This is a genomic window from Streptomyces sp. CA-106110 (genome assembly GCF_050936285.1).
GTDB lineage: Bacteria > Actinomycetota > Actinomycetes > Streptomycetales > Streptomycetaceae > Streptomyces.
This window is the reverse complement of sequence record NZ_JBNJNB010000001.1, coordinates 4,832,603-5,060,786: the sequence shown is the minus strand read 5'-3', so window position 1 is coordinate 5,060,786 and position 228,184 is coordinate 4,832,603. Positions and strand designations below refer to the sequence as shown.

The 228,184-nt window shown below is 70.4% G+C and carries 204 protein-coding genes and 3 pseudogenes (1 of these 207 only partly in view); 120 read left to right on the top strand and 87 right to left on the bottom strand.

Translation table 11 applies throughout. The features are described from left to right. From ACQEXA_RS23210 to ACQEXA_RS23190, 5 genes are all read left to right on the top strand, one after another. A protein-coding gene (locus tag ACQEXA_RS23210; RefSeq protein ID WP_433134598.1) for an MMPL family transporter crosses the window boundary here: on the top strand, positions 1–2,055 show its 3' portion. 354 nt of this gene lie to the left of the window's left edge; 2,055 of the gene's 2,409 nt are visible here — the last part of the coding sequence; its start codon lies beyond the left edge, outside the window; its stop codon occupies positions 2,053–2,055. Between the two features lie 456 nt (positions 2,056–2,511). Continuing rightward, positions 2,512–2,904, top strand: a complete 393-nt coding sequence (locus ACQEXA_RS23205) for a TM2 domain-containing protein (RefSeq protein ID WP_432931695.1) — start codon at positions 2,512–2,514, stop codon at positions 2,902–2,904. Then, positions 2,897–3,304, top strand: a complete 408-nt coding sequence (locus tag ACQEXA_RS23200; protein ID WP_432931697.1) for a DUF2752 domain-containing protein — start codon at positions 2,897–2,899, stop codon at positions 3,302–3,304. The genes ACQEXA_RS23205 and ACQEXA_RS23200 overlap by 8 nt, the downstream gene beginning before the upstream one ends. Before the next feature lie 263 nt (positions 3,305–3,567). Beyond that, positions 3,568–3,831 carry a TM2 domain-containing protein gene (locus ACQEXA_RS23195; RefSeq protein WP_359393847.1) on the top strand — a complete coding sequence of 88 codons (264 nt, stop codon included), beginning with the start codon at positions 3,568–3,570 and terminating at the stop codon, positions 3,829–3,831. Between the two features lie 182 nt (positions 3,832–4,013). Next, a complete protein-coding gene (locus ACQEXA_RS23190; RefSeq protein WP_433130890.1) occupies positions 4,014–4,862 on the top strand; it encodes a hypothetical protein in 849 nt (282 codons plus the stop codon). Between the two features lie 103 nt (positions 4,863–4,965). On the opposite strand, the gene ACQEXA_RS23185 is transcribed toward ACQEXA_RS23190, so the two are convergent. The 5 genes from ACQEXA_RS23185 to ACQEXA_RS23165 all read right to left on the bottom strand — a co-directional run bounded on the left by ACQEXA_RS23185 (position 4,966) and on the right by ACQEXA_RS23165 (position 9,016). After that, on the bottom strand, positions 4,966–5,727 hold the full coding sequence (locus ACQEXA_RS23185) for a succinate dehydrogenase iron-sulfur subunit (RefSeq protein ID WP_359393843.1): 762 nt from the start codon (positions 5,725–5,727) through the stop codon (positions 4,966–4,968). Further along, positions 5,727–7,481 (bottom strand): succinate dehydrogenase flavoprotein subunit, encoded by a 1,755-nt coding sequence (gene sdhA / locus ACQEXA_RS23180; protein ID WP_432931700.1) that lies wholly within the window; start codon positions 7,479–7,481, stop codon positions 5,727–5,729. Before sdhA ends, ACQEXA_RS23185 begins: the two co-directional genes overlap by 1 nt. Before the next feature lie 19 nt (positions 7,482–7,500). After that, positions 7,501–7,983 (bottom strand): succinate dehydrogenase hydrophobic membrane anchor subunit, encoded by a 483-nt coding sequence (locus ACQEXA_RS23175; RefSeq protein WP_359393837.1) that lies wholly within the window; start codon positions 7,981–7,983, stop codon positions 7,501–7,503. 5 nt (positions 7,984–7,988) lie between these two features. Next, entirely contained in the window at positions 7,989–8,369 is a 381-nt protein-coding gene (gene sdhC, locus ACQEXA_RS23170) for a succinate dehydrogenase, cytochrome b556 subunit (RefSeq protein ID WP_359393834.1), read from the bottom strand. Between the two features lie 167 nt (positions 8,370–8,536). Then, complete coding sequence (locus ACQEXA_RS23165; protein ID WP_432931703.1) at positions 8,537–9,016, bottom strand: 2-oxo-4-hydroxy-4-carboxy-5-ureidoimidazoline decarboxylase; 480 nt, start codon at positions 9,014–9,016, stop codon at positions 8,537–8,539. 441 nt (positions 9,017–9,457) lie between these two features. Here ACQEXA_RS23165 and ACQEXA_RS23160 point away from each other — a divergent pair, with 441 nt between their 5' ends. From ACQEXA_RS23160 to ACQEXA_RS23135, 6 genes are all read left to right on the top strand, one after another. Then, positions 9,458–11,032, top strand: coding sequence for a beta-N-acetylhexosaminidase (locus tag ACQEXA_RS23160; RefSeq protein WP_432931705.1), 1,575 nt, complete (start codon positions 9,458–9,460; stop codon positions 11,030–11,032). A gap of 163 nt (positions 11,033–11,195) precedes the next feature. Next, a complete protein-coding gene (locus tag ACQEXA_RS23155) occupies positions 11,196–11,771 on the top strand; it encodes a hypothetical protein (RefSeq protein WP_432931707.1) in 576 nt (191 codons plus the stop codon). A 225-nt stretch (positions 11,772–11,996) separates the two neighbouring features. Beyond that, on the top strand, positions 11,997–12,314 hold the full coding sequence (locus ACQEXA_RS23150) for a hypothetical protein (protein ID WP_432939478.1): 318 nt from the start codon (positions 11,997–11,999) through the stop codon (positions 12,312–12,314). A 146-nt stretch (positions 12,315–12,460) separates the two neighbouring features. Next, entirely contained in the window at positions 12,461–13,120 is a 660-nt protein-coding gene (locus ACQEXA_RS23145) for an RNA polymerase sigma factor (RefSeq protein WP_432931709.1), read from the top strand. Positions 13,121–13,621: 501 nt separating this feature from the next. Continuing rightward, on the top strand, positions 13,622–14,296 hold the full coding sequence (locus tag ACQEXA_RS23140; RefSeq protein WP_432939481.1) for an RNA polymerase sigma factor: 675 nt from the start codon (positions 13,622–13,624) through the stop codon (positions 14,294–14,296). Continuing rightward, positions 14,296–15,354 carry a hypothetical protein gene (locus ACQEXA_RS23135; RefSeq protein WP_433130889.1) on the top strand — a complete coding sequence of 353 codons (1,059 nt, stop codon included), beginning with the start codon at positions 14,296–14,298 and terminating at the stop codon, positions 15,352–15,354. The genes ACQEXA_RS23140 and ACQEXA_RS23135 overlap by 1 nt, the downstream gene beginning before the upstream one ends. A 468-nt stretch (positions 15,355–15,822) precedes the next feature. Here ACQEXA_RS23135 and ACQEXA_RS23130 read toward each other — a convergent pair whose 3' ends face one another. Beyond that, positions 15,823–16,644 carry a L,D-transpeptidase family protein gene (locus tag ACQEXA_RS23130; protein ID WP_432939484.1) on the bottom strand — a complete coding sequence of 274 codons (822 nt, stop codon included), beginning with the start codon at positions 16,642–16,644 and terminating at the stop codon, positions 15,823–15,825. A gap of 246 nt (positions 16,645–16,890) precedes the next feature. On the opposite strand from ACQEXA_RS23130, the gene ACQEXA_RS23125 reads away from it, so the two are divergent. The 3 genes from ACQEXA_RS23125 to leuE are packed head-to-tail and all read left to right on the top strand — an operon-like array spanning position 16,891 to position 19,338. Further along, positions 16,891–18,471, top strand: coding sequence for an acyl-CoA mutase large subunit family protein (locus ACQEXA_RS23125; RefSeq protein WP_432931713.1), 1,581 nt, complete (start codon positions 16,891–16,893; stop codon positions 18,469–18,471). A 13-nt stretch (positions 18,472–18,484) separates the two neighbouring features. Then, positions 18,485–18,625, top strand: a complete 141-nt coding sequence (locus ACQEXA_RS23120; RefSeq protein WP_433130887.1) for a hypothetical protein — start codon at positions 18,485–18,487, stop codon at positions 18,623–18,625. 59 nt (positions 18,626–18,684) lie between these two features. Further along, positions 18,685–19,338, top strand: coding sequence for a leucine efflux protein LeuE (gene leuE, locus ACQEXA_RS23115; RefSeq protein ID WP_359393819.1), 654 nt, complete (start codon positions 18,685–18,687; stop codon positions 19,336–19,338). 15 nt (positions 19,339–19,353) lie between these two features. Here the strand turns inward: leuE and ACQEXA_RS23110 are convergent, their stop codons facing one another. Continuing rightward, entirely contained in the window at positions 19,354–20,511 is a 1,158-nt protein-coding gene (locus ACQEXA_RS23110; protein WP_432931716.1) for an acyltransferase family protein, read from the bottom strand. A gap of 246 nt (positions 20,512–20,757) precedes the next feature. On the opposite strand from ACQEXA_RS23110, the gene ACQEXA_RS23105 reads away from it, so the two are divergent. Genes ACQEXA_RS23105 through ACQEXA_RS23095 form a run of 3 tightly spaced genes read left to right on the top strand, consistent with a single transcriptional unit; the run spans position 20,758 to position 26,327 of the window. Continuing rightward, positions 20,758–22,260: a hypothetical protein gene (locus tag ACQEXA_RS23105; RefSeq protein ID WP_432931718.1), complete on the top strand. Its 1,503-nt coding sequence runs from the start codon at positions 20,758–20,760 to the stop codon at positions 22,258–22,260. Then, complete coding sequence (locus ACQEXA_RS23100; protein ID WP_433130885.1) at positions 22,257–24,605, top strand: glycosyltransferase; 2,349 nt, start codon at positions 22,257–22,259, stop codon at positions 24,603–24,605. Before ACQEXA_RS23105 ends, ACQEXA_RS23100 begins: the two co-directional genes overlap by 4 nt. A gap of 3 nt (positions 24,606–24,608) precedes the next feature. After that, positions 24,609–26,327 (top strand): hypothetical protein, encoded by a 1,719-nt coding sequence (locus tag ACQEXA_RS23095; protein ID WP_433130883.1) that lies wholly within the window; start codon positions 24,609–24,611, stop codon positions 26,325–26,327. A gap of 108 nt (positions 26,328–26,435) precedes the next feature. On the opposite strand, the gene ACQEXA_RS23090 is transcribed toward ACQEXA_RS23095, so the two are convergent. From ACQEXA_RS23090 to ACQEXA_RS23070, 5 genes are all read right to left on the bottom strand, one after another. Beyond that, a complete protein-coding gene (locus ACQEXA_RS23090) occupies positions 26,436–27,704 on the bottom strand; it encodes an NAD(P)/FAD-dependent oxidoreductase (protein WP_432931723.1) in 1,269 nt (422 codons plus the stop codon). Next, a complete protein-coding gene (locus tag ACQEXA_RS23085; protein ID WP_360998107.1) occupies positions 27,701–28,144 on the bottom strand; it encodes a GtrA family protein in 444 nt (147 codons plus the stop codon). The genes ACQEXA_RS23090 and ACQEXA_RS23085 overlap by 4 nt, the downstream gene beginning before the upstream one ends. After that, positions 28,134–29,177, bottom strand: a complete 1,044-nt coding sequence (locus ACQEXA_RS23080; protein WP_432931726.1) for a glycosyltransferase family 2 protein — start codon at positions 29,175–29,177, stop codon at positions 28,134–28,136. The genes ACQEXA_RS23085 and ACQEXA_RS23080 overlap by 11 nt, the downstream gene beginning before the upstream one ends. Positions 29,178–29,431: 254 nt before the next feature. Further along, the gene (locus ACQEXA_RS23075; protein WP_433130881.1) at positions 29,432–30,763 is read right to left on the bottom strand and encodes a polysialyltransferase family glycosyltransferase; all 1,332 of its coding nucleotides are present in this window, start codon (positions 30,761–30,763) and stop codon (positions 29,432–29,434) included. Next, complete coding sequence (locus ACQEXA_RS23070; protein ID WP_432931730.1) at positions 30,763–31,749, bottom strand: glycosyltransferase family 2 protein; 987 nt, start codon at positions 31,747–31,749, stop codon at positions 30,763–30,765. Before ACQEXA_RS23070 ends, ACQEXA_RS23075 begins: the two co-directional genes overlap by 1 nt. A 198-nt stretch (positions 31,750–31,947) precedes the next feature. Between ACQEXA_RS23070 and ACQEXA_RS23065 the strand changes: the two genes are divergently transcribed. From ACQEXA_RS23065 to ACQEXA_RS22990, 16 genes are all read left to right on the top strand, one after another. Next, on the top strand, positions 31,948–33,288 hold the full coding sequence (locus ACQEXA_RS23065; RefSeq protein ID WP_433130879.1) for a DUF6716 putative glycosyltransferase: 1,341 nt from the start codon (positions 31,948–31,950) through the stop codon (positions 33,286–33,288). A gap of 41 nt (positions 33,289–33,329) precedes the next feature. Next, entirely contained in the window at positions 33,330–34,631 is a 1,302-nt protein-coding gene (locus tag ACQEXA_RS23060; protein WP_432931734.1) for a cytidylyltransferase domain-containing protein, read from the top strand. A gap of 14 nt (positions 34,632–34,645) precedes the next feature. Beyond that, positions 34,646–35,584 (top strand): N-acetylneuraminate synthase family protein, encoded by a 939-nt coding sequence (locus ACQEXA_RS23055; protein WP_433130877.1) that lies wholly within the window; start codon positions 34,646–34,648, stop codon positions 35,582–35,584. 26 nt (positions 35,585–35,610) lie between these two features. Then, positions 35,611–36,825 carry a hypothetical protein gene (locus tag ACQEXA_RS23050; protein ID WP_432931736.1) on the top strand — a complete coding sequence of 405 codons (1,215 nt, stop codon included), beginning with the start codon at positions 35,611–35,613 and terminating at the stop codon, positions 36,823–36,825. A 743-nt stretch (positions 36,826–37,568) separates the two neighbouring features. Continuing rightward, positions 37,569–38,060, top strand: coding sequence for a hypothetical protein (locus ACQEXA_RS23045; RefSeq protein ID WP_432931738.1), 492 nt, complete (start codon positions 37,569–37,571; stop codon positions 38,058–38,060). A 98-nt stretch (positions 38,061–38,158) separates the two neighbouring features. After that, a complete protein-coding gene (pstC, locus tag ACQEXA_RS23040; protein WP_432931740.1) occupies positions 38,159–39,097 on the top strand; it encodes a phosphate ABC transporter permease subunit PstC in 939 nt (312 codons plus the stop codon). Between the two features lie 2 nt (positions 39,098–39,099). Then, positions 39,100–40,320 carry a phosphate ABC transporter permease PstA gene (pstA, locus tag ACQEXA_RS23035; RefSeq protein WP_432931742.1) on the top strand — a complete coding sequence of 407 codons (1,221 nt, stop codon included), beginning with the start codon at positions 39,100–39,102 and terminating at the stop codon, positions 40,318–40,320. 55 nt (positions 40,321–40,375) lie between these two features. Then, positions 40,376–42,064 carry a phosphate ABC transporter substrate-binding protein PstS gene (gene pstS / locus ACQEXA_RS23030; RefSeq protein WP_432931744.1) on the top strand — a complete coding sequence of 563 codons (1,689 nt, stop codon included), beginning with the start codon at positions 40,376–40,378 and terminating at the stop codon, positions 42,062–42,064. Then, positions 42,061–44,619, top strand: a complete 2,559-nt coding sequence (locus ACQEXA_RS23025) for a hypothetical protein (RefSeq protein ID WP_433130875.1) — start codon at positions 42,061–42,063, stop codon at positions 44,617–44,619. The genes pstS and ACQEXA_RS23025 overlap by 4 nt, the downstream gene beginning before the upstream one ends. Before the next feature lie 98 nt (positions 44,620–44,717). Further along, the gene (locus ACQEXA_RS23020; RefSeq protein WP_432931748.1) at positions 44,718–45,728 is read left to right on the top strand and encodes a substrate-binding domain-containing protein; all 1,011 of its coding nucleotides are present in this window, start codon (positions 44,718–44,720) and stop codon (positions 45,726–45,728) included. Positions 45,729–45,773: 45 nt separating this feature from the next. Further along, positions 45,774–47,348, top strand: coding sequence for an Ig-like domain-containing protein (locus ACQEXA_RS23015; RefSeq protein WP_433130873.1), 1,575 nt, complete (start codon positions 45,774–45,776; stop codon positions 47,346–47,348). A gap of 140 nt (positions 47,349–47,488) precedes the next feature. Then, the gene (locus ACQEXA_RS23010; RefSeq protein ID WP_432931752.1) at positions 47,489–49,372 is read left to right on the top strand and encodes a WxL protein peptidoglycan domain-containing protein; all 1,884 of its coding nucleotides are present in this window, start codon (positions 47,489–47,491) and stop codon (positions 49,370–49,372) included. A 48-nt stretch (positions 49,373–49,420) separates the two neighbouring features. Further along, positions 49,421–50,302 (top strand): hypothetical protein, encoded by an 882-nt coding sequence (locus tag ACQEXA_RS23005; protein ID WP_432931754.1) that lies wholly within the window; start codon positions 49,421–49,423, stop codon positions 50,300–50,302. 39 nt (positions 50,303–50,341) lie between these two features. Next, positions 50,342–51,640, top strand: a complete 1,299-nt coding sequence (locus ACQEXA_RS23000; protein WP_433130871.1) for an Ig-like domain-containing protein — start codon at positions 50,342–50,344, stop codon at positions 51,638–51,640. After that, positions 51,637–52,587 (top strand): sortase, encoded by a 951-nt coding sequence (locus ACQEXA_RS22995; RefSeq protein ID WP_432931758.1) that lies wholly within the window; start codon positions 51,637–51,639, stop codon positions 52,585–52,587. Before ACQEXA_RS23000 ends, ACQEXA_RS22995 begins: the two co-directional genes overlap by 4 nt. 114 nt (positions 52,588–52,701) lie before the next feature. Then, the gene (locus ACQEXA_RS22990; protein WP_433134596.1) at positions 52,702–53,481 is read left to right on the top strand and encodes a phosphate ABC transporter ATP-binding protein; all 780 of its coding nucleotides are present in this window, start codon (positions 52,702–52,704) and stop codon (positions 53,479–53,481) included. A gap of 569 nt (positions 53,482–54,050) precedes the next feature. Here ACQEXA_RS22990 and ACQEXA_RS22985 read toward each other — a convergent pair. Next, on the bottom strand, positions 54,051–54,728 hold the full coding sequence (locus tag ACQEXA_RS22985) for a class I SAM-dependent DNA methyltransferase (protein WP_432931760.1): 678 nt from the start codon (positions 54,726–54,728) through the stop codon (positions 54,051–54,053). Positions 54,729–55,189: 461 nt separating this feature from the next. Between ACQEXA_RS22985 and ACQEXA_RS22980 the strand changes: the two genes are divergently transcribed. The 10 genes and pseudogenes from ACQEXA_RS22980 (at position 55,190) to ACQEXA_RS22935 (ending at position 66,057) form a co-directional block, all read left to right on the top strand. After that, positions 55,190–56,410: a M20 family metallopeptidase gene (locus tag ACQEXA_RS22980; protein ID WP_433130869.1), complete on the top strand. Its 1,221-nt coding sequence runs from the start codon at positions 55,190–55,192 to the stop codon at positions 56,408–56,410. Positions 56,411–56,808: 398 nt separating this feature from the next. After that, positions 56,809–57,846 carry a BMP family lipoprotein gene (locus ACQEXA_RS22975; protein WP_432931764.1) on the top strand — a complete coding sequence of 346 codons (1,038 nt, stop codon included), beginning with the start codon at positions 56,809–56,811 and terminating at the stop codon, positions 57,844–57,846. Between the two features lie 410 nt (positions 57,847–58,256). Continuing rightward, positions 58,257–59,309: a BMP family lipoprotein gene (locus ACQEXA_RS22970; protein ID WP_432931766.1), complete on the top strand. Its 1,053-nt coding sequence runs from the start codon at positions 58,257–58,259 to the stop codon at positions 59,307–59,309. A gap of 282 nt (positions 59,310–59,591) precedes the next feature. Next, positions 59,592–61,274 carry an ABC transporter ATP-binding protein gene (locus ACQEXA_RS22965; protein WP_432939489.1) on the top strand — a complete coding sequence of 561 codons (1,683 nt, stop codon included), beginning with the start codon at positions 59,592–59,594 and terminating at the stop codon, positions 61,272–61,274. Beyond that, positions 61,271–62,395 carry an ABC transporter permease gene (locus ACQEXA_RS22960; protein WP_432931768.1) on the top strand — a complete coding sequence of 375 codons (1,125 nt, stop codon included), beginning with the start codon at positions 61,271–61,273 and terminating at the stop codon, positions 62,393–62,395. The genes ACQEXA_RS22965 and ACQEXA_RS22960 overlap by 4 nt, the downstream gene beginning before the upstream one ends. Next, a complete protein-coding gene (locus ACQEXA_RS22955) occupies positions 62,395–63,657 on the top strand; it encodes an ABC transporter permease (RefSeq protein ID WP_359393753.1) in 1,263 nt (420 codons plus the stop codon). The genes ACQEXA_RS22960 and ACQEXA_RS22955 overlap by 1 nt, the downstream gene beginning before the upstream one ends. Then, positions 63,654–64,055 (top strand): cytidine deaminase, encoded by a 402-nt coding sequence (locus ACQEXA_RS22950; RefSeq protein ID WP_432931771.1) that lies wholly within the window; start codon positions 63,654–63,656, stop codon positions 64,053–64,055. Before ACQEXA_RS22955 ends, ACQEXA_RS22950 begins: the two co-directional genes overlap by 4 nt. A gap of 73 nt (positions 64,056–64,128) precedes the next feature. Continuing rightward, positions 64,129–65,412 carry a thymidine phosphorylase gene (locus ACQEXA_RS22945; RefSeq protein ID WP_432931773.1) on the top strand — a complete coding sequence of 428 codons (1,284 nt, stop codon included), beginning with the start codon at positions 64,129–64,131 and terminating at the stop codon, positions 65,410–65,412. Between the two features lie 126 nt (positions 65,413–65,538). Then, positions 65,539–65,631: pseudogene (locus tag ACQEXA_RS22940) on the top strand (Uma2 family endonuclease); the annotation flags it as partial. Between the two features lie 39 nt (positions 65,632–65,670). Beyond that, positions 65,671–66,057, top strand: coding sequence for an STAS domain-containing protein (locus tag ACQEXA_RS22935; RefSeq protein WP_432931775.1), 387 nt, complete (start codon positions 65,671–65,673; stop codon positions 66,055–66,057). Here ACQEXA_RS22935 and ACQEXA_RS22930 read toward each other — a convergent pair. From ACQEXA_RS22930 to ACQEXA_RS22920, 3 genes are all read right to left on the bottom strand, one after another. Then, positions 65,950–66,957, bottom strand: coding sequence for a sigma-70 family RNA polymerase sigma factor (locus ACQEXA_RS22930; protein WP_432931777.1), 1,008 nt, complete (start codon positions 66,955–66,957; stop codon positions 65,950–65,952). The genes ACQEXA_RS22935 and ACQEXA_RS22930 overlap by 108 nt on opposite strands. A 108-nt stretch (positions 66,958–67,065) precedes the next feature. Continuing rightward, on the bottom strand, positions 67,066–68,211 hold the full coding sequence (gene dnaN, locus ACQEXA_RS22925; RefSeq protein ID WP_432931779.1) for a DNA polymerase III subunit beta: 1,146 nt from the start codon (positions 68,209–68,211) through the stop codon (positions 67,066–67,068). A gap of 102 nt (positions 68,212–68,313) precedes the next feature. Next, positions 68,314–69,582: an MFS transporter gene (locus ACQEXA_RS22920; RefSeq protein ID WP_432931781.1), complete on the bottom strand. Its 1,269-nt coding sequence runs from the start codon at positions 69,580–69,582 to the stop codon at positions 68,314–68,316. 63 nt (positions 69,583–69,645) lie between these two features. Between ACQEXA_RS22920 and ACQEXA_RS22915 the strand changes: the two genes are divergently transcribed. Continuing rightward, positions 69,646–70,608 (top strand): LysR substrate-binding domain-containing protein, encoded by a 963-nt coding sequence (locus tag ACQEXA_RS22915; protein WP_432931783.1) that lies wholly within the window; start codon positions 69,646–69,648, stop codon positions 70,606–70,608. A 382-nt stretch (positions 70,609–70,990) separates the two neighbouring features. Here the strand turns inward: ACQEXA_RS22915 and ACQEXA_RS22910 are convergent, their stop codons facing one another. Beyond that, complete coding sequence (locus tag ACQEXA_RS22910; protein ID WP_433130867.1) at positions 70,991–71,767, bottom strand: alpha/beta hydrolase; 777 nt, start codon at positions 71,765–71,767, stop codon at positions 70,991–70,993. Positions 71,768–71,880: 113 nt separating this feature from the next. Between ACQEXA_RS22910 and ACQEXA_RS22905 the strand changes: the two genes are divergently transcribed. Together ACQEXA_RS22905 and ACQEXA_RS22900 are read left to right on the top strand one after the other, a co-directional pair. Next, positions 71,881–73,035 carry an adenosine deaminase gene (locus ACQEXA_RS22905; RefSeq protein WP_432931787.1) on the top strand — a complete coding sequence of 385 codons (1,155 nt, stop codon included), beginning with the start codon at positions 71,881–71,883 and terminating at the stop codon, positions 73,033–73,035. Between the two features lie 129 nt (positions 73,036–73,164). Continuing rightward, positions 73,165–73,527: an ATP-binding protein gene (locus ACQEXA_RS22900; RefSeq protein ID WP_432931789.1), complete on the top strand. Its 363-nt coding sequence runs from the start codon at positions 73,165–73,167 to the stop codon at positions 73,525–73,527. Positions 73,528–73,605: 78 nt separating this feature from the next. Here ACQEXA_RS22900 and ACQEXA_RS22895 read toward each other — a convergent pair whose 3' ends face one another. The 5 genes from ACQEXA_RS22895 to afsQ1 all read right to left on the bottom strand — a co-directional run bounded on the left by ACQEXA_RS22895 (position 73,606) and on the right by afsQ1 (position 77,675). Next, the gene (locus tag ACQEXA_RS22895) at positions 73,606–73,812 is read right to left on the bottom strand and encodes a PspC domain-containing protein (protein ID WP_432939491.1); all 207 of its coding nucleotides are present in this window, start codon (positions 73,810–73,812) and stop codon (positions 73,606–73,608) included. 163 nt (positions 73,813–73,975) lie between these two features. Next, positions 73,976–74,527: a VanZ family protein gene (locus tag ACQEXA_RS22890; RefSeq protein ID WP_432931791.1), complete on the bottom strand. Its 552-nt coding sequence runs from the start codon at positions 74,525–74,527 to the stop codon at positions 73,976–73,978. 297 nt (positions 74,528–74,824) lie between these two features. Then, entirely contained in the window at positions 74,825–75,439 is a 615-nt protein-coding gene (locus ACQEXA_RS22885; protein WP_432931793.1) for a hypothetical protein, read from the bottom strand. Then, a complete protein-coding gene (locus tag ACQEXA_RS22880) occupies positions 75,436–77,001 on the bottom strand; it encodes a HAMP domain-containing sensor histidine kinase (protein WP_359393726.1) in 1,566 nt (521 codons plus the stop codon). The genes ACQEXA_RS22885 and ACQEXA_RS22880 overlap by 4 nt, the downstream gene beginning before the upstream one ends. Beyond that, positions 76,998–77,675, bottom strand: coding sequence for a two-component system response regulator AfsQ1 (afsQ1, locus tag ACQEXA_RS22875; RefSeq protein ID WP_329505869.1), 678 nt, complete (start codon positions 77,673–77,675; stop codon positions 76,998–77,000). The genes ACQEXA_RS22880 and afsQ1 overlap by 4 nt, the downstream gene beginning before the upstream one ends. 287 nt (positions 77,676–77,962) lie before the next feature. Here afsQ1 and ACQEXA_RS22870 point away from each other — a divergent pair, with 287 nt between their 5' ends. Beyond that, positions 77,963–78,724 (top strand): SigE family RNA polymerase sigma factor, encoded by a 762-nt coding sequence (locus tag ACQEXA_RS22870; protein ID WP_432931796.1) that lies wholly within the window; start codon positions 77,963–77,965, stop codon positions 78,722–78,724. A 230-nt stretch (positions 78,725–78,954) separates the two neighbouring features. Here ACQEXA_RS22870 and ACQEXA_RS22865 read toward each other — a convergent pair whose 3' ends face one another. After that, positions 78,955–79,599, bottom strand: a complete 645-nt coding sequence (locus tag ACQEXA_RS22865; RefSeq protein ID WP_433130865.1) for a uridine kinase family protein — start codon at positions 79,597–79,599, stop codon at positions 78,955–78,957. A 128-nt stretch (positions 79,600–79,727) separates the two neighbouring features. On the opposite strand from ACQEXA_RS22865, the gene ACQEXA_RS22860 reads away from it, so the two are divergent. Beyond that, entirely contained in the window at positions 79,728–80,129 is a 402-nt protein-coding gene (locus tag ACQEXA_RS22860; RefSeq protein WP_432939494.1) for a hypothetical protein, read from the top strand. A gap of 84 nt (positions 80,130–80,213) precedes the next feature. Here the strand turns inward: ACQEXA_RS22860 and ACQEXA_RS22855 are convergent, their stop codons facing one another. The 3 genes from ACQEXA_RS22855 to deoC are packed head-to-tail and all read right to left on the bottom strand — an operon-like array spanning position 80,214 to position 83,538. After that, on the bottom strand, positions 80,214–81,119 hold the full coding sequence (locus tag ACQEXA_RS22855; protein WP_432931800.1) for an aldehyde dehydrogenase family protein: 906 nt from the start codon (positions 81,117–81,119) through the stop codon (positions 80,214–80,216). After that, the gene (locus ACQEXA_RS22850) at positions 81,112–82,542 is read right to left on the bottom strand and encodes an aldehyde dehydrogenase family protein (protein ID WP_432931802.1); all 1,431 of its coding nucleotides are present in this window, start codon (positions 82,540–82,542) and stop codon (positions 81,112–81,114) included. Before ACQEXA_RS22850 ends, ACQEXA_RS22855 begins: the two co-directional genes overlap by 8 nt. A 6-nt stretch (positions 82,543–82,548) precedes the next feature. Further along, positions 82,549–83,538, bottom strand: a complete 990-nt coding sequence (deoC, locus tag ACQEXA_RS22845) for a deoxyribose-phosphate aldolase (protein WP_432939497.1) — start codon at positions 83,536–83,538, stop codon at positions 82,549–82,551. Positions 83,539–83,685: 147 nt separating this feature from the next. Between deoC and ACQEXA_RS22840 the strand changes: the two genes are divergently transcribed. Then, positions 83,686–84,360, top strand: a complete 675-nt coding sequence (locus ACQEXA_RS22840) for a PH domain-containing protein (protein WP_432931804.1) — start codon at positions 83,686–83,688, stop codon at positions 84,358–84,360. Positions 84,361–84,754: 394 nt separating this feature from the next. After that, positions 84,755–86,089 carry a hypothetical protein gene (locus ACQEXA_RS22835; RefSeq protein WP_433130863.1) on the top strand — a complete coding sequence of 445 codons (1,335 nt, stop codon included), beginning with the start codon at positions 84,755–84,757 and terminating at the stop codon, positions 86,087–86,089. Between the two features lie 116 nt (positions 86,090–86,205). Here ACQEXA_RS22835 and ACQEXA_RS22830 read toward each other — a convergent pair whose 3' ends face one another. The 4 genes from ACQEXA_RS22830 to ACQEXA_RS22815 form a co-directional block, all read right to left on the bottom strand. After that, positions 86,206–87,837 carry a phospho-sugar mutase gene (locus ACQEXA_RS22830; protein ID WP_432931808.1) on the bottom strand — a complete coding sequence of 544 codons (1,632 nt, stop codon included), beginning with the start codon at positions 87,835–87,837 and terminating at the stop codon, positions 86,206–86,208. Between the two features lie 298 nt (positions 87,838–88,135). After that, complete coding sequence (locus tag ACQEXA_RS22825) at positions 88,136–88,960, bottom strand: purine-nucleoside phosphorylase (protein ID WP_359393706.1); 825 nt, start codon at positions 88,958–88,960, stop codon at positions 88,136–88,138. Between the two features lie 170 nt (positions 88,961–89,130). Beyond that, positions 89,131–89,409, bottom strand: coding sequence for a type II toxin-antitoxin system RelE family toxin (locus ACQEXA_RS22820; protein WP_432931811.1), 279 nt, complete (start codon positions 89,407–89,409; stop codon positions 89,131–89,133). A 53-nt stretch (positions 89,410–89,462) separates the two neighbouring features. After that, a complete protein-coding gene (locus tag ACQEXA_RS22815; RefSeq protein WP_432931813.1) occupies positions 89,463–89,900 on the bottom strand; it encodes a gamma-glutamylcyclotransferase in 438 nt (145 codons plus the stop codon). On the opposite strand from ACQEXA_RS22815, the gene ACQEXA_RS22810 reads away from it, so the two are divergent. Together ACQEXA_RS22810 and ACQEXA_RS22805 are read left to right on the top strand one after the other, a co-directional pair. After that, on the top strand, positions 89,899–91,446 hold the full coding sequence (locus ACQEXA_RS22810) for an NAD(P)H-quinone dehydrogenase (protein ID WP_432931815.1): 1,548 nt from the start codon (positions 89,899–89,901) through the stop codon (positions 91,444–91,446). The genes ACQEXA_RS22815 and ACQEXA_RS22810 overlap by 2 nt on opposite strands. Positions 91,447–91,685: 239 nt before the next feature. Further along, complete coding sequence (locus ACQEXA_RS22805; protein WP_432939500.1) at positions 91,686–92,618, top strand: DeoR/GlpR family DNA-binding transcription regulator; 933 nt, start codon at positions 91,686–91,688, stop codon at positions 92,616–92,618. Between the two features lie 425 nt (positions 92,619–93,043). Here ACQEXA_RS22805 and ACQEXA_RS22800 read toward each other — a convergent pair whose 3' ends face one another. Beyond that, positions 93,044–94,816 (bottom strand): acetyl/propionyl/methylcrotonyl-CoA carboxylase subunit alpha, encoded by a 1,773-nt coding sequence (locus ACQEXA_RS22800; protein WP_359393695.1) that lies wholly within the window; start codon positions 94,814–94,816, stop codon positions 93,044–93,046. Positions 94,817–95,180: 364 nt separating this feature from the next. Between ACQEXA_RS22800 and ACQEXA_RS22795 the strand changes: the two genes are divergently transcribed. Next, positions 95,181–95,699, top strand: coding sequence for a hypothetical protein (locus ACQEXA_RS22795; protein WP_432931817.1), 519 nt, complete (start codon positions 95,181–95,183; stop codon positions 95,697–95,699). 171 nt (positions 95,700–95,870) lie between these two features. On the opposite strand, the gene ACQEXA_RS22790 is transcribed toward ACQEXA_RS22795, so the two are convergent. From ACQEXA_RS22790 to ACQEXA_RS22775, 4 genes are all read right to left on the bottom strand, one after another. After that, a complete protein-coding gene (locus tag ACQEXA_RS22790) occupies positions 95,871–96,491 on the bottom strand; it encodes a Maf family protein (protein ID WP_432931819.1) in 621 nt (206 codons plus the stop codon). Between the two features lie 22 nt (positions 96,492–96,513). Next, the gene (gene mmpB, locus ACQEXA_RS22785) at positions 96,514–96,642 is read right to left on the bottom strand and encodes a morphogenic membrane protein MmpB (RefSeq protein WP_359393688.1); all 129 of its coding nucleotides are present in this window, start codon (positions 96,640–96,642) and stop codon (positions 96,514–96,516) included. A 132-nt stretch (positions 96,643–96,774) separates the two neighbouring features. Continuing rightward, positions 96,775–96,984: an acyl-CoA carboxylase epsilon subunit gene (locus ACQEXA_RS22780; RefSeq protein WP_432931821.1), complete on the bottom strand. Its 210-nt coding sequence runs from the start codon at positions 96,982–96,984 to the stop codon at positions 96,775–96,777. Positions 96,985–97,005: 21 nt separating this feature from the next. Continuing rightward, entirely contained in the window at positions 97,006–98,589 is a 1,584-nt protein-coding gene (locus tag ACQEXA_RS22775; RefSeq protein ID WP_433130861.1) for an acyl-CoA carboxylase subunit beta, read from the bottom strand. Between the two features lie 143 nt (positions 98,590–98,732). Between ACQEXA_RS22775 and ACQEXA_RS22770 the strand changes: the two genes are divergently transcribed. Together ACQEXA_RS22770 and ACQEXA_RS22765 are read left to right on the top strand one after the other, a co-directional pair. Beyond that, positions 98,733–99,626, top strand: coding sequence for a biotin--[acetyl-CoA-carboxylase] ligase (locus ACQEXA_RS22770; RefSeq protein WP_432931826.1), 894 nt, complete (start codon positions 98,733–98,735; stop codon positions 99,624–99,626). 138 nt (positions 99,627–99,764) lie between these two features. Beyond that, positions 99,765–100,910 (top strand): adenylate/guanylate cyclase domain-containing protein, encoded by a 1,146-nt coding sequence (locus ACQEXA_RS22765; protein WP_359411162.1) that lies wholly within the window; start codon positions 99,765–99,767, stop codon positions 100,908–100,910. A gap of 667 nt (positions 100,911–101,577) precedes the next feature. Here the strand turns inward: ACQEXA_RS22765 and ACQEXA_RS22760 are convergent. Beyond that, a complete protein-coding gene (locus tag ACQEXA_RS22760; protein ID WP_432931831.1) occupies positions 101,578–102,186 on the bottom strand; it encodes a hypothetical protein in 609 nt (202 codons plus the stop codon). Positions 102,187–102,417: 231 nt separating this feature from the next. Here ACQEXA_RS22760 and ACQEXA_RS22755 point away from each other — a divergent pair, with 231 nt between their 5' ends. The 3 genes from ACQEXA_RS22755 (at position 102,418) to hutH (ending at position 106,094) form a co-directional block, all read left to right on the top strand. Further along, the gene (locus tag ACQEXA_RS22755) at positions 102,418–103,224 is read left to right on the top strand and encodes an enoyl-CoA hydratase/isomerase family protein (RefSeq protein WP_432931833.1); all 807 of its coding nucleotides are present in this window, start codon (positions 102,418–102,420) and stop codon (positions 103,222–103,224) included. A gap of 105 nt (positions 103,225–103,329) precedes the next feature. Then, the gene (locus ACQEXA_RS22750; RefSeq protein WP_432931835.1) at positions 103,330–104,469 is read left to right on the top strand and encodes a diguanylate cyclase domain-containing protein; all 1,140 of its coding nucleotides are present in this window, start codon (positions 103,330–103,332) and stop codon (positions 104,467–104,469) included. 86 nt (positions 104,470–104,555) lie between these two features. Beyond that, the gene (gene hutH, locus ACQEXA_RS22745) at positions 104,556–106,094 is read left to right on the top strand and encodes a histidine ammonia-lyase (protein WP_432939502.1); all 1,539 of its coding nucleotides are present in this window, start codon (positions 104,556–104,558) and stop codon (positions 106,092–106,094) included. Positions 106,095–106,181: 87 nt separating this feature from the next. On the opposite strand, the gene ACQEXA_RS22740 is transcribed toward hutH, so the two are convergent. Further along, on the bottom strand, positions 106,182–106,487 hold the full coding sequence (locus tag ACQEXA_RS22740; protein WP_432931837.1) for a hypothetical protein: 306 nt from the start codon (positions 106,485–106,487) through the stop codon (positions 106,182–106,184). Between the two features lie 110 nt (positions 106,488–106,597). On the opposite strand from ACQEXA_RS22740, the gene ACQEXA_RS22735 reads away from it, so the two are divergent. From ACQEXA_RS22735 to ACQEXA_RS22715, 5 genes are all read left to right on the top strand, one after another. Continuing rightward, positions 106,598–106,951 (top strand): hypothetical protein, encoded by a 354-nt coding sequence (locus ACQEXA_RS22735; RefSeq protein WP_359411146.1) that lies wholly within the window; start codon positions 106,598–106,600, stop codon positions 106,949–106,951. Between the two features lie 235 nt (positions 106,952–107,186). After that, positions 107,187–108,431: a L,D-transpeptidase gene (locus ACQEXA_RS22730; protein WP_432931840.1), complete on the top strand. Its 1,245-nt coding sequence runs from the start codon at positions 107,187–107,189 to the stop codon at positions 108,429–108,431. A 182-nt stretch (positions 108,432–108,613) separates the two neighbouring features. Then, complete coding sequence (locus ACQEXA_RS22725; RefSeq protein ID WP_432931842.1) at positions 108,614–110,038, top strand: ABC transporter permease; 1,425 nt, start codon at positions 108,614–108,616, stop codon at positions 110,036–110,038. A 120-nt stretch (positions 110,039–110,158) separates the two neighbouring features. Next, entirely contained in the window at positions 110,159–110,842 is a 684-nt protein-coding gene (locus ACQEXA_RS22720) for an ABC transporter ATP-binding protein (protein ID WP_432931844.1), read from the top strand. A 172-nt stretch (positions 110,843–111,014) separates the two neighbouring features. After that, positions 111,015–114,305: a S8 family peptidase gene (locus tag ACQEXA_RS22715; RefSeq protein WP_432931846.1), complete on the top strand. Its 3,291-nt coding sequence runs from the start codon at positions 111,015–111,017 to the stop codon at positions 114,303–114,305. Positions 114,306–114,411: 106 nt separating this feature from the next. On the opposite strand, the gene ACQEXA_RS22710 is transcribed toward ACQEXA_RS22715, so the two are convergent. Continuing rightward, on the bottom strand, positions 114,412–115,335 hold the full coding sequence (locus ACQEXA_RS22710) for a helix-turn-helix domain-containing protein (protein WP_432931848.1): 924 nt from the start codon (positions 115,333–115,335) through the stop codon (positions 114,412–114,414). A gap of 168 nt (positions 115,336–115,503) precedes the next feature. Here ACQEXA_RS22710 and ACQEXA_RS22705 point away from each other — a divergent pair, with 168 nt between their 5' ends. Both ACQEXA_RS22705 and ACQEXA_RS22700 read left to right on the top strand, forming a co-directional pair. Further along, a complete protein-coding gene (locus ACQEXA_RS22705) occupies positions 115,504–116,544 on the top strand; it encodes an NAD(P)-dependent alcohol dehydrogenase (protein WP_432931850.1) in 1,041 nt (346 codons plus the stop codon). A gap of 174 nt (positions 116,545–116,718) precedes the next feature. Next, positions 116,719–117,105 (top strand): VOC family protein, encoded by a 387-nt coding sequence (locus ACQEXA_RS22700; protein ID WP_359410270.1) that lies wholly within the window; start codon positions 116,719–116,721, stop codon positions 117,103–117,105. Positions 117,106–117,185: 80 nt separating this feature from the next. On the opposite strand, the gene ACQEXA_RS22695 is transcribed toward ACQEXA_RS22700, so the two are convergent. Further along, positions 117,186–117,905: a DUF2637 domain-containing protein gene (locus ACQEXA_RS22695; RefSeq protein WP_432931852.1), complete on the bottom strand. Its 720-nt coding sequence runs from the start codon at positions 117,903–117,905 to the stop codon at positions 117,186–117,188. A 23-nt stretch (positions 117,906–117,928) separates the two neighbouring features. Then, on the bottom strand, positions 117,929–118,102 hold the full coding sequence (locus ACQEXA_RS22690) for a hypothetical protein (protein WP_432931854.1): 174 nt from the start codon (positions 118,100–118,102) through the stop codon (positions 117,929–117,931). A gap of 483 nt (positions 118,103–118,585) precedes the next feature. Between ACQEXA_RS22690 and ACQEXA_RS22685 the strand changes: the two genes are divergently transcribed. Beyond that, entirely contained in the window at positions 118,586–119,737 is a 1,152-nt protein-coding gene (locus tag ACQEXA_RS22685) for a hypothetical protein (protein WP_433130859.1), read from the top strand. A 46-nt stretch (positions 119,738–119,783) separates the two neighbouring features. Here ACQEXA_RS22685 and ACQEXA_RS22680 read toward each other — a convergent pair whose 3' ends face one another. Then, positions 119,784–121,061, bottom strand: coding sequence for an ATP-binding protein (locus ACQEXA_RS22680; RefSeq protein WP_432931858.1), 1,278 nt, complete (start codon positions 121,059–121,061; stop codon positions 119,784–119,786). 284 nt (positions 121,062–121,345) lie between these two features. Between ACQEXA_RS22680 and ACQEXA_RS22675 the strand changes: the two genes are divergently transcribed. The 3 genes from ACQEXA_RS22675 to ACQEXA_RS22665 are packed head-to-tail and all read left to right on the top strand — an operon-like array spanning position 121,346 to position 124,958. Then, on the top strand, positions 121,346–121,855 hold the full coding sequence (locus ACQEXA_RS22675; protein WP_360995704.1) for a (2Fe-2S)-binding protein: 510 nt from the start codon (positions 121,346–121,348) through the stop codon (positions 121,853–121,855). Continuing rightward, positions 121,852–122,841, top strand: coding sequence for an FAD binding domain-containing protein (locus ACQEXA_RS22670; RefSeq protein ID WP_432931860.1), 990 nt, complete (start codon positions 121,852–121,854; stop codon positions 122,839–122,841). The genes ACQEXA_RS22675 and ACQEXA_RS22670 overlap by 4 nt, the downstream gene beginning before the upstream one ends. Continuing rightward, the gene (locus ACQEXA_RS22665) at positions 122,838–124,958 is read left to right on the top strand and encodes a xanthine dehydrogenase family protein molybdopterin-binding subunit (RefSeq protein ID WP_433130857.1); all 2,121 of its coding nucleotides are present in this window, start codon (positions 122,838–122,840) and stop codon (positions 124,956–124,958) included. Before ACQEXA_RS22670 ends, ACQEXA_RS22665 begins: the two co-directional genes overlap by 4 nt. A gap of 269 nt (positions 124,959–125,227) precedes the next feature. Here the strand turns inward: ACQEXA_RS22665 and ACQEXA_RS22660 are convergent, their stop codons facing one another. Continuing rightward, positions 125,228–126,310: a sulfite oxidase gene (locus ACQEXA_RS22660; protein WP_432931864.1), complete on the bottom strand. Its 1,083-nt coding sequence runs from the start codon at positions 126,308–126,310 to the stop codon at positions 125,228–125,230. A gap of 162 nt (positions 126,311–126,472) precedes the next feature. Between ACQEXA_RS22660 and ACQEXA_RS22655 the strand changes: the two genes are divergently transcribed. From ACQEXA_RS22655 to ACQEXA_RS22645, 3 genes are all read left to right on the top strand, one after another. Continuing rightward, entirely contained in the window at positions 126,473–126,646 is a 174-nt protein-coding gene (locus ACQEXA_RS22655; RefSeq protein WP_432931866.1) for a hypothetical protein, read from the top strand. A gap of 4 nt (positions 126,647–126,650) precedes the next feature. Further along, positions 126,651–126,938, top strand: coding sequence for a DUF1905 domain-containing protein (locus tag ACQEXA_RS22650; protein ID WP_432931868.1), 288 nt, complete (start codon positions 126,651–126,653; stop codon positions 126,936–126,938). 131 nt (positions 126,939–127,069) lie between these two features. Beyond that, positions 127,070–127,531, top strand: coding sequence for a hypothetical protein (locus ACQEXA_RS22645; RefSeq protein ID WP_432931870.1), 462 nt, complete (start codon positions 127,070–127,072; stop codon positions 127,529–127,531). A gap of 65 nt (positions 127,532–127,596) precedes the next feature. Here ACQEXA_RS22645 and ACQEXA_RS22640 read toward each other — a convergent pair whose 3' ends face one another. Then, positions 127,597–127,776 (bottom strand): hypothetical protein, encoded by a 180-nt coding sequence (locus ACQEXA_RS22640; RefSeq protein WP_432931872.1) that lies wholly within the window; start codon positions 127,774–127,776, stop codon positions 127,597–127,599. 773 nt (positions 127,777–128,549) lie between these two features. Here ACQEXA_RS22640 and ACQEXA_RS22635 point away from each other — a divergent pair. The 4 genes from ACQEXA_RS22635 to ACQEXA_RS22620 all read left to right on the top strand — a co-directional run bounded on the left by ACQEXA_RS22635 (position 128,550) and on the right by ACQEXA_RS22620 (position 133,542). Next, on the top strand, positions 128,550–128,987 hold the full coding sequence (locus ACQEXA_RS22635) for a hypothetical protein (protein WP_432931874.1): 438 nt from the start codon (positions 128,550–128,552) through the stop codon (positions 128,985–128,987). Positions 128,988–129,117: 130 nt separating this feature from the next. Then, a complete protein-coding gene (locus ACQEXA_RS22630; protein WP_432931876.1) occupies positions 129,118–130,854 on the top strand; it encodes a S8 family serine peptidase in 1,737 nt (578 codons plus the stop codon). A 421-nt stretch (positions 130,855–131,275) separates the two neighbouring features. Next, positions 131,276–131,908 carry a CBS domain-containing protein gene (locus ACQEXA_RS22625; protein ID WP_360995723.1) on the top strand — a complete coding sequence of 211 codons (633 nt, stop codon included), beginning with the start codon at positions 131,276–131,278 and terminating at the stop codon, positions 131,906–131,908. Between the two features lie 509 nt (positions 131,909–132,417). Next, the gene (locus ACQEXA_RS22620) at positions 132,418–133,542 is read left to right on the top strand and encodes a quinone oxidoreductase family protein (protein ID WP_433130855.1); all 1,125 of its coding nucleotides are present in this window, start codon (positions 132,418–132,420) and stop codon (positions 133,540–133,542) included. 76 nt (positions 133,543–133,618) lie between these two features. On the opposite strand, the gene ACQEXA_RS22615 is transcribed toward ACQEXA_RS22620, so the two are convergent. After that, positions 133,619–134,032 (bottom strand): hypothetical protein, encoded by a 414-nt coding sequence (locus ACQEXA_RS22615; protein ID WP_432931880.1) that lies wholly within the window; start codon positions 134,030–134,032, stop codon positions 133,619–133,621. A 65-nt stretch (positions 134,033–134,097) separates the two neighbouring features. Further along, entirely contained in the window at positions 134,098–134,478 is a 381-nt protein-coding gene (locus ACQEXA_RS22610) for a hypothetical protein (protein ID WP_432931882.1), read from the bottom strand. Between the two features lie 242 nt (positions 134,479–134,720). Here ACQEXA_RS22610 and ACQEXA_RS22605 point away from each other — a divergent pair, with 242 nt between their 5' ends. Beyond that, positions 134,721–136,199, top strand: coding sequence for a hypothetical protein (locus ACQEXA_RS22605; protein ID WP_432931884.1), 1,479 nt, complete (start codon positions 134,721–134,723; stop codon positions 136,197–136,199). A 396-nt stretch (positions 136,200–136,595) separates the two neighbouring features. On the opposite strand, the gene ACQEXA_RS22600 is transcribed toward ACQEXA_RS22605, so the two are convergent. The 4 genes from ACQEXA_RS22600 to ACQEXA_RS22585 form a co-directional block, all read right to left on the bottom strand. Next, positions 136,596–136,934, bottom strand: coding sequence for a hypothetical protein (locus tag ACQEXA_RS22600; RefSeq protein WP_432931885.1), 339 nt, complete (start codon positions 136,932–136,934; stop codon positions 136,596–136,598). A 224-nt stretch (positions 136,935–137,158) separates the two neighbouring features. After that, a complete protein-coding gene (locus ACQEXA_RS22595) occupies positions 137,159–138,001 on the bottom strand; it encodes an MBL fold metallo-hydrolase (RefSeq protein ID WP_432931887.1) in 843 nt (280 codons plus the stop codon). 449 nt (positions 138,002–138,450) lie between these two features. Then, the gene (locus ACQEXA_RS22590; protein ID WP_432931889.1) at positions 138,451–139,083 is read right to left on the bottom strand and encodes a cysteine hydrolase family protein; all 633 of its coding nucleotides are present in this window, start codon (positions 139,081–139,083) and stop codon (positions 138,451–138,453) included. A gap of 295 nt (positions 139,084–139,378) precedes the next feature. Further along, on the bottom strand, positions 139,379–139,972 hold the full coding sequence (locus ACQEXA_RS22585) for a DUF4291 domain-containing protein (RefSeq protein WP_433130853.1): 594 nt from the start codon (positions 139,970–139,972) through the stop codon (positions 139,379–139,381). A 198-nt stretch (positions 139,973–140,170) separates the two neighbouring features. Here ACQEXA_RS22585 and ACQEXA_RS22580 point away from each other — a divergent pair, with 198 nt between their 5' ends. Beyond that, entirely contained in the window at positions 140,171–141,406 is a 1,236-nt protein-coding gene (locus ACQEXA_RS22580; protein ID WP_432925778.1) for an IS701 family transposase, read from the top strand. Positions 141,407–141,532: 126 nt separating this feature from the next. Here ACQEXA_RS22580 and msrA read toward each other — a convergent pair whose 3' ends face one another. Both msrA and ACQEXA_RS22570 read right to left on the bottom strand, forming a co-directional pair. Next, the gene (msrA, locus tag ACQEXA_RS22575) at positions 141,533–142,249 is read right to left on the bottom strand and encodes a peptide-methionine (S)-S-oxide reductase MsrA (protein WP_432931893.1); all 717 of its coding nucleotides are present in this window, start codon (positions 142,247–142,249) and stop codon (positions 141,533–141,535) included. 126 nt (positions 142,250–142,375) lie between these two features. Continuing rightward, positions 142,376–143,494: a hypothetical protein gene (locus ACQEXA_RS22570; protein ID WP_359392268.1), complete on the bottom strand. Its 1,119-nt coding sequence runs from the start codon at positions 143,492–143,494 to the stop codon at positions 142,376–142,378. A 312-nt stretch (positions 143,495–143,806) separates the two neighbouring features. On the opposite strand from ACQEXA_RS22570, the gene ACQEXA_RS22565 reads away from it, so the two are divergent. Further along, entirely contained in the window at positions 143,807–144,961 is a 1,155-nt protein-coding gene (locus ACQEXA_RS22565; RefSeq protein ID WP_433130851.1) for a cystathionine gamma-synthase, read from the top strand. A gap of 9 nt (positions 144,962–144,970) precedes the next feature. On the opposite strand, the gene ACQEXA_RS22560 is transcribed toward ACQEXA_RS22565, so the two are convergent. The 3 genes from ACQEXA_RS22560 to ACQEXA_RS22550 all read right to left on the bottom strand — a co-directional run bounded on the left by ACQEXA_RS22560 (position 144,971) and on the right by ACQEXA_RS22550 (position 146,630). Then, positions 144,971–145,219, bottom strand: coding sequence for a hypothetical protein (locus ACQEXA_RS22560; RefSeq protein ID WP_432931897.1), 249 nt, complete (start codon positions 145,217–145,219; stop codon positions 144,971–144,973). A 67-nt stretch (positions 145,220–145,286) separates the two neighbouring features. Continuing rightward, positions 145,287–145,808, bottom strand: a complete 522-nt coding sequence (locus ACQEXA_RS22555; protein ID WP_432931899.1) for a sigma factor-like helix-turn-helix DNA-binding protein — start codon at positions 145,806–145,808, stop codon at positions 145,287–145,289. Between the two features lie 315 nt (positions 145,809–146,123). Then, positions 146,124–146,630, bottom strand: a complete 507-nt coding sequence (locus tag ACQEXA_RS22550; protein WP_359392260.1) for a MarR family winged helix-turn-helix transcriptional regulator — start codon at positions 146,628–146,630, stop codon at positions 146,124–146,126. A 162-nt stretch (positions 146,631–146,792) separates the two neighbouring features. On the opposite strand from ACQEXA_RS22550, the gene ilvA reads away from it, so the two are divergent. From ilvA to ACQEXA_RS22535, 3 genes are all read left to right on the top strand, one after another. Then, positions 146,793–148,022 (top strand): threonine ammonia-lyase, encoded by a 1,230-nt coding sequence (gene ilvA / locus ACQEXA_RS22545; protein WP_359392258.1) that lies wholly within the window; start codon positions 146,793–146,795, stop codon positions 148,020–148,022. 200 nt (positions 148,023–148,222) lie between these two features. After that, a complete protein-coding gene (locus tag ACQEXA_RS22540) occupies positions 148,223–149,233 on the top strand; it encodes an ATP-binding cassette domain-containing protein (RefSeq protein ID WP_432931901.1) in 1,011 nt (336 codons plus the stop codon). Continuing rightward, on the top strand, positions 149,230–150,090 hold the full coding sequence (locus ACQEXA_RS22535) for an ABC transporter permease (RefSeq protein WP_359392254.1): 861 nt from the start codon (positions 149,230–149,232) through the stop codon (positions 150,088–150,090). The genes ACQEXA_RS22540 and ACQEXA_RS22535 overlap by 4 nt, the downstream gene beginning before the upstream one ends. 90 nt (positions 150,091–150,180) lie before the next feature. Here the strand turns inward: ACQEXA_RS22535 and greA are convergent, their stop codons facing one another. Both greA and ACQEXA_RS22525 read right to left on the bottom strand, forming a co-directional pair. Further along, on the bottom strand, positions 150,181–150,681 hold the full coding sequence (gene greA, locus ACQEXA_RS22530) for a transcription elongation factor GreA (protein ID WP_432931903.1): 501 nt from the start codon (positions 150,679–150,681) through the stop codon (positions 150,181–150,183). Between the two features lie 170 nt (positions 150,682–150,851). Continuing rightward, positions 150,852–151,250, bottom strand: coding sequence for a DUF4307 domain-containing protein (locus ACQEXA_RS22525; RefSeq protein WP_432931905.1), 399 nt, complete (start codon positions 151,248–151,250; stop codon positions 150,852–150,854). Positions 151,251–151,407: 157 nt separating this feature from the next. On the opposite strand from ACQEXA_RS22525, the gene mca reads away from it, so the two are divergent. Continuing rightward, positions 151,408–152,286, top strand: coding sequence for a mycothiol conjugate amidase Mca (mca, locus tag ACQEXA_RS22520; protein ID WP_432931907.1), 879 nt, complete (start codon positions 151,408–151,410; stop codon positions 152,284–152,286). Positions 152,287–152,292: 6 nt separating this feature from the next. Then, positions 152,293–152,556, top strand: coding sequence for a hypothetical protein (locus ACQEXA_RS22515; protein ID WP_432931908.1), 264 nt, complete (start codon positions 152,293–152,295; stop codon positions 152,554–152,556). A 60-nt stretch (positions 152,557–152,616) separates the two neighbouring features. Here the strand turns inward: ACQEXA_RS22515 and ACQEXA_RS22510 are convergent, their stop codons facing one another. Next, positions 152,617–155,853: a tetratricopeptide repeat protein gene (locus ACQEXA_RS22510; RefSeq protein WP_433130849.1), complete on the bottom strand. Its 3,237-nt coding sequence runs from the start codon at positions 155,851–155,853 to the stop codon at positions 152,617–152,619. A 213-nt stretch (positions 155,854–156,066) separates the two neighbouring features. Here ACQEXA_RS22510 and ACQEXA_RS22505 point away from each other — a divergent pair, with 213 nt between their 5' ends. The 3 genes from ACQEXA_RS22505 to ACQEXA_RS22495 all read left to right on the top strand — a co-directional run bounded on the left by ACQEXA_RS22505 (position 156,067) and on the right by ACQEXA_RS22495 (position 159,685). After that, positions 156,067–158,154, top strand: a complete 2,088-nt coding sequence (locus ACQEXA_RS22505; protein WP_433130846.1) for a thioredoxin domain-containing protein — start codon at positions 156,067–156,069, stop codon at positions 158,152–158,154. A gap of 126 nt (positions 158,155–158,280) precedes the next feature. Then, the gene (locus ACQEXA_RS22500; RefSeq protein ID WP_432931914.1) at positions 158,281–158,928 is read left to right on the top strand and encodes a TetR/AcrR family transcriptional regulator; all 648 of its coding nucleotides are present in this window, start codon (positions 158,281–158,283) and stop codon (positions 158,926–158,928) included. Positions 158,929–158,953: 25 nt separating this feature from the next. Next, positions 158,954–159,685, top strand: coding sequence for a Mut7-C RNAse domain-containing protein (locus tag ACQEXA_RS22495; protein WP_433130844.1), 732 nt, complete (start codon positions 158,954–158,956; stop codon positions 159,683–159,685). A 221-nt stretch (positions 159,686–159,906) separates the two neighbouring features. Here the strand turns inward: ACQEXA_RS22495 and trhA are convergent, their stop codons facing one another. Continuing rightward, positions 159,907–160,620 (bottom strand): PAQR family membrane homeostasis protein TrhA, encoded by a 714-nt coding sequence (gene trhA, locus ACQEXA_RS22490; protein WP_359392236.1) that lies wholly within the window; start codon positions 160,618–160,620, stop codon positions 159,907–159,909. 309 nt (positions 160,621–160,929) lie between these two features. Between trhA and ACQEXA_RS22485 the strand changes: the two genes are divergently transcribed. Then, complete coding sequence (locus ACQEXA_RS22485; protein WP_432931919.1) at positions 160,930–162,753, top strand: phosphoenolpyruvate carboxykinase (GTP); 1,824 nt, start codon at positions 160,930–160,932, stop codon at positions 162,751–162,753. A 142-nt stretch (positions 162,754–162,895) separates the two neighbouring features. On the opposite strand, the gene ACQEXA_RS22480 is transcribed toward ACQEXA_RS22485, so the two are convergent. The 4 genes from ACQEXA_RS22480 to ACQEXA_RS22465 are packed head-to-tail and all read right to left on the bottom strand — an operon-like array spanning position 162,896 to position 167,280. Then, the gene (locus tag ACQEXA_RS22480; RefSeq protein ID WP_432931921.1) at positions 162,896–163,498 is read right to left on the bottom strand and encodes a hypothetical protein; all 603 of its coding nucleotides are present in this window, start codon (positions 163,496–163,498) and stop codon (positions 162,896–162,898) included. Continuing rightward, positions 163,485–165,020, bottom strand: a complete 1,536-nt coding sequence (locus tag ACQEXA_RS22475) for a substrate-binding domain-containing protein (RefSeq protein WP_433130841.1) — start codon at positions 165,018–165,020, stop codon at positions 163,485–163,487. The genes ACQEXA_RS22480 and ACQEXA_RS22475 overlap by 14 nt, the downstream gene beginning before the upstream one ends. Continuing rightward, positions 165,017–166,192, bottom strand: a complete 1,176-nt coding sequence (locus ACQEXA_RS22470) for a toxic anion resistance protein (RefSeq protein WP_433130839.1) — start codon at positions 166,190–166,192, stop codon at positions 165,017–165,019. Before ACQEXA_RS22470 ends, ACQEXA_RS22475 begins: the two co-directional genes overlap by 4 nt. Further along, positions 166,189–167,280, bottom strand: a complete 1,092-nt coding sequence (locus ACQEXA_RS22465) for a hypothetical protein (RefSeq protein WP_432931927.1) — start codon at positions 167,278–167,280, stop codon at positions 166,189–166,191. Before ACQEXA_RS22465 ends, ACQEXA_RS22470 begins: the two co-directional genes overlap by 4 nt. Positions 167,281–167,975: 695 nt before the next feature. Here ACQEXA_RS22465 and ACQEXA_RS22460 point away from each other — a divergent pair. After that, positions 167,976–168,098, top strand: a complete 123-nt coding sequence (locus ACQEXA_RS22460) for a hypothetical protein (RefSeq protein WP_432931931.1) — start codon at positions 167,976–167,978, stop codon at positions 168,096–168,098. Positions 168,099–168,213: 115 nt separating this feature from the next. Here ACQEXA_RS22460 and ACQEXA_RS22455 read toward each other — a convergent pair whose 3' ends face one another. From ACQEXA_RS22455 to ACQEXA_RS22445, 3 genes are all read right to left on the bottom strand, one after another. Next, entirely contained in the window at positions 168,214–168,762 is a 549-nt protein-coding gene (locus ACQEXA_RS22455; RefSeq protein WP_432931933.1) for a tetratricopeptide repeat protein, read from the bottom strand. Positions 168,763–168,980: 218 nt separating this feature from the next. Beyond that, positions 168,981–169,445: a hypothetical protein gene (locus ACQEXA_RS22450; protein WP_432931934.1), complete on the bottom strand. Its 465-nt coding sequence runs from the start codon at positions 169,443–169,445 to the stop codon at positions 168,981–168,983. 102 nt (positions 169,446–169,547) lie between these two features. Further along, the gene (locus ACQEXA_RS22445; protein WP_359392218.1) at positions 169,548–170,759 is read right to left on the bottom strand and encodes a pyridoxal phosphate-dependent aminotransferase; all 1,212 of its coding nucleotides are present in this window, start codon (positions 170,757–170,759) and stop codon (positions 169,548–169,550) included. Between the two features lie 127 nt (positions 170,760–170,886). Between ACQEXA_RS22445 and ACQEXA_RS22440 the strand changes: the two genes are divergently transcribed. Continuing rightward, positions 170,887–171,633: a hypothetical protein gene (locus ACQEXA_RS22440; protein WP_433130837.1), complete on the top strand. Its 747-nt coding sequence runs from the start codon at positions 170,887–170,889 to the stop codon at positions 171,631–171,633. 161 nt (positions 171,634–171,794) lie between these two features. Here ACQEXA_RS22440 and ACQEXA_RS22435 read toward each other — a convergent pair whose 3' ends face one another. The 4 genes from ACQEXA_RS22435 to ACQEXA_RS22420 form a co-directional block, all read right to left on the bottom strand. Next, positions 171,795–173,624 (bottom strand): zinc ribbon domain-containing protein, encoded by a 1,830-nt coding sequence (locus tag ACQEXA_RS22435; protein WP_433130835.1) that lies wholly within the window; start codon positions 173,622–173,624, stop codon positions 171,795–171,797. Continuing rightward, positions 173,621–174,238 carry an IS607 family transposase gene (locus ACQEXA_RS22430; RefSeq protein ID WP_433130833.1) on the bottom strand — a complete coding sequence of 206 codons (618 nt, stop codon included), beginning with the start codon at positions 174,236–174,238 and terminating at the stop codon, positions 173,621–173,623. Before ACQEXA_RS22430 ends, ACQEXA_RS22435 begins: the two co-directional genes overlap by 4 nt. A gap of 91 nt (positions 174,239–174,329) precedes the next feature. Continuing rightward, positions 174,330–175,259, bottom strand: coding sequence for a transposase family protein (locus ACQEXA_RS22425; RefSeq protein ID WP_433130831.1), 930 nt, complete (start codon positions 175,257–175,259; stop codon positions 174,330–174,332). Between the two features lie 80 nt (positions 175,260–175,339). Continuing rightward, the gene (locus ACQEXA_RS22420) at positions 175,340–177,046 is read right to left on the bottom strand and encodes an ISAzo13 family transposase (protein WP_433128026.1); all 1,707 of its coding nucleotides are present in this window, start codon (positions 177,044–177,046) and stop codon (positions 175,340–175,342) included. 286 nt (positions 177,047–177,332) lie between these two features. Here ACQEXA_RS22420 and ACQEXA_RS22415 point away from each other — a divergent pair, with 286 nt between their 5' ends. Further along, positions 177,333–178,199, top strand: a complete 867-nt coding sequence (locus ACQEXA_RS22415) for a S1 family peptidase (RefSeq protein WP_433130829.1) — start codon at positions 177,333–177,335, stop codon at positions 178,197–178,199. 30 nt (positions 178,200–178,229) lie between these two features. Here the strand turns inward: ACQEXA_RS22415 and ACQEXA_RS22410 are convergent, their stop codons facing one another. Then, positions 178,230–179,840, bottom strand: coding sequence for an N-acyl-D-amino-acid deacylase family protein (locus ACQEXA_RS22410; RefSeq protein ID WP_432931944.1), 1,611 nt, complete (start codon positions 179,838–179,840; stop codon positions 178,230–178,232). 90 nt (positions 179,841–179,930) lie between these two features. Here ACQEXA_RS22410 and ACQEXA_RS22405 point away from each other — a divergent pair, with 90 nt between their 5' ends. Continuing rightward, entirely contained in the window at positions 179,931–180,149 is a 219-nt protein-coding gene (locus tag ACQEXA_RS22405; RefSeq protein WP_432940059.1) for a hypothetical protein, read from the top strand. A gap of 299 nt (positions 180,150–180,448) precedes the next feature. Here the strand turns inward: ACQEXA_RS22405 and ACQEXA_RS22400 are convergent. Continuing rightward, positions 180,449–180,670, bottom strand: a pseudogene (locus tag ACQEXA_RS22400) (transposase); the annotation flags it as partial. Between the two features lie 194 nt (positions 180,671–180,864). On the opposite strand from ACQEXA_RS22400, the gene ACQEXA_RS22395 reads away from it, so the two are divergent. Beyond that, a complete protein-coding gene (locus ACQEXA_RS22395; protein WP_433130827.1) occupies positions 180,865–183,018 on the top strand; it encodes a zinc ribbon domain-containing protein in 2,154 nt (717 codons plus the stop codon). Positions 183,019–183,024: 6 nt separating this feature from the next. On the opposite strand, the gene ACQEXA_RS22390 is transcribed toward ACQEXA_RS22395, so the two are convergent. Continuing rightward, entirely contained in the window at positions 183,025–184,302 is a 1,278-nt protein-coding gene (locus tag ACQEXA_RS22390; protein WP_432931948.1) for an amino acid deaminase, read from the bottom strand. A 209-nt stretch (positions 184,303–184,511) separates the two neighbouring features. Here ACQEXA_RS22390 and ACQEXA_RS22385 point away from each other — a divergent pair, with 209 nt between their 5' ends. The 5 genes from ACQEXA_RS22385 to ACQEXA_RS22365 all read left to right on the top strand — a co-directional run bounded on the left by ACQEXA_RS22385 (position 184,512) and on the right by ACQEXA_RS22365 (position 188,978). Continuing rightward, the gene (locus ACQEXA_RS22385) at positions 184,512–185,558 is read left to right on the top strand and encodes a sugar kinase (protein WP_432939506.1); all 1,047 of its coding nucleotides are present in this window, start codon (positions 184,512–184,514) and stop codon (positions 185,556–185,558) included. Beyond that, positions 185,555–186,316 (top strand): IclR family transcriptional regulator, encoded by a 762-nt coding sequence (locus ACQEXA_RS22380; protein ID WP_360995796.1) that lies wholly within the window; start codon positions 185,555–185,557, stop codon positions 186,314–186,316. The genes ACQEXA_RS22385 and ACQEXA_RS22380 overlap by 4 nt, the downstream gene beginning before the upstream one ends. Continuing rightward, positions 186,313–186,723, top strand: coding sequence for a RidA family protein (locus ACQEXA_RS22375; RefSeq protein WP_432931950.1), 411 nt, complete (start codon positions 186,313–186,315; stop codon positions 186,721–186,723). Before ACQEXA_RS22380 ends, ACQEXA_RS22375 begins: the two co-directional genes overlap by 4 nt. A 135-nt stretch (positions 186,724–186,858) precedes the next feature. Then, the gene (locus ACQEXA_RS22370; protein ID WP_432939509.1) at positions 186,859–188,334 is read left to right on the top strand and encodes a GntP family permease; all 1,476 of its coding nucleotides are present in this window, start codon (positions 186,859–186,861) and stop codon (positions 188,332–188,334) included. Between the two features lie 68 nt (positions 188,335–188,402). After that, on the top strand, positions 188,403–188,978 hold the full coding sequence (locus ACQEXA_RS22365) for a hypothetical protein (RefSeq protein WP_432931952.1): 576 nt from the start codon (positions 188,403–188,405) through the stop codon (positions 188,976–188,978). A 9-nt stretch (positions 188,979–188,987) separates the two neighbouring features. Here the strand turns inward: ACQEXA_RS22365 and ACQEXA_RS22360 are convergent. The 4 genes and pseudogenes from ACQEXA_RS22360 to ACQEXA_RS22345 form a co-directional block, all read right to left on the bottom strand. Beyond that, positions 188,988–189,134 (bottom strand): annotated as a pseudogene (locus tag ACQEXA_RS22360) (zinc carboxypeptidase); the annotation flags it as partial. 117 nt (positions 189,135–189,251) lie between these two features. Further along, entirely contained in the window at positions 189,252–190,502 is a 1,251-nt protein-coding gene (locus ACQEXA_RS22355; protein ID WP_432931954.1) for a hypothetical protein, read from the bottom strand. Positions 190,503–190,562: 60 nt separating this feature from the next. Next, positions 190,563–191,078: a SigE family RNA polymerase sigma factor gene (locus tag ACQEXA_RS22350; RefSeq protein ID WP_432931956.1), complete on the bottom strand. Its 516-nt coding sequence runs from the start codon at positions 191,076–191,078 to the stop codon at positions 190,563–190,565. A gap of 219 nt (positions 191,079–191,297) precedes the next feature. Continuing rightward, positions 191,298–192,998 carry a chitinase gene (locus tag ACQEXA_RS22345; protein WP_433130825.1) on the bottom strand — a complete coding sequence of 567 codons (1,701 nt, stop codon included), beginning with the start codon at positions 192,996–192,998 and terminating at the stop codon, positions 191,298–191,300. A gap of 325 nt (positions 192,999–193,323) precedes the next feature. Here ACQEXA_RS22345 and ACQEXA_RS22340 point away from each other — a divergent pair, with 325 nt between their 5' ends. The 16 genes from ACQEXA_RS22340 to ACQEXA_RS22265 all read left to right on the top strand — a co-directional run bounded on the left by ACQEXA_RS22340 (position 193,324) and on the right by ACQEXA_RS22265 (position 206,912). Then, the gene (locus tag ACQEXA_RS22340; protein ID WP_432931960.1) at positions 193,324–194,184 is read left to right on the top strand and encodes a hypothetical protein; all 861 of its coding nucleotides are present in this window, start codon (positions 193,324–193,326) and stop codon (positions 194,182–194,184) included. Positions 194,185–194,267: 83 nt separating this feature from the next. Next, the gene (cpaB, locus tag ACQEXA_RS22335; protein WP_433130823.1) at positions 194,268–194,981 is read left to right on the top strand and encodes a Flp pilus assembly protein CpaB; all 714 of its coding nucleotides are present in this window, start codon (positions 194,268–194,270) and stop codon (positions 194,979–194,981) included. A 60-nt stretch (positions 194,982–195,041) separates the two neighbouring features. Then, on the top strand, positions 195,042–196,661 hold the full coding sequence (locus ACQEXA_RS22330; protein WP_433130821.1) for an AAA family ATPase: 1,620 nt from the start codon (positions 195,042–195,044) through the stop codon (positions 196,659–196,661). Then, entirely contained in the window at positions 196,658–197,041 is a 384-nt protein-coding gene (locus ACQEXA_RS22325; RefSeq protein WP_432931966.1) for a TadE/TadG family type IV pilus assembly protein, read from the top strand. Before ACQEXA_RS22330 ends, ACQEXA_RS22325 begins: the two co-directional genes overlap by 4 nt. An 8-nt stretch (positions 197,042–197,049) precedes the next feature. Then, positions 197,050–198,390 (top strand): CpaF family protein, encoded by a 1,341-nt coding sequence (locus tag ACQEXA_RS22320; protein WP_359392186.1) that lies wholly within the window; start codon positions 197,050–197,052, stop codon positions 198,388–198,390. 25 nt (positions 198,391–198,415) lie between these two features. Continuing rightward, on the top strand, positions 198,416–199,363 hold the full coding sequence (locus ACQEXA_RS22315) for a type II secretion system F family protein (protein WP_433130818.1): 948 nt from the start codon (positions 198,416–198,418) through the stop codon (positions 199,361–199,363). A gap of 13 nt (positions 199,364–199,376) precedes the next feature. Beyond that, positions 199,377–200,267 carry a DUF5936 domain-containing protein gene (locus ACQEXA_RS22310; protein WP_432931971.1) on the top strand — a complete coding sequence of 297 codons (891 nt, stop codon included), beginning with the start codon at positions 199,377–199,379 and terminating at the stop codon, positions 200,265–200,267. Next, the gene (locus tag ACQEXA_RS22305) at positions 200,264–201,568 is read left to right on the top strand and encodes a sensor histidine kinase (RefSeq protein ID WP_432931973.1); all 1,305 of its coding nucleotides are present in this window, start codon (positions 200,264–200,266) and stop codon (positions 201,566–201,568) included. The genes ACQEXA_RS22310 and ACQEXA_RS22305 overlap by 4 nt, the downstream gene beginning before the upstream one ends. Then, positions 201,561–202,295, top strand: a complete 735-nt coding sequence (locus ACQEXA_RS22300) for a response regulator (protein WP_432931975.1) — start codon at positions 201,561–201,563, stop codon at positions 202,293–202,295. The genes ACQEXA_RS22305 and ACQEXA_RS22300 overlap by 8 nt, the downstream gene beginning before the upstream one ends. A gap of 153 nt (positions 202,296–202,448) precedes the next feature. Next, positions 202,449–202,613 carry a hypothetical protein gene (locus ACQEXA_RS22295; protein WP_432940062.1) on the top strand — a complete coding sequence of 55 codons (165 nt, stop codon included), beginning with the start codon at positions 202,449–202,451 and terminating at the stop codon, positions 202,611–202,613. Then, positions 202,610–203,218, top strand: a complete 609-nt coding sequence (locus ACQEXA_RS22290) for a pilus assembly protein TadG-related protein (protein ID WP_433134594.1) — start codon at positions 202,610–202,612, stop codon at positions 203,216–203,218. Before ACQEXA_RS22295 ends, ACQEXA_RS22290 begins: the two co-directional genes overlap by 4 nt. Before the next feature lie 15 nt (positions 203,219–203,233). Beyond that, complete coding sequence (locus ACQEXA_RS22285) at positions 203,234–203,821, top strand: hypothetical protein (RefSeq protein WP_432931976.1); 588 nt, start codon at positions 203,234–203,236, stop codon at positions 203,819–203,821. A gap of 6 nt (positions 203,822–203,827) precedes the next feature. Beyond that, entirely contained in the window at positions 203,828–204,454 is a 627-nt protein-coding gene (locus ACQEXA_RS22280; RefSeq protein ID WP_360995829.1) for an OmpA family protein, read from the top strand. A gap of 100 nt (positions 204,455–204,554) precedes the next feature. Beyond that, complete coding sequence (locus tag ACQEXA_RS22275; protein ID WP_432931978.1) at positions 204,555–205,130, top strand: dihydrofolate reductase family protein; 576 nt, start codon at positions 204,555–204,557, stop codon at positions 205,128–205,130. A 40-nt stretch (positions 205,131–205,170) separates the two neighbouring features. Further along, positions 205,171–206,043, top strand: a complete 873-nt coding sequence (locus ACQEXA_RS22270) for an LLM class flavin-dependent oxidoreductase (protein ID WP_432931980.1) — start codon at positions 205,171–205,173, stop codon at positions 206,041–206,043. Positions 206,044–206,141: 98 nt separating this feature from the next. After that, a complete protein-coding gene (locus tag ACQEXA_RS22265) occupies positions 206,142–206,912 on the top strand; it encodes a class I SAM-dependent methyltransferase (RefSeq protein WP_432931982.1) in 771 nt (256 codons plus the stop codon). Between the two features lie 230 nt (positions 206,913–207,142). Here the strand turns inward: ACQEXA_RS22265 and ACQEXA_RS22260 are convergent, their stop codons facing one another. Beyond that, on the bottom strand, positions 207,143–207,478 hold the full coding sequence (locus tag ACQEXA_RS22260) for a DUF192 domain-containing protein (protein WP_432931984.1): 336 nt from the start codon (positions 207,476–207,478) through the stop codon (positions 207,143–207,145). 587 nt (positions 207,479–208,065) lie between these two features. Between ACQEXA_RS22260 and ACQEXA_RS22255 the strand changes: the two genes are divergently transcribed. The 4 genes from ACQEXA_RS22255 to ACQEXA_RS22240 all read left to right on the top strand — a co-directional run bounded on the left by ACQEXA_RS22255 (position 208,066) and on the right by ACQEXA_RS22240 (position 213,136). Continuing rightward, entirely contained in the window at positions 208,066–208,839 is a 774-nt protein-coding gene (locus tag ACQEXA_RS22255; protein WP_432931986.1) for an isoprenyl transferase, read from the top strand. A gap of 378 nt (positions 208,840–209,217) precedes the next feature. After that, positions 209,218–210,543 (top strand): PhoH family protein, encoded by a 1,326-nt coding sequence (locus ACQEXA_RS22250; protein ID WP_432931988.1) that lies wholly within the window; start codon positions 209,218–209,220, stop codon positions 210,541–210,543. Positions 210,544–210,939: 396 nt separating this feature from the next. Next, positions 210,940–211,656 carry a transglycosylase SLT domain-containing protein gene (locus ACQEXA_RS22245; protein WP_432931990.1) on the top strand — a complete coding sequence of 239 codons (717 nt, stop codon included), beginning with the start codon at positions 210,940–210,942 and terminating at the stop codon, positions 211,654–211,656. 172 nt (positions 211,657–211,828) lie between these two features. Then, the gene (locus ACQEXA_RS22240) at positions 211,829–213,136 is read left to right on the top strand and encodes an AI-2E family transporter (RefSeq protein ID WP_432931992.1); all 1,308 of its coding nucleotides are present in this window, start codon (positions 211,829–211,831) and stop codon (positions 213,134–213,136) included. Positions 213,137–213,312: 176 nt separating this feature from the next. Here ACQEXA_RS22240 and ACQEXA_RS22235 read toward each other — a convergent pair whose 3' ends face one another. Next, complete coding sequence (locus ACQEXA_RS22235) at positions 213,313–213,846, bottom strand: alkyl hydroperoxide reductase (RefSeq protein WP_359392154.1); 534 nt, start codon at positions 213,844–213,846, stop codon at positions 213,313–213,315. 3 nt (positions 213,847–213,849) lie between these two features. Beyond that, on the bottom strand, positions 213,850–214,404 hold the full coding sequence (locus ACQEXA_RS22230) for a peroxiredoxin (RefSeq protein ID WP_359392152.1): 555 nt from the start codon (positions 214,402–214,404) through the stop codon (positions 213,850–213,852). A 160-nt stretch (positions 214,405–214,564) separates the two neighbouring features. Here ACQEXA_RS22230 and ACQEXA_RS22225 point away from each other — a divergent pair, with 160 nt between their 5' ends. Next, on the top strand, positions 214,565–215,563 hold the full coding sequence (locus ACQEXA_RS22225) for a LysR substrate-binding domain-containing protein (RefSeq protein ID WP_432931994.1): 999 nt from the start codon (positions 214,565–214,567) through the stop codon (positions 215,561–215,563). 395 nt (positions 215,564–215,958) lie between these two features. Here the strand turns inward: ACQEXA_RS22225 and ACQEXA_RS22220 are convergent, their stop codons facing one another. The 5 genes from ACQEXA_RS22220 to ACQEXA_RS22200 form a co-directional block, all read right to left on the bottom strand. After that, on the bottom strand, positions 215,959–218,283 hold the full coding sequence (locus ACQEXA_RS22220; protein WP_433130816.1) for an ABC transporter permease: 2,325 nt from the start codon (positions 218,281–218,283) through the stop codon (positions 215,959–215,961). After that, on the bottom strand, positions 218,280–218,969 hold the full coding sequence (locus tag ACQEXA_RS22215; protein ID WP_359392146.1) for an ABC transporter ATP-binding protein: 690 nt from the start codon (positions 218,967–218,969) through the stop codon (positions 218,280–218,282). Before ACQEXA_RS22215 ends, ACQEXA_RS22220 begins: the two co-directional genes overlap by 4 nt. Beyond that, positions 218,966–219,490: a PadR family transcriptional regulator gene (locus ACQEXA_RS22210; RefSeq protein WP_359392144.1), complete on the bottom strand. Its 525-nt coding sequence runs from the start codon at positions 219,488–219,490 to the stop codon at positions 218,966–218,968. The genes ACQEXA_RS22215 and ACQEXA_RS22210 overlap by 4 nt, the downstream gene beginning before the upstream one ends. A gap of 121 nt (positions 219,491–219,611) precedes the next feature. Then, a complete protein-coding gene (locus tag ACQEXA_RS22205; protein WP_432939513.1) occupies positions 219,612–219,911 on the bottom strand; it encodes a hypothetical protein in 300 nt (99 codons plus the stop codon). Continuing rightward, positions 219,857–220,792: an SPFH domain-containing protein gene (locus ACQEXA_RS22200; RefSeq protein ID WP_432931999.1), complete on the bottom strand. Its 936-nt coding sequence runs from the start codon at positions 220,790–220,792 to the stop codon at positions 219,857–219,859. The genes ACQEXA_RS22205 and ACQEXA_RS22200 overlap by 55 nt, the downstream gene beginning before the upstream one ends. 238 nt (positions 220,793–221,030) lie before the next feature. Between ACQEXA_RS22200 and ACQEXA_RS22195 the strand changes: the two genes are divergently transcribed. Further along, positions 221,031–223,367: a transglycosylase domain-containing protein gene (locus ACQEXA_RS22195; RefSeq protein ID WP_432932003.1), complete on the top strand. Its 2,337-nt coding sequence runs from the start codon at positions 221,031–221,033 to the stop codon at positions 223,365–223,367. A gap of 74 nt (positions 223,368–223,441) precedes the next feature. Here ACQEXA_RS22195 and ACQEXA_RS22190 read toward each other — a convergent pair whose 3' ends face one another. The 3 genes from ACQEXA_RS22190 to fomD all read right to left on the bottom strand — a co-directional run bounded on the left by ACQEXA_RS22190 (position 223,442) and on the right by fomD (position 228,135). Next, positions 223,442–224,905, bottom strand: coding sequence for a catalase (locus ACQEXA_RS22190; RefSeq protein WP_359392136.1), 1,464 nt, complete (start codon positions 224,903–224,905; stop codon positions 223,442–223,444). Between the two features lie 142 nt (positions 224,906–225,047). Next, on the bottom strand, positions 225,048–227,168 hold the full coding sequence (locus tag ACQEXA_RS22185) for a SpoIIE family protein phosphatase (RefSeq protein WP_432932007.1): 2,121 nt from the start codon (positions 227,166–227,168) through the stop codon (positions 225,048–225,050). Between the two features lie 274 nt (positions 227,169–227,442). Then, a complete protein-coding gene (gene fomD / locus ACQEXA_RS22180) occupies positions 227,443–228,135 on the bottom strand; it encodes a cytidylyl-2-hydroxypropylphosphonate hydrolase (protein ID WP_433130813.1) in 693 nt (230 codons plus the stop codon). Positions 228,136–228,184 lie beyond the last annotated feature (49 nt).

Here is a 228,184-nt window from a genome sequence, read left to right as displayed (position 1 = left end):
ATCGCGTATGCGCAGCTGACCTTCACCCAGCGGGCGAACGAGGTGCCCACGGAGCTTGTGCAGGACGTCGTCGACACCGCGCAGGGTGCCGAACGCGGCGGGCTCCAGGTCGAGCTGGGCGGCCAGGCGATCACCCGGATCCAGCAGCCGCCCGCCGGACTGTCCGAGTCGGTCGGCATCGTGGCGGCGGCCGTCGTGCTGTTCCTCGCCTTCGGCTCGCTCTTCGCGATGCTGCTCCCGATCGCCGTCGCGGTGTTCGGCGTCGGCATCGGGCTGTTCGGCACCCAGCTGATCAGCCATGTCACGGCCGTGCCCGACATCGCGCCGCTGCTCGCCTCGCTGATCGGCCTCGGCGTCGGCATCGACTACGCCCTGTTCATCGTCACCCGGCACCGGCGCGGCATCCTGCGCGGTCTGGAACCGGAGGAGTCGGCGGTCGTCGCCCTCAACACCTCCGGCCGGGCGGTGCTGTTCGCGGGCGGCACCGTGTGTATCGCGCTCGCCGGGATGCTGGTGACGAACCTGCGCTTCCTGGACGGCGTGGTCATCGGCACCTCGCTCACCGTCGTGCTGAGCGTGCTCGCCGCCGTCACCCTGCTGCCGGCGCTGCTCGGGCTCCTCGGCCCGCGGGTGCTCAGCAGGCGGCAGCGGCGGCGGCTCGAGGCACAGGGGCCGGAGCCGGAGCGGGCGAGTGGTCTCGCGGCGCGTTGGTCGGCCACGGTGCAGAAGCGCCCCCGGACGATCGCCGTGCTCGCGGTGGTGGTCATGACCGTACTCGCGCTGCCCGTGCTCTCGCTGCGGCTGGGAGCCGCCGACCAGGGCAACGACGACGCCTCCACGACGACCCGGAAGGCGTACGACCTGCTCGCCGAGGGCTTCGGGCCCGGCTTCAACGGCCCGCTCCAGGTGGTCTCCGTCGGCGGCGACACGGCCACACTGGTCAAGGGCATCCGCGAGACCCACGGGGTGGCCCGGGTAGCCGCGCTGCCGCCCGCTCAGGGCGTCACCGTCATCCAGGTCGTCCCCACCACCTCACCGCAGTCCGTGCAGACGGACCGACTCATCGACACCCTGCGGGACGAGGTGATCCCGAAGGCCGGGGCACAGGCGCACGTCGGCGGTGTCACGGCGGTCTCGAAGGACTTCGCGTCCGTCACCGGCGACCGTCTGCCGTACTTCATCGCGACCATCATCGGGCTCGGCTTCCTGCTTCTGCTGATCGCCTTCCGCTCGCTCGTGGTACCGCTCACGGCCGGCGTGATGAACCTGATCGCCGCGGCGTCGTCCTTCGGGGTGCTCGTCGCCGTCTTCCAGTGGGGCTGGGGCCTCGACCTGCTGGGCCTCGGCAAGGAGGGCCCGATCCAGGCCTTCCTGCCGATCATCATGCTGTCGCTGCTCTTCGGCCTGTCGATGGACTACCAGGTCTTCCTGGTGAGCCGGATGCACGAGGAGTGGGTGCACACCGAGGACAACGCCCGCGCGGTCCGGGTGGGCCTCGCGGAGACCAGCCGGGTCATCAACTCCGCGGCCCTGATCATGGTCTGTGTCTTCCTCGCCTTCGTGCTCAGCGGCAACTCGGGCGCGGCGATGGCGGGCGTCGGTCTCGCGGCGGCGGTGGCGCTGGACGCGTTCATCCTGCGGACGGCGCTGGTACCGGCGGCGATGCATCTGTTCGGCCGGGCGAACTGGTGGCTGCCCGGGTGGCTGGAGAAGCGGCTGCCGCATCTGGCGGTGGAGCCGCAGGAGGCGGCGGCGGAGGAGGAGACGCCGCAGCCGGGCATCGCGAGCGTGGTGCACGGGTTCGTACGGGACGCGGAGGGCGACCCGGTCGAGGGAGCGGCGGTGACGGTGCTGTCGAAGGGCGGCCGTCAGCTGGACCGGGTCACCTCACTGGCCGACGGCTCGTACATCGTCTCGGTCCCGGCGCCCGGCACCTACATGGTGGCGGCGACGGCGTCCGCGTACGGCTCCCGAGCCCGGCACGTCGTCGTCGGGGAGGAACCGCTGGTGCACGACGTGGAACTGACGGGCCACGAGGTGGACGCCGTCAACTGACCCAGGCCGGGCCGGCTCGAGGACGCGCACGACGTCAGGTACGACTCTGCCGCCCACGGACTCAGGGAGCGTGACGAGCTCCCCGGGGATGTGGGCGGCCTCCCGTGGGCCGGTGGCGAGAGCATCATCGGCGGCAGGCTGGACGGCAGGTGATCCTTTCGGTGGGCTTCACCCGAAAGTGATCACCTGCCCTGCCCTCCGGCCGCCGGATCCGGCAGCATCTTCGTCATCCCCGGCAGGAAGCGGATGCCCAGCCTGTGCAGCTCGTGGACCAGGGCCCGCAGCACCGGAATCCGGCCAGGGCGACGCCCCGCGCGCCGGCCCCTGCCGGGGTGCCCGACGCCGATTCACACGGCCCCGGCTTCTGCACGGCCGGGTGCCTCGTGCATGATGTCCGGCCTCATCATCTTTTCGTGTTTTCGCGGTTCTTCCGCATCGGCCCCAGGAGAAGTCCCCTTGAGCGAGCAGCCGCAGCAGCCGGGTCCTTACGGATCGAATCCCTACGGGCAGGGCCCCGGCGGGTACGGGTATCCCCAGCAGCCGCCCGGGCCGTACGGGTACGCCGCCGGTCCCGTCACGCCGGGGACGTACACCGGTGACCCGAACGCCCCTTACGGCTACGACCCCTTCGGCCGCCCGTACTCCGACAAGTCGAAGATCGTGGCGGGTGTACTGCAGCTCGCCCTCGGCACCCTCGGCGTCGGGCGCTTCTACATCGGCAACGTCGGCATGGGCCTGGCCCAGCTCTTCACCTGCGGTGGCCTCGGCATCTGGGCCCTGATCGACGGCATCATCCTGCTGACGAGCGACAGCCAGACCGACGCCCAGGGCCGGATCCTGCGTGGCTGAGGCCTTGCCGCGCCCGTGGTCCCTGCTCGGGCATCCGGCGGCGGCACCCCTCGCGGTGCTCGCCGCCGGGGCGGCCGGCGCCGGGTACCTCTACGTCACCGATCCGCACCAGCCCGGCCATCTCCTGCCCCAGTGCCCGTTCCGGCTCGTCACCGGCCTGCTCTGCCCCGCCTGCGGCGGCACCCGCATGGTGTACGACCTGATGCACGGTCACTTCGCCGGGGCCTGGGCGGACAACCGGGCCCTGCTGCTCGCCTCGCCCTACGCGCTGGCGCTGTTGGGGCGCTGGATGGTGGAAGGCCTGCGGGGACGTCGCTGGCAGCCGCGGCTGAGCCGCCGGGGACAGACCCTTGTGCTGGTGACCGCCGTGGTGTGGACCGTGGTGCGTAACGTCTTCTGAGCCGTGCACCGGCCGGGCGGCCACGTCGGCTGATGCGACGTGACCAGGCCTGATTTGCAGGGAAGTTGACCGGAATTTGATCACGGAATGGGAACGATCGTTCGATCGCACTCCCGTCCGTCCCGCCCGCCTCCCTAAGCTCGCGGGTCGCAGGGGGGATGGCTGTGCGTGACTTCGTCGTGGGATCCCTCCTGGGCTCATCCAGTCCGGAGCACGTCCGTTCCGGTTCGTGACTCCACACGGCACATCCAGGAGCAACATCCATGACCGTTCCCACCCCTGAGGCCCCCTACGGCGTCGACCCGCTCGGCCGCCCGTACTCCGACAAGTCCAAGATCGTCGCGGGCATCCTGCAGATCTTCCTGGGCGGCTTCGGCGTCGGCCGCTTCTACGTCGGCAGCACCGGCGTGGCGATCGCCCAGCTCTTCACCTGCGGTGGCTTCGGCATCTGGGCGCTGATCGACGGAATCCTGTTCCTCACCAGCAACGACCGCACCGACAAGCAGGGGCGTGTGCTGCGCGGCTGAGCGTGTCGGGACACGCTTCGCGATGCGAGGGCCTGCTCCCCGGGGGCGGGCCCTCGATCCGTGTCCGGATCCGTTGCGGGTGGCGGCTCGTACTGCCGTCCGGTGTGACGGTCATACTGAGAGGACTCAAGACGTGTGACGTGTGATGCCCGTGGGAGCGGGTTCATGGGGGAGGCGGCTTCGTGCGGCGGCTGCTGACGGTCGGTCTCGCCCCGTGCGGGCTCTTCGTCACCTGTGTCTGGGGACTCGTACGCGCCGGCAGCTTCACAGGACCCAGCGACTGGCGGCGCGTGCTTCCGGTGACCGCCGGCGGTCTGACGGCCACGGTGCTGGCCCTCATCGCGTGCGCGGCACTGCTCGCCCTGCTGCTGCAGCCGTTTCAGGTCCGGGCGGTGCGGGTGCTGGAAGGGTACTGGGACCGCTGGCCGGCGACGGCCGGACTGGCCGGGGTGCTGATCGAAGTCCAGCGGCGGCGGTGGGAGGCACTGCGCGAGCGGGCCGAGGGGGCGGCGCGGGACGAGGCCGCCCGCCGGGTGCGCGCGGCCGCCGGACGCCGGCTGGGGGCGCACCCGGCCGCCGATGTCCTGCTGCCCACGTCACTGGGCAACGCGTTGCGTGCCGGCGAGCTCAGCGCCGGTGAGCGCTACGGTCTCTCCACGCTCGCTTCCCGGCCACGTATCTACATGCAGGTCTCGAACCGTATGGTTGACGCCCTTCGCTCGACGAGGGATGCCTTGGACGCGGCGGTCAACCTCTGCTGGAGCTTTCTCGCGGTGGCCGTCATGTCCGGGGTCGCCTTGTACGACGAAGAGGACCGCTGGTGGCTGTGCGGCGGGTCCGTGCTCCTCGCCGTGGTCGCCTACCGGGGCGCGGTGGTCGCCGCGCAGGCCTATGCCGGCCTGATGCATGTGGTGTACGACCTGCACCGGTTCGAACTGCTGGAGGCCCTGCACCATCCGCTGCCGGCCGACCAGGAGTCGGAGCAGGAGATCTTCGCCGAGATCTCGGCGTCGTCCCACGTCGCAGTGTGACCGCGGAAGGAACGGATCGGCAGGAGCGAGAACCCGCCAAAAACGCCCGAGGGCCCTGTTTCCGGAGTGACGGAAACAGGGCCCTGAAGCCGGACCGAGGAGATCAGAAGCGGCGCGTGATCAGCGCTCGCTTCACCTCCTGGATCGCCTTCGTGACCTCGATGCCGCGCGGGCAGGCGTCCGTGCAGTTGAACGTCGTGCGGCAGCGCCACACGCCGTCCTTGTCGTTCAGGACCTCCAGGCGCTGCTCGCCGGCGTCGTCACGCGAGTCGAAGATGAAGCGGTGCGCGTTGACGATGGCCGCCGGGCCGAAGTACTGGCCGTCGTTCCAGAACACCGGGCACGAGGACGTGCAGGCGGCGCACAGGATGCACTTCGTCGTGTCGTCGAAGCGCGCGCGGTCCTCCGGGGACTGCAGACGCTCACGGGTCGGCTCGTTCTTGTCCTTCGAGATCAGGAAGGGCATGACGTCCCGGTACGCCTGGAAGAACGGGTCCATGTCCACGACCAGGTCCTTGAGGACCGTGAGGCCCTTGATGGGCTCGACCGTGATGGGCTTCTCGGGGTTGATGTCCTTGATCAGCGTCTTGCAGGCCAGACGGTTCTTGCCGTTGATCCGCATGGCGTCGGAGCCGCAGATGCCGTGGGCGCAGGAGCGGCGGAACGTCAGCGTGCCGTCCAGATCCCACTTGATCTTGTGCAGACCGTCGAGGACGCGCTCCTTGGGGTCGATCTCCAGCTGGAAGTCTTCCCAGGTCGCCTCCGCCGAGACCTCCGGGTTGAAACGGCGGACCCGGAAGGTGACGGTGATGTACGGAGAGGCCGCGGACTCCGCCTCGACCTTGTCCAGAACAGGGGTAGCCATCAGTACTTACGCTCCATCGGCTGGTAGCGGGTCTGGACGACCGGCTTGTAGTCGAGACGGATGGACTCGGTGCCGTCGGCGCCCACCTCGCGGTACGCCATGGTGTGGCGCATGAAGTTGACGTCGTCGCGGTTGGGGTAGTCCTCGCGGTAGTGACCGCCGCGGGACTCCTTGCGGGCCAGGGCCGACACCGCCATGACCTCGGCGAGCTCCAGCAGGTTGCCCAGCTCGATGGCCTCGAGCAGGTCCGTGTTGAACCGCCTGCCCTTGTCCTGGATCGCTACGTTCTTGTAGCGCTCCCTGAGCTCGGCGATCTTCTCGACGGCCGTCTTGATCGTCTGCTCGGTGCGGAACACCATGACGTTCGCGTCCATGGTCTCCTGCAACTCGCGCCGCAGCTCCGCCACGCGCTCGGTGCCCGTGGACGCGCGCAGCCCCTCGATCTGGTCGATCACGAGCTGCGCGGGGTTCTCCGGCAGTTCCACGTACTCCGCCGCCTCCGCGTACTCGGCGGCGGCGATGCCCGCACGACGCCCGAAGACGTTGATGTCCAGGAGCGAGTTCGTGCCGAGGCGGTTGGCGCCGTGGACGGACACGCAGGCGACCTCGCCGGCCGCGTACAGGCCCGGGACCACCGTGGTGTTGTCCGCGAGGACCTCGCCCTCGACGTTCGTCGGGATGCCGCCCATCGCGTAGTGCGCGGTCGGCTGGATCGGGATCGGGTCCGTGTAGGGCTCGATGCCGAGGTAGGTACGGGCGAACTCGGTGATGTCGGGCAGCTTGGCGTCCAGCTGCTCCGGCGGGAGGTGGGTAAGGTCCAGGTAGACGTGGTCCCCCTCGGGACCGCAGCCCCGGCCCTCGCGGATCTCCGTGTAGATGGAGCGGGAGACGACGTCACGCGACGCCAGGTCCTTCATGACGGGCGCGTACTTCTCCATGAAGCGCTCGCCGTCCTTGTTGCGGAGGATGCCGCCCTCACCGCGCGCACCCTCGGTGAGGAGGATGCCCATGCGCCAGATGCCGGTCGGGTGGAACTGGAAGAACTCCATGTCCTCCAGCGGCAGACCACGGCGGTACACCGCGGCCTGGCCATCACCGGTCAGCGTGTGCGCGTTCGACGTCACCCTGAAGAACTTGCCGGTGCCGCCGGACGCGTAGATCACGGCCTTCGCCTGGAAGATGTGGATCTCACCGGTGGCCAGCTCGTAGGCGACCACACCGGCCGACGACTTGACGCCGTCGACCTCGGTCATCAGCTGGTCCAGGACGTAGAACTCGTTGAAGAACTCCACGCCCTCCTTGACGCAGTTCTGGTACAGCGTCTGGAGGATCATGTGGCCGGTGCGGTCGGCCGCGTAGCAGGAGCGGCGGACCGGGGCCTCGCCGTGGTTGCGGGAGTGACCGCCGAAGCGGCGCTGGTCGATCCGTCCCTGGGGCGTCCGGTTGAACGGCAGGCCCATCTTCTCCAGGTCGAGGACCGCGTCGATGGCCTCCTTCGCCAGGATCTCGGCGGCGTCCTGGTCGACCAGGTAGTCACCGCCCTTGACCGTGTCGAAGGTGTGCCACTCCCAGTTGTCCTCCTCCACGTTGGCCAGCGCGGCGGCCATGCCGCCCTGCGCGGCGCCCGTGTGGGAGCGGGTCGGGTAGAGCTTCGTCAGCACGGCGGTGCGGCTGCGCTTCGTCGCCTCGATGGCGGCGCGCATGCCCGCGCCGCCGGCGCCGACGATGACGGTGTCGTACTTGTGGATCTTCATGATTCTCGCAGCCCCGTGCCTAGCGGATGTTCGGGTCGAAGGTGAAGATCACCAGCGTGCCCAGCAGGATGGTCCACACCGTGGCGGTGTAGAGCAGCGCCTTCAGCCACAGACGCGTGCTCGCCTGCTCGGCGTAGTCGTTGATGACCGTACGCAGGCCGTTGGCACCGTGCAGCATGGCGAGCCACAGCATGGCCAGGTCCCAGACCTGCCACCACGGGGAGGCCCAGCGGCCGGCCACGAAGGCGAAGCCGACCTTGGAGACGCCGCCGTCGAGGACGAGCTGGATCAGCAGGTGGCCGAGGACCAGGACGACCAGGACGATGCCGGACAGGCGCATGAACAGCCAGCCGTACATCTCGAAGTTGCCGCGGGTCGACTTCGGAGTCTTCAGCGTCCGCTTGCGCGGCGCCTCGATGAGCGGCGCCGGGTTGTCGACGTCGTACAGCGTGGCGCCCTCGACGGGGCCGATGCCGGAGGGGGTGGTTTCAGTCGTGGACATGCGCGTCAGCTCCCGAACACTTCACGAGCGGCGTGGCCGAGGACCGGGTAGATGGCCCCGAGCATCAGCACGACCCAGATGCCGACGACGGTCCACAGCATCTGCTTCTGGTAGCGGGGGCCCTGCGACCAGAAGTCGACGGCGATGACACGCAGGCCGTTCAGCGCGTGGAAGAGGATGGCGGCGACGAGGCCGTACTCCAGCACGGCGACGATCGGCGTCTTGTACGTGGCCACGACCTTGTCGTAGGCCTCGGGGGAGACACGGACGAGAGCGGTGTCCAGCACGTGTACGAACAGGAAGAAGAAAATGAGGACGCCGGTGACTCGGTGAGCCACCCAGGACCACATTCCTTCCCGGCCGCGGTACAGCGTTCCAGCCGGCACGGAAGAACCCTCCGGGAGCGGGGACTAGGGCCGCGCCGGCTTCTGTGTCGGTCGGGCCCGGCCGGGTACGGTCCACCGGCCCCCAGCATCGTAGCGACGTGTTGTCGGAACGTTCACGGCGCCCCTGCCGATGTGATCGAACCGGCAATCAATCGAGCACGGACGGGCTATCGGGCGTGCTCGACCACGGGCCGCTCACGGGAGTCCTGGATCAGACGTGCGAGTCGTCCTCGCGCCAGTCGCCGCAGCTCCTCCGCCGCGAGCGGACGCTCTTCTTCCGGATCGTTCGTCAACCGTGACCGGATGGCGGCCAGCACCTGGTCGGCCGCCTCCCCGGGCGTCACGTCGTCCAGGCAGATGACGAACATGTGCCCGAATTTGCTTTCGTATGCCGCGTGCGCCGCGCTCAGGGCGGTACGGGCGGCCGAGTACGCGCCGGCCGGCAGTAGGGTGAGCGACTCGCCCGCCAGGGCCTCGGCGATGTCCGCGGACGTGAGGTCGTAGGCCGCCTCGTCGGCCGCGGCGAGCAGGGAGTCCAGGTCGGGGTAGGGGCGGTGGTCGGCGACGCGGTCGGCCCAGCGCAGGCTCCGGCAGCAGCTGAGCAGGGCACGCCGGACGTCCTCGGCGGGCGCGGAGTTGAACCGCACAAGACCCGTGGGGACCTTGCCGCGGCGTGGCGCCGGGAGGGCGGTGGAGCCGGGGAGGTGCGGGGGACGGTGCGAAGGCAGCGTGGGTCCTCGGCGAGTGGCGGGCGCGGCGTCGGGCGGACGCCACATGCGGGTCGGCAGGGGAGTGTGCGGGAAACCGGCGCCACGTTATCCGCGGCGGTCGGGTGCCCGTCCAGGCGCTGCCCGGAAATCACCCGGATGGGAGAGTCCCGGTGCGTCCAGTGGACAGGTGGGGCGGGCGGGGGTCGTAGGTTCGGAAGGGGACAGGCGCGTGGAGGTGGACGACGTGCGGTGGAAAGCCGGACCGATACGGACGTGCGGGGTGCGTCGGGCGCCGCACCGGCGCATGCGCACGACGGGGCCTGATACGGGTGTGGAGCGAGGTGTGCTGCGGTGACCGGCCGGAGACGACGGGTTCCTGTGAAGGAGACGCACCGAAAGCGCAACGGGTTGCTTGTGGGCGGCGGAATCGTCGTGGCGGGCGCCGTCGCCGCGGCCGTGGCGTTCTGGCCCTCCGGCGGCGGCCCGTCCGTCAGCCCGCCGGGCGGCGCCAGGACTCCGTCACCGACGGCCACCTATCCGCTGTCCCAGGCGCCTGCCACGATCCCCGCCGTCCGCGAGCACACCCCCGCCCACGGTCCGGGCTGGCGGCCCGCCTCCGGCGCACGCGTGGTGATCGACAACGCGCCGCTCGCCGACGAGGGGCAGCTGCTGGCCGGTGAGCTCGGCATGACGTACGCGGGGCAGACCGGGGCCCGCGACGGCGACGTGGAACTGGGCCTGAGCGGGAGCGGTGACCAGGAGTCGTACACGCTGACCGTCCAGAACCGGCGGGTGCGGATCACCGGTCCGGGCGAGGCCGGCGTCTTCTACGGCACCCGCACCCTCAAGCAGGAGGTGCACGGCGGCGGGACGGCCCCCGAGGGCGTCGTCAAGGACGCGCCCGCCAAGCCGCGCCGCGGGTTCATGATCGACATCGCCCGCAAGTTCTACACGGCGAGCTGGATCGAGGACCGCATCCGGGAACTGGGCGATCTGAAGTACAACGAGCTCGGCCTGCACTTCTCCGACGACCAGGGCTTCCGTATCGAGTCCTCCTCGCATCCGGAGATCGTGTCCCGGGAGCACCTCACCAAGGCCGAGGTCAAGGCGATCGTGGACCTCGCCGCCAGCCGGCACATCGCCATCGTTCCCGAGATCGACTCGCCCGGGCATCTGGGCGCGGTCATCGACGCGCACCCCGAACTGCAGCTGCGCAGTGTCTACGGCACCGCGCCACGCGGCACGCTCGACATCTCCAAGCCGGAGTCCGCGAAGATCGTGGACGACCTCCTCAACGAGTTCGCCGGGGTGTTCCCGGGCGCGTACTGGCATCTGGGCGGTGACGAGTACCAGGCGCTGACGGTGGCGAATCCGGCCGCGTCCTACCCTCAGCTCGCCGCCGCGGCGCGGGCGAAGTACGGGCCGAACGCGGGCATCACCGACCTCGCGACCGGCTGGCTGAACGACCGCGCGAACGTGATGCGCGGGCACGGCCGGACGATGCGTGCCTGGAACGACGGCTTCTACCGGACCGCCTCGGTGCAGCCCGCCAAGGATCTCGAGGCCGCGTACTGGACCGGCAAGGAGATCGGCGCCCGGCAGCCCGACGGCTACCTGGCCGGGGGACGCAAGGTGATCAACTACAACGACGAGTACCTCTACTACGTGCTCGGCCAGCCGCAGACCTTCGTCTACCCGACCGGCCGGCGGATCTACGAGCAGTGGAACCCGCGCGTGCTGCGGGGCAGTACGGCGGTGTCCTCCACGTACGACGGGCAGATCCTCGGCGGGGTGTTCGCGGTGTGGAGCGACCGCGCGTACGCGCAGACCCAGGACCAGGTGGCGGCGGGGATCCATATGCCGCTGCGGGCGACCATCCAGAAGCTCTGGGACCCGAGGACGCCGGCGCTGTCCTGGACGCAGTTTCAGCAACTGGTGAACCGCCTCGGCTGAGACCTCCGCCGCGGAGCCGCAGGTGGCCGAAAACCCCTTCCTCGAACTCCCGGACGACTGGGCGTGGTGCCCCGGTGACACTCCCGGTAGGTTGCACGCAGTAAGGGGAAGTGCGGGATCCGTAGACGTGAAACGCCCCCACGCGGCGTTCCGAGGAGGCGTGATGAGCCTGGTTGACCTGATCGAACAGGCCGACGAGCGAGCACTCGCGGCGAGCGGTCTGGCTTGTTTGGATCGCTGTGTCCCGCTGCTCGGAGGCGACGACGAGGTCCTGCGCCCGCTCTGGGCGAGCCTCGTCGAGGGCCATGACTGGGAGGAGCGGCTCGCCAAGGCGCGCGCCGGACTCGGGATCGAGGAGGAGACCGGGGACGAGGCGGACTGCGCCTCGGAGGCCGAGGCCGCGCAGCTCGCCCGCGGCATGCTGGCGGCGGTCCCCGCGGAGGTGTCCGTGGACGCCCTGCGTCAGTGGGCCGACGCCTGCTCGATCGCCGCGCTGCGGATACACCGGCTGCTGGACCCCGCCGCTGACGACGGCGAGTTCTCGGTGGCGGCCTGCCGAGAGGGCCGCACGGACGGGGTGCCGCCGCTGGTCGCCGCCGAACTGCGGCGCCAGGTCGCCGTACTGGAGCTGGTCACCGGCCACGGGGCAGGCGGACTGCGCCGGGCCCTGGACGTGTCGACCGAGGGGCGCCGGGTGCTGCGGGCCGTGGTGTCCCGGCGCGCACGAGGCCGCTCGTAACCCCGGGAAACGCTCCCCCACCTGGGTCAACCCCCTTCAGTGCAAGGATCCTGTGTCCGTCCTGTGGTTCGTTGCGGCGGTCCTGCACCGGTGTCGGGGACCCCCTCCGGACGGCGTGACACCCGGAGGCCGGGCCACGCTCTCCTGGTTGTGAACGCAACTCAGCTGACCAGGCCTCACGCCGCGAACAAGCCCGTGCGCTGGGCCGCCGACGTCGTCACGACCATGCGCGAGGGTGCCCGGCTGCGGCTCGACTACTCCGCGCAGAGCCTGTGGCGGGTGGACCGGACGATCGAGGACATACGCCGGCAGCGCGCGCCGTACGCCGCCGTGGAGACGGTGCTGCGCGGATTCGGCGCGTACGCGGGCGAAGTGGTGATCCGGCTGACCGGCGGCGAGTGGTGGACGGCCGGCAGCGACCACTGGGTGCGCACGCCCGACGGCCGCCTCTGGGACCCCGTCGACGAGGCCCGCCGCTGCTACCACGGCGACGGTTCGCTGCGACTGCTGTGCCGGGACGCCACGGGCACGGCCGGGCCCTGACGGACACCGGACGGCGCGGCGGGCCAGGCTTCTTGACGGGCAGTGACATTTCCGTGGACGCCGACGCTGATGACCTTGGGCGTGGGCACGACCGGTGTGTCGTACGCGTGGGGATGCGGGACCACTCGCCACGAACGAGGACAGCGTTGGGCCAGGCAGGGGAACCCCGCCGCGCACAGCAGCGGGACGGAGAGCTGGGGACGGCCGTCGTACGGGCCCAGCAGGGGGACGAGACCGCCTTCGCGGTCGCCTACCGGATCGTGCAACCGGGGCTGCTCGGATATCTGCGCGGGCTCGTCGGCGACGACGCGGAGGACGTGGCGTCCGACGCCTGGCTGGAGATCGCCCGCGACCTGCGGCGGTTCCGGGGCGACGGCGCCGGCTTCCGCGGCTGGACCGCGACCGTCGCCCGGCACCGCGCACTCGGCCATCTGCGCCACCGGCGCGTCCGCCCCAGTTCCACGGCGCCCGACAGCGACGTACTCGAACCGGCCGGCCGCCACGACACCCACGATCAGGCCCTGGAGTCCCTGTCCGCCGAGCGCACCGTGGAGCTCGTCTCGCGGTTGCCCCGCGACCAGGCCGAGGCCGTGCTGCTGCGCGTGGTCGCCGGCCTCGACGCGCCCGCGGCCGCCCGTGTCCTCGGCAAGCGCACCGGAGCGGTCCGCACCGCCGCCCACCGGGGTCTGAAGCGTCTCGCCCGCGAGCTCGGCGCGCCCCGGCGTGACACAAGACCGGAGGACTGCCCCGCAACGCCGGGGGAGTCGGACGAGCGCGGGAAGTCCGTCAAGTCGGCCGGGATGTAGGCGAAGCCGATACCGGGTGGGCCGCGAAGACGTCCGGGAACTCCGTATCCGCGGACGGTAAGTAAGAAGGACACGCGGTAAGAAGGCGGAGAGAAAGCGCGCGCTGTCCGTGTCGGTTCTTCCGGGGCGGGGGATCCGTCCAACCGGGGTCCGCGGAACGGCCGATGGCAACGGCCGGGGCCGCCACCCCCCACAGGAGAGGCCCCGGCCGTCGCGCGGCACGGGCCGCGCGGCGGCCCGTACTCACTACAGCGCCGTGGATGCGTTTTCTGTCACACCTCACCGCGTCACGAGTTGGTTGCACGTTGTACTGTCGTGGACGTAGCGCGGTTTCAGGCCGTAACGTGCCTTTCGCGCCGACCGCGGACGATCAGCAATACGGGTGATACAACCGCCGCAGACCACGAGCGGGCCACACCACAGGCCACGATGAGAATCACGACGGCGAGATCCGGCACGCCACAGCAGTGTCGGCTCAAGCGCACAGAGGGGCAGTTCGGGTTGCTGGGGGACGACGCGGAGCTGACGGCCGCGGTGCTTGCGGCACAAGACGGGGACGAGACCGCGTTCCGGACTGTGTACCGAGCGGTGCACCCGAGGCTGCTCGGATATGTGCGGACGCTGGTCGGCGACCCGGACGCGGAGGACGTCACCTCCGAAGCATGGCTGCAGATCGCCCGTGACCTCGAGCGGTTCAGCGGTGACGCCGACCGGTTCCGCGGCTGGGCGGCCCGGATAGCCCGCAACCGCGCACTCGACCACATACGCATGCGCGGACGTCGGCCCGCGATCGGCGGCGACGAGACCGAACTGAGCGGGAAGGCCGCCGAGTCGGACACGGCCGGCGAGGCGATCGAGTCCCTCGCCACGGGACGCACCCTCTCCCTGATCGCCCAGCTCCCGCAGGACCAGGCGGAGGCCGTCGTGCTGCGCGTCGTCGTGGGCCTCGACGCCAAGACCGCCGCCGACACGCTCGGCAAGCGGCCCGGGGCCGTGCGCACGGCGGCGCACCGTGGCCTCAAACGGCTCGCGGAGCTGATCGATGCGGGCGCGGAGACCGATCCGGAATCCGCCGGCGCGCTCGGCGCCCTGCTTTCCCAGCGAGACATGCACAGGCGCACGGTGTCGTCCGCCGGTGTGACGCATACGCGTTCGCGGACGCAGAAGGACATGTGATGGCCGACGAGCAGTACAAGTGGCTGGACGGTGACGCGGCTGAGCGTCTGCTCCGTGGAGAGCCGCTGGACGCTGTCGACGACGACACCCGCGCACACGCCGACAGGCTCGCGGAGGCCCTTGCCGCACTCGCCGCGGCACCCCTGTCGACCGGCGCCGAACTCCCGGGCGAGGCCGAGGCGCTGGCCGCCTTCCGGACCGCGCGCACGGCCCGCGACGGCGAGCGGACGGCGCCCGGCCGGCCCCTGCATCGGCAGCCCGCGGCCCACTCCCTGGACGCCCGCCTGGTCCGCCTCGGCCGTCCGGCCACCGGTGGCCGTAAGGTCCGCTGGGGGCGGCCGGTGCCGTTCGGTCTCGCCGCGGCGGTGGCCGCAGCAATGATCGGCGGCGTCGCGGTGGCGGCCGGAACCGGAATTCTGCGGACGCCCTTCGGCGATGAACCGGGCCCCGCCGCGTCCGTGTCGACCGCCGTGAACTCCCAGCAGCCGCTGCTCACGCCGACGCCCAGCGGCTCGGAGACCGACGGCTCCCCTTCGGTGACACCCGGTGGTACGAGCGGCGCGCCCACGCAGGGCGACTCCTCGCACGACGAGGCGAACGCCGGTTCCCCCCCGAGCCACCGGATCGGCCCCACCGACAACGGCACCGACGGCCGCAACGAGGAATGGTGGACGAGGATGCGCTCCTCCTGCCGTGACCTGGTCAACGGCAGGGACCTCGGCACCCGGCGACTGCGCGGCCTGGAGGACGCGGCCGGCGGCAGCGGGCGGGTGAAGGAGTTCTGCACGGGCGTCCTGGGCCGGGGTGAGGACGGTACGCACCACGGCGGCGAGGACGCGGGCACGGACGGCAACGGCAGCAGCGGCAAGGACGGCGGCGACGGCGACCAGGGCGGCAGCGCAGGTGACGGCGAGGGCCACATATGGCCGGGCGGTAACAGCCTCGTCGCTCCGCCGACGGCCAAGTCCGGCGCCCCGGCCTCCGTCCTCCCGGACAAGACGGCGTCCGTGTCCCCGAGCCCGACGTACAGCGCGCTGAGCCCGTCCGACGGGCAGTGACCCACGGGTAGCCGAGCCGTCGCTCGCCTGTCCGGCCGAGGTGGCTGCCCATCGGCCGCCTTGCCCCGCACCGCTCCTCCGACGGCCCTCTGTCCGGCCCGCCTACCGGCTCGTACCCGTCGCGTATCTTCCCGGCCGCCGACCCGTCGGCCCCCCGTCCGGCGCACCCACTCTCCGCCGGACCAAGACCGCCGATCCATCGGCCGCAGGGTTCGCCGACACTCGCCGCGAAACGGAACTGATCCCTCCCGCAGCCGTCTGACCTGCGGATTCGTAGAGCTTTCAATTTTCTTCGGGGAGGGTGTGACACTTTCGGCCCCTGTGGCGCAGTACTGAGTGAGCCGACTGGTCATCGGCTGTAGCACAGAGCCGGGGTTCCCCCCGTACCCACGGCTCGGTGCACCCTGGCGCGGGCGGGACACGTTCCCCCGGTCCCGCCCGCGCCCCGCACAGCCCGCGCCGCTCTTCTCACCAGTAGACGACGACCTTGTCGCCGTTCCGCACCTGGGAGAACAGCGCAGAGATCGCGGCCTCGTCCCGTACGTTCACGCATCCGTGGGAACCTCCGGCGTATCCGCGCGCCGCGAAGTCGTACGAGTAGTGCACCGCCTGGCCGCCGCTGAAGAACATCGCGTACGGCATGGGTGAGTGGTAGAGCGTGGACACGTGGTGGCGCGACTTCCAGTAGATGTGGAACACGCCCTCCCGGGTGGGCGTGTACTGGGCGCCGAACCGGACCGACATCGTCGAGACCGTCCGCCCGTCGATCATCCAGCGCAGCGTCCGGCTGGTCTTGCTGATGCACAGCACCCGGCCCGTCATGCAGCGCGGGTCCGGGGAGGCGGCCGGCTGGCCGCCCATCAGGTACAGCTCCCACTTGCCGGGCTCGTGCGTCATCCCCAGCAGTCGCCGCCAGGTGACGGAGTCGACCCGGCCCGTCCGGGGCAGTCCGCGTTTGCCCTGGAACCCCTTGACGGCGTCCTCGGTCAGATCGTCGTACGTTCCCGTCGGGCCGTCGAACAGCCAGTCGACCTGGCGGAGCCGGGCCTGCAGCTCGCGCACGCCGGGGCCGGAGTCGTCACGCTCCCACAGGACGGCCCCGGAGGTGGCCTTCGGGGCGGGCGTCGTGCCCGGCGTGCCGCTTCGGGACGGCGCCCGGGGGATCTCGATGTGTACGGGTGAACGGTGCTTGCCGTCCGTCCCGTTCGCGTCCACAGGCTGCACCGTGCAGCCCGTGATCGCGGCCAGTACGGTGGCCACGGCGGCTGCCGCGGCCTGCGATCTGCCCATGTCCTTGGTACGCATCCGGGCCCCTGTCGTCTCACCGGCCCTCGTGGTCCGGTCGTGTCCCCTCAGATGCTCCCCATGCGTGACCGCCGGCGAACTACGCTGCATGGTTGTGAGCAAGGTCCCAGCGGGCGGCACTCCACCGGGCGCACGGCCGCCGCTACAGTCCGTCGCGAGGGTCGTCTGTACTGGCGAGTAACCGAGCCAGGCCACCAAGCCGAGTAACAGAGCAACGCGGAGGCACACACCATGGCGCGCGAGTCGGAGTCCGGACTGCCCATCGAGCCGGTGTACGGGCCGGCAGCCCTCGAGGGCTGGGACCCGGCCGGGAAACTGGGCGAGCCCGGGGCGTACCCGTTCACCCGTGGCGTGTACCCGTCGATGTACACGGGCCGTCCCTGGACGATGCGTCAGTACGCCGGTTTCGGCACGGCGACGGAGTCCAACGCGCGCTACAAGCAGCTGATCGCGAACGGCACGATGGGCCTGTCGGTCGCCTTCGACCTGCCCACCCAGATGGGCCACGACTCCGACGCCCCGATCGCGCACGGCGAGGTCGGCAAGGTGGGCGTCGCGATCGACTCGGTCGACGACATGCGGGTGCTGTTCGGCGGGATCCCGCTGGACAAGGTGTCCACGTCCATGACGATCAACGCACCGGCGGCACTGCTGCTGCTCCTGTACCAGCTCGTCGCGGAGGAGCAGGGTGTCTCCGCCGACAAGCTGACGGGCACCATCCAGAACGACGTGCTCAAGGAGTACATCGCGCGCGGGACGTACATCTTCCCGCCCAAGCCGTCGCTGCGCCTCATCGCGGACATCTTCAAGTACTGCAAGGCCGAGATCCCGAAGTGGAACACGATCTCGATCTCCGGCTACCACATGGCCGAGGCGGGCGCCTCTCCCTCGCAGGAGATCGCGTTCACACTGGCGGACGGCATCGAGTACGTCCGCACCGCGGTCGCCGCGGGCATGGACGTGGACGACTTCGCACCGCGGCTGTCCTTCTTCTTCGTGGCGCGCACGACGATCCTGGAAGAGGTCGCCAAGTTCCGCGCGGCCCGCCGGATCTGGGCGCGCGTCATGAAGGAGGAGTTCGGGGCGAAGAACCCGAAGTCGATGATGCTGCGCTTCCACACCCAGACGGCGGGTGTCCAGCTGACGGCGCAGCAGCCCGAGGTGAACCTGGTCCGGGTCGCCGTCCAGGGTCTGGCCGCGGTCCTCGGCGGCACCCAGTCGCTGCACACCAACTCCTTCGACGAGGCCATCGCGCTGCCGACGGACAAGAGCGCGCGGCTGGCCCTGCGCACCCAGCAGGTGCTCGCCTACGAGACGGACGTCACGGCGACGGTCGACCCCTTCGCGGGCAGCTACGTGATCGAGAAGATGACCGACGAGGTCGAGGCCGCGACGCTGGAGCTGATGCGGAAGGTCGAGGACCTCGGCGGCGCGGTGTCGGCGATCGAGCACGGCTTCCAGAAGAACGAGATCGAGCGCAACGCCTACCGCATCGCGCAGGAGACGGACGCCGCCGAGCGGGTCGTCGTCGGCGTCAACCGGTTCCAGCTGGACGAGGAGGAGCCGTACGAGCCGCTGCGGGTCGACCCGGCCATCGAGGCCCAGCAGGCGGAGCGCCTCGCCAAGCTGCGCGCCGAGCGCGACCAGTCGGCGGTGGACTTGGCACTGGAGGCCCTGAAGAAGGCCGCCCAGGGCGAGGACAACGTGCTGTACCCGATGAAGGACGCCCTCAAGGCCCGCGCCACGGTGGGCGAGGTGTGCAACGCGCTGCGCGAGGTGTGGGGGACGTACGTGCCCTCGGACGTCTTCTGACCTGGGCAACTTCGTGCTTCTCTACACCGACCCGGTCGACGGCAACTACCCGGCCCCGCTTGGCTTCAAGCGGGGCCAGAGTGTGGCCGTGCCGGAGAGCGTCGGCGTTCGTGCCGAACTCGCCGTCGACACCCTCCTCGATGGCGACGGCTGACCGTCTCACCCCCCGAAACCCGGACCGGAGTGTCGTATCCCCGTGCGACACTCCTTTCCATGTTCGGTGTCATCGACCTCCCCACCTATTTGGCAGGACTCGTCCTGATCGTGCTCCTGCCCGGTCCCAACTCCCTGTACGTCCTGTCCGTTGCCGCCCGGCGCGGGGTGCGGGCGGGGTACACCGCGGCGGCCGGTGTCTGGTGCGGGGACACCGTGCTGATGACACTGTCCGCGGCCGGCGTCGCCTCCCTGCTCCAGGCGAACGCGGTGCTGTTCGGCATCGTGAAGTACGCGGGCGCCGGCTATCTGACGTGGCTCGCGATCGGGATGCTGCGGGCCGCCTGGGGGATGTGGCGGACGCGGCGGGAGAAGACCGTGGAGGACGTCCCGGCCCCCGCCGGGCCCGCCGGGGAGCGGCCCTACCGCCGCGCGCTGGTCGTCAGCCTGTTCAACCCCAAGGCGATCCTGTTCTTCGTCGCCTTCTTCGTGCAGTTCGTCGACCCCGGGTATGCATACCCGGCGCTGTCCTTCGTCGTGCTCGGCGCCTTCGCGCAGCTCGCCAGCGTGCTCTACCTCAGCGCACTGATATTCAGCGGCACCCGCCTGGCCGAGGCCTTCCGCCGCCGCAAGCGGCTGTCGGCAGGGGCCACCTCGGCCGCGGGCGCGCTGTTCCTGGGGTTCGCCGTCAAGCTGTCCCTCGCCAGCGCCTGACGGCCCCCCGTCCGGCTACAGCAGGGGCTTCGAGAGGGCGGTGCGCAGCTTCGGGGTCAGCCACTCCTCCACACACCGGTTCAGCAGCCACGCCAGCACCAGCATCGAGGCGATGGTCAGCGCGAAGGTGCCCCACGGCGGGATGTGCAGCCCCCGGTGCAGTTCCTTGATGACGACCCATCCGAGATGCTCGTGGACGAGGTAGAACGGGTACGTCAGTGCGCCGGCGACGGTCAGCCAGCGCCAGTTGGCCCAGCTGAGCCAGCCCAGCGCGATCACGGTGACCGCGAGGAAGCCGAAGGTGACGACCGCGATGATGCCGTAGGCGCTGCGGTAGGAGAACTCGTGCGCGTTGTGGTGGTGCCACAGGCTCTGCACCGCGTAGTGCTGGCCGATCAGCCAGTTCACGGCCACGATGCCCCAGGCGTACGCGTCCTTGCGGTTCCGGTACACCAGGTACAGGCCGACACCGCCGACGAAGAACGGCGCGTACTCGGGCATCAGGACGACCTCGAGCAGCGGGTTCTTGGAGGCGTGCGTGATCGCCGCCGCCAGCGTCCAGCCGGCACAGAACATGATCACCCGCCGGCGGTTCGCGCCGGGCAGCACGATACACAGGGCAAAAAGGGCATAGAACCGAATTTCCGCCCAAAGTGTCCAACACACGCCCAGCACACGCTGGGCGCCCAGGGGCTGCTGGAGCATCGTCAGGTTCACCAGCGCGTCACTTGGTGAGACGGTCTTGTAGACGACCATCGGCAGGGCGAACACCGCGGTCACGATGATCACCGCCGCCCAGTAGGCGGGCAGCAGGCGCGCGGCGCGCGATGCGAAGAACGAGCGGAGCGGCCGCCCCCAGCCGCTCATGCAGATGACGAAGCCGCTGATGATGAAGAAGACCTGGACTCCGAGGCAGCCGTAGGCGAACCATGAGTGCAGTGTCGGGAACAGCGTCTTCGCCGACTTCCCCCAGGCGGTGGTGACGTCGCCGCCGCGGCCGCCGTAGTGGTAGAGCGCCACCATCAGTGCCGCCACGAGTCGCAGCCCGTCGAGGGCGCGCAGCCGGCCACCCGAGGACTTCGCCCGCGGAGGAGCGGCTGGAGCACTCTGGTCCGGAATGGCCGCGGCCTTGGCGGGCTGCGGCTTGGCTGTACTCACGACCGTTTCGGTCACGCTGGTCCCCCTCGTGCGCGGGTCTGTTTTGCGTACTCCTGACCGAATGCGCCCAGGTCGGAGAAGAGGCGTGTATGAGCACCCTAAGACGTCCCCCTGAGTACTCATGTTCGGTGAGATCGCCATTTGCCTGTCGGCCCCTGTCGGTTAACCGGGACGTCGTATTGGTTCCTTACTGTTCTTCAACCTTCCCCCCAGGCCTTGCCGATTCCATGCGGCTTTCACACCTTGCAGAGCAGGAGCACCATGACGAGGGTTCGCAGTAGATGGTCACTTTCCCGGCCCGGGGGACCGGTCTCGGCAGCGGCGGACGCCGGACCGCCGAGCGCCGAGGTCACGCCGACCGAGCTCGAGGACTGTCTGCGCGCATGCGCCGTGCACAGCGGCAAGGTCGTCGGAAGCCTCGACCCGCGGCGTGCGGCTCTGGCTGAACAGCTGCGCCAGCTGCTCGCCGCATGGGCCGGACAGCAGCAGCCGGCGGCGGCCCCGACGGGCAATCTGCTCCGCCGCGGCGCGAAGGCGGCCACCGGCGGAGGTGTCGGCAACGAGCTGCTCGACGCGCTCCTCGCCGTCGGCAACAAGGCGCTGGACTGCGGCTACGACGACGAGCTGAACCTGACTCTGCTGATCACCGACGCCGTTCTTACCCTGCGTAAGAACTCCCGCGCCGGCTGGCGGCTGCGCGGGCGGCTGCTGGAGGCCATGGGCCTGCCGACCGCCGCGGTCGAGGCGTACGAGCGCTACCTGGACCTCACCAGCGAGGACGGATTCGGCGTCCGCGCCCGGGTCACCGGCATCCGGACGGCCCAGGAGCAGCGCGGGGAACTGCTCTCCGTGCTCCGCCGGGACGTCCCGGCCGCCGCCTCCTTCACCGAGCGGCCCCCGACCGAGGCGTGGTCCGAAGGCCTCCAGGCGCACGCCGACGGCGACTGGGACGGAGCGCAGGCCCGCCTGGTGGGAGCGCTCCTGACCATGGACCGCATCGAGGCGCCCGAGCAGGACTTCCAGGAGGCGCTCAGCCAGTACCTGGACCTGGCCACCGCCGGCCACGGCCGTCCCACCCCCGGGTTCATCGAGACCGTCGCGCTCTTCGCCGAGCAGCGCCGCAACCGGATGCGCGGTCCCCTGGAGGACCCGCTGTTCGGCGGTGTGCAGTGGCTCACCCTGGGCGAGTTCCGCAACCAGATCGCCGGGAAGTCCATCTGCCTGATCGCCAACTCGGGCAAGGTCGGGTCGAGTTCCATGGGTTCCGAGATCGACGGCTACGACCTCGTCGTACGCTTCAACTCGTACAAGCTCGACCCCGTCCACACCGGTAAGCGGACCGACATCCATGTCACCATCCACAAGCACGGCTTCAACTGGGACCAGCCGGTGACCACCCGCCTCGTCTTCGGCGGGCTCTCCGGGGACTGGAAGTACTCCCTGCGCAACCGGCTGGTGCCGGGCGCGCAGCAGTACCTCGGTGACGAGACGCTGCGCTGGCCCGTCCGCAACATCGGCAACATCGGCTCCGATGTGTGGCCCGGGATCCCCACGAGCGGCTTCAACATGCTGTGGCTGCTCGACTTCCTCGACGTCAGCCCCACCCTGGACCTGATCGGCTTCGACTTCTACGAGAGCGGCGCCTATCGCATCGACGCCGCGATGAAAATGCCCATCACGTCCGTCCACGAATACACCAGTGAGAAGGCGTGGGTCATGGAACGGGCCCAGAGCGTCTCCGGCATGAGGATCTCCCTGCGATGACCACCATCCCCACCTCCGGCTCCGTCGCCGCCGCGGCCCGGACGTCGGCACCCGACGCGGGCTCCGCCCGGGCGCTCACCGGCAAGCGCCGTATCGCCTTCGCCAGCTTCGTGGACGAGAACTACCTTCCCGGGTTCCTCGCCCTGCTGCGCTCCCTGGCGCTGTCCAACCCGGACGTGTGCGAGGACTTCATCGTCCTGCACGACGACCTGCGCCCCTCGTCCATAGCCCGGATACGCGCCCTGCACCCGCGGATCGTGCTGCGCCGGGTGGACGCCGACCACTACGACTCGTACGTCAAGGGCGACCAGGACAACTACCTGGTGCGCAAGGCGTACTTCATCCTCGACATCTTCCGCATCCGTGATTACGACACCGTGATCACCCTGGACACCGACATGGTGGTCCTCGGATCGCTGAACGAACTGCTCTCGCTGCGCGAGGGACTGGCGGCCGTGCCGCAGTTCTTCTACGGCCAGCACAAGCTCAACAGCGGGCTCCTGGTCATCCAGAAGGAATACCTCAGCGACGAGTTCTGCGCGAAGATCGACAAGGTCGGCCGCGCGGGCGCCTACGAGCTGGACAAGCACGACCAGGGCATCCTGAACGCCGTGCTCGACGGCGACTTCGTCCGCCTCGACCCGAAGTACAACTTCGTCAAGCGCCGGCTGTCCGGGAACCTGCCGGTGCCTGACGACACGACCATCCTGCACTTCACCGGACGGCACAAGCCGTGGCAGGGCGGCGAGGCCGGCTACGAGCTCGCGCAGGAGCGCTGGCGCGAGTTCGACATCGACGACACCGAGCTGCACGCCGCCTACGTCGCCCTGAACGGGGCCCTCCACCACGACCTGCTCGTGCACTTCGGTATGCCGCACGTGGAGCGCACCGGTGACGTCGACGTCGCACGCCGCGTCGCCCTCGCCCACATCGGTGCGGGCGACTACCAGGCCGCCGTCGACATCATGGAGCGGGTGCACATCCCCGTCGACGAGGCCTGGCCGCACGAGGTCTACGGGCACGCCCTGATGAGCGTCTCCCGCTACGAGGAGGCCCGGACCCAGCTGCTGCTGGCCACCGCCGCGCCCAACCGCGCCGCGACCGCCTTCTCCCGGCTCGCCCAGATCGCCTGGGTGCACGGCCAGGACGACGCCGCACGCCAGTACGCGCTGTCCGGGCTCTCCGTCGACCCGACCCACCGCGCCAACCGCATCTGGAACCAGCGCACCACCGGCGTCCCCGCCCAGCAGCAGGGCAGCCCCGAGGACCAGCTGGCGCACGTCGCCTTCTACATGGACCGCCAGGGCAACGCGGGTGACAAGCTCCTGCCGGAGAGCGTCCGTCTCGCCTTCGGACCCGACACCACCGGCCGCCGCTGGCACTCGGTCCACGCCCACCGGCTGTTCGACGAGCCGGCCCTCGAGCGCGTCAACGCCCGCAAGGGCCTGGTCATCGGCGGCGGCGGCCTGTTCATCCCGGACACCATGCCCAACGGCAACAGCGCCTGGCAGTGGAACGTCCCGGACGAGCTGCTGAACCGCATCGACGTACCCATCGCGGTGTTCGCCGTCGGGTTCAACGCCTTCGACGGCCAGTCCTACCGCGCCGAACGGTTCCGCACCTCGCTGCGCATGCTCGTGGAGCGGTCGGCCTTCTTCGGCCTGCGCAACCACGGCTCGATCGAGAAGGTGCGCGCCATGCTCCCCGCGCACCTGCACGACAAGGTGCGCTTCCAGCCGTGCCCCACCACGGTCACGCGACAGATCGTCGCGGGCTGGCAGGACCCGGCCAGGCGTGACGACACCATCCTGATCAACGCCGCCTACGACCGCGCCGGGCTGCGCTTCGGCCACGACTACGCCTACTTCCTGGTGCAGATGGCCAAGGCGGTCAAGGGCCTCGGCGAGCTCGCCGAGGTGCAGTGCGTGGCGCACTCGCTGGACGACGAGAAGATCGCCTTCGACCTGCGCCGCGAGCACGGCATCTCGATGCCCGTCATCCCGATGTACAACTTCGAGAACGACGAGATCCGCGACCTGTACGCCCGCACCAAGCTGGTGATCGGCATGCGCGGGCACGCCGGCATGATCCCGTTCGGCTGCGGCACGCCCATCATCAGCCTCATCTCGCACCCGAAGATGGCGTACTTCCTGAGCGACATCGAGCGGCCCGAGTGGGGCGTGTCCGTGCACGACCGCAACCTCGGGGCGCTGCTCGTCGAGCGCGCCCGGGACCTGCTCGCCGACCACGCCGCGACCGTGGCCGACGTGCACGGCCGCCAGCAGGAGCTCTGGAAGGTCACCGAGGCCAACGCCGCCGACCTCAGCAAGATCCTGGGCGGCTGACCCATGGCCACTCTTCTGGCCGACGCGCCCGCCGCGCCGAAGCCGCGCATCCGCCGGTCACCCCTGTGGTGGCCGGTGGTCGCGGTTCCCGCGGCGGCCGCCGTCGTGTACACCGTGCTCACCCGCCGCCTCGCCGGTGACCTGCAGTACGTCCTCGGCGCACTGCGCACCGGTGGCGACGCGGGCTATTCGCCGTCGGAGGTCTTCACCCACCGGCCCTTCTTCTACCGGTGGTTCATCGCGCTGCTGGACAAGATCACCTTTGGCGACACGGTCGAGCGGGAGACCGTGATGGAGGCGGCGGGCGCCCTGCTCGCCGCCGCGGCGGCCTACGCCCTCTACACCGCGCTGCGGCGCTGGGTGAGCGGCCGCGAGGCGGCTCTGGCCGCGGGCGCGGCCGGCCTGCTGATGATCCTGACCCCGCGCACCGACTTCCTCCAGCCGGAGTGGGCGGCCGTGGTGCTGAGCGTGTTCGGCGTGGCCGCGGCGCTCGGCCCGGCCCGGCCGTGGCCGGCGGCGCTGCTCGCCGCGGTGCCGCTCGGGCTCGCGGTGATGATGAAGTACTCCACCGCCTCCACCGCGGCCTTCGGAATCCTGCTCGTCTACGTCGCCGACCGCGGCCGGGCCGTCCGGGTGGCGCTCGTCGCCGTGGTCGGCGCGGTGGGGCTGTTCGGGCTGAGCGTGCTGGCCGGGTCCCACGAGTTGCAGTGGACCAAGGACATGCCGCAGATCAACCAGTCTGCGCTCAGCCGCACCGGCATCCATCCCGCGTACATCTTCGAACGCTCGGTGGACTTCCTCGCCGACCGCTCGGTGCTCAGCCCCATGCTGCTGCTGCTCCCGGGCGCGCTGCTGCTCCTCCTCGCCCGGGTGCGCGGCCGCGGCCGGCGGCTCGAACTCTCGGTGATCGCCCTGGCCATCGGCTGCGGCTCGCTGGCCGTCGTGGTCGTGCAGGGCAACTGGTTCCTCTACCACGCCTTCCAGCTGACCGTGGTCGCCGCCGCGACCTGGGGCCTCGCCGTGGGCGGGGCACGTCGCACGCCGCCGTGGTGCTTCGGCGTCGTGTCGCTGCTGCTCGGAGCGCTTCCCGTGCTGTACACCCACGCGCCCAAGGGGCTGCAGCGGCCGGCGACCGTCTGGGCGCTGGGCCTGGTCGCCCTGCTGGCGGCCGGCGTGGACACCTGGCGCGAGGCCCGCGTCAGGAACGGCGCCCGGCCCGGGCGCCGGGGCGTGTGGCCGGGCGCACTCATCGCCCTGGCCGGTGTGGTGTGCGTGACCGGTGGCATCTGGCCCGACTCCCCGCACCTGGTGTCGCACGGCAAGGTGAACTCGACCAGCGCCTCGTACCTGCGGAGCATGGAGCGCAGGGAGCAGGTCGCAAACGAGTTGCGCGCGCAGATCCCCGCCGGCGCCCCCGTGCTCTACCTGGCCTTCGGCGACTCGGTGTACTACATCGACCACCCGGCCCAGTGCCGGTACCCGATCGCCACGTTCCTGCAGCGCAGCCGCTTCCTGAAGGACGTCGCCGGGCTGAAGTCGTTCAAGGAGAACGCCGACTGCGTCGACCACGATCCGGCTCGGTACGCGGTCCTCGACCGGGTCTGGTTCCGGCCCGGCAAGGTCGACCCGGACCTCAAGCGGCGCATCACCGCCACGTACGACTGCCCGCCGAACGGCGAGTCGAAGATCGTGGTGTGCGTGCGCAGGCCCGGAGTCGACTGACCCGAGCACAAGGGCTACGGGGCCCCGGCCGGCACACTGGGACCCCGTAGGCACAAAGAAGACGGGGCCCCGGTCGGCACACCGGGGCCCCGTCGTCGTTTGCGCGGGTCAGCGTAGCCCGAGCGACGCGGTCACCTTCCGTGCCATCGCCACCGAGTAGCTCTGCCCCCGGTCCTGCGGGTAGATCTGCGCCATCGTCGCCAGCGTGACCTTGCTCATCGGCGTCTCGTGGCCGGGGATCAGCGCGCGGTACTCGGGCGTCACGACCGGCTGGGCGAACCCGGCCTTCGAGAAGTGCCACTTCTGGATCCAGGAGCGGTCGAACTCCGGGTTGATCCGCTGCAGGTACGGCACGAACCTGTCCAGCAGCTCACCGGGCTCGGTGGTGAACCGCCAGTCCTCGCGCTCCACGTAGTTGCCCACGTACAGGACGTGCCGGCCGCCGTAGACGGACGGGTCGATCATCCGGGTGTGCTCGACCACCGCGAGGAACGGGAAGTCCGGCTCGTTGATGTTGAGCCAGTAGTACGGGATCACGCTGCGGTCCAGTTCCAGCACGAAGCAGGTCGCGCCCAGGTACTGGTTCTTCCACACGGCGTCGTCGGCGGGCAGACCTGCCGCCTTGGCGAACGCGGGCTGCGGGGTGGTGACGATCAGCTGGTCGAACTCGTAGCGGGAGCCGTCCGCGCAGTGCACCACGGCCGCCGCGTCGTCGCCGTCCTGCCGGATGGTGTCGACCGCCTTGCCGAACTCGACCTTGCCGCCGCGCTCCTCGATACCGTCGCGCAGCGCCGCGTACACGCGCTCGAACCCGCCGTCGACATAGCCGAGTTCGAACGTACGGCAGTGGATGCGGGCCCACAGCCAGGCCATCGACACCTGCTCGGCGCGGTCGCCGAACTTGCCGCGCAGCAGCGGCTCCCAGATCGCCGCCGTCGCCTTCTTGCCGGCCCACTTGCGCAGCCAGGCCAGAGCGGTGAGGTCGTTGTAGCGCTCTCCGTTGCGCACGGCCTTGAGCACCGCCGAGGAGCCCGCGAAGCGCACGGCGTCCACCGGCGAGAACTCCGGGAAGCGCAGCATGTCGACCGGCGAGGTGAAGTCGATCAGCTTGCCGTTCCGGTAGATGCCCGTGGTCGGCTTGTGGAAGCGCAGTGCGTCGCCGAGCCCCAGCTCCTCGATCAGGGCGATCATGGCCCGGTCGCTGCGGAAGATGTGGTGGTAGTAGCGCTCCAGCGGCACACCGCCCACGTCCAGCGAGGCGGCGAGGCCGCCCAGTTCTCCGGCCGCCTCCAGGATGGTGACCTGGTGGCCGGCGCGTACGGCGTCCCAGCCGGCGGTCAGGCCGGTGGCGCCGGCGCCGATGATGCCGAGGTTCATGCGAAGCTCCACTTTCTGTTGAGCACGAACTGGAGCGCCAGGACCAGCGGCAGCGAGCCCGCCTTGACGAGGTTGGCGTCGATCCCCAGTGCGTCGGTGAAGACGAGGAAGAGCAGGTCCGTGAAGACGATCCCAGTCAGACCGACGGCGTAGAAGCGCAGGAAGCGCATCACGAGCCGGTCGCGCCGTTCGAAGGTGAACAGGGCGTTCAGGATGAAGTTGTTGGTGATGGCGAGCGTCGTGCTGAGCACGTTGGCGATCTGCTCGTTCATTCCCGCCCAGTTGTGCAGCAGCAGGAAGACGACCATGTCCAGCGCGACGCCGCTGCCGCCGATCACGGTGTAACGGACCAGCTGGCGCAGCATCTGCGACCGGCTCTCGGTGACGGTGTCACCGGAGCCGGTCGCGGACGCCTCCTCGGCCGCGGTCTCAGACGCCACGACGACCGTCCCGCCCGTCGTCGTCCGCACCGATGACCTCGCGCACCAGGTACAGCGGGCGTCGCTGCGCCTCGCTGTAGATGCGGCCGATGTAGCTGCCCAGTACGCCCAGCGACAGCATCTGGGTGCCGCCCAGGAAGAGCACCACGACCATCAGCATCGTCCAGCCGGAGACGGTGATGTCGGGCCGGAAGAACTTCATCGCGAGCGCGTACACGATGCCGACGAGCGAGAGCATCAGCACCACGAAGCCGAGCCGCGTGATCAGCTTCAGCGGGGTGGTGGAGAAGCTGGTCACGCCGTCGATCGCGAGGCGGGCCATCTTGCGCAGCGGGTACTTCGTCTCGCCGGCGAACCGCTCGTCGCGGTCGAAGGAGATCTCCTTCTGCCGGTAGCCCATCGAGGCCACGATGCCGCGCACGAACCGGCTGCGCTCGCGGTACCTGCGCAGTTCGTCGGCGACCCGCCGGTCCAGCAGCCGGAAGTCGCCGGTGTCCACCGGGATGTCCACGTCGGTCCAGGACCGCAGGAGCCGGTAGAACATGTGCGCGGTGGTCCGCTTGAACGCGGTGTCCTGCCGGGAGCGACGGCGCGCGTGCACGATCTCGGCGCCCTCGCGCCACGCGTCCACCAGCTCCAGGCTGACCTGCGGCGGGTCCTGGAGGTCGGTGTCCATGACGATCACCGCATCGCCCTTGGCGATGTCCAGGCCTGCCGTGATGGCGATCTGGTGCCCGAAGTTGCGGGCGAAGTCGATCACCCGGACGCGGCTGTCGTTCTTCGCGAGTCCCTCGAGCAGGGCGAGCGAGCCGTCGGCGGAGCCGTCGTTGATGTAGACCAGCTCGTAGTCGAGGTCTTGGCGCTCCGCGAGGGCGGCGGTCAGCGCGGCATGGAAGGCGGATATGCCTTCCTGCTCGTTGTAGACCGGGAGCACGTAAGAGATCAGCGGCCGTCGGCCGGCCGGCGACTCGCGCTGCGCGAGCGGGACGGAGGCGACGGTCTCCATGGAGGGGCGGATGTCCTGCTGGGTCATCCCAGTCTGCCCGCCTGTCCGAACGCTGTGTAAGCAATACCTGAATGACGCATTGTCGGAAACTAAAGAAGATGCGTGAACCGCAGCCAAACAGACCGCGTCCAGGAATCGTCGTCCCCGTTTCTCTTCGGGTATTCGGATTGTGCGATCTTCGCTGACTTCTTCGATGTCCCACCACCGGGGGACAGGGAAACACAAAGCGGGTGGATCACCCGGTGATCCACCCGCTTTCCGCCGGCGCCGAAGGGACGCGTTCAGCGGCGCACCGCCTTGCGCAGTGCCCGGGCCCGCCGGATTACCCGGCGCGCCGTGGCGTTGCGCGGCAGGAACGCGAGCCGCTCGGGGATGCCGCCCGGCAGCCCCAGCGAAGTCAGCCGGCGGCGCTTGAAGTAGCGCTGTGTGCGCGGGCCGAAGTGCTCGGAGAGGAAGCGTTCGGCTGCCGGCCGCAGCTCCGGGTAGATCTGCGGCTGCATGACGAAGCCGATCGCGGTGACCAGATCGGTCAGCGTGTCGGCAGGGACGGTGTCGGGCCCGCGCTTTTCCTCCAGCCCCGGCAGCACGGCGTCGGCCAGGGTGAGGGGGACGCGGTTGCTGTTCTGGTACGGCGTGAGGCGGTCCAGCAGCGGCTCGGTGCCGATGCGGGCGACCGGCAGGTCGTAGAAGGTCGAGGCGGTGAACAGCGCGGTCGAGAAGCATCCGACCACTAGGCCGGGCCGCACCTTCTCGAACAGAGTCTCGGCGAGCACCGGCAGGTCGATGACGCTGAGGTCCACGCCGAGCTTTTCGGCCTCGGTCTCCAGGGCCCGGCTGTAGCGGGCCGGTGCGGTCGGGTGCGGCTTGAAGACGATCGAGCGGTGCCCGCGGGCGACCGCGCCCCGCATCATCCGTACATGCAGGTCCTCCTCCTCCTGCGGGGAGAGGATGTCGAGCGCGGACAGGTACTGGCCGAGCAGGACCGCGGCGTTCTCGGGCAGGGCCGGAAGCCGCGGAACGGCGTCGCCGAGCCGGCTCAGCACCTTCAGGAACGCGCTGGTCGGCACGATCTGGGCGGGCACGCCGAACTCGGTCAGGAGCAGCGGGGTCAGGCCGGGGACTAGGTCCAGGTGGAGCAGCCGCCGCACCCGCGTGCCGACCAGCGGGTCGATCTTGTTGCGCGTGGGGCCGTAGCTCATCAGCCCGTCGGCGTAGACGTCGATGGGCGCGTCCGTGAACATCTGGGCGATGGCCAGGGCCGGGTTGACCTGGATGGACTCCAGGACCAGAGACACCCGGTCGTCGCCCAGGTCCCACAGCAGTCGCAGATAGCGTTCGAACAGCGGGATGTCGTCGGGGCGCGGCGACCAGGCGCCGGGGTGGAACGGGCGGATGGCGTCGTTCCACGACAGGACGGCGTCGAAGTGATCGCGCAGCGGTGCGAAGCCCGGCATCTCGTCGACGGCGGGGGTGGTCTCGGGCATGCCGGCGTTGTTGCACACCAGCAGCACCCGGCGATCGGCCTCGGGGAAGCTGTCGGCCTCGATCGCGGCGGCCAGGGTCGCTGCGCCGTACAGCGTCGAGGCGCAGAAGATCTGAGTGGTGCGGGGCATCAGGCGGCCGCCTTCGGTGTGGTCACCCGGCGGCGCAGTCGTCGCAGCCTGGACGAACGGTTCAGGTCCATGGTGTCGAGGACGTCGGTGACCAGTTCCTGGGGCATGCGCTTGATCGCCGCGGCACTCATCGCGCGCAGCTGCCTGGCCACCCCCGGCTCGAACTTGTCGATCTCCGACAGGTGGTGGGCGATGATCGCGCAGTAGGTGCGCACCGCCTTCGGCAGCAGCCGGTCGGCGTCGGGGTCGGTCGCGGTCTCCTCGATCACCTGGTCGAAGGCGCGGATGAAGTCGAGCTGGCGCACATCGCCGATCTGGGTGAGCGAGCCGGTCACGCCGCGGCGGTAGAAGACACCCATCAGGCTCACCACGGCGAACGACTCCGCCTGACGGTGCAGCTTCCAGATCCACGGCCGGTCCTCGGCCGTGCGCAGCCCGTCGGTGAAGTGCAGCAGGCCCTTGTCGAGCAGACGGCGGTGATAGGCGCCGGCCCAGGCGTAGGGGTAGTCGACAGAGGTGGAGCGGGTGGCGGGCAGGATCGCGTCACGCGGGTTCATGACTTCCCAGCGGCGTCCGTGCGGCGCGCGGAACACGGCACGGGCCCGCGCGGTGGCCTGGACATGATCCGTACGGACGAAGTCGCAGCCCAGATCCTCCAGGGCGGACACGAGCTCCCCGAGGTAGCCCGGGGCGAGCCAGTCGTCGCCGTCCAGGAATGTCAGGTACTCGCCCTGCGCGGCGTCCAGGCCGGTGTTGCGCGCGGTGGCGAGCCCGCCGTTCTCCTCCCGGCGGATGAAACGCACGCTTGCGACGTCCGAGAGCTCTTCGGCCGCGCGTTCGAGAATGGCCGGCGTGTCGTCTCTGGAATGGTCGTCGACGAGGATGAACTCGAATTCGGGTCGGGCGTTGAGCCGGAGACTCCGCAGAGTGTCCGGGGCGTATTGCTGCACGTTGTAGAACGGCACGATCACGGAAAGCTTTGGCACCTGCGAAAGCGTAGGGTGCTGCCCGCCAGGTGAACTTTCCGGTACGGATACGGGGGGTGAACTCAATGTGTCGGAACAGTGCATCCTGTGCGCTTTCAGGGCTTTGACGAGCCAGTTCGGCTCTCGGTGAGCTGCTGTTAACCTTTTGGTTAGTCGCGGTTGGGTGAAGCCTTGGATTTGCTTCCTAGCGTCTGTGGTGTGCCAGCAAGTACTACGAAGCCCCTTCGGATTGCCGTACTCGCGGACTCCGACACCCGCTGGAAATGGGGTGCGCTGACCGCGAGCCGCATCGCTGCGGGCCCGTCCATGGAAGCCGGGTCGGGCGGTGACGCGCAAGCCGCCCCTCTCATGGCCGGCTTTCTGTTGCGCGGTCGTGCCACACCCACCGTGCGCCAGCTCGAAGAAGTCGGTGTCCGCGCGGACTCTCTGCGTGAGGTCACGGCCGTCGAGTTCCTGCGCGAGATGACGAAGGAGACGTACGACGTCCTCGTCCTCGCTCTCGTCGGCGGTGGGGTCCAGGCCATGCTGCACGGCCTCGCCCACGCCTGGCAGGGGCGTACCCGGCGTCCCCTGGTCGTCACCGGCTATGTCGGTGTCGTGTACGAGAAGCTCGCCGACGGCCTGCTGCTGCGGCACGGCGCGGACCTCGTCCTCGCGAACTCGCGGCAGGACGCCGAGCGCTTCCGCGCGGTGTACGAGGGAGTGGGCGCCGACGCCTCGTCGGTGACCGAGGTGGCGCTGCCCTTCCTCGGCGGCGCCTCGTACGAGAAGAGGGACCCCTACACGGTCGTCTTCGCCGCGCAGCCCTCCGTACCGGAGAACCGCAAGGACCGTACGTACCTGCTGGACCGGCTGATCCAGCACGCGCGCCGGCACCCCGAGCGCGAGGTGCTGCTCAAGCTCCGCTCCAGGCCGGGCGAGCACACCACGCACATCGAGGAACTGCCCTACCAGAAGCTGGCCCAGAAGCACGACCTGCCAGCCAACTTCCGTCTGGTGTACGGGAACATGGGCGAGGTCCTCGACCGCACCGACCTGCTGGTCACCGTCAGCTCCACGGCGGCCCTGGAGTCCCTGCACCGCCGCATCCCCACCGTCGTCCTGACCGACCTTGGGGTGCGCGAGGGACTCGGCAACCACCACTTCGTGGGCTCCGGCTGCCTCGCCTCCTGGGACCAGCTCGACGCCGGGTACGAGCCGGCGCCCGACCCCGGCTGGGTCGCCCGCCAGGGTGTCGCCGCCGACGGGTCGTACGCGACCGCCTTCGACGAGGCGCGCAGGCGCATCAGCGAGCTGCTCGCCACCGATGAGCTTCCGCCGCTGAAGCCCTACTACACGCCCGTCACCGCGCCCGGCTATCTGCCCGGCGTTCTCGCCCGCCACCACCTCGCCCCGGACGGCAGCCCGCTGCCCGGCGCGCCCGCCGCCGACAAGGCGCCCGGCCCGGTGCGCCAGATCGTCCGCCGCGCCGCCCGTGGCGCCTACCGCCACGGAGTGCAGCGCGTCGCGCCCGTGATCCGGCGGATGGGGGAGCTGTGAGCGAGCGCATCCCACGCCAAGGACCCCTAGGAGTAGTGCCCATGTCCAACCCGGAAGCGGGACACCCGGCGCCGGTGCGCCGTGTGCTCGCGGTGATTCCCGCGCGCGGCGGCTCCAAGGGCGTGCCCGCGAAGAACCTCGCCCCGGTCGGCGGGGCGCCGCTGGTGGCCCGTGCGGTGCGCGAGTGCCGCGCCGCCCGCCTCGTCACCGATGTCGTGGTCTCCACCGACGACCAGGCGATCGCCGCCGCCGCCCGTGAGGCCGGCGCCGAGATCGTGCTGCGTCCCGCCGCCATCGCCGGCGACACCGCCACCTCCGAGGACGCGGTCCTGCACGCCATGGACGCCCACGAGGCGCTGCACGGCTCGCCGGTCGACGTGGTGCTGCTGGTCCAGTGCACGAGCCCGTTCATCGTCCGCGAGGACATCGACGGGGTCGCCGCCGCGGTCGTCGAGAACGGTGCGGACACGGCGCTGACCGTGGCCCCGTTCCACGGCTTCATCTGGCGCGACGCGGCGGACGAGCCGGCTCCGGTCATCGGATCGCAGCGCACCGGCGAAATGGGAGGCGGCACCAAGGTCGCCGGCTCCACGGGCACCCACGGCGGGTACGGCGTCAACCACGACAAGTCGTTCCGCCCGCGCCGCCAGGACCGCCCGCAGGACCTGCTGGAGACCGGGGCCGCGTACGCCATGGACGCGGCCGGGCTGCGTGAGCACCGGCACCGCTTCTTCGGCCACACCGAACTCGTGCGCACCGACCCGGCCCGTGTGCTGGAGATCGACGATCCGCACGACCTGGCCCGCGCCCGGGCCCTCGCGCCGCTCTTCGACGCGAACCGTCCCGGTGCGCTGCCGACCCGCGCCGACATCGACGCGGTCGTACTCGACTTCGACGGCACCCAGACCGACGACAGGGTGCTGATCGACTCCGACGGACGTGAGTTCGTCTCCGTGCACCGCGGGGACGGCCTCGGCATCGCTGCGCTGCGCAAGAGCGGCCTGACGATGCTCATCCTGTCCACGGAGAAGAACCCGGTCGTCGCCGCCAGAGGCCGGAAACTGCAGATCCCGGTCCTGCACGGCATCGACCGTAAGGACCTTGCACTGAAGCAGTGGTGCGAGGAGCAGGGCATCGCGCCTGAGCGCGTGCTCTACGTCGGCAACGACGTCAACGACCTCCCGTGCTTCGCCCTCGTCGGCTGGCCCGTGGCGGTCGCGAGCGCCCACGACGTCGTGCGCGGCGCCGCACGCGCGGTCACCACCGTACCCGGCGGCGACGGCGCGATCCGAGAGATCGCCAGCTGGATCCTCGGCCCCTCTCTCGACTCCCTCGACAAGTAAGGAATCTCCCTGCCATGAGCACCAACTCCCGTCTGCGTCAGTTCGGTACGCGTACCGCCGGTCCCGGTCAGCCCGTGTACATCTGCGGTGAGATCGGCATCAACCACAACGGTGAGCTGGAGAACGCCTTCAAGCTGATCGACGTGGCCGCCGAGGCCGGTTGCGACGCCGTCAAGTTCCAGAAGCGCACCCCGGAGATCTGCACCCCGCGCGACCAGTGGGACATCGAGCGCGACACCCCCTGGGGCCGGATGACCTACATCGACTACCGCCACCGCGTGGAGTTCGGCGAGGACGAGTACCGTCAGATCGACGAGTACTGCAAGGAGAAGGGCATCGACTGGTTCGCGTCCCCGTGGGACACCGAGGCCGTCGCCTTCCTGGAGAAGTTCGACGTCCCGGCGCACAAGGTGGCCTCCGCCTCCCTGACCGACGACGAGCTGCTCTGCGCCCTGCGCGCCACCGGCCGCACCGTGATCCTGTCCACCGGTATGTCGACCCCGAAGCAGATCCGCCACGCGGTCGAGGTCCTCGGCTCGGACAACATCCTGCTCTGCCACGCCACGTCCACCTACCCGGCGAAGGCCGAGGAGCTGAACCTGCGCGTCATCAACACCCTGGAGCGGGAGTACCCGAACGTCCCGATCGGCTACTCCGGCCACGAGACCGGTCTGCAGACCACGCTCGCCGCGGTCGCCCTGGGCGCCACCTTCGTCGAGCGTCACATCACCCTCGACCGCGCGATGTGGGGCTCCGACCAGGCCGCCTCCGTCGAGCCGCAGGGCCTGCAGCGCCTCGTGCGTGACATCCGCACCATCGAGGCCTCGCTGGGCGATGGTGTGAAGAAGGTCTACGACTCCGAGCTCGGCCCGATGAAGAAGCTGCGCCGTGTGGCCGGCGTCGTCGCCGAGGCGGAGATCGCCGCGGCCGCCGGCGAGCCGATGTCGGTCTGAGCACCTTACGGGACGGTCGTACGCCGATGAGCCCTCGCGCCGGATCCGCCGGCCACCACACGCTGGCCTTCGTCGAGAGCCCCGTGCAGCTCCTGAACGTGCTGGAGTGGGCGCACGCACACGCGCTGCGCACGGCGGGGAGCGGTGCGCCCGGGCGCCCTGCGGCGATCCCCGCACAGGGTGGCCCGCGGTCCGGCGAGGGGCGTACATCGGCGGACGACGCGGGGGCGGCCGGACATCCGGCGCCCGGGGGACTCACCCTCGTGGTGCTGTCCCCGACCGACCCGATGACCCGTGGCCAGCTCCGCCGGATGGCGGAGCTGGCCCGCGACGAGGGCTACGTGGTCCGCTGGGAGGAGGCGCGGGGCGGTACGGCCGCGCCGTTCCAGACGATCGGCGGCCTCACCCGGCTGCTGCGCCGGGCGCACCGGGTGGTGATGGGAGACCCCTTCTCCCGGTACGTCCAGCTGCTGCTGACGATCACCAGGGCGCGCGAACTGGTGGTGGTGGACGACGGCACGGCGACCATGGAGTTCGTCGCCCAACTCGCCCGCGGCGAGCGTCTGGTGCGCTGGCACCGCAAGGGCGGCCGCCGGGGCCCACGTGACCTGCTCTTCGCACTGGTGTCGTCGTCGGCGCGGCGCCGTCTGACGCCGAGCGCCCGGCGCACGGTGGAGGTCTTCTCGGCGATGCCGATCGAGGAGGTACCCGCCGGGGTCACGGTCACGGCGAACGACTTCTCCTTCACCCGCGCCCGCTTCGGGCCGCCGCGCATCACCAAGGGCGCGGACCTGGTCGGCACCTCCCTCGTCGAGACGGGCGTGGTGGACGGCGAGCGCTACCTGGAGGCGGTGATGGCACTCGCGCAGGCACACGGTGCGCGGCGCTACTTCGCCCACCGCCGTGAAAGCCCGGAGAAACTGCACAACTTGGCGGTGCGGACCGGCCTCGAGGTGGTCCGACCCGATCTGCCGCTGGAACTGATCGCGCGTCGCGGTCCCATCGGCCGTACGGTTCTCAGCTTCCCGTCCACGGTCGTCCACACCCTGCCGCTGGCCCTGGCCGGCACGGAGGTACGGGTGGCGGTGTGCGACATCGACCCGGCATGGCTGACCAACGGGGCGTCGCCGCGGGCCCAGGGCTTCCTGTCGGGAGTCACGGGTGCGGCCCGGGACGTGGACCGGCTGCCCTCGACGGCGGAGCGGGATGTGTCCGCCGGACAGGATGTCGCGGCGGGTTAGCGCCGTCCAGCCCTCAGGATCCCCACAGGCCGCGCGTCTCACCGGCGCGCTCCGGCCATTCACTCTCCCCGCGCGGAGCCGACAGGCGCCGCGTGGGGAGAGTCGTTTCCCCCGGCGGGCACCGTGGACAGGGAGCCCGCGGTAGGGACTTGGGCCGACCGGATCAGGGCAAACCGGACTCCGGAAGGGCGGATTCCTCGCCTGATCCGGGCCCGGCCGGCCCGGCGTCATGCCGGGCGTCGCTTCGCTGCCCGCGCCTTCCGCTTCCGGCCGGCGGCCACGGCGGCGGCCGTCATGGCGGCCGCCGGCGGGCCGTCGCCGGGATGCTCATCTGCCTGTGCGGCATCGTTCAAAAGTGATCGAGTTCGCTCTGACAACCGTCTCGGCGCCGCTGCGGTGATGTCATCGGGGCGCCCTCCCCGAACGGACTCCGCTTCGGTTCGATCCCGTTACCGTGCACCTCCGTTGGGCTGTGATCGCCGTGTGCGTGCCCGGTACGGGAAGCCCCCACATCTCCCCCACATCTCCCCCAAGCCCTCGAACCCTTTCGTTCATCTCCCCTGCGTTCGGCCTTTACCCATCTGTGGGCACAGCTCGTACAGAACTCGGCGACTCTCGGTTCGCTTTGGGTGGTGATTCCGCCGCTGGCGAAAAACTGCTCAATGCGGTGAAGGGGAGAGGGGGTGGTTTCCATGGTTCCGTCGCGGTTCTTGTACGTAGTTCGCGGGGCGCAGCGAAGACCCGTGGGGGGTGAACCGTCGGTCGGTTGGCGGCTCATCGGATCCAACCACCGTGAACTGGGGCGCAGCGCGGAAACGTTCGCTGGATTCGAAGAGTGCCGGGCCGCCGTGCAGCGGCTCCGGGAACGGATCGCGGACGCCAGGATGCTGCTGACCACGTCGGAGGGGGCGGGGGGCTGGAGCTGGCGCCTGGAGATCGACGGCCAGGCGGTCGCGGTCGCAGGGCGGCCGTATCAGCGCCAGCGGGACTGCCAGTACAACGTGGGTCAGTTCTTGAACGCGGTCCCGGTCGCCGAGCTGACGGAGCCGACGGCGCACGCGCCGCGGGGGACCGGTGGCTCGCGTCCGCACGAGTCCGGCCAGGCCTCCGGCGATCGGTCCGGTCCGGCCAAGGCAGGCCTCTCCCGAGCAGAGCCGGATGGCGCAGGGCGCGCCCGTTCCGGCGAGGACGACGGTACCGATGCCCCTGACCGGGCTGGAGTGAGTGTGAGATGAGCGTGGTCATACCCCGACTCGGGAGACCGGCGGAACCCGATCCGGAACCCGGTCACTCGGACGAGGCGAGACGTGCCTCGCGCGGGAAACCCGAACCGGTGGACCTCGCCTTCCGCGGATTGCTCCGCGGCAGCGGCGCCATCGTGTTGGCGATCATGCTGCTGGTGGGTGTCTTCCTCACCTTCCGCGCGTTCCAGGCGCTGAAGGTCGCCAAGTGGTCGTTCCTCAGCACCTCCGCATGGGAGCCGGACTCCCATCACTTCGGTATCGCCGCCGTCCTCACCGGCACGGTGCTCATCGGTCTGACGGCGATCACCATCGCCGTGCCGCTGGCGCTCGGCACCGCGCTCTACATCTCGGAGTACGCGCCGCGGAGGCTGAAGCGGACCCTGGTCAGCCTGGTGGACCTGATGGCCGCCGTGCCGAGCGTGGTGTTCGGCCTCTGGGGCGCCTTCTACCTCCAGGGGCATGTGGTCGGGCTCTCCCGCTGGATCTCCACGTACTTCTCCTGGATCCCAATCTTCAAGGTCGACGGGGCCGACCCGAGCGACCCGCTGCAGGCGACGACGGTCTACACGTCCTCGACCTTCATCGCGGGAATCGTCGTGGCGCTCATGGTCACGCCGATCACCTGCTCGGTGATGCGGGAGACCTTCTCGCAGGCGCCGGCCGGAGAGCGTGAGGGCGCCCTGGCGCTGGGCGCGACCCGCTGGGGAATGATCCGCGCGGTCGTCCTGCCGTACGGGCGGGGCGGCATCATCGGTGGCACCATGCTCGGCCTCGGACGGGCCCTGGGCGAGACCATCGCCATCTACATGATCATCTCGCCCGTCTTCGCCGTGCAGTGGCACATCCTGCAGAACGGTGCCAACTCCGTCTCCGCGCTGATCGCACTGCGCTACGGCTCCGCGAGCCAGTTCGGCATGTCGGCCCTGATGGCCGCCGGCCTCGCACTCTTCCTCATGACCCTCGTCGTGAACTTCATCGCGTCCACGATCGCGGCCCGCAGCCGGTCGGGTGTGGGAACGGAGGCCTGACCATGACCACCGAAGTCCTCAAAGAGCCGGCGGGGCAGACCGTACTGCCGACCGCCGCCGGCCGTGACAACACGCCCGAAGTCCGCCGCAACACCACGTCCTTCAAGGGTTCGGACCTGTTCGCCCTGGTGGGCGCGGCGGTGGGCTCGCTCTCGCTGACCACGCTGCTGTTCGTCTGGATCGCCCCGTTCGACGCGTTCCTGGGCTTCGTCGTCGTCGCGTACCTGCTCTTCATCGCCCTGTACGCCGTGCTGGTCTCCTTCGACGAGAACAGCACGGCGGTGCGGGACAAGGTCGCCGCCGTCCTGTGGCACAGCCTGGCCGCGCTCCTGGTGGGCGCACTGGTCATGGTGGTGGTCTACACACTGTGGCGCGGCAAGTCCGCTCTCGTGCACCTCAACTTCTTCACCGAGGACATGTCGAGCACGGGACCGCTCCAGCCGCTCAGCGACGGCGGCCTGCTGCACGCGATCGTCGGCACCCTGGAGCAGATCTCCATCTCCCTGACCATCACCGTGCCGCTCGGGCTCGCCTGTGCGGTGTTCCTCAACGAAGTGCCCGGACGCTACGCGCGTTTCGTGCGCACCATCGTCGAGGCGATGACGGCGCTGCCGTCGATCGTGGCCGGTCTGTTCATCTACGCCACCGTGATCCTCATCCTCGGTGTCGACAAGTCCGGGTTCGCCGCCGCGCTGGCGCTCAGTGTGATGATGCTTCCGATCATCATCCGCGCCTCCGACGTGGTCATCCGGCTGGTGCCGGGCTCGCTGCGCGAGGCCTCGTACGCCCTGGGCGCGAGCCGGTGGCGCACGGTGTGGACGGTGATCCTGCCCACCGCGCGCTCCGGTCTGACCACCGCGGTGATCCTGGGCACCGCCCGCGGCATCGGCGAGACCTCGCCCGTGCTGCTCACCTCCGGGATCAACGCCGGAATGAACGCCGACCCGCTCCACGGGCCGCAGATCTCGCTGCCGCTGGCCACCTTCGATCTGGTGCGCTCACCCCAGCCCAACTACATCGTCCGGGGTTTCGGCACCGCCGCCCTGCTGATGGCACTCGTCCTGCTGCTGTTCGTGCTGGCCCGAGTGATCGGCGGGCGCGGCCCCGGCGAGCTGACCCGCAACCAGCGGCACCGGCGCGTGCAGGCCTCGCGCCGGGACGCCGAACGCATGAGCAGGCGCGTCCACCTCAGGACCCCCGCCACCACCCCGGACACCGAATAGCCGCGCTCCACCACCACGGCCCGCACTCACCCACACTGACCAGGAGTCACCAGCCATGCCCGGATCGCCTCCGGCACCCTTCGCACGCCTGAGAGCCGTCACTGCTCTCTTCCTCTTGGCCGCCCTCCTGTTCGGCGCCACCCCAGCAACCGCCGCGACCTACGTGCCGATCTCGGGTGCCGGCTCCACCTGGAGCCAGAACGCTCTCGACCAGTGGCGGGCCAACGTCAAGCAGTACGGCATGACCGTGAACTACAACGGCACGGGCTCGTCGGACGGCCGCAACCAGTTCCGCAACGGAACCGTGGACTACGCCGTCTCCGAGATCCCCTACGGCGTCAAGGACTCGGGCGTCGTCGACTCGGCGCCGTCCCGCAAGTACGCGTACATGCCGATCGTGGCCGGTGGTACGTCGTTCATGTACAACCTCACCATCGGCGGCAAGCGGGTGACCAACCTGCGGCTGTCCGGGCCGGTCATCGCCAAGATCTTCACCGGCCAGATCAAGCTCTGGAACGACCCCGCCATAAAGGCCGACAACCCCGCGCTCAAGAACGCCCTGCCCGCCCGCCAGGTTGTCCCGGTGGTGCGTTCCGACGGCTCCGGCACCACGGCCCAGCTCACCACCTGGATGAGCAAGCAGTACCCGTCGCTGTGGGACGACTACTGCCGTCGCGCGGGCCGCAGCACCCCGTGCGGTACGACCTCGAACTACCCGGTCATCCCGGGCAGCCGCATGGTGAGCCAGGCGGGCTCGAACGGTGTCTCCGGCTATGTGGCGCAGGCCGGCAACGTGGGCACCATCACGTACGTCGAGTACTCGTACGCGGTGTACACGACCGGTTTCCCGGTGGCCAAGGTGCTCAACAAGGCCGGGTACTACACCGAGCCGACCGCGAAGAACGTGGCGGTGGCGCTGCTGAAGGCGCGGATCAACGAGGACAGCAACTCGCCCGCCTATCTGACGCAGATCCTCGACGACGTCTACAACGACAGCGACGCGCGCGCCTATCCGCTCTCCAGCTACAGCTACATGATCATCCCGACCAAGCTGGAGTCGAACTTCAACAACCAGAAGGGCAAGACCCTCGGCGCCTTCGCGTACTACTTCCTCTGCCAGGGGCAGCAGCACGTGGACAACCTGGGCTACTCGCCGCTGCCGAGGAACCTCGTGGAGGCCGGCCTCAAGCAGGTCCGCAGGATCCCCGGGGTCGACGTCCAGAGCATCGACATCAAGAGCTGCCACAACCCCACCTTCTCCACCGACGGCACCAACACCCTGGCCAACACGGCCCCTTACCCGCCTTCCTGTGACAAGCAGGGCCAGAGCCAGTGCGCCACCGGCACCGGCGGGGCCAAGACCCCGACCAACGTCGCCGGCGGATCGAACAACTCAGGCTCCTCCGGCGGTACGGGCGGCTCTGGTACCGGCACCACGGGTACGACGGGCGCCGGCTCGGGTGGTCCGTCCTCAGGCACGGGCAAGGGCAGCGGCGGCGCCTCAGGAACGCCCACCGCGGGCGCCGGCGCCACCGTGGACCCGGACACCGGCCAGGTGGTCGGGACGGACGGCGCCGCGGCCGGCGGCACGGGAGTCGACGCGTTCGCCCAGCCCGTCAACACCTCCAAGAGCATCAGCAGCGGCTCCCGGACCGCGCTGATGGCCATGGCCGGCGTGCTGCTGCTCGCGGTCACGGTCGGGCCTCCGCTGCTCAACCGGCGACTGAAGCGGGGCAAGTCATGATCGCTGCGCTCCGCCGCTTCGTCGCCACGTCCGCCGCCGTCGCGGTCGCCCTGCTCTCGGTGATCGGCACCGCCGTGCTGGTCTCGGCTCCCTCGCCCGCCGTGGCAGCCGACTCCGCGTCGAAGGTGACCGTCTCCGGCCAGGGCCCGTACGCGAACCTGAAGGTGACGGTCAGTCAGACCCGCAACCTGGTCAACCAGGTCCTCAAGATCACGTGGAAGGGGGCCGCCCCCACCACCACGGACACCACCTACGCCGCCAACTACCTGCAGATCATGCAGTGCTGGGGCGACAGCAAGAACGGACCCGACCCCGATCAGTGCCAGTTCGGCGGCTCCTCCGCAGGCGGGCCCGGCCCGGTCGCCGGACAGCAGGGTGCGGGCGCGTACACCAACACCCGGCAGCTGAACTACGGCAGCAAGTTGGTGGACGAGGCGCAGAAGGACAAGATGCCGCCGCCGAGCAGCACCGGCATCTCGTACGTCCCCTTCCGCCCGGTCGCCGGCAAGGTGATCAAGTTCGGGAACTGGAACGAGTTCTACGACGTCAACACCACCAACGAGGTTTCCTACGCCCGTACCGGCCCCAACGGCACCGGTGAGGTCTACTTCGAGGCCCAGACGGGACTCGAGGCACCCGGCCTCGGCTGCGGCGAGGTACCGGCCGGGAAGTCCGGAGCGACTACCGGGCGGAAGTGCTGGCTGGTCATCGTGCCTCGTGGTGACACCGAGGTGGACGGCAGCGCGTACACCTCGCAGCCCAGCGGAATGCTCCAGTCGTCGCCGCTCAGCGCGAGCAACTGGGCGCAGCGTCTCGTCGTTCCGCTGAGCTTCGAACCGATGGGCAGCTTCTGCCCGATCGGCGCCGACGAGCGCAGCACGCTCGGCAACGAGATGGTCGCCGAGGCGATCACCCGCTGGCAGCCGACCCTGTGCCAGTCCTCGAGCAAGACGATCTACGGCTACGCACAGGTCACCGACGACACCGCCCGCGCCAAGCTGGTCTCCGGCACGCCCGGGATGGTCTTCCTCGGCCGCCCGGCCACCGGCGACCAGGTTCCGTTCGACCAGAAACCGGTCTACGCGCCCGTCTCGCTGTCGGGTCTGACCATCGGCTTCTTCATCGAGAGCCAGGCGGGAGATGCCGCGCCCGAGGGGGTAAGGGAAAGCGACGGAGCACGGCTGACCTCGCTCAACCTCACCCCCCGCCTGGTCGCCAAGCTGCTCACCGAGTCGTACCCGGACGGCAATTCCCGCTTCGCGAAGAGCACCGAGGGCAATCCCTTCAACCTGGGCGCCGACCCGGAGTTCGTCAAGTACAACCCCGGTTACAAGGACCTCGCCTTTCCCGGCCGCCTCGGCGACGTGATCGTGCCCGAGGCCCTGTCCGACGCGGCATGGGACCTGTGGACCTGGGTGGGGCAGGACCCGGCGGCGCGGGAGTTCCTGAACGGCACTCCCGACAACGAGGGACGGTACGGCGACCCCGGCTTCTCGGGCATGAAGGTCAACCCGAACTACCAGAAGATGTCGCTGCCCCGGGAGGAGTTCCCGAAGAGCGACCCGTTCTGCCAGAAGTTCACCGACCACCCCGACAACCCCCTGTGCATCCAGGACAAGCACCCGTACGCCACCGACCTGCACTCGGCCGCCCGGTCCGCCGCACGCGGCGACTCGCTTGCCCGCACCAGCTGGGACAACACGACCACGCCCCCGGCCTACAAGAAGGACCCGCCACAGGCCGCCGGCAAGCGGGCCATCCTCGCCCTCACCGACACCGCGACCGCGGCGCGCTACGGCCTGGTGACGGCGAAGCTGCAGAACGCCGCCGGCCGCTTCGTGGCCCCCGACAGCCCGGGACTGCTCGCCGCGCAGGCAACGATGAAGCCGAGCGGGGTCAGCGGGGTGCTCAGCCCCGACCCGGCCACGAAGAGCCCTGACGCCTACCCACTCACGCTGCTCACCTACGCCGCGACCGTGCCGGAGAAGCTCACCAAGGCGGAGGGCCAGGACTACGCGGCCCTGCTGCGGTACGCGGTCGGAAACGGGCAGCGGCCCGGTGTGTCGTCCGGATCCCTGCCCGCGGGCTACGCCCCGCTGCCCGCGACGGTCCGCGCCCAGACCCGTGCTGTCGCCGACGCCATCGCCTCCCGGGCCGGCACCTCGCCGTCCACCCCGTCGACCGACGGCGGGACGGGTGGCAACGGCACGGGGACCTCGGACGGAACGGGCAACGGCGGAGCCGCGGGCTCGGGCGGTGCCGGAACGTCCGGCGAGCCCTCGGGCCCGACCAGCAGCGCCGCGGCTTCCCCGTCAACTTCCTCCATACCGTCCGGATCGCCGTCCACCGCGCCCGCTGCCGCCTCCGGCAGCCCGTTGCTGCGGACCCCGGACTGGGCGCTCGGCGCCGTGCGCTACGCCCTACTGATCGCCCTGGTCACCGGCATCGCCGCTGCGATCTGCGGCCCCGTCCTTCCGACGGTCGTGCCGCGCCTCGCGGCCGGCGTCGCGGCCTGGCGCACCAGGGACAAGACGTCCCCGAAACAAGAGAGGTGATGCCCGAACCCGAAACACCGACAGGTCCGCGCCAACGAACTGTCCGAACACCGCGCCGGGCATCACCCGGCAAAAGCCTAACCCGAGAGGTATCGCACGTGAACAAGAGAATGGCTGCCGTCACCGCCGTGGGCATCGCCGGTCTGCTGACCGGTGCCATCGGCGCCCAGCAGGCGTCCGCCGACCCGTCCGGCACGCCCACCTACCGTCAGCTCGCGGGTGTCGGCTCCGACACCACGCAGGACGTGATGAACGCCCTGGCCGGCCAGATCACCATCAACGGCACCAAGGTCCTCGGCTCGTACAACGCCGTCGGCTCCGCCCAGATCACCACCAAGGACCCCGCCGCCACGCCGGGCTGCACGCTCAACCGACCGAACGGTTCCGGCGCCGGTCGCACCGCCCTGCTGACCTCGCTGCAGGCGAACAACGGAGCCGGTGACGGCTGCGTGGACTTCGCGCGTTCCTCCAGCCTCAACCTGGCCGCCGCCAGCCCGGGCCTGACCTACGTGCCGTTCGCCGTGGACGGCGTGAGCTACGCGATCACCCCCAGCAGCAAGGTGCCGCGGAAGCTCGCCCTGGCCGACCTCAAGGCCATCTACCACTGCAACGCGGCCTACGTGGGCACCGCCCCGAACTACAAGTTCACGGTGTACCTGCCGCAGGCCGGCTCCGGCACGCGCAGCTTCTGGGAGTCCCAGATGGGCATCACGGACGCCGACGTGGTCGCCGGTATCTACCCCTGCATCAAGGACACCAAGGCCGGCAACCCCGTCCAGGAGCACGACGGTCGTGTCCTCGACGACAACTCGATCGTCCCGTTCTCCATCGCGCAGTACAACGCGCAGTCCTCGCTGACCACCGCTGACCTCCGCGGCCGGGCCATCCTCGGCACGATCGACGGTATTGCGCCGAACGTCCTCAACAACAACTTCGGTGTGAAGCGCGACGTCTACAACGTCATTCCGACCAGCAAGATCGGTACGGCGCCGTACAGCGACGTCTTCGTCGGCTCCAACTCCCTGATCTGCCAGCAGACTTCGGTGATCAACACCTACGGCTTCGCGGCCAACCCGAACTGCGGCGACACCAGCAAGCAGACCCCCTGACCTTCCCAACTCTTCGATAAATCCTCTTAGAAGGAGAGCACGACAGTGCTGAAGAAGACTCTCTCGCGAGCTCTGGCGGGCGGTCTCGCGGGCCTGGTCTCTGCGTTCGCGGGCGGCCTGATCATGGCGCCTGCGGCGCACGCCGCCGAGATCGGTACGGCCGAGGTCACCCCGGCGACCGGCTTCGACGACACCGGCATGCAGCTGACCACCTCGGACGCCTGCCCGAGCAACGCGACCAACATCATCGCTTCGGTGTTCGGTTCGGGCTTCCCGGCCGACGGCCAGATCGTGGTCGGCAACTCGCCGATCGAGGCGTACAACACTGCGCCGAACGGTGGGCTGATCGTCCCGCTGACGTCGACGATGCGCGACTACGCCAACGTGGCCGGCTTCTCCACCCTGACCGGCAAGTACTCGTTCGTCATCACCTGCCGCACGCCGTTCGACGAGACCAGCCTCGGTGACTTCACGTCCGCGGTCTGGTTCACGTCCAACACGACGTACCAGAACACCGACCCGGCCCAGAAGACCGACACCACCACCTCCCTCGCGGTGTCCCCGAACGCCCCGGTCACCGCGGGTACCCCGGTGACGCTGACCGCGTCGGTCGGCCCCGCGGGTGCCGCCGGCCAGGTCCAGTTCAAGGACAACGGTGCGGCGCTGGGCAACCCGGTGACCGTCTCCGGTGGCCAGGCGCAGCTCACCACGAGCGCCCTGGGTGCCGGCAGCCACTCGCTGACCGCGGTGTTCACCCCGTCCAGCACGGCCTTCAACGGCTCCACGTCCAGCGCCGTCGACTACACCGTCGAGGCCGCCCCGGCGACCCCGACCACCACCGCGCTGGCCGTCTCCCCCGAGGGCACGGCGGACAAGTTCAGCCCGGTCAACATGACGGCCTCGGTGTCGCCCGCCTCGGCGGCCGGCTCCATCAAGTTCCAGGACACCGTGGGCGGCACCACCACCACGCTGGGCACCGTGCCGGTCGCGGCCGGCCAGGCGTCCTTCAGCACCAGCAGCCTGCCGGAGGGTGACCACTCCTTCACGGCGGTCTTCGTCCCGACGAACCCCGACGCGTACGCCGGCTCCACCTCCGGTGCCGTCCCGTACGTGATCGGTGCCTTCAAGGGCGTCACCGCCTCCGAGGACATCACCACCACCGTCCAGTCCGGTGCCCTGGTCATCAGCGTCGACAACCCGCACGTCACGCTGCCTTCCCCGCAGCTGAACGCCAACGGCGACCTGCTCACCACCGCGGGCGCGATCAACCCGGTCACGCTCACCGACACCCGCGCCGGTAACCCGGGCTGGTCCGTCAGCGGTCAGGTGACCGACTTCTCCGACGGTGGCTCGCACCAGATCAACGGCCAGAACCTCGGCTGGACCCCGAACGTGATCGACAAGGGCGCGGCCCAGACGGTCACCGCCGGTTCGTCGGTGGACGCGGCCCACGGTGTCGCTCCCTCCGACGCGGGTGCGGCCGGCCTCAAGGCCTCCCGCTCCCTGGCCAACGGCACCGGTCTGGGCACCGCCCACCTCGGCGCCGACCTGGCCTTCAACGTGCCGACCTCGACTGTGGCGGGCACCTACACCGCCACGCTGACCCTGACGGCCATCTGATCCGGGCGGCTGGGTGACGGGGCAGAACCTCAGCCCCTTTGAGGATCCGCCCTGGGCCGGGACGGGCAGTGATGCCCGTCCCGGCCACCTCCGCCCCTCCGCACACCAGGTACCGCCCGCGCCCGAACGGACGACCCGACATGATCACCACCTCAGCCCGCCGCATCGCCGCCCTCCTGGCCGCCTGCCTTCTCGCCGTCCTTCCGGCCGCGGCCGCTTCGGCCACCGCACCGGCCACCCAACGGAGCGACGCGGGGCACGGGGGTACGGGACGTACGACGTTCGGCGTCCAGCCCTCGGCCGCGAAGAAGCCCGACGCGCGGCCGAACTTCTCGTACGGCGCCACCCCGGGCGCCATCGTCAAGGACCACATCGCCGTCTTCAACTACGGCACGAAGCCACTCATGTTGAGGGTGTACGCACAGGACGCCTTCACCACCGCCGACGGCGGCTTCGACCTCTACGCCGCCAAGCGCAAGCCCACTGACGCCGGTGCCTGGGTCAAGCTGGACAAGAACCGGGTGAAGATACCCGCCCGCTCCCGAGTCATCGTGCCCTTCACTCTGACCGTCCCGACGAAGGCGACCCCCGGAGATCACACCGGCGGCATCGTCGCCTCGCTCGCGGCCTCGGCAACCGACAAGAAGGGCAACAAGGTCGCCGTCGACCAGCGGGTCGGCGCGCGTATCTACCTCCGCGTCGCCGGCGAGATCACGTCCCGGCTCGCCGTCGAGAACCTGCACACCGAATACCACGGCACCGCCAACCCCTTCGGCAGCGGCTCTGCGACCGTGACGTACACCGTCCGCAACACCGGCAACGTGCGGCTGGCGGCCCATCAGGCGGTCAGCGTCCGCGACGCCTTCGGCGGCACGGCGACGGTGGCGAAGCTCCGTGACCTCCCCGAACTGCTTCCGGGCGACGCCGTGACGATGACGACGACGGCCACCGGCGTTTTCCCGGCGTTCCGCGACACGACGACGGTCACGGTCGACCCCCAGCCTGTGCGTGGCGACGTCAAGTTCAAGATCCTGCCCCGTGTCACCCGCACCGTGGCCTTCTCCGCCGTGCCCTGGGCGCTGCTCGCCGTGCTGCTCGTCCTCGCCGGCGCTGCCACGGTATGGCTGGTACGCCGTCGACGTCGCCGGAACCCCCCGACCGGGGCCGCCAAGTCCACGCGCACGATCGGCAAGAAGTCCGGTGCGAAGCAGGCGGTCGGCCTGGCGGCGGTCGCGTTGCTGACCGCCGGCGCGGTCGTGGCGGGCACACCCGCGGACGCGCAGGCCGCGGACGGCGGGAAGCTCGCGGTCACCCCGGCGAAGGGCAGCGACACCGAGCCCATCAGCCTCACCGCCGACGCGCCCTGCCCCGCGAAGACGACCAACCTCATCGCCAGTGTCACCGGGTCGGGCTTCCCGCGCGGCGGCCAGATGGTCGTCGGCAACTCGCCGCTCACCGCGTACACGCAGGTGGCGGGTGGCGGCCTCGCGATCCCGCTCACGTTCACCATGCGGGACTACGCCATGACGGCCGGGTTCACCACGCTGCGCGGCACCTACACCTTCACGGTCAGCTGCCTGAAGAGCCCCTTCGATTTCCACAGCCTGCGGGACTTCACCGGATCGCTGCGCTTCACCGGGAAGACCTCGTACACGGACGGCACCAAGGTCGTGTTCCCCAAGGTGGTGGCGTCTCAGAACCCCGCTGCCGGGACAACGACTCCGGGTGGGACGGCAGTGACGCCTCAGGCGGCACCGGGGAAGACCGGGCAGCAGCCGGGGCAGCCCGGACAGCAGTCGGGGCAGCCTGCGGCGTCCGCCCAGCCGGACAGCTCCGGTACGCCGGTCGCCGCGCTCCCGAACGGAGTGGGAGCGGGCGCCGCCCAGGAATCGAACAGCGTCTTCACCGCATGGTCGGTCGCCGGATTCACCGTCTTCCTGCTGGCGCTCCTGGCCGCCTTCGGCCTCTGGGTGCGCGGCCGTCGAACCCGGACCGAGGAACCGACTGCCGGCACCGGCGACTGAGCACCACCGCCACCACGTCCTGATCCACTTCCAAAGGAGAGAAACACCGTGTCCTTCACACTCCATAAGCCCCAAAGGTCCCGAGCGGCCGCCGTCCGCCTCGGTTCGCTGATGGCGGCCTGCGGCACGGCGGGGCTGCTCGTCACCGGGGTGACCGCTGTCCAGGCGTCGGCCGACGACGCCGGCACGATGACGATGGAACCCGCCACCGGCACCGACATCAGCCTCATGCAGCTCACCACCTCGGCGGCCTGCCCGGACTCCGCGAACTCCCTCATCGTCACGGTGAAGGGCTCGGGCTTCGCGTCCGAAGGCACGAACGTGATCGGCAACGCGCCGATCGATGCGTACAACAGGACGCCGGACAACGGCATCATCGTGCCGCTGCAGCTGACGATGCGCGACTACGCCAACCAGGTCGGCTTCTCGACCCTCCAGGGTCGTTACGACTTCACGCTGACGTGCCGTACGACCTTCGACGAGACCAGCCTCAAGGACTTCAAGACGTCGATCTGGTTCACCTCTAACACCGCGTACCAGAACACCGACCCGGCCGGTCCGACCAGCTCGCCGACGACCTCGTCCAGCACGTCCGCGACCCCCACGGACACCGCGACTCCGACCGACACGGCCGAGCCCACCGACACGGCCGAGCCCACCGACACGGGTGTGCCCACCGACACGGGTGAGCCCACCGACACCGCCACCCCGACGGACACCTCGACGGGCGACGGCTCCCAGGACATCTCGACCAACGTCAACGGCGGTGCGTCGGGCGGTTCGGGGAGCGGCGGTTCCCTGGCGGCCACCGGCGTCAACGCGGGCGTGCTCGGCACCCTGTCGGCCGCGCTGGTTCTCGCGGGTGTCGTCGTCGTACGCCGTGCCCGTGCGCGCGAGGACTTCCCGACCACCGACACCTCGAACAACTGAGCCGGACAAGTCCGGAAAGACTGGGAGAAACGACACATCATGTATGCCAAGGCTGTACGCCGCTCGCTGGCGGCCACGCTTGTGTCCGTGGTCGGCGCCGGGGCGTTCGTGCTGGGCACCGGCGGTGCCGAGGCCGATGTCATCGGGTCGATGCAGGTGGCCCCGGCCACCGGCTCGGACGCCAGCGGGATCGACTTCACCACCTCGGCGCCTTGCCCGGACACCGCGAACGCCGTCATCGTCACGGTGAAGGGCGCGGGCTTCCCGGCCGACGGCAAGATCGTCGTGGGCAACTCGCCCGTCGAGATCTACAACGTGGCGCCGAACGGCGGGATGATCGTCCCCCTGATGGAGACCATGCGGGACTACGCGAATGAGGCCGGCTTCCAGACCCTCCAGGGTCGCTACGACTTCACGCTGACGTGCCGTACGACCTTCGACGAGACCAGCCTCGGCGACTTCACGGCGCCGATCTGGTTCACCTCGAACACCACGTACCAGAGCACCGCGCCCGTCACCGCCACGACCACCACGCTCGCGGCCAGCCCGGCGAGCTCGGCCGTGCAGGGGACGGCCGTGAAGCTGACGGCGACCGTCGCCCCGGCTGCCGCGGTCGGCACGGTGCGCTTCCTCGACGGGACGACCCAGCTCGGCACGCCGGTCGCCGTGTCCGGTGGAACGGCCACCCTGACCACCAGCGCCCTGGCCGTCGGCACCCACACGCTGAAGGCCGCGTTCACCCCGTCCGACCCGGCGGTGTACGGCGCCTCGGCGTCCGCTCCGCTCTCGTACACGGTCAAGATCAAGCCCCCGGCGGTCGTCACGGCCGCGAAGGTGACCGGCACGGTGCGGGTCGCTTCCACGGTGACCTGCTCGGTGTCGTTCAGCGGCGCGACGTCCACCAAGTACGCCTGGCTCCGTGACGGCAAGACGGTCAGCGGCGCCACCGCTCGCACCCATGGGCTGACCTCGACCGACTACGCGCACAAGATCGCCTGCCGGGCGACCGCCACGAACACCACGGGCAGCACGACCTCGACCAGCCCGTCCGTGACGGTGGCCGTCGGCCCCGCCCTGAAGAACGTGGCCAAGCCCTCGATCGCCGGCACCCACCGGGTCGGCTACCGACAGACGGCCCGTGCCGGGTCCTGGTCCCCGTCGGCCACGTCGTACAGCTACGTCTGGAAGCGTGACGGCCGGACGATCAGCGGTGCGACGCACTCGACGTACACCGCCACCCGCTCGGACCGCGGTCACAAGCTCACCGTGACGATCACGGCGAAGCGCACCGGGTACAGCAAGGGCACCGCAACCACGGCGTCGGTGAAGATCGGATGACGGCTCCGACCGCCTCCCCGTCCGGGACCCTGGCAGCCGACAACACGTCGGCTGCCGGGCCCGGCCGGGTCCGGCCCCCCCGTCCGGCACGCCCGGCCGCCGGGCCCGGACTGCGTATTCTCAGCGCCGCGTTGAGCATCCTTGCCGCGCTGCTGCTCGGCTTTGTCGCCGACGCCGGCCTGGTCAGCGATCTGCGGCACGCCCGCGACCGCCAGGTCGACTACGCCGGCTTCCGCTCCGCCCTGGCCAACGGGGTCGCCCCCGTGGGCCAGTCCACCGGCGGCGGTCGCGCGCCGAACCCCGGTGAGCCCGTCGCGCTCCTGGAGATCCCCGCGCTCCACCTGCGTGAGGTGGTCCGCGAGGGCACCACCGCCGACGACCTGTCCCGTGGCCCCGGTCACCGCCGGGACACGCCGCTGCCCGGTCAGTCCGGGGTCAGCGTGATCATGGGCCGTCAGGCGACGTACGGCGGACCCTTCCGCCGGCTGGGCGAGCTGAGCACCGGCGACACCCTCACCCTCACGACGGGGCAGGGCAAGCACACCTACCGGGTCATCGGGCCGCGCCGGTCCGGCGACCCCCAGCCGCCCGCACCGGCCGAGGGCCACGGGCGCCTCACGCTCATCACGGCCGACGGCACCCCCTTCGTGCCCCGGGGCATCCTGCGGGTGGACGCGGACCTGGTCTCCACCGCCCAGCCCACCCCCGCGCCCGCCATCGCCTCCGGCGCCCTGCCGGACGACGAGAAGCCGATGGCATCCCAGCAGTCGGCCTGGCTGCCGCTCGTGCTGTGGGGTCAGGCCCTCGTCCTGGCCGCCGCGGCCCTCGCCTGGGCGCACGCCCGCTGGGGCCGGCCGCACACCTGGGTGGTCGGTGTCCCGCTGCTGGGCGCGCTGGGCCTGATGGTCGCCGACCAGGCGATGCTGCTCCTGCCCAACCTGCTGTGACCCCTTGCCGTGACCGAGTACCCCACCGCTGAAGCTGATGAAGGACAAGCCGTGACCGACCAGACAATCCAGACCGAGACCACGCTGCCCCTGCCCCCGGTCGCGGCGGCCGAAGTGACCGGAGCGTCTCTCGAAGCCCGCAAGATCTCGGCCTGGTTCGGCGACCACAAAGTCCTCGACCGCGTGTCGCTGACCATGCCGTCCGGCCTGGTCACGGCACTCATCGGCCCCTCCGGCTGCGGCAAGTCGACGTTCCTGCGCATCCTCAACCGGATGCACGAACTCGTCCCGTCCGCCTCGCTGGCCGGCGAGGTCCTGGTCAACGGCCAGGACATCTACGCCCACGGGCAGCGGCTGACCGAGGCGCGGCGGAAGGTCGGCATGGTCTTCCAGAAGCCGAACCCGTTCCCCGCGATGTCGATCTACGACAACGTCACCTCCGGTCTGAAGCTGACCGGCACCCGGGTGAGCGGCGACGCCAAGGACGACCTGGTGGAGGAGTGCCTGACCAAGGCAGGCCTGTGGAAGGAGGTCAGGGACCGCCTCCGCCAGCCGGGTGGCGCGCTCTCCGGCGGCCAGCAGCAGCGTCTGTGCATCGCCCGCTCCCTCGCCGTGCGCCCGCAGGTCCTGCTGATGGACGAACCCTGCTCGGCCCTGGACCCCACCTCCACGCGCCGTATCGAGGAGACCATCCGCGAGCTGGCCCATGAGGTGACCATCGTGATCGTCACCCACAACATGCAGCAGGCCGCTCGCGTCTCCGACCAGTGCGCCTTCTTCCTGGCCGAACAGAACACCCCCGGCGTCATCGTCGAGCACGGACCGACCCCGGCGATGTTCTCCAACCCGACGGACCCCCGGACCGCCGACTACGTGGAGGGCCGCTTCGGCTGACGGACCACTCCGGCGGCGCAGGTCCGGACGGCATCCCGGCGGCTCGCGCTCCGTTGGCCCGGTCGAGGAACATCGACCGCGGCATTCGGCGCGTGCCCGCCGCGGGAGAGAGCGACGGTGCGCGAACGGCGGGCCGGTCCACGGACCCGGCCTCGCCCGTTGCCGTCGCTGAGCCGGTGGTGTGGCCCGGCCGCCGGCGCCTGCACGCCCGTCGCCGGCGTCGATCCTGAGGCGCGAACCGGCCGTCGGCCCGGCCACGCCCGTCGCCGTCGCTGAGCCGGTGGTGTGGACCGGCCGCCGGTGTCTCCGCGCGCGTCGCCGTCGCTGAGCCGGAGGCGCGGACCGGCCGCCGGTGCCCGACGCAACGCTGAGCCGGAGGCGCGGACCGGCCGCCGGCGTCTGCACGCCCGTCGCCGTCGCTGAGCCGGAGGCTCGCAACGCCGAGCCGGTGGTGTGGACCGGCCGCCGACTCCGTACGTACCCGCCCGGCCCCTCGGCGCTTCTCGCCGACCGGCCGGGCGGCCCCGTTCCGGGGCCCGGTGCGCCCCGCCGGAGCCTTCAGGGGCCCCTCAGGCCTCGTCGTCCTGAGCGTCTTGCTGCTTGCCGGCCAGCAGGAAGGCGCACTGCCGCTTCCCGTCCGCCTCCGGCTCCAGCAGCGTGTACGCCCGGACGGGCAGATCGGCCTTCGCGAGATGGGCCGCGATCGTGTCGGGGGCGTGCCAGTGATGGTCCAGGGCCATCTGGTGCCCGAGGCCCTCCGTCGCCGCGACGTGTTCGTCGTCACCTGTCTCGAACGCCACAAGGGCGTGCCCGCCCGGGGCCAGGACCCGGTGGAACTCGGCGAAGACCGTGGACAGGTACTCCTGCGGCACATGGATGATCGAGTGCAGCGCGGCGATGCCGCCGAGGGTCCGGGGAGGCAGGTCCAGGGCCGTCATCGTGCCCACATGGAAGCGGACGTCGGGGTGCGTGCGCCGGGCCAGGGCCACCATGCGGGGGGACACGTCGACCCCGAACACGGGCACCCCGAGGGCGTGGAGTCTCGCCGTGACATGACCGGCGCCGCATCCCAGATCGGCCACCGGGGCGGGGCCGTGCTCCCGCACCAGGTCCGCGAACCCGGTGACCAGGGCGCGGTCTACCGGGCGGGTGGCGAGTCCGTCGGGGAAACGGGCGGCGTAGTGGGGGGCCATGGCGTCGTACGAGACCCGTGTGGCGCGTATGAAGTCCGGTTCCTGGGCGTTCACGCTGGCGCACGCTACTCGGCCGGACGGGGGACCGGGGGCGGGCTTTCGAGGGTTCACCGTCCCGCCATGTGGACGTCGGTCTCGGCCTTGGAAGCCGAACCGGCGTATGGAGCGGTGCTTAAGGGAGAGGAACGGGGGCGTGGCGTGGTATCCGTGGGGTACGCGGGAATGGAGCCGGGTCCTCCGGACGTTCCCCGCGACGGGACGCTCGGACTCGCGAGCGGTCCCGTGCAGGGATCACGGGGCGCCCTCCGCGGCGCCGGACGGCTCCGCGGCCACCCCGACGGACCCGGTCGACATCCGTCGATCCCACCGCCCAGAAAAGCTGGGGGAGTGTACCCATCCCAACCGCCGGATATGCGGCGGGCGGCCGACTTTTCTTCGCCTGAGGGGCTGAAGTTTCGCCATCGAGGGCCGGTCGACCGCTCGGTCGCCCTACCCTTCAAAGGGTGAACCATTTGATGTCCAGAGAGTCCGAGGCCGATCACCCCGGGGACGCCCTGCTCCCCGGCGCGCTGCCCGAGGCACTGCGCGCTGAACTTGTCGCCTTCCGCCGCGACCTGCACATGCACCCGGAACTCGGCAATCAGGAGTTCCGCACGACTGCCGCGATCAAGGAACGCCTCGAGAAGGCCGGACTTGCGCCGCGTGTGCTCGACGCCGGTACCGGGCTCTTCTGCGACATCGGCGACGGGGACGGCGTACGCCCCATGCTCGCCCTGCGCGCCGACATCGACGCGCTCCCCATCCCCGACACCAAGACGGACTGCGCCTACCGCTCCACCGTGCCCGACCGCGCGCACGCCTGCGGGCACGACGTGCACACCACGGTCGTCCTCGGCGCCGGGCTCGTCCTCGCCGCACTGCACCGCGAGGGCAGGCTGCCGCAGCCCGTGCGGCTGGTCTTCCAGCCCGCCGAGGAGGTCCTCCCGGGCGGCGCCGCCGACGCCATCGTGTCCGGTGTCCTGGACGGTGTGGGGCGCATCATCGCCGTGCACTGCGACCCCAGGGTCGACGCGGGACGCATCGGGCTGCGGCACGGCCCCATCACCTCCGCCTGTGACCGGCTGGAGATCGCGCTGAACGGCCCCGGCGGCCACACCGCGCGCCCCCACCTCACCACCGACCTCGTCACGGCCGCCGCGCGCGTCGCCACCGAGGTGCCGGCGCTGGTCGCGCGCCGCGTCGACGCCCGGAGCGGACTCGGCGTCACCTGGGGCCGGATCGAGTCGGGCCACGCACCCAACGTCATCCCGCAGCACGCGGAGCTGTCCGGGACCGTGCGCTGTCTGGACCTCGACGCCTGGCGGCAGGCGCCCGACCTCGTGCACGCGGCGATCGACGAGATCGCCAACCTGTACCGGGCCAAGTCCGAGATCAACTACATCCGCGGGGTGCCGCCCGTCGTCAACGACCCCATCGTGACCGAGCTGCTGCGCGAGGCCATGGTCGCGCGCCGCGGCGTCCACTCCGTCGAGGACACCGAGCAGAGCCTCGGCGGCGAGGACTTCTCCTGGTACCTGGAGCACGTGCCGGGCGCCATGGCCCGCCTCGGTGTCCGCCGGCCCGGGGACCACCTGATCCGCGATCTCCATCAGGGCGACTTCGACGTGGACGAGCACGCCATCACCGTGGGCGTCGAGCTGATGACGGCGGCGGCACTGTTGGACGCGGAGCGGTAGACCGTACGGGAGCGGGCGGTTCCGGGGGCGCCGACCGCGCGTCCCCGGGTTCCGGAGCGGTGGGCCCGAGGGACATCAGGGCGGTGCCGCAGGGCGCCGTCGGGGTGTCCCTCAGGGCACCCACGCAGGTGGCCGGAACCGGCTCCCGATCCGCGGCTTTCGCCCCCTTGTGACACTCCTCGGTAACGGCCGTCGCGCAAACGTAACCCGGTGGCGGCACGAATCGATAACGGCCGCGAGGAACCCCGTTCCCCTCCCCTTCTACGCGCGTTACTGTGCGCCGGAATCGCTGCTGTGGCGGCGCATTGGGGAAGCGGGCCGGTCACGGTGCCGTGGGGACGAAGGGGTGGCTTGCTGTGCGTGTGATCTCTCGGAGGACGAGGTTCTCCCAAGCTGCGGTGACCGTGGCGGTCATCGCCCTCGCGGCCGCTGGGTGCGGCAAGTCCAGCACGGAGTCGAACAGCAACTCCGACTCTGGCAAGAGCTCGTCCGGTTACACGGGCAAGGGCATCGGTCTGGCCTACGACATCGGCGGCAAGGGCGACCAGTCCTTCAACGACGCCGCCTTCGCCGGCTTCCAGAAGGCCGAGCAGGAGTTCAAGATCGGCGGCCGGGACGTCGAGCCGAACGACAACGAGTCGGACGCCGACAAGGTGCAGCGGCTCGAGCAGCTCGCCAAGGCGGGCTACAACCCGATCATCGGTGTCGGCTTCGTCTACGGGCCGGCCGTCAAGGAGGTCGCGGCCAAGTACCCGAAGATCACCTTCGGCATCATCGACGACAACACGGTCCAGGCGGCGAACGTGGCCGACCTGGTCTTCCACGAGGAGCAGTCCTCGTACCTGGCCGGTGTCGCCGCGGCGAAGACGACCAAGAAGAACCACATCGGCTTCATCGGCGGTGTGGACATCCCGCTCATCCACAAGTTCGAGGCGGGCTTCGACCAGGGTGCCAAGTCCGTCAACCCGAAGATCAAGATCGAGTCGCAGTACCTGACCCAGACGCCCCAGGAGGGCGGCTTCTCCAGCCCCGACAAGGGCAAGGAGGCGGCCAACGGCCAGATCGCGGCGGGCGCCGACGTGATCTACCACGCGGCCGGCCTGTCCGGTCAGGGCGTGATCCAGTCCGCCGCCGAGCACAAGGTCTGGGTGATCGGAGTGGACTCGGACCAGTACGAGCAGAGCGCGCTGGCCAAGTACAAGGACTACATCCTCGGCTCGGCCCTGAAGAACGTCGGCGGTGCGGTCTACGACCTGGCCAAGTCCGTCGTCGACGGCAAGCCGCTGACCGGTGAGCAGCGCGGCGACCTCAAGTCCGGCGGTGTCGGCTTCGCGGACTCCAACCCGAAGTACCAGGCGATGAAGGACGTCGTCGCGGCGGTCGAGAAGGCCAAGCAGGACATCATCGACGGCAAGATCACCGTCAACACCAACTAGTCGGCTCCGCCCAGCGGACTGCGACCAGAGGCGCCCCCGGCCGGGGAACCGGCCGGGGGCGCCTGTGTGTCCCCGTCGCGCGCGACGGGGGTCCCGGGGCGGGCCGGGCACAGCTTGGAAGCGGGCGGCGGAGGCGGCGTAGGGTGGCTGTTTCCCGTCGCATCCGAATTCGCGACGGCCCCGGTCCCTCCTATGTTTCCGCGATGACACCACCCCTCATTCCCCTCCGTGCGATGCCCGCGCCCTTGCCTCCTGCAAGCGCCGCACCGCTCTCCGTGACGTGCCGTGTGGCTGTGGCCACATCTCGATAACGGACCGGACAGAAGGGGTTTTCCGTCTGGTCTACGCGCGTTACGCTGCCGCGGAACCAGCGCCTGGTATGGGCGCAACGCACAAAGGAGTCTCGTTCCATGCGCCGGGTGTCCCGTATCGCCGTTGCTGGCGTAGCAACCGCAGCCCTTGCTGTCACCGTTTCCGCCTGCGGCAGCTCGTCCACCTCGTCCGCCGGCAGCAAGGGCGGCAAGTCCCAGGGCATCGGCCTTGCGTACGACATCGGCGGCAAGGGCGACCAGTCCTTCAATGATGCCGCGTACGCCGGCTTCCAGAAGGCCGAGAAGGACTTCGGCGTCAGCGGCCGCGACGTCGAGCCGCAGGACGGCGAGACGGACGCCGACAAGGTGCAGCGTCTGGAGACGCTCGCCAAGGCGGGCTACAACCCGGTCATCGGCGTCGGCTTCGTGTACGCGCCGGCCGTCAAGGAGGTCGCCGCCAAGTTCCCGAAGGTGACCTTCGGCATCATCGACGACAACACCATCCAGGCGAAGAACGTCGCCGACCTGGTCTTCCACGAGGAGGAGTCCTCCTACCTCGCCGGTGTCGCCGCGGCCAAGACCACCAAGAAGAACCACATCGGCTTCATCGGTGGCGTGGACATCCCGCTCATCCACAAGTTCGAGGCGGGCTTCGTCCAGGGTGCCGAGTCGGTCAACCCGAAGATCAAGATCGAGAAGCAGTACCTGACCCAGACGCCTCAGGAGGGCGGCTTCTCCAGCCCCGACAAGGGCGAGAGCGCCACGAACGGCCAGATCGACGCCGGTGCCGACGTCATCTACCACGCGGCCGGTCTGTCCGGTCAGGGCGTCATCAAGGCCGCCGCCGCGCACAAGGTGTGGGCCATCGGCGTCGACTCCGACCAGTATGAGCAGAGCGCGCTGGCGTCGTACAAGAACTACATCCTCACCTCGGCCCTGAAGAACGTCTCCGGTGCCGTGTACGACCTCGCCCAGTCGGTCATCAAGGACAAGAAGCCGCTGAGCGGCGAGATCCGCGGCAGCCTGGACAACGGCGGCGTCGGCCTGGCCGACTCCAACCCGGTGTTCAAGAACAACGCCGACCTGCAGGCCGCGCTGAAGAAGGCCGAGCAGGGCATCAAGGACGGCACGATCAAGGTCAAGTCCTCCTGACGTCCGCCTGCGTGAAGTGCGTCCCCGGAGTCCCGGCGCCGACATCACGGCGCCGGGACGTCCGGGACAAGAGGCCATAACAGGCCATGGCCAAGGCGTTGCCGTAATGGGAGCGTTACGGCCGAGGAACGGGGTGCGGGAAGGATGGCCTGACCGCACCCCGTTCGCGCGGCACAATGCTCGGAACGATTGGAAACCGCTCGGTTCCGGTCTGGCCCGAGCCCTATTTAAGGCAGGGGCGCTACGCGCGTAGAGGGGCCCCTTTTCCAAGGAGAGTGCGCCATCGACGCGTCCAGCAGCCCTCCGCTCACCGCTCAGCCGACGATCGCGGTCGAGCTGGCGGGGATCACCAAGCGATTCCCTGGTGTCGTAGCCAACCACGACATCCACCTCACGGTCCGCAGGGGCACCGTGCACGCCCTCGTCGGCGAGAACGGCGCCGGCAAGTCGACGCTGATGAAGATCCTCTACGGCATGCAGAAGCCGGACGAGGGCGCGATCACCGTCGACGGCGAGCAGGTGTCCTTCAACAGCCCCGCCGACGCCATCACCCGTGGCATCGGCATGGTGCACCAGCACTTCATGCTCGCCGACAACCTCACGGTCCTGGAGAACGTGGTCCTCGGCAGCGAGAAGCTGTACGGCATCGGCGGCGCCGCCCGTAAAAAGATCAAGGAGATCTCCGACCGCTACGGACTGAACGTACGCCCCGACGTCCTGGTCGAGGACCTCGGGGTCGCCGACCGCCAGCGCGTGGAGATCCTCAAGGTCCTCTATCGCGGCGCGAGGACGCTGATCCTGGACGAGCCGACCGCCGTACTCGTTCCGCAGGAGGTCGACGCGCTCTTCGACAACCTGCGCGAGCTGAAGTCCGAGGGCCTGGCCGTCATCTTCATCTCCCACAAGCTGGGCGAGGTCCTGTCGGTCGCCGACGACATCACCGTCATCCGGCGCGGTACGACGGTCGGCACCGCCGTCCCGTCCGAGACCACCCCGCGCCAGCTCGCCGAGATGATGGTCGGCAGCGAGCTGCCCACCCCGGAGACCGCCGAGTCCACCGTCACGGACCGGCCGGTCATCGAGGTCAAGGGCCTCACGGCGTTCGCGAGCGGCGGCGCCTCCCTCGGCGAGCTCGCCGAGCCGGCGTCCTCCGGTCTGCTGGCGGAGGGCACCGCCGAGGGCGCCGGCGAGGTGCGGCGCGTCCTCGACGACGTCACCTTCACCATCCACGCGGGCGAGGTCATGGGCATCGCCGGCGTGGAGGGCAACGGCCAGACCGAGCTGATCGACGCACTGATCGGCCTCAAGAAGGCCGACTCCGGCTCCATCGCCTTCCTCGGTGAGGACATCACCGCCTGGTCCACCCGCAAGCGCCGCGAGCAGGGCGTCGGCTACATCCCCGAGGACCGTCACCGCCACGGTCTGCTGCTCGAGGCCCCGCTGTGGGAGAACCGCATCCTCGGCCATGTCACCGAGCGCCCCAACGCCAAGGGCTTCTGGCTCGACATCAAGGGCGCCCAGGACGACACGCGGCGGATCGTCCAGGACTACGACGTCCGCACCCCCGGCATCGACGTGACCGCCGCCTCCCTCTCCGGCGGCAACCAGCAGAAGCTCATCGTCGGCCGTGAGATGAGCCACAAGCCCAAGTTCCTCATCGCCGCCCACCCCACGCGCGGCGTGGACGTGGGCGCGCAGGCGCAGATCTGGGACCAGATCCGTGACGCCCGCCGCGAGGGCCTGGCCGTGTTGCTGATCTCCGCCGACCTCGACGAGCTGATCGGGCTGTCCGACACCCTCCGGGTGATCTACAACGGCCGGCTGGTCGCGGACGCCGACCCGGCCACCATCACTCCTGAGGAGCTGGGCTCCGCCATGACGGGTGCCGCGTCCGGCCACCTGGAGCACGTGGAGGAATCCACCGAAGACGCAAGCGACGCCGCCCCGGAGGACGACGCCCGATGAAGAAGTTCGACAAGGAGCGGGTGCTCCTCGCGGTAGCCGGTCCGGTCATCGCGCTCGTCTCGGCCATCCTGCTCACCTCGGTCGTGCTGGTCGCCTCCGGCAAGAACCCGTTCGAGCCGTACCGGCTGATGATCGAGCAGGCCGGATTCTCCGACGTCCAGGTGCTCATCATCAACCAGGCGTCGCTGTACTACCTGGCGGCACTCGCGGTGGCCATCGGCTTCCGCATGAACCTGTTCAACATCGGCGTCGACGGCCAGTACCGCCTCGCGGCGATGATGACCGCCGTCGTCGGCGCCCACATCGCGCTGCCGGGCTTCCTGCAGATCCCGCTGCTGATGCTGGTCGCCATGTTCACCGGCGCCTTCTGGGCCGGTATCGCGGGCATCCTGAAGACCACCCGGGGTGTGAGCGAGGTCGTCGCGACCATCATGCTCAACGCGATCGCCACCAGCCTCATCGGCTACCTCACCCTCTCCAACGTGTGGGGCGTGCAGGTCGGCAACAACATGACGACCGGCATCATGAAGAAGTCCGGCTGGTTCCCGGGCATCAACCTGGGCGCCGACGTCGGCGAGATCTACGGCCTGGTCTTCCTCGCGGTCCTCGCGGGCATCCTGTACTGGCTCGTGCTCAACCGCACCCGCTTCGGCTTCGACCTGCGCGCCACCGGTGCCTCCGAGACCGCCGCCGCGGCCTCCGGCGTCGACGCCAAGAAGATGGTCCTCACCGCGATGGTGATCTCCGGCGCGGTCGCGGGTCTGTCCGGCCTGCCGCTGCTGCTCGGCGACGCCCACACCTACAGCCTCAGCTTCCCGACGGGGCTCGGCTTCACGGGCATCACCATCGCCCTGCTCGGCCGCAACAACCCGGTCGGCATCGCCTTCGCCGCGCTGCTGATCGCCTTCCTCGACAAGGCGTCTCCCGCCCTCGACTACGCGACCCCGGTGGCGTACGAGAAGGAGATCGCCACGATCATGCAGGGTCTGATCGTCTTCGCGGTCGTCATCTCGTACGAGGCCGTACGCCAGTGGGGCCTGCGCCGCCAGCAGAAGCGGGTGGGCGCCGAACTGGCCGCCGAGGCCAACAACAACTCGCACAAGAAGGAGGTGGCTGCCTGATGTCCACCGCGACCCTCGCGAAGCCGAAGGCGAAGCAGCCCGGCAAGGGCAGCCGCCGACTCTCGCTCCCCGTACTCCTGCTGATCGTCGCGGGTGTATTGCTCCTGACCTCGGTCGTCCGCCTCATCACCGGTGCCGACGGCATCGACTCGACGGGACAGATGTCCACGGCGCTGCGCCTGGCCGTCCCGATCGGCCTCGCGGGCCTCGGCGGCCTGTGGGCCGAGCGCTCGGGCGTCGTCAACATCGGTCTCGAGGGCATGATGATCCTCGGCACCTGGTTCGGCGCCTGGGCCGGCTACCAGTGGGGCCCCTGGACCGGTGTCGTCTTCGGCATCATCGGCGGCGCGCTCGGCGCCGTCCTGCACGCCATCGCCACCGTCACCTTCAACGTGAACCACATCGTCTCCGGTGTGGCGATCAACATCCTCGCCCTCGGCACCACCCGCTACCTGTCGAAGTTCACCTTCGAGAACGCCCCGCAGGGGTCCTCGAAGCAGTCCCCGCCGATCGACTCGCTGGGCACCTTCGACATCCCGGGCCTGTCGAGCTGGCTGGACACGCTCAACCAGAAGCACTGGTTCCTGGTCTCGGACCTCGCTGGCCTGATCGGCGGTCTGGTCACCGACCTGTCGCCGCTCACCGTGATCGCGGTGGCCCTCGTCCCGTTCACCTGGTGGGTGCTGTGGCGCACCTCCTTCGGTCTGCGTCTGCGCTCCTGCGGCGAGAACCCGGTGGCGGCGGAGTCCCTGGGCGTCAACGTCTACAAGTACAAGTACATCGCCGTGATCATCTCGGGCGGATTCGCGGGCCTGGGCGGCGCGTTCCTGTCGATCGTGGCGTCCAACGTGTACCTGGACGGCCAGACCGCCGGCCGCGGCTACATCGGTCTCGCCGCGATGATCTTCGGTAACTGGCGGCCGGGCGGTACCGCTCTCGGCGCGGCCCTGTTCGGCTACACCGACAGCCTCAACCTGCGCGGCGGTACCACCAACGTCCATGCGTTGATCCTGTTGCTCGCGATCCTGCTGGTGGCCGGAGCGCTCTACCTCGTGTGGAGGAAGAAGTACGTCTCCGCGCTGATCACGATCGTGGTCTCGGCGCTGATGTTCGTCTGGTACGTCAGCACCAACGAGGTCCCGAAGCAGCTCGTGACCGCCACCCCGTACCTCGTCACCCTGCTGGTGCTCTCGCTGTCCGCGCAGAGCCTGCGGATGCCGAAGGCCGACGGTCTGCCCTACCGGAAGGGACAGGGCAAGTGACCCCGCCCCCGCAGGTCGACTGGGAGGCACTCCGGGAGGTGGCGCGCGCCGCGATGTCGCGCGCCTACGCCCCCTACTCGGGCTACCCGGTCGGCGCCGCGGCGTTGGTCGACGACGGCCGGACCGTCACCGGCTGCAACGTCGAGAACGCCTCGTACGGCCTCGGTCTGTGCGCCGAGTGCGGTCTCGTCTCGCAGCTGCAGAACACCGGCGGCGGCCGGCTCACGCACTTCACGTGCGTGGACGGCGAGGGGGAAGTCCTCGTCCCGTGCGGCCGGTGCCGCCAGTTGCTGTACGAGTTCGGCGGGCCCGACCTGCTGCTGGAGACCCCGGCTGGGATCCTGCCGCTGTCCGAGATGCTCCCGCAGGCCTTCGGGCCGGACCATCTCACCAAGTAACTCCCGTGCGGCCCCTCCGAGTCGCCCCCTGCGGCGCGGAGGGGCCGCACACCTTCGAACTTCGGAAGGAAACGTGGCCATGGACGCCATCTCCGTCATCCGCACCAAGCGGGACCGCGGTGAGCTGAGCGACGAGCAGATCGACTGGGTCATCGACGCCTACACCCGGGGCGAGGTCGCCGACGAGCAGATGTCCGCGCTCGCGATGGCCATCCTGCTCAACGGCATGGACCGTCGGGAGATCGCCCGCTGGACCGCCGCGATGATCGCGTCCGGCGAGCGTATGGACTTCTCGTCGCTGTCCCGCCCGACGGCCGACAAGCACTCGACGGGCGGCGTCGGCGACAAGATCACCCTCCCGCTGGCCCCGCTGGTCGCCGCCTGCGGCGCGGCGGTCCCGCAGCTGTCGGGCCGGGGTCTCGGCCACACCGGCGGCACGCTGGACAAGCTGGAGTCGATCCCCGGCTGGCGGGCGCTGCTCTCGAACGAGGAGATGCTGTCCGTGCTGGACGGTGTCGGCGCGGTCATCTGCGCGGCGGGTGACGGCCTGGCTCCCGCCGACAAGAAGCTCTACGCACTCAGGGACGTCACGGCGACTGTGGAGGCGATCCCCCTGATCGCCTCCTCCATCATGTCCAAGAAGATCGCTGAGGGCACCGGCTCGCTGGTCCTGGACGTGAAGGTCGGCTCGGGCGCCTTCATGAAGACGGTCGAGGACGCGCGCGAACTGGCGCGGACGATGGTCGGCCTGGGCACGGACCACGGTGTGAAGACGGTCGCGCTCCTCACGGACATGTCGACGCCGCTGGGTCTGACGGCGGGCAACGCGCTCGAGGTCCGCGAGTCGGTCGAGGTCCTGGCGGGCGGCGGCCCCTCGGACGTGGTGGACCTGACGATCGCCCTCGCACGCGAGATGCTCGACGCGGCCGGCCTGAAGGACGCGGACCCGGCGAAGGCCCTGGCCGACGGCTCCGCGATGGACGTCTGGCGCCGGATGATCGCGGCCCAGGGCGGCGACCCCGACGCCCCGCTGCCGACGTCGAAGGAACAGCACGTGATCAAGGCCCCGTCCTCGGGCGTCCTGACCCGCCTGGACGCCTACGGCATCGGTGTCGCCGCCTGGCGCCTCGGCGCCGGCCGCGCCCGCAAGGAGGACCCGGTGCAGGCGGCCGCGGGCATCGAGATGCACGCCAAGCCGGGCGACACGGTGAAGGAGGGCGAGGCGCTGCTGACTCTGCACACCGACACCCCGGAGCGCTTCGCGTATGCGCTGGAGGCGATCGAGGGTTCGTACGACATCGCGACGCCGGGCACGGACTTCGCCGCCTCGCCGGTCGTGCTGGAACGTATCGCCTGACCAGGCGTTTTCCCTTTCGGGTGAACGGGACCGGTGGACCGCCACCGGTCCCGTTCGTCGTGCTGGACTCGGTGACGCACCGATAGGAGATCGCCATGAGCGGACTCACCGTCAGCGAGGACCCGCGACGTCTACCGCCCCCTGAGCACCGCCAAGTTCGGCGAGGCGATCAAGCTTCCCGCACCCTTCGACGTCGTCATCGACACCAGCGAGTTCCCCGTCGCCCAGAGGCACAGCCGCCTCTCGGATCCGTCGGCGATGAGTACCGGGCGTCCGCCCGGTCTACCGACCGTGGACGCCGAGACACCCGCCGTACTCGTGGTGGCCGGGCCCGTCACGCGGGACGACGTGGCGCGGCTCGGCCAGGACGTGAGGGCACTGCTGAAGGACACCGGGGCCGCAGTCGTCGTGTGTGACGTCGCGGCGCTCAGGCCCGTCACCCTGGCCTCGGTGGACGTACTGGCCCGGCTTCAGCTCACCGCCCGGCGGGCCGGTGGGCGCATCCGGCTCCGCGACCCGGCACCCGCCTTGCGCGCCCTACTCGATCTCGTCGGCCTCCCCTTCGAGCTGGAGGGGAAGGCCGAACAGCGGGAACCAGCGCTTCGTGTCGAGGAAGCAGTGGAACCCGGAGATCCTGCCGTCTGACATCTCCAGGACCTGGACCGCCCACGCACTGAAGCCGCCCGTGTCCGGGTCCGGCTTGTACTGGGCGAAGCCCGGCAGGCCGTTGACCGCGACCGGCACCAGACGGGAGCCGGCGCAGGCGGAGCCGAGCGTCGTCATGAAACCGGTGATGTCCTGCGTGCCGCGCAGCCACAGGTCGAACGGCGGCATCGTCATCACCGCGTCCTCGTGCAGCAGGGCCGTCAGCGACGCCATGTCGTACCCCTCGAAGGCCGCCACGTAGCGCTCCAGAAGCTTTTGTTGCTCCTCGTCGAGGGGGTCGGAGACGGCGGCCCCGGCGCCCTCGCCGCTCTTGTCGGCCAGCGTGGCGCGGGCCCGTTGCAGTGCGCTGTTGACGGAGGCGACCGACGTGTCGAGCAGCTCCGCGACCTCGCTCGCCCTCCAGGCCAGCACCTCGCGCAGGATGAGCACCGCGCGCTGCTTGGGCGGAAGTTGCTGCAGGGCGGCCATGAAGGCCAGCCGCACGGACTCCTTGGCCACCGCTGCCTCCGCCGGGTCGGTCACCGCCGGCAGTATGCGGGCGTCCGGCACCGGCTCCAGCCAGGTGTTGTCGGGGCGCGGGGACAGGGCGGCCTGGGCCAGCGGCGTGGAGTCGGTCAGGTCCATCGGGCGGGCGCGTCTGTTGCCCGCGTTCAGCATGTCCAGGCAGACGTTCGTCGCGATCCGGTAGAGCCACGAGCGCAGGGACGAGCGGCCCTCGAATTTCTCGTAGCTCCGCCAGGCGCGGACCATCGTGTCCTGCACGGCGTCCTCGGCCTCGAAGGACGAGCCGAGCATCCGGTAGCAGTACCCCGTCAGCTCGACCCGATGCTTCTCCAGCTGGACGTCGAGGTCGTCCATCGTCGCCGTGCCGTCACTCATGGTCCACCCACCCATGTGGCCGTTCCTGTCGCGCGCCATCGCGCCCCAGCACTCCGGAAGCTACCGCAGGCCACTGACAACGGCCCCCAAAGTGCACGAAAGCCCAGCTCAGACCAGTTGCTTCACGGACATCAGCAGATGCCGGTGGGCGGCTTCCGGCGCGTCGGCGGCCTCGGCTTCCCCGGTCCCGGCCCCCGAGAGCAGCACCCGCTGACCCGGCCCGAGCAGCTCCATCCGGACGCACGGGGACTCGAAGGAGGTCAGCGCCTCCAGGAGATATCCCGGGTTGAAGGCCACGGACACCTCCTCCGCACCGTCCAGCGTCGCCGGCAGCCGCTGCACGGCGTCGTCGTCCCCGTAACCCGCCCGCAGCACCACGGATCCGTCGGCCGCGAAGTCCAGCCGCACCGGGCTGTTCGCCTCTGCCACCACCGCGACCCGGCGCACCGCTTCCGCCAGCGCCCCGCACTCCACTTCGGCGGTCGCGGCCCCCGCCAGGTCGAACAGTGCCCCGTACTTCGGCAGCCGCCCCTCCAGCATCCGCACCGCCGCCCGCATGCCGCCGCCTTCGAAGCCGATCAGCCCGCCGTCCGCCGGTGCCAGACCGATGCGGACCCGGCCGGAACGGGCCAGCGACCGCGTGACGTCGTGCAGGCGGCGCGCGGGCAGCAGGGCCTCCACCGCGCCGTCGGCGGCCACGGCCTCCGGCTTCCAGCCCAGCCGCCGTACCGCGTACCGGTAGCGGTCCGACGCGGCCAGCGTCATCGTCCCGCCGTCCAGGCGCAGTTGTACTCCGGTGAGCGCGGGAAGGGTGTCGTCGCGGCCGGCGGCCACGGCGACCTGGCCGACGGCGGTCGCGAAGGCGGCGGCGTCCACGCTTCCGTACGGCTCCGGAGGCACCGGCAGCGCCGGGTACTCCTCCCGCGGCAGCGTCGACAGCCCGAACCGCGTGCCGCCGGCCTCCACGGTGAACCGCGTCCCCTCCAGTGCACAGCTCACCTGACCGTCCGGCAGCACGCGGCAGATGTCCAGCAGCCTGCGCCCCAGCACGAGCACCTGGCCGTCGGCCGCCGTCTCCGCCGCGGTCTCGATCCGCGCGGCCGTCTCGAAGTCGAACCCCGACACGGTCAGCCGTCCGCCCGTCGCCTCCAGCAGCAGTCCGCCCAGTACCGGCACCGGCGTCCTCGCGGGCAGCACACGGGCCGCCCATCCCACGGCCTCGGCGAGAACTCGGCGGTCGACCCGGAACTCCATGAACACACTCCCTGCTCGGCCCAGTTGTCGCGCGGACGCTATACGCGACCACCGACAACCGGCGCCGGCCAGGGGAGACGCGTCACCGTCCCGGGCCCGGGATCAGGCCGTTGCGAGCCGGCGCTCCGCGCGGGCCGCACGGGATCCGAGCAGGGTGATCGTCACCACGCCCAGTACCGCCAGCACGCCCATGCCCACCGTCCCGGCCCAGCCCACCGCGTGGAAGGCCACCGCACCGAGCGTGCTGCCCGTGCTGGAGCCGATGTAGTACGCCGACTGGTAGAGCGCCGAGGCCTGGGCGCGCCCGTGCTTGGCCGTGTGGCTCACCGCCGACGACGCCACCGCGTGGCCCGCGAAGAAGCCCGCAGTGATCAGCACCAGGCCCAGCAGGACCAGCAGCAGGGAGGGCGCCAGCGACAGCAGCAGACCCGACGTGGTGGTGCCTGCCGCCAGGTAGAGCGCGCCACGGCGGCCGAGCCGGGCCGTCAGCCGGCCCGCCGTCGACGCCGACGCCGTACCCACCAGGTAGACCAGGAAGATCGAGCCGATGATGCCCTGCGGGAGGCCGAACTGCTCCGTCAGGCGGTAGCCGATCACCGTGTAGACGCCGCCGAAGACCGTCATGAACAGCGCGCCGATCGCGTACAGCCGGCGCAGCAGCGGGTTGGCGAGATGGTCGCGGACCGCGCCGGCCAGCACGCGGGGGCGCAGCGAGCCCGGCCTGAAGTTCTTGGGCGCCGGGAGCAGAATCCGGAAGGCCACCGCGCAGCCGACCGCGATCACGCCGATGGTGCCGACGGACACCCGCCAGCCCCATTCCTGGGCGACCCAGCCGGTGATCACCCGCCCGCTCATCCCGCCGACGCTGTTGCCGGCCACGAACAGGCCGATCGCCGTGATCAGCGCCTTGGGGCCGACCTCCTCGGCCAGGTACGCCGTCGCCGACGCGGGCAGCCCCGCGAGCGCCGCGCCCTGGATCGCCCGCAAGGCGATCAGTGCGCCGAGCGAGGGGGCGAAGGGGACCAGCAGTCCGACCGTCACCGCGACCGCCAGGGACGCCGTCATCACCGTACGGCGTCCGAACCGCTCGGAGAGCGCGCTCATGGGGATCACGAAGAGCGCCAGTCCGCCCGTCGCGCCCGACACCGTCCAGCTCGCCGCGCTCGCCGTCACCCCGAAGTCGCGGGAGACGAGCGGCAGCAGGGCCTGCGTGGAGTAGAGGAGGGCGAAGGTCGCCACCCCGGCGAGGAAGAGGGCGAGGCTCATCCGGCGGTAGCCGGGGCCGCCGGGAGTCATCCGCGAGTCGGCGGAGGTCTGGGTGGTGGCATCGGCGCCCACGATGGTGGACGCCCCGGTATCGGCAGCAGGCATGGTTCGAACGTACGGACCGCGTCACTCATCCGTCCAATGCACAGAAACCCCATAATCGTTCCCATGGTGCATCAGCAGAGGTCAGACGAGGGCCTGTCACCGTACGGTGACACAAGTGATGGAGTAGACATCGTCGCGCTGCTCGCGCCGCGCCTTGTGTACTTCGCGGGCGTGGCCCGTACCGAGCACGTCACGCGTGCCGCGCAGGAGATGCAGGTTCCGCAGTCCACCCTGTCCCGGGCGCTGGTCCGGCTGGAACAGGACCTGGGCGTCCAGCTGTTCGCCCGCCGCGGCCGCACCGTCTCGCTGACCCCGGCGGGCCGCACGTTCCTCGGCTCCGTCGAGCGTGCCCTGGCGGAGATCGAGCGGGCCGCCGAGGAGGTGCGCGCGGACGCCGACCCGGCCGCCGGCAAGGTCGCCTTCGGCTTTCTGCACACGATGGGCGCCGAGACCGTGCCCGGACTGCTCCACGCCTTCCGCGCCGATCATCCGCGCGTCCGCTTCAGCCTCGTCCAGAACTACGGCGAGGCGATGCTCGAGAAGCTCCGGGCGGGGGAGTTGGACCTGTGCCTGACCTCACCGGTGCCCGACGAGCCGGGTCTGGTCGCCCGCCGTATCGACGAGCAGAAGCTGCGGCTCGTGGTGCCCGCCGACCACCGGCTCGCCGGCCGCAGGCGCATCCGCCTCGCCGAGGCCGCCGACGAGACCTTCGTGACCCTCGAACCCGGATACGGGCTGCGCCGGATGACCGACGACCTGTGCCGGCAGGCGGGGTTCTCGCCGCGGGTGGCCTTCGAGGGCGAGGAGGCGGAGACCTTGCGCGGCCTGGTCGCGGCGGGGCTGGGCGTGGCACTGCTGCCGCCGCCCGCGGTGCCCCGCCCTGGGGTGGCCGAGTTGACGGTCACCGCGCCCAGGGCGGTCCGCGAGATCGGTGTCGCCTGGCTGGAGGGGCATGTCGACACGCCCCCGGTCGCGGCGTTCAAGAAGTTCCTGCTGTCCAGGAGGGGACGGCTGCTGCCGGACTGACGGCGCGGAGCCGTCGCGGCGGCTCGCCCGCCGCCCTCGCGTGTCGTCCCGCGCGGTGGAGCGACTGCCTCCGGTGCCGTCGCCCTTGCGCGTGGCCCCGTGCTGTGGCGCCGGGCGCGTCGGGACCCGTGCCGGTGCGGACGGTAGCCCCTGGCGGGGCTCCGGGGGCCGGTGCGGCGACCGCCTCTGGTGCCGTCGCCCTTGCGCGTGGCCCCGTGCTGTGGCGCCGGGCGCGTCGGGACCCGTGCCGGTGCGGACGGTAGCCCCTGGCGGGGCTCCGGGGGCCTGCGCGGCGACTGCCTCCGGTGCTGCCGCCCTTGCGCGGGGCCCCGTACTGTGGAGCCGCGCGCCTCGGACCCCGCGCCGGTGCGGACGGTAGCCCCTAGCGGGATTCCGGGGGTCGGCGCAGCGACCGTCCGAACCCCGCCGCGAGCGGCATCCGCAACCCCAGCGGCGGCGGAGCGGCCAGCGCGTCCTGCACCGGCCGGGAGAAGGCCCGTCCGAAGAGCGTGCCCATCACGAAGTCCTCGGCCAGCGCGTGCACTTCGGACCGGTACTGGTGCAACGCGTGGCCGTCGGAGTGCACTTCGAAACGGCAGATGTCGCGGTTCGCCTTCTTCGCCCGCTCCGCCAGCCGGAAGGACAGCTCCGGGTCCGTGCGTTCGTCGTTCGTGCCGTGCACGATCAGCACCTGCCGGCCGGCCAGCTGCTTCACCGGTTCGGGTGAGGCCGCCATGTCGTCCTCGGGCAGCCAAGGGGCCAGTGCCAGCACGGAGTTGACGGCCGGGTGCCCGGCCGCGTGCAGCGCCGCCCGGCCGCCCATGCCGACGCCGACCAGGCAGACCGGCACGTCGCCGTAGCGGCGTACGACCTCGTCGGCGGCCCAGACGGCGTCCTGTGCCAGATGTGCCTCGCTGCCGTTCCAGCCCCGGTAGCGGTAGTGCACCGCATGGCTGACCAGGCCTTCACCGTGGCCGGCCCGTGCCAGTCGGCGGCCGAGCGCGCGCACGGGGGCGGCGGCCATCAGGAGGGACGGTCTGCGGGCGGAGACCTCGTCGCCGCCCGGGAGCAGCAGTACCGCGCCGCTCACCGCTGCCGGCTCCGGGCCGAGCGCCCTCCCCAGCCGGGCCCTGCGAACCGGCGTCGCTTGATGTGCCATGACAGAACAGTGTCAGAAGCGAGGGTGTACGAAACCCGTATCGCCGGTCACCTTTGCGTATCGACGCCCTGCCGTCCGTCCAGTTCTACGCGCGTAGGGGCTATGGTGCGGAAATGACGAGCCAGCACCAGAACACCCCGACCGGGGACCAGATCCGCCGGGCTCCCAAGGTCCTGCTGCACGACCATCTCGACGGGGGCCTGCGCCCCGGCACGATCGTCGATCTGGCCCTCGACACCGGCTACGCCCACCTCCCCGAGACGGACCCGGCCAAACTCGGCATCTGGTTCCGTGAGGCCGCCGACTCCGGGTCCCTGGAGCGGTACCTGGAGACCTTCTCGCACACCGTCGCGGTGATGCAGACCCGCGAGGCGCTCGTGCGCGTGGCCGCCGAGTGCGCCGAGGACCTCGCCGCGGACGGGGTCGTCTACGCCGAGGTGCGGTACGCCCCCGAGCAGCACCTGGAGGGCGGGCTCAGTCTCGAAGAGGTCGTCGAGGCCGTCAACGAGGGCTTCCGGGAGGGCGAGCGACGGGCCAGGGCGAACGGTCACCGCATCCGGGTCGGCGCGCTCCTCACCGCCATGCGGCACGCGGCCCGCGCGCTGGAGATCGCCGAACTGGCCAACCGCTACCGCGACCTCGGGGTGGTCGGCTTCGACATCGCCGGTGCCGAGGCGGGTTACCCGCCCACCCGGCACCTCGACGCCTTCGAATACCTCAAGCGCGAGAACAACCACTTCACCATCCACGCCGGCGAGGCCTTCGGGCTGCCGTCCATCTGGCAGGCACTGCAGTGGTGCGGTGCCGACCGGCTCGGGCACGGGGTGCGCATCATCGACGACATCCAGGTGCTCGAGGACGGCTCGGTGAAGCTCGGCCGCCTCGCCTCCTACGTACGCGACAAGCGCATCCCGCTGGAGCTCTGCCCCAGCTCGAACCTGCAGACCGGCGCCGCCGACTCCTACGCCGACCACCCCATCGGGCTGCTGCGGCGGCTGCACTTCCGGGCCACGGTGAACACGGACAACCGGCTGATGTCGGGGACGAGCATGAGCCGGGAATTCGACCACCTGGTCGAGGCATTCGGTTATACGCTCGATGATCTTCAATGGTTCTCGGTCAATGCTATGAAGTCAGCATTCATTCCTTTCGATGAACGACTGGCGATGATCAATGACGTCATCAAGCCGGGCTACGCCGAATTGAAGTCCGAATGGCTGTTCCAGCAGACCGCCTCCACCAGCGGTTCTGAGCCGTCGGAGAGCTGACGTATTCGTTTGCGGAGCGGCCGGGAGCCGAGGTCCCGGCCGCTTTTGCATGTTTGCGGACCCGTGATGCGCGTGTTTACGGTTTTGGATCGCTCAGATCCCCGTCATCGGACGAAGGGCGCATTCATCATGAAGCAGTCTGCTGCCAAGACCCTCGGTGTCGCCGCGCTCGGTGCCGCCTTCGCCGCCGCGGGCGCGGGTGTGGCGAGCGCAGCCCCCGCCGCCCCCGCCGTGCCGAACGTCGCCGGACTGGACACCGTCACCCAGGCGCTGCCGGTGGGCGACCTCAGCGGAATCGTGCCGGGCACGGGTGAGGCCCTCGGCCAGGGTCAGAATGCGCTCGGCGGCGCGGTGGCCGCCGCCCAGCCGGTCGCCCACAAGGTCGTCGCCGACGGTCCGGCCGCCGCGCCGGTCGCCGGGCTGCTCGGCGGTCTTCCGGTCAAGGGACTGCCCACGCACGGCCTGCCGGTGAACGGGATCCCGCTCGGCTGAGGCCGTCCGCCCGCAGTACGCCGATGGGGCGCCCCGGTTCCGGGGCGCCCCATCGGCGTGTCGCTGCCTGGACCGGTGTCACCAGGCCGGGCGTGTGCCCGACTTCTCCTCCGAGGGGAACAGGATCCACAGCGCTATGTAGAGCAGGAACTGGGGGCCGGGGAGCAGGCACGAGAGCAGGAAGACCACGCGCATCGTGGTCGCGGAGGTGCTGAAGCGCCGCGCCAGAGCTGCGCACACTCCGCCGATCATCCGCCCGTCCGTGGGGCGTGCAAGGGTGGTCATGGTGGCTCCTTCGCGAACCGTGGCCGTGAGTCCGGTCCCGGCGGTTGCCGGGACGCCCGGTCGGCGGCGGGCTCCGGCCGTGTCGCTGTTCTCGGCGGTGGCGAAGTCCTCGGCGCTTTCGACGTGTTCCACGCTACGAGGATGAAAGGGGCGAAGCGTCGCTCTACGGGGCTATTCCGACCCTGGGAATCGTCGGGGTCCGCCCCTGAGCCGGCTCCTCCCGGGGGAGGGCCGCCCGGCGCCGGTACTCGACCCGGCGGCGGAGCCGGTACCGGGCCGCGGGCACGACCAGCAGATGGGCCAGGGCCACGCCGACCGTGCTGAGCAGGATCGCGTCGATGTCGGGGACCTGCCCCGGCACCCCGGTCTGCAGCAGTTCGATGCCGAGTGAGATCAGGGTGCCCGCGGCGACCGTACGGGCCAGCGAGGCGAGCGGCGACACATGGAGCCTGCCGCTCGCCATGGGCAGCAGCACCCCGAGCGGAGCGAGCAGCGCGAGCCCCTTGCCGATGCTGCGGACTGCCTCCGGCCCGCCCAGTGCGAGATCGGCCCTGATGCTGGCGAACGGATGCAGGTTGGCGGGCCTCACCCAGGGCACGTCCAGGGGGCGCAGCGTGATCCAGGCGACGAACGCGAGGTGTGCGACGAGGAGGAGACCCCCTGCCACACGGATGCTGATCGCGGCGCTGCCGCCGGTTGAGCCTTGACGCTGCACGCCCCCCTAGACGCGGGGTGCGGCACTTCCGGTTCCGGCATTCACCGCGACGTGTGAACGGTTCCCTCCTGTGCCGGGCAGAGAGCGCCCGGATGCGGTGGCCGATCCGGCGCCGGGCCGGGCGGGGTGGGGTGGTTCAGGCCGGTCCGGCGCCGGGCCGGGCGGGGTGGGGTGGTTCAGGCCGGTCCGGCGCCGGGCCGGGCGGGGTGGGGTGGTTCAGGCCGGTCCGGCGCCGGGCCAGGACGGAGTGGGGAGGCTCAGGCCGGTCCGACGCCGGGCCAGGACGTGATGAGGCGGTCAGGACGGGGTCACGTCGCTGGACGGCGGTTCCTCGCTGCCCGGACGGGAACGTACCTCGGGCGTGCACGAGTAGCGGCGCAGCGGCAGGACGTCCGGCCCGCCGAGCACGACCGTCCCGTCGTCGGCGGCGGTCGCCTCCGAGTCGGCGAACGTGCAGACGATCTGCGCGAGGGCGTACGGGGTGAGGTCCTGCACCCGCACGCTCAGCCGGAATGTGTTCTCCGGGTCCCTGTCGCGCGCCCCGGTGACCTTGATGCCCGCGGCCACGTCCGTGGTGTAGCCCGCCTGCTTCTCCGCGGCGGACGGCCTGGCGGCGAGCTGGCCGAGCAGGCCCTGGGCCACCAGCACCCGGCGCTCGGCCTCCGCCGTACCGTCGGGTATCCGCACGGAACGGTCCACCGTCACCAGCTGCGAGGCGCACAGCAGGAAGACCTGCACGGGTATGCCACGACCCGCCTGCGCGGACAGGTCCGCACCGGAGAGGGCACAGGGCACACGGGACGGGGCCGGGCCGAAGTCCGTCGGCACCTGCGTGGAGCGGATGCCGCAGCCGGCCAGCAGCGCGGCCAGCAGCGGAACGGCGAGCCAGGAGCGTGCGCCATGTCTTCTCATCGTGCGTTCCCCTTCCTGCCCTTTCCGTTCCCGTTCTCCTCCTCGATCAGCGGCGACGTGTCCCGCGGCAGGCGCAGCGTGAACACCGCCCCGCCGTCGGGGGAGTTGGCGGCGGTGATCTCGCCGCCGTGGATGTGCGCGTTCTCCAGCGCGATGGACAGACCCAGGCCGCTGCCCTCGGAGCGCGGACGTGAGGCGCTCGCCTTGTAGAAGCGGTCGAAGACATGCGGCAGGACGTCCTCGGGGATGCCGGGACCGTGGTCCCGCACATCGATGACGAGCTCCTCGTCCTCCTCGCGGACCGAGACCCGCACCGGCGATCCGCCGTGCTTGAGCGCGTTGCCGATCAGGTTCGCCAGGATCACATCCAGGCGACGCGGATCGACGCGGGCCATGATGCCCCGCTCCGCGTCCAGCTCGACGGCGTCCAGCCAGGCGCGCGCGTCGATGCACGCGGTGATCTGATCGGCGATGTCCACGTTGTCCACCACCAGCCGGGCCGTGCCCGCGTCGAAGCGGGTGACCTCCATCAGGTTCTCGACGAGGTCGTTCAGCCGCCGGGTCTCGCTGACCACGAGCCGTACCGCGGGCTCGATCATCGGGTCGATGCCGCCCGTCTCGGCGTCCAGCTCCTCCTCCAGGACCTCGGTGACAGCCGTGATCGCGGTGAGGGGGGTGCGCAGTTCGTGGGACATGTCGGCGACGAAGCGGCGGGAGGCCTCGTCGCGGGAGCTCATGTCCGCGACCGTCTTCTCCAGGGACTCGGCGGCGCGGTTGAACGTCCGGGACAGCTCGGCCAGTTCGTCGGTGCCGGAGACGCGCAGCCGGGTGTCCAGCTTGCCTTCGCCGAGGCGCCGGGCGGCGATGCCGAGGCGGTGCACCGGTTTCAGCACGGTCGTCGCGGCGGCCTGCGCGAGCAGCGCCGAGCCGATCAGCGCGAGGCCGGTGGCGATGCCGAGGGACCAGGCCAGCGAGTTGAGGTCCTTGGCCTCCGGCTCCAGGGACTTGAGCATGTAGCCGGTCGGGCCGCCGCCGATCACCTTCGCGCCGCCCACCAGGTAGGGCTTGCCGCCGTCGACGATCCGCTGCCAGTACAGGTGGTAGGCGTACTTGTTGGTGGACGACACCGCCTGCTGCTTGTTCACCGCCTTCTGCAGCGACGCGGGCACGTCCTCCAGGGTGAAGGTGTCCAGGTCGGAGTTGCCGACGACGGTCCTGCCCCGTTCGTCCGTGGCGACCAGGAGCACGCTGAAGCGCTGGCTGCTGTTCGCCATCTGCCCAGCGGTGTACTGGAGTTCGTCCTGCGTCGGGTGCACCGGGAGCGAGCCGGCGCGGTTCTGCATCTCCTGCTGGAAGTCGCGCAGCACCGCGTCCTGGGTGCGGGTGAGGACGGCCTCGCGGTTGAGCCAGTACGCGATGCCGGACGCCGACACGGCGGCGGTGAGCGCAACCAGCCCGAAGACGACGACGAGGCGCAGTCTGAGGCTGGTGAAGCGAAGTCGTGACACTGCGGTCCTGCGTTCCGCGGCCCAGCCGCGGAGTCCCCCGTGCGGATCGGTCACTGAGGAGCGTCCAGCCGGTACCCGACGCCGCGGACCGTACGGATCAGCGTGGGGGAGGACGGGACGTCCTCGACCTTGGCGCGCAGCCGCTGCACGCACGCGTCGACGAGGCGTGAGTCGCCCAGGTAGTCGTGCTCCCACACCAGCCGCAGCAACTGCTGCCGGGACAGCGCCTGCCCGGGCCGCCGACTCAGCTCCAGGAGCAGCCGCAGCTCGGTCGGGGTGAGCTGGAGGTCCTCGCCGTTCTTGGTCACCGTCATCGCCGACCGGTCGATGACGAGGTTGCCGAACGTCGCCGAGTCGCTGGCCTCCCGCTCGCCGCGCCGCAGCACGGCCCGGATCCGGGCGTCCAGGACCCGCCCCTGCACGGGCTTGACCACGTAGTCGTCGGCGCCGGACTCCAGGCCGACCACGACGTCGATGTCGTCGCTGCGTGCGGTGAGCAGGATGATCGGCAGCTGGTCGGTGCGCCGGATGCGCCGGCACACCTCGAACCCGTCGATGCCGGGCAGCATCACGTCCAGGACGATCAGATCCGGCCGCTGCTCGCGCAGCAGCTTCAGACCGTCCTCGCCGGTGGCAGCGGTGGCCACACGGTGTCCCTGGCGCGTCAAAGAGAGCTCCAGGGCCGTCCGGATGGCGTCGTCGTCCTCGATCAGCAACAGGGAAGGCACGGGTGTCATTCTGGCCCATGCCCCGGCCGTCTTTCGACCTCCTGCCAACTTCGGCAGCGGCAGGCCCCGCCACCTGCGTTCCAGCGCCGTTCGAGGCGTCGCCCGGCGGTGCGGCCGCGTGGTCATACCACTCTCGTCCGTGCCGGTGCCGTGACGCGGCCGCGGGCAGCCCCTGTGACAGGTCTGTGACAGTCGACGGACACGGCCATGAAGTGGCCCGGGCAAGCTTTTCGGCACAGGCAAGGAAGCAAGACAGAACACCGAAAGTCCATGACGGGGGGCACGAGATGAACACGCTGCACGGCACTGTTCCCAGCGCAGTGGTCACGCGCCTGCACGATGTGACCCGGGGTTCCGAGAAGTCCGGGGCGGTGAGCGGGCGGGGGTGCGCTCGCGGCACCGGGCGTGCGTACACCGTGGCCGCACAGCCGGGGCACCAGCCCTACATGGCGGTGGTCGACGCACACACGGGGGAGGCTCACGGGGGAGCCGCGTACGGGGAGGCCTCGGGGGAGCGTCGTTCGGCGGCGGAGGCGGAGTTCACCGCCTACGTCGAGGAGCGCCGCACCTCCCTGTACGCAACCGCGTACCACCTGACCGGCGACCGCTTCGAGGCCGAGGACCTGCTGCAGAGCGCGCTGTTCTCGACCTACAAGGCCTGGGACCGGATCAGCGACAAGGCCGCCGTGGGCGGCTACCTGCGGCGGACCATGACGAACCTGCACATCAGCGCGTGGCGCCGGCGCAAGCTGAACGAGTACCCGACCGAGGAGCTGCCGGAGACCGCCGGCGACACGGACGCGATGCGCGGCACCGAACTGCGCGCCGTCCTGTGGCAGGCGCTGGCCCGGCTGCCCGAGCTCCAGCGCACCATGCTGGTCCTGCGCTACTACGAGGGCCGCACGGACCCGGAGATCGCGGAGATCCTCGACATCAGCGTCGGCACGGTGAAGTCCAGCATCTGGCGGTCGCTCCGCCGGCTGCGCGAGGACGAGGTCCTCAGCTTCGGTCGTGACGAGGAGGAGTCCTTCGGCGAGCTCGTCGCCTGAGGGATCGGGGGAAACACGGGGGAGCGGTTCCGGCATCTCGGGGGAGCCGACGGGACCGCTGGGGGATCACGGGGAAGCACCACCACGGGGGAACACGGGGGAGTAGGAGAAGCGGGACTGGGGGGTCGGGGGTCCTTCCAGTCCCGCTTCTCCCTTTTTGCGCCTGAACCGTTTTTCGGCGCCTGAGTCGTCGCCGTCCTCGCGGACGCGGCTGCCCGCCGTGTGGTTCCTCAGCCGATGGCCGCGGTGTTCAGCGCCGCCGCACGCCGGCCCGCCGCCGCTGCCGCCAGCCGGCTCAACGCCTCGTCCCGGTCGCAGGCGTGTGCGCCGAGCGCGCTCTGGCGGGCGACGATCGACCGCTCGGCGCGCATCAGCCGCCAGCCGCGGCGCAGCAGGAACGGGACCGACTTGCGGCCCTCCTTGAGGTCGCGCACGAAGCGGCGGCGGAACGTGGCGAAGGGACCGCGGGTCAGGCACAGCGCGTCGGCCAGGAGGCCGAGTTCGTGGCAGCGCTGCACGACCTCGGCGGCGAAGATTCCCTCTGCGACGAAGACTGGCGTACGGCCGATGCTCAGCGTCTCCTCGCCGGTCCGCGCGCTGAGCGAGATGTCGTACACCGGCACCGTCGTACGGCCGGTGGCGCACAGTTCGGCGATGGCCGCGACCGCGACGTCCGCGTCCCATGAGTCCGGGTGGTCCCAGTCGATGTCCGAACTCCCCTCCACCAGCGGGAGGGTGGGGTCGTCGCCCTCCTTGTAGAAGTCGTCGAGCCGCAGCACGGGCAGACCGGAGAGCGCGGCGACAAGGGACTTGCCGGAGCCGGAGGGGCCGCAGAGCAGCACGACGCGGGCGGGGGCCGGTGGGTGGACACTCATGGGACACCAGTCTGACGCATCGCGGACACCGCGCCGACCCCGCGGGTCGGCGTTGGAGCGCACATCACACCTCAACTACCCTGTGTGCCGACATGATTACCCTGAGCATGGAGAAGGTGGCAGCAGCCATGGCACGACACGCCTCGCCCAAGAACCCCACCGCTCGGCGGGTCCTGGTCGCCCTCGCGACTACGGGTGCCGCACTGGGGGCGGGCGCGGCCACGGCATCGGCGGACACCGGACCGGTCCTGGACGTGATGCGCACCCGGCCCGCGTCGCTCGGTCACGCCGACCCACAGGCGGCGCTGCCGGCCCTGACGGGGGCGGTGGGACACGCCACCGGTCCCCTCGCGGGCCTCAAGCCCAACCCGCTGGCCGGTACGGGCGTCGACCCGCTCGACAACGGAGTCGGCACCCAGGTGGCCGACTTCAAGCCGCTGTCCTCGACGGCCCTGACCCGGCCGGTGGCCCAGGCGCAGTCGTTCGGCAGCATCCCGTTGGTCGGACAAGTGCTCGGGGCGGTGCACTGAGCATCTGTCCGACCGGCGCCGGAGCGTCACAGAGCCGCGCTTCCCCTGGACGGCGGGGAAGCGCGGCTCTGCCGCTTTTGGGTGTCAGTAGGACGAGCCGGACGCGCCCAGTGCACCGGTCGGGTGCCAGACGGTCTTGGTCTCCAGGAAGGCCGTCATGCGGTCGGTCCCCGGGGTCGCCGCGTAATCCACAGGCTGTGGACGAAGGACGCGCTTGAGGTTGTCTGCCGCCGCGATCTCCAGTTCCTTCGCCAGGACGTCGTCGGCGCCGGCCAGGTCGATCGCGTTGACATCCTGGTGCGCGGCCAGCGGGGCCGCGATCTCCGCCGTGCGGCCGGAGAGGACGTTGACGACCCCGCCCGGCAGGTCGGACGTGGCCAGGACCTCGCCGAGGGAGAGCGCCGGGAGCGGGGACTTCTCGCTCGCGACGACGACCGCCGTGTTGCCGGTCGCGATCACCGGGGCGACCACCGAGACGAGGCCCAGGAAGGACGACTCCTGGGGGGCGAGGACCGCGACCACACCGGTCGGCTCCGGGGAGGAGAGGTTGAAGAACGGGCCCGCCACGGGGTTCCCGCCGCCGACCACCTGGGCGATCTTGTCGGTCCAGCCCGCGTACCAGACCCAGCGGTCGATCGCCGCGTCGACGACGGCGGCCGCCTTGGACTTCGACAGACCCTCCGCGTCGGCCACCTCGCGCACGAACTGCTCGCGGCGGCCCTCCAGCATCTCGGCGATGCGGTAGAGGATCTGGCCGCGGTTGTACGCGGTCGCACCCGACCAGGCGCCGAACGCCTTGCGCGCGGCCACGACCGCGTCACGGGCGTCCTTGCGGGAGGAGAGCGGGGCGTTGGCCAGCCAGCTGCTCTTGGAGTCGGTCACCTCGTACACCCGGCCGCTCTCGGAACGCGGGAACTTCCCGCCGATGTACAGCTTGTAGGTCTTGAAGACGCCGAGCCGCTGCTCGGTCTTCTCGGACTTCTCAGACATCGAGGTACGCCTCCAGGCCGTGGCGGCCGCCCTCGCGGCCGAAGCCCGACTCCTTGTAGCCGCCGAACGGCGAGGTCGGGTCGAACTTGTTGAACGTGTTGGACCAGACGACACCGGCGCGCAGCTTGTTCGCGACGGCCAGGATCCGGGAACCCTTCTCCGTCCAGATGCCGGCGGACAGTCCGTACGGGGTGTTGTTCGCCTTGGCGACCGCCTCGTCGGGCGTACGGAAGGTCAGGACGGACAGCACAGGGCCGAAGATCTCGTCGCGGGCGACGGTGTGCGCCTGGGTGACGTTGGTGAACAGCGTCGGGGCGAACCAGTAGCCGGACGCGGGGAGTTCGCAGGCGGGGGACCAGCGCTCGGCGCCCTCCGCCTCGCCCTGCTCGGCGAGCGCGGTGATCCGGGCCAGCTGCTCGGCGGAGTTGATCGCGCCGATGTCGGTGTTCTTGTCGAGCGGGTCGCCGAGACGGAGGGTCGAGAGCCTGCGCTTCAGGGACTCCAGCAGCTCGTCCTGGATCGACTCCTGCACCAGGAGGCGGGAGCCCGCGCAGCAGACCTGGCCCTGGTTGAAGAAGATGCCGTTCACGATGCCCTCGACGGCCTGGTCCAGGGGCGCGTCGTCGAAGACGATGTTGGCGCCCTTGCCTCCCAGTTCGAGGGTGAGCTTCTTCTTCGTGCCCGCGACCGTGCGCGCGATCTCCTTGCCGACCGCCGTGGAGCCGGTGAAGGCGACCTTGTTCACGTCCGGGTGCGCGACCAGCGCGGCGCCCGCGTCGCCGTATCCCGGCAGGATGTTGACGACGCCCTTGGGCAGCCCCGCCTGGCGGCAGACGTCCGCGAAGAACAGCGCCGACAGGGGAGTGGTCTCCGCGGGCTTCAGGACGACCGTGTTGCCGGTCGCGAGCGCCGGGGCGATCTTCCACGCCAGCATCAGCAGCGGGAAGTTCCACGGGATGACCTGACCCGCGACGCCCAGCGGCTTCGGGTCGGAGCCGAAGCCCGCGTGGCCGAGCTTGTCGGCCCAGCCGGCGTAGTAGAAGAAGTGCGCGGCGACCAGGGGGAGGTCGGCGTCGCGCGTCTCCTTGATCGGCTTGCCGTTGTCCAGCGTCTCCAGGACCGCCAGCTCACGGCTGCGCTCCTGGATGATGCGGGCGATGCGGAACAGGTACTTGGCGCGCTCGGCGCCGGGCAGCGCCGACCACTTCTCGAACGCCCTGCGGGCGGCCTTCACGGCGCGGTCCACGTCCGCCTCGCCGGCCTGGGCGACCTCGGAGAGGACCTCCTCGGTGGACGGGCTGACCGTCTTGAAGACCTTGCCGTCGGCCGCTTCCGCGAACTCGCCGTCGATGAACAGGCCGTACGAGGGCGCGATGTCGACGATCGCGCGGGACTCGGGTGCGGGTGCGTATTCGAAAGCCATGGGGGATCAGTCCACCGTCACGTAGTCGGGACCGGAGTAGCGGCCGGTGGCCAGCTTCTGGCGCTGCATCAGCAGATCGTTCAGGAGCGAGGAGGCGCCGAAGCGGAACCAGTGGTTGTCCAGCCAGTCCTCGCCGGCGGTCTCGTTGACCAGGACCAGGAACTTGACGGCGTCCTTCGAGGTGCGGATGCCGCCGGCCGGCTTCACACCGACCTGGACGCCGGTCTGCGCACGGAAGTCGCGCACGGCCTCCAGCATGAGGAGGGTGTTCGCGGGCGTGGCGTTCACCGCCACCTTGCCCGTCGACGTCTTGATGAAGTCGGCCCCGGCCAGCATGCCGAGCCAGCTCGCCCGCCGGATGTTGTCGTACGTCGACAGCTCGCCGGTCTCGAAGATGACCTTCAGCCGGGCGGACGTCCCGCAGGCCTCCTTCACGGCGACGATCTCGTCGTACACCTTCATGTACCGGCCGGCGAGGAACGCGCCGCGGTCGATGACCATGTCGATCTCGTCCGCGCCCGCGGCCACGGCCTCGCGCACGTCGGCGAGCTTCACCTCGAGCGCGACGCGGCCCGCCGGGAAGGCGGTGGCGACGGAGGCGACCTTCACGCCGGAGCCGGCGACGGCCTCCTTGGCGACGGCCACCATGTCGGGGTAGACGCAGACTGCCGCCGTCGTGGGGGTCGTACGGTCCGTCGGGTCGGGGTGGACCGCCTTGGCGCCGAGCGCCCGGACCTTGCCCGGGGTGTCCGCGCCTTCCAGCGTCGTCAGGTCGACCATCGAGATGGCCAGGTCGATGGCGTACGCCTTCGCGGTGGTCTTGATGGAGCGGGTGCCGAGCGAGGCGGCACGCGCCTCCAGGCCGACCGTGTCGACGCCGGGCAGTCCGTGGAGGAAGCGGCGCAGCGTACTGTCGGATGCGGTGACGTCCGCGAGAGCGGTGGGGGTACCAGCCTGCTCGCGCGGAGTCGAGAGCTTGGGTGCAGAGGTGGGCATGGTCACCAGGCGAGCATATCTACGCGCGTAGCTGCTGTACAGCCCCCGAACACTTCCGATGCGGTCCGAGGGCCGTGGCGTACCACACAGACCACGGCCGAGGACCGGCTACGGAACCGGAGGCGCCCGTCGTGCAGAATCGGTCTCATGACGACCCCGGATCACCAGCCGCCCGCGCCGGACCCCTCGGCACCCGAGTCCCCGGACCGGGTCCACCGGTCGCCCGCCGGTATCGCGGCCGGCGTGCTGCTGCTCGCCATCGTGCTGTGGCTCGGCATCGACGCGCTGGTCTCCGGGCACGGCCGTACGCCCTGGCTGGCGCTTGCCGCACTGCTCCTCGCGATCCCGATGGTCACCGCCTTCACTCTGCGCCCGGCCGTGTTCGCGAACAACGAGCGGCTGCGCATCCGCAACCCGTTCCGGGTGATCGTGCTGCCCTGGGGCTCGGTCGGCTCGCTGCGCTCCGGCTACTCGAACGAGGTCGTCGCCACGTCGGGCGACAAGTACCAGCTGTGGGCGCTTCCCGTCTCGCTGCGCGCGCGCAAGAAGGCGGCGCGGCAGACGGCGCGGCAGTCCGCCGGGGACCGCCAGGGCACTGCGCCGGCCGGTCCGGCGAGGGGTGCGCGCAGTGGCTCCGCCGCCCCCACCGAGGTGTTCCGCGCCCAGGCCGACCGGACCATGGACGACCTGCGCGAACTGGCCGACACCCATGGGGCGTCCGAGCGGGCCCAGGGTGAGCCGAGTGTCCGCTGGGCGTACGAGGTGATGGGCCCGGCGGTGGCAGGCGCGATCCTGCTGGCGATCCTGCTGGCGATGGGCTGATCCTGCCTGAAGCGCTGCGCGGCGGGGCTGTCGGCCTTGTCCGGCTGCCGGGCGGAGGCCCGGCCTCTGCCCGGCCGCTTTGTGATCGCGCGCGCCCGTGGCTTCCGCCGCCCCGCATCGCCCATGCGCCGACAGAGCCCGGCGCCCGGTCCCCGGGCTGACCGCTGTGGGGCCGCGTGCCCCGTAACCGCGTTGTTCACCCCCACTTCGCCTCGCGGAGTGGGCTAGGCGCCCCGGTGTCGCCGTCGGCTGGCTAGCGTCGGGGCGCAATCGGAGCCGATCACTCAAGCCCCGTGCGCCCGAACTCCCGCTCGGCACCGCGCACGCCGCCCGAGCGACCGCTCGGGCCACGGGCGCCGGTGTCCCGTACCGGCCGACTGTCAGGAGAGTCCTCATGTCCCGTCCGCCCACGAGACCTTTCCGCACAGTGGGCGCCCGGCTGCGCTCCCGGCGCGGCCTGCGCGGTACGGCCGCCGTCGCGGTCGCCACGGCCACGACGGTCCTGCTCACCGGCTCCCAGGCGCCGGGCCTCGTCCGCGCGCCCAAGAAGGACGACAGCATGAGCGTGCCCGGCGGATTCGTGTCCGTCGACACCCCGCTCCCGGACGTCCCCTCGCAGGGCGACGACTCCTACCATGTCGAACTGCCCCCGCTGCGGGGCGTGTCCGCGGCCGGGAAGCTGTGGGGCGACGCGGCCACCCATTCCTCGGCGCAGCACGTCGCGGCCGAGTCCGGGCTGCCGGCGAGCGTCTTGGCCGCCTACCGGCGCGCCGAGGCGTCGGTCCGGCACACCGACCCGGGCTGCCGTCTGCAGTGGCAGCTTCTCGCCGCGATCGGCAAGGTCGAGTCGGGGCAGGCGAGCGGCGGCGCCGTCGCCGCCAACGGCGACACCCTCACCCGGATCACCGGACCGGCGCTCGACGGCAACGGCTTCGCCCTGATACGGGACACCGAGAACGGCGTCTGGGACGGCGACCGGGTCTACGACCGGGCGGTGGGCCCCATGCAGTTCCTGCCGTCCACCTGGAAGCACTGGGGCGCCGACGGCAACGGCGACGGCGTCGCGAACCCGAACAACATCTACGACGCCGCCCTGGCCGCAGGCCACTACCTGTGCGCCGGCGAGCGCGACCTCGGCACCGCGGCCGGCCTGGAGCGGGCGATCCTCAGCTACAACTACTCGCGCGACTACCTCAACCTCGTCCTGGGCTGGATGGAGTACTACCTCCGCGGAGTGCACACCGTCCCGGACGGCAAGGGGGTCGTCCCGCGCAGCCCCGGAGCGGGCAGCGACACCCCGGCCACGCGGCCCGTGGGCGAGATCCGGCGCCCGGGTGCGGCGCCGGACCGCAGCGGCGACGCCCCCCACCACGGTGGTGCCACGCCGCCGCCGGTAAGGCCTACCCGGTCGGCGTCCCCCTCCGCGTCCCCCTCCGCGTCCCCCTCGGCGACCGTGAGCGCGAGCCCCACCCCGACCCCGGAGCCGACCCACGAGCCGACTCCCACCGAGACCCCCACCGAAACCCCGGCCGTCACGCCCAGCGACGGCGGTACCGAACCCCCCGCGTCCCAGACGCCTCCGGCCCCCGAGCCGTCGACCGACGCCCCGTCGTGCCCCGGTGCCACGACGCCCCCCGCCTCCACCGACAGCCCTGAACCCACCCCGTCCGGCACCGAATGCCCGGCCCCCGGGGACACCGTCGCGACCCCCGTCACGCCGGCCGGCTGAGCGGCGCAGGACAAGCCGGAACGGCCGGACCCGGGACCGCCCCGCAGGGCGACCCGGGTCCGGCCGTTCCGTGGTCTTGATGTGGCCGGTGCCGGGAGCGAAGCTCCGACCGGCGTTCAGATCCCCGCGGCAGCCGCAAGATCCCGTTTGACGGCGGCGAGCAGTTCCGCGGCCTCGGCCCGCGCGGCGTCCAGCCCCTCCCGGGAGCCGACCGGCACGACGACCTCCAGGTAGCACTTGAGCTTGGGCTCGGTGCCGCTCGGCCGGACGACGACCCGCGCACCCTCGAGGGTGTACCGCAGCCCGTCGGTCGGCGGGAGCGTCCGCGTGCCCCGCGTCAGGTCCTCGGCTGTCGTCACCGTCAGCCCGCCGAGCCGCGCCGGGGGCTGCTCACGCAGGCGCCGCATGGCGTCCGCGATGACCGACAGGTCCTCGACGCGGACCGAGAGCTGGTCCGTGGCGTGCAGGCCGTGCTCGACGGCGAGGTCGTCGAGCAGGTCGAGGAGGGTGCGGCCCTGCTCCTTCAGTGTGGACGCCAGTTCGGTGATCAGGAGTGCGGCCGTGATGCCGTCCTTGTCGCGCACTCCCTCGGGGTCGACGCAGTAACCGAGCGCCTCCTCGTAGCCGTAGCGCAGCCCCTCGACGCGGGCGATCCACTTGAAGCCGGTGAGGGTCTCCTCGTACGGCAGGCCCGCCTTCTCGGCGATACGGCCGAGGAGGGAGGAGGAGACGATGGACTCGGCGAAGGTGCCGGTGACCCCGCGGCGGACCAGATGTGCGGCGAGCAGGGCGCCCACCTCGTCGCCGCGCAGCATCCGCCAGTTCCCGCCGTCCTTGACGGCCACGGCGCAGCGGTCGGCGTCGGGGTCGTTGGCGATGACGAGGTCGGGATCCGTCTCGCGGGCCTTGGCGAAGGAGAGGTCCATGGCGCCGGGCTCTTCCGGGTTGGGGAAGGCCACGGTCGGGAAGTCCGGGTCAGGTTCGGCCTGTTCGGCGACGAGGGCCGGCGCCGGGAAGCCGGCCCGGGCGAAGGCGGCGAGGAGCACGTCCTTGCCGACGCCGTGCATCGCCGTGTAGACGGTGCGGGCGGTCCGGGGGGAGTCCGGGGCGAGGACGTCGTCCGTCCGGGCGAGGTAGGCATCCAGGACGCTGTCGTCGAGCGTGTCCCAGCCGCGCTCCGCGCGGGGGACCGAGCCGATGGTGGCGATCGCCTCGATCTCCGCCGCGATCCCGGCGTCGGCGGGCGGCACGATCTGGGAGCCGTCGCCGAGGTAGACCTTGTAGCCGTTGTCCCGGGGCGGGTTGTGGCTGGCGGTGACCTCCACACCGGCGACCGCGCCGAGGTGCCGGATGGCGAACGCGAGCACCGGCGTGGGCAGCGGGCGGGGGAGCAGGGCCGCGCGCAGGCCTGCACCCGTCATGACGGCCGCGGTGTCCCGGGCGAAGTCGGCGGACTTGTGGCGGGCGTCGTAGCCGATGACGACCAGGCCGCCGGACTGCCCCTTGGACTTGAGGTAGGCGGCGAGGCCGGCGGCGGCGCGGATGACCACGACCCGGTTCATGCGCATCGGGCCCGCGCCGAGTTCTCCGCGCAGACCCGCGGTGCCGAACTGGAGGGTGCCGCCGAAGCGTGCCGCGAGCTCGATGTGGTCCTCGGCGTCGATGAGCTTGGCGAGTTCCTCACGGGTTTCCGCGTCGGGGTCCTCGGCCAGCCACGCCTTGGCCCGTGCGATGAGTTCGTCGTGCACGTCGGGTCAACCTCTCGTTGTGTGGTCGTGCGGGAGCCGGGCCTCGGCCGTGCCGGGGGCGGATCGGGAAGGGTCCGTCCTCGGGCGGGTGAAGCCGTCCCATGCGGAGGATGATGCTCTGCGGCCGTCTGCGGACACAGCGGGCGACACCGGTTCTCCCCGTCCAGTCCAGCACCGGTCGGCGCGGACGGCACCGGTTCGGCGTCCGGCCCGGTGCCCTCGGCCCGGGGCCGGGCGCACCCCGTTCTTCCGGAGACCGGGGGCGCCCCGGCCGGCATCCGCCCGGGCAGGCGGCGTCCTACAGCCGATTCAGGACCTGGGCCAGCAGCGTCCCCATGCGGGCGGCGCTGTCCCGGCCCGCCTGGAGGACTTCCTCGTGGTTCAGCGGCTCGCCCGTCATGCCGGCGGCCAGGTTCGTCACCAGGGAGATACCGAGGACCTCGGCACCGGCCTCACGCGCGGCGATCGCCTCGAGAACCGTGGACATGCCCACCAGGTCCGCGCCGATGACGCGGGCCATGCGGATCTCCGCCGGGGTCTCGTAGTGCGGACCGGTGAACTGCGCGTAGACGCCCTCCTCGAGCGAGGGGTCGATCTCCTTGCACAGCGTGCGCAGGCGCGGGGAGTACAGGTCGGTCAGATCGACGAAGTTGGCGCCGACGATCGGGGAGGTCGCCGTCAGGTTGATGTGGTCGCTGATCAGGACCGGCTGCCCGGGACGCATGGTGTCGCGCAGGCCGCCGCAGCCGTTGGTGAGCACGATGGTCTTGGCGCCTGCGGCGACGGCCGTGCGGACGCCGTGCGCGACGGCGGCGACCCCGCGGCCCTCGTAGTAGTGCGTCCGGCCCAGGAACACCAGGGCCCGCTTTTCGCCGATCCGGTACGAGCGGATCTTGCCGCCGTGGCCCTCGACGGCCGGCGGCGGGAAGCCGGGCAGTTCGGTGACGTGGAACTCTGCGTCTGCCTGGCCGAGGGCGTCGACGGCCGGAGCCCAGCCGGAGCCCATCACAAGGGCGACGTCATGGGTCTCGGCACCCGTCAGCTCACGCAGCCGTGCGGCGGCGGCGTCGGCGGCGGCGTAGGGGTCGCCCTGGATGTCGTCCGGAAGAAGAGATGCGTTCACGCGCATGAGGGTAGCCGGTCCGGGCCTACGCGCGTAGATGACGGAGGTCACGGGAATGCGATCGTTGTCTTGTCGTTTCCGACGAAGCAAGGCGAAGAGAGCCGAAGGTGTGGTGCGTCAGAGGCCCGGCGAGGCGTCGGCGGGGATCCGTGGGATCGGCTGGATCCGCACTATTCCGCGATGAGGACGTCCTTGTCGTTGAACACCTCGACGATGAAGATCAGCAGCCGGCCCCGGCTCACCGTGTACTCCACCAGGATGTTCTGGGTGAGCCGGATCGTGCGGTCGTCCCCGGTGGAGCTTATGGGGCGGGACACCGGGAGGAAGGGGTCCCGGGCCAGCAGGGAGATGCCCTTGTCGAACGCGGCGCGCTGTGGGTCGTCGAGCCGGTCGCGAGCCGCGGCGGCCTGCTCGGTGTAATAGACGTCGTAGGTGGCGATGGGGGCCATGACGCGCTCTCCCGTTCGTGCGTCGTTCAGCCCAATGGTAGGCGCCGTACGGGTCAGCAGGGCCTCTTGCGCAGCTCCATCACATAATCGTGCGGCGCCCCGGCCGACTCCGCGGCGTCCGCGATCTCGCCCAGGTAGCGGGCCGAGGGCAGTCCGCCCTCGTAGCCGTTCAGGACATAGGTCCAGGCCGACTCCTCGCCGTCCAGGGTGTGGACGCGGACCCGTAGCCGGCGGTAGATCTCGAGCCCCACGCTCTCCCAGCGGTCCACGGACTCCTCGTCCATCGGGGCGATGTCGTACAGCGCGACGAAGACCTGCGACAACGGGTCCTCGACGATCGTCGGGAGAGCGCCCTCCCAGCCCATGTGCTCGCCCCCGAAGGTCAGCCGCCAGCCATTGAGCCAGCCCGTAGCGCGCAGCGGCGAGTGCGGTGCGCGGCGGGTCATCAGCCGCGCGTCGAGGTTGCCGGCGTACGCGGCATAGAGCGACATGCTGTCGAGGGTACGACAGCTCTCTCTCCGCCTCTCCTGCAACAGATGCCCCGCCGCCCGGCCCCCGGGGCGGAGCCGGACGCGGGCGTGCGGGACAATGGAGTACGTGACTCGGATCGTGATCATCGGTGGCGGACCCGGCGGATACGAAGCGGCGCTGGCGGCCGCGCAGCTCGGCGCGGAGGTGACCGTCGTCGACTGCGACGGTCTGGGCGGGGCGTCGGTGCTCACCGACTGCGTGCCGTCGAAGACGCTCATCGCTACGGCCGAGGTGATGACCACCTTCGATTCGTCGTACGAAGAGCTCGGCATCATCGTCGCCGACGACACCCCTCCCCTCCAGCAGGCCGCCCGGGTGGTCGGGGTCGATCTGGGGAAGGTGAACCGCCGGGTGAAGCGGCTCGCGCTCGCCCAGTCCCACGACATCACCGCGTCCGTGACGAGGGCCGGTGCCCGGGTCATGCGCGGACGGGGCCGGCTGGAGGGCATGCAGGGCCTGGACGGGTCCCGCAAGGTCGTCGTGCGCGCCGCCGACGGCAGCGAGGAGACCCTCACCGCCGACGCCGTGCTCATCGCCACCGGCGGCCACCCGCGCGAGCTGCCCGACGCCCAGCCCGACGGCGAGCGGATCCTCAACTGGACCCAGGTCTACGACCTCGACGAGCTGCCCGAGGAGCTCATCGTGGTCGGCTCGGGTGTCACCGGCGCCGAGTTCGCCGGCGCCTATCAGGCGCTCGGCTCCAAGGTCACTCTCGTCTCCTCGCGCGACCGGGTGCTGCCGGGCGAGGACCCGGACGCCGCGGCCGTCCTCGAGGACGTCTTCCGCCGGCGCGGAATGAACGTCATGGCCCGCTCGCGCGCACAGTCCGCCAAGCGCGTCGGGGACCGGGTCGAGGTCACTCTGGCCGACGGGCGCGTGATCACCGGCTCGCACTGCCTCATGGCCGTCGGCGCCATCCCCAACACCAGCGGGATCGGTCTGGAGGAGGCCGGGGTCAAGCTCCGCGAGTCCGGGCACATCTGGACCGACAAGGTCTCCCGCACGACCGCTCCGGGCGTCTACGCGGCCGGTGACGTGACGGGTGTCTTCGCGCTCGCCTCGGTCGCCGCCATGCAGGGACGCATCGCCATGTACCACTTCCTCGGCGACGCGGTGACCCCGCTCAACCTCAAGACGGTCTCCTCGAACGTGTTCACGGACCCGGAGATCGCCACCGTCGGCTACACCCAGGCCGACGTCGACGCGGGCAAGATCGACGCCCGGGTCGTCAAGCTGCCCCTGCTGCGTAACCCGCGGGCCAAGATGCAGGGCATCCGTGACGGGTTCGTCAAGATCTTCTGCCGTCCCGGCACCGAGATCGTGGTCGGCGGTGTGGTGGTCGCTCCGCGCGCTTCCGAGCTGATCCATCCCGTCTCGATCGCGGTCGACAACAATCTGACGGTGGAGCAGATCGCGAACGCCTTCACCGTGTACCCGTCGCTGTCGGGCTCGATCGCAGAGGTGGCACGGCAGTTGCATACCCGGAAGGCGGGCATCGAGCTCTGACGCCCCCCGACGAGCGGTCACCGGTCTCACGTATGTGCACGTGACCGGTCACGGGACCCATCACGGGGAGTGGCCGACGGTGCGTGCGGCATAGTCGGCGGGCGTAGGCGCGTATACCACCTCCGGTAGCACTGTGCGAACAACTTCTGTTATTCGGCGCAAACTGCTGAAAGCAGACGGTCGTTGGGGTTACTGTCAGTTTCGTGTTCGCTGCAGAACGTCGTCAATTGATCCTCGAAATGGTGCGAGCGAACGGGGCCGTGTCGCTCCGTGAGCTCGCCCGCGTCGTCCAGACCTCCGAAGTGACCGTACGGCGGGACGTGCGCGCGCTTGAGGCCGAAGGACTCCTCGACCGCCGGCACGGCGGTGCGGTATTGCCGGGCGGGTTCACGCGGGAGTCCGGCTTTCCGCAGAAATCACATCTCGCGACCGCAGAGAAGACCGCCATCGCCGATCTCGCCGCGGGCCTCGTCGAAGAGGGCGAAGCCATCGTGGTCGGGGCGGGGACCACGACGCAGGAGCTGGCGCGTCGGCTCGCTCGGGTGCCGGGACTGACCGTCGTCACCAACTCGCTGCTGGTGGCCCAGGCGTTGGCCCACGCCAATCGTGTCGAGGTCGTGATGACCGGTGGCACTCTGCGCGGCTCCAACTACGCCCTCGTCGGCAGCGGCGCCGAACAGTCCCTCCAGGGACTCAGGGTCTCCCGTGCGTTCCTGTCCGGGAGCGGGCTCACCGCCGAGCGCGGACTGTCCACGTCGAACATGCTGTCGGCGTCCGTCGACCGGGCGCTGGTGCAGGCGGCCGCGGAGGTCGTCGTCCTCGCCGACCACACCAAGCTCGGCACGGACACGATGTTCCAGACCGTGCCGACGGACCTGATCACCCGGCTGGTGACGGACGAGCCCCCTCCGCACGACGACCGTGCGGCCACCGAGCTGCAGGCCCTGGCCGACCAGGGTGTGCAGATCGCGGTCGCCGGGGCGTCGAGCGCCGCATCGGCCGGCGGCGATCCGGTCCCGGCAGGGCGTCAGCCGCGCCGGGAGGTGCCTCTGCCCGGCCCGCGCCGCAGCCAGGTGACCTCCGGCGCACCGCAGTTGCGCAGCGCGACCACGGTCCTCGGGGAACCGCCCAACGGAGACCGCGCACGCGTCGCGGACCTGCGCCGCCGCTGACGGCGTGGCGGCCCCCGGGCCGCCACGCCCGCTGATGCACGCCGGTCGCACGTCCGGGCTGCGCCGCACGCGAAGCGAACGTGACACGGTCATGGGCCGTCCGCGGCGCCGTCGCCCACGGGGGCCGAGCGCCGCACCCGTCGCGGTCCGGTCGAGGCCGCTGCGGCCGCGCTCGGTGTGCTCCGGGGACGGGAGCCCGTTCCTCACCGTGCTGTCGACGTTCGGCGCGCAGGCGCGCCGCCTGTTCACGTCGGCGTGTGCGGGGTGCTCGGCGTCGTGTCGAACCACCCCCGGTCCGAGTCGGTCGTCACCGTGTCCGTCCGCTGAACGTGGCGCCCGGGACCGGCAGGACCGGCCGGCCCCGGAAAGACCGAAGCGCCTCGGGCCGGTCGTCCGGTCCTGGGGCGCTCGGGTGTGCAGGCGTGTCAGTCCTTGATCTCGCAGATCGCGGCGCCGGAGGTGATGGACGCGCCGACCTCCGCGCTCAGGCCCTTGATGGTGCCCGCCTTGTGCGCGTTCAGCGGCTGCTCCATCTTCATGGCCTCCAGGACGACGACCAGGTCGCCCTCCTTGACCTCCTGGCCCTCCTCGACGGCGACCTTCACGATGGTGCCCTGCATCGGGGAGGCGAGGGTGTCGCCCGAGGCCACCGGCCCGGACTTCTTGGCCGCGCGCCGCTTCGGCTTGGCTCCGGCCGCAAGTCCCGTACGGGCCAGCGACATGCCCAGCGACGCGGGCAGGGAGACCTCCAGGCGCTTGCCGCCGACCTCGACCACGACCGTCTCGCGGCCCGTCTCCTCGTCGGCCTCCGCATCGGCGGGCGCCGCGAACGGCTTGATCTCGTTGACGAACTCGGTCTCGATCCACCGGGTGTGCACCGTGAACGGATCGGTGGAGCCGGTCAGTTCGGGCGCGAACGCCGGGTCCTTGACCACCGCGCGGTGGAACGGGATCGCCGTGGCCATCCCCTCGACCTGGAACTCCTCCAGGGCGCGAGAAGCCCGCTCCAGGGCCTCCTTGCGGGTGCGGCCCGTCACGATCAGCTTGGCCAGCAGCGAGTCCCAGGCCGGGCCGATGACCGAACCGGACTCCACGCCCGCGTCCAGACGCACGCCCGGGCCGGACGGCGGCGCGAACGTCGTCACCGTGCCGGGGGCCGGGAGGAAGTTGCGGCCCGGGTCCTCGCCGTTGATACGGAACTCGAAGGAGTGGCCGCGCAGTTCGGGGTCGCCGTAGCCGAGTTCCTCGCCATCGGCGATCCGGAACATCTCGCGGACCAGGTCGATGCCGGCGACCTCCTCGGTGACCGGGTGCTCGACCTGAAGACGGGTGTTGACCTCGAGGAAGGAGATCGTGCCGTCGTTGCCGACCAGGAACTCCACCGTGCCCGCGCCCACGTAGCCGGCTTCCTTGAGGATGGCCTTCGAGGAGGAGTACAGCTGCGCGACCTGGTCCTCGTTCAGGAACGGGGCCGGGGCCTCCTCGACCAGCTTCTGGTGGCGGCGCTGGAGGGAGCAGTCACGGGTGGAGACGACGACCACGTTGCCGTGCTGGTCGGCCAGGCACTGGGTCTCCACGTGCCGGGGCTTGTCCAGGTAGCGCTCGACGAAGCACTCGCCGCGGCCGAACGCGGCGACGGCCTCGCGCACCGCGGACTCGTACAGCTCGGGGACCTCTTCCAGGGTGCGGGCGACCTTCAGGCCGCGTCCGCCACCGCCGAAGGCGGCCTTGATGGCGATCGGCAGGCCGTGCTCCTCGGCAAAGGCGACGACCTCGTCGGCACCCGAGACCGGGTCGGGCGTACCGGCAACGAGCGGGGCACCGGCGCGCTGCGCGATGTGCCGGGCGGCGACCTTGTCACCGAGATCGCGGATGGCGTGCGGCGGCGGGCCGATCCAGATCAGCCCGGCGTCCAGGACGGCCTGGGCGAAGTGGGCGTTCTCGGAGAGGAAGCCGTAACCGGGGTGGACGGCGTCCGCGCCCGAGTCCTTGGCGGCCTGGAGGACCTTGTCGATGTCCAGGTAGCTGGTGGCGGGGGTGTCACCGCCCAGGGCGAACGCCTCGTCGGCCGCACGGACGTGCAGGGCATCCCGGTCCGGGTCCGCGTACACGGCCACGCTCGCGATACCGGCGTCACGGCAGGCCCGGGCGACACGGACAGCGATTTCGCCACGGTTGGCGATCAACACCTTGCGCACGATGGCTCCCTCTCCTTGAAACAAGCCGAGTTTAGGGACTGCCGACACGACGTTTCGACCCGTTCCCAGTGGTGAGCTTGCCCACACGGAGCGTGAAACCGGGCTCACTCGATCCGCGAAACCCCTTGTCGCACCGCCGCACAGGGGAATCCACCGGAAAACCCTAGCCCTCCGATGTGGTCAAGGTCTCTATGAAGTAGTCCCGCTACGGGTCGTGTTTCTTTGTGGAGTCCCTACTAATGGCCCAATGAATCTTTGCCCCTGCCAAACCTCTTGTCCCGTCGTTTACCCGTTAGTAGCGTTCACGATGGCTCGAACGTACTGGCAGTAACAGGAAAGCGCGTACGAAGGTGGGTGGGGGCGGGTGATCCGCAGACCGGTGGCTTGGCTCGTGGTGGTCCTCCTCTTTGTGGAGGCGATCGGCATCACGTTGCTGAACTGGATCCTCGGCACGGTCGTGGACCGGCAGCAGATGTCCCTGGCCGGGCTCGACCCGGACATGATGTCGCGGTCGTCGAAGGCGGGCGGAGTCGTCTTCGGGCTCTACTTCGCGCTGTGCGCGTTCGCCGCCCTGCTGGTCGCGCTGCGCGGCCGGCCCCCGTCCGGCATCTGGCGCATCCTTCTGATCAGCGCGGCCGTGGTGCACGCTCTGCTCGGCGCCTTCACCGTCGGCCTGGTGGGCTGGGGGGCGTTCGCGTTCATGATGGTGGTGCTCGGACTGATACTGCTCACCCTGATGACGTACGACCTCCCGCAGGGCCCGGCCGACGCGCCGCCCGCGGACGGCGGCCCGGGGGAGGACCAGGGAACGGTGCAGAGGGCCGTGGAACAGACCGGGCCCGAGACACCCGAGAACGGCGGCCCGGCACCGGTCACTCCCTGAACGCCTCCACCGCCACCCGGGAATCCAGGTTCCCGTTGCTCACAGGGCCCTCATGGGGCACTCAGGACCCTCTGGGCACCCCTCGCCCACGGCCCTCACCGGGCGGTCGGGGAACGCGCCGCGCGCCCGTCGCTTCCGGCGTCCTGCTCGCACCGGCCGCCCGGCCGGCGTTCACTTCGCCTGCGGGGCCCACAAGTCGGTGATGCCGACGCCCAGTTCGGCCAGCAGTCGGCGCACCAGGGGCAGCGAGATGCCGATCACGTTGCCGTGGTCGCCGTCGATGCCGTCGATGAAGGGTGCCGAGCGGCCGTCGAGGGTGAACGCCCCAGCGACGTACAGGGGTTCGCCTGAGGCCACGTACGCGGCGATCTCCTCGTCCGTGGGCTCACCGAAGCGGACCACCGTGGACGCGGTGGCGGACGCGTACCGGCCGCTGAGAGTGTCGTAGACGCAGTGTCCCGTCTGGAGCGTGCCCGCCCGGCCGCGCATCGACTTCCAGCGTGCCGTCGCCTCCTCCTCGTCCGCGGGCTTGCCGAGGGCCTCGCCGTCCAGGTCGAGTACCGAGTCGCAGCCGATCACCAGCGCACCCTTGAGCTCGGGCTTGGCCGCCACCACGGAGGCCTTGGCCTCGGCGAGCGCGAGCGCCAGTTCGGCGGGCGTGGGAGCGGTGACGGCGTCCTCGTCGACCCCGCTCACGACGACCTCGGGATCGAGTCCGGCCTGCCGGAGCAATCCGAGCCGGGCGGGGGACTGGGATGCGAGCACGAGACGGCGACGCGGCTGATCGGTCATGGGCTCAGCGTATCGGCGCGCCTCACCTGATGCCGATGACGATCATCGCGATCACCATCGCCAGCGCCATGAGGACCCCCAGCCGCCGCAACATCTCCTGCGTCTCGCGCAGTTCTTCCGGCGGCTCGTTGTCGGGGTCGGACCAGAGCATGCCTTCGATCGTGCGTCGGCGGCGTACTCCGGCGCCTGAGTACGGGTACTCAACTCGGCCGCGGGGTCGCCCGGCTCCGGCCGGGCTCCCGTGCCGGCCGGTCGCGAAGGACCGACCGGCACGGACCGGCCGCTAGCCGGGCCAGTACGTGCGCGCCCACGCCGTCGCACCCGGCTGGGACAGCCGGTGGGCGGCGATACGGGAGGGGTCGGCCCAGGAGTCGCGTTCCCGCGCCGCGCCGGGCGGCAGCGCGGCCGCCGCCGCGGCGCGGGCCCTGACCACCGCCAGTGCGGCGGCCAGCTCCTCCGGGGTCGGATTGCCCCGTACGACCTTGATCGTCATGTCCGCTCCAGGGTCCGGGGTTTACAGGGGGATGTTGCCGTGCTTCTTCGGAGGCAGGGATTCCCGCTTGGTGCGCAGCTGACGCAGCCCGCGGACGACGTGGCGGCGGGTGTCGGACGGCGTGATCACCGCGTCGATGTAGCCGCGCTCGGCCGCGATGTACGGGTTGAGGAGAGTGTCCTCGTACTCCTGGATCAGCCGCGTGCGGGTCGTCTCCGGGTCGTCCGCCTCGCCGATCGTGCGGCGGTGCAGGATGTTGACCGCGCCCTGGGCGCCCATGACGGCGATCTGGGCGGTCGGCCAGGCCAGGTTCAGGTCCGCGCCCAGGTGCTTGGAGCCCATGACGTCGTAGGCGCCGCCGAAGGCCTTGCGGGTGATGACCGTGATCAGCGGGACGGTGGCCTCGGCGTAGGCGAAGATCAGCTTGGCGCCGCGGCGGATGATGCCGGTGTGCTCCTGGTCGACGCCGGGCAGGAAGCCGGGCACGTCGACGAAGGTGATCACGGGCACGTTGAAGGCGTCGCAGGTGCGCACGAAGCGCGCGGCCTTCTCGCTCGCGTCGATGTCGAGGCAGCCGGCGAACTGCATCGGCTGGTTGGCGACGATGCCCACCGGGTGGCCCTCGACCCGGCCGAAGCCGGTCAGGATGTTCGGCGCGAACAGCGACTGGGTCTCGAAGAACTCGGCGTCGTCGAGGATGTGCTCGATCACCGTGTGCATGTCGTAGGGCTGGTTGGCGCTGTCCGGGACGAGCACGTCCAGCTCGCGGTCCTCGTCGCTGACGGAGAGGTCCGCCTCCTCCGGGAAGACCGGGGGCTCGGACAGATTGTTGGACGGCAGGTACGACAGCAGCTGCTTGACGTACTCGATGGCGTCCTTCTCCTCGCCGGCCATGTGATGGGCCACGCCGGAGGCGGTGTTGTGGGTGCGGGCGCCGCCCAGCTCCTCGAAGCCGACGTCCTCGCCGGTGACCGTCTTGATCACGTCGGGGCCGGTGATGAACATGTGCGAGGTCTGGTCGACCATCACCGTGAAGTCGGTGATGGCCGGGGAGTACACCGCGCCGCCCGCGCACGGGCCGACGACCAGGCTGATCTGCGGGATCACACCGGAGGCGTGGGTGTTGCGGCGGAAGATCTCGCCGTAGGCGCCCAGCGAGGCCACGCCCTCCTGGATACGGGCGCCGCCGGAGTCGTTGATGCCGATGACCGGGCAGCCGGTCTTCAGCGCGAAGTCCATCACCTTGACGATCTTCTGGCCGTAGACCTCGCCGAGGGCGCCGCCGAAGACGGTGAAGTCCTGGGAGAACACGGCGACGGGCCGGCCGTCCACGGTCCCGTACCCGGTCACCACACCGTCCCCGTAGGGGCGGTTCTTCTCCAGTGCGAAGTTGGTCGAGCGGTGCCGGGCGAACTCGTCCAGCTCCACGAACGAGCCGTCGTCCAGCAGCAGCTCGATCCGCTCACGGGCCGTCAGCTTGCCCTTCGCGTGCTGCTTCTCCACGGCACGCTCCGAGCCGGCGTGCGTCGCCTCCTGGACGCGGCGCTGGAGGTCCGCGAGCTTGCCCGCGGTGGTGTGAATGTCGATCTCTTCCGGCTCGGACATCGGGATGCGGCTCCCTGCCTGCTCAGTGGGGACGTGTGACGTGCTAGGAGAATGCTCAGAAGAACGAACGGTTACTCATCCGTAGCGTAGTGGTGCGCCTACCGATCGGCAGTGCGGCGTTGACCACACCTAGGGTGGCTTGCATGATGCCGCGAGATCCCTCAGACGCGAACGACCCGTCGAACGACGCCACCGGTGGCGGCAGCCGCTGGTCCGACCTGGACCGCCCGCCCCTGAACGGCGCCGCGCTGCGCCGGGGGCTGGTGCGGGAGGACGGACTGTGGTCCGGGGTCGAGGTGGTGGCGCGCACCGGGTCCACCAACTCCGATCTCGTCGCCCTGGCCGCGGAGGGCAAGGCGGCCGAGGGCACCGTCCTCGTCGCCGAGGAGCAGCACGCCGGGCGCGGGCGGCTCGACCGCACCTGGACGGCCCCGGCCCGGTCCGGACTGTTCTTCTCGGTCCTGCTGAAGCCGGCCGAGGTGCCCGTCGCCCGCTGGGGCTGGCTCCCGCTGCTCGCCGGGGTGGCCGTCGCGACGGGGCTCGCGCGGGCCGCGGGCGTCGACACGACACTCAAGTGGCCCAACGATCTGCTGGTCACGGTGGGCGAGGAGGAGCGCAAGACCGGCGGCATCCTCGCGGAACGCGCGGGCGAGAACGGCGTGGTGGTCGGCATCGGCATCAACGTCACGCTTCGTGAGACCGAGCTGCCGGTGCCCACGGCCGGCTCCCTGGCCCTGGCGGGCGCCCGCACCACGGACCGCGACACGCTGCTGCGGGCGGTGCTGCGCTCCCTGGAGGACTGGTACGTCCGCTGGCGCGGTGCGGGCGGCGACCCGGCGGTGAGCGGCCTGCAGGAGACGTACGCGGCCGGGTGCGCGACGCTGGGGCGGCTCGTGCGGGCCGAACTCCCCGGCGACCGTTCCATCACCGGCGAGGCGGTGGCGATCGACGGTGACGGCCGCCTCGTGCTGGCGACCGAGAACGGGGTACAGGAGCCGGTGGGAGCCGGGGACATCGTGCATCTGCGGCCCGCGTAGGCAGTTGACGGCCGTGTCCGGCATCCGCTGGGGCGCGCTGTGTGCGACCGTGCCGCTGAGGGAGTGAGCTACCGCACACCTGCCGTAGAGTTGACCGCGGTCGATACCTGACCGCGGCAGATCGGAAGGGCAGCACGCGTGACCGTCGACGACACGGGCTCGGGCACGGGCGTACACCCCGCCCCCGACGGTGAACCCGGGCGGGACGCACACGGCGAGTCCGACGAGAACCCCCTGACGCTGCGCCTGGAGCAGCTCATTCTGGGTGCGGAGCGCCGCTACACCCCGTTCCAGGCGGCGCGCAGCGCGGGCGTGTCCATGGAGCTGGCGTCCCGTTTCTGGCGGGCGATGGGCTTCGCGGACATAGGGCAGGCGAAGGCGCTCACCGAGGCCGACGTCCTGGCCCTGCGCCGGCTGGCCGGTCTGGTCGAGGCGGGCCTGCTGAGCGAGGCGATGGCGGTGCAGGTGGCCCGGTCGACCGGGCAGACCACCGCCCGACTGGCCGAGTGGCAGATCGACTCCTTCCTGGAGGGCCTCACCGAGCCCCCCGAGCCGGGCATGACCCGTACCGAGGTCACCTATCCCCTGGTCGAGCTGCTGCTGCCGGAGCTCGAGGAGTTCCTCGTCTACGTCTGGCGGCGCCAGCTCGCCGCGGCGACCGGCCGGGTCGTGCAGGCGGCGGACGACGAGGAGATGGTCGACCGCCGGCTCGCCGTCGGCTTCGCGGACCTGGTCGGCTTCACCCGCCTCACACGCCGCATGGAGGAGGAGGAACTCGGCGAACTTGTCGAGGCCTTCGAGACGACCGCGGCGGACCTGGTCGCCGCGCACGGCGGCCGGCTCATCAAGACGCTGGGCGACGAGGTGCTGTACGCGGCGGACGACGCCGGGACGGCCGCGGAGATCGCGCTGCGCCTGATCGAGACGATGGCGAACGACGAGACCATGCCGGAACTGCGCGTGGGGATAGCCTTCGGCACGGTGACCACGCGCATGGGCGATGTGTTCGGTACGACGGTGAACCTGGCGAGTCGGCTCACCTCTATAGCCCCCCGGGACGCGGTCCTGGTCGACAGCGCCTTCGCGGAGGAGCTGACCCGTACGAGCGAGGCGCCCGCCTCCGAGGCGGAGGCCGCCGAGGCCGCGGCCGCCGCGGAGAAGGAGGGCGAGGAGCCCCCCACGTACCGCTTCGCGCTCCAGCCGATGTGGCAGCGCCCGGTACGCGGCCTCGGCGTGATCGAGCCGTGGCTGCTGACACGACGCGAAACGGCGTCGGCGTCGTAGACCGCACGTGAGCGGGCGGGCCCGTGCCTGGCGGGCGGGGCCCGCATCGGGCGGTTGTGCCGTGCCAGACGGGTGGGCCCGCACATGACCGGTCGGCCCCCGGGGCGGGGCCGGTCTCGTTCCGTACGGTTCGGTCCGCCGCCGAGGGTGGGCAATCGCATGTGCAGGCCGGTGATCGGCACGGAGTCGACCGGCAGGCCCTCGGGTGGGGCGCGCACATGACCGGTCGGCCCCCGGGGCGGGGCCGGTCTCGTTCCGTACGGTTCGGTCCGCCGCCGAGGGTGGGCAATCGCACGTGCAGGCCGGTGATCGGCACGGAGTCGACCGGCAGGCCCTCGGGTGGGGCGCGCACATGACCGGTCGGCCCCCGGGGCGGGGCCGGTCTCGTTCCGTACGGTTCGGTCCGCCGCCGAGGGTGGGCAATCGCACGTGCAGGCCGGTGATCGGCACGGAGTCGACCGGCAGGCCCTCGGGTGGGGCGCGCACATGACCGGTCGGCCCCCGGGGCGGGGCCGGTCTCGTTCCGTACGGTTCGGTCCGCCGCCGGGGTCGGCAGTCGCACGTGCAGGCCGATGATCGGCACGGAGTCGACCGGCGGGCCTCCGGGTGGGGCCCGTACATGGTCGGTCGGCCCTGGGCGGGGCCGGTCTCGGCTCCTACGGCTCGGTCAGCCGTCGGAGCCGGGCAGGCCCACGCACAGGCCGATGATCGGCACGCACAGGCCCGGCCAGTCCGGGGACGGCGAGGGCGCCTGTGTGGTGGGGTCCGGGGGCTCGGTCGGCGTGGGCCACGACGCGGAGGGCGTCGTGGACTGCGGCGGGTGGGACGAACGGGAGGCCGTCGGGGTCCAGGGTGCTTCCGGGATACCGGTCGCGGGGTCGGTGGCCCGTGCGGTGTGTGAGTACGAGGCCCGCGACGTCCCGAGGTCGGCCGTCGGCGCGGAGGCCGGCCTCGCCGCGCGCGTGATCGTCGTCGCGGAGCGGCTCACGTCTTTCGTGTGCGGCAGGGTCGTCTCGACCGTCACCGCCGTGTCGGTGGCGTCGATCCGGGGCTCGGCCGCCGCCGTCCCGTCCCCGGCCGTCGCCGACTCCGGCGCCAGGCGGACGAGGCTCAGACCCCCTGCCGCGAGCGCGATCCCGCCGACGGCGAGGAGAACCGCCCGCCGCGGCCGGGGCTTGCGGTGCCGGCCCGCTGGACGGAACAGTCGGGGCGCCGCGGCATCCTGCGGTGCCGTGGTCGTCCCGGTCGTCTCGGTGGTGGCCGTGTCCGTCGTCATCCAGTCCTCCCCGGTGTGCGCCCCGCACTCCCCCAATGCGCCGCAGCGGTGGGCAGATTATGTGGCGATTGCGGGCGGGTGAGGAGGAGACGGCCCGGATGTCACCCGAACGAGGAGGAGTGGCCGTAAATGGCCCGCATTCGACGACGGCTCGTGGCGGCTTTCGCCGGGCCGCTTCGGCTGCGATGATCGGGACGTCGGTAGTTAACCCGCGTTAACCGGGAGGGTGTCATGGCGGAGCAGGAGGACGAGCGGCTGTTCGGCGAGCACGTCGTCGTACGGCGGCACGGGTACGTCGCGGAGCTGGCGCTCGACCGGCCCAAGGCGATGAACGCGGTGTCCACGGAGATGGCCCGCTCGATCGCCTCGGCGTGCGCGCACCTGGCCGCCGACCGGGACGCCCGGGTGACGGTCGTGACCTCGACGCACGAGCGGGCGTTCTGTGTGGGGGCGGACCTCAAGGAGCGCAACTCCTTCACGGACGCCGACCTCGTGCGCCAGCGTCCGGTCGCGCGCGCCGCGTACACCGGCGTACTGGAGCTGCCGATGCCCACCGTCGCCGCCGTGCACGGCTTCGCGCTGGGTGGCGGTTTCGAGCTGGCGCTGTCCTGCGATCTGATCGTGGCGGACCGCACCGCGGTGGTCGGCCTGCCCGAGGTCTCCGTCGGGGTGATCCCGGGAGGCGGAGGTACCCAGCTGCTGCCCCGCCGGGTGGGCGCAGCGCGCGCGGCGGAGCTGATCTTCACGGCGCGGCGCCTGGAGGCGGCCGAGGCACGGGAGCTCGGTCTGGTCGACGAGCTCGTGCCGGAGGGCCGGGACCGGGAGGAGGCGCTCGCCCTCGCGTCCCGTATCGCGGCGAACTCCCCGGTGGGCCTGCGCGCCGCGAAGCGTGCCCTGCGGCTCGGCCACGGCCTCGATCTGCGGGCCGGGCTCGAGGTCGAGGACGCGGCGTGGCGCTCGGTGGCGTTCTCCGGGGACCGCGCGGAGGGTGTGGCGGCCTTCAACGAGAAGCGCAGCCCGCAGTGGCCGGGCGAGTGATCCACGCGTGACCCCGGAGCCACGCCGCCCCGGCGGCGGCGTGGCCCACACCCTGATCGCCGCACTGATGTCTCACATTGTCCTGATCGTCCCTAGCCTGTAGTCGTGGGTGAGGACAGTCGGCTGGCGGCCGTGGTGGCGCTGGCGCAGGGGATGGCGGCGGCGCACAACCCGCGGGAGTCCTGGCGGGCCGCCGCGCTCGGCGCGTGCCGGGCGCTCGGGGGGAGCTTCGCCGCGCTCTCGGTCTGGGAGCGCGAGCGCGGACGGCTGCGGGTCCTGGTCAATGTGGGGCAGCGGGCGTCCGATGAGGAGGAGTTCCCGGAGGACGAGACCTACCCCGTGCACCAGTTCCCAGAGATCACCGAGTTCCTGCACGAGCGCTGGGCGGGCGGCGGCGGGCCGAGCGCCTGGGTGGAGACCGCTCAGGGCCCGGCCGCGGGGCATGCCGGGTACTGCCACCAGCGGGTCGCCGCCCTGCGCCGGCGCGGGCGCGGCTGCTGCGTCGTCGCGCCCGTGCTGCTGCACGGCCTCGCCTGGGGCGAGCTGTACGTCGCCCGCGAGGCCGGCGCCCCCGCCTTCGGTGACGCCGACGCCGACTTCGCCGCCGTCCTCGCCTCCGTCGTCGCCGCCGGCATCGCCCAGACCGAGCGCCTGGAGGAGGCCCGGCGGCTCGCCTTCACCGACGCCCTCACCGGGCTTGCCAACCGCCGTGCCGTCGACGCGCGCCTCGACGAGGCGATCGAACGGCACCGCGTCGACGGGGTCGCGGTCTCCCTCGTCGTCTGCGACGTCAACGGGCTGAAGCGGGTCAACGACACACGCGGGCACGCCGTCGGCGACCGGCTGCTGGAGCGCTTCGGATCGGTTCTCTCGCTGTGCGGCGCCATGCTGCCCGGTGCCCTGGTCGCCCGGCTCGGCGGCGACGAGTTCTGCCTCCTCGCGGTCGGCCCGCCGGCCGACGAGGTCGTGCGGGTCGCGGACGAGATCTGCCGTCGTGCCGCGCAGCTGGAGTTCGGGGACGGCGTGGCCTGCGGGGTGGCCTCGACCCAGGACCGGATCGGCACCGTCCGCTCGGCCCGCCGGCTGTTCCGGCTCGCGGACGCGGCCCAGTACCGGGCCAAGGCCCTGCGTTCGGCCAAGCCCGTGGTCGCGGGCCGTGAGGGGCCCGACGACCCGGTCGTACGCCTGGCCGACACACCGCCGCCGGCCACCGGGGAGCGCCGCCGGTTCCGCGGACGCCACTGAGACGGGCCGCGGATTCCGGTAAGGGGTCAACCCGCCATCCACTAGTGACACGATTGAATTCACTGCGTACGCTCCTGAATATGGATATGCACACTGTGGTGGTGGGAACGTCCGGCGTCACCGCGTCCGACGTTCTCGCCGTGGCGCGCGCGGACGCCCGGATCGAGATCTCCCAGGAGGCCGTGGCGGCCCTCGCGGCGGCCCGCGAGATCGTGGACGCACTGGCGGCGAAGCCGGAGCCCGTGTACGGGGTCAGCACCGGGTTCGGTGCGCTGGCCACCCGGCACATCAGCGAGGAACTGCGCATCCAGTTGCAGCGCAACATCGTCCGCTCGCACGCGGCCGGAATGGGCCCGCGGGTGGAGCGGGAGGTCGTGCGGGCGCTCATGTTCCTGCGGCTGAAGACCGTCTGCTCCGGGCACACCGGTGTCCGCCCCGAGGTGGCGCAGACCATGGCCGACATACTCAACGCCGGTATCACGCCGGTCGTGCACGAGTACGGATCGCTCGGCTGCTCCGGCGACCTGGCGCCGCTGTCCCACTGTGCGCTGACGCTCATGGGTGAGGGCGAGGCGGAAGGACCCGACGGGGTCGTCCGGCCCGCCGCCGAACTCCTCGCCGAGCACGGCATCGCCCCCGTCGAACTGCACGAGAAGGAGGGCCTCGCGCTCCTCAACGGCACCGACGGCATGCTCGGCATGCTGATCATGGCCCTCGCGGACCTGGAGCAGCTGTACAAGTCGGCCGACGTGACGGCGGCTCTGTCGCTGGAGGCGCTGCTCGGCACGGACAAGGTGCTCGCGCCGGAGCTGCACGCCATCCGCCCGCACCCCGGACAGGGCGCCTCGGCCGCGAACATGCTGGCCGTGCTGAGGGATTCGGGCATGACGGGCCATCACCAGGACGACGCGCCGCGCGTCCAGGACGCCTATTCGGTGCGCTGCGCCCCGCAGGTCGCGGGCGCAGGCCGGGACACCCTCGCGCACGCCCGCATGGTCGCCGAGCGCGAACTGGCCTCCGCGGTCGACAACCCCGTCGTCCTGCCGGACGGACGGGTCGAGTCCAACGGCAACTTCCACGGTGCCCCGGTGGCCTACGTCCTGGACTTCCTGGCGATCGCGGCGGCGGACCTCGCGTCGATCGCGGAGCGCCGTACCGACCGCCTGCTCGACAAGAACCGCTCGCACGGCCTGCCGCCGTTCCTCGCGGACGACGCGGGCGTGGACTCGGGCCTGATGATCGCCCAGTACACGCAGGCGGCGCTGGTGAGCGAGATGAAGCGGCTGGCCGTGCCCGCCTCCGCCGACTCGATCCCGTCCTCCGCGATGCAGGAGGACCACGTCTCCATGGGCTGGTCGGCGGCGCGCAAGCTGCGCACGGCGGTGGACAACCTCACCCGGGTCCTGGCCATCGAGCTGTACGCGGCGGCCCGGGCCGTGGAACTCCGCGAGGGCCTGACCCCGGCTCCCGCCACGGGGGCGGCGATCGCGGCCCTGCGCGGGGCGGGCGCCCAGGGGCCCGGTCCTGACCGCTTCCTGGCCCCCGACCTGGCCGCCGCGGACGCCTTCGTGCGCGAGGGCGGACTGGTCGCGGCCGTGGAGGCGGTCACCGGCGCGCTGCGCTAGGCGTACTCCGCCGGGGAAACGGCCACCGGGGTCCTGCCGTCGGGCGGGGCCCCGGTGGCCTGGTGCCTCGCGGGTGCGGCGGGCGGATCAGAACTCCATGCGCTCCCGGCGCACCGAGTAGGTGACGAAGCCTGCCCCCAGGCACAGGAAGAGGGTGCCCCCCACCACGTACGGCGTCGTGGCGACGCTTCCGGTGTCGGCCAGTTGGGTGCCCGCGTCCGTGACGCCCGTCTCCTCGGAGGCCCGGGTGGACGCCGTGCTCTGCTGCCCGGAGGGGTGCGTGGTCGCGTTGGCGGACGGGACGAACCACAGGGCCCCGAGCAGGCTCCCTGCGGCGGTGGCGGTCAGCAACGTCCGGCGTGCGGTGGACGTCGATCGACGTGCGGCGGACACGAAATACCGATCCCCCTGTGGCGCTTGCGAATTGGCCGTCTGGGGCGATGCTAGTGAAAGGTGCGGGTCGTGGGAAAGTCGCGCCCTCTCCGGGCCGTACGCTGCCCGCCATGAGCACTTCTGAGACATCACGTTTTGTCCGGCTTCGCGTGGAGCTGGTCGTCGAGGTCGGCGACGCGGACGCCGTCGCCAAGAGCGCGCTGAGCCGGATCGCGGACGATCCGGACATGCCCGAAGGCGAACGCGCGTACACGGAGAGCGCTGTGACGGAAGACACAGCCGAGGCCCTGGCGTACCTCGTCGACCCGTCCTACCTGGTCAGCGACGTGCCGGGGGTCGAGGTCGCCCAGGCGTCCTGGAGCAGCGAGGAGATCGACTACGACCCGGAGTCGCCGGACTGGGCATTCGGCGAGGACGATGAACCGGACGACGACGAGGAGGACGAGGAGGTCCGACTCGGCTGACGTGTCTTGGGAAAATCGTGACCCCGGGCGGCAACCGACGCCCGGGGTTCAGTCGTCTCAAGAGGTGTTTCCCGCCTCGCGAGCGACGCGGGGGCGGTATGCGCACCCGTCGCACCAACGTGGTACGGCCCACACATCGCAAGTATGTGGAACGGAGCCGACCGGTCGTAGCGTTGATGGTTCTCGCGGGGGCTCTCGGGGTTTTGGGGATTCGGCAACGATGGAGAAGTGTGTGATGACGAACAGTAAGCGGCGCAAGGGTCTGGCGACCGCGTCCGCACTGCTCGGCGGAATGCTCGTGCTCACCGCGTGCAGCGGGGGCAACGATGCGGCCGGCGGCGGCGAGTCCACCTCGCAGGCCAAGGCCGACGAGGCGGCCGCCAAGAAGGCCTCCGAGGCAGATATCAAGATCACCCCAGCAGACGGTTCGGACAACGCCTCCATCAACAACGCGGCCAAGGTGACGGTCAGCAAGGGAACCCTCACCGGGGTCACCATGACCACCGCGTCCGGCACCGCCGTCGCCGGGCAGATATCCGCGGACAAGAAGAGCTGGGCGCCCAGCGGCCAGCTGGAGCGGGCGACCACCTACAAGGTCGCCGCGACCGCCAAGGACTCCGAGGGCCGCGACGCCCACGAGAACGCCTCGTTCACGACCGTCGCCCCGGACCACTCCTTCATAGGCAACTTCACGCCGGAGAGCGGCTCGACCGTCGGCGTCGGTATGCCGGTCTCGATCAACTTCGACAAGGCCATCACCAACAAGGCCGCCGTGCAGAAGGGGATCACCGTCACCTCCAGCAGCGGCCAGGATGTGGTCGGGCACTGGTTCAGCCCCAACCGGCTCGACTTCCGTCCCGAGCAGTACTGGCAGGCAGGCTCCACCGTCACGATGAAGCTCGACCTCGACGGCGTCGAGGGCACGAGCGGTGTGTACGGCGTGCAGCAGAAGACGGTCACCTTCAAGATCGGCCGCAACCAGGTCTCCTACGTCGACGCGAAGACCAAGCAGATGAAGGTCACGCAGGACGGCAAGACCATCAAGACCATCCCCGTCTCGGCGGGCGCCCCCGACCACACCACCTACCAGGGCCAGATGGTGATGTCGGAGAAGTTCACGCAGACCCGCATGAACGGCGCCACGGTCGGCTTCAAGGACTCCGACGGCAAGGGCGAGTACGACATCAAGGACGTGCCGCACGCCATCCGGCTGACCACCTCCGGCACGTTCATCCACGGCAACTACTGGGGTGCCCCGTCCGTCTTCGGCAGCGTCAACACCAGCCACGGCTGTGTGGGCCTGCAGGACAAGAAGGGCGCGAACGACCCGAACACGCCGGCCGCGTGGTTCTACAACCACTCGATCGTCGGTGACGTCGTGGTCGTCCAGAACACCGGCGACCGGACCGTCTCGCCTGACAACGGCCTCAACGGCTGGAACATGAGCTGGGCCCAGTGGAAGGCCGGATCGGCCATCTGACCCGGAGGGCCCCGCGCCTCATCCCCGCTTCACCCAGGCGCCCGCCGACCCCTTCGGGGCGGCGGGCGCCTCGGTCTTCTCACAGGCCCTCTCACCGCGGCGCCGAGGCCGGACACAGGCTTCTCATCGTTCTCTTATGTCCGGTTTATGGGTTCATCAGGGTGCGTCTCTAGCTTGCGGCCATGTTCTTCACCTACCTGAGGCGCGAACTGCGCCGCCGGAGAAAGGCGGCCCTCGTCGTCGCCTCCGGGCTCGCTCTGGGCATCGCTCTGGTCATCGTGGTCAACTCCGTGTCCTCCGGCATGGGGAAGGCACAGGACGAGGTTCTGCAGTCGCTGTACGGACTCGGTACCGACATGACCGTCACGAAGGCGGCCGCGCCCCCGTCGGGCGGCTCACAGGGGCCGCGCTTCAACTTCGACGCCCGCGGCAACGACTCCAAGGACACCCAGAGCAGTGACCGTGTGATGGTCCAGGGCTTCCAGACCCTGGCGAGCAGCACGGTCGGCAAGGTCGGCTCGCAGAGCGGTGTTTCGGGCGCCGTGGGTGGACTCAGCCTCCGGGTCATCAAGATCAGCGGCCAGTTCACACAGGGTCAGTTCAAGCAGGACCAGAACGGCGGCCGGCAGGGCGGCCGGGGATTCGGCGGACCCCAGGGGCGCGTCGAAGGCGGCGGCGCCAACTTCGACGTGAACAACTACTCGGTCTACGGCACCGACGTGACCAAGCCGGCCCTCGGCCCGCTCACCTCCTCGAAGATCACCAGCGGCCGTACGTTCAAGACGTCCGAGACCAACGCCGCGGTCGTCGTCGCGGACTCGGCGTACGCCAAGGAGAAGAAGCTCGCGGTCGGCGGCACGGTCACCATCAAGGGCGTCAAGTTCACGGTCATCGGCATTGCCACCGCCGACAGCGGTGACTCGGCCGCCAACCTCTACATCCCGCTGACGCAGGCTCAGACGCTCGCCGACTCGAAGAACAAGGTCACCACGATCTACGTCAAGGCGACCGACTCCCAGCAGATCGCGGCCGTCAAGAAGACGATCCAGAAGAACATCTCGGGGACGACGGTCACCACCTCCTCCGACCTCGCCTCCACGGTCTCCGGCTCGCTGTCCACCGCCTCCAGCCTCGCCACCAACGTGGGCAAGTGGCTGTCGATCGTGGTGCTCGTCGCCGCGTTTCTGGTGGCCGGCCTGCTCACCTCCTCGGCGGTCTCGCGCCGGGTGCGCGAGTTCGGCACGCTCAAGGCGCTCGGCTGGAAGTCGGGCCGGGTGACCCGGCAGGTGGTCGGCGAGGCCGTCGTCAACGGCCTGGTCGGCGGTGTCCTCGGTATCGCGCTCGGCCTGGCGGGCGCGTACGCCGTCACCGCCATCAGCCCCACGCTGCAGGCTCAGCTCGGTGGTGGCGGCGGTGGCGGTGGCTTCGAAGGCCCCGGCCGACGGGCCGCGAAGACCCTCGAGGTGGCGCTCACCGCACCGGTCAGCGCGACCACCATCGCCCTCGCGGTCGCCCTCGCGGTGGCCGGCGGTCTGATCGCCGGCGCCTTCGGCGGCTGGCGTGCCTCCCGGCTGCGCCCGGCGGACGCCCTGCGCCGCGTCGAGTAGCACCCGCCCCGCACTTCTCGTCGCCGAGCGCGGTCCGCATCCGGGGCGCACCGGCGCACCCCTTCGGCCCTCCCGCGTACGCGGCCCCGATCTCACTTCCCATTCTCAGGAGTTGGACCCATGTACGAACTCAGAGGCGTCACCAAGCGCTATACGCGGGGCAAGGAGACCATCAACGCCCTGGACGGCGTCGACCTCACCATCGGCGACGGCGACCGGCTGGTCATCCAGGGCCCCACCGGCGGCGGCAAGTCCACGCTGCTGCAGATGCTCGGCGGACTCGACAAGCCGACCGCCGGCCAGGTCGAACTCGACGGCGTCGACCTCGCCAGGCTCTCCGAGGCGAAGCTCACCAAGGTGCGCAGCGAGAACATCGGCTTCGTCTTCCAGTCCTTCAATCTCATCCCGACGCTCACCGCGCAGGAGAACGTCGAGACCGCCCTCGTCCCGCTCGGCCTGAAGGGCAAGGAGCGGCGCGAACGGGCCGTCGAGGCGCTGAAGTCCGTCGGCCTCGGCGAGCGGCTCGGGCACCTGCCGGGCGAGATGTCGGGTGGTCAGCAGCAGCGTGTCGCGATCGCCCGCGCGCTGGTGAAGCAGCCGAAGGTGCTCCTCGCCGACGAACCCACCGGAAACCTCGACGAGTCGATGCGCGACGAGATCATGGACGTGCTCGAGCGCATGTGGAAGGAGCACGGGCTGACCTTCATCATGGTCACCCACGACTCCACGATCGCGAAGAAGGCCCCGCGCCTCGCGACGATCCGCAAGGGCAGGATCACCGTGAAGGAGAACGCGGTCTCATAGCCCCCGCGGGCGCGCCAACTCGTTATCCCTCCCTCTATTGAGGCAGTGATCAACCCCCCGGCATACTGCGTAGTCCGGGGGGTTGACGTGCATGTGTGCGGAACTACCCCCGGCCGGGTGAACGGGGAATTCGCCCGGTACCTCATCTCCAGGGGGAGTTTTGCGCAGACAAGTGAAAAGAGCATGCGCGGCGACCGTCGCCACGGCGGCCGCCGTGGCGTTGGCGGCGGGTATGACCAGCCCGGCGTCGGCGAAGCCGGAGCGCACGTCGCGCACGGCCGCGTCCGGCTTTTCGGCCCAGCACCGCATCACCCTGATCACGGGCGACCGCGTCGTCGTCGACGCCAAGGGCCGCGTCGTCGGGCTCGAGCGGGCCAAGGGCCGCGAGAACGTCCTGGTTCAGGTCCGCAAGGCCGAGGGGCACACCTATGTGGTGCCGGCCGACGCGGCGGGCCTGATAGCCAACGGCAAGCTCGACCGGCGTCTGTTCGACGTCACCGAGCTCAACACGGCCCGCACCCGCAAGGACCAGAAGAACGGCCTGAAGGTCATCGTCGGCTACCAGGGCACGGCGAACTCCGCGAAGGCGGACGTCCGTGAGGCGGGCACGCTCCGCCGCACCCTGAAGTCCCTGAACGCGGACGCGGTGCAGACGCCCCAGCGGAATCAGGCCGAGCTGTGGAAGGCCCTCACCAACGGCGACACCGCCGCGAAGGGCGTCGCGCACGTCTGGCTCGACGGTGTCCGCAAGGCCAGCCTGGACAAGTCGGTGCCGCAGATCGGCGCCCCCAAGGCCTGGGCGGCGGGATACGACGGCAAGGGCGTCAAGATCGCCGTACTGGACACCGGTGTCGACGGCGACCACCCGGACCTCAAGGGCCAGGTGATCGAGGCCAAGAACTTCTCGACCGCCGCCACCACCGCCGACAAGGTCGGCCACGGCACGCATGTGGCGTCCATCGCGGCCGGTACGGGCGCGAAGTCGAAGGGCAAGTACAAGGGCGTCGCGCCCGGCGCCAAGATAATCAGCGGCAAGGTCCTGGACGACGACGGGTACGGCGACGACTCCGGCATCCTCGCGGGCATGGAGTGGGCCGCCCAGCAGGGCGCCGACATCGTCAACCTCAGCCTGGGCGGCATCGACACGCCCGACATCGACCCGCTCGAGGCCGAGGTGAACAAGCTCTCCGAGCAGAAGGGCATCCTGTTCGCCATCGCCGCGGGCAACGACGGCGAGCTCGGCGACCGGACCATCGGCTCGCCGGGCAGCGCGGCCGACGCGCTCACCGTCGGCGCCGTCGACGACAACGACAGGCTGGCGTCCTTCTCCAGCCGCGGCCCCGGCCTCGACGGCGCCATCAAGCCCGATGTCACCGCCCCCGGTGTGAACATCACGGCCGCCGCGGCGCCCGGCAGCCTCATCGACAAGGAGGTCGGCGAGAATCCGGCCGGCTACTTGACCATCTCGGGTACGTCGATGGCGACCCCGCATGTCGCGGGCGCCGCCGCCATCCTCAAGCAGGAGCACCCTGACTGGACGTTCGCCGAGCTGAAGTCGGCGCTGACTGGCTCCGCGAAGGGCGGCAACTACACCCCCTTCCAGCAGGGTTCGGGCCGGATCGCCGTGGACAAGGCGATCAAGCAGACCGTGCTCGCCGACTCGTCGTCCGTGAGCTTCGGCGTCGCGCGCTGGCCGCACACCGACGACACGCCGGTCACCAAGCAGGTGACGTACCGCAACGTCGGCAAGACCGCCGTCACCCTCTCGCTCTCGATGACGGCCACCGGCCCCACGGGCCGGCCCGCGCCGACCGGTTTCTTCGCGCTCGGCGCGACGAACGTCACCGTTCCGGCGGGCGGCACCGCAACGGTCCCGCTGAGCGTCAACTCCAAGTTGGGCGGCAGCGCGGACGGCTCGTACTGGGCGTACGTGACGGCGACCGGCGGCGGCCAGAGCGTGCGCACGGCCGCGGCGGTGGAGCGCGAGGCGGAGTCGTACGACGTCACCTTGAAGTACGTCAACCGTGAGGGGCAGACGCCGGTCCATCTGACGGACCTCTTCAACACCTCGGCCGACGACGGCCGGGACTACCCGTCGCAGAGCAGCGCGGACACCGTGACCGTCCGGGTGCCCAAGGGCACCTACGCGCTGGACTCCGTCTCGGTGAAGGACCCGACCTCCATCGAAGGCGGCGCCGACTGGCTGGTCCAGCCCCAGCTGAGCGTCACCAAGGACACCACGGTCACCCTGGACCTGACCAAGGCCCAGCCCGCCGACATCACGGTGCCGGACGCGTCGGCCAAGCCGCTGTCCGGGATGGTCTCCTACACCTACGACCCGGCGGGAGTCGGCGGCGGCATCTTCGCGCCGTCCTTCCAGGACGTGAGGGTCGCGCACGTCGGCCCGGCGGTCTCCTCGGGTCTGTCCCAGAGCTGGTTCGGGCAGTGGACCAAGGGTGACGCCGCCGAGTACGACGTCTTCACCGGGGCCAATGTCAAGAAGCTCGAAGGCGCGCACGTCCAGCACTACAAGCCGGGCGATCTCGCCACGCTGAAGGTGAACCTCGGCTCCGCCTCCAGCGGGAAGACCGGCGCGGTCGGCCTCTACGGCTTCCTGCCGAACGACTTCGCCTTCAACTCCCCGGTCGAGCAGAAGCTGCGCGGCACGCGCACGCTCTACGTGTCCACCGGCAACGCGGTGGAGTGGCTGCTCGACTTCTCGCAGTTCGGGGGCAAGAAGGACCCGCAGGGCCTGCCGATCCCCGAGGCGTACTACACGCTCGGCAATGTCGAGACCTACAAGCCGGGCAAGAGCTACACCAGGACCTTCAACACGGCCGTGTTCGGGCCGCTGGTCACCTCCGAGTACGGCCTCTTCCGCGACGGCAACGAGATCTACGGCTATCTGCCGCTGTTCGCGGACAGCCAGTCGCACGCCGGTTCCTCGGACTTCATGTCGGTGAAGACGACGCTGTACCGAAACGGCGCCAAGGTCGGCTCCAACGACGACCCGCTGTTCGGCGCCAAGCCCTTCAAGGTGCCGTCCGGTGAGGCCACGTACAAGCTGACGACCTCGGTCATCCGCAGTGTGAAGGTCGCCGCGGCGTCCACCCGCATCGACGCGAGCTGGACGTTCAAGTCCAAGAGGGCCAGCGCCAAGCTGCCCACCTCCTCGGTCCGCTTCGGCGCCGCCACCGGCCTCGACAGCCGGGTCGCGGCCGGCAAGAAGGTCACGATCCCGGTCACCGTCCAGGGCTCGGCCGCGGGCCGCAACCTGCAGTCGCTGGGCGTGTGGGTGTCGTACGACTACGGCAGGACCTGGACGAAGCTGACGGTCAAGAACGGCAAGATCACCTACCGGAACCCGGCGAAGGGCCAGGGCCTGTCGTTCCACGCCAAGATCGCCGACAAGAAGGGCAACAAGTCGACGATCTCGATCTACAACGCGTTCTACGCGAAGTAAGCCGATAGCGCACGGCCCGCCGGAAGCAGCTGCTTCCGGCGGGCCGTCCGTGTTTCTGCCGATCGCCGGCCCCTCATCGGCCGCTCATGGCGTCGAGCGCAGGGCCTCAGGAGCGGGGCGCGGTCGTGCCCGCCCGGGTGGCGTCCGTACCCCAGCTGGCCAGCAGCCGCAGAGCCTCCGCCGACGGCGAACCCGGTTCGGCGTGATACGTCACCAGCCCCAGCTCACCGTCGTCTGGCAGCCTGAACGACTCGAACTGCAGGGCAAGATCGCCCACCAGCGGATGCCGCATCAGCTTGAGCCCGTGGCTCTTCTCCTTGACGTCGTGCGTCGCCCACAGCCGCCGGAACGCCTCGCTCTTCACCGACAGCTCTCCGACGAGGGCGGACAGCTGCGGATCGTCCGGGTGGCACCCGGCTTCGTACCGCAGCTGGCACACGATGTCGATCGCCTTCTGCTCCCAGTCCACGAACAGATCGTGGTACTCGGGCCGCAGGAAGACCATGCGGGCCCAGTTCCGCTCCTGCTGCGGTACCTGGGACCAGTCCCCGAAGACGGCGGCGGCCATCCTGTTCCACGCCAGGACCTCCGCGCGCCGCCCCACGATGTAGGCCGGGACGCCGTCGAAGGCGTCCAGCAGCTGCCGCAGCGGAACCCGCACGTGCTGGGACCGCGCCGCCGGCTTCTTCTTGTGGGCCTTCGGCTTGGCGAGATGGGTCAGATGGGCGTGCTCCGCGTCGCTCAGCCGTAGCGCGCGGGCGATGGCCCCGAGCACCTCCGCGGACACGTTCTGCCCGTTGCCCTGCTCCAGACGCGTGTAGTAGGCCACGGACACCCCGGCCAGCTGGGCCAGCTCCTCGCGGCGCAGGCCCGGCACCCGCCGGTACCGCCCGAAGTCCGGCAGTCCCACGTCCTCGGGCTTGAGCCGGGCCCGCCGGGTGCGCAGGAACTCGCTGAGCTCGGCGCGGCGGTCCAGAGCCTGACCGGATGTCTGGGCAGACGCCTGCATGGAGTCGGGATTTGCGTCCATACACCCAGTATTCCTGTTGGTACGACTGTGAGGCTGACCCGGCCAGTGGTAGGAAGCCCGGACGTATGCAGATCCGTGGCCTGGGTGAGCCCGGCGCCTCCCGGCAGGCTGGACGCCGTGCCCGGTGGAAGGCTGCCGGGCACGCGACCCCCCAAGGAGAAATCCGGCATGACCACCGTTGCTGCGTACGCCGCACCCGCCGCCAAGGCTCCGCTCGAGCGCACCACGATCGAGCGCCGCGAGGTCGGTGAGTTCGACGTACTGATCGACATCAAGTTCGCCGGCATCTGTCACTCGGACATCCACCAGGCCCGTGAGGGCTGGGGCGAGGCGATCTTCCCGTTGGTGCCGGGCCACGAGATCGCGGGCGTCGTCTCCGCGGTGGGCTCCGGCGTGACCAAGTTCAAGATCGGCGACCGCGTGGGCGTCGGCTGCATGGTCGACTCCTGCCGCGAGTGCGAGAACTGCAAGGCCGGCCTGGAGCAGTACTGCCTCAAGGGCATGGTCGGCACATACAACGCCCTCGACAGGAACGGCGAGCCCACCTACGGCGGCTACTCCGAGAAGATCGTCGTCGACGAGAAGTACACCGTGCGCATCCCGGACGGCCTCTCTCTCGATGTGGCCGCCCCCCTGCTGTGCGCCGGTGTCACCACGTACTCCCCGCTGCGGCACTGGAACGCGGGACCCGGCAAGAAGGTCGCGGTCCTCGGTCTGGGCGGTCTCGGTCACATGGCCGTCAAGCTCGCGCACGCGATGGGCGCCGAGGTGAGTGTGCTCTCCCAGTCCCTGCGCAAGAAGGACGACGGGCTGAAGCTGGGCGCCGACCACTACTACGCCACCAGCGACCCGAAGACCTTCGAGGAGCTGCGCGGCACGTTCGACCTGATCGTCTCGACCGTGTCGGCGCCGCTGGACTTCGGCGCCTTCCTCTCGCTGCTGAAGTCGGACGGCGCGCTGGTGAACGTGGGTGCGCCCGAGGAGCCCATCTCGTTCAACCTGTTCTCGCTGATCTCGGGCCGCAAGACCCTCGCCGGTTCCGCCATCGGCGGCATCCGTGAGACCCAGGAGATGCTGGACTTCTGCGCGGAGCACGGCATCGGCGCCGAGATCGAGCTGATCGGCGCGTCCGAGATCAACGACGCGTACGAGCGGGTGCTGAACAGCGATGTGCGGTACCGGTTCGTGATCGACGCGGCCACCATCTGAGTCTGCCCCGGTGACCGGCGGCGTGCGGCGGCCCCACGGCACGTCGAGCGCCGCCGGCCGGACCGGACGCACGGCTCCGGCGGCTTGATCGATGCGCGCGCCCGTGAGGGTTCGGGGTAGCGGCGGTAGCGTGGAAAGCGGTTCTGGCAGCCCAGGGGACAGGAGGCCCGGCCCATGACCGTAGAGCTCAACCACACGATCGTCGCCGCGCACGACAAACAGGCGTCCGCGAGGTTCCTCGCGGATGTGCTGGGGGTGGATGTGGCCCCGGACTTCGGCCCGTTCGCCCCGGTGGAGATCGCGAACGGCGTGACGCTGGACTTCATGGAGACCGAGGAGCCGATCACTCCGCAGCACTACGCCTTCCTCGTCTCCGAGGACGACTTCGACGCGATCTTCACCCGGATCCGCGCGGGGCGACTCAGGTACTGGGCGGACCCGTACCATCACCGCCCCGGCGAGATCAACCACAATGACGGCGGCCGCGGAGCGTACTTCGACGATCCGAACGGCCACAACCTGGAGATCCTGACGAGGCCGTACGGGAGCGGCGGGGACTGAGCCCAGGGCCCCAGACGCGCGCGAACCGCCGGTGGGCCGCCGAGCTGCGGTCGACGGCCCACCGGCGGTTCGCTTCGCCGTCAGCCGCCGGACTGCTCTTTGACCGGCGCGGCGTGCCGGGGGCGGTACTTCGAGGAGACCTGGCCCACGAGTTCCCGGAAACACACCAGGGCGGTGATCGGCGGAATTCCTACGATCACCATCGACAGCATCGAATATGCCGAGTGGCTGATGCACAGCGCCACCGCCGTGGCCGAGGCGACCAGGACGACGCCCCATGACCGGCGGGCGGTCCGGTGCTGAACGGCGGCCCGCAGAATCGACAGGGCCGCCACGAACCACGGTCCGTACACCGTCAGCGGCCACCATTGCGCCAGCGGTGCCGGAAGCACCGTCGAGGCGATGGCGCGGAGCTGGCCGTACGAATAGGCGATGGACCAGCCGAGCATGGCCACCGCGCAGGCGGCGATGGTGGCGACCAGGATCGTGACAGGGGTGACTTTCTGGCCGCTGTCGAGGATGTGGGATCCCGGCCGTGGGCGCCGCCGGTCGATGCGGTGGCGGTGCTGCCCGTCGTACGGGGGCGGAGCGGGGTCCGTACCGGACACCGTGGACAGCATCTGGGCGAGTTCCTCGTCCGGATCCCAGCCGTTCGGTGCGATGTCCTGACCCTGCGCGCTCCAGACGTGAGGTGCCTCGAGGGGATCACCACTGTAGGAATGCTGACCGAGCGCGTCGTAGTCGGTTCTCAGGCCGAACTGAATGTCGTAGAGGCTCGGGTCGCCGTGCAGCCTGTCCATTCTCAGCTCCTCCGCGCCCTCGCTCAGGACGCTGCGTCGACAGCGCGCAGGTATTCGCTTTCCATGTCGCCGATCTTCTTGAGGAAATCTTCAAGAATGTCTGAACACCCCTTGTGGAGCACCTCGCCGCCGGCCGGGTCGTGCCACAGGGCTCCACTTCCGACGGGGATCTGATCTTCCGGTTCGTTCCAAGTCACGATCACCTAACGAGCGCCATACGGTGGAAGCTATCCGGCATTCGAGGGAATGATTCCTCGGAGAAACGTTTCACCGGTCTGATGAACCTACATGGCCGCCGTAATTCAAGATATGCGGGCAACCATATTTCCGTGAATGCTTTTCACTCTCCGCGATGCCTTCCGCTTGACCCACCGGAGACTCGGCCGGGAGTCGCACGAAGGTGCCCACGGTCAGGACACCCCGGGGCGCCGAGCCCGTGGCGGCCCGCCGGGTGCCGGTACGGGCACCGCTGACGGAGAGCGCTTGCTGAAGCAGGGGGCGGTCCCAGCACGGCGGCGCCAGACACCGCTCGCCACGGGCTCCTTTTCGCCGGTCCCTCCCTGTCGTGGCCCGGGGAGACCCCCGCCGGGGTACCCCGCGAGCACCGCGCCGCGTTTGCCGCCGCCGCTCCCACCTCGTTAGCTGGAAGAGCAGAGCTCATCGAACGGCGAGGAGCGGCGATGATCACCCAACAGCAGGTCGAGCGAATACTGCGGCTGAGCGGCGACGGACTCCCGTTCGTCTCCCTCTACATCCCGGTGGAACCGGAGAGGCCCGACCGTCGCGTCTTCAGCAGCCGAGTGGCCAGCCTGCTGGACCGCATCAGGCCGCTCGCCGAGGACGGCTCGGCGCAGCACGCCGTGCGGCTCTCGCTGCGGGAAGACATCGCGAGAATCGAGACGACCCTGGCGGAGGAGCCCGTCCGGCCGGGCGCCGTCGCGGTCTTCTCCTGCGGCGGCCGCGGCATCTACGAACAGATGTGGCTGCCCCGGCCCACCCGCGAGCGCATCCTGGTGGACGCCGATCCCTACGTCCGTCCGCTGCTGGGCGTGCTCGACGAGTACTACCGCACCTGTGCGGTCATCGTGGACAAGAGCGTGGGCCAGGTCTGGGAGTACTACCTCGACGACGTCCGGGAGTTGGAGGTGATCCGCGACCGGGTGACGCGCAGACACGCCTACGCCGAGCAGTTCGGCGAGTACCGCGTCCGCAACAAGGCCGACGAGCTGAGCAAGAAGCACTACCGGCGCCTGGTCGGCGAGCTCAGACGGCTGTTCGGAGGCGGGGGCTACGACCTGCTCGCCGTCGGCGGCCAGGCGCACGAGGTGCCGGGCTTCGTCGACTTCCTGCCGCGTGAGCTGAAGGAGCGGCTCGTCGGGACCTTCACCATCGACCGGGAGACCGCGACGGCCGAGGACGTCAGGAAGAAGGTGCGGGGGCTCGTCGCCGACCACGCGCACCAGGAGCAGCGGCGGCTGGTCGGCCAGACCCTGGAGGCCAAGGCGGCCAGCAGACCCGCGGCCGTCGGTCTCGACGAGACGCTGTGGGCGGCGTCGCTGGCCGCGATCGGGACGCTGGAGGTGGACGAGCAGGCCGTCGTTCCGGGACGGGTGTGCGACCGGGACGGGCTGCTCTCGCGCTCGGAGAAGGCCTGCCCGCTGTGCGGGGATCCGCTGCGCGAGGTGCCCGACGTGATCGACGAACTGGCCGAGTCCGTCATCGACGACGGAGGCGAGGTGCGGCACGTCGACGCGGAGACGGCGCTGCGCGCGGAGCAGACCGCGGCTCTGCTGCGCTTCGAACTCCCCCCGCAGCCGGTGACCGTGCCGTAGTCCGCCGGGTCCGGGACCCGGTGTCAGTCGCGGTGTCAGACGCGCCTCACAGCCGGCTGTACTTCTCGATGTCCTCGGTGAACTCCTCGATCGCCCGCGCCGTGAGCGTCGGCCGGGTGTCCGCGATGGCGGCCATGTAGTCCTCGGTGGTGGCGGGTTCGCCCCGGCGATGCGTCACCTCGCGTTCGAACGCGGCCTGAGCACCCTTGCGGGCGGCGAACTCGATGTCGGCCGGGGTGAACAGCTCGCTGGCCGCCACCAGTCGGGGCAGCTCCACCGAGTGGAGAGCGCCCTTGACGTAGCGGGTCCAGATGGCGGCCCGCGCGGTGGGGTCCGGGGGCCCGATCGGGATGACGTAGTCGAACCTGCCCGGCCGCAGAAAGGCCGGGTCGAGGGAGCGCACCGAGTTGGTGGCGCACACCAGCAGGCGAGCGCCGCCCTCCCGGAACCGGGGGATGAGTTTGAGCAGCTCGTTGGTGACTCCGTGCCCCGGGTCGACCGCCTTCCCCGACCGCACGCCGGCGATCTCCTCCACCTCGTCGATGAAGAGCAGCACCGAGTCCAGCTCCGCCAGGTCCGCGAACACCTGCCGCAGTGCCACGGCCAGCCCCTCGCTCGTGTCGGCCGCGAGCCGGGACGGGAAGAGTTCGACGAACGGCCAGGTCAGCCGTGACGCCACCGCCATGGCGAAGCTGGTCTTCCCGGTTCCGGGCGGGCCGAAGAGGATGACCGCCTTCGGGGGCGCGACGCCGTAGCGGTCGGCAAGCGCCGGCTCCGTCAGCGGGAGCACCACCCGGCGCTCGACGACCTGCTTCTCCCGTTCCATGCCGGCCATGGCGTCCCAGAGCCCGTCGGCCAGCATGCGGCCGCCCAGCGCCCGCAGCACGTCGGCGTTGCCGGTCTCCTGCGGTTCGAGTTTCTCGTAGTAGGTCAGGCCGTCACGGGACAGATAGCCGGAGCGGTCCAGCGCCTTCGTCCCGGCGGCCCCGGCCGGCAGCAGGGCACTGATACGGCGCACGCCCATCGCCCGCAGCCGCCGTTCCAGCTCGGCCAGCAGGGCGCTGCCGATCCCGCGCTCGCGCCAGCGGGAGGCGAGCGCCACCAGCAGGATCCACGCCCGCTTGCCGTGTGGCTGCGCCACCGCCATGCCCACCAGTTCGTCGCCGACGACCGCGACCACCGCCATCTGACCGTTCTTGGCGGCGGCCATCACCTCGGAGACCGGGAAGACCGGTTGCTCGTCGGCCCCGCGGCTCTGGTCCCAGATCTCGATCGCCTGGTCAAGGTCGTCGTCGTGATAGTCACGCAGATACCATGCAGGCATCGCCACCACCTCGCCCGTGTCCGGATGTCCAATTTTCACCCGCCGAGTCGTGAGCTGCTTCTTCTGCCGGTTCGGTGGCTGCTCGTCCCGCCGGGCCCTGGGCTGCGGGTCGTGTCGAGCCGCGGGCGGCGCGCCCGTCAAAGAGCGACGGCACGGAACGGTGTGCCCGGACCTCCTGGTCCCTCTCGCGGCCCCTGCGAAGTTGCGGAGGGCAGGACTCTCGGAAAGACTCGATCACGCAGTGTTTGCCCGGATCCCGGCACATGGTGTTGGGGGTGTGCCCCGTGGACATGGAAATCACGTTGCGGGTCGACGGGCGGGAGCACCGGCTCGTCGTCGACACCCGCACAAGCCTGCTGGACGCCCTGCGCGAACGTCTTGGGATCACCAGCCCGAAGAAGGGCTGCGACCACGGGCAGTGCGGCGCCTGCACCGTTCTGCTGGACGGCCGCCGGGCCCTCGGCTGCCTGGCACTGGCGGTGGCGTACGAGGACACGGAGATCGTCACGGCCGCCGGTCTGGCCGACGGGGACGGTCTGCACCCCATGCAGCGCTCGTTCATCGAGCACGACGCGTTTCAGTGCGGCTACTGCACGCCGGGCCAGATCGTCTCGGCGGTCGGGATGCTGGCGGAGGCGCGGGCGGGCTGGCCGAGCGCGGTCAGCAGCGATCCGAACGCCGCCGAGGTCGACCTCGACGACGCCGAGATCGCCGAGCGGATGAGCGGCAACCTGTGCCGCTGCGGCGCCTATGCCAACATCCGCCCGGCTGTGGCGGATGTGGCGCGCCGATGAAGCCGTTCCGCTACCAGCGTGCCGACGACGTACCGGGGGCGGTCGGGATGCTCGCCCAGGCGCCGCACGGGGCGTTCCTGGCCGGCGACACCAACCTCGTCGACCTGATGAGACTGGGCGTGGCCACACCGGACCTGCTCGTCGACGTCCGGCGGCTGGCCTGCGACCGGATCGAGGAACTGCCCGACGGCACCCTGCGCATCGGCGCCACGGTGACCAACGGGGAACTGGCCGCCGACCGCCGGATCCGGCGGCGCTACCCGGTGCTCTCCCAGGCGCTGCTGTCGGGCGCCTCCGGGCAACTGCGCAACGTCGCCACCACCGGCGGGAACCTGCTGCAGCGCACGCGCTGCGTGTACTTCCAGGACCTCACCACCGGGTGCAACAAGCGCGAGCCCGGATCGGGCTGCCCGGCGCGGGACGGCCACCACCGCGAACTCGCGATCCTCGGCTGGTCCGAGGCGTGCGTCGCGACCCACCCCTCGGACATGGCCGTCGCACTGGCCGCGCTCGACGCGGTCGTGCGCACCCGCGGGCCGGACGGAGAGCGGACCGTCCCGCTGACCGAGCTGCACCGGCTGCCCGGTGACGAGCCCGAACGCGACACCGTTCTGCGGCACGGCGAACTGATCACGGCCGTGGACGTGCCGCCGCTCGCGTGGGCGGCCAGGTCCGCCTACCGCAAGGTCCGTGACCGCGCCTCGTACGCGTTCGCACTGGTCTCGGTCGCCGCCGCGGTCGACGTCGCCGACGGCGCCGTGCGCGATCTGCGCATCGCGCTGGGCGGTGTGGCGCACAAGCCGTGGCGGGCCACCACGGCCGAGCAGGTGCTGCGGGGCGCGCCCGCGACCGCCGAGCGCTTCCGGGTCGCCGCGGAGGCCGAACTGGCCGTCGCCCGGCCGCTGGCAGGCAACGCGTTCAAGGTCCCGCTCGCGCGCAACGTCCTCGTCGCCACCCTCCTCGACCTGGCGGACGTGCCGTCATGACCGTCCTCTCGCACGCCGTCGGTACACCGCTCGACCGCCTGGACGGACCGGACAAGGTCCGCGGCACCGCGACCTACGCCTTCGAGCACCCCCTCGACAGACCCGCCTATCTGTATCCGCTCCAGGCGACGATCGCCGCCGGACACGTCACCGGCATCGACGCCGCCGCCGCGCACGCCGAGCCGGGCGTACTGGCCGTGCTCACCCACCACAACGCCCCCCGGCTGGCCTGGGCCGACGACGCCGAACTGGCCGTCCTGCAGACCGACGAGATCGCCTACCGCGGCCAGATCGTCGGCGCCGTGATCGCCGAGACCCCCGAGATCGCCCGCCACGCCGCCCATCTGGTCCGCCTGGACTGTGCGGAGCGGGCGCACGACGTCGAACTGCGGTCCGACCGCGACGACCTCTACAAGCCGCAGCACGCGGCCTTGTTCGGCCAGGGCGGCGGGGACCTCATGGACGGGCCACCGGCCGACAGCGCCATGGGGGAGGTCGACGCCGCTCTGGCGGCGGCGGAGGTCACGCTGGACGCGACGTACACCACGCCGATGAACTTCCACAACCCGATGGAGCCGCACACCGCCGTGGCCGCCTGGAACGACGACGAACTCACGGTCTACTGCTCCACGCAGGGCGTGACCATGAGCCGGGATCTGCTGGCCGCCGTGCTGGGACTCGAGCCGCAGCGGGTCCATGTGGTCTCCTCGCACGTCGGAGGCGCCTTCGGGTCGAAGGTCTACTGCCATGCGTACGCCGTCCTCGCCGCGATGGCCGCTCAGTTCGTGCGCCGGCCCGTCAAGTTCGCCCTCACCCGCCGGCAGATGTTCTCCCTGGTGGGCTACCGGCCCGCCACCATCCAGCGCATCCGGCTCGGCGCCGACACCAGGGGGCATCTCACCGCGATCGCCCACGACGTGATCGCGCAGACCACCAAGGCCAAGGGCTACGCCGAGCAGGTCGCGGTGTGCACCCGGGTCATGTATGCCGCGCCCCACCGGCGCACCACCCACCGGCTGGCGCCCCTGGACCTGCCGGTGCCGACGATCATGCGGGCGCCGGGTGACGCCGAGGGCATGTTCGCGCTGGAGTCGGCCATGGACGAGATGGCCGCCACCTGCGGCCTGGACCCCGTCGAGTTCCGGATCCGCAACGAGCCCGCCGTCGACCCCGAGACCGGCCGGTCGTTCTCCAGTCGCCATCTGGTGGCCTGCCTGCGCGACGGCGCCCGCCGGTTCGGGTGGCAGGGGCGCAACTTCTTCCCCCGGGCGCGGCGCGACCGGGGTTGGCTGGTCGGGACGGGTGTGGCCGCCTCGACCTACCCCTCACCCCGCTTCCCGGGGAACGTCACGACGATCCGCGTCGGCCCCGACGGGCACTTCACGGTGCTGATCGCCGCCGCCGACCTCGGCACCGGCACCTGGACGGCGCTCACCCAGATCGCCGCGGACGCGCTGGGCGTGACCGTCGACGACGTGGAACTGCGGATCGGGGACGCGGAGTTGCCGCGCGCTTCGCCCGCCGGCAGCTCGTCCGGGATCAACAGCTGGGGCACCTCCATCGTCGAGACGGCCCGCAGGCTGCCTGCGCTCCTGGAGTTCCAGCACGGCGGCGTCGTTCCGCAGCAGGGGCTGGAGGCCACCGCCGACATGCCCGACAACCCTGACGCCGCGCGCTATGCCATGCACAGCTTCGGAGCCCAGTTCGCCGAGGTCCGGGTGCACGCCGACACCGGCGAGGTACGGGTCCCGCGGCTGCTCGGGGTCTTCGACGCGGGCCGGGTGATCAACCCCAAGACCTGCCGCTCGCAGCTGCTCGGGGGCATGACCATGGGCCTGTCCATGGCCCTGCACGAACAGGGCGTGGTCGACCCGCGGTTCGGACACGTGGTCAACCAGGACTTCGCCGAGTACCACATCGCCTCCAACGCCGACGTCGACTCGATGGAGGCCTACTGGGTGGACACGGAGGACCCGTACACCAACCCGATGGGGGCCAAGGGCGTCGGCGAGGTCTGCATCGTCGGCACCGCCGCGGCGATCGCCAACGCCGTGCACCACGCGACCGGCATCCGGGTCCGGGACCTGCCGATCACCCTGGACAAGCTGCTGCAGTAGGGCTCCGCCGAAGGAACACGGCACAGAGATGGACCAGTTCGACCACGTCGTGGCCGCCGCGGGCAGCGCCGGCTGACGGACTGCGCATCGCGGACGCCTCGGTGACGCCTGCCCTTCCCGGCGCCAACGCCGAGGCCATGGTCCACGCGATCGCCGAACGGGCGGCGGACCTGCTGCGCGGCCGGCGGTAGGAGCCCCCGGACCTGGCCCTCGGTGCGTGCCGGGCCTGTGCCGGCCGTTGGGCCCCGCCGCTCCACCGAAGCGTCCGGTCAGGGACGGCAGGTGATGTGCAGATGGGCCGCGGCGTTGTTGGCGTACCCCCGGGGGTTCCACACGGTCGTGGGGGATTCGGCCTGCACGGCTGCGGTGGAGTCCCAGGCGCGGGCGATGAGTTCGACCTCGCCCGGGGGCAGGGTGAGCGTGACGCGCCAGTGCTGCCAGGTCCAGGGATTCTCCGGCGGGTCGAGATCCGCGTGGAGCCAGGTGCTGCCGTGGTCGGCGGAGACATCCACGCGTGCCACGGTCCGGTCGTCCCCGGCGAAGGCGAACCCGCTGACCTCGGTCGGTCCGGAGTCCAGGTGGGCGTCCTTGCCGGGCCGCAGAACGGCGCAGTGGATGGCGATCGGGCCGAGGGTGATGCCGTCGCCCGGTCCGGCCGCCTCGGGGTCGGCCTCGGGGGGCAGGATGCTGTATTCGGTCTGGAAGTAGTTGTCTGTCGGTTCTGCCCGTGCGCTGATGCGCTCGAGCCATTTGACGCTCCGGGCGCCGATCCAGCCCGGGACGACCACGCGCAAGGGTGCGCCGTGCGCGACGGGCAGCTCCTGGTCGTTCATGGCCCAGGCCAGAAGCACCTCGCCGGAGGTCGCCTTGGCCACCGGTATGGAGCCGCCGAAGGGCTGGGGCGGGTCGGCCTGCTGCGACACGTCGGCGCCGGTGAAGGCGATGTGGGCCGCTTCCGGCCGCACTCCCGCCCTGGCCAGCACATCTGCCAGGCTCACCCCGCTCCATCTCGCCGTGGAGATGGCCCCGGGGCCCCAGGGGACCTGGCCGGGTATGTCGCGGACCTCGATGAGATCGGCGCGGCGGTTGCCCGCACACTGCAGTGTCGCCACCACCGTCCGCTCGGGGAAGCCACGCAGATCGTCCGTCGACAACTCCAACGGACGATCGACCAGGCCTTCCACGCGCAGCCGCCAGCTCTCGGAGTCGATGCGGGGGATCGGCGCGTGGTTGCGGCCGTAGAAGGTGTCCAGGGGGGTGATCTGGGCTTTGAGGGCGCCAGGAGGTGCCTCGGCGTTGTAGGGCTCGTCCTGGTGCACGAGCATGTCGTCGCGTTTATTCCATATGCCCATAAGCCCCATGGTGGTCGCTTCAGTCCGAATCGTCCTCCGGACGGTCATGCGGGCAACGAGCAGGACGCCCCGGTCGGGGTCCCACGACAGGGAGAGCCGTACAACCGTGACGCCCGCCCGTCGTTCGACGAGACGCTAGCCTTGCGGCTGGAGGCGATGGCGATGATCCGGCGCGTGGTCGACGGTCTGACCGAGCCGCTCGTGGGTCCCGGTAGGCCGAATGAGGGTGAGACCACCTTCCCACTCCGCGGGTGCCTGCTGGTCGACCTCAACGAGGAGTGGTGGCACCGCATGTACGCCGAGCGTGACTCGGCGGTCCTCGAGGAACGGGGCTGACGTCGTGGATCTCGTCTTCACCGGCCGGGTGATCGAATGGCGCGGGCCGTCTCCGTACCACTTCGTGCCTGTGCCCGCCGAGGAGTCCGCCGACATCCGCGAGGTGGCTGCGATGGCCACGTACGGCTGGGGCGTGATCCCGGTCAGGGCCCGGATCGGTGAGGTCGTGTTCGAAACGTCTCTCTTCCCGAAGGACGGCGGCTACCTGCTGCCCCTCAAAGACGCCGTACGCCGGCCGCAAGGCCTCGCGACAGGCGATGACGTGACCGTGGAGATGACCGTCCGTCTCTAGGCCCGGGCAGCCGGTGCGGCGGCACCAGACCCGCACCCCGGCCACGGAAAGGGCCTTTGCGGGCAAGCAGCCGAGGGGCCGATCCGCCGGCCGAACCCATGGATCACCGGCGGCTTGCCTTCCCTGGCAGGATGACCGGAATGGAGATCATCCCGGAACTCGGCGTCGACCTCGTCAAGATCGGTGATCAACGCTCGCAGGTCGAAGAGCGCATCGGTCCGCCGTTTCACGGCCCCGGCGGCCTGCGGGCCGTCTACACGACCTCACCCATGCTGGTGATCACATATACGGCGGACGAGACGGTCGAACTCGTGGAGATCCGCTGCAGCGGCGATGGCAGCGACACCGAAGTGCACTATGACGGGGTCCAGTTGACCCATCGCTTCCTGGATGACGTCGTCGCGGAACTCCACGCCCTGGGGTACACGAGCACGCCCTCAGACATCGGCCACGACTTCCACGCAGGCTTCTCCGTGTGGTCCATGCACTCACTGTGGGCACGCGACATCGACCCTGAAGCCGACGAGGACGACGAACGCGCGGTCTCGGAAGCGGTCTCGGTGGCGCCGTATGCCTACTTCAACGGGGGATAGGCCGAGGCCACGGAGAAGGGCGTGCTCGCCGCCACCCGCCGGAAAGACCGTTCACCTCCGAGCGGTCACTTGCCCTGATTCAGCGAGTTGTTGACGGCTGCTGTCAATTGGAGCCAGGTCGGATCTGTCGCCGTTGCGGTGTTCACCGTTGCCAGGTCGTCCGGCTCCCAGGCCCGGACCCCGTCGGTGACGACGAGGTGCGTCTCCAGGTCGCCGCCCTCGGGAACGTCGGAGGTGGCGTCCAAGAAAGCCGTGACCGTGGCCCTCGACGCGTCGCCGTCCGTGGGCCGGGCCTTCACGGAGCCGGTGCGCGTACCACAGTCTCCACAACGGTCACCGTGACACCGTAGTTGAAGCCGAGCCGCGCCGATCAGGGTCGACCTGCGCGCACCACGGAGGCGGACGCCTGCCTGTCGTGCTCGCCGAGCGGTCGGCAGCTCGCCGGGGCCGCACCGAACGGGCACGACACACGGGTGCCGCCCGGGTCCGCAACGACCGGCCGGTTCTCGTGCGGCCGCGGCCGACGTGGCGCCGGTGCCTTTCAGTGAGGGCGTCCGGGGTGTCGGCATGGGCGATGCGGGGGGCGCGTTCGGGCGGGCGGCCGCGTATGTCGTCGAGCGCGCACGGGACTTGGTGAGGACGTGGCACTGGTGGCCACCCTGGGGGAGTCCAGGCGCGCCAGGGGTGTGCGGGTGGGGTCCCTCGGCACTCGCCGGGCGCAGCCGCCTCAGGGCGGCCGGTGATCTTCGCTCGGATGGCGGCGCGTTCCCGTCGCGGCGAGCGCCGGCCTCTGGACGAGCCCCGGGTTCGACGGTGATGTCGCCGCCCAGGCTGCCGGGCGGATCGCGCGCGGTGCGAGCCCGCGATCCGGTCGCGATCCCCTTCCGCCCGGGTGGCATCCGATTGCGGCCGGGCCGATGCCAACTTAGCTTCGGGGTGTCGGAATCTCCCGATAAGTACGCATAGGTTCCTATGTTTGCTTTCCCGTGATGCATCGAACGGAGCATCCATGTCGGTGATGACCGGTACACAACCCATCCAGCAGCAGTTCGGCCAGCAGATGGCCGGAGGACAGCAACAGATCGCACAGATCGTCCAGCAGGCGATCCAGCAGGCGTGCCAGCAGGCCAGCCAGCAGGTGGCGCAGCGCATGCAGCAGACGCTGCAGCAGATCCAGCAGGTCCAGCAGCAGCTCCAGCAGCAGGGCATGTCGCAGCAGGCGCATCCGTATCTCGCGCTGGCGCTGCACCACACGCTGCACGCGGGCGTCCGCAGCGCGGTGGAGCAGTCCGTGCAGCAGGCGCTGCCGACGGCGATCGTGACGCTGCTCCAGCAGAGTCAGCAGGGCCAGCAGGGCCAGCAGCAGTGGGGCGGCGGCTTCGGCCAGCAGATCCCGCAGTACCAGCAGCCCGGCTTCGGCTTCGGGCAGATGGGCCAGCCCTTCGGTATCGGCTGACCCCAGGGCGGAGCGCGATGCGGTGTGTCCCGGACTGGTTCCCGGGCACACCGCATCACCGTGGAAGCGCGAGCCGCCGTCGCCGGATGAGGAGCACAAGTACGACGTAGGCGTGGTGAAGGTGGACGTAATGGTCAAAGAAAGGCCCGGAAACAACCGTGAGAACGGGTCCGGGGGTGCGGCGGCGAGTGGGCCGGGACCCGGGGGCAAGGAAGCGGGACCACGCAAGAAGGGCGCGCACTCACCGCTCTCGGTGCGGCCGCGTCGCGAACGGTACATGGTCACGCCGCTGCCGCAGAGCCTGCTTCCGCCGGGGGTTCCCGAACTGAGCATGGACGCGGTCTGCGACCGGCTCGACCGGATGCCCGAGGTCAAGGTGACCCGCAGGCTCCGGCCGTCGGAAAAGCTCCAGTCGACCGGACTGCAGCCCTTCTGCCCGGAGATCGCGGTCGTCGAGGCGGCCGAGGCCCAGGTGCCGGCGATGCGGTCGCTGCATGTGCACATCGAACCGGACCTGCCGCTGTCCGTGGCCGGGCCCGTCGCCGCGCCGGCCGCCGGAGCCGTGCCGCTGCGTGATCCGGGGCTGGTGATGCCCCTGGAACAACCCGTGGACATCACGTTGCGCGTCTGCGGCCCCGGCGGCGAACCGCTGGCGGGTGCGGGGGTGTTCCTGATCGGCGCGACATGGCCGGCCCAGGGCATCACCGGGGCCGACGGGACGGCCACCATCACCCTGGCGACGGAATCCGAACACTCCGTCGAGTCCCTCTACATCCGGCCCAAGGACGGCTACACGGACCGCTGGATCCATCGGCCCGACCTGTCGGCGACCGAGGAGAACGTCGTCGCCCTCACCCCGCTCGCCAAGGTGTACCCGGAGCTGGAGCAGCGCCAGCAGTACGGCTGGGGCCAGCAGGCCATGCGGCTGGACCCGCTGCCCCCCACCTTCCGCGCCTTCGGTGTCAAGATCGCGCTCATCGGTTCGGGTGTCAGCGCCGAGCACCCCGATCTGAAGCAGCGGGTGCGTTCCGGGATGGATCTCGTGCACGGCACGGACGAGGGCTGGGCGAAGGACGAGGTGGGCACCGGTACGCATGCGGCGGGCGTCATCGCCGGGGCGGACACCGGCAAGGGCGTCATCGGCATCGCGGTCGATGCCGAGATCGACGTCTGCAAGGTGATGCCCGACGGGCACTTCAGCGACCTGATCGCCGCCCTGGACCACTGCATCGACCGTGAGGTCGACATCGCCCACATCGCGGTGGCGACCCCGTACTCCTCGGCGCTGGTCTCCCGCAAACTCGCCGACGCCGGCGCGGTGGGCATCGCCTGCATCGCCCCCGCGGGCGACACCGGCGGTCCGGTCACCTTTCCGGGCTCGCTGCCCACCGTGTTCACCGTGGGCGCGCTGGGAGTCTTCGGCTCGTACCCGCAGGACACCTCCCAAGCCACGCATTCGGGGCCCCAGTTGACACCGGAAGGGCTCTTCGTCGCGCCGTTCAGCTGCTACGGCCCCGGGGTCGACGCGGCCGCACCCGGTGTGGCGGTCCTGTCGTGCGCACCGCACGGTGGATACGCGGCGCTCGACGGCACCGGCACGGCCTCGGCTCACATCGTGGGTCTGGCCGCCCTCGTTCTCGCTCACCACGAGGACTTCCACGGACAGCTACTGCCCCGTGGCCCCGGCCGGGTACAGCACTTGTTCGAGATCATCGCCGCCAGCTGCCGACAGCTCGCCGTCCTCGGCACGGTGGAGGCGGCCCGCGTCGGCCGCGGCCTGCCCGACGCCCTTGTCGCCCTGGGTCTGGCCCCTGGGGTACAGCTGGCCCCGGCCCTGTCGCCGTACGTCCTGTCCCTGGCGGGTTAGCCCCTCCCGCCCCGGCGCACACAACGGCACCCCTCGGACGAGGGGTGCCGTTCGGCGTGCGACTCCCGCGCGCTCGGCCGCACTCTCGGGTGTGAGGGCGTCTGCCCCGCCTGGCCGGGCTGGACGCACTCTCGGGTGTGAGGGCGTCTGCCCCGCCTGGCCGGGCTGGACGCACTCTCGGGTGTGAGGGCGTCTGCCCCGCCTGGTCGATCCGGACGCACTCTCGGGTGTGAGGGTGCCTGCCCCGCCTGGTCGATCCGGACGCACTCTCGGGCGTGAGGGCGTCTGCCCCGCCTCGCCGGGCTGGACGTCACTGGTCGCGGGGGCGGGACGGTGCTGTCATGGATAGGGGAGGCGGCGTGGACGAGCGGCCGCGAAGGCCGGGCCGCCGCCCCGAGGCGAAGCGGAGGAGGACGATGTCATGCTGCACCGCCGCACGGTCGGTGACGTGATGACCAAGGACGTCATCACCGTCCGCCCCACCACCCCCTTTCACGAGATCGCCGCCCTGCTGGACGCGAACGACATCGCCGCGGCCCCCGTCATCGACGACGAAGGTGTCCCCATTGGTGTCGTGTCCGCGTCCGACGTGCTGCGGCACGAGACCGGCATGCCCGATCCGCAGGGGCTGGACGGGGACGACGAGCGCGCCTGGAGCAAGGCCCGGGCCCGGACCGCGAGCGCGCTCATGAGCAGCCCCGTCTTCACCGCGGATCCCGACTGGACGATCCCCCGGGCCGTGCGGGAACTGCGCGGGCGGCACGTCAAGCAGCTGCCGGTCGTCGGTGACGACGGGCTCCTCATCGGCATCGTCAGCCGCAGCGACCTGCTGGACACCTTCATCCGCTCCGACGACGAGATCCGCGGTGAGGTCGAGCGGGACGTCCTGCGGCGCATCCTCGGTCTGGACGAGGGCATCGTGGAGGTCGAGGTCCAGGACGGTGCCATCACCCTGTGGGGTCACGTCCCGGAATCGCGTCTCGTGCCCGTGGTCGTGGGCCTGTGCCAGGGGGTCGACGGTGTCGTCGCCGTGGACACCCACTTGGCCGACTAGCCGGTGGTGACGTGCCTGATCATTCGACGCCCTTGAGGCGGGGAACCGATCGAGGACCCCGACCGGCGCACTCACCGCGGTGGCGTCCTCGGCCGCGGACGGCGACGGCAAGCGCGAGGCGTCGCCGGATGGGGCAGCACGGGGCCGCAGCGGCGGCCGGGATCCGTCGGGAGACCCGGCGTCGGCGCTGCGGCGGGCGATGTCCGCTGAGCGTGCCGAAGGCCTCCCCGGTACATACTCTGGTGACGTTGAGGTGCGCGTTTCGTCCTGCCTCCCGAGGGAGGTTGTGATCGCCTCCAACGAGGGGCGAACGCGCAGGTCCGAGCCGCAGCCGGGCCGGTCGAGCGGGTCGTCGCGAAGAGATTCCCGCTCGAGTCCGCGGCGGAGGCCCTGCAGCATCTTGCGGAGGGCCGGCCGTTCGGCCGGGTGCTCCTCGAGATCCCACGCGAAATCGCCCCGGTCCTGCCGGTGCCGTCGCGGCCGGGCGTGTCATCGGATGGAAGCGAAACATGGAGCAGACTCCGACGATCCCCGAGACGTTTCTCGGTGTCGGTTACACAAGGGACCGGGCCGGGCTGCCGCTCGAGGCGGTGCGTGTTCCCGTCCCGCAGCCGGGTGCCGACCAGGTTCTGATCCGCGTCGCCGCCTCGTCGCTCAACCCGCTGGAGTACAAGCTGGCCGACCTCAATTTCATGGGGCGGACGCCTCCCGTCGCTCTCGGTCTCGACCTCGCGGGGGTGGTGGTCGCCGTGGGCGATGGAGTGAGCGACGTAGCCGTCGGCGACGCGGTGGCCGGTCTGGCCGATCTGAACGGCAATGGCGGTTGGGCAGCGACGGACGGGAGCGGAAGCGAAGGCGGCTATGCCGTCGCCAGCCGATTCCTCACCGCCCGCAAGCCGCCGTCCCTGAGCTTCCGCGATGCGGCGGCGCTTCCGATGGCCTTCCTGTCCGCTTTCGCGAGTCTCTACCAGGCCGTCCACGTCGGTGAGTCGGTCTATGTCCCAGGAGGTGGCGGTGGCGTCGGGCACCTCGCCGTGCAGATGGCGGTGCGTGCCCTGGGCGCGGGACTGGTCATCAGCAGCGGCAGCACGCCGCAATCAATGGAGCTGGCCCGGCAATCCGGAGCCCAACACGTATTCGACTACAAGCGCGACGACGTCCCGGCCGAAATCGCGAAGCTGACAGGCAGTCAAGGCGTCGACCTCGTCTTCGACGCCACCTACAGCGAGCGGGGCTTTGTCGAGACCGCGAAAACCGTCCGGCGGGACGGCAGTTGGATCGTGCTCGGCGTCGGCCCCGGCAAGACGACACGCTTGGTCGAAACGGACAGCCCGGTGGACGCCATCCTGGCCGAGCGCGGCGCCAAGCATGTCAACGTCAATTTGCTGCGGTACTTCTCCGAACCCGCCACGCTCGACAGCGAGGCGCGTGATCTTCTCCAGCGCGGGATGGCTCTGGCAATGGAGTGGGCGGAGCAGGGAATTGTGGTCCCGCACATCAGCCAGACCATCGACAGCACCGTGGAGGCGATCAGCACGGGACTGCAGTCGCTCAAGGCCGGCCACGGCACGGTGGGCAAGGTGGCGGTGATCGTGGATCGCGATCTGGCCGGGGGGCCGGATTCTGGTTTCTGACCTGGTTCAACAGCAGCCCTCTTCGACGATGGTCCCCTACGCGAGGGGCCTGGCTCCGTGGGCGCGACAGCATGCATCATGGCGTGTAGTACGCGGCGTACTGGGCGGAGTGTCCCTCGACGGAGAAGTCCTCGAAGTCGCCGGCCTCCTCAGCGTCGAGCAACCGCCGCAGGACCGCTTTCGCTTCGGGCAGACGCTGAGCCGACAGATACGCCTTGGTGTCGGGGAGTCCGCTCCCGCACAGCAATTGCACGTCGATCGAGCAGTCGGCGTCCATGCTTGCGGACTTGGCCTTCCAGATGAGCAGTACATCATCGAGAGCACCGGCGTTGAACAGCTGAACGCAGCACAGTTTCATCAGCTCGGTGTCACCGTTCCCCTGAGCCACCTGCTCCATCTGCGTTTGAAGGGCGAGTAGCTCGCGCACCTCGTCGAGGCTCGCACCGGCGGGGTGTAGCCCATAGCGGTGGAGGCTCTCGTCTTCGTCCATCACCAGGCTCCTTCTCCGCGGGTGGCGGCCAGGACACCAGCGCCCCGGACCATGTCACGCCGGTCTCACAGTGACCGCTGCTCAGCGGTGCGCCGGTCTGTCGAGAGCAGCCACCGCCAGCGTTGGTGTTCCGTGACGAGGGTGGTGGCTACCAGGAGAGACACGAGGACTGCCGCGTAAGAGGGCCATGCCGACCATGCAGCGATCGCGGCAGCAGCGAGTTGGAGCAGCACGAGCAGGATCGTGACCGCACCCGAGACAGGGATGATCACCTGTGCCTTGTCCCCCGGAGTGGAGAAGACGGTCGGCAGGCCGATCAATACCACCACGGCCAGGACGGCGAGCAGCCATGAGTACTTGGACAAGGCCCACGGGGTGGCCACCCAGGCGACAAGCTCCGCAGCGAAGCGCAGGACGGATGGCATGCGGTCGTTCGGTTTTTCCATGTTCGCCCCCAGACTCTGCCGGCCACCAGCGGGAGATCCTACGCCGATTCACACGATGCCGAGGGCTTGGCAGGAGGCTCGGATATGGGCACGACATGCAGGATCTCAGCCTTGAACAGGGTTGCGGACGTGGCTTGATGGTCCACATCCAGCCGTGTTCACAGACCTTTCCCGCGGTGGTGCGTCTCCCTGCTGAGCATCACTCGCGGAAGGGCGCCTGCCCATGGCTGATGCGGTAGAGCGTGATCGCCGACGTTGACCTTGTACACGCGGCATGCCCACAATCTGCGGGCCTGCGACGGACACTGGCGAACACGGGGGCCACCATGCGTGGAAATCACGATCACCGCGAGGCCATTACTGCCATCGCGCAAAATTCCGCGGCGCCTGCCGAGGTCTTGATCAGGCTGTTGTGCGAGGAGGCCAAAGCGGCCTGGAACATGATCGCCTGGCGCGCTCTGCCGGACGAGGTGATCGACGCCATCGTCACGCATCCCGACCGCAGGCTGCGGACAGCGTTCGCTGACAACGCCACGGTGACGGAGGATCAACGGGCCCGGCTCGTGGACGATCCCGATCCACGTGTCCGCCGTGCTCTGGCCATCGGACCCGACTGGTTCCGCATCCCGGTGCAGCCACTGCCCCTGTCCGTTCAGCAGCGCCTGCTTGCCGATCCGGAACCGAGGGTCCGCCGAGACGCAGCCTTCTCCCGCCACACAGCTCCAAGCCTGGTCGCCGGGCTCGCCGACCACCAGGAAGCGGACCTTCGGCAGGCAGCCTGCAGCCAATGGGCCTTGCTTTCCGAGGACACCCGAAGCCGTCTGCTCCGCGACGCTGATGACAACGTACGTCGGGCAGCCATGATGGAGGCCTGCCACGATGACGCGGGCTACACCGACCTTCTTCTCAACGCAGGAATCGGTCGCTTCGGCAGGGAGGATGTGATCAGGTACGGCGCCATGAGCACGGCGACCGCCGAACGGCTCGCCGCAAGCACCGAGGAGGAGGACCGCCGCGAGCTGGCGGCGAACCTCAACGTTCCCATCGCCATCATCAGGACATTGGCGAACGACGACGCGCACAGCGTCCGGCTGGCGGTATCGGTACGACCCGAGCTGACGGAGACCGAACGCACCGCCATTGACATCACCATCAATCCGTCCGACCGGCTCTATCCCGTCGAATGGGTGCGCATCTGCGCCGATCCCGACGTCTTGAGCCAGTGCGCCAAGTCGGCCAACACCCTGCTACGACGCAGCGCCGCCTACAGCCCGCACCTGCCTGCCGACGCCATCGACCTGCTCTCCAAGGACGACGACTACGCCGTGCGACTTCTGCTCTGTGAGAACCAACCGGCCGTCGAAGGCGAAGTGGTGCTGCAGACGTATCTGGACTGCAAGGTCATCACCAAGGGTGCCCTGCTGCACCACCCGAACTTCCCGAGCGCAGGCGCCGGACAGCGCTTCGCCGACGACCCGGATCCGGAGAAGCGGTGGCTTGTGGGGCTCGACGCCAAAGCGCCCGTAGACGCTGTGGTCCGGTTGCTTGCCGACCCCGACGATCGCGTACGTGCCATGGCAGCCGCGCACCCCGCGCTGCCAGTCGATCTCATCGTTCAAAGCTGTGGGAATGAGGAGACCTCCTCCCACGCCCTCACCAACCCAAGCCTCCCCACGGAAGTCATGCACCAGTACCTGGACGATGCAGGCATCCCTCGCTGACACGGACAGATCAGAAACGCAGAGCACGTCCCCTCACACCGACGCACGGCGCGGAGCCGACCGGTCAGTGCGGCCACCGATTTTCGACCGCGTCAGAACCTGTCCTCTCAGTCCTCGGTGGGCGCGATACCGGTTGGGCATGACCGCCCCGTACATGCCAGGCCGTGTTCGGTTCAGCTCCAGGTGCTCTCTGAAGCTGAACACACCGATGCGGCGATCACCGGACACGGACATCGGCAAGCGATCAGTCATCCGTGGGAGCCGGCGCAAGGCCTGAGGGGCAGGAGGACCCCAGTTCGCCTCGAACGGGGTACTCAGCTTGACTGCCGTCCCGCCCAACCCGCCGTGCCCTGCCGGATTCTTCGCCAAGTACTGCTGGTCCGTGCGCTTGGTTGCTCATCGATCGATGTAGCGAGGGTCCGGCCACGTGGTGATCGGCTCGTCGGAGACCGAGTAGATCTCCAGGAGCGAGAGGTAGCCGCCCTCGGTGAAGACCATGACACCTGCCGAGTGCGGGTCGGTGTACCCCGCGTCCACGGCCGGACTGTCGTGCGACGGCGCCGGAGCCACCGCTGTACGGTCCACCTCCAGATCGACCGTCACGCAGCCGCAACCACACCTGCCCACCACGCGGGTGTGTGGAATCTGGGCCAGTAGGGCGCTGCTCACCGGATCCGAGCCGGCCAGCAGCGCCCGCAGAGTCGCCGTGGCTTCCGGAGACAGTGGCTCAGCCATCCGCTCTGGCCACCCCGATCGGGCACGACACGCTTGATCCCCCAACCCGCAGTACCCCGCCGGGCTCTTCGCCAAGTACCACTGGTGTTGCCCGACTGCAGGACAAAAGACCCATGAGTGAGGCTTGAGCCACCGGTGGATGGCCGTTCGACGTACGCGCCCATCCTAGGAGCGTTCTGACCGTCAGCCGACCGAAGGTGACCGCCGAGCTCGGGCGGCCTGACCTACTTCGACGTGGTGAACTCGTAGCGCTCGCCGTGGTTCAGATAGTGGTATTCGATGGGCACCGAAGACGCGGCAGCGGACTGCTTGAAATCTTCCAGCCCGGAGCGGAACACCGAAAAGTCGTTGTAGTGGATCGGGATCGCCGTGCGCGGCCTGACGATCTCCGCACACCTGACGGCCTGGGGCCCGGTCATGGTCACCACGGTGAGGAAGAGCGTGGTCCCGCCGGCGTGGAACAACCCGAGGTCGATCTCGGGATAGCGCTGGGGTATGTCGTACAGCCGGTTGTGCAGCATGGTGTCGCCGCTGATGTACAGCCGGTACAGATGTCGGTCGCCGGTGAAGAAGTCCAGAAGTGAGCCGTTGACCGGCATGAGCATGTCCTGCAGCTCGAAGTTGTTGGTGTGCTCGGCCGGCATCGCCGTCACTTCGAGCCGGGCGTCACCTCTCTGCACGGTCTGGCTCTCCCAGGTGTCGAGCGGGTGGCCATTCGCGAAGCCCAGCGGGCGCAGCTGCTCGACTGCATGGTGCGTGGTGACGATGGGGATGCTCTTGTCGAGATCCCGAGCTGCGACGTCGTCGAAGTGGTCGGCGTGATAGTGCGACAGAACGATCAGGTCCAGTGGGGGAAGATCCGCAACCTGGCAGGCGGGATCGACCTCACGGCGGGCGTAGATGCCGTGCCCGAGATGGACATGCCCTCCCTTGTGCAGGAACGCGGGGTCGGTCAGGATCGTGAACCCCGCGCATCGGATCAATGTCGTGGCGTTGCCGATGAAGTGCACCTCACCGGTGTCAACGTCAGGTTGCTCGCCTGTCGGAAGCGTGATCACCGCGTTCACGAGACCTCCAGCTGGATGACCAGGAAGGTGGCTATTAGGGGAATTTGCCCTGGTATGTAAGCGTGAAACTGATCCTCTTTCCGGGCGTCTGCCCCAGCCAGGTGCCGTGAGCCGACGTGGGCGGGCACATGCGCGGCGCCGTGCAGGGTGAGGGAGCACGCCGACGTCTTGCTTCCACTCGGAACGTGGCACGTCACACTCGGTAGCCACGGTGTGATGGCGGGTGGAGCACGCCGCGGTCTCGGGCAGGAGGGGGTGATGCTGCAATGGATGGGGGAATCTGTGCTGCCGCGCCGGGCGGCGCAGCCCTCGTCGTGCCTTCCTGGGCAGCCGGCGGAACTTTGCGCGCAGGGCTCATGGGGCAGAGCATGCGGGCGGCGCGCTCCTCGCGTTGGGCGGCGAGGACGTCGGGGTAGCGGACGTGGAGGTTGCGCCGCCGGAGGTGGGGCTCACTTTCTCAGCGCCGCACCCACAGCGGCGAGGTACTCGTCGACGCTCAACGTGGCGTGGGAGATGGTCGGGTAGCGCTGGACCATCGCGTCGTAGGCGACGCGCCCGCCGAGCGCCGCGGTGGCGTCGGTGAAGGTGGTCACGTGGTAGCCGTGTTCCATGCAGCTGCGCGAGGTCGACTCCACGCAGTGCGTGCCGATCATCCCGGCGATCGCGATGTACTCGACGTTGTGCTGGCGCAGCTGGACCCCGAGGTCTGTGTTGGCGAGCACGTCGATGTTCTTGTGCGGGGAGATCACGACCTCGCTGTCGACGGGCGAGAGCTCAGGGTGGAAATCGGCGTTCCAGCTGCCCGCGGCGAATTCGCGGTTGCCGAACATCTCCTGGTGGATGCCGGACAGGTGCTTCCACGAGGTGTAGTCGTGCTCGGTGTAGGACATCGGCGCGAAGAACACCGGCAGCTTGTGCTGCCTGGCCCCGGCCAGCAGCCGTTTGAGGTTCTCGAACGTGCCGATCCTGTCGAACTCGTCCTTGAACGTCGGGTAGAGCTTTCCCTTCTCCGAGAACACCTCGTTGACCGTGTCGATCAGCAGCAGGCCCATCCGGCTCGGCTCATACGACGGCATCGGCATACCAGACTTCTTTCGGTCGGCTGCTTCTCCGCTGAGGCTAAGCACTCCGCCCGTGACCCGCCGACCGCTGGAGAGCCATGTGGCTGAACGAAGAGCCGCCCTGACCTGTCTCACGCTCTGCTCCATGAGAGGGCGGGTGCGGTGCCAACCACTCTCTGCGCCTGCGTTCCGAACCCACCCGGCGATGTCAGCCTTCGGCCATCGCCACGCCGATCGGGCAGGACACCCCCGTCCCGGCGAGCCTGTGCTGCCATGTGACCCTGGGGCCGGAGCCGGCTGACGGGGGAGCGGCCCGTCAGCCGCGTAGGTGGGCAAGAAGTTCGTCCTCGACGGGATAGGGGCGTTCTTGAGGCAGCAGTCGGGCGGCGGAGTCCAGATCGCCGCTGTTGACCAGGGCGTGGATCTCGTGGGCGAGTGGGGTCTCGTCGCGGATGGCGACTGTCCACTCGTCCGCGTAGCGTCGTGTGGCCTCATCGCAGAGGCCGAGTTGCAGGGACCGGTACGGCCGGGGTTGCAGGTGCAGATCCCGCTCGGGGTCCCACTGCACGCGAGCGGGCGCGCGTTTCAACTGGCGCTGCCAGGCGGCCCGGTCCGGGTGTACTCCGCGGGCGTAGCTCGACAGGCAGGCGTGTCGCAGCGCCCACTCGAAGCCGTCACGGCTGATCTCGACCGCGAGAACGGTCTCCTGCCCTTCCTTGGTGCCCCAGCCGCATCGGTACATCATCCACAGGAACGACGGCTTGATCCACGTCATCCTGTCGCGCTTCCACGCGGTGGGGAAACGGCCCTCCTGGACGGCGGGCAGGCCGATTTCCGGGGCGTACGCCTGGTAGACGGTGATCGTGGAGTCCGTGTAGGCCGCACGGATCTCGCGTTGCGGTTGTTCCATGGCGTACAGCGTGGAGTCAGCCGGTTCAGGCGGCCACCGATTTTCGACTGCCGTTCACTGCGACGCAGAGCGCCGGCCGCGGCACCGTGCGAATGGCCGGTGCCACGGCGCCCGCGTCGGACTTACCGCGCTACCGGCTACTAGGGCTTGGTTATCTTGGGGGAAGGAGGGCGTGTTGGCCTCGCGGAGGTGAGGGCCATGACTCCGCAGGAGCTCGTGGAGGCCCAGGACCGGTTGGCGGCGTTCGCGGCCGAGGTGTTCGCCCCGTTGGGACGGTCCGACCAGCGGCGGTGGGGCGAGCGGTATGTGCGCGGGCTGCTCGGTGCGGGCCGCCGCAAGTCGATGGAGCCGATGGCGGCCCGGCTGGGGGTGGACCGGCAGGGCCTGCAGCAGTTCCTGGCCGACGCCCCGTGGTCCCATCAGATGGTGCTGGCCGAGCTGGCCTGGCGCATGGAGCCGGTCATCCGCCCGGCCGCCTGGGTGATCGACGATGTGTCCTTTCCCAAGGACGGCCACGCCTCGCCCGGCGTGGCCGCGCAGTACTGCGGGGCGCTGGGCAAGACCGCCAACTGCCAGGTCGCCCCGAGCGTGCACCTGGTCACCGACGCGGCCTCCTGTCCGGTGAACTGGCGGCTGTTCCTGCCCGAGCAGTGGGACGTGACCGCCGCGCCCGCCGAGGACGCCGACCAGGTGGCCAAGCGCCGCCGCCGGGCCCACATCCCCGACGAGGTCGGGCATGTCGCCAAGTGGCAGCTGGCCGTCGACATGGTCGACGAGCTGCGGTGCTGGGGGCTGGACCCGCCGCTGATCGTGGCCGACGAGGGCTACGGTCAAGACGGTGCCTTCCGGCTGGCGTTGGAAGAGCGCGGCATCGACTACGTGGTCGGGGTGCGTTCGGACACCGCGGTGCTGCCCGAGACCGCCACGCGTACCGCTCCGGCCTGGTCGGGCACCGGCCGGCCCCCGGTGCCCCGCTACCGGCAGGCACCCACCTCGGTGCGCACGCTGGTGCAGGACGCCGGGCACGGCGCCCTGCACCGGGTGACCTGGCGGCAGGGCTCCAAGGGCCCGTTGCGCTCGCGGTTCGCCGCACTGCGGGTGCGCCCCGCCGGAGTGCGGCTGCGCCGGGCGCACCCCGGCGAGGACCTGCCGGTGTGCTGGCTGCTGGCCGAGTGGCCCGCCGGCGAGAAGGAGCCGACCAAGTACTGGCTCTCCACGCTGCCCGCGGACACCCCCCTGCGGCACCTGGTGCGCTCGGCGAAGCTCCGCTGGCGGGTCGAGCACGACTACCGCGAGCTGAAGACCGCCTTGGGGCTGGGTCACTTCGAGGGCCGCACCTGGAACGGCTTCCACCGGCACCTCACCCTGGCCTCGGTCGCCCAGGCGTTTTGCACCCTGGAGCGACTGTCCCCGAAAGCGGCGGCCACGGCCTGACGACCTACCAGGTCGTGGCCGGACTGCAGGTCCTGCTGGCCTGCTGGGCCGGGCGCTGCCCGCTGTGCCGGACGCCGCTGCCCCCACCCAGACACGCCAAGCCCATCCCAACCTAACCAAGCCCTACTACTTGTCCGTGACCTCCGGCGCCGCAGCGATGCCCGTCGGGCAGGACGCCCCCCAGTTCGTGTCGAACGGGTCACTTAGCTTGACCCCCGTCCCGCCCAACCCGCAGTAGCCCGCCGGGTTCTTCGCCAAGTACTGCTGGTGGTACCCCTCCGCCGGGTAGAACTCGCGGCCCTCCGCGGGGAGCAGTTCCGTGGTGATGGTGCCGTAGCCGGAGGCCGTGAGGACCTTCTGGTAGGCCTCGCGGGACGCCTTGGCCGTGGCTGCCTGGGCGGGGGAGTGGGTGTGGATCGCCGAGCGGTACTGCGTGCCGACGTCGTTGCCCTGGCGGAAGCCCTGCGTGGGGTTGTGGGACTCCCAGAAGACCTGGAGGAGGCGCTCGTACGAGATCTGCTTCGGGTCGTAGACGATGCGGACCGCCTCCGTGTGGCCCGTCAGGCCCGAGCAGACCTCTTCGTACATGGGGTTCTCGGTGTAGCCGCCCTGGTATCCGACGAGCGTGGTGTGGACGCCCGCCGGGAGCTGCCAGAACTTGCGCTCGGCGCCCCAGAAGCAGCCCAGACCGAAGTCGGCGATCTCCAGGCCCTCCGGGTAGGGGCCGAGGAGCGGGGTGCCGAGGACCGTGTGCCGTTCGGGGATCGTGAAGGGCGGGCTGGAGCGACCGCGCAGGGCCTGTTCCGGGGTCGGCAGCTGGGGCACGCGGCTGTACAGGAACATGCGGTCTCCACTGGGTCACGGCCGGGGTGGGATGTGTCTGCGACAACGTGCCCGTCGTCACGGGAATTCCGGGCCCCTCCGGGGCGGAGAAGTCGCCCACCCCCTGGCCGCTCCTTCGCCTTTCGCTCAGCGTGGCAGCGTCGCCGGGCTTCCTCCGTTCGCCTCGTAGCCCGCCACCGCCAGTGCGCGGAAGACCGCGTAGTCCGCGGCCGGGTCGGAGGTCAGGGTCCAGGGCAGTGCGCCGACATGGCCGTCGACGTGGACCAGCTGGGCCATGGCCTCCGACCAGCGCTCGCTGCGGACCAGGAAGAAGACCAGGAGGTGGCGGACGTGCGCCAGCATCGGGTCGTCGGAGCGGGCCGACTGCACCGCGTAGAGGGCGCCGTGGATCGCCTTCGTCACGACCTCGCTCTGGTAGAAGCTGCGGACCAGGTTCACTTCGGGGAGGTGCTCGAAGACCGCGAAGAGGGGCATCGCGGCGAGGAGCGAGCCCTGCGGGGCGCGGGCCGCGGCCGCCTCCGCGAACGCGTACGCCACCTGCCGCGAGCCGTGCCACTTCTCGCACCAGTAGTGCAGCGCCGCCAGGTGCGCGCCCATGTGGGCGGGGGAGCGGTCCAGGATCTTCAGCCACAGCTGTTCGAACTCCGGCTGCGGATACGCGAGTCCGCGGGCCACCGAGAGCTCGATGATGTACGGGATCGGGTCACCGGGGGCCAGCAGCGCCGCCTCCGCGCACGCCGACTTCGCCTCCTCCATGATGATCCGGAACTCGTCCGTCCCCGGAGTCGACGTGCGCCATGCCTGCTGCACCAGGAACTCCGCCTGCACGGCCGCGCCGCCCGCGTCCTTGGGGGCCTCGGCCCGCCATACCCGCAGCCACTGCCCGCCCGGCATCTCGCTCACGCCGCCGGGCCGCTGCTGCAACTCGAGGGACGCGGCGCCCGCGAAGGCCTGGACGCGCTGCCAGCGTGTCTCGCCCTCTTTCTCCGTGCCGGCCAGGAGCTGGGACGCCGCGCGGTAGTCCTGCGTGCGCTGCACGACGTCCAGGACATCCAGCAGGTCCTGGTCGGGGCCGGGCATGCGGATGTCCAGCTCCTCCTGGCGGACGAAGCCGTAGTTCGCCGGATCCGCGGCGTCCGGGTCGCCCGGCGCGACCTGCTGGATACCCGCGCGCCTGCGCATGAGGACGGGCAGCAGGACCAGGCTGATCATGGCCAGCGCCATCAGGACCCAAAGAATCACCATGTCTCAAGCGAACCAGACGGGTCCGGCAGTTGGCCAACCTGGTCTCCGGGCCTGTGGAAAACCCGGCGGCGAACTGCGGCGAGGCGGCCGGCCGGGCTGCCGGCCGGGCTGCCGGCCGCCTTCCGTCGCCGCGGTCGCCGCTCCCGCCCACCCGCTGACCGCTCCCGCGCCCCGTCGACCGGTCCAGCCCACACGTCGACTCCGTCGACGGACGCGACCCTCCGCGCTCGCGCACCGGACACTCCGTGCTCCCCCCGCCGACGTCGGGCCTTCGCCGTCATCCTCGTCCCGGGCGCACTACCCTCGGTCCTCATGAGCGACAGGCACATCAGTCAGCATTTCGAGACCCTCGCGATTCACGCGGGGAACACCGCCGACCCCCTCACCGGGGCGGTCGTCCCGCCGATCTACCAGGTCTCGACGTATAAGCAGGATGGCGTCGGCGGCCTGCGCGGCGGCTACGAGTACAGCCGCAGTGCGAACCCCACCAGAACTGCCCTGGAGGAGAACCTCGCCGCCCTGGAGGGCGGCCGTCGCGGCCTCGCGTTCGCGTCCGGACTGGCGGCCGAGGACTGCCTGTTGCGTACGCTGCTCAGCCCCGGCGATCACGTCGTCATCCCGAACGACGCCTACGGCGGTACGTTCCGCCTCTTCGCCAAGGTCGTCTCGCGGTGGGGTGTGGAATGGTCGGTCGCCGACACCAGCGATCCGTCGGCCGTACGAGCCGCGCTCACCCCGCGGACCAAGGCCGTCTGGGTGGAGACCCCCTCCAACCCGCTGCTCGGCATCACCGACATCGCCGCCGTCGCCCAGATCGCCCGTGACGCGGGCGCGAGGCTCGTCGTCGACAACACCTTCGCGACGCCCTACCTGCAGCAGCCCCTCGCGCTCGGCGCGGACGTCGTCGTGCACTCCCTGACCAAGTACATGGGGGGACACTCCGACGTCGTCGGCGGCGCGCTGATCGTGAACGACCCCGAGCTGGGCGAGCAGCTGGCCTACCACCAGAACGCGATGGGCGCGGTCGCGGGCCCGTTCGACTCGTGGCTGGTGCTGCGCGGCACCAAGACGCTCGCCGTCCGCATGGACCGGCACAGTGAGAACGCGGCCAAGGTCGCCGACATGCTCACCCGGCACGCGCGCGTGACGAGCGTTCTGTACCCGGGCCTGCCGGAGCACCCCGGGCACGAGATCGCCGCCAAGCAGATGAAGGCGTTCGGCGGGATGGTCTCGTTCCGGGTCGAAGGCGGCGAGGAGGCGGCCGTCGAGGTGTGCAACCGTGCCAAGGTCTTCACCCTGGGCGAGTCCCTGGGCGGTGTGGAATCGCTGATCGAACACCCGGGGCGCATGACGCACGCGTCGGCTGCCGGTTCGGCCCTGGAGGTCCCCGCCGACCTCGTCCGCATCTCCGTGGGCATCGAGAACGTCGACGACCTCCTGGAGGACCTGCGGCAGGCCCTCGGCTAGCCGCTGGTCTCACCAGTCGCTGATCGGTGGAGTCGTCGTGGACGGCGGCTCCACCCAGGGGTGTGTGTACAGGGCCCAGATCGCGAAGGCGACGGCGGCGGCGATCAGCACCAGCCACATCAGCCGGCGGGCCACGATGCGGCGGCGCAGCATCCGGCCGCCGCGCCGCAGGACCTCCGGGTACAGGTCGGGCGGCACATGCGGCGGCGTCCGCTCGAGCAGCCGCCGTACGGTCGCCTCACGCTCGGGCATGTTCATCGGTCACCTCCGCTTGACCGGGTCCGGCAGGGTCCCGGAAGGCGTCCTGTTCTCCGGTGCGGCCCCGTCACGAGGGCGCCGGCTTCGCCACCGGCACCGTCGGCGCCGGCCCGGGCGGCGGGTGCAGCAGCGTGGTCATCGCCCGGGCGCAGATCGCGCGCACCCGCTCGGGGGACAGGCCGAGGAGGGCGCCCGCCTGTTCTTCGGCCACACCCTCGTACAGCCTCAGGACGAGGATCAGCCGCTCCTGGGGCGACAGGTCCGCCAGCAGGCCCTGGGCCTTCGGCCGGCGCCGGCCGAGGGCCCCGTACCGGTACCAGGCCCCGTACTGGTGCCACGCCCCGCGCGCGAAGCGACTGGCCAGATACTGGCGCGCCCGGTCGTAGGGGTCGTCCCCGCGCAGCCGGTCCCAGGACGCGTAGGTCTGGGCGAGGGTCAGCGTCAGCAGGCGCTGCGCGCGCGGGTTGTCGTCCGGGATCTCCGCGGTGAGCAGGGTTGCGGCATGCAGCAGCCGCCCGGCCGCGCCCGCGACGAACGCCTCGAACTCACGGGTCCGGCGGGCGCCATGGGAAGCGTGCCGTTCTCGCACCGCGCCTCCCCCCTGCGGGCGATCATGAAGCGGACCGGACCTCGTCGACACCGTGCGGGCCGCCGCGCACGCAGGGCAGGATCTGGGCGTGTACGGCGAACCGGACCGTGTACGACGGGTTCCGGTCTCATATCAGACCGGCCGCGCCCTCCGGGTCAAGAGCCGGGGAGCGCTCGAACGCGCGCGTGCCGGGCCGGTGACGCAAAGGGCGGGGTCCGCGAGGCGCGGGGGAGGCGGTACGTCGGGCGCAGTACGTCGGCGCGCGGTGCAGGACGAGGGCTGCCCGCGCGGGACGTGGCGCTCAGGACGTCGGGCTCAGGTCGCCGGCTGGGACTCCGGTCCCGGGACCCCCTGGGTGGCCTGCCGGGCGGAGAGAGCCGCATTGAACCGGGTGAGCAGGGTGCAGAAGTCCTCGCGCTCCTGCGGTGTCCAGTCGGTCGTCAGTTCGGCCATGAATTGCCGCCGGGACGAGCGGACCTCCTCCAGGCGGGCCAGTCCGCGCGGGGAGAGCTGGAGTACCACCGCGCGCCCGTCCTCCGGGTGGGAGGTGCGCTTGACGAGGCCGGTGTCGACGAGCGGGGCCACCTGCCGGGTGACCGTCGACGAGTCGATGCCCATGCTCGCCGCCAGCGCCTTGACGCCCATCGGGCCCTCTTTGTCGAGGCGGTTGAGCAGGAGGTACGCGGCGCGGTCCATGGAGTTGCGCACCGGCCCGACCCCGCCGAGCCGCGTCTGTTCGGCGCGCCGCGCGAACACCGCGACCTCGTGCTGCAGGGTGTCCAGAAGGCCGGGTTCACCGACGGTCGACATGTCCATCGACATTTCAGGTGTTGTGGGCATGGCCGGGGGCTCAATTCATGCGTGGGGCTGGGTTGGGGGACAGGGTACGCGGCCGGGGCGCAGGTCGTACCGGCGCTGCACAAACCTGTCCAGGGCTTTGGTCACACCCGCTGCGAAGCGGCGTGAACTGCGAGACTGGTGGTCATGAACTACAGCACGGCTGACTCCTTGCCGGCGGTGACTTTGGACGACGTACGGGGCGCCCAGAAGATGCTGTCGGGCATCGCCCGCGTCACGGCGATGGAGGGCAGCAGGCACCTGTCTCAGCTGGTGGGTGCGCCGGTGCAGTTCAAGTGCGAGAACCTCCAGCGGACCGGGTCGTTCAAGCTGCGCGGGGCATACGTGCGGATCGCGGGGCTGCTGCCCGAGGAGCGGGCGGCGGGCGTCGTCGCCGCGAGCGCGGGCAACCATGCGCAGGGCGTGGCCCTCGCCTCCTCGCTGCTCGGGGTGCACTCCACGGTCTTCATGCCCAAGGGGGCCCCACTGCCGAAGATCAGCGCGACCTGCGAGTACGGCGCTGACGTACGTCTGCAGGGCCAGGTGGTGGACGAGACCCTGGCCGCGGCGCAGCGGTACGCGGCCGAGACGGGTGCGGTCTTCATCCACCCGTTCGATCACCCCGACATCATCGCGGGCCAGGGCACGGTCGGTCTCGAGGTCCTCGAGCAGTGGCCGCGGGTACGCACGATCGTCGTGGGCATCGGCGGCGGCGGGCTGGCGGCGGGCATCGCGACCGCGGTGAAGGCGCTGCGCCCGGATGTGCGGGTGGTGGGCGTGCAGGCGGAGGGAGCGGCGGCGTACCCGCCCTCGCTGGCGGCCGGGCGCCCGGTGTCGGTCGACAACCCGGCCACGATGGCCGACGGGATCAGGGTGGGGCGGCCCGGTGAGGTGCCGTTCCGGATCATCCGCGACCTGGTCGACGAGGTCCGTACGGTGTCCGAGGACGCGCTGTCCGCCGCGGTGCTGCTGTGCCTGGAGCGGGCCAAGCTGGTGGTCGAGCCGGCCGGCGCGAGTCCGGTGGCGGCGCTGCTGAGCGATCCGGGCGCCTTCGAGGGCCCGGTGGCGGCGGTACTGTCCGGCGGCAACGTGGACCCGGTGCTGCTGCAGCGCATCCTGCGGCACGGCATGGCCGCGCAGGGCCGCTACCTGGCCGTCCGGCTGCGGCTGACCGACCGCCCCGGAGCCCTCGCGACGCTTCTCGGGGTGTTGTCAGTGCTCGACGCTAACGTCCTCGATGTGAGTCACGTACGGACCGATCCACGGCTCGGGCTCACGGAGGCGGAGGTGGAGCTGCACCTGGAGACGAAGGGCCCGGAGCACTGCGCCGAGGTCTGGCAGGCGCTGCGGGACGCGGGTTACACCGTCATCGACTGAGTACCGGCCGTTGTCGAGGCCGAGTGGAAAAATTCGTTTGAGAGACGCGATACATCGCGTTATGGTGTGGTCGCCTCATCGCGTCCGCCGTGCTGCGGGACCATCGCGCCTGCGCGGGCGGAAAAACACATCGAGCGAACGAACGCCTGAACGTACGCTCGTCCCCCATTCCCCGAACCCCAACGACGTGGAGAACTCATATGCCAGGCGCCATCTATGCCGAAGGCCTGGTGAAAACCTTCGGCGATGTAAGGGCTCTGGACGGCGTCGACCTCGACGTCCCGGAGGGCACCGTGCTCGGCCTGCTCGGGCCCAACGGCGCGGGCAAGACCACCACCGTCCGCTGCCTGACGACCCTGCTGCGCCCCGACAGCGGCAAGGCGCTCGTCGCGGGGATCGATGTGCTCGCGCACCCCGACGCCGTACGACGCTCGGTGGGTCTGTCCGGGCAGTTCGCCGCGGTCGACGAGTATCTCACCGGCCGCGAGAACCTTCAGATGGTGGGGCAGCTCTACCAGATGAAGTCCAAGGCGGCCAAGCAGCGGGCGACCGAACTGCTGGAGCAGTTCAACCTCACCGAGGCCGCCGACCGGCCCGCGAAGACGTACTCCGGCGGTATGCGCCGCCGTCTCGACCTCGCCGCCGCGCTGGTGGTCCGCCCGCCGGTGATGTTCATGGACGAGCCGACGACCGGTCTGGACCCGCGCAACCGCCAGCAGTTGTGGGAGGTCATCAAGCAGCTCGTCTCCGGCGGCACGACCCTGCTGCTGACCACGCAGTACCTGGAAGAGGCCGACCACCTGGCGCACGAGATCTGCGTCGTCGACCACGGCCGCGTCATCGCCCGTGGCACCTCCGACCAGCTCAAGGCGCGCACGGGCGGTGAGCGCGTCGAGGTGGTCGTCCACCAGCGCGAGGACATCCCGACCGCGGTGGAGGTGCTGAGCGGCTTCGGCAAGGGCGAGGCCACGGTCGAGGAGCACACCCGCAAGCTCACCGTCCCCGTCGCCGGCGGTGCCAAGCTCCTCGCCGAGGTCATCCGCGAACTGGACACCCGCGGCATCGAGATGGACGACGTCGGGCTGCGCCGTCCCACCCTGGACGACGTCTTCCTGTCCCTGACCGGCCATGTGGCCGAGGAGAAGCCCGAGGACAACGGAGCGGCCGAGAACCCCAAGGCCCGCAAGCGCACGAAGGAGACCGCCAAGTGAGTGCAGGCACCGACACCGTGACCGCGGCGGCGCCCGCGAACCCTCTCGGCCAGTCCGTCCGTGACTCGCTGGTCGTCGCCAAGCGCAATCTGATCCGCATGACCCGGATCCCGGAGATGGTGATCTTCGGGTTGATCCAGCCGATCATGTTCGTGGTGCTGTTCAGCTATGTCTTCGGCGGTTCCATGCGGGTCGGCGGCAGCACCAGCCCCGACGACTACCGCAACTTCCTGATGGCCGGCATCTTCGCCCAGACCGTCACGTTCGCCACGGCGGGCGCCGGCGCGGGCATCGCCGACGACATGCACAAGGGGCTCATCGACCGCTTCCGCTCGCTGCCCATGGCGCGGGGCGCGGTGCTCACCGGGCGCACCCTCGCCGACCTCGTGCAGACCGCGCTGACGCTGCTGGTCCTCGCGATCGTCGCGGTCCTGGTCGGCTGGCGTGTGGGGTCCAACGCCGACACCAACATCGGCAAGGTGCTCGGCGCCTTCGGTCTGCTGCTCCTGCTGGGGTACGCGTTCACCTGGATCGGGGCGCTGATCGGCCTCTCGGTGCGTACGCCGGAGGCGGCCACGTCCGGCGGACTGATCTGGCTGTTCCCCGTCACGTTCATCTCGAACGCGTTCGTGGACACCACCCACATGACGCCGTGGCTGCGGCACGTCGCCGACTGGAACCCGTTCAGCGCCACCGTGCAGGCCTGCCGCACGCTGTTCGGCAACCCGCCGGTGCACTCGTCCTCGCATGCGTGGCCGATGGAGCACCCCGTCTGGGCGTCGCTGATCTACTCGGTTCTGATCATCGTGGTGTTCCGGACGCTGGCGGTGCGGAAGTACCGCTCGGCGACGGCCTGACCCGAAAGGGGCCCGGGGCAGTCGGCCCCGGGCATGGCGATGCCCCCGGTGCTGAAGGCACCGGGGGCCCGCGGAAGACGCCGGGGAGGCTCAGCCCTGGTAGGGCTCGGCCTTCAGGATCTTCACCGAAGCCTTCTTGCCGTTCGGCAGCTCGTACTGCGCGTCCTCGCCGATCTTGTGGCCGATCACGCCGGCGCCCAACGGAGACTGCGGCGAGTACGTCTCGATGTCGGCGCTCGCGTACTCGCGCGAGGCGAGCAGGAACGTCAGCGTGTCGTCCTCGTCACCGTCGAAGGCGATCGTCACGACCATGCCGGGCGCGACGGTACCGTCGTCCGAGGCCGGGGCCTCTCCGACCTGGGCGTTCTCGAGGAGCTGGGTCAGCTGGCGCACACGGAGCTCCTGCTTGCCCTGCTCCTCCTTGGCCGCGTGGTACCCGCCGTTCTCGCGCAGGTCGCCCTCCTCGCGCGCAGCCGCAATCTTGGCGGCGATATCCGTGCGCGCAGGACCAGTAAGGTACTCAAGCTCGTCCTTGAGCTTGTTGTACGCCTCCTGGGTCAGCCAGGTGACGTTCTCGCTGGTCTGGGTCACAGGGTGCTCCTCGTCGGTACTGGGAAATACAAAGCATCGCCCTACCCAGAAGAATGTTCCTTCACGGGTGGGCGAAACCACGAGCCTAACAATTCAGCGGCGGAAGGGGGAGGACATAAGCCATCAGAATTATGTCAATGCAGGTCAGCGCCTACGTGAGAAGAGTGACGTCAGTCGGCGTGGCAGCCCAGCAGCTCCGCCGTGGACCCCTCGGACGTCGTACGCAGCGTGACGACCTTGTCGATGCGGGTGGTGTGCCCGCCGAACCGGAAGTCCGCCCGGCCCACCTCGGTGCCGTCCGCCGACTGGGAGCGCACGGTGCAGTAACCGCTGGCGTTCGCGTCCTTGCGCACCTCGAGATGGACCTTGACCGAGTCCTTCCCGGCCTCGAAGGTGATCACCTGGCCGCTGATCTTGTTCTGCACGACGTAGTGGTACCCGAACCAGCCGACGAGGATCAGCAGCAGAGCCCCGAGCACACTGGCGACGATCTTGAGTGCGCGGTCGGCGCGGTCGTCGGCGGAGCGGCCGTAACGGCCCTCGGGCAGCCGCGTGCTCGCCGTACTCATGGTCGTCCTCTCGGCCGTCACCGGGACGGACGTCCCGGAAGGGGTGCTCCGGGAGGGGCCCCGGAATTTTTCGCCCCCCGATTCGGTCACTATAGAAGCCGCACATCGCGCCGAATCACACCGGGCGCCGACCTGCCGACTTACTGAGGATCGAGTCTTGACTGACCAACTGCGACTGATGGCAGTGCACGCCCACCCTGACGACGAGTCGAGCAAGGGCGCGGCCACCATGGCGAAGTACGTGTCCGAGGGGGTGGACGTGCTGGTGGTGACCTGCACGGGCGGGGAACGCGGCTCCATCCTCAACCCCAAGCTCCAGGGCGACAAGTACATCGAGGAGCACATCCACGAGGTACGCAAGAAGGAGATGGACGAGGCCCGGGAGATCCTCGGCGTCAAGCAGGACTGGCTCGGCTTCATCGACTCCGGCCTGCCGGAGGGCGACCCGCTGCCGCCGTTGCCCGAGGGCTGCTTCGCCCTCGAGGACGTCGACAAGGCGGCCGGCGAGCTCGTCCGCAGGATCCGCTCGTTCCGTCCGCAGGTGATCACCACCTACGACGAGAACGGCGGCTACCCCCACCCCGACCACATCATGACGCACAAGATCTCCATGGTGGCCTTCGAGGGCGCGGCGGACGGCGAGAAGTACCCCGAGACGGAGTTCGGCCCGGTGTGGCGGCCGCTGAAGCTGTACTACAACCAGGGCTTCAACCGTTCGCGGACCGAGGCCCTGCACAACGCGATGCTCGCGCGCGGCCTGGAGTCGCCCTACGCGGACTGGCTGAAGCGCTGGGACGAGTTCGAGCGCGTCGAGCGCACGCTGACCACGCACGTCCCGTGCGCGGACTTCTTCGAGATCCGGGACAAGGCGCTGATCGCCCACGCCACGCAGATCGACCCCGACGGGGGCTGGTTCCGCGTACCGCTCCAGCTCCAGAAGGACGTCTGGCCGACCGAGGAGTACGAGCTCGCGAAGTCCCTCGTGGACACCTCCCTCCCGGAGGGCGACCTCTTTGCAGGCGTCCGCCGGCCCTGAGGGACAATGCCTGACATGAGCGCAAGCGTGAGCCCGGCCATGACGCACCTCGTCACCCTCGCCGAGGTCGACCAGAACAAGGTCACCCCCGGTGTCCTCGGCTTCATCGTCTTCGCGGTGATGGCTGTGGCGGTGTGGGGCCTGATGAAGTCCATGAACAAGCACATGGGCAAGGTCCGCTTCGAGGAGGACGTCTCCGACACCGGCGAGAAGGCCGGTACGGAGGGCTCCGGCACGGTCAAGGGAGCACCCAAGGCCCAGCGGGGCTGAGATCTCGCACTTCGGGGCCGCGCCCGACACACCCGGGCGCGGCCCCCGTCGGGGTGCCCGTCAGTTCCCGGCGGGCACCTCCACCCCCATCACCTCCCGGGCGTGCCGTCCGGGCACCATCCCCAGGCGCCATGCCTGCCAGCCGTCCTCCAGGCTCACACCGCGCTCCAGCAGCACCCCGTACGCCCCGACGACGTCGTCCAGCTTCTCGTCCCTCGCCGGATGCCCGGCGCGGGACAGCTGCGCCAGTTCCTCCTCGGCCACCGCGGTGCCCACCTCGACGCCTCCCGGGGAGGCGTAGGGCAGAAGGGTGCAGCGCAGGAAGCGGGCCCAGTCCTCCCCCCTGCGGTCGCCGTACGAGGTGAACAGGTCCACCGCCTCGTCGCACAGGGCGAGCGCCTGCTGGGTGCGGGCGTTGCCGGCGTCCACCACCGCCAGTTCCAGGCACGTCCACGCCTCGCCATGGGCCACGCCGATGCGCTGGAAGTCCGCCCTCGCGTCCACCAGCAGCTGTCGTGCGAATCCGGAGTTGCGCAGCGACCCCGTCCGGGCCGCCCGCTGGTCGCGGGTCACCCGTGCCGAGTGGTGGCGGGCGCAGGCCAGCCCGTACACGTCCCGCATCCGCGAGAACATCGTGCGGGCACGCTCCAGGTCGCGGACCGCCTCATCGAGTTCGCCCGTCTCCTCCAGGGCCTGGCCGAGGTAGTAGGCGGTCCAGGCCTCGCCGCGTATGTCCTCGTTCTCCCGGTGACGTGCGGCCGCCCGGCGCAGTTCCTCGGCGGCAGCCGACCCGTCGCCCGCGACCAGGCGGGCACGGGCCAGCTGGGTCAGCGCCCAGGCCTCACCGCGTGGGTCACGGGTGCGGGTGCACAGTTCCAGTGCGGTGCGCAGTTCCGTCTCCGCACGCGGGACCTCGCCCAGGCGCAGGGCCAGCTGACCGAGCTGGAAGTGCGCCCAGGCCTCACCGTGCACGGACTCGTTCTCCTGGTGGAGGATCACGGCGCGGGTGAGCAGGTCCAGCGCCCGGGCCGGCCGTGCGCGGTCGCGCTCCACCGCGGCCAGCGCGTGCATGGTCCACGCGCGGTCCGCCGCTAGCTCGGGGGAGGCCTGCAGTTCCAGCGCCTCCTCGAGCCTGGCCGTCGCCTCGGTGAGGTTGCCCTGGTGGTGGAGGGTGATACCGAGCGAACACAGCGCCCGGGCGGCGCCCGCGTCGTGATGGGCCTGCCGGTACAGGTCCACCACTGAGGCAAGCGTGGTCCGGGCCTTGTCCAGCTCACCCAGCTGACGTGCCGCGATGCCCGTACGCCAGCGCACCGAGCGCACCAGAAGGCCCTGGTCCACCTCTCCCGCCGTCGGTTCCGTGCGGGCCGGGGCGCCCCCGATCGTCAGCTCGCTGAGCTCGCCCAGCCGGTAGAGGTCGCCGCGCAGCAGGCAGTAGTCGCACAGGGCGCCCAGCAGGTTCAGCACCGCCGACTGATCGACGCCCTCCGCGTGCCGCAGGGTGGCGGTGATGAAGCTCGACTCGTCGTCCAGCCAGCGCAGCGCCGCGTCCAGGGAGGTGAAGCCGTGCGGTCCGAAGCGGTCCGAGCGGGTCGACATATTGCCGTCCACCAGGCGCAGCACCGAGTCGGCCAGCTCCGCGTAGTTCACGATCAGGCGCTCCTGGGCCGCCGTACGCTCGGCCGGCTCCTCCTCGTCCAGCAGCCTGGCCTGCGCGAAGGCCCGTACCACGTCGTGCAGGCGGTAGCGGCTGCCGCGCACATGGTCGATCAGGCCGGCGCGCGCCAGCGCCTGCAGATGCCGGGTCGCGTCCTCCTCGTCCGTGGCCAGCAGGGCGGCCGCCGCGGCAGCGCCCAGTGAGGTGCGGCCCGCCAGCGCGAGCCGTCGCAGCAGGCGCCGTGCGGCCTCCGGCTGGTCCGTGTACCGCAGCCACAGAGCGCGCTCCAGCGGGTCCACCGGGCCGTAGGCCGCGAGGTCCGCGGCCAGTTGGCGTGGGGTGCGCGGGCCGAGCGAGGAGCCGCAGACGCGCAGTGCCAGAGGCAGACCGCCGCACAGCTCCCGGGTGCGCTCGGCGGCCTCGGCGTCGTACGGGCCCGAAGTGTCCTGGGCCGCCGCGTTCAGCAGTTCCTCCGCGCCCGCCGCGTCCAGCGGCCCGACCTGGAGCTCGTGCACCCGGGCCGGCAGGTCCTCGGGCAGGTCGAGAGGTCCTCGCACGGTGACCAGCACCAGGCTCTCGGAACGCTCGGGGAGGAGGGCGCGCAGCTGCTCGGGGTCCGAGGCGTCGTCGAGCACGATCGTGACGGGCATGCCCGTCAGATGCTGGTGGTACAGCTCGATCAGCCGCTTGACGTGCTGATCGGGCGCGGAGCGCTCACGGAACAGAAGCTGCTCACGGGGCGCGCCGAGCTGGTTGAGCAGATTGAGCAGGGCGTCGCGTGTGGACAGCGGCGGCTCGTCGGCGCTGTCGCCGCGCAGGTTCACCACGCACGCGCCCCGGAAGTGGTCCTTGAGGTCGTGCGCGGCGCGGATCGCGAGCGTCGTGCGCCCGGAGCCCGGCGGGCCGTGCAGGACGACCACCGACGGCTTGGTCTCTGTGGCCGCCCGGGCCGCCTGGACCCACTGCCGGATCCGTGCCAGCTCCTGGCGCCGGCCCGCGAACGGGCCCACGGGGTCCGGCAGCTGGCCGAAGGACTGGTCGAGCACCGTGCGCCGGCGCGCCGCCGCGCTCTTGTCGGCGCGGCGCAGCTGGGGTGAGCCCTTCGTGGGGGTCGTCGAGGAGAGGATCACCCGCTGCTGGTCGAGGAAGGGCCGGATGCCGCGGACCTCCAGGGCGGTCAGCCACTGCAGCCGCAGTTGCTCGAGGCCGCCGGGCCGGCCGAGCTCACCGGCCCGGCGGCCGGCCGCCGGCAGATGGGACGCGGTCACCTTCACCACCGTCGTCGCGGCCCCCGCGATCCCGACGGTGACGGCGGCGCTCAGCGCCGTGCCGTCGCCCGTGCCCAGCACGAGGTCCGCGACGCAGGCCGTGGCCGCGGCCACGACCGCCACCGCGAGCGCCGTCGTGGCTCCCTCCTTCGCATACCGCTGACCGAAGGTCAGCCGGCCCGCCTCCACCTCGTCGAGAGCCCGTGTGTAGGCCTCGTACTCCTCCGCGGCCGTCTGCGCCATGGCGTCGAGCGCTCCGCGCGCCCGCGAGAGCAGTACGGCCCCATTGGTGCGACCGCCCGAGCGGCGCACCTCCTCCTCCACGGCCCGTGCCAGCAGCCGCTCGGCTTCCGTCCGATGGCCGTCCCGCATGTCACGTCCCCCTCCGGCGTCAACTCCCTTGGCTTTCAGTGTCCTTCGAGGGGGACATCAGCGCGAGGGTTGCGGGCGATCACGGAGCGGGTTCGATGACGTCCGGATCCCGCGGACCACTCCGGCGCTCCTTCCGGGTGACACCGGCAGCGGCGGCCGACCGTGTGTCGGCGGTGAGGCGACCGAACGGGCCGTGTCGGGCAGGATGGGGGTATGCCGAACCGACTGGCTCACGAGACGTCTCCGTATCTGCTCCAGCACGCGGACAACCCCGTCGACTGGTGGCCGTGGTCGGAAGAGGCCTTCGACGCGGCGCGCGAACGGGGCGTGCCGGTGCTGCTCAGCGTCGGTTACTCGAGTTGTCACTGGTGCCATGTGATGGCGCACGAGTCCTTCGAGGACGACGCGACGGCCGCATATCTGAACGAGCACTTCGTCAGCATCAAGGTCGACCGCGAAGAGCGACCGGATGTCGACGCCGTGTACATGGAGGCGGTCCAGGCCGCCACGGGCCAGGGCGGGTGGCCCATGACCGTCTTTCTCACCTCCGACGCCGAGCCGTTCTACTTCGGCACCTACTTCCCGCCCGCCCCGCGTCAGGGCATGCCGTCCTTCCTGCAGGTCCTCGAAGGCGTCCGGCACGCCTGGGCCGAGCGCCGGGACGAGGTCGCGGGGGTCGCCGGGAAGATCGTGCGTGACCTCGCGGGCCGGGATCTGCAGTACGGCGAGATGCGGGCGCCCGGTGAGGGGGAGCTCGCCCAGGCACTGCTCGGCCTCACCCGCGAGTACGACCCGCAGCGCGGCGGGTTCGGCGGTGCCCCCAAGTTCCCGCCCTCCATGGTCCTCGAGTTCCTGCTGCGCCACCATGCCCGCACCGGTTCGGAGGGCGCCCTGCAGATGGTGCAGGACACCTGCGAGCGCATGGCACGCGGCGGTCTCTACGACCAGCTCGGCGGCGGTTTCGCCCGCTACTCCGTCGACCGCGACTGGGTCGTGCCGCACTTCGAGAAGATGCTGTACGACAACGCGCTGCTGTGCCGTGTGTACGCCCACCTGTGGCGCGCGACCGGCTCCGAGCTCGCCCGCCGGGTGGCGCTGGAGACCGCCGACTTCATGGTGCGTGAACTGCGCACCAAGGAGGGCGGGTTCGCCTCCGCGCTCGACGCCGACAGCGAGGAGGAGGTGCCGCGCGACGCGGCCGGCCCCGGAGGGGAGCCGGGGGAGCCGCAGCAGGGCGAAGGCGAGGGCCGGCACGTCGAGGGCGCGTACTACGTGTGGACGCCCGCGCAGCTCACCGAGGCCCTCGGCCCCGAGGACGCCGAGATCGCGGCCCAGTACTTCGGCGTCACCGAGGAGGGCACCTTCGAGCACGGCAGCTCCGTGCTGCAACTTCCGCAGAGCGAGGGTGTGTTCGGCGCGCAGAAGATCGAGTCGATAAGGAGCAAGCTGCTCGGGAGACGAGGGAAGCGCCCCGCTCCCGGCCGCGACGACAAGGTGGTCGCCGCCTGGAACGGCCTCGCCGTCGCCGCGCTCGCCGAGACCGGCGCCTACTTCGACCGCCCCGATCTGGTGGAGGCCGCGCTCGGCGCCGCCGACCTGCTCGTACGGCTGCACATGGACGAGCACGCCCGTTTGGCCCGCACGTCGAAGGACGGTCAGGTCGGCGCCAACGCGGGTGTGCTGGAGGACTACGCCGACGTCGCCGAGGGCTTTCTCGCGCTCGCCTCCGTCACCGGTGAGGGTGTCTGGCTGGAGTTCTCCGGGCTCCTGCTCGGTCATGTGCTCGCACAGTTCACCGACGGGAGCGGGTCCCTGTACGACACCGCCGCCGACGCGGAGAAACTCATCCGCCGCCCCCAGGACCCCACCGACAACGCCGCACCGTCCGGCTGGTCCGCGGCCGCCGGCGCACTGCTCTCCTACGCCGCCCACACCGGCTCCGAGCCCCATCGTGCCGCCGCGGAGCGGGCGTTGGGCGTCGTCAGGGTGCTGGGGCCGCGCGTGCCCCGGTTCATCGGCTGGGGGCTCGCCGTCGCCGAGGCGTTCCTCGACGGGCCGCGTGAGGTCGCGATCGTCGGCCCGTCCCTGGACGACCCGGCCACAAGGAGCCTGCATCACACGGCACTCACGGGCACCGCGCCGGGCGCCGTCGTGGCGGTGGGCCGTCCGGACGACGAGCTGCCTCTCCTCGCCGACCGGATCCTGGTGAACGGCGATCCGACCGCGTACGTCTGCCGCAACTTCACCTGTGACGCACCGACCACGGATCCCCGGCAGCTGCGCAGGGCCCTGAGGAGCTGAAACGCGGCGGAAGCCGCCTTCACCCGCCGTCCCGGGCCGCTGTCCCGCCGCCCGGGGAACCGGGGCGGCCGCGGTACGTCGCCGGCGGCGTGGCCGGGGTCCTGAGGATGACCGACAATGACAACCATGGCCGCCACCGCACACCGCTCGACCCCTGCCGCACCCCGTCCGGGGCTGCGTGAGCGGAAGAAGATCAAGACCCGTACGGCGATCCGCGAGGCGACCTACCGGCTGGTTCGCGAGCGGGGGTACGAGGCGACCACCATCGAGCAGATCGCGGAGGCGGCCGAGGTGTCCACCTCCACCGTGTTCCGGTACTTCCCGGCCAAGGAGGACATCGTCCTCACCGGCGCGTACGCCCCCGTCCTGGAGGAGGAACTGCGTGCCCGCCCGGCCGGCGAGCCGCTCGCGGAGTCGCTGCGCCGTGTGGTCCCGGACGCCGTCGAGCGGAGCATGCGGGGCGAGTTCGGGACGGCCGAGGACGCGGGCCTGCTCCGGCGGCTGATGGTCGAGGTGCCTGCGGTCCGGTCGCGGATGAACGAGCGCATGGCCCTGACCGGCCGGATGCTGTGCCGGGTGGCCGCCGAGCGCACCGGGCGCGACCCGGACGGCTTGGAGGTGCGCGTCCACTGCATGGGCGTGGCCGCCGCGCTGACGGAGGCATTCCTGTACTGGGCCGAGCACGGGCGGCAGGACGACCTCGGCGCCTGTGTGGCCCGCGCGCTCGATGTGCTGGAGCGGGGTCTGACGCCGGAAGAATTCAAAGCCCCCTGAGCCGTCCCCGTGCCATCCTGACCAGGTGAACAGACCGGAGATCCATGTCGATTTCGCCCCTGAGCTGGGGCTCTTCATCCCGCACGGGCGGCGCGGGCGAGCCACGAAGGTCGTCACCGACGGTGTCTCCACGCTCGGCCACGTCGTCGAGTCGCTGGGTGTGCCGCTGACCGAGGTCGGCGCGCTCGTCGTGGACGGCCGCGTTCTGCGCCCCTCCCATGTGCCGGCCGCCGGGGAGCGGGTCGAGGTGCGGCCCGTGGAGCGCCCTCAGCGGGTGCCGGGCGCTCCGCTCCGCTTCCTCCTCGACGTCCACCTCGGCACTCTCGCCCGTCGGCTGCGGCTGCTCGGGGTGGATGCGGCCTACGAGTCCATGGACATCGGTGACCCGGCTCTCGCCTCGCGCTCGGCCGCCGAGCGCCGGGTGATGCTCAGCCGCGACCGGGGACTGCTGCGCCGCCGGGAACTGTGGGCGGGCGCGTTCGTCTACAGCACCCGGCCGGAGGACCAACTGCGGGACGTGCTGCACCGGTTCGCGCCCGAACTGCGGCCATGGACGCGGTGCACCGCCTGCAACGGTCTGCTGTGCGAGGCCACGAAGGAAGAGGTCGGCGACCAGCTCGAACACGGCACCCGGCGCTCGTACGACGTGTTCGCGCGCTGCCTGGTGTGCGGCCGCGCCTACTGGAAGGGCGCGCACCACGAGCAGCTGGAAGCCATCGTGGCGCGCGCCCTCACCGAGTTCCCGAGCCGCACCTAGCACTCCCTCGTCGCATGCGGGCCCCTGCGTTCTGCGGCAGAAACGTCAAGGCTGTACGAGCTGCGGGACCGGGGCTGGGCCTCGTACAGGGCTGATGCGCAGGGCGTGTGATCGGCTCCGGGCGTGGGAACGTGCATGTGAACGAGCAAGTGATCGAACGAACGGACATACGAAAGGCCGCGGCTCGATGCCGCGGCCTTTCGTATGTCCGTTCGTCAGGGCTAGGCGTGCTGGTACGCCACCAGCGAGATCCCCACGTAGTGCACGACGAACGCCGCGAGCGTGAAGGAGTGGAAGACCTCGTGGAAGCCGAACCAGCGCGGTGACGGGTTCGGCCGCTTGATGCCGTAGATCACGCCGCCGGCGCTGTAGAGCAGGCCGCCGACGATGACCAGCACCAGGACGGCGATGCCGCCGGTGCGCATGAAGTCGGGAAGGAAGAAGACGGCGGCCCAGCCCATCGCGATGTAGCAGGGCGTGTAGAGCCAGCGCGGGGCACCCACCCAGAAGACCCGGAAGACGATGCCGGCCGCCGCCGCGCCCCAGATCCCCCACAGCAGCCACTGCCCTTTGGCCCCCGGCAGGAGGAGCAGGGTCAGCGGGGTGTACGTGCCCGCGATGATCAGGAAGATGTTGGCGTGGTCGAGCCGGCGCAGGACTCCGTCCATGCGCGGGCCCCAGTTGCCGCGGTGGTAGAGCGCGCTGACGCCGAAGAGCAGACACGCCGTCAGGACATAGATGCCGCAGGCGATTCGCCCCCGGGTCGAGCTCGCGAGGGCCGTGAGAATCAGGCCTGCGACGAGCACGGTGGGGAACATCCCGAGATGCAACCAGCCGCGGAGCTTCGGCTTGACCGGATGGGGCAAGGAGAGCGCGACGGGACCGCGGCCGGCTGCCGGCGAGTCCGTGGGCGCGTCGGGGACGGACGCAGTCATGGGCGGCATGGTACCTACGGAACCGTAAGTTACGTATCAAGGTGCGACCGATATCACCCGGCGTGCCCGGCCTACGGGCAAACGTGCGTACCGCAAAAAATCTTTCAGTCGAACCTTACGTGCACGCAAAGAAACGCGGGGACACGTGGCGATCCTCACTCCGCTCAACTGTGACGTCCTCTGGACAGATGGGCAAAGTAGTCGGATGATCAAATGAGTGCAGTCGGCACCGGATGAGCGGCTACGAAGCATCCGGGTCGCGGCCCCCACGGGGCACTCAACAGAAAAATCCCTCATCTAGGAGCGATCGTGGCGCGCGACAACGCGGCTCCCTCAACCGTCCCCACCCAGCACAAGGAACTGATCTCGTGGGTCAACGAGATCGCTGAACTGACCCAGCCGGACAGTGTGGTCTGGTGTGACGGATCCGAGGCTGAATACGAGCGCCTGTGCGAGGAGCTCGTCCGCAAGGGCACGTTCAAGAAGCTCGACCCGATCAAGCGCCCGAACTCCTACTACGCAGCCTCCGACCCGTCCGACGTCGCCCGGGTCGAGGACCGGACGTTCATCTGCTCCGAGAAGGAGCAGGACGCGGGCCCGACCAACCACTGGAAGGCCCCCGCCGAGATGCGGGAGATATTCCAGGGGGCGAACGGCCTGTTCCGCGGCTCCATGCGCGGCCGGACGATGTACGTCGTGCCGTTCTGCATGGGCCCGCTCGGCTCTCCACTCTCCGCGATCGGCGTCGAGATCACCGACTCCGCGTACGTGGCCGCCTCCATGCGGACCATGACGCGCATGGGCCAGGCGGTCCTCGACGAGCTCGGCCCCGAGGGCTTCTTCGTCAAGGCCGTCCACACGCTGGGCGCCCCGCTGGAGCCCGGCCAGAAGGACGTCGCCTGGCCCTGCAACCAGACCAAGTACATCTCGCACTTCCCCGAGTCCCGCGAGATCTGGTCCTACGGTTCCGGCTACGGCGGCAACGCGCTGCTCGGCAAGAAGTGCTACGCCCTGCGCATCGCCTCCGTCATGGCGCGCGACGAGGGCTGGCTGGCCGAGCACATGCTGATCCTCAAGCTCACGCCCCCGCAGGGCGAGTCGAAGTACGTCGCCGCGGCCTTCCCGAGTGCCTGCGGCAAGACGAACCTCGCCATGCTGGAGCCGACGATCTCCGGCTGGACGGTCGAGACGATCGGCGACGACATCGCGTGGATGCGGTTCGGCCAGGACGGCCGCCTGTACGCGATCAACCCCGAGGCCGGCTTCTTCGGCGTCGCTCCGGGCACCGGTGAGCACACCAACGCGAACGCGATGAAGACGCTGTGGGGCAACTCCGTCTTCACCAACGTCGCCCTCACCGACGACAACGACATCTGGTGGGAGGGCATGACGGAGGAGACTCCGGCCCACCTCACCGACTGGAAGGGCAACGACTGGACGCCGGCGTCCGAGACCCCGGCCGCCCACCCGAACGCCCGCTTCACGGTCCCCGCCTCGCAGTGCCCGATCATCGCGCCCGAGTGGGAGGACCCGAAGGGCGTGCCGATCTCCGCGATCCTCTTCGGCGGCCGCCGCGCCAGCGCGGTCCCGCTGGTGACGGAGTCCTTCGACTGGAACCACGGTGTGTTCCTCGGCGCGAACGTCGCCTCCGAGAAGACCGCCGCGGCCGAGGGCAAGGTCGGCGAGCTGCGCCGCGACCCGTTCGCCATGCTGCCGTTCTGCGGCTACAACATGGGCGACTACATGGGTCACTGGGTCGACGTGGCCAAGGACAAGGACCAGTCCAAGCTGCCGAAGATCTACTACGTCAACTGGTTCCGCAAGAACGACGAGGGCAAGTTCGTCTGGCCGGGCTTCGGCGAGAACAGCCGCGTCCTGAAGTGGATCGTGGAGCGCCTGGAGGGCAAGGCCGAGGGCGTCGAGACCCCGATCGGCGTTCTGCCGACCAGGGACGCGCTGGACACGAACGGCCTGGAGCTGTCGGAGTCCGACCTGGAGTTCCTGCTCACCGTCGACAAGGACGTGTGGCGCGAGGAGGCGGCCCTCGTCCCCGAGCACCTCAACACGTTCGGCGACCACACGCCGAAGGAGCTGTGGGACCAGTACCGCGCGCTGGTGCAGCGCCTGGGCTGACGCCCGTATGAGCTCCGCGGCCGGTCCGGCTTGCCCTGACCTGCGACGTCGTCACGACCGGCCGCGGTGATGGCACCGAACGGGCCGGGCCCCGCACCACGGAGTGCGGGGCCCGGCCCGTTGCGCTCGGTCCTGGGGCGGATCACTTCGAGCGGTCCTCCAGGTACCAGGTGTGGGTCTCCTGCCGCCTCGCCTCCGTCTCCCGCAGGGCGGAGGCCAGCCGGCTCGCCTCGTCGTGGAGCAGGGTGAGCTGGCGCTCGAGATGACGTTCCGGCGGCTCCTGCCCCGGTGTCATCCGGCTCCACCAGCGTGTGCGCACGAAGGTGTCGACGGCCTCGGGCAGGTCCTGGCGCACGGCCCGCGACAGCGCGTGCACGCCTTCGGGGTCCTGCGCGAGCACATCGGCGACCCAGCCCGGGTCCAGCAGTGCGGACAGCACATCGGTCAGTTCGGTGAGCCGGCCGGCGGCGGCGGGCGGCAGCTCGACGTCCGCGAGATAGGCGCGCAGCTGCCCGAAGTCGGCCCTCAGCTCGTCCAGCTGCGCCGACGGGTCGGGGAACTGGGGCAGCGCCGGGCGTTCCGGCGGGGCGATCAGCGCGCCGGCACCGTACAGACCGGCGACGACGACGGGCCAGTAGGGGCCCGCGACGCCGGTGAAGGTGAGCACGAGGCCCACGAGTCCGCAGGCGCTCCCGGCGATGTTCTTCCGGGACTCGGCATAGCGCAGGAACCTACTGGTAGCCACGGATCTCCTCGAAGGCACCGTCGAGCGAGCCCTTCCGGGCGTCGAAGAGGCGGCCGCCGGTCAGGTCGGCGATGTGCTCCAGCTCCGCCTGGTCGGAGTCGCCGAAGAGGATGGGGAAGACCGGGATGTCCCGCTGGTGGCCGGTCAGCCGGTGGTAGAAGCCGTCGAAGTCACCGGCCTCGGCACCGCTGGTGTTCTCGCCGTCCGTCATCAGCACGATCGACGTGAAGGTGTCACGGTCGTCGCCGAGCTGCCCGTACGCCTTCTCCAGGGAGGTGTAGATGGCGGTGTCGCCGTCGGCGTGGAGCGCCGACGTGTCCGCGCGGATGGCGCCCAGGCCCCGCTGCGGATCGGCGGGGCTGACGACATGCGTCCGTACGCTCTTGACCTGCGAGCCGAACGGCATCAGCGTGACCTCCTCCCGGTCGCGGAAGTCGCCGGTGAGGTCGGTGAGGGCCTTCTTCAGCCGGGCGAGACGGTCGCCCTCCATCGATCCCGAGGTGTCCAGGACGTACACGGTCCGGGACGGGCGCCGCAGTTTGTTCTCGTAGGCGTCGAGGAGGCGGTCCGCCACGCTGCGCGTGCCGGGGAAGGGCAGTTCCCGCCGCCGGCTCGGGTCGAGACCCGCGGCGGCCCGTACCGACGCGACCACCGGGCGGCGGTGCGTGCGTTCGGTGATCAGCCGCTGCACGGCCGGCGTGCGCAGGGCGTCGGCGAGACGGCGGACGTCGTCGCGGGTGCCGGGGCTCGTCGAGGCGAGCGAGGAGAGGGGGTAGTCGGCGGTGACCACGCCGTCGCGGGGGCGGATCACGGTCAGGCCCCGGATGCCCTTGAGGACGGACTCGTAGTTGAGCAGGGCGTCGACGCCGCCGCGGCGGGTGTACGCGGTGGCCAGCCAGCCGGACGAGCCCGATGTCAGCTTCTGCCCCTTGAAGAACTGCTTCAGCTTCGGGGTGGCCTTGGCGACGTCCGCCTCGGTGAGCGCGGACTGGGCGCCGGACAGCCCGGAGGCGACCGAGATCAGCGTGGAGAACCCGGAGTTGGAGCGGGCGGGATCGATCATGCCGTAGGTGAGCCTGCCGTCCTGCACGGCCTGCTCGACCTGGGACCAGGTGACGCGCTCGGGGTCCCAGTGCAGTGCGCTGATGGTCCGGGGCTTGACACCGATGGCGACCGGGCTGGACATGACCGGCGTCTCGGAGACGACCTTGCTCGCGGCGTCGGGGCGGAGGCGGAGGTAGTCGTCGGAGGAGAGCCACAGGGCGTCGTACGCGCCGTCGACCTTGCCCTTCGCCAGGAGATCCACGGCGTCGAGGGTGCCCATGTAGGTGGGCCGGACGGTGCTACCGGTGCTCTTGCGTACCTGGTCGAGGATCGGCGCCATGTCGCTGAGCTCACTGGAGGCGAGGACGCGCAGGGTGCCGGGCCCGGGCGCGCCGCGGTCCTTCGGCTCGTCCTTCGGGACCGTACAGGCGGTCAGCAGGACGGCGAGCCCGGCGACCACGGCCAGACGTCGTCTCATCCGAGCCCTCCCTCCAGCACGCTCTGCGACCGGCTCCGCTCCAAGTACGAGCTCGCCTCCTGCAGTTCCGCCGTCAGGGACTCCACCGTGGCCGCCATGGTCTCCATCGCCTGTGCCTTGTAGGTGTCGATGGCGTCGAGGGTGCGGTAGATCTGCTGGAAGGCCGAGCGGAGCGTCTCCGCGCCGACCGCAGGATCGGCGGCGATACGCTGGATCTCGCCGCTCTGCGTCGCGAGCATCTCGGCGTTGCCGCGGATGAGGTCCTCGGTGGTGCCCCGCAGGGCGTTCACCTGGTCGACGACCTTGCGCTGATTGTCCAGGGCGGAGGCGAGCATCACGGAGATGCGCAGCGCCGAGACGGTCGTGGTGGCCGCGCGGTCCACGCCCTTGATCAGTTCGTCGTTGTTGCGGCGCACGACGTCCATGGCGAGGTAGCCCTGCGCACACACCGCGAGCTGGGTCAGCAGGTCCTGGTGCTTCTGCCGGACCGGGAACAGGACATCGGCCCGCAGGGTGTCGCCCCGCGCGGGATCGGTCGCCTCGACGCCCGCGATGTGCCGCTCGACCGCCGTGTCCAAAGCCTCGGTGAGTACGACGTACTCCTGGAGCTTGCCCATGGTCTCCCAGAGGCGGACGCGCTCGGTCTGGAGTGCCGCGTTGTCGCGGCGCAGTTCGTCCTGACCGCCGCGCAGGGACCCCACGATCTTGTTCAGGGTGCCTTGCGCGGAGGCGTACTTGGCGACGTGGTCGCGCAGCTTGTTGCCGCCGGGGAGCCGGGAGAGGAACTTCCGTCCCTTGTTGGCCGGCAGGTCGCGCGGATCCAGGTCCTCCACCACCCGCCGCAGTTCGACGAGCGAGCCGCCGACCCTCGACTGGGCGTCCTCGCCCTTGCCGGGCAGGCTGCGGATGGTGCGCTCCAGCATGCGGTTGGACTGGGCGGCGGCGTTGCGCATCTCGCTCGCGCCGAGCGCGGTGATCTCCCCCACCTTGCCGGCGAATTGGGGAGAGCGGGCGTCGAGCGCGGCGAGCCCCTCGATATAGGCGGTGGCCTTCCGGTCCATGTCCGCGCGTACGGAGTCGTCGAGCGGTACGAGCCCGCCGGCCTTCTCCCGCGGCACGGCGGCGACGGGCTCGGGCGGGGTCAAGGTGAAGGCGTCGTCGTTGTCGGTCATGTGCGGTCTCCCCCCTGGGCCCGGGCCCGGCGCGCCATCTCGTGCAGCACCGCGGAGGTGGGCACGGGCGCCTGCCGGATGCCGGTCAGCTTCTGGTTGAGGTACTGGGTGTACGAGGCGGTGGCGGCCGTGAACTCGGCGGTGTCGCCCTGCGGCCGGAACCCGTGCCGGACGGCGAGCTTGCGCAACGCCGGGTCGATGGTGAGGAGTTCACCGAGGTCCCGGCCGGCCTCGGTGAGGGGTACGACGGTGTGGTCGCTGTTGGCGGTGGTGTCGGGGTAGAGGACGGTGAGGTCGTCCGCGCCCTGACCGTCGCGGAGCAGCGAGGCCACCTGTGACTCGTACACCAGGACGAGCGGATTGCCCGCACCGCTGATGAAGTCCCGGAAGGCGGCGTCCGAACTGGACTGCTGGGCACCCTGGACGCTGATCAGTTTGCGCATCAGGGGAGCGGTGCGGCCGACGTCGGCGTCGCTCGCCGCCACCCGGCCGCCCGCCGCCACATAGCTCGCGGCGGCGAGATACAGGGCGCCCGAGTTCGAGGTATTGGGATCAGTGCTGGCGATGTACAGCGTCCCAGTCAACTCCCCGTGCCCGGCGGCGCCCTTGAGCTGCTGCCAGGTGCGGTCGTGGCGCGCGGCGTCCAGGAAGGCGGCCATACGGAGGGTGCCGCGATGGTGGTCGAGGGTGGCGATCCCGTTGGCGGCGAGAACCTGGGCGGCGTTGCGGTGGGCCACGACGACCAGCGGGGAGTAGAAGGGCCGGGGGAGCGGCTGCCGGACGTGGAACTTGCCGGCGAGCGCGTCGGCGGGCGCCTGGCTGGAGGGGAAGGCGAAGTCGTACCCCTTGAGGTCGAGCCCCTCCATGGCCCAGGACCCGGAGGTCTCGGTCTTGACGGTGTAGCCCTTGGCGGCAAGGGCCTTCACCACAGCGGGATCGGCGAAGAACTCCGCCTTCTCCGATCCGATCACTCCCCGCACGGTCTTCGTTGCCGTGCTGTTGTCCTTACCTTCGCGGCCCGCGACGACGGCTGCCACAACTCCGCCGATCAGCAGCACCGCAAGGACGATTCCTGCGATACGTCTCACACGAGGAGCGTGCTCCCGGAACCCAACGTTCCCCCTGGTCCGCGGTGAACAGGGGGTGACGGACCGGTCCCGGAACGCAACCGGAATGAGCCATGCCGATCAGCGTTGAGGTGTGACTGCCACTGCCGCTGCGCGGGTGACCTTGGCCTATGACACGGGCACTTGTTGTAATCGATTGAATGCGGAGAGTAAACAATGAGCTCGCCCGGCGTCAAAAGGCGACGTGGCACGCATGCGAACGGCGCACCGAGTGCGCGCGCTTGCGGTCTGATCCCTCAAGCTCGAGGAAGGTTCTCTGGTGAGCCGTAGCACGATCCGAAGTTCACGCGTGAAAACCGCCGCTGTGGTGGCGGGCGCGTTTGCCCTCGCGCTCAATGTCGCCCCGAGCGCGATGGCCGTCGCCGGGACGATGCACAAGTCCGGTGTGACCATCAACGACCCCGGTCCGCGCGGCGACAGGGGCGAGCGGGGCGAGCGGGGTGACCCGGGTCCCCGTGGTCCCGAGGGCCCTCCCGGTCAACCGGGCCTCACCGACACCTACGTCGTGTTCGACGCGACCCCGGGCGTTCTTGGGGGCATGGGGGACACGGCCCTCCCGTCGGTCGCCCTGTGCGCCGACAACAACGACGAGGTCGTCGGCGGCGGATACAGCACCACCCCCAGCACTGTCCCCCCCCATCGGCGCCAGCCCCAACGTGAACTCGAGCACCCCGATCGACTCCGGCAGGGACGGGTGGCAGGTCAACGCCGACACCCCGCTGCTGCCGGGGCAGTCCGTCACCGCCTACGTCGTCTGCGCCAGGGTGCCGGGCAACTGATTCCCGAGTGGGTTCCCTGGCGAGCGGCAGTGTCAGTGGCTGTCCGCTACATCTGGGAAATGTGACGGTGTCCCGAGGTTTGCGTCTCGGGGCACCGTCCCCTTTTTCTCCGGACTTATCTGAACTGATCGGACACTTGGGAGCGCAGTGAGGGATTGGCCGCGACGGCACGACGGAATTCGTCCTTGGCCTCACTGTCGCGGTGCTTCTCCGCCAGAATGTGCCCGAGTTGCAGATGGGCCGCGGCACCTTTCGGGTCGGCGGCGAGAAAACGCCGAAGAAGTTCCAAGGCCGCATCGGGGTCGCTCGACTTCAGCAGCATCGCCTTGTTGTAGAGGGCCGGTGTGTAACCCGGATCGGCCTTCAGCGCCTTGTCGTAGGCGGCGCGGGCATCGGTCGTCCTGCCGTCCCACTGCGCGATGACCCCCAGGTTGTACCAGGCGAGCTTGTTGCCGGAGTCGAGTTCCACCACTCGCTTGTAGGTGTGGGACGCGCCCTTGGAGTCCTGGCGTTGCTCCTGCACAAGGGCGCTCTGCAGAAGGGAGTTGGCCTGCTGGTTCTTCTCAGCCGCTGAAGCGGGCCTGGAATCGGATGGTGCGGTCGACGGGGACTGCGCGGTCCAGATCGCCGCGCCCGCGGCGACTGCCGCCGTTCCGCCGAGCACTGCCCATAATCTCGTACTTCTCACTTGGTCACATCTCGTCTAACGGTCCGTCACTTCCGCCGACGTTACGAGGACTTCCCGATGGCACCGCCATTCGGCAGGCACTTCGGGACGGCAGACCACCCGAACGCAGTGCTGTGGCGCCCGGTCCGCGCGTCGCTGCGGGTGCACGCGGACCGGGGCCGTCCGAGGGGGCCGCTCGCCGCGGCCCGGAGGGATCAGCCGGCGGCGATGGGCGACCGGGGCCCGGCCAGCGCGGCGGTGTGCGCGTCCATGCGTTCGGCGGACAGGATCGCCGCGGCCGTATCGGCGCGGGACGCCGCGACCACCAGGGCCCGGCCCGCCAGCGCGTGGGCGCGCCGGTGCAGTTCCGTGACGCGCGACACGTCGCCGTGTGCAGCCCGTGCCGCAGGGGTCGGCGGCACTCCTCCCCCGAGCTCTCGGCTGCGCTCGGGCAGGGGGGACCCCCATCGCAGCCGAGCCACCTGGCAGGCCAGTCGCTCGGCGGCCGTGTCCAACTCCCCGGAGGGCTCCAGCGCCCGCAGCTCGTCCGTCACCGCGAGCAGTGCCGTCAGATGGCCCGCGAGCTGGATGTCCAGCTCCTCCTCGCGTGAACGGTGCGGGAAGTCGGGGGTGGTGCAGGCCCTCGTGTGGACCGACTTGGTGCGGATCGGTTCGTACATGGGACGGCCTCCTGTGCTCTGACAGGAAACCATCCTAGCTTGGATTTCGTCTAAAGTTGAGCCGGATTGCACAACGTGTGCGCCGAACACGCACAGTGAGCCTCAGGGCTGGCTGTAGCCGTCCAGGAAGTCCCCGATGCGGGTCATCGCCGAGGTCAGGTCCTGCACAGTCGGCAGGGTCACCACCCGGAAGTGATCGGGCTCCGGCCAGTTGAAGCCCGTCCCCTGCACGACCATGATCTTCTCGCGGCGCAGCAGGTCCAGGACCATCTGGCGGTCGTCCTTGATCTTGAAGACCTTGGGGTCGAGGCGAGGGAAGAGGTACAGCGCCCCCTTCGGCCTGACGCACGACACACCCGGGATCTGCGTCAGCAGCTCGTACGCCGCGTCCCGCTGCTCCTTCAGACGTCCGCCCGGCAGCACCAGCTCGTTGATCGTCTGGCGGCCGCTGAGCGCCGCCACCACACCGTGCTGACCCGGCATGTTCGCGCACAGCCGCATGTTCGCGAGGATGGTCAGCCCCTCGATGTACGACGCCGCGTGCGCCCGGGGGCCCGAGATCGACATCCAGCCCACCCGGTATCCCGCCACCCGGTACGCCTTCGACATGCCGTTGAAGGTGAGGGTCAGCAGATCCGGGGCCACCGCCGCCGTCGGCGTGTGCGTCGCGCCGTCGTAGAGGATCTTGTCGTAGATCTCGTCGGAGCAGACGAGGAGGTTGTGCCGGCGCGCGATGTCCGTCAGGCCGCGGAGCACCGCCTCGTCGTAGACGGCGCCCGTCGGGTTGTTGGGGTTGATGATGACGATCGCCTTGGTGCGGTCGGTGACCTTCCGCTCCACGTCGGCGAGGTCCGGCATCCAGTCCGACTGCTCGTCGCAGCGGTAGTGCACGGCCGTACCGCCCGACAGCGACACCGCCGCCGTCCACAGGGGGTAGTCGGGGGCCGGCACGAGCACCTCGTCGCCGTCGTCCAGCAGGCCCTGCATCGCCATCACGATCAGCTCGGAGACGCCGTTGCCGATGAAGACGTGCTCCACGTCCGTCTCGATGCCGAGGGTCTGGTTGTGCATCACGACCGCCCGGCGGGCCGCGAGCAGGCCCTTGGCATCGCCGTACCCGTGTGCCGTCGAGACGTTGCGCAGGATGTCCTCGAGGATCTCGGGCGGGCACTCGAAGCCGAAGGCGGCGGGGTTGCCGGTGTTGAGCTTGAGGATGCGGTGGCCCGCGGCCTCCAGTCGCATGGCCTCCTCGAGAACCGGGCCCCGGATCTCGTAGCAGACGTTGGCGAGCTTCGTGGACTGGATCACCTGCATGTCCGTGAGCTTACGGCCGCGTACCGCCTCGTGCCCCGTGTTTTCCACCACGTGGAGCACGATGGGTTTGAGCGGTTATCGCCGGTAACTGCCCCACGGATCACTCTCACCCCTAAAATGCACGCCCATGGCATGGGAGCAGGGGCACGACGGCGGGGCCGACGGGGCGAATGCCGCGAACGGTGCGGAGGGTGGGTACGCCACGGAGGGGGCGCACCCGGCGAACGGCGGCCCACAGGGTCCCCCGAACGTGTACCACCCGAATGCCGCGACGGCGCCCGAGTACGAGCAGTACAACGACCCCGCGGCCGCCCACGGCTGGCAGAACGCCTACGACGAGACGCAGAAACTGCCCGCGGTCCCCGATGCGCCGGTCCCCGATGCCACAGTCCCCGATGCGCCGGCCCCTGTGACGCCCCGGCCGGAGGCCGGCTCGCGCCGGGAGGCGCGGCTCGCGCAGCGCCGCTCCGGGATGCCCCGGCGGGCGGCCGTCGCCGTCGGTGCACTGGGCGTGGTGGGCATCGCCGTCGCGCTCGTGGCCGGCTTCGGTTCCGGCTCCTCGGGCGCGCCGGGTGATGCCGGCGAGTCCATACGGCCGAAGGCCGCGCCGTCCTCGTCGCCGGCGCCGACCACTCCGTCCGCGTTCGACACGGACGGGTCCGCCGCACAGCCGTCCAGTACCCGCGCATCGTCGGCGGCCGCCACGGCGTCGCCGACGGCCGCCGCCTCCCCGGGGACCGGTTCCGCGCCCGCCCCCTCCTCTCCGGCGCCCACCAGTCAGAGCCCCTCCGCCACCGCGGGCGGCGGCTGGGGTGACGGTGACTGGCAAGGCGGGCAGGGCCATGGGCACAGGCCCACCAAGAGGCCCAGGTAGCCGAGCGTCTCTGATCAGCTATGCGATCCTGAGTCGGATTGAGTTTCCGGGATCGTTTCCCACCGTGGTGGGGGGGCGTGGGCGTGGAGGTGGAATCCCGCGCCGAGTGCTGCCCCTCGTGGCCGGTGGCCGGTGGCCGGTGGTGGATGTGCTGACCGTGTTCATGCCCTGGTGTCGGTGGGCTGCGCGGGGCAGCCGGGTCCGGTCCGTGTGAGCGTGTCCCTCCGGACGCTGGCCGGCACGACCGTGAGGCCGTGCTGGGGGGGTGCCCCGCGTCGCCTGGGCGCGGGGCGTGTGGAACGTGGCCGGGTGGGGCCGGTCTTGGTCCGGTCCTTCCGGCTGGTCTTGGGAGTCGGTGTGAGGACGGCGTTCGCTTCGAGGTTGTCGAGGACCGTCCGGATCGCCATGTGGCCGCTGGTGTGGTCGGTAACGGTCGTGGCCTGGTGGGCCAGGCCGCGGGCTGCGATTCGTCGCCAGGCACCGTGGTCGCGGTCGCCCTGCCAACGGTAGTCCTGGTGGGGGCAGATGGCCCATTTCCATCCCGCAAGGGTGGGCCGGTCGGGGGTTTTGCGGTGCCGCAGCGGGGTCAGGCAGTGCGGGCACAGTTTGGAGGTGTTGCGGGCCGGAACCGTGACGACGGCGATGCCCTGTTCGGTGGCGAGGTGCCGCATGCGGTCGGCGATCTGTCCGCGGACCTGCTGGGACAGGCGGGTGTTCAGGGTGCGGCCCATGCCCCCGGCTTCCATCGACCGCAGATCCTCGACATAGATCACCGTGGCCCCGGCGGCAATCGCCTGGTCGACGGCCCACCTGGCGGCAGCCCACGCAAGCGCGTCATTGAGGCTCGACCGGCGCTGCGAGACATGTTGGATCTCGCTGCGGAGCACGTCCAGCTTGGGGGCAAGCTGGTGGTCGTGGCCTGCGATCAGCCGTTCATACTGGTCGGCCTTGGTGTGCAGTCGCTCCGAGAGGCGGCGCAGGCGGTGCTGCTTGGCGAGCACACCGGCGGCCCGGAACTGGCCGCCGGCACCGAGCGCGGTGATCCGCCCCTCGCCGTTCAGTTGCACGGCGCCCGCGCTGAGGAGCGTGTTCAGGCCCCAGTCCACGCCGAGCGCCACCGCATGACCAGTGCGGCTGGCCTTGGGAACGGCGTGGGTGTAGGCCAGGTCAGCGCGCACGGTGTCACCCGCGAGGCGAAGGGTGGGAAGGTGGAGCACCGCCGATGCCGGGACCGTCGGCGGCAAAGCGATGGGGCAGGCCACCCACGTCCAGTCCCGGTATGCCTGCGGGTCGGGGCGGGTGGGCAGCTGAAGCCGTAGCAGCGCCTGCCCGGTGCCGGTTTCGGAGCGTTCGATCGTGGCCTGCTGCCCGTCGCATGCGGCGAGCAGCAGCAGGCGCGCCACCTTCGGGGCGCCTTCGAGTTCGAACACGTCCACGGGCAGACGGCCGTTGGCCTTGAGATACGTGGCGGCCTGCCGGGTGCGGGCCTTGATGATGCTGGACGGCAGATACTTTCCACCAGGGACCGCTGCGCGTACGGTGTCCCACTCGCGGGGAGTGCGCTTGCTCGGATCGATGGGCCACGTCGCCAGGACTCCGGCAGTCAGGTCGGCGCGCCACTTCGCCGAGCGCAGCGCCCGCCCGGCCTGCTCTTGGGCCATGCGCACGATCCGGTCGTTGACTTTCACGCCCTCGGGCGGGGCGGCACTCCAGCCCAGACGCCGCAGCGCCATCCACGCGTTCGACGGCAGTGCCCGGCCGCCCTCGTCCACGCCGGCGGCCAGCACATCAACATCGCCGGTATTGCAGTGTTCGGCCAGCAGGGCGGCGGCCAGGTTGGACACGAGGTCCGCGCACCAGCCGACGCGTAACCTCACAGCGGACAGCGACAGGCGTTCGCCGGTCTTCTCGTCCACTGCCCGGCGGAGCAGGGCGCGGGCGCACGAGGTACGGGGGGTTTTGCCCTTACCGATCGGCAGCTTTCGACTCACGCGGCGCGCCCTGCGTCGCACTGGCCCGACTCGGCCAGCAGGCGACGCCGGTTTTCGGCCGACCGCATCCTGTACAGGCGGCCGGTGAACGTGGTGACCAGCGACACAAGGTCCTCAAGGAGTTCGTCCCGGCTGCTGAGCTTCTTCGGGTGCGGCACCTCAAGACTCGCGCCGTACACGGACAGCACGTGTGTGAGCCAGTCGACACCAAACCGTGCGAGCCGGTCCTCATGCGTCACGCGAACCACGGTCACCGAACCGTCCGCGACGGCCCGCAGGAGCCGGCTCAGACCGGGCCGGTCCTCTCGCAGCCCAGAGGCCCGGTCACGGAAAACCTTGACGATCTCGCCGGTGGAGGTGGCCCGCAGCTCCTTCTCCTGCGTCTGAAGCGAGGCTTCCTGCTCGTGGGAGCCGGACACGCGCAGGTACAGGCCCTCCAGGCGGACACGCTCGCCACCGGTGGAGACCTTCATTGCTTCCACATCGATCGAGGAGAACCGGCGCTCACGCCTGACCCAAGTCACCGGAATCTTCCCCGAGTCAGCCCAAAGCCGAAGCGTCACGGGGTGAACACCCAGACTTTTGGCGGCCTTTGAGAGTCGAAGAAGTTCCACACGGTCACTGTACGATTACTGAAAAACTCTAACGAGTTGGTGCGCGATTGAGGTCGGGTCGTGTTGGCCTGGCGGGTTGGCTGGTGGATGATCACCGCTCGGCGGTGCGGTCGGAGACCAGGCTGGCGATGGCCAGGTGGGTCTCGTCGTAGTACTCGCGGCGTCCGATCCAGCGCTGGAGGGACCGCCACTGCTTGTGCTCGGCGTTGGCGTGCTCGACTGGAATCCGCTCGGAGGACTGCTTCTTGCGAGCGGCCTCCCAGACAGCTACTTCTTCGGGCGGGGAATCCTTCTTCGGCTTCAGCGGCGGGGCTTCGACCTGGTTGGGAAACTGTTTGGCCAGGCCTCGGTATCCGGCGTCCACCTTGGCCTTCACCTGGGGGAACTGCTCGAACAGGTCCGAGATGCCTTCGGTCTTCAGCGCGGTCTGATCGTGCATACGGCCGGGCCGGAAGGCCCCGGTCCACAGGGTGCGGCCCTTCTCGTCGCTGATGACGCTGGCCTTCTTGGTGTTCTGCTTCATCTTGCCGGAGACGAACGCCCGGCGGCCGGGCTTGTTCACCCGGGGGCGGCGTACACGGACCTCGGTACCGTCGATCCGCAGTTCCACACCGTGGGAGGCGGCGTAGGCGAAGACATCAGCCAGGGAGCGAAGCCGCAGGTCGGGGCCATCGGGGATAGCGAAACCGCGGGCGGCGAGCAGGGGGCGTACCTCGTGAACGGCGCGGGTGATCGTGGAGCGGTCCACGCCGTAGAACACGGCGAGGGCGGCGTGCGGGAGTTGGAAGCGCAGGACGACCAGGGTGGCAATGACCCGGTCGGTGAAGACCAGTTCGTGGTCGGGGCCGGCTCCTGCGGCGCGCTGCCGGTCGTGGCCTCGGCGTTCGCGCAGCCGGGACTCCTCACGGGCCGTCCACGGGTCGGCCAGCTCCACAATCAGCTTGCTTAAGCGGCGGCGCGGGATCCCCGTACAGATACGATGCCTCAAGGCCGTGCGGGCCCATCCTGACGTCACAATCATGATCGTCCCGCACGGCCGTTCGCGTACCTAGGCAGGGGGTGTCAGCTATCGCGCACCAAGCCGTAAGGGCGCGCAGAGAATCAACATGCTGGTTTGATCTTCGTTGGTGGCTGGTTGCCGTACCTGTCGAGGTGGGTAGCCAGGTCCGTTGGGGTGCGGAATCTGGCTGTCGACGGCGGGATCGTGTGGCCGGCCTCGGCCAGGAGGGGTCGCACTTCCTGGACAGCGCGGGTGAGGGTGCTTCTGGTGACGCCGAAGAGCTGGGCAAGCAAGTCATGGGTGCCGATCTTGCGCTGGTAGAGCACGGTGGCCAGGATCCGGTCGGCGTCGGAGAGCTTGTCCTTGGCCCCTGCGCCGCGTGTTCGGTGTCGTTCGCCGCCCCGTCGCTCGTGGCGGAGCCGCTCGCGCTGTTCGGCCAGGGCAGGGATCAGATCGTTGAGCAGGGTGTCCAGTTCGACGAAGGTCATGCCGGTCAGCTCAGGGTCCCAGAGCATGGAGCCGTCGATGCGAGCCGGTGCTGCAGCCGGCCGGGCGACGGTCGCGGGATCCGTCCTCGGGCCGGGAGTGGGCGGGGCATCGGCGGGGTGGAGCGTGTAGTTCCAGTCTCCGTGGAAGCGGTGCCTGCTCATCGCCAGGGCGTCGATCTCGGCGTCGGTGACTTTGATGCCGGTGTCGTAGGTGTTGGTGTCGAGTGCGGCCTCGACCCGGAGCCCGGTGCCGGTGGTGGTGGCTGCGATGGTATTCACGATGACGTCGTGGCTGGTCAGCGGTCTGCCGCGCCAGTTCATGGAGATGTGGGAGAACAGCCGGTGCTCCACTCTGTTCCATTTCGATGTGCCGGGCGGCATGTGGCAGACCGTGATCTGCAGGCCGGTCTCGGCCGCGAGGGCTGCGAGTTCGGTCTTCCATGCGCGGGTGCGGTAGCCATTGGAGCCGCCGGCGTCCGCGGTGATCAGCAGCCGTGCGGCATGCGGGTAGTCGTGCCGGCCACGGGCATGCCACCAGCGGCCAATCGAAGCGACCGCGAAGGCCGCGGTGTCGTGGTCGCACCCGACGTTGACCCAGCCGGTGTTCGCCGTGATGTCGTAGATCCCGTAGGGGATCGCCTTGCCCGGCCCCTGCCGGTCGAGGAAGTCGTGCGTCTTGACCTGCACCGGCTCGCCCTGAGGCTGCCACTCACGCCCAGCGTTCTTGTACTCGCCGACCAGCTCTTTCTTCTTCGTGTCCACGCTGATCACCGGATCCCCGGCGTCTCGGTGATCGCGGGCCTGTTCGTTGATGTAGCGGAACTGCGCGTCGCGGTCGGGATGCTGGCTGCCCTCGATCGTCTTGGCGTTGGCCTGCAGACTGAAGCCCTCCTCGCGCAGCAGGTCACCGACGGTGTCCGCCGAAACGCGATGGCCCTGCCGAGTGAGTTCACCGGCGAGTTTGCGCGTCGACTTCGTCGTCCAGCGCAGCGGCGACATCGGATCCCCACGCATATCCGGCTCGACCAGCGCCAACAGCGCAGGACGCAACCCCTCGTCCACCTCGGCCGCCCTCTTACGCCCGCCGCCGGGGCGGCGGACCCGTCCCGAAGGCTCCGCACCCGCCTCCAGCTCGTCGACGCCCTTGCGGACGGTGGTCTCGCTGACCCCGGCCGCCTGCGCGACCGCCCGGATCCCGCCGTGTCCCAGGATCCGGGCCTCGGTTCCCATCAGCAGACGGCGCTGACGCTCGTCCAGGTGCGGAACCAACACCGCTAATCTCACAAAGAGTTGATCACGAGTCTCCTGCGATATGGCCATATCACATCAACGAGCCAGATCCACGGAAGCAACACCTTGATTCTCTGCGCGCCCTAAGCAAATTGATGAGTCTGCCGCAAGGCGGCCGACGGCTGCCGTGAAGGTGCCGCCGGTCCGTCCCGTATGCGTGGGCACCGCGGCGGTCCCGGCAGCTGCTTGGAAGGGCCGAAAACCGCTCCTTGCCCCCGTACGCCCCACTGCTGACAATGCGCATGACAAACCAGGAGGGCAGGAAGACCTCCGGTCCTCCCCGTCATCGCAACCTCATCCAGAGGGGACCCCCCACATGAGAAAGCCTCTCGTCGCCGCACTCTTCGCTCTGGTCATCGCCGGGGCGGGCGCGGCGCCGGCGGTCGCGGAACCCCAGTCCGCGGCGACGTCCGGCACGGTGGCCACGGCGCCCGGGACGGCCACCGTCCAGGCCGTCGACTTCGCCGGCACCGTCTCGCTCAGCAACTGCTCCGGCTCCGTCATCCGTTTCCCGAACTCCGCGGACAGCGACCCGGCGCTCGTGCTCACCAACGGCCACTGCCTGGAGACCGGATTCCCGAACCCCGGTGAGGTCATCGTCGACCAGGCCTCCAGCCGCAGCTTCGGCCTGCTCAACTCCTCCGGCACCAAGGTCGCCACCCTCCGTGCGAGCAAGGTCGCCTACTCGACCATGACCGACACGGATGTGACGATCTACCAGCTGACCCGCACCTACGCGCAGATCAAGAGCTCGTACGGCATCGGTGCGCTCACCGTCGCCGACACCCACCCGGTCGCCGGCACCGCGATCAGGGTCGTCTCCGGGTACTGGAAGCGGATCTACAGCTGCACCATCGACGGGTTCGTCTACCGCCTGAAGGAGGGCGGCTGGACCTGGAAGGACTCGGTCCGCTACACCTCCGCCTGCAACACCATCGGCGGCACCTCGGGATCGCCCGTCGTCGACACCTCCACCGGCAAGGTCGTCGCGGTCAACAACACCGGCAACGAGGACGGCCAGACCTGCACGGTGGACAACCCCTGCGAGGTCGACGCGAGCGGCAACGTGACTGTCCGTCAGGGGATCAACTACGCCGAGGAGACGTACCAGATCCCCGCCTGCTTCGGCACCGGCAACAAGCTGAACCTGAACGCGAGCGGCTGCGTCCTGCCCAAGCCGTAGCATCCGGCGCCGAAGGCGCGGGGCGGGCGGTCACACCGGAGTCCGGCGGACCGCCCGCCCGGCGAGGACGTCCGTCCTGCGCCCGTCCTCGATCGCGAAGCGGCCGTCGACCAGGACGTACGGGATGCCCGTGGGAAGCGTGCGCGGCCGCTCGAAGGTGGCGCCCGCGGCGACCGTGGCCGGGTCGAAGAGGACCAGGTCCGCGCGGTGTCCCTCGCGGACCAGGCCGCGGTCCGGCAGCCGCAGCCGGGCCGCCGGCCGCGAGGTGAGATGGGCGACGCACTCCTCCAGCGACAGCACGCCCAACTCCCTCACATACCGGCCCAGATAGTGCGGGAACGTGCCGTAGGCGCGCGGGTGCGGTTTCGCCCCCTGGAGGATGCCGTCCGAGCCGCCGGTGTGGACCCGGTGGCGCATGATCGCCCGCACGTTCTCCTCATGGCCCACGTGCTGCAGGATCGTGGGGCCGAGCCGGTCCTCGACCAGCAGCCGCCGGGCCGTCGTCCACGGGGCCTCGCCGCGCAGGTCCGCCGACTCCTGGACGGTCCGGCCGATGTAGGAGGCGAGCCCGGGCCCGCTCACCCCGGAGATCTCGATCGTGTCCCACTCGATGGGGACGCCGTGGCAGCCGTCGGCGCCGGTGACCTCCATGTCGTGCCGGATCCGCTCGGCCACCGCGTCGTCGGCGAGCCGCGCGAGGATCTCCTCGGGGCCGCCCTCGCTCGCCCAACTGGGCAGCATCGCGGCCAGCGTCGTCGAGCCCGGGGTGTAGGGATAGGTGTCCAGCGTGATGTCCGCGCCCGCCGCGAGCGCCTTGTCCAGCAGGGACAGCAGTTCGGGGGCGCGGCCCTCGTTCACGCCGAAGTTCATGGTGGCGTGGGCGAGGTGCAGCGCACAGCCGGCCTCGCGGGTCAGGGCCACCATCTCCTCGTAGGCCTCGAGGGCGCCCGCCCCGTACGAGCGGTGGTGCGGGCAGTAGTAGCCGCCGTAGGAGGCCACCACTCGGCACAGCTCGGCCAGTTCGGTGTCCGGGGCGTACATGCCGGGCGTGTAGGTGAGCCCGGACGACATGCCGACGGCGCCCTGCTCCATCCCCTCCGCGACCAGTCGCCGCATCCGGTCGAGCTCCGCGGGCGTCGCCTCCCGGTCCTCCCAGCCGACGGCCAGCATCCGGACCGTGCCCTGCGGGATCAGATACGCGGCGTTGACCGCGATGCCCTCGTCCAGACGGTCCAGGTACTCGCCGACGGACCGCCAGGTGAAGTCGATGTCGTCGCCATACCCGTTCCAGCCGGTGATCGCGCGGCGCACCTCGGCGAGCGTACGGTCGTCGATCGGGGCGTACGACAGCCCGTCCTGCCCGACGACCTCGAGCGTCACGCCCTGCGCGACTTTGGCGCTGTGGTCCGGGTCGCGCAACAGGGCCAGGTCGCTGTGCGCGTGCATGTCGATGAAGCCGGGGGAGAGGACCAGGCCCTCTGCGTCCAGCTCGCGGCGGGCCTCGGGGCGCTGGCAGCCGGCCGCCGCGGCCTCCTTGACGATGGATACGATCCTGCCGTTGTTGACGACCACGTCGGCGCGGTAGGCGGGTTCCCCGCTGCCGTCCACGACGTCGGCGTCCCGGATGACGAGCTCTTCCACGCCGGATCTCCTAAGAGCCATCACGTAATGCCGGTGGGCCACGCCTTGCTTGGGTGATGGCCCTGTTTACCGGATGTCGAGTTTGAGGTTGTGGATTGCGGCGACGCCGGCGACGCCATGGTTGACGGCATCGCCACGGCACCTGCATTGGCGGAGGATCTGGTGGTCTTTGAGGCGGGCGATGGTGTGTTCTTCGACCGCTCGCCGTTTGCGGAACCTTCGGTAGGTGTGGTCTTTGATGATGCGGCCGTTGGGTCCGCGGCGTGGCGTGCGCATGCGGTCGATGCCGCGGTAGCCGCCCTCGCCTGAGGGTCTCGGATGGTCGGGCAGCGTTGGTGCGAGGGTTGCTCGGAAGACGACGACGTCGTTGCGGCCCTCGGCGACGCCGCCCCGACAGCCGGGACCCGGCGGTCACGGACCCGGCAGATGATCTGCATGTTGACGCTGCGCCGGTAGTTCTTGCTTTTCGCAGTGCGGGATTGGTCGTGGATGGGAGTGAGTGCGCTGTCGACAATCCGGAGTTCCCGTCGATCGGCGGGCGGTGGACCGAGGAGCTCGGCGAGGGGTTTCGCGAGCCGGTCGATAGTGCGGTGCGCTGCAGCATGAGTGATGCCGAAGAGGGCATCGAGTTGCTGCATGGTCAGGTTGGTGCGGTAGGCAAGCTCGATAAGAAGGACCTGGTCTGCACATGGGAGTGCCCAGGGGTGTCCGCGGCCCGTGTCGGGCTTGAATTCCCACAGTTGCTGGACGAGATGGTGGAGTTGCGGTCCTGTCAGGTCTGTCCACGCACGCAGGTCAGCAGAGGTGCAGTGAGCAAGCCGCAGACGCATGAGGAAAGCATAAGGCCGGAACTGCTGCCGGGCTGGAGGCTGTTGTCAGTGGGGGCATGTAGCTTCGGTGTTGGTTGCCGTGCTGCCAACGGTGCGGATGGACACCTGTGGTTGGGACGTTGAAAGACAATCCGGCAGCCCTTCACGGGGCTGCCCTGGAACCGCGTACTCGCGAATTAGGAGGTGGGTTTTCGGTGAGTGTTGAGATGCTCGGGACGGTGCCTGCCTCCGACGACGCGCCGGCCCGCCGGTTCCGCGGGAAGAACAAGGGCGTCCGGTGGAAACGAGGCGAGGACACCGAACTTGCGGTGATTCGCCTCCCGTTGGATGTTCACGACCTCGCGTCTGTGCACCGGGTTGAGCAGCTGTTTTCCTCCATGTGGTCGGTGAAACGCGCTCTGCAACGCGACGCACGTGCCGCGGTCGACGCGTACTGGGCCGGTGACGTGCGCCGGGAGGCGGATGCGAAAGCCTGGCGGATTGCGCTGGGTCTGACCCGGGAGGGTATGGAACGCCGCGCGTACCGGCACATCGAGAACTCCGGTCATCTTGGGCATCACGTCACCAAAGCACTGGTGATGCACCAGGCTGACGAGGTCTTCGAGACGTCGATAAGGCGGCACTTGTTCCCGGATGCGTCGGGTCGCAGGTTCGGGCGCCCGAGGGTGGGCCGCTGGTGGGGCTACACCCGGATCCCCGGCCGGGCCCGATCACATACCACCGCGCGGAAGTGGGAGACGTTCCGCTTGCACGGCACGCTTGCCGGGCACCTGGACGTCTACCGGCACCGCAGCCTTGAACCTTCGGTGGCTACACCGGAGCAGGCAGCGGCACTTCCGGCAGGGATGAGGGTGCTGGAGCAGCCGCGTCGTCTGCTCGTGCCTGCACGCCCCACAGGCCGCATACCGACGGGTGAAGTGACACCGAAAGGCACACCGAAGACCCGGGCTGCTACGTGGTGGGACCACGCCGGCCCCCTGGCCGTCGTGTTCAGCGGGGGTGCTGCTTCGCAGCGCGGGGACCTGGTCCTGCCCGTGCGACTGCCGTCCGGCTCCGGCCGGTGGCCGCGGCTGCTGCACTTCCTGAACAACCCGGACACGCGGCACAAGGTTGATCTCGTTCGCCGCCGCGACGCCGGATCCCCTGGCGGGTGGGCCTACGAAGCTCACCTGATGGTCCTTGCCGGAGGTTATGCGTCGCCTGCGACAAGGGCCCGGCGGAAGGCCGCGGCTGGATCGCAGCGTGTGGGCGGGATCGACGGGAACGTCTCCAATCTGTCCGTCGTCTCCCTTCCGGATACTTTCGACCCCGACGACGGGCCCCTGCACGTAACCCGAGTGGAGCTCACCGAGACGGAACGTGCCGCGCTCGAGCAAGCCCATCGCAAGGAGCGTGGCCGCAAACGGGCTCTCGACCGCTCCCGCCGGGCGACCAACAACGCCCAATACCAGCCATCGAAACGGCAACAGGCCCGCGCGGAGCGGCGCCAGGCCGCAGGCCTGCCGGCCCGGAACGTTGAGGTGCCTGGAGGAGCCCGGGCCGCAAAGAAGGCCGGTGTTCCCAAGCAGGCGTACCGGCGTGACGCCCTGTCGGCCGGTTACCGGTTCGACCGGGCCCGGCTCGCGGAGGCGGCGGCGACCGCGGCCGCGGCGCAAGACCATCGCGCCCGGCGCATCGCTGAACAGATCGTTGCCGGACACGGCAACCGGCTGGTCGTCGAGGACTGCGACATTCGCACCTGGTTCCGGCTATGGGGGAAGGCCTTACAGGCCACGACTCCTGGACGGGTCATCACCGCGATATCCCGCGAATGCGAGAAGGCTGGCGGCTGGCTGTTGCGCGCGTCCACGTTCACCACCCGCCTGTCCCAGACGTGTCTGTGCGGCGAACGGGTCGCCAAAACCCTCGCCGACCGGATCCACACCTGCCGAGAGTGCGGGCTGATCGGCGACCGCGACTTGGTGTCCGCCCTCCTCGCCGCCCACGTCCTCCTCGGCGATCCGGACGACCCCAGCACTGCGTGCCTGGACACTGTCCAGGCGCGCAGCACACAAATCTTGTTCCAAGCAGGGCTGCAAGAAGCCCTGTCGAGTCAACCGCAGCGCGGTGCCCGCCCCAGCCCGGGCCGCACCCACGCGGCAGCTTCTGCCCCGAACACCTCGGGACAACAGGCCTCTGCTCGACACAACACCGACGACCGGTACCGGCCCACCCCGAATGAGACCCGACCCGCAACCACGCGGCACAAGGCCCACGTCGGAACAGCCGCCCACACGGACAACGCGCCACCCACACGCGCACGCTCTGCACCGGAACTGGTCGACCGGCATCACACCAGCATCACGTGATGACTCTTAGAAGAACGTACGGATGTAGTCGACGACCGTGCCGTCCGCCTCGGCCACCGGGATCAGCTGCCACTTGTCGAAGGACGTGCACGGATGGGACAGGCCCAGCCCGATCCAGTCGCCGACCTCGACGTCCGCTTCGGGGTCCGTACGGAGCCAGGCGTGCTGGTCGGAGAGGGCGGTCACCGAGACGCCCGTGGCCGGCCGCTCCTCGCCGTCCCGGCGTACCACCTGGGCGAAGGGCAGGTCGAGGTCGTAGGCCGCGTCCCGCTTGCCCGCGTTGGCGAAGGCCTGCTCCGGGGAGGGGCGGGAGACCACCTGGGCCCACAGGCGGAACGCCGGCTCCAGCCCGCCCTCCTGCGGGACGCGGGTGAATGGGGTGAGCTTGCGGTAGTGACCGTCGTCGTGCGAGACATAGGCGCCCGAGCGCAGGAGCTTCAGCACTGGTGCGGAGAGTTCCGGGATGTCCGCGAAGACGTCCGCCACCGCGTCGAACCACGCGCTGCCGCCCGCGCTCACCACGATCTCGCCGAGACCGGCGAAGCGTCCCGCCTTGTCGAACTCCACGGCCAGCGCGGTGAGCCGGCGCAGCCAGGCGCGTACCCGGTCCGGGTTCGCCTGCGGCACCTCGCCCTCGTACCCCGCCACGCCCACCAGCCGCAGGGTCCGCGTCGCCGCCACGGCGTCCGCGACCGCCGCGCACTCCTCCTCCGTGCGCACGCCGGTCCGGGCACCCTCACCGGCCGCCAGCTCCACGACCACGTCGATCCGGCGCGCCGTCCCCTGTAGTGCCGCGTCCATCAGCTCCACGCCGCGTACCGAGTCGACGTAGCAGATGAAGTGGAACTCCTCGTCCGCGGCGAGGTCGGCGGCCAGCCCGCGAAGGGCCGCCGGATCCACGAGCTCATTGGCGAGGAAGACCCGCTGGATGCCGAACTCCCGTGCCACACGCACCTGGTGGGGGACCGCGAGGGTGATGCCCCAGGCGCCGTGCTCGATCTGGCGGTGGAAGAGCTGGGGTGCCATGGACGTCTTGCCGTGCGGGGCGAAGGCGAGGCCGTGGCGGGCCGCGTACGTCTCCATGAGGCGGACGTTGTGGTCCAGTCGCTCGGCGGACAGGGCGAGGACCGGGGTGGTGAAGCCGCCGGTGAAGAGATTGCGGCGCTCGGCCGCCAGTTCGGCGAGTGTCAGGCCCTGGGCGTCCGGCGGGAGGCCCTTGAAGCGGTGGTCGACGCGTTCCGCTCCGAGGGCGGCGAGGCGTTCTGCGGCGGTGTCTGCGTCCATGGGGCCTCCTTGAGGTCGACCATTGCAGAATGTGCAACGGTCGTTGCGTATCTCGCTTGCTGCTGTCTAACATCCCGGCCAACACGCGGTCAACGGAGTCGCCGCGACCGTTCCCGAGCTTGTGCCCCCGCTCGAGCAGGGGCACTCCCGTCCGACGAGGAGCCACCACCATCGTGACCGCCAACGGCCTGCCCACCGCCCCGGACGCCATGGACACCGTGGACGTCGTCGCGCTCGGCGAGTCCATGGTCACGTTCCTGCCGTCCCGGCCGGGGCGCCTCGCCGACGTGCCGTCCTTCGAGCGGGGGATCGGCGGCGCGGAGTCCAACGTCGCGTGTGTGCTGGCGGCCGCCGGGTACTCGGCGCGGTGGGTCAGCCGGGTCGGGGCGGACGGCTTCGGAGACCACCTGGTCGAGGCCATCGGGGCGTACGGCGTCGACGTCGCGTCCGTACGGCGTGATCCGGCGCGGCGCACCGGCATCTATTTCCGCACGGCGGGGGACCGGGCGACCGACGCACACGAGGTGGCGTACTACCGGGCGGGATCGGCGGCCTCGGCGATGACGGTGGAGAACGTCGACCTGGACGCGGCACGGTCCGGCCGGGTGCTGCACCTGTCCGGGATCACGGCCGCGCTCTCCGGTGGCTGCCTGGATCTGCTGCGGGAGCTGACGGCGCCCCGTGCGGGGCGTCCGCTCGTCTCCTTCGACGTCAACCACCGCCCCGGGCTGTGGCGCGACGCCGACGGGCCCCGGGTGCTGCTGGAACTGGCCCGCGGAGCCGACATCGTGTTCGTCGGGGACGACGAGGCCCGGCAGGCGTGGGGGCTGCACGGCGCCCGCGCGATCCGGGAGGCGCTCCCCGAACCGGAGATCGTGGTCGTCAAGCAGGGCAGGGGCGGGGCGACGGCGCTCGACAAGGACACCGACGGCCTGTGCGAGGACGCCACGGGTACCGCCACCTTCGTACCCGCCCTGAACGTCGACGTCGTGGCCGCCGTCGGTGCCGGGGACGCCTTCGCCGCCGGTTTCCTCTCCGCCACCCTGCGCGGCCTGCCCGTCCGCGACCGCCTCCGCCGCGGCCATCTCATGGCCGCCGCAGCCCTCACCGTCCCCGGTGATCTCGCTGCCCCTCCCGCGCGCGACCACGCCGACCGTCTGGCCGCACTCGACGACGCCGGGTGGGGGACACTTCGACTCGGCCCCGGCTGGACCGAAGCCGACGTACGGGCCGAGGAGGAGGTACGGACACCATGAGCCAGACCGTCGACCGGGCGCTGAGCATTCTGCCGCTGCTCGCCGAGGGACCCGCCGATCTCGGACAGGTCGCGGACCGGCTCGGGGTGCACAAGTCCACCGCCCTGCGGCTCCTGCGCACCCTGCACGAGCACGGCCTGGTGTACCGCCAGTCCGACCAGCGCTACCGCCTCGGCGCCCGCCTCTTCGCCCTCGCCCAGGAGGCAGTGGAGAACCTCGACGTCCGCGAGATCGCCCATCCCCACCTCGTCCGCCTGAACGAGGAGTGCGGGCACACCGTCCACCTCGCCGTCTACGAGGAGAACGAGGTCCTCTACATCGACAAGGTGGAGAGCCGCTACCCCGTGCGGATGTACTCGCGGATCGGGAAGCCGGTGGCGATCACGGTCGCGGCCGTCGCCAAGCTGCTGCTCGCCGATCTGCCCGAGCCCGAGCGCCGCGCGGTCGTGGAGAAGCTCGACTACCCCCTGTACACGGCCCGTTCGACGCCGAACCCGGCCGCCTTCCTGAAGGAACTGGCGATCGTGCGCGAACAGGGCTGGGCCACCGACCTCGGCGGCCACGAGGAGTCCATCAACTGCGTCGCCGCCCCTATCCGCGGCGCCGACGGGCGGGCCGTCGCGGCCATGTCGGTCTCCGCGCCCAATGTCGTCGTCACCGCCGACGAACTCCTCACCCTGCTTCCGCTGGTGCGCCGTACCGCGGCCGCCATCACCCGGGAGTACTCCGGCAACACACCAGCAAAGGACGCCGTATGACGGACAAGATCGCCCTGACGCCGAAGACCCACACCACGCCGCCCGCCAGGTTCTCGCACGGCGTGAAGAAGGGGAACATCCTCCAGGTCGCCGGCCAGGTCGGCTTCCTGCCCGCCGAGGAGGGCAAGCCCCCCACGCCCGCGGGTCCGACGCTGCGCGAGCAGACCCTCCAGACCCTCGCCAACGTCAAGTCGATCCTTCAGGAGGGCGGAGCCTCCTGGGACGACGTGATGATGATCCGCGTCTATCTGACCGACGTGGACCACTTCGCCGAGATGAACGAGATCTACAACTCCTACTTCGAGGAGCAGGGCCTCACCCAGCCGCCCGCCGCCCGGACCACCGTCTACGTGGGTCTCCCGGCCGGCCTCCTCATCGAGATCGACGCGCTGGCCGTCCTCGGCTGACGCGGCGGCCGCCCCCCGCACCTCCGTACGTCGTCACGGTGCGGCGCCCCCCACCCCCGGGGTGCCGTGCCGCGATCTCCCTTGCCCGAAAGCTCCACGGTCTTACGAGAAGCAAGAGGTCCTCCTGTCATGCGCATGTCTTCTCTGGCCGCCACCGGAACCCCACCACCCCCGCCCCACACCGGCGGCCTGCTCCTCCTCGTCCACGGCACCGCCGGTCTGCTCACGGTCGCCGCACTCGGTATCGCGCTGCTGCTCGTCCTGATCATCAAGCTGCGGCTCCAGCCCTTCGTGGCGCTGCTGGCGGTCTCCATAGCCGTCGGCCTCGGCGCGGGCCTGTCGGTCACCGAACTCTTCGGCACGGTCCAGCGCTCGGACGCCGTCTCCCTCATCGAGTCGGGCATGGGCGGCACCCTCGGCCATGTCGCCATCATCATCGGCCTGGGCACGATGCTCGGCGCGGTCCTCGAAGTCAGCGGCGGCGCCGAGGTGCTGGCGTCCCGGCTGCTGGGCCTGTTCGGCGAGCAGCGAGCCCCCCTCGCCATGGGCCTGACCGGTCTGATCTTCGGTATCCCGGTCTTCTTCGACGTCGGCATCTTCGTGCTCGCGCTGATCGTGTACGCGGCCGCCAAGCGTGGGGGCAAGTCGATCCTGCTCTACTGTCTGCCCCTGCTGGCCGGCCTGTCGATGACCCACGCCTTCCTGCCGCCGCACCCGGGCCCGGTGGCCGCCGCCGGTCTGCTGAAGGTCGACCTCGGCATGGTCATCCTGATGGGCATCGTGTGCGGCATCCCGGCGGTGCTGGCCGCGTGGGCGTGGTCGGCCTGGATCGGCAGGCGGATCTTCGTGCCCGTTCCGCAGGACATGGTCGAGGCGGCGGAGGAGGCGAAGACCGCTCTCGCGCTGGAACAGCGGGCGGCCGGCGTCACCCCGCCGGAGAAGCCGGTGCCGCTCGCCACCGTCTTCGCGATCATCGGTACGCCCCTGATCCTCATCCTCCTCGCGACGTTCTCCTCGATCGCCTTCGACCCGTCGACCGGACGGTCCGTGATCGAGTTCTTCGGCCACCCGTTCGTGGCGCTGACGATCGCGCTGCTGCTGGCGTACTACCTGCTGGGCATCCGCCGAGGCTGGTCCCGCAAGTCCCTGGAGGCGGTGTCCACCGCCTCCCTCAAGCCGGTCGGCAACATCCTGCTGGTGGTCGGCGCGGGTGGCATCTTCGGTGCGGTCCTCAAGGGCAGCGGGGTCGCGCAGGCCCTCTCCGACACCTTCCACGACGTCGGCCTGCCGGTGCTCGTCCTCGCGTACCTGATCTCGCTCGTCCTGCGCGTGGCCCAGGGCTCGGCGACGGTGGCGATCGTCACGACGGCGGGCATCGTCGCCCCGCTCCTGTCGGAGGGCCACCACTCCCAGGCCTTCGTCGCCCTGGTCATCATGGCCATCTCGGCCGGTTCCATCTTCGCTTCGCACGTCAACGACGGGGGCTTCTGGATGGTGGCGAAGTACTTCGGCATCAGCGAGCGCGACACGCTGCGGACATGGACGGTGCTGGAGTCGGTGCTGTCGGTGGCCGGATTCGCGGCGGCCGCCGTGGTGAGTGTCTTCGTATAGCGAAGATTCGTATAACGATGCCGGGGCTGGCTGTGTCCGGCACAGGATCTTCGACCATACTGCCCGCTGTGGAGCAGCGCATTGGTTCGAGCAGCCAGCCCCTGGACGGCGCCGGTATGGACCCGGCCTTCATTCCCGGGCTCATCTCACCCGTGTCCGGCGAACCCGGGGACGCCAAGCCGGAGGAGCCGGAGTCCGGGGTCGTGACCCAGGAGACCGCCTCCGACGGCGCGGTCTCCGACGCCCCGGCCGCCGAGGAGAAGCCGGCCGGGGAGAAGGAGCCCGCCGAGGAGCCCGAGGAGGAGTCCACGGCGGAGTCCGAGTCGGAGGGCCCCGTCTTCGAGGCCTCCGACCGCCGCGCCCGGATCGTCGCGGACCACAGCGGCGTACAACTCCGCCTGGACGACCAGGAGTGCGAGTTCCGGTGGGACGAGATCGGCGCCGTGGAGACGGAGACCTCGCGCTTCGGCAAGCGGTTCACGGTGACCGTGCACACGCCGGAGCGCCGCTGGTACCCGATCGAGATCGAGGCCGATTCCCGCTCGCGTTTCCAGGAGTGGGAGGCACGGCTCGACGAGGTCCTGGACACCTACTTCGAGGACGGCGAGGACAAGGCCGCCGTCCTCGAGAAGGCAGAGGACTGATCCGGGCCGTCAACTGCAGTACTGCGCCGCCTTCCCGATGGAGCGGTACATGCAGTCGGCGTTCTCCAGCAGTTGGAGCACCGCGTCCCGGTTCCGCGACGTCTCCCGCTCGATGACCTCGTAGGGCGGGTAGAAGCCGCCCCGGGAACTCGACGTGAGGATGCGCGGGCGGCGCCTTTCGCCGGTCCGGCGCGGTTCGGGGCGTCTTCGCAGCCGTCGGACGGCGAAAGGGCCCCGGCGTTCACCCGCCGGGGCCCTTTCGGCTGCTGTACGTCAGCCCAACGTGCGCCACTTCGCGCTGGTGGCGATGGCTTCCAGCTGCTTCATGGTGAGCACCGGGGCCGTACGCGTCGCGGACGTGTACTGGGCGCCGGAGTTGAAGGCACTGATCACCACCCGGAAGCCGCCGGGACGAATGGTGTCCACCGTCCACATGACGACCCCCTGGCCGCCCTTCTCACCGGGCCCCTGGCGCGTGGCGACCTTGGTGCCGTCGGGCAGTGTCGTGGCGCCGTCGCCGAAGAGCTGGCCCTCCACGTCCGACATGTGGGGCTGAACGTTGACCTGGACCAGGCTCGCGCCCTTTCCGTCGTCGAGGACTACATATCCGAACTCCGCGTCCGCACGGCTCTTCGAGACGACCTCGAGCCCCTTGGGCAGCAGCGAGACCAGCGTCTTGGAGACGGAGCCGTGGGGGACGCCCTGTGTGGTGCTCGGCTCGGCCGACGGCTTCCCGGTGCTCACGGGGATGGTGTCGGCGGCCGCGCGCCACTCGGGTGCGGTGACGAGCGTCCTGAGCTGGGAGGGCGACAGCGGGGGCTCGTCCCGGGTGATGGGCGCGTCCTTCTCGGCGGGGGAGTTCCACTCCTGCACGCTGATGTGCTGCCCGGACGGCGTGACGAGTTCCGCGTTCCACAGCTTCGTGTCGACGCGGCGGTCCGGGTACTCGTACCCCTGCAGGACCATGAGCCGGGATCCGTCGGACAGCGTGGTGCTGGTGCAGGCGTCGTACGCGATGAACACCTTGTCGGGGCACTGGGTGCTCTGAACGGCCTCCTGGCCGCCGGGCTGGACTCGGGTGAGGCCGACGGCGATGCCGGCCTTGCCCTTGCCGTCGTCGTACACGAGCCGGGCGAACGGCGGCAGCCGGCCGTCCGTACCGTTCCCCGCCTCCTGGCTGAACCGCCCCTCGGGCAGCAGCTTCTGGAGGGTGCGGACCAGTTGGCCGCCGGACACGGTGGTCCGCGGCGCGGCCGAGGCGGCGTGGGTGGACGGACCGGCGGCCACGGACCGCTGCTGTCCGTCCGCGCCGTGACCGGTGGGCAGGAGCATGGCCGCGCCGAGCCCCACGAGCGCGACGCCGGTCGCGCCGCCCACGACGGCGGCCCGACCGCGCCGGATCCGCCGGGCGCGCTCCTCGCCGCCGATGACGAGGGCGTGCCGGTCGGGCTCGAAGGTGTCGCCGGCCTGCCGCAGGGCCGAGGCGAGCTGGTCCTCGAAGAGGTCGTGGTCTTCTACGGGCATGGCGAACCGCCTTTTCTGCGGGTGAGGGTTGTGGGGCAGGGGCGGGGCGGGGCGGGGTGGTCAGGGTGTCGCGTACTCGCTGATGGCGCCGCCGAGGAGGGAGCGCAGCCGGGCGAGTGCGCGGACGCAGCGTGTGCGCACGGCGGCCGAGCTGGTGTTCATCACGGCCGCGGTCTCCTCGATGCTGCGGTCCTCCCAGTAGCGCAGGACGACCACGGCCCGGTCCTTGGCGGGCAGCCGGCCGAGCGCCTCGAGCAGGGTGAGCCGCAGCGGCATGTCACCGGGCGTGTCCTGCACGGGGACGTCGGGGAGCACGTCGGTGGCGCGCTCCTTGCGGCTGCTGTGCCGCCGCTGGTGGGCGAGGAAGGTACGGGTGAGGATGGTCTGGGCGTAGCCGGCGGGGTTGTCGACGCGGGAGATCCGGCCCCAGCGGAGGTACACCCGGCCGAGGGTCTCCTGGACGAGGTCCTCGGCGAGATGGGTGTCGCCGCCGGTGAGGAGGCAGGCGGACCGGTACAGATGGCCGGCACGTGCTGCCGCGAACTCCGGGTATCCCTCGCTCCGGCCTTGCCGCATCCGTTCCCCCGGTCTCTCGGTTTCTTCCGACCGCCTTCATCTCATTGATGCGGTGGACCCGGAGAAATGTTTCAACAGACCTGTGCGGGAGGGGACACCGGCCCCGCGATCCGTCCGCCTCGCGGCCGCCATGGGGTGACCTTCCGGCACGGACGGGAGGGGCGGGACGGCCTGCTCACGGCAAGCCGTCCCGCCCCTGAGGCGTCTGTCACCCCACCGTCACGGCAGCGCGTGCACGTGCGGTCCCACCGCGTTCGACCAGGCGTTGCCGGAGGCCGCGTCCCAGTTGGTCGACCATGTCATCGCGCCCCGCAGGTCGGGGTACGTCTTCGACGGCCGGAAGGAACCGCAGTTCGTGGTCTTCGTCAGGCAGTCCAGGGCGTTGTTCACCACCGTGGGGGAGACATAGCCGCTGCCCGCCCCGCTCGGTGAGGCCGGGACGCCGAGGCCCACCTGCGACGGGGACAGACCCCCCTCGAGCTGGATGCAGGCCAGGGCGGTCAGGAAGTCCACCGAGCCCTGGCTGTAGACCTTGCCGTCGCAGCCCAGCATCGAACCGCTGTTGTAGTACTGGGTGTTGACGACGGTCAGGATGTCCTTGATGTTCAGCGCCGTCTGGAAGTACCCGTTCGACGTCGACTGCATGTCGATCGTCTGCGGGGCCATCGTGATGACCAGCGAGGAGCCCGCCTTCGAGGACAGCTGCCGCAGAGCCTGCGACATGTAGGTCGCGTTCAGGCCGTTCTCCAGGTCGATGTCCACGCCGTCGAAGCCGTAGGTCTGCATCAGGGAGTAGAGCGAGTTGGCGAAGTTCGCCGCGGAGGTGGAGTCGCTCACCGACACCGTGCCGTTCTGGCCGCCCACTGAGACGATTACCTTCTTGCCGGCCGCCTGCTTCGCCCTGATGTCCGCCTTGAACTGGTCCACGGTGTAGCCGCCGAGACCGGCCGAGTCCAGGTTGAAGGTCACGGCGCCCGGTGTGCCCGTGGCGTCGGCGAAGGCCACCGCGATGATGTCGTACTGCGACGGGACGTCCGAGATCTTCTGGACCGTCGCGCCGTTGTTGAAGTTCTGCCAGTAGCCCGTGACCGCGTGCTTGGGGAGTGTCCCGCCGCCGCCCCCGCCGGTGGCCGCGGTCGTGGCGGTCACCGGCGACGACTTGGCCGACTCGCCCGCCGCGTTGGTCGCCGTCACCTGGAACGAGTACGAGGTCGACGGTGACAGCCCCGTCACGGTCGCGGAGGTGCCGGTGACGGCGGCCACCTTCGTGCCGCTGCGGTAGACGTTGTAGCCCGTCGCGCCCGACACCGCGTTCCAGGCCAGGGAGACCGACGAGGAGGTGGTGGAAGAGACCGCGAGGCCCGTGGGGGTCGCGGGCACGGTCGGGGCCGGGTCACCGCCGCCGCCCCCGTCCGGGCCGAACACCGACACGTCGTCCGCGTAGTACGCCGCCTGTCCGTACCAGCCGTGCAGATACACCGTCACCGACGAGGTCGAGGCGCCGGTGGTGAAGGTCGTCGAGAGCTGTTTCCAGCTCGTCGAGTCCGGTGTCCAGGTCGACACGTCCGTGGTGCCGGTGCCCGTGGCTCTCAGGAACGTGTACCCGCCCTGCACCCAGGCGCTCAGCGTGTACGTCGAGTTGGGCTTGACCGCGACCGTCTGCGAGCACTGCGCGTAGTCCTGGCCCGCGGGTGTGGCCTTCAGCGCGGCAGACCCGCCGTGCGCCGGCGACGACACCGTCGTGCCGCTGCCCGCCGCACAGGTCCAGTTGGCGAGGCCCGACTCGAACCCGGCGTTCCTGGCGTTGTTCACGTCCGCGGCGGCCGCGGGACCGGCGGCCAGGAAGGAGAGGGCGAGCGCTGCGACGGCGGCCCCGGCGAGGGTTCGTCTGGGGCGGGGTATGCCTGATATGCGGTCCACTTGGGCCTCCGAGGGGGGTATGGGGGGCAGGAGGGCATTGCGGAACGGTGGCCACCGCCTGACGAAAGAATTTGGTCCAGACCAATTGGGTTGTCAAGACCTCTGGTGATGGCAACGGCCCGGAACGAGGGCCGAGTTGACGTCTGTACGCCTACTCTGTGTTGATCACGCTCGCACCTTCGGTGAGATGATCTTCCGGATTCGGTGTTGAGCGGGGCATGCCGTGGATATGGTGCTGGTGCAGGACGATGCAATGGGACGTCACAGGGGCGATCTGAGGCGGTGGTCGACCACCCCGCCGCAGTGAACGGGGTGGTGTGCAGCCGTGCCGACCGCGATAGCCGTCACCAGTTCCGACCTGGTGCTGCCGCCGCTCGACCGGCAGACGCCGCCCGCCGCGGTCCAGCCTCAGCCCACTCTCGAACAGTCCCTGACCGGTATGCACGCACTGGTCGAGCAGCACGGCTATGTGATCGCCCTGCACCCCGCATCCGGCGACGCCCAGGCCGTGCAGCGGCTGCGTACGATGCGCTCCGTCCTGGAGAGCGACCGCATCGCCGTCCTCGGGGTGAACCTGCCTCCCCTCGGACTCGCCCTGCTCGCCCAGCAGTTGCGGCAGCTGTCCGTCTGCGACTTCAGTCCCGGGGTGCTGGCCTCGTCCGCGCGGCTGCTTGCCCACTACATCTACGCGGGCGCCCTCCTCGGTTCGGTCGCCAAGCTCGACCACGTCCCCGTCCCGCTGGCCTCACACGCCAAGTCATGGGTGCCGGGCGCCCAGTTCGGCGTGCTCGCCCATCCCCGGCCGCTGCTCGTACGGGCCGGGCAGGAGGAGTTGCCCGGCCCCGAGTTCGGTACCCGGATGTTCGTCGCCGCCGGTCAGCCGCCCTCGGACTGGGTCACCGCCCACCTCGCGCCCGCCTGGCGCGTCCAGGGTGTGGCGACCGTGCCGCTGCCGGAGATGTCCGGGCGGTGGTGGGGGACCGGCCGGCTCGTCGAGTTCGCGGCGGGCCTGCACGACGTGTCCGTGCTCTACCACCTCGTCTCGTCGGTACGACGCGAGGTCTGCCACTGGTGCGGGCTGGAGCTCATCGGCGACCGCTGCGGGTTCTGCGCGGCGCCCCTGCCCCCACCGTCCGCACAGCAGCCGGTCACCGCTGCCCGCGCCCTGCCACGGGGCGGCACGTAACCCCGAAGGCACAACTCCACAGCACGACCGCACGACCGCTCGACCGCCCGTCCCCCACCGCTCCGATCGAGGTTGTCCGCGTCATGAACTCACGCCAGCGCCGTGGCGTCATCCTGCTGGTCCTCTCGGCCCTCGCCGCCGTCGGCGCCTTCGCCGGAGTGCTGTCGGTGATCCGCGACGTGAACTCGAAGGTCGGCCCCGAGGTCACGGCGTACCGCCTCAAGAGCGACATCGCGCCGTACAAGGAGCTCACGGCCGACCAGTTCGAGCAGATAGCCATGCCCAGACGCTGGCTGTCCGCGACCGCCGTCACCAGCCTCACGCAGATCCGCGGCAAGATCGCGGTGACCCGGCTGGAGAAGGGCTCCCTGCTCCAGACCGACATGATCGTCGACCGGCCAGAACTCCAGCCCGGACAGCAGGAGATCGCCATCATGATCGACGCCTCGACCGGTGTGGCCGGCAAGATCGACCCCGGCTCCCGGGTCAACATCTACGCCACCTTCAAGGCCGCCAACGAGAAGAGCAAGGACGAGTCCAAGGTCATCGTGACCAACGCCCGTGTCCTCGACGTCGGCAAGCTCACCGCGCTCGAACCGGGCCAGTCCAGCGACGAACGGCGGCGCAACGCCACCGAGGCCGTCCCCATCACCTTCGCGCTCGACACGGCCGACGCCCAGCGGGTGGCCTACGCCGAGTCGTTCGCCGAACACGTACGGCTCGCCCTGGTCGCGGGCGGTACCCAGACCGCGGTCGCCCCGGGAGACCGCACCTACACCCTCGACCAGGACAAGTAGGAGGCCGCGCATGAGGTCCGTCCCCGTGCCCAGCGGGCCTGTCCCCCTGAGGTGCCGCCGATGACCATCCGTATCCTCTCCGCCGTCGGCGACCTGGACACGGCCCGCTCGCTCACCACCCTGCTGAGCCGGCTCGACGACGCCGAACCCGCACCGCCGGTCCACGACTCCACGGCCCTGCTCGACACCCTGGCCCGGCTGGCCGGCGAGTCCCTCGACGAACTGCCCGAGGTCGTGCTCGTGCACGAGCGGATCGGTCCGGTCCCCGCGCTCGAACTCATCCGCGATCTGGTGCTGCGGTTCCCCGCGGTCGGGGTCGTTCTCATCACCGCCGACACGAGCACGGGCGTGCTCACCGCCGCGATGGACTCCGGCGCCCGCGGCATCGTCACCCTGCCCCTCGGCTACGACGCCCTCGCCGAACGCGTCCAGGCCGCCGCCGCCTGGTCGGTGGGCATGCGCCGCCACCTGGGCAGCGGCACACCGGAGCTGTACGCCGGCGCGGGCGGGACGGTGGTCACGGTGACCGGGGCCAAGGGCGGTGTGGGAGCGACGGTCACCGCCGTCCAGCTGGCGCTCGCCGCACGCGCCTCGGGCCGCACGGTCGCGCTGGTCGACCTCGACCTGCAGTCCGGGGACGTCGCCTCCTACCTGGACGTCCAGTTCCGGCGCTCGGTGGCGGACCTCGCCGGGATCACGGACATCAATCCCCGGGTTCTCCAGGACGCGCTCTACACCCACGACAGCGGCATCGGGCTCCTCCTCGCCCCCGCCGAGGGGGAGCGAGGCGAGGAGGTCACGGACCGGGTGACCCGCCAGATCCTCGGCACCCTGCGCTCCCGCCACGACGTCGTGGTCGTCGACTGCGGATCCCAGATGAACTCCGCCACCGCCGCGGCCGTCGAGGTCGCCGACCAGGCGCTGCTGCTCGTGACTCCGGACGTGATCGCGGTCCGCGCCGCGAAACGGATGGTGCGCCTGTGGGACCGGCTCCAGATCCGCAAGGCCGAGGAGACCGTCACCGTCGTCAACCGCCACTCACGCGGTACGGAGATCCAGCCCGCCCTCGTTGAACGCGTCACCGGCACGAAGGTGGCCCGCGCCTCGGTCCCGGCGTCCTTCAAGGAACTCCAGCCCGTCGTCGACGCCGGACGGCTCCAGGACCTCGACGCCCGCTCCGCCGTGAAGCAGGCGCTGTGGTCGCTGGCGGGAGAGCTGGACCTGGTCGCGGCGCACGAGGGCGGAGGCGGCCGGAGGCGCAAGGTGTCCTCGGACCGGGGAGCGCTGAGTCTGTGGCGCAAAGGCGGCGACCGGGGCTCGGTGACCCTGGAGTTCGCCGGCATGTTCCCGCTCGTCCTGGTCGTGATGGCGCTCCTGTGGGAGTGCACCCTGTACGGCTACACGTACTCGCTCGCGGGCAACGCGGCGGACGAGGCGGCACGGGCGGCCACGGCGGCGTACGCGGTGGACGGCGACTGGTCCGGGGCGTGCGCGTCGGCGGGCGCCAGGCATCTGCCGGGCGCGTGGAGCGGGGCACAGATCCGCTGCACGCCGGACCCGGGCGGCTCGGTGATGAGGGCGACGGTGGAGGCGGACGTCCCCCTGTTCTTCCCGGGCGTCAACCCGGGCTGGCGGGTGGACGGCAGCGCGGGCGCGGCGCTCGAGGGGAACCGGCCATGAGGATCCCGCCGAGGGCTCGTCTCCGCGACGACCGGGGCGTCTCGATGCTGGAGTTCGCCGGATTCCTGCCCATCCTCCTCGTCATCGGCATGGCCGCCGTCCAGCTCGGGCTCATCGGCTACGGCATCAGCCAGGCCGGCACCGCCGCCCGGGCCGCGGCCCGCGTCGCCTCGCAGAACGGCGACGGTCAAACGGCGGGCACGGCGGCCGTCAGCGGCTGGCTCAGTCCCCGCGTGGACGCCCCCAAAGGCGCCGGCACCACCACCGCCACCGTCACCGTCCGCGTGCCCGCCGTCATCCCCCTCTTCGGCGGCTGGACCGTGACCCGCCACGCCACCATGCCCAACGACCCCGACCCCGGTCCCCCGGAGAGGAGCTGACGACGGACATGAGCCTGCGCTCCCGTATCGCCGCCCCCGACGACGGCGGGGCCGACCGCGAGGACGGACACCTCGTCGCGGTCTACCGCGCCAAACTCCTCGAAGAGATCGACCTCGCCGAGATGTCGGGCCTCGCGGCAGCCGAACGCAGGGTCCGCCTGGAGCGCGTCCTCGGGCACATCATCAGCCGGGAGGGGCCGGTCCTCTCCTCCGCCGAGCGCTCCCAGCTGATCCGGCGGGTCGTCGACGAGGCCCTCGGCCTGGGCGTCCTCGAACCGCTCCTCGCCGACGCGTCCATCACCGAGATCATGGTCAACGGCCCGGACTCGATCTTCGTGGAGCGGGCCGGCCGTGTGGAGCAGCTCCCGCTGCGCTTCGCCTCCACCGAGCAGCTGATGCAGACGATCGAGCGCATCGTCTCCACGGTCAACCGCCGGGTCGACGAGTCCAACCCGATGGTCGACGCCCGCCTGCCCACCGGTGAACGCGTCAACGTCATCATCCCGCCGCTCGCCCTGACCGGACCCACCCTCACCATCCGCCGCTTCCCGCGCGCCTACACGCTCCCCGAACTCATCGGCCTCGGCTCCCTCGACGAGCAGATGCTGATGCTGCTCGCCGCCTTCGTCCGCGCCCGCTTCAACCTCATCGTCAGCGGCGGTACGGGCACCGGGAAGACCACCCTGCTCAACGCCCTGTCCGGGCTGATCCCGGCCCACGAGCGCATCATCACCATCGAGGACTCGGCCGAACTCCAGCTCCAGCAGGAGCATGTGATCCGCCTGGAGTCCCGCCCCCCGAACGTCGAGGGCAAGGGCCGGATCACCATCCGCGACCTGGTCCGCAACAGTCTCCGGATGCGCCCCGACCGGATCATCGTCGGTGAGGTCCGCGGCGGCGAGACGCTCGACATGCTCCAGGCGATGTCCACGGGCCACGACGGGTCGCTGGCCACGGTCCACGCCAACTCGGCGGAGGACGCGCTGATGCGACTGCAGACCCTCGGCTCGATGTCCGAGGTGCTGATCCCCTTCGAGGCGCTCAAGGACCAGATCAACGCGGCGGTCGACGTGATCGTGCAGCTCGCGAGGTACGCCGACGGCTCCCGCAAGGTCGTGGAGATCGCGCTCGTCGTCTCCCACGGCCGCGAGCAGTTCCGGGTGGCCACCGTGTCCCGTTTCGTGCCCCAGCCCCTCGCCGCCGACCGGATCGTCCGCGGCCGCTTCGAGCATCTGCCGCTGCCCCGGGCGGTCGCGGAGAAGCTGTACGTCGCCAACGAGCCGCTCCCGCCGGCCTTCGGCGTGGCGGAGGCCATCGACGCACGGAACACGAGGCAGGCCATCGGATGAACCCCGTCCACCTCAGGAGCGAGCCATGACCGACCCCGCTCTCCTCGCCCTCGGCGCCACCGTCCTCACCGGGACGCTCGCCGTGGCCGGCGTGCACGCGTACGCCTCCGGCCGCGCCCAGCGCCAGGCGCTCGTCGACCGGCTCTCCGGCGACACGGCGGGCCCCCTGCGCACGGCGGGCGGCCGGGTACGGCGCTTCACGGCCATCGACCGCAGGCTGCGCCGCACCCGTCTCGGCCGCGTCGTCCACCTGCGCCTCTCTTCGACGGGACTCGACCTGACGGCGGGGGAGTTCGTCACCTACGTCACCGCCGTCGTCGTCGCGCTCTGGCTGATCGCCGCGACGACCCTGGCCCCCTTCTTCGGCCCGATCGCCGCCCTGGTAGGGGTGTGGAGCGCGGCCGTCTTCCTCAACTGGCAGCGGCAGAAACGCATCGAGGCCTTCATCAACCAGCTCCCGGACGTGGCGCGCCTCCTGGCCAACGCCACGGCCGCCGGACTCGCCCTGCGCACGGCCCTCGCCATGGCGGCCGAGGAACTCGAGGCCCCCGCCGGCGAGGAACTCGCGCGGGTCGCCGACCAGCTGACGCTGGGCCGCTCGGTCGACGACGCCCTGAACGAACTGGCCGAGCGACTCCCCTCCCGAGAGCTGATCGTCCTCGTGACCACGCTCGTCCTGGCCAACAAGGCGGGCGGCTCGGTGGTGAACTCGCTGCGCAACCTCACCCAGACCCTGGAGGACCGCAAGGAGACCCGGCGCGAGGTCCGGACGATGCTCTCCGAGGTCAATGCCACGGCCTTCACGGTCCCGCTGCTGGGCCTCGGCTCGCTCGTCCTGGTCAACTCCTCGAACGAAGGCGCCCTCGCCCGTGTCACCGGCTCCCCCATCGGCCAGGGCCTGGTCCTGCTGGCGCTCGGCCTCTACACGGTCGGCTTCTTCGTCATCCGCCGCCTCGGCAAGATCGAAGTGTGAGGGGGAGGTCGCGATGCTGCCGCTGTTTCTCGCCCTGCTGATGGCCGTCTCGGTCGCCGGGATCCTCCTCGGCGTCCGTATGATCCGCGCCGACGCCAAACTGCCCAGCGATCTCTCGCTGGCCCTTGAAGTGGGTGCCACCCGTGTGTCCAGGGCGGGATCGGCGGTCGACCGGCTCGGGATGCGCTTCGCCCCCCTCGTCCTACGGCTGATGGGCCCGCGCCGCATCGACGAGAAACGCCGGCGCATCGACATGGCCGGCAATCCCGGCGGCCTCACCCTGCACCGGTACGCCGCCCGCCGGGCGATGTACGGCATCTTCGGCCTCCTGATGGGCCTGGTCTTCCTCACCAACGGCCATCCGCTGCTCGCCGTCGGCACCTTCGCCTTCGGGCTGCTCGCCGCCGACGCGCTGATCTGGCAGGCCGTCCGCGAGCGCAAAGACGTCATCGACCGCACGCTGCCTGACTTCCTGGACGTCCTCGCGGTCGTCGTCTCGGCGGGGCTCGGCTTCCGCCAGGCCCTGGACCGGGTGGCGGAGAAGTACGAGGGGCCATGGGCGGACGAACTGCGCATCACCCTGCGCCAGATGGACATGGGGGTCAGCCGCCGTCAGGCCTTCGACGAACTGCGCCGGCGCAACTCCTCCGAGCAGGTCGCCCAGTTCGTGTCGGCCCTGCAACAAGGGGAGGAGCTCGGCTCCCCGATCGCGGAGACCCTGATCCAGCTGGCCACGGACATGCGGCGCACGGACGCCCAGAACGCCCGCCGCCGCGCCGCGAAGACGATCCCCAAGGCCACGCTGGTCACCCTGGTCTTCATGCTCCCGGCGACGATGATCCTCATCGCCACAGGCATGTTCCTGGGCTCCGGCACGGACTTCGGATCGATTCTGGGCCGATGATGAGCAGCCGCACCCCGCGCCCCACACCCGGGTACCTGGAGGACGACGCCCCGCCCCCGGCCAGCGTCCGCCTCCAGCTGAACGCGCTGCAGTCCCTGTGCCGCCAGACCGTGGCGGTACGCCTCGCCATGGTCGTGATCGGCACCCCTTTCGCGCTGGCCAACACCCCCGGCGGCGTGCCGCGATATGCCGTCCTCGCCTCCGCCGTCCTCGGCGTCATGACCTCCTACGCCCTGCTGCGCGACTGGGAGAGGGTGGGCCCGCGCCTGCTGGCCCACCCGACGCTGATGGCGCTGGACCTCCTCTTCGTCGCCACGCTCCTGGTGACCGCCTCCCCCGCCTCGCCGCTCGCGTACGCCACCGTCTGCACGCCGCTCCTGTCCGGCCTGCTGTACGGCTGGCGCGGCGCGGGCGTCTTCACCGGCCTCCAACTGGTCGTGGTGCTCTCCGCGTTCCGCGCCTGGGAGCACCGTCCCGGCGCCGGTGTCAGCACCCTCCTCGTCGCCGGATTCTGCGTGGCCGCGGGCATCATCGGTGTGACCCTGCGCAATCTGCTGTTCCGCTTCGGCGCGGCCGGCGAGGCGCTGTCCGAGGCGGACGCGCGCCTGGCGGCGGCGGAGGCCGTCGAGTCCGAGAGGGCCCGGCTCGCCCGGGAGATGCACGACTCGGTGGCGAAGACCCTGCACGGCCTGGCGCTGGCGGCGGACGCCCTCGCGGCCTCCGCCGACCACTGCGACCCCGGCACGCTCAAGCGCCAGGCGAACCTGGTGGCGGGCGCGGCACGCAGGGCGGCGGCGGAGTCCCGGGACCTGCTGTCGGACCTGCGGCGCCGTACGGACCTCACGACGACGCGTCCGGACCTGACAGTCGAACTCAAGTGCGCCATCGCGGAGTTCACCGCACGTACGATGACCGAAGTCGAACTGTCGGTACCCCAGTCCCCGATCCCGCTCCCGTACGCGACGGCACACCACGTGCTGGCGATCGTCTCGGAGGCGCTCGAGAACACGCACCGCCATGCCCACGCGACCCGCGTACGGGTCGAGCTCACCACCGCCGACGACGAGGCCCTGGACCTCCGCGTGCAGGACGACGGCGTCGGCCCGCCTCCGGCGACCGCACCCGAGGACCTGGCGAAAACCGGCCACTTCGGTCTGCTCGGCATGTCGGAGCGCGCCACATCCCTGGGCGGCCGCCTCTGCCTGGGCCGTTCCCCGCTCGGGGGCGCCGAGATCCATCTGCACGTCCCCCTCCGCGCCACCTTTCCCCCCACCCCCCAAGAGGAGGCCGCACATGCCTGAACAGGCGCTTCCCGGCCCGCCCCTGCGTGTCCTCGTGGCCGACGACAACCCGGTCGTGCGCGCGGGACTGACCGCCTTGCTGTCCGTCCACCCCGACATCGAGGTGGTCGCGGAGGCGGCGGACGGCGAACAGGCCCTCGCGCTCGCCGGCCGCCACCGCCCCGAGGTCGTCCTCCTGGACGTCCGCATGCCCGGCACGGACGGCCTGACGGCACTGCCCGAACTGGCCCGCCTGGCCCCCGTGATGATGCTGACGTACAGCAGGGAGCCCGAGGTGGTGGCCGAGGCGCTGCGCCGCGGGGCCTCCGGCTATCTGGTGCACGGCGAGTTCACGGCGGCCGAACTGATCGAGGCGGTACGGGGGCTGAGGGAGGGCCGTCGCTGCCCTGTCTCGTCTTCGCTCGGTGCTTCGCACCAACCGGGGGAAACTTCTTCGCAGATGCAACCAGTTGTGGCACAGTCCTCGAAGGTCCGGCCCGTCCGCAGGGCGAGCCTGCGGCGCCGGGCCGCGGGGTGGCTGGACTTCGGTCTGAGCGCGAGGGAGGTGGAGGTCATGGATCTCATCGCGTCCGGAATGAACAACCGGCAGATCGCCGCCACTTGCTTCATCAGTGAGAAGACGGTCAAGAACCACATCAATCGCATCTTCGCAAAGCTGCACAGTACGTCGCGCAGCCAGGCGATCGCCCGGTGGCTGGGGACGGCGGGGGAGGGGTGGGCCCGATGACCGCCAGGAGACGGGGAAGTTGGGCCCCTGGGCCCACTCGGAGTGAGGGCTCTTTCACGTACGGTGCGTTGGTTGACGGCATCCGCATCGGGCGGGAGGGGACGGACCGTGATGACCAGAGCCAGACACAGGATCGGCGCGTGGAGGCGGACCGTGGCATCCCGGATGCGGGGGGATGCCGGGGCGGGGTTCGTGGAGTACGCCGGGCTGATGATCATCATTGCGGGGATCTTTACGATGATCGACGGACTCGGCCTCGACGGCGCCATCTCGGGAGCGATCATGCGTGCCGTGAACAACGTCATCGGTGGGGGCTGACCTCCCCGTACCCGCTGGACGACCGCGGGCAGACGCTCCCCCTCTACATCTGGCTGACGGGGATCCTGTTGCTCGCCGTGTTCGCCTTCTTCGTCTTCGCTCAAGCAGCGTCCGCCCGGAATGGAGCACAATCCGCGGCGGACGCTGCTGCGTTGGCGGCCGCGCAGGACTCGCGCGACGAGCTGATGACTGGCCTCGAGGCGGCCATCGGCCATGACGACGACTGGCTGGACTGGCTGAACGGCGACCGCTTCGAGGGCGCAGGAGCAACCGCAGCGGCCGAGCGACTCGCCGGCGCGAACGACTCGACCGTGCCGGGTGGGGCTGTCCCCACGACGGTGAACGGCTATCCCGGATACCAAGTGACCGTGGAGACGCGCTACACGGTGGGGAAGTCCATCATCCCGGGCACCGAGAGCCAGCACGCCAGAGCGGAGGCCACCGCGGTGATCGAGCCACGGTGCACCTTCGCTCAGGATGCCGACCCCAAGAGGCCCGTGCAGCTGCATTGCGACGGTCAACTCGTCGACATCGAACCCGAAGATTTCCGTCCGGACGACCTTCCTGACGCGTCCGTGCTGTTCTCTGTGCATCTGGCCAAGTGAAAGGAAGCCGCTCCGATGGATTTTCGGCGCACCATGGTGAGCCGCAGGGGGCTGAGCGCGGTCGCGGTCGCGACCGGGCTGCTCCTCACGGTGGCCGGCTGCGGAGGGGGAGACGACGGGAAGTCGGACAAGGGCAGCGCGGCCTCCTCTGCGACGGCCCAGACCAACCGCGGTCAGAAGGAGTCGCCGACGACCCAGCCGGACACGGCGCTGGCCGAGGTCAAGGGCGAGAACGGCCTTACCCTGACGGTCACCTCTGCCAAGCGCGACGCCGGGGGATTCGTGACCGTGGAAGGAACTGTCACGAACAACACCGGCACGCTCTGGGTCGCGGCCGAGTGGCGGGGCGACGAGCAGGAGTTGGCGAGGAACGGTGGGTCCATCGCCGGTGCCAGCCTGATCGACCAAAAGGGCAAGAAGAAGTACCTCATCCTGCGCGACACCTCCGGCCGCTGCCTGTGCACCCAATTCACGGGTGGCGTGCGTGAGGGTGCCACCTCCCAGTGGTTCGCCCAGTTCCCCGCCCCGCCCGAAGGCACCACCGACGTCGACTTCCAGGTCGGTGCCATGCCCCCCGCCTCCATCCAGATCTCCGAGGGGTGACCTGCCGTGGCCCCCGCCCCGCGCTCCGCCGCGCCCGTCCTCGCGGCCGCTCTCACGCTCCTCACCCTGACCGGAGCCCCCCCGGCCACCGCCGACGACAACCCCAGCGCACCCCCCGGCAGCGTCACCACCTCGCCGCCCCCCTCCGTCGACCCCACCAGCCCGGGGCTGAAGCTCGCCGACGGAGCCACGCTCGCGCCCGCCAAGGTGCTGGACATCAAGTCCGTCGTGGAGGACCTCGGCGGCGAGGAGCGGCGGGAGGACACCAATGAGAACGTCACCTTCGCGCTGCAGGCGGAGGTGCTGTTCCCCAAGGACAGCGCCAAGCTGAACCCGGAGGCCCGCTCCCGCATCGACGCCATCGCGGACGAGGTCAAGAAGCAGAACGCGACGAACGTCCGTGTCTTCGGTTTCACCGACAACCTCGGCAGCTACGCCCACGGCCTGGTCCTGTCCAAGCAGCGCGCGGAGGCGGTGCACGACCGGCTGGCCGCGAGCCTCGGCGGCGACGTCACCTTCGAGGTGCGCGGCTACAGCGAGGACTACCCGATCGCCGACAACTCCTCCGAGGAGGGCAGGCGCAAGAACCGTCGCGTGGAAGTGTCGTTCCCAAGGGGGGACACGGCTTCGTAGGCGTGCGCGGATTCCGCCGGAGCAGCCTCCGCGCCCACGCGGCGCTGCTGCGCGATGCTCGTGCCGTCCAGTCGGTGGCCGTCGGAACCGGGAGTTGCCCATGCGAAAGATCGTCCTGATGATGTCCGTGTCCCTGGACGGCTATATCGAGGGCCCGAACCGCGAGATCGACTGGCACCTGGTCGACGACGAGCTGCACCAGCACTTCAACGATGTGCTCAAGGACATGGGGGCCTTTCTCAACGGCCGCGTGACCTACCAGCTCATGGCCGACTTCTGGCCCACCGCCGACTCCGATCCGCACCGCTCGGGGCCCATGGTCGAGTACGCCCGGATCTGGCGGAACATGCCGAAGATCGTGTTCTCCCGGACCCTCGAGCACGCCGCCTGGCACACCACCGTCGTCCGGGACGTCGTCGTGGACGACATCCTCGCGCTCAAGGCGCAGGACGGCGGCGACCTCGCGCTCGGCGGCGCCGCCCTCGCCGCCGAGTTCCTGCGGCACGACCTGGTGGACGAGTTCCGGATCTACGTCCACCCGATCCTCGTCGGCCGCGGTCAGCGTCTCTTCCCCGAGACCGAAGCGCTGACGGCCCTGCGTCTGATCGACTCGCGCCGGTTCGGCAACGGTGTCGTGCTCCTGCACTACGAGCGCCCGCAGCCGGACGAACGGTAAACCCGTTGTCCCGCCCGGGTCCGCTCGATAGGAAGACCGCATGACTGGAATCGGTGCTGTGTTCCGGCCCCAACTGCCACCCGAGCGGCTGCGCGCGATCGCGCGGCTCGCGGACGAGGCGGGCCTTGAGGAGCTGTGGCTGTGGGAGGACTGCTTCCTGGAGGGAGGGATCTCCGCCGCGTCCGCCGCGCTCGCCTGGACCGAGCGGCTGCGGGTCGGCATCGGACTGCTGCCGGTGCCGCTGCGGAACGTGGCGGTGACCGCGATGGAGGCGGCCACCCTTGAACGGATGTTCCCCGGGCGGGCGATCCTCGGTGTGGGGCACGGCGTGCAGAGCTGGATGGGGCAGGTCGGCGCGCGCGCCGAGTCGCCGGTGACGCTGCTGGGCGAGTATCTGGAGGCGCTGCGGGCCCTGCTGCGCGGTGAGAGTGTCACCACCGACGGGCGGTACGTGAGACTGGACGGCGTGGCGCTGGACTGGCCGCCCGCGCAGGCGGTCCGCGTCCTCGCCGGTGCCACAGGACCGCGCACCCTGCGCCTGTCCGGCGCGGCGGCCGACGGGACCGTCCTCACCGCTTCCACGGCACCTGAGGGCGTACGGAGGGCCCGTCAGCTCATCGATGAGGGGCGCGAGTCGGCGGGCCGCACCGACCCCCACCACATCGTCGTCTACCTGCGCACCGCCACCGGCCCGGACGCCGCCGCCCGGCTGCGCGCCGAGATCGAGGCGGACAGGGAGGACCCGGTACCGGAGCACGGGGTGGCCGGGGACGCGGCCGCGGTCGCCGAGGCCGTCCGGCGACTCGCCGACGCGGGCGCCGACACCGTCGTCCTCCAGCCGACCGCGGACGAGCCGGACCCGGAGGCGTTCATTCGGTTCGCGGCCCACGAGGTGCGCCCGCTGGTGTCGTGACCGCGCGCCCGTGGCCGGGGCCGGCTGTCCGTCCGCGCGGTCGGCCGGCCCGGGAAATTCGGTCGCGGTCCCTTCCCGGGCGCTGGGACGATCGCCGCATGACGACCAGCCGTACCTACGAAGACCTCGTCAAGGAAGCCGTCGACGCGTCCGTCGACGGCTGGGACTTCTCCTGGTTCGAGGGCCGGGCCACGGAGGAGCGGCCTCCGTGGGGGTACGCGCGTTCGATGGCGGAGCGGCTCGCCGTGGCGTCGGCCGCGCTCGACGTCCAGACCGGAGGTGGCGAGGTCCTGGCCTCCGCCCCTTCGCTGCCGCCGCTGACCGCGGCCACCGAGGGATGGCCGCCCAACGTCGCCAGGGCCACCGCACTGCTCCATCCCCGCGGCACGGTGGTCGTCGCCTCGCCCGAGGACGCGCCGCTGCCTTTCGCCGAAGGCGCCTTCGACCTCGTCACCAGCCGGCACCCGGTACGCACGTACTGGCCCGAGATCGCCCGTGTGCTGCGTCCCGGCGGTACGTACTTCTCCCAGCAGGTCGGCCCGGCGAGTGCCGTCGAGGTCGTCGAGTACTTCCTCGGGCCGCAGCCGCCGGAGGTCCGCGACGCGCGCGACCCCGAGCGGGCACGGGTCCGGGCCGAAGAGGCCGGCCTCGAGGTCACCGGCCTTCAGGAGGCCCGGCTGCGCATGGAGTTCCATGACATCGGTGCCGTGGTCCACTTCCTGCGCAAGGTGATCTGGATGGTCCCGGACTTCACCGTGGACCGGTACGAGCCCCAACTGAGGTCCCTGCGCGCACGGATCGAGTCCGAGGGGCCCTTCGTCGCGCACAGCACGCGATTCCTGATAGAGGCCCGCAAGCCGGGCAGGTGAGACCGGGGGCCGTCCGAGCCGACGGGACTTGGGCGTCCTGAAGGTGAGACGGATGTCCACATACCGAGACCGTTCACCTGAGGTTGTCACATCGTTATCGGATCCGCTTCGAATCGGATCCGCCGCTCACGTAAGTTCAGACCAAGGCAATTCGCGCCAGCAAAGCTGCGCGGCACGGCGCCGCGCAGTGGGAGGGGGCTGCGCGGCGCCATACCTGCATCCGCGTGCCGTCAGGCGTCGTACACCGTCACCTGCGCCCCGCGCCGTATGCCCCACCGTTCCATCGCCCCGGCCTCGGCCTCCAGGACATGGCGCGCACGCAGGCGGGGCAGGCCGATCCGCCCCGGCGGCATCGTTCGTACCGCCACCACCCGCAACTCCCGGTCCAGGTAGGCGACGTCGATCGCGAACCGCATCCCCAGGGTGTGCACCGAGCTCGCCGGGCTCAGCAACAGAGCCCCCTCGATCCCGTCGCGCCCGAGCAGCCCGCGCCGCCGGGACCGGGCCGAGCGGGCGACCTCCAGGGGCACCGGGCCGGGCAGGCCGGCCGTCGTGAGCATGGCCATGGCCGCGAAGCTATCGATGGCGTCAAGTGGGCGCTCGCCCCGCGAGTCACCCGGCCGGAGTATGCCCGGACGTGTCATCCATGTGCCCCAAAGGGCAGGGCACATCCCTCGGATACCTCTGGATTCGGCCGGATTCCCTGAGGATCCGCTGTGTTCCGGCCATGATCACGCTGTGAATGGGCGATTCCGGGGCCATCGCGGCGTCGCCGGGCGAATTCGGAGAGTAGTTGTGGCACGCCGATGCAGCCAGCAGCACTTACGAAGGGTTATGGTGGAACCCCCCCCTCGGGCCGGTCCGTCTCCCCCCCACGGACCGGCCCGTTTTCCTTTCCCCCGTCGCGGGCCCCATGGGCGTCCGACCCGCCCGCCGTGCGCACCGGTTCGCGGCGCGGCCGGTAGCGGGTGCTCCGGCCCGGAATTGCGGGCCATACGGCCCCTGTTCGGGGGTACGCACCCAGGACGGAGCACTGACACCCCTTGGTGGGGCCATGGATTTCCAGGGGTAGGCTTCGCCCCGGGGACCGCCATCTGACGGGGATCGCGCACGCCCGAACCTGTCTGATCCGCACGGAGGGGCTGACAATCACGTGAACCTGCGCGACAAGCTGCGCGGCCTGCTGGTCAGGCTGTACGCACGCCGGGTGGAGGGTCACCTGGACCACGCTCAGGTGCCCAAGCACATCGGCGTCATCATGGACGGCAACCGGCGCTGGGCGAAGGCCGCGGGTTCGACCACCGCGCAGGGCCACCGGGCCGGGGCCGACAAGATCGAGGAGTTCCTCGGCTGGTGCGCCGAGACGGACGTCGAGGTCGTCACCCTCTGGCTGCTGTCGACGGACAACTTCGACCGGCCGAAGGAGGAGCTCGTCCCGCTCCTCGGGATCATCGAGGACGTCGTCCGCTCCCTTGCCGCCGACGGCCGCTGGCGGGTGCACCACGTGGGCGCGCGCGATCTGCTGCCCGGGCAGATGCAGGGCGTCCTGAAGGAGGCCGAAGAGGCCACCGCGCATGTCGAGGGGATACTCGTCAACGTCGCCATCGGCTACGGCGGGCGCCAGGAGATCGCCGACGCCGTCCGCTCGATGCTCCTCGACGCCCGGGAGAAGGGCACCTCGATGGAGGCCCTCGCTGACTCCGTGGACGTCGACCTGATCGGCAGGCACCTCTATACGAGTGACCAGCCCGACCCCGATCTGGTGATTCGTACGAGCGGTGAACAGCGGCTGTCCGGATTCATGCTCTGGCAGACGGCCCATTCGGAGTACTACTTCTGCGAAGTGTTCTGGCCGGCCTTCCGCAAGGTGGACTTCCTGCGCGCGCTCCGTGACTACGCGGCGCGACACCGCCGTTACGGCGGCTGAACAACCCCCTCGTCAGGGCGCGGACTCGCCCCCTGGGCGACGGAAGAGGCCTTCACCCGTCAGGGCGTAAAAGTAACAAGGAGTTCATCGGGGCGCCGTCATATGCCGTGGCATGGCAGCGCATGTTCGAGGGCATAAGCCAGACAGGTCGACACCCGAACCACGGGTGTCGGATCTCAGCGGACGGCTCGGGGCCGTCCGCCCGGGAGGCCCTTTGCACCAGCCCCACCGTGCGGTCACGGCACGGAAGAAGCAGTGGAGGGCCGGTTCTCGGCCCGTGCATCGCGGCCGTCGACCGGTCGGGATTCCTCCCGCCCAGCCCGACCCGGCATTCCACTCCGTCGCTCCCCGACCTCATCCGAGGGGGTACGTCCTTCCGTGGTGACCAGCACAAAGCGCCCCAAGCCAGACCGGCGCACCTATGTTCTCGACACCAGCGTCCTGCTGGCCGACCCGAACGCCGTGACCCGCTTCGACGAGCACGAAGTCGTGCTCCCCATCGTCGTGGTCACGGAACTCGAGGCCAAGCGGCACCATCCGGAACTCGGTTACTTCGCCCGCCAGGCCCTGCGCCTGCTCGACGACTACCGGGTCCGGTACGGCCGTCTGGACGCCCCGATCCCGATCGGGGACCTCGGCGGAACCGTCCGGGTCGAGCTCAACCACTCGGACCCGAGCGTGCTCCCCATGGGCTACCGCCTGGGGGACAACGACTCCCGCATCCTCGCGGTCGCCCGCAATCTGCAGGCCGAGGGATTCGACGTCACGGTCGTGTCGAAGGACCTGCCGCTGCGCATCAAGGCATCCTCCGTCGGTCTTCTCGCTGAGGAGTACCGCGCGGAGCTGGCCATCACGGACTCCACCGGCTGGACCGGAATGTCCGAACTGACCCTTTCTGGTGAGCAGGTGGACATCCTGTTCGAAGAGGGCCACGTCTATGTCCCCGAGGCCGCCGACCTGCCGGTGCACACGGGTCTGACGATCCAGTCGGAGCGGGGCAAGGCGCTCGGGCGTGTCACGTCGGAGGGCAACGTCCGGCTGGTGCGCGGGGACCGGGAGGCGTTCGGCATCAAGGGCCGCAGCGCGGAGCAGCGGATCGCGCTCGACCTGCTGCTCGACCCGGACGTCGGGATCGTGTCGATGGGCGGCCGGGCCGGCACCGGAAAGTCGGCGCTGGCGCTGTGCGCGGGCCTTGAGGCGGTGCTCGAGCGCCGGCAGCACCAGAAGGTGATGGTGTTCCGGCCGCTGTACGCGGTCGGCGGGCAGGAACTCGGATACCTGCCGGGCACCGAGGCCGAGAAGATGAGCCCCTGGGCGCAGGCGGTCTTCGACACGCTGTCCGCGGTCACCAGCCGCGAGGTCATCGAAGAGGTCACCGCGCGCGGGATGCTGGAGGTCCTCCCGCTCACCCACATCCGCGGCCGCTCGCTGCACGACGCCTTCGTCATCGTGGATGAGGCCCAGTCGCTGGAACGGAATGTCCTGCTGACCGTTCTGTCCCGGATCGGCTCGAATTCACGGGTGGTTCTGACCCATGACGTGGCCCAGCGGGACAACCTCCGGGTGGGCCGGTACGACGGAGTCGTCGCCGTCGTGGAGAAGCTGAAGGGGCATCCGCTCTTCGCCCATGTCACGCTCACGCGGTCCGAGAGGTCCCAGATCGCGGCCCTTGTGACCGAAATGCTCGAAGAGGGGCAGATCTGACCCGAGTGCTCAACCTGAGGTAGTTACCCGTCGGTTGGCGCCGTTCGGCAAAGGCTCCAGAGCCTAGCCGGGCGGCGTCTTCGTGTGTGGGAGTTCCGCTAATCCGCTGGGCCAAACGGGATGTGAGCTTTCACACTCAACACAGAATTGCCACCCGGCGTCCGGTTACGGCAGAGTCTCACTCCTGTCAGGCCCCGCATACGACACATCTGTACCCCCAGCGGTACGGCAACACAGCAACATCAGAACTTCATAGCGCCGTCGTATGCCGCCCGAGCACCACGCGGCCGCTTCCGTCAGGAAGCTGCCCACCGGGCCCGCGCCTCCCGTGACCCCGCAGTTGGGAGGCCAGCGTCAGGGGCACGATTGCGTCCGCCAGGGTCACCGAAGCGGGCGATGCTGGAAGGAAACCGTGTGAGCCGGATTTCGGTCCGGGGATTCGCAGTGGCTTCGGCCACGGCGGTCACCGCTGTCGGCGCCGTCACCGGTGTTGCCTCGGGCAGCACTGGGCAGCCCTCGTCGAGCGACGCCGAGGCGACGGCCAACGAGACGACCCTCCTGGCGGATATACCCGCGGGTCAGCAGGCACAGGTGCAGACCGCGTCCCTGACGCAGCAGGCTGACGCCCAGGCCATCGCCGCGGACGTCAGCGCCAAGAAGGACGCCGAGGAGACGGCCCGTAAGCAGGCGGCCGCGGACGCGATCGCCAAGCAGAAGGCCGCGCAGAAGGCCGAAGAGGATGCCAAGGCACGCAAGGAGGCCGCAGCCGCGGCCAGCCGCGCGAGCCGTGACGCCTCCAGCTTCCCGGTCCAGAGCTCCTACTCCGTCGCGCAGATCCAGGCGATGGCACGTCAGCTGGTGGCAGCCGACCAGTTCCAGTGCTTCAGCAACATCGTGGACCACGAGTCCAGCTGGAACTACCGTGCGGTCAACGCCTCCTCCGGTGCCTACGGTCTCTTCCAGGCCCTGCCCGGCTCCAAGATGTCGTCTGTCGGCGCCGACTGGCAGACCAACCCGGCCACGCAGATCAAGTGGGGCCTCAACTACATGAACGGCCGGTACGGCAGCCCCTGTGGGGCCTGGTCGTTCTGGCAGGCCAACCACTGGTACTGAGCCGCTTGTCCGCGCACGCGCGGTCGCTCAACCTTGCTGAGCCCCTCACCGTCTTTGGGTGAGGGGCTCAGGCCGTTTACGGCCGTGGGGTCCTGCCATGTACGGTCGGAACCGACGACTCCAGGGGGGAGTGGTGGGGAGCACCCGGGGACACGGGGGAAGAGGGCGGATCATGTCGCAAGTGCCAGGGTGGCTCTCCCGGTTGGGCGCCGGGTTGAGTCAGGTGGGCGAGCGGCTGGACGAGCGCCGCGCCGAGGTCGAGAAGGAACACGCCGAGCCCGCGCCGCCCCCGGTGCCGGACGGCGTACCCCCGCCTCCGGCGTACGCGCCCACGGTCCAGGCGCGTCCGAATCCCGTCGAGGCGGTGCCGTGGGGAGTACGCGTCGCCGCCGAAGCCGGCTGGCGGGTGCTCGTCCTGGCCGGCACCCTCTGGGTGCTGATGCGGGTCATCAGTGCCGTCCAGCTGGTGGTGCTGGCGTTCGTGTGCGCGCTGCTCATCACGGCGCTGCTGCAGCCGACCGTGGCGCGGCTGAGGCGTTACGGTGTGCCGCGGGGCCCGGCGACCGCGCTGACCGCGATCCTCGGCTTCGTCATCATGGGCCTCATCGGCTGGTTCGTGACCTGGCAGGTCATGGAGAACATCGACTCGCTCTCCAGCCAGATCCAGGACGGCATCGACGAGTTGCGCAAGTGGCTGCTCAACAGCCCCTTCCACGTGACGGACAAACAGATCAACCAGATAGCCAAGAATCTGCGCGAGGCGATCGGCGCGAACGCCGACCAGATCACCTCGACCGGCCTGGAGGGCGTGCAGGTCATCGTCGAGGCCCTGACCGGCATTCTGCTGACGGTCTTCTCGACCCTCTTCCTGCTGTACGACGGCCGGCGCATCTGGGAGTGGACGCTCAAGCTGGTGCCGGCCGCGGCGCGGCCGGGTGTGGCGGGCGCCGGTCCCCGGGCCTGGCGCACGCTGACGGCCTACGTCCGCGGCACGGTGATAGTGGCCCTGATCGACGCGATCTTCATCGGCCTGGGCATCTACTTCCTGAACGTGCCCATGGCCGTGCCGCTCGCCGTCTTCATCTTCCTCTTCTCCTTCATCCCCCTGGTGGGCGCGGTCGCGTCGGGTGCGCTGGCGGTGGTGGTGGCGCTGGTGACGCAGGGGGTCTTCACGGCCATCATGACGCTGGTCGTGGTCCTGGCCGTGCAGCAGATCGAGGGCCACATCCTGCAGCCGTTCATCCTGGGCCGGGCGGTGCGGGTCCACCCGCTGGCGGTCGTCCTGTCGGTGACGGCCGGCGGGATCGTCGCGGGGATCGGTGGCGCGGTGGTGGCGGTGCCGCTGGTGGCGGTGACGAACACGGTGGTGGGCTATCTGCGCTCATACGCGAGTTCGGGAGCGACACACCAGACCCTCCAGCCGGCGGCCGCGCGGCAGCCGGAGACGTCGGTGTCAGGAAGCGGCCCGTCCGACGCCTGACCGGGAACGAGCCGGAACGACCCTGGGCCGGCGTACGACCGTACGACGTGTCCCCTCGGCCCGCGTCCGGCCTTCCAGGACCGGGCCGTTGAGGCCGGAGGAAGCCGGGTGCGGAGCCCCCGGGGACGAAGAGGGCCTCTCCCACCGAAGTGGGAGAGGCCCTCTTCGCCGTTCGCTCACTCGGAGAGCACGGCCTCCGCGTCCAGCGTCACTCCGACCGCCTGGATCACCGAAGCGATCTTGAAGGCTTCCTGGACGACCTCACGGTCCACTCCCGCCTTGCGGAGCACCTGCTCGTGCGAGTCCAGGCACATCCCGCAGCCGTTGATCGCCGACACCGCGAACGACCACAGCTCGAAGTCGACCTTCTCGACACCGGGGTTGCCGATGACGTTCATCCGCAGACCCGCGCGCAGCGTGCCGTACTCGTGGTCCGAGAGCAGATGCCGGGTCCGGTAGAACACGTTGTTCATCGCCATGACGGCGGCCGCGGACTTGGCCGCGGTGTACGCCTCGGGCGTCAGGTTCGCCTTCGCCTCGGGCTCCAGCTCGCGCAGCACGATCGCCGACCGGGACGCGATCGCCGTGGCCAGCACCGTGCCCCACAGCTGCTGGGCCGGCAGGTCGGAGTTGCCGATGACCGAACCGAGGTTGAGCTTCAGGTCCTTGGCGTAGTCCGGGATGGCGGACTTGAGGGAGTCGAGGGACATCGCTCACTCACCGGCCAGGAGCTTCACCGGGTCGAGGGTGTCCTCGCCCTTGCTCCAGTTGCACGGGCACAGCTCGTCGGTCTGCAGGGCGTCCAGGACCCGCAGGACCTCCTTGGGGTTACGGCCGACGGAACCCGCGGTCACCATGGTGAACTGGATCTCGTTGTTCTGGTCCACGATGAAGACGGCGCGCTGCGCGAAGCCGTCCTCACCCTCGATGCCCAGGTCGCGCATCAGCTCGTGCTTCGAGTCGGCCATCATCGGGAACGGCAGGTCGCGCAGGTCCGGGTGGTCCTTGCGCCAGGCGTGGTGGACGAACTCGGAGTCACCGGAGAAGCCGAGGATCTGGGCGTCACGGTCGGCGAACTCGTCGTTCAGCTTGCCGAAGGCCGCGATCTCGGTCGGGCACACGAAGGTGAAGTCCTTGGGCCATGCGAAGACGATCTTCCACTTGCCCTCGTAGGTCTTGTGGTTGATCTGCTCGAACTCCTGGCCCTTCTCCAGCGAGACGCAGGCGGTCAGTTCGAACTCGGGGAACTTGTCACCGACAGTGAGCACGCGCTCTCCTTGCAGCACAGAAGCACCGCGTACACAAGGTGCTTCTCAGGGGTTGGACAATGCCGATCCTGGCACAGGGTGCATTGATACGAGTAATAGCTACACTCGGTCAGGTTGATCGACATCGCTTATCAGTGACCAACGGTGAGGAGTGCGACGGATGGGTGGGACCAGGAGTAACGGGCGTCGTCAGCCCAGTCTCGCCCAGCTGCGCGCCTTCGCCGCCGTCGCCGAGCATCTCCACTTCCGGGACGCGGCCGCCGCGATCGGCATGAGCCAGCCCGCGCTGTCCGGCGCCGTCTCCGCGCTGGAGGAGGTACTCGGGGTGACGCTGCTGGAGCGGACCACCCGCAAGGTGCTCCTGTCGCCCGCCGGTGAGCGCCTCGCCGTACGGGCCAAGGCGGTGCTGGTGGAGGTCGGCGCCCTCATGGAGGAGGCCGAAGCCGTCCGGGCGCCCTTCACCGGGTTGCTGCGGCTCGGGGTGATCCCGACGGTCGCACCGTACCTGCTGCCGACCGTCCTCAATCTCGTCCACGACCGCTACCCGCACCTCGACCTGCAGGTCCACGAGGAGCAGACCGCCAACCTGATCGACGGACTCACCACCGGCCGCCTCGACCTGCTGCTGCTCGCCATCCCCCTCGGCGTGCCCGGTGTCGTCGAACTCCCCCTCTTCGACGAGGACTTCGTGCTCGTCACCCCGCTCGACCACTGGCTCGGGGGACGGGAGGGCATCCCCCGTCAGGCGCTGCGCGAGCTGAACCTGCTGCTGCTCGACGAGGGCCACTGCCTGCGCGACCAGGCCCTCGACATCTGCCGGGAGGCCGGCCGTGAGATCAGCGGGGCGGGGCGGAGGCCCTCGGCCGATGGGCGGGAGGGCGCGCCCGTGACCACGACCGCCGCCGGACTGTCCACCCTCGTCCAGCTCGTCGCCGGCGGCCTCGGTGTCACCCTGCTGCCGCGCACCGCGCTCAAGGTGGAGACCACCCGCAACAACCAGCTCCTCACCGGCTACTTCGCCGACCCGGCGCCGACCCGGCGCGTCGCCTTCGCGATGCGTGCGGGTGCCGCCCGGGGAGCCGAGTACGAACAGCTGGCCGAGGCCATGCGCGAGGCACTGCGGCCCTTGCCCGTACGGGTACTTGGGCCGGGGACCTGAAGAATCTCCGCGCAGCCGCGCACACATACTCGATCACTCGCGTGTCCGATGACGCACCCGGAACGGCGAGAGAATTCAACTTCCGTCAGGTAGTGCGGATTTCGCAGGAATATACGCCCCGGCTGGTACACATAACCCCTCAGCGTGACGCGTCAGGCGTGTGTGCGACATTCCAAGGGGAGTTGTGGCGGGATCCTCGTCAACAGCGACAACCTGACTCATCTGTTCGTGCGCATGAACGAGCAGCAGGACGTCGTCGCCGTGGTGGTGTGCCGCAAGTCGGTGAACGTCGGCATGCTCTTCGCGCAGGTCCGGCGGGTGGTGAAGGAATACGCCCTGTGAACGCGTGCGGGCCCCTCCCGGTCAGGGGAGGGGCCCGCACGACGGTCCGCCGGCTACTCCGTGCGCAACCCGTCCGGCCGCATCAGCCGCAGCAGCGGCGGCAGACTGAGCAGCGTCACCAGGAAGACGACCGCGGCGCCGAAGCCGGTCATCGACAGCACGCTCGGCCAGTCCACGCGGACGGTCTGGCCGGTCATCTTCAGCAGCACCGCACCCAGGACCAGACCGACCGTCGACGCCAGCACCAGCCCCAGCCCGATCGGGATCGCTGTCTGCCACAGCACCGACAGGCTCAGCGTGCGGCGCCGGGTGCCGAAGGCGACCAGCGACGACAGCAGCTTCTTGCGCTCGCGTAGCTGCTCCAGCTGGGACACCAGAAGGCTCGCGCCGATCAGCGCCAGCACACAGGCGGCGCCGACGAACAGCCCTGTGCGGATGGAGGTGAACCTGTTGGACTGCTCCGAGGCCGCCCACGTCATGGCGTCCGCCTGCACATCGACCCGCGCCGCCGTGTTCCGCACGTACTCGCGCACGTCCGGTACGGACTGGTCGATCGACAGGTAGATCTCACCGGTGACCGGCTCCGCGGCCCGGTCGGGCAGCGCGCCCGGTGTCATCAGGATGCCGCCGCGCTGCGAACCCGTCGGGTCCTTGATCGTCCGAGCCTGCTTCAGCTGCGCCGGGACCTTCCAGACGACCTCGCTGTGGCGCTCGGTGGCGTAGGACGGGTCGATGTAGAGGGTCCGGCCCGGCTTGGCCAGCTTCGGCGTGTCGGTGTCCCACTCGGCACCGGTCAGGGCGAACACGTCCCCGTCGTGGCACGAGGGCAGCGACGCCAGCTCGCGCAGGGCGGCGCAGTCGCCGACATTGAGCTCCATGCTCGCCTCGGGGTCCTTGCGCTGGTCACCGATGCTGGCGGAGGAGAGCGCCGTGACCTTGCGGACGCCCTTGGTGGCGGCGAACTGCCGGGCGGCCGGGTCGAGCGGTACCCCCTTCGGCAGGTTCACCTGCATCTGCGCCCGCGAGAGGTCGTTCTGGCTCGCCTTGGTGTAGTCGCTCTCGACCCCGGCGAACAGCATCTGCAGTGCGATCGCCCCGGCCACCGCCACCGCGATGCCGTTCACCATGCGGGCCGCTGTGCCGCTGCTCAGCTGCAGCCTGCGCACGGCCAGTTGCCAGGCGACGCCGCCCTGCCCGAGCCGGGCCACGACCGTCTCCACGATCCACGGCAGCAGCGCGGTCACCCCGACGAGCAGCAGGATGACGCCGCCGGTGACGAGGTACTGGTTGAAGTTCCCGTTGTCGTGGCCCTGGCCGACCATCGGGTAGAGCATCGCGAGTCCGCCCAGCGGCAGCAGCAGCCGCCACCACAGCCGGCGCCGTCTGGGCCGCGCCGCACGGACCACGCCGAGCGGCTCGATGACGACCTGGCGCAGGGCGAACAGCGTCACCAGCACCGCGGCCGCCGGCACCGCCACCGCGACGAGCACGGCGAGGACCGGAGAGGGGTTGAGATAGCTGGGGAACACGCTGACATCGAGGATCTCCGCGGTGCCCGCGACCTGACGTCCGACGAAGAAGAACAGGGTGCCGAGGACGAGTCCCGCCAGGGCTCCCGCGAGCGCCTCGCCCGCGGCGATCCGGCGGGTCATCCCGCCGTCGGAGCCGACCAGCCTGAGCGCCGCCAGCCTGCGGTCGCGCCGCTCGCCGCCGAACCGCACGGCCGCGGCGATGAACACGGCGACCGGCATCAGCAGCACCACGAAGACGACGAGCGCCAGCAGGACCAGTACCGGGTCCGACTTCTCGGAGGTCGCGGTCGGGTGCCCGAAGCGGTCGATACGGGCCACCGAGGAACCGTTGATCTTCGCCGCGAGGTCGTTCGCCCCCGCGTAGTAGGCGAGTTCGTGCGAGCCGATCAGCCCGCTCTCCCCGATGGTCCCGACGATCCGGTACGGCAGCCGCTCCCGCAGCAGCTTTCCGCCGTCGGAGCCGAGGAGTTCCTTCAGTGCGGGGGAGACGACCATGTCCCCGACGGCCGGGAACGTGTCCAGCCCGGGTGGAAGCGGCGCCCGCGCCCCCTCGGGCTCCATCAGCCGCCCGCGTACGTCCTTCTCGTGGAACGTCGTGTCGATGTCCGCGATCACGAGGGTGCGGTCGGACCTGGGCATGGTCGTCTGGCTGTACGTGTAGTCCAGGCGCGCCTCCTCACGCTCGTGCCGTACCACCAGCGTGTTCGGCAGCGCGGTGGTGAGCAGCAGCAGGGCCACCCCGAGACCGACACCGACAGCCGTCAGCAGGAGCCGGGCCCACCCCTCGCGCCCGCCGGTGAAGGCGAACCGGACGCCCATGGCCAGATCCCGGGCCCACTGGCTCATACGACGCGCTCCATGTCCCTGGACTTACCGTCCCGCACGACGATCTCGCGATCGGAGTAGGCGGCCACCCGCGCCTCGTGCGTGACCAGCACGACGGCCGCGTTGGTGGACCGGGCCGCCTCGGTGAGCAGCTCCATCACGCGCTCGCCGTTGAGGGAGTCGAGCGCGCCGGTGGGCTCGTCGGCGAACAGCACGCGCGGGCTGGTGACCAGGGCGCGGGCGACGGCGACGCGCTGTCCCTGACCGCCGGATATCTCCCCGGGCCGCTTGCCCGCGAGGTCGTCGACCTCCAGGCGCTCCATCCAGGACCGGGCGGTGCGCTCGGCCGCCTTGCGCGAGGCGCCGCTGAGCCGCAGCGGAAGGGCCACGTTCTCGACGCAGGTCAGTTCGGGTACGAGCTGTCCGAACTGGAAGACGAACCCGAACTCCGAACGCCTGAGGCGGCTGCGCTGGGCGTCGCTCATGCCGGCCATCTCGCGGCCGTCGTACAGGATCGAGCCGGAGTCGGGCGGCACGATCCCGGCGAGACAGTGCAGCAGGGTCGACTTGCCGGAACCGGAAGGACCCATCACGGCGACGATCTCGCCTGGGTGGACGGAGAAGTCGGCGCCGTCGAGGGCGACGGTCGGGCCGTAGGCCTTGCGCAGGTTTTCGGCGGCCAGCAGGGAACCGGGAGGAGGAGTCACTTGGCCACCGCCTCGGCGAGCCGGTCGAGACGTGCGGCGGTCAGCTCCAGCCAGCGCAGGTCGGCCTCGAGGTGGAACAGGGCGTGATCGCAGATCAGCTGGTCGGCCAGATCGCCCTTGCGTTTGCGGTCGGTCAGGATCCGCATCATGCGCAGGTGCTCGGAGCGCTGCGTGTCGAGTATGTCGGCCGCGTCGCGGTGCGTGAGCAGCGCGAGGACGACCTTCGTGTAGAGCGTCGACTGCAGATACGGCTCGGGCTTCTCGGGGGTCGCGAGCCACTGCTGTACGTCGGTGACCCCGGCGTCGGTGATGGCGTACCGCTTGCGCTCGGGCCCGCCGCCGGCCTCGATGCCGTCGACTTCGACGAGCCCGTTCTTGAGCAGGCGGGACATCGTCGAGTAGACCTGGCCGTAGTGCAGCGGCCGGTCGTGACCGAACTTCTCGTCGAAGGCCCGCTTGAGGTCGTAGCCGTGGCGGGGCCCGGACTCCAGGAGTCCCAGGAGGGTGTGACCGATGGACATGGGAGCACTGTACATAGCGCGTATACACATGACGTATACACGGTGCGTATAGATCTTGGTCCAGAGGATGTCAGTGCAGGTGGGGGCCGTTTGTCACGGTTCTGCTACACGGAGGGCGCTCTCACGCCTCGGGCTCCTCGGAAGCGGGCGGCCGGCCCCTGCGGGGGATCGGTCCGGTCCCGCGGGGCAGGCGGCCGGCCTCCGCGAGGGCACGCCGCAGCACGAACTCGATCTGCGCGTTGGCCGAGCGCAGCTCGTCCGAGGCCCACCTGGCCAGCGCGTCGTAGACCAGCGGATCCAGCCGCAGCAGCACCTGCTTGCGCTGCTGCGGCCGACGCTGGGGGGCCGGACCCCCGGTAGGTGCCGTCACTGGTAGAGGGACCCCGTGTTGAGGATGGGCTGCGGCGCCCGGTCTCCGCAGAGCACCACCATCAGGTTCGACACCATCGCCGCCTTCCGCTCGTCGTCCAGCTCCACGATGTCGCGCTCGGCGATGCGGGCCAGTGCCGCCTCGACCATCCCGACCGCGCCGTCCACGATCTGCCGCCGTGCCGCGACCACCGCGCCTGCCTGCTGCCGCTGGAGCATCGCGGACGCGATCTCCGGAGCGTATGCGAGATGCGTGAAGCGCGACTCGATGATCTGCACCCCGGCGGCGTCCACGCGCACGTGCAGCTCGGCGGCGAGCTTCTCGGTGATCTCCTCGGCGTTGCCGCGCAGCGAGAGCCCGCCCTCCTCGTGCGCGTCGTACGGGTACTCGATGGCGATGTGCCGCACGGCCGCCTCGGTCTGCGTGGCGACGAACTCCAGGAAGTCGTCGACCTCGAAGGTGGCCTGCGCGGTGTCCTCGACCCGCCAGACCACCACCGCGGCCAGTTCGATCGGGTTGCCGTAGGCGTCGTTGACCTTGAGGACGGCGGTCTCGTGGTTGCGGACCCGTGTCGAGATCTTCGTACGGGAGGTGAAGGGGTTCACCCAGCGCAGGCCGTCCTGCCGGATCGTGCCGCGGTAGCGCCCGAAGAGCTGGACGACCCGGGCCTCGCCCGGTGCCACCGTGTTCAGGCCGGACATGGCGATGAGCGCGGCGAGGCCGACGAGGACGCCGAGGACGATCAGTGCCGCCTTCGCGCCGTCCGCGGTGACCGTCGAGCCGGCCGCGACCAGGCAGGCGGCGAGCGCGAGTCCGGCCAGTCCGAGCGCCAGCGCCAGACCGCCGCCGATGCTGTGCGCGGAGAACTCCCGGACCCGGGGCGCGGGCATCTCCGGTATGTCGCCGGCGGAGGAAGCGTCTTGTGTCGACATGGGTGGTGTCCCCCGTTTCGAATCATAGCCATTGTCTATCTAAGTGATATCACATTACCCGGCGCGACAACCTTCCATGCCTCTCGAACGTCGGTTCCATTGGGACGGGTGCTGATTGTCACGTCCGCAAAAGGGGGGATCGCCGCCCCTTTGTCTTACCGGGCGGTGTTAGTTTTCTGAGCTGACCTGAGCCAAGCACCTGTGTGACAGCCGAGAAGGAAGCGGAGCGCATCGACCGATGGGACGAGCGGAAGAGAGACGAGCGCGGCAGCGCGGTGGCCGCCGCGCGGCGCCCCAGCGCTCGACCAGGGCGACCAGCTCCGCGTCGGTCGGTATGGGCGGTGCGCCGACCGCGGGCAGGGCCGCCGCGCGTGGCAGGGCGGGTAGGAAGAAGAGCGGCATACGCAGGCTCTTCACCTGGAAGACCCTGCTCGGCTCGCTGTTCGGCTTCGTGCTGCTGGCCATGGGTGCGTTCGCCCTGCTGTACATGATGACGCCCATCCCCGCGGGGAACGCCGCAGCCAAGCTGCAGAGCAACATCTACAAGTACAGCGACGGCTCGGTCCTCGCCCGCACCGGTGACATCAACCGCGAGAACGTCGACCTGGCCGAGGTGCCCAAGGACGTCCAGCACACCTTCGTGGCCGCCGAGAACAAGACCTTCTACCAGGACGCCGGCGTCGACCTTAAGGGCACGGCCCGCGGTCTGCTCAACACCGTCTCCGGCAAGGGCGCGCAGGGTGGTTCGACGATCACCCAGCAGTACGTCAAGAACTACTACCTGAACCAGAACCAGACCGTCACGCGGAAGCTGAAGGAACTGGTCATCTCGCTGAAGCTGGACCGCCAGAAGTCCAAGGACTACATCCTGGCGGGCTACATCAACACCAGCTACTACGGCCGCGGCGCCTACGGCATCCAGGCCGCCGCGCAGGCGTACTACCGCAAGGACGCCAAGGACCTCACGGTCGAGGAGGGCGCGTACCTGGCCTCCCTGCTCCAGGCGCCGAACCAGTACGACTGGGCGATCGCGAGCGACACCGGCAAGAAGCTGGTGCAGGCGCGCTGGAACTACGTCCTGAACAACATGGTCCAGATGCACTGGCTGGACGCGGGCAAGCGCCAGTCCATGAAGTTCCAGGTACCGAAGGCGCCCAAGGGGGCGCCCGGTATGCAGGGACAGACCGGCTATCTGGTGGACGCGGCCAACGCGGAGCTGGAGAAGCAGCTCGTCGACCAGGGCACCGCCTCCTCGCTCGGTGACGCCGAGGCCATGGTGAAGGCCGGCGGCTGGACCGTCACGGTCAACATCGACAAGAAGAAGCAGTCCCAGCTGGAGCAGGCCGTCAAGGCGCAGCTGACGAGCAAGCTCGACGCGAAGAAGCGCTCCGTGGACGGCGACGTCCAGCCAGGTGCCGTGTCGGTCGACCCGAAGACGGGCCGCGTGCTCGCGATGTACGGCGGCGTCGACTACTTCAAGCACTTCCGCAACAACGCCACGCGCCGCGACTACCAGCCGGCCTCCACCTTCAAGCCGCTGATCCTCGCGGCCGCCCTGGAGGAGCAGGCCAAGACGCAGGACGGCCGGGCGATCACCGCGAACACGATCTACGACGGCACCAGCCGCCGGCCGGTCAAGGGCAGCGCCATCGGCTTCGCCCCGCCGAACGAGGACGACCAGAACTACGGCAACATCACCGTGCAGACGGCGATGAACAAGTCCGTCAACTCGGTCTTCGCGCAGATGGGCGTCGACGTCGGCATGGAAGACGTGCTGAAGGTCGCGGGCCAGCTCGGCCTGGACACCAAGGGCCTGCAGGCGGTGCCCGCGCAGACACTCGGCTCCATGGGCGCGAGCCCGCTGGAGATGGCCGGCGCCTACGCGACCCTCGACAACCACGGCAAGAAGGTCACCCCGGCGATCATCAAGTCGGTGGAGCACAAGGACCGCACGGTCACCCTGCCGGACCCGATCGGCGACCAGGTCATCGACCGTACGGCCGCCGACACGATCACCTCGGTGCTCACCGGTGTGGTCGACGACGGTACGGCCAAGACGTCCGTCCGGGACAACCCGTCGCGTGACGGCCAGCAGGTCGCGGGCAAGACGGGTACGTCCGACAACAACAAGTCGGCCTGGTTCACCGGGTACACGCCGGATCTGGTCACCTCTGTCGGCCTGTTCGGCGAGAACGCCAAGAACGGCGCCCAGGTCACCCTTTCGGGCGCCACCGGTCTCCTCCCGGCCCCCGGCCGTATCAACGGTGGCGGCTACCCGGCGCAGATCTGGGCCGCGTACACCTTCCAGGCGATGGGCACGGTCAGCAAGTTCGACCTGGACACCACGCAGGGCGCGGCGGTCCAGCCGAGCGAGACGCCCAGCCTCACGCAGTCGCCGACGTCGACCCCGTCGTCCACGCCGACCACGCAGCAGCCGACGACGCAGGCGCCGACGACCACGGCTCCTGCGAGCCCGACGCAGACGCCCACCCAGACGCCGACGACGAACCAGCCGACGGCTCCGGCCACGACACCGCCGGCGACGCCGCAGCTCCCGCTGAATCCGAACGGGTAGCGGAAGCCGGACAAGCGGCAGTGGCGGAAGGGCGCCCGGTGGACCGGCCACCGGGCGCCCTTCGCGTTGTGCTGTCAGCCGCCGTTGACGTTGTGGGCGATGCGGTCGCCGATCTCCTTGTCGATGTTGCGCCAGTACTGCAGCGCGCGGTCCAGCACCGGACGGCTCACGCCCTGCAGCAGGTGCTTGGTGACATTGGAGACCAGCCGGTCGCGGGCCGCCTCGTCCAGGACCTGGCGGACCATCGTGTGGGCCTGGCCGAAGTCGTCGTCCTCACGGTGCAGCCGATAGGCCTCCCGCACCATCTCGCCCGCCGTGTGCCAGCCGGCCGGGTCGCCGAACTGCTGGACGTCCGCGGCCGGTCCGCCGTAGGAGTTGGGTGCGTACGGCCGCGCGGTGCGCGCGGGCTCGTAGCGCATCGGGCCGTCCTTGGCGTAGGAGTGCACGTCCACGCGCGGCCGGTTGGGCGGCAGCTGGGCGTAGTTGGGGCCGATGCGGTAGCGGTGCGTGTCCGGGTACGAGAAGAGCCGGCCGAGCAGCATCTTGTCCGGCGACGGGCCGATGCCCGGCACCATGTTGGACGGCTCGAACGCGGCCTGCTCGATGTGGATGAAGTAGTCCTCCGGGTTCTTGTTCAGCGTCATCCGGCCGACCTCGATCAGCGGGTAGTCGCCGTGCGGCCACACCTTGGTCAGGTCGAACGGGTTGAACCGGTAGTCCGGCGCGTCGTCGAAGGGCATCACCTGGACGTACATCGTCCAGGACGGGTGGTCGCCGCGCTCGATCGCCTCGTACAGATCGCGGCGGTGGACGTCGGCGTCCTTGCCCGCCAGTTCGTCGGCCGCCTCCTGGGTGAGGAAGTCGATGCCCTGGTCGGTCTTCATGTGGTACTTGACCCAGAACTTCTCGCCGCCGCCGTTGATCCACATGTAGGTGTGGGAGGAGTACCCGTTCATGTTGCGGTACGTCTTCGGGATGCCCCGGTCGCCCATGAGCCACGTCACCATGTGCGCGGACTCGGGGGACAGGGTCCAGAAGTCCCACTGCATGTCGTTGTTGCGCAGCCCGGTCACCGGGTGGCGCTTCTGGGAGCGGATGAAGTCCTGGAACTTCTGTGAGTCACGGACGAAGAAGATCGGCGTGTTGTTGCCGACCAGGTCGTAGTTGCCGTGCTGGGTGTAGAACTTCAGCGCGAAACCGCGCGGGTCGCGCCAGGTGTCCGGGGAGCCGAGCTCACCCGCGACGGTGGAGAAACGTGCGAGCATCTCGGTGCGCTTCCCCGGCTGGAGCAGGTCTGCCTTGGTGAACTGGCTGACATCGTTGGTGACTTCGAAGGTTCCGTACGCGCCGCTGCCCTTGGCGTGTACCACCCGCTCCGGAACCCGCTCCCGGTTGAACTGGGCCATCTTCTCGATGAGGTAGTGGTCCTGGAGCAGGATCGGGCCGTCGGGGCCGATGGTGAGCGAGTGCTCGTCGCTCTCCACCGGGATGCCCGAGTTGCTGGTGGTGAAAGGAACCGACTGGGGTGCCTGCGTCACGAGCGTCCTCCCGTCGTACAGAGGGGTCGGTCAGGTCGCTTCGCTCACCTCAGCAGTCAACTCCGCCGATGGGATGCCGGCAACTTTTGGACGGGGTCCAGTTTCGGTCCGGTTCTGATTGCCGTACGGGTGCGCCGGCCGCTCAGCCCCGGTTCAGCTCGAACCAGACCACCTTCCCGGTGCTCAGCCGGGTCGCGCCCCACCGCCGGGCCAGCCGGTTCACCAGGTAGAGCCCCCGGCCGCCCTCGTCCGTGGCCCGCGCCTGCCTCAGCCGCGGCAGCTGCGGCACGTCGTCGCCGACCTCGCAGCGCAGCACATCGGTGCGCAGCAGACGCAGCGTGACCGGCCGTGACGCATAGCGCACGGCATTGGTCACGACCTCGCTCACCAGCAGCTCCACCGAGTCCGTCAGCTCCTCCATGCCCCAGCGCGCCAGCGCACGGCGGGCCAGGCGCCGGGCCCGGCTCGGGGCCGCGTCCTCCGGTTCCAGGTACCAGTAGGCGACATCACTTGGCGCGATCCCGTCGAAACGGGCGGCGAGCAGGGCGATGTCGTCGTCCCGGTCGCCGGGGCCGAGCATGTCGAGCACCTCGTCGCACAGCGCCTCGAGCGGCGGCGGATGATCCGCGCCGGTGAGCTGGGCGGTGGCGGCGAGCTTCTCCCGCAGCTGTTCTATGCCCGTCCACACGTCACGCAGCCGCGACTCGACGAGACCGTCGGTGTACAGCAGAAGGGTCGCCCCGGCCGGGGCGTCCAGCTCGACCGCCTCGAAGTCCACTCCGCCCACGCCGATGGGCGCGCCCGCGGGCACCCGCAGCACCTCGGCCCGGCCGCCCAGATGCAGCAGGACCGGCGGAGGGTGGCCGGCGTTGGCGATGGTGATCCGATGCGCGACCGGGTCGTACACCGCGTACAGACAGGTCGCCATGCGGTCGGTGCCCAGCCGCTGGGCCTGCTCGTCGAGGTGGTGCAGCACCTCCTGCGGCGGCAGGTCGAGTCCGGCGAGCGTCTGGGCCGTGGTCCGCAGCTGCCCCATGATCGCCGCGGAGGTCATGGAGTGGCCCATGACGTCGCCCACGACCAGGGCCACCCGGCTGCCGGGCAGCGGAATGGCGTCGTACCAGTCGCCACCCACACGGGCCGTCTCGGCGGCCGGCAGATAGCGGGACGCGAGCCGGACGCCCGTCGGGTTCGGCAGGGTCTCCGGCAGCATCGTGCGCTGCAGCTCGTCGGCGATGTACGCCTCACGGCCGTACAGCACCGCCTTGTCGATGCCGAGCGCGCTGTGCGTCGCCAGCTGCGCGGCGACCAGCAGGTCGTCCGCCTCGAACGCCAGGCGCTCCGCGCGGCGCAGGAACAGCACGGCGCCGATGACCCGGCGCCGGCCGCGCAGCGGGGCGAGGATCGCCCGCTGGCCGGGGGGAACCGTGAGGTCGTCGCCCAGCAGTTCGGGCAGCGCGGCGCGGGCGGACGGCGCGTCCGCGAACACCGGCCGCACCCCGCGCAGCACCTCGGCGAGCGCACCTCCGGGCCGCACCTCGCACAGCTCGTTGCTCAGTGCCACGAGGCCAGGGCTCTCCGGCACGGGAACCGGCAGGATCCCGTCCTCCAGGTCCCGCTCCTGCGGGATCCGGTCGGTGCGCCGCAGCCGCAGCACGAGCGGCCCGGTCGGCCGCTCGTCACCCACCGGCAGCGGGTCGCGCAGATAGACCAGGATCGCGTCCGAGAACGTCGGCACAGTGGCCCGGCACAGACCCATCACGATCTCGTCGAGATCGATACCGCGGGCGATCCGCCGGGTCGCGGCGCCCACGAAACGCAGCCGGTCCCCGTCGCGGCGCATGGGCATGGGGCCGTGCGGCAGCGGGGCCTTGCCGGTACGCCGCTCCTTGCCGCCGGGCAGGCCTGCGGCACGGTCCTGTTCGCCGCCGGGCTGGACCGGGATGCCCTCGGGAGCGGGTCGCGGCCGGTGCGTGCCGGGCTCGTCGGCGGCCGGCTGGGAGTGCTCACCGCCGCCCGTCGCGGGCATGGCGGAGGACGCGCCGCCCTGCGGGCCCGACGGTCCGTGCTTCGCGCCCGGCAGCGGACCGGCGGGCGACGCGGACGGCTCGCCGGCCCGGGTCTGTGCGGGCAAGGCCGGGGCGGGGGACACGGGCAGCGGCTCCGGGGTACGCAGGAGCGCCCCGCGGGGGTCCGCGGGGCCGACGCCCTGCTGCGGGCGCTCATGGGAGGTCGGGTGCTCCGTCACGCGTGTCGAATCCATCCGTCCGGGGCTGCGCGCCGTCCGTGCAGTTCGTCCCGCAGAAATGCCGATACCCGGAATACGTGTCCCAGGAACAGAATTCCGGCGCTGTCACCCGCCGTGCATGACCCACGGGTCGGACGCGCCGTCCCGGTCCGGTCCTCGTACCCCTCGCTCACGTCCTGCCGCCCCTCGGTGACGTTCGGTCAAGCTCAGCACATATTGCGGGAGTTGCTGTGGTGTGCCCTTGCGGAGGACGATCCTACGGTTGCACCGCGGGGGCGCAACAAGGGTCTCATGAGGTCACATACGCAGGAGTACGATCCCAGTTCTCAGGCAGCGACGGAACGGACCAGGACGGATCGGGCCGCCAGTGCTGCCAGCCGTCCGAGAACGGCGCCCGCCAGGTGCGGATCGCCTCCACCGCCGACAGCCCCGCCTCCCGCACCCGTTGGGCCAGCCGAGGATTCATCAGGCCGTCCCGCTGGGCCTGCGCGAACTCGTCCTCGTCGCGCCAGCCCCAGCTGCGGTCCGGGTAGACGCAGATGTCCAGGAAGTAGTCCTCCGAGTCGACGCCGCCGGCCCACCGGACCAGCGGCTCCTCCAGGTTCACGTACCAGTTCTTGAACCGCCAGCCCGGCTCCCAGAACAGCCACACCGACCAGGGCTGACCGGGGTGCGCCAGCTTGAGCACCCCGGCACCGAACCAGCGGTCGAGCCGCACCGTCCGCGGCTTGGTGTAGCGGGACTCCAGCGGCTCGGCGTGCAGCGACGTGCCGTCGGCGAGGACGGGCCGCACACACTGGGTGCCGGGGGCCATCCACACCGCGAGCAGTTGGTCGTCGTCCCTGACCACGGTGACGGGGCGCACGATGTGGAAGCGTTCACCGGCGTTCTCCCGGTACCGCCAGAGGATGTGCTCTCCAGGCGCCCAGTATGTCGTCGGCCTGCTCGCTTCCACTCGTCTCACCGCTCCACCGTCCGCCATGCACAGATATTAGGTGCCCCACGCATACGACGCCGAGGCGCCCGTCATG

Bases quoted from the DNA above. Each gene is read 5' to 3' on its own strand.
- ACQEXA_RS23195 (WP_359393847.1), top strand. From the start codon at position 3,568: ATGACCGTTCCCACCCCTGAGGCCCCCTACGGCGTCGACCCGCTCGGC.
- ACQEXA_RS23185 (WP_359393843.1), bottom strand. From the start codon at position 5,727: ATGGCTACCCCTGTTCTGGACAAGGTCGAGGCGGAGTCCGCGGCCTCT.
- sdhA (WP_432931700.1), bottom strand. From the start codon at position 7,481: ATGAAGATCCACAAGTACGACACCGTCATCGTCGGCGCCGGCGGCGCG.
- ACQEXA_RS23175 (WP_359393837.1), bottom strand. From the start codon at position 7,983: ATGTCCACGACTGAAACCACCCCCTCCGGCATCGGCCCCGTCGAGGGC.
- ACQEXA_RS23155 (WP_432931707.1), top strand. From the start codon at position 11,196: ATGAGCCTGGTTGACCTGATCGAACAGGCCGACGAGCGAGCACTCGCG.
- ACQEXA_RS23150 (WP_432939478.1), top strand. From the start codon at position 11,997: ATGCGCGAGGGTGCCCGGCTGCGGCTCGACTACTCCGCGCAGAGCCTG.
- ACQEXA_RS23135 (WP_433130889.1), top strand. From the start codon at position 14,296: ATGGCCGACGAGCAGTACAAGTGGCTGGACGGTGACGCGGCTGAGCGT.
- ACQEXA_RS23130 (WP_432939484.1), bottom strand. From the start codon at position 16,644: ATGGGCAGATCGCAGGCCGCGGCAGCCGCCGTGGCCACCGTACTGGCC.
- ACQEXA_RS23125 (WP_432931713.1), top strand. From the start codon at position 16,891: ATGGCGCGCGAGTCGGAGTCCGGACTGCCCATCGAGCCGGTGTACGGG.
- leuE (WP_359393819.1), top strand. From the start codon at position 18,685: ATGTTCGGTGTCATCGACCTCCCCACCTATTTGGCAGGACTCGTCCTG.
- ACQEXA_RS23105 (WP_432931718.1), top strand. From the start codon at position 20,758: ATGACGAGGGTTCGCAGTAGATGGTCACTTTCCCGGCCCGGGGGACCG.
- ACQEXA_RS23100 (WP_433130885.1), top strand. From the start codon at position 22,257: ATGACCACCATCCCCACCTCCGGCTCCGTCGCCGCCGCGGCCCGGACG.
- ACQEXA_RS23095 (WP_433130883.1), top strand. From the start codon at position 24,609: ATGGCCACTCTTCTGGCCGACGCGCCCGCCGCGCCGAAGCCGCGCATC.
- ACQEXA_RS23090 (WP_432931723.1), bottom strand. From the start codon at position 27,704: ATGAACCTCGGCATCATCGGCGCCGGCGCCACCGGCCTGACCGCCGGC.
- ACQEXA_RS23080 (WP_432931726.1), bottom strand. From the start codon at position 29,177: ATGACCCAGCAGGACATCCGCCCCTCCATGGAGACCGTCGCCTCCGTC.
- ACQEXA_RS23075 (WP_433130881.1), bottom strand. From the start codon at position 30,763: ATGCCCCGCACCACTCAGATCTTCTGCGCCTCGACGCTGTACGGCGCA.
- ACQEXA_RS23060 (WP_432931734.1), top strand. From the start codon at position 33,330: ATGTCCAACCCGGAAGCGGGACACCCGGCGCCGGTGCGCCGTGTGCTC.
- ACQEXA_RS23055 (WP_433130877.1), top strand. From the start codon at position 34,646: ATGAGCACCAACTCCCGTCTGCGTCAGTTCGGTACGCGTACCGCCGGT.
- ACQEXA_RS23050 (WP_432931736.1), top strand. From the start codon at position 35,611: ATGAGCCCTCGCGCCGGATCCGCCGGCCACCACACGCTGGCCTTCGTC.
- pstA (WP_432931742.1), top strand. From the start codon at position 39,100: ATGACCACCGAAGTCCTCAAAGAGCCGGCGGGGCAGACCGTACTGCCG.
- pstS (WP_432931744.1), top strand. From the start codon at position 40,376: ATGCCCGGATCGCCTCCGGCACCCTTCGCACGCCTGAGAGCCGTCACT.
- ACQEXA_RS23025 (WP_433130875.1), top strand. From the start codon at position 42,061: ATGATCGCTGCGCTCCGCCGCTTCGTCGCCACGTCCGCCGCCGTCGCG.
- ACQEXA_RS23010 (WP_432931752.1), top strand. From the start codon at position 47,489: ATGATCACCACCTCAGCCCGCCGCATCGCCGCCCTCCTGGCCGCCTGC.
- ACQEXA_RS23000 (WP_433130871.1), top strand. From the start codon at position 50,342: ATGTATGCCAAGGCTGTACGCCGCTCGCTGGCGGCCACGCTTGTGTCC.
- ACQEXA_RS22995 (WP_432931758.1), top strand. From the start codon at position 51,637: ATGACGGCTCCGACCGCCTCCCCGTCCGGGACCCTGGCAGCCGACAAC.
- ACQEXA_RS22980 (WP_433130869.1), top strand. From the start codon at position 55,190: ATGTCCAGAGAGTCCGAGGCCGATCACCCCGGGGACGCCCTGCTCCCC.
- ACQEXA_RS22970 (WP_432931766.1), top strand. From the start codon at position 58,257: ATGCGCCGGGTGTCCCGTATCGCCGTTGCTGGCGTAGCAACCGCAGCC.
- ACQEXA_RS22960 (WP_432931768.1), top strand. From the start codon at position 61,271: ATGAAGAAGTTCGACAAGGAGCGGGTGCTCCTCGCGGTAGCCGGTCCG.
- ACQEXA_RS22955 (WP_359393753.1), top strand. From the start codon at position 62,395: ATGTCCACCGCGACCCTCGCGAAGCCGAAGGCGAAGCAGCCCGGCAAG.
- ACQEXA_RS22935 (WP_432931775.1), top strand. From the start codon at position 65,671: ATGAGTACCGGGCGTCCGCCCGGTCTACCGACCGTGGACGCCGAGACA.
- ACQEXA_RS22930 (WP_432931777.1), bottom strand. From the start codon at position 66,957: ATGAGTGACGGCACGGCGACGATGGACGACCTCGACGTCCAGCTGGAG.
- dnaN (WP_432931779.1), bottom strand. From the start codon at position 68,211: ATGGAGTTCCGGGTCGACCGCCGAGTTCTCGCCGAGGCCGTGGGATGG.
- ACQEXA_RS22920 (WP_432931781.1), bottom strand. From the start codon at position 69,582: ATGCCTGCTGCCGATACCGGGGCGTCCACCATCGTGGGCGCCGATGCC.
- ACQEXA_RS22915 (WP_432931783.1), top strand. From the start codon at position 69,646: ATGGTGCATCAGCAGAGGTCAGACGAGGGCCTGTCACCGTACGGTGAC.
- ACQEXA_RS22910 (WP_433130867.1), bottom strand. From the start codon at position 71,767: ATGGCACATCAAGCGACGCCGGTTCGCAGGGCCCGGCTGGGGAGGGCG.
- ACQEXA_RS22905 (WP_432931787.1), top strand. From the start codon at position 71,881: ATGACGAGCCAGCACCAGAACACCCCGACCGGGGACCAGATCCGCCGG.
- ACQEXA_RS22900 (WP_432931789.1), top strand. From the start codon at position 73,165: ATGAAGCAGTCTGCTGCCAAGACCCTCGGTGTCGCCGCGCTCGGTGCC.
- ACQEXA_RS22895 (WP_432939491.1), bottom strand. From the start codon at position 73,812: ATGACCACCCTTGCACGCCCCACGGACGGGCGGATGATCGGCGGAGTG.
- ACQEXA_RS22885 (WP_432931793.1), bottom strand. From the start codon at position 75,439: ATGAGAAGACATGGCGCACGCTCCTGGCTCGCCGTTCCGCTGCTGGCC.
- ACQEXA_RS22870 (WP_432931796.1), top strand. From the start codon at position 77,963: ATGAACACGCTGCACGGCACTGTTCCCAGCGCAGTGGTCACGCGCCTG.
- ACQEXA_RS22865 (WP_433130865.1), bottom strand. From the start codon at position 79,599: ATGAGTGTCCACCCACCGGCCCCCGCCCGCGTCGTGCTGCTCTGCGGC.
- ACQEXA_RS22860 (WP_432939494.1), top strand. From the start codon at position 79,728: ATGGCACGACACGCCTCGCCCAAGAACCCCACCGCTCGGCGGGTCCTG.
- ACQEXA_RS22855 (WP_432931800.1), bottom strand. From the start codon at position 81,119: ATGTCTGAGAAGTCCGAGAAGACCGAGCAGCGGCTCGGCGTCTTCAAG.
- ACQEXA_RS22850 (WP_432931802.1), bottom strand. From the start codon at position 82,542: ATGGCTTTCGAATACGCACCCGCACCCGAGTCCCGCGCGATCGTCGAC.
- deoC (WP_432939497.1), bottom strand. From the start codon at position 83,538: ATGCCCACCTCTGCACCCAAGCTCTCGACTCCGCGCGAGCAGGCTGGT.
- ACQEXA_RS22840 (WP_432931804.1), top strand. From the start codon at position 83,686: ATGACGACCCCGGATCACCAGCCGCCCGCGCCGGACCCCTCGGCACCC.
- ACQEXA_RS22835 (WP_433130863.1), top strand. From the start codon at position 84,755: ATGTCCCGTCCGCCCACGAGACCTTTCCGCACAGTGGGCGCCCGGCTG.
- ACQEXA_RS22820 (WP_432931811.1), bottom strand. From the start codon at position 89,409: ATGGCCCCCATCGCCACCTACGACGTCTATTACACCGAGCAGGCCGCC.
- ACQEXA_RS22810 (WP_432931815.1), top strand. From the start codon at position 89,899: ATGCTGTCGAGGGTACGACAGCTCTCTCTCCGCCTCTCCTGCAACAGA.
- ACQEXA_RS22815 (WP_432931813.1), bottom strand. From the start codon at position 89,900: ATGTCGCTCTATGCCGCGTACGCCGGCAACCTCGACGCGCGGCTGATG.
- ACQEXA_RS22805 (WP_432939500.1), top strand. From the start codon at position 91,686: ATGGTGCGAGCGAACGGGGCCGTGTCGCTCCGTGAGCTCGCCCGCGTC.
- ACQEXA_RS22790 (WP_432931819.1), bottom strand. From the start codon at position 96,491: ATGACCGATCAGCCGCGTCGCCGTCTCGTGCTCGCATCCCAGTCCCCC.
- mmpB (WP_359393688.1), bottom strand. From the start codon at position 96,642: ATGCTCTGGTCCGACCCCGACAACGAGCCGCCGGAAGAACTGCGCGAG.
- ACQEXA_RS22780 (WP_432931821.1), bottom strand. From the start codon at position 96,984: ATGACGATCAAGGTCGTACGGGGCAATCCGACCCCGGAGGAGCTGGCC.
- ACQEXA_RS22775 (WP_433130861.1), bottom strand. From the start codon at position 98,589: ATGTCCGAGCCGGAAGAGATCGACATTCACACCACCGCGGGCAAGCTC.
- ACQEXA_RS22770 (WP_432931826.1), top strand. From the start codon at position 98,733: ATGATGCCGCGAGATCCCTCAGACGCGAACGACCCGTCGAACGACGCC.
- ACQEXA_RS22760 (WP_432931831.1), bottom strand. From the start codon at position 102,186: ATGACGACGGACACGGCCACCACCGAGACGACCGGGACGACCACGGCA.
- ACQEXA_RS22755 (WP_432931833.1), top strand. From the start codon at position 102,418: ATGGCGGAGCAGGAGGACGAGCGGCTGTTCGGCGAGCACGTCGTCGTA.
- hutH (WP_432939502.1), top strand. From the start codon at position 104,556: ATGCACACTGTGGTGGTGGGAACGTCCGGCGTCACCGCGTCCGACGTT.
- ACQEXA_RS22735 (WP_359411146.1), top strand. From the start codon at position 106,598: ATGAGCACTTCTGAGACATCACGTTTTGTCCGGCTTCGCGTGGAGCTG.
- ACQEXA_RS22730 (WP_432931840.1), top strand. From the start codon at position 107,187: ATGACGAACAGTAAGCGGCGCAAGGGTCTGGCGACCGCGTCCGCACTG.
- ACQEXA_RS22725 (WP_432931842.1), top strand. From the start codon at position 108,614: ATGTTCTTCACCTACCTGAGGCGCGAACTGCGCCGCCGGAGAAAGGCG.
- ACQEXA_RS22720 (WP_432931844.1), top strand. From the start codon at position 110,159: ATGTACGAACTCAGAGGCGTCACCAAGCGCTATACGCGGGGCAAGGAG.
- ACQEXA_RS22710 (WP_432931848.1), bottom strand. From the start codon at position 115,335: ATGGACGCAAATCCCGACTCCATGCAGGCGTCTGCCCAGACATCCGGT.
- ACQEXA_RS22705 (WP_432931850.1), top strand. From the start codon at position 115,504: ATGACCACCGTTGCTGCGTACGCCGCACCCGCCGCCAAGGCTCCGCTC.
- ACQEXA_RS22700 (WP_359410270.1), top strand. From the start codon at position 116,719: ATGACCGTAGAGCTCAACCACACGATCGTCGCCGCGCACGACAAACAG.
- ACQEXA_RS22695 (WP_432931852.1), bottom strand. From the start codon at position 117,905: ATGGACAGGCTGCACGGCGACCCGAGCCTCTACGACATTCAGTTCGGC.
- ACQEXA_RS22685 (WP_433130859.1), top strand. From the start codon at position 118,586: ATGATCACCCAACAGCAGGTCGAGCGAATACTGCGGCTGAGCGGCGAC.
- ACQEXA_RS22680 (WP_432931858.1), bottom strand. From the start codon at position 121,061: ATGCCTGCATGGTATCTGCGTGACTATCACGACGACGACCTTGACCAG.
- ACQEXA_RS22670 (WP_432931860.1), top strand. From the start codon at position 121,852: ATGAAGCCGTTCCGCTACCAGCGTGCCGACGACGTACCGGGGGCGGTC.
- ACQEXA_RS22665 (WP_433130857.1), top strand. From the start codon at position 122,838: ATGACCGTCCTCTCGCACGCCGTCGGTACACCGCTCGACCGCCTGGAC.
- ACQEXA_RS22660 (WP_432931864.1), bottom strand. From the start codon at position 126,310: ATGGGCATATGGAATAAACGCGACGACATGCTCGTGCACCAGGACGAG.
- ACQEXA_RS22655 (WP_432931866.1), top strand. From the start codon at position 126,473: ATGATCCGGCGCGTGGTCGACGGTCTGACCGAGCCGCTCGTGGGTCCC.
- ACQEXA_RS22645 (WP_432931870.1), top strand. From the start codon at position 127,070: ATGACCGGAATGGAGATCATCCCGGAACTCGGCGTCGACCTCGTCAAG.
- ACQEXA_RS22635 (WP_432931874.1), top strand. From the start codon at position 128,550: ATGACCGGTACACAACCCATCCAGCAGCAGTTCGGCCAGCAGATGGCC.
- ACQEXA_RS22630 (WP_432931876.1), top strand. From the start codon at position 129,118: ATGGTCAAAGAAAGGCCCGGAAACAACCGTGAGAACGGGTCCGGGGGT.
- ACQEXA_RS22625 (WP_360995723.1), top strand. From the start codon at position 131,276: ATGCTGCACCGCCGCACGGTCGGTGACGTGATGACCAAGGACGTCATC.
- ACQEXA_RS22620 (WP_433130855.1), top strand. From the start codon at position 132,418: ATGGAGCAGACTCCGACGATCCCCGAGACGTTTCTCGGTGTCGGTTAC.
- ACQEXA_RS22615 (WP_432931880.1), bottom strand. From the start codon at position 134,032: ATGGACGAAGACGAGAGCCTCCACCGCTATGGGCTACACCCCGCCGGT.
- ACQEXA_RS22610 (WP_432931882.1), bottom strand. From the start codon at position 134,478: ATGGAAAAACCGAACGACCGCATGCCATCCGTCCTGCGCTTCGCTGCG.
- ACQEXA_RS22600 (WP_432931885.1), bottom strand. From the start codon at position 136,934: ATGGCTGAGCCACTGTCTCCGGAAGCCACGGCGACTCTGCGGGCGCTG.
- ACQEXA_RS22590 (WP_432931889.1), bottom strand. From the start codon at position 139,083: ATGCCGATGCCGTCGTATGAGCCGAGCCGGATGGGCCTGCTGCTGATC.
- ACQEXA_RS22585 (WP_433130853.1), bottom strand. From the start codon at position 139,972: ATGGAACAACCGCAACGCGAGATCCGTGCGGCCTACACGGACTCCACG.
- ACQEXA_RS22580 (WP_432925778.1), top strand. From the start codon at position 140,171: ATGACTCCGCAGGAGCTCGTGGAGGCCCAGGACCGGTTGGCGGCGTTC.
- msrA (WP_432931893.1), bottom strand. From the start codon at position 142,249: ATGTTCCTGTACAGCCGCGTGCCCCAGCTGCCGACCCCGGAACAGGCC.
- ACQEXA_RS22570 (WP_359392268.1), bottom strand. From the start codon at position 143,494: ATGGTGATTCTTTGGGTCCTGATGGCGCTGGCCATGATCAGCCTGGTC.
- ACQEXA_RS22565 (WP_433130851.1), top strand. From the start codon at position 143,807: ATGAGCGACAGGCACATCAGTCAGCATTTCGAGACCCTCGCGATTCAC.
- ACQEXA_RS22560 (WP_432931897.1), bottom strand. From the start codon at position 145,219: ATGAACATGCCCGAGCGTGAGGCGACCGTACGGCGGCTGCTCGAGCGG.
- ACQEXA_RS22550 (WP_359392260.1), bottom strand. From the start codon at position 146,630: ATGTCGATGGACATGTCGACCGTCGGTGAACCCGGCCTTCTGGACACC.
- ilvA (WP_359392258.1), top strand. From the start codon at position 146,793: ATGAACTACAGCACGGCTGACTCCTTGCCGGCGGTGACTTTGGACGAC.
- ACQEXA_RS22540 (WP_432931901.1), top strand. From the start codon at position 148,223: ATGCCAGGCGCCATCTATGCCGAAGGCCTGGTGAAAACCTTCGGCGAT.
- ACQEXA_RS22525 (WP_432931905.1), bottom strand. From the start codon at position 151,250: ATGAGTACGGCGAGCACGCGGCTGCCCGAGGGCCGTTACGGCCGCTCC.
- ACQEXA_RS22515 (WP_432931908.1), top strand. From the start codon at position 152,293: ATGCCTGACATGAGCGCAAGCGTGAGCCCGGCCATGACGCACCTCGTC.
- ACQEXA_RS22510 (WP_433130849.1), bottom strand. From the start codon at position 155,853: ATGCGGGACGGCCATCGGACGGAAGCCGAGCGGCTGCTGGCACGGGCC.
- ACQEXA_RS22505 (WP_433130846.1), top strand. From the start codon at position 156,067: ATGCCGAACCGACTGGCTCACGAGACGTCTCCGTATCTGCTCCAGCAC.
- ACQEXA_RS22500 (WP_432931914.1), top strand. From the start codon at position 158,281: ATGGCCGCCACCGCACACCGCTCGACCCCTGCCGCACCCCGTCCGGGG.
- trhA (WP_359392236.1), bottom strand. From the start codon at position 160,620: ATGACTGCGTCCGTCCCCGACGCGCCCACGGACTCGCCGGCAGCCGGC.
- ACQEXA_RS22475 (WP_433130841.1), bottom strand. From the start codon at position 165,020: ATGAGACGACGTCTGGCCGTGGTCGCCGGGCTCGCCGTCCTGCTGACC.
- ACQEXA_RS22470 (WP_433130839.1), bottom strand. From the start codon at position 166,192: ATGACCGACAACGACGACGCCTTCACCTTGACCCCGCCCGAGCCCGTC.
- ACQEXA_RS22450 (WP_432931934.1), bottom strand. From the start codon at position 169,445: ATGTACGAACCGATCCGCACCAAGTCGGTCCACACGAGGGCCTGCACC.
- ACQEXA_RS22445 (WP_359392218.1), bottom strand. From the start codon at position 170,759: ATGCAGGTGATCCAGTCCACGAAGCTCGCCAACGTCTGCTACGAGATC.
- ACQEXA_RS22440 (WP_433130837.1), top strand. From the start codon at position 170,887: ATGGCATGGGAGCAGGGGCACGACGGCGGGGCCGACGGGGCGAATGCC.
- ACQEXA_RS22425 (WP_433130831.1), bottom strand. From the start codon at position 175,259: ATGATTGTGACGTCAGGATGGGCCCGCACGGCCTTGAGGCATCGTATC.
- ACQEXA_RS22420 (WP_433128026.1), bottom strand. From the start codon at position 177,046: ATGGCCATATCGCAGGAGACTCGTGATCAACTCTTTGTGAGATTAGCG.
- ACQEXA_RS22415 (WP_433130829.1), top strand. From the start codon at position 177,333: ATGAGAAAGCCTCTCGTCGCCGCACTCTTCGCTCTGGTCATCGCCGGG.
- ACQEXA_RS22390 (WP_432931948.1), bottom strand. From the start codon at position 184,302: ATGGACGCAGACACCGCCGCAGAACGCCTCGCCGCCCTCGGAGCGGAA.
- ACQEXA_RS22385 (WP_432939506.1), top strand. From the start codon at position 184,512: ATGGACACCGTGGACGTCGTCGCGCTCGGCGAGTCCATGGTCACGTTC.
- ACQEXA_RS22380 (WP_360995796.1), top strand. From the start codon at position 185,555: ATGAGCCAGACCGTCGACCGGGCGCTGAGCATTCTGCCGCTGCTCGCC.
- ACQEXA_RS22375 (WP_432931950.1), top strand. From the start codon at position 186,313: ATGACGGACAAGATCGCCCTGACGCCGAAGACCCACACCACGCCGCCC.
- ACQEXA_RS22370 (WP_432939509.1), top strand. From the start codon at position 186,859: ATGTCTTCTCTGGCCGCCACCGGAACCCCACCACCCCCGCCCCACACC.
- ACQEXA_RS22355 (WP_432931954.1), bottom strand. From the start codon at position 190,502: ATGCCCGTAGAAGACCACGACCTCTTCGAGGACCAGCTCGCCTCGGCC.
- ACQEXA_RS22350 (WP_432931956.1), bottom strand. From the start codon at position 191,078: ATGCGGCAAGGCCGGAGCGAGGGATACCCGGAGTTCGCGGCAGCACGT.
- cpaB (WP_433130823.1), top strand. From the start codon at position 194,268: ATGAACTCACGCCAGCGCCGTGGCGTCATCCTGCTGGTCCTCTCGGCC.
- ACQEXA_RS22330 (WP_433130821.1), top strand. From the start codon at position 195,042: ATGACCATCCGTATCCTCTCCGCCGTCGGCGACCTGGACACGGCCCGC.
- ACQEXA_RS22325 (WP_432931966.1), top strand. From the start codon at position 196,658: ATGAGGATCCCGCCGAGGGCTCGTCTCCGCGACGACCGGGGCGTCTCG.
- ACQEXA_RS22320 (WP_359392186.1), top strand. From the start codon at position 197,050: ATGAGCCTGCGCTCCCGTATCGCCGCCCCCGACGACGGCGGGGCCGAC.
- ACQEXA_RS22315 (WP_433130818.1), top strand. From the start codon at position 198,416: ATGACCGACCCCGCTCTCCTCGCCCTCGGCGCCACCGTCCTCACCGGG.
- ACQEXA_RS22310 (WP_432931971.1), top strand. From the start codon at position 199,377: ATGCTGCCGCTGTTTCTCGCCCTGCTGATGGCCGTCTCGGTCGCCGGG.
- ACQEXA_RS22305 (WP_432931973.1), top strand. From the start codon at position 200,264: ATGATGAGCAGCCGCACCCCGCGCCCCACACCCGGGTACCTGGAGGAC.
- ACQEXA_RS22300 (WP_432931975.1), top strand. From the start codon at position 201,561: ATGCCTGAACAGGCGCTTCCCGGCCCGCCCCTGCGTGTCCTCGTGGCC.
- ACQEXA_RS22285 (WP_432931976.1), top strand. From the start codon at position 203,234: ATGGATTTTCGGCGCACCATGGTGAGCCGCAGGGGGCTGAGCGCGGTC.
- ACQEXA_RS22275 (WP_432931978.1), top strand. From the start codon at position 204,555: ATGCGAAAGATCGTCCTGATGATGTCCGTGTCCCTGGACGGCTATATC.
- ACQEXA_RS22270 (WP_432931980.1), top strand. From the start codon at position 205,171: ATGACTGGAATCGGTGCTGTGTTCCGGCCCCAACTGCCACCCGAGCGG.
- ACQEXA_RS22265 (WP_432931982.1), top strand. From the start codon at position 206,142: ATGACGACCAGCCGTACCTACGAAGACCTCGTCAAGGAAGCCGTCGAC.
- ACQEXA_RS22260 (WP_432931984.1), bottom strand. From the start codon at position 207,478: ATGGCCATGCTCACGACGGCCGGCCTGCCCGGCCCGGTGCCCCTGGAG.
- ACQEXA_RS22245 (WP_432931990.1), top strand. From the start codon at position 210,940: ATGCTGGAAGGAAACCGTGTGAGCCGGATTTCGGTCCGGGGATTCGCA.
- ACQEXA_RS22240 (WP_432931992.1), top strand. From the start codon at position 211,829: ATGTCGCAAGTGCCAGGGTGGCTCTCCCGGTTGGGCGCCGGGTTGAGT.
- ACQEXA_RS22235 (WP_359392154.1), bottom strand. From the start codon at position 213,846: ATGTCCCTCGACTCCCTCAAGTCCGCCATCCCGGACTACGCCAAGGAC.
- ACQEXA_RS22225 (WP_432931994.1), top strand. From the start codon at position 214,565: ATGGGTGGGACCAGGAGTAACGGGCGTCGTCAGCCCAGTCTCGCCCAG.
- ACQEXA_RS22220 (WP_433130816.1), bottom strand. From the start codon at position 218,283: ATGAGCCAGTGGGCCCGGGATCTGGCCATGGGCGTCCGGTTCGCCTTC.
- ACQEXA_RS22210 (WP_359392144.1), bottom strand. From the start codon at position 219,490: ATGTCCATCGGTCACACCCTCCTGGGACTCCTGGAGTCCGGGCCCCGC.
- ACQEXA_RS22200 (WP_432931999.1), bottom strand. From the start codon at position 220,792: ATGTCGACACAAGACGCTTCCTCCGCCGGCGACATACCGGAGATGCCC.
- ACQEXA_RS22195 (WP_432932003.1), top strand. From the start codon at position 221,031: ATGGGACGAGCGGAAGAGAGACGAGCGCGGCAGCGCGGTGGCCGCCGC.
- ACQEXA_RS22185 (WP_432932007.1), bottom strand. From the start codon at position 227,168: ATGGATTCGACACGCGTGACGGAGCACCCGACCTCCCATGAGCGCCCG.
- fomD (WP_433130813.1), bottom strand. From the start codon at position 228,135: ATGGCGGACGGTGGAGCGGTGAGACGAGTGGAAGCGAGCAGGCCGACG.